We start from the raw sequence: 226,011 nt of genomic DNA, 5'->3' as shown, positions 1-226,011 counted from the left end.
CTCAGCCGGGGGCCCTGTATCCCGTAGTGTTATATGTGATGGGCCAGCATGGCGGGCTGGTGACATTCGATAGCTTGAACGCCTTTGTCGCGGGCCTGCAAGCCAGCCTGAAAAGCCGCGATAGCTCGGTGTTATGGCGCTGCATCGAGCGTCACCGGCGTGAGGCGGTGCGCACGTCGATCGGTTTGCTGCCGCAGACGGCTGCACTGGTGGTGAGCTACACCGCGATCGAGCGTTACATGTTCAAAGACCTGTTCATGAAACTGACGGTACACCATATCGCGCTGAACAAGCGTATTGACAAGGGTAAGAGACTGTTCAGCGAAGTCAGTGATCCGCAGCTGAGCCGGATGTTGCTGGCTCGGGAGCTGTTCGAGTGTCTGCAAGTACCTGACAATGATGCTCGAACACTGGCCTTGGCCAACATCGACTTGTTGCAGGCGGCAGCCACTCAGGCCAAAAAACTCCCTTCTTGGCTCGGCATCGCATCGCCCGCTGAGCGCAAACACTATAAGCGTTTGTTACGCCGCTATCTGGTCAGCATTTTTGCACTGGAAACCAAGCTCTGGCAGGACTTGCCTGACTTGGAGCCCTTTGCTCGCAAAGCCCTGATTGCCAAATTGACCGAGGACGGTTTCTACCCGCAATTGGATATCGATACCCCCCTGTTCGACATGCCCGATGATGTCAGCACTCACTACGAGGGCTGGACGAGCCAGGGGGCGGTGGGTGATCGTCAGATTAAAACGGTGGTCAGTAAGGAACGTACCCCCTTCAGCATGCTGCAATTGGCGTTGCACAACCTCGACCCAGAGGCGCCCTGGACCCGCTGGCGCTTGAACCGGGCGCGCTGGCTGGAACCCGTCTGGAAAGAACGCTTGAGTGTGAGCTACCTGATCAAAACGATCGCCTCCCTGAATGTGGGGGGCGAATACGACAAGCATATACGTAGGGCTTTTTATCCGAGCCCTGGCTCGTCCTTCGGGTTGTCTCAGGCGCTGATTGATCGAGGCTTTAAACAGCGCGCCGAGATGCAGTTGTACTCGGCGGTACGACAAGGCTTGAAGGATTGGGGCCAGCGCCTGTTTACCTTCGCCATGGCCGCGCGCAAGGCGGGCGATTTGAAAAACGACGAGTTTGACGTGCAACTGGCTGTCCTGCGCCTGGTGGGCGTTACCCTGGAATATGATCGCCACATCGCCGGGGTACTGGTGATTCATGACAAGCCCACGGGGAAATGCGTGGTGTACTGGCCCACGGCAGTGGCAAGTCGGGTGCTGGTCGGGTACCCCAGTTTGGCCGAGGCCGAGCAAGCCCTGAATCTGTTGGGCGCATTACCTGCCAACCTGAAAGAGTTGGCGCGCCTGGTGGCTCCCGGCTGGGAGCATCAGGCGGTGCAAGATTATCCCGACGAAAGCCTCCAGGTAGAGCCCAGGCTGCCTGACTCGGCCAAGCATCGTCTCCTCCCCGGGGCAGACCTCATGGCGGTTCTCGTTGAATTCCTCCTGCTCAAGCATAAAGACCCGGCGGGCGGGCTTGAAGCTGTCGAAGCGCAAATCAAGGAGCAGATTGCGCTGCAACCAGAATGTTGGTTGGAGGTTGTGACCACCTCCCATTCCAATCCCACGGCGCTGCTGGCCCATGCCCGGGTGTTCGAGCTGCAACGACGTACGCAGGCCCGGTCCAATTCCTCCCAGGCACTGGGGGAGTACCGTGAGCGACGCCTGAGAGAACAGTTCGAGGCCACGATTCGTGGGTTACTGGCATTTATTCCAGTACTGGGGGTGGGCATCAGCTTGTATGAGATGCTGCTGGCGGCGCGGCGCTATCATTTGAGCGGTTCTGGTCATGACGCGGTAGATGTGGTGGCTTTGACGCTCTTTGCATTTATTGATGTGCTGTCTACCTTTGCCCCAGGCCCCAAGGGTGCTCGCGTCGCACGGGGCGCTCTGCCTCGCTATAAAGGCAACACACTCGCTCTCACAGGCCTGAAGGCGCCGTCGACCAAGCCGACTCATCTGCTTGCGCGCTTCAAATCAACCGACGTATTGGAAGGCGCCGTTGAGTTGAAGGGGCCAGCAAGCAAGACTCAGTACGTGAAGAATGGCCAGCAGTTGCTTGCCGAGGGGGGCGAGCTCTACACGGTGTATCAGCGCAAGGCCGAATCGGTCGTGCGCTTTAAAGAATCGCAAAATGAACTGGTATTGAATATCCATCAGCCCCCGGAGTGGTTACTGGGGGCCGATACGCCTCAACCGGTGGCGGGAAGCAGTTCGGCGGCCCGTCAGCCGTGGCCTGCGGCCGTGCCGACCTGGCGGCCATCCACTGCACGCGGGGTGACTGAAAACGCCATTCTTCAGTCGTCTGCAATGGGGGACCGTTGGTTCAGTTGGCGTATTTCACCTAGGTTGGATGCCGATTTTGCTTCTGCCGCTCCTGGGGTGTTTTACATCGGGAAGGATGCCCGCAGGGGGCCTTACTACGTTCTCAGGGTGGCTCCTGTTTATACCAACATAAGGGACCCTTCGAACGTTTATTACAGGTTGCTGCCCCAAGGTGATCAGGCGCCGTTGACGGGTATCGTGTTTATCACCAGGGACTGGACGCCGGTTTCAGCCGCACGGGTTGATATTGGGCGTTGGACAGCTACTGAACTCGCGGAACAACCCCTTCCGGCGTCATATAACACCCTGACGAACCAATGGCGGTTCCATGCGCCCTTGTTTGACAGGCCGCTGCAGCAGTATATCGGTACGGCATTCCCTACCATGACCGTCAATAGCCAAAGGTTCACCGCCGAAAGGCTGATTGAGTTGTCAGGCTCTACGCGCCAGGTAACGGCCACTCACTTACTTAATGTGCGTTCGACGCTCGATACGTGGTTAACCCCGACCCAGGGGAACATTGGCCAGACAGATGATTTATTGCGAATGTTGCGGCCCACTGATAAGCCGTACACCAGGGTACACATCGGTTACGAAGACCAGGCGCCTGGTTTCACCCGCGTTGACTTTAACGTGGCGGGATTAGACCCATCGCTTTTATTCGGTGGCCGGTCGGTCGCGGTTGAGCGAAGCACTGCCCAACGCGCGGCGATCAAGAGCGTATTGGAGCAGCAGGGCTTCAATGTCCGCGAAGTAAAAGTGAAGCACGGTAGGGCAATGGATGATCTGATCGCGACTCACCCCAACTCGAACCAGCTGTACTACGTGTCACCCAGCTGGGTGGAGGAGGCCAGTATTCAGCTAAATACCCGACTCTCGGATCTTTGGTTTAGCGACGCACTCAGCAAACACTCCAATGCGCTTCCATTGCAGGGCGTCAAGCTCGCGCTGGACGAAGGGCGCCTGGTTCGGATCGTGGCAGGCATTCAATGGCCGACCAAGAGGACGCTTTCTCCCACCGTCTATTTCGTCAAAGTGAGCCCCTCGCCCCGATAAGCGACACCGCGCCGGCGCCGCCGAACAGCGCGGCGCTGACCCGGTTGAACCAGCTCTGGCCAGCGCCAGAACGCAAGTACCGCGCCGCGCCATGGGCGCCGAGGCCGTAAGCCAGCTTGCACAGCAGGTCGAGCACCGTCCAGGTGGCGATCATGATCAGCAACTGCGGTAAAAAGGCCTGCTGGGCATTGAGAAATTGCGGCAGGAAGGCGGCGAAAAACAGAATGTCCTTGGGGTTACTGGCACCCAGCACAAATGCGCGACCAAACAAGGCGCGAAAGCGCGGCACAGTGGGGGTTTGCGGCACGACTGCACCCTGGCTGGGCTGGCGCGACTGTTGCCAGCTCTGCCAGGCGAGGTAGAACAGGTACAGCGCGCCGACGATCTTCAGCGCGCTGAACAACTGCTCGGAGGCCAGCAACAGCGCGCCCAGGCCCAGGGCCGAGGCGCTCAACAGGCAGATCGAGGCGAACACGCCGCCGAGAAACGCCGGGTACGAGCGGCGCAGGCCGTAGTTGAGGCTGTTGCTGATCATCAACAGCGACAGCGGGCCAGGTATCAGGATTACCACCAGCGCAGCGCCACTGAACAGCAGCCAGGTTTCCAAGGTCATTTACAGTCCTCCCTTCATGCAAAAGCCCCACCCGAAGGTGAGGCGGTTTTTCAGCCGTTCCCGAACTACAGGAAGATGAACTTGGCGATAAAGATCGCGCACAGCACCCACAGGCTGATGGAAATTTCGCGGTACTTGCCGGTGCCGGCCTTCAACGCCACATAAGTGATAAAGCCCAGGGCGATGCCGTCGGCGACCGAAAACGTCAGTGGCATCATGATCGCGGTGACGATCGCCGGAATGCTGTCGGTGGCTTCATCCCAATTGATATGGGCCATGCTCGCCATCATCAGCATCGCAACATAAATCAGCGCGCCGGCCGTTGCGTAGGCAGGGATCATGCCGGCCAGCGGCGCAAAAAACATCGCCGCCACGAACAATATGCCCACGGTCACCGCGGTCAAACCCGTACGGCCGCCAGCAGCCACACCCGCGGCACTTTCCACATAACTGGTCACCGGCGGTACACCGACCATGGCGCCGAACACGCTGGATGCACTGTCAGCCTTCAATGCGCGCGACAGGTTGTCGATCTTGCCATCGGCATTCACCAGGCCTGCGCGTTGTGCAACGCCCATGAGTGTACCGGCAGTGTCGAACATGTGTACAAAAAGAAAGGCAAATACCACGCTGATCATGCTCACATTGAACACACCCATCACGTCCATTGCCATCCAGGTCGGTGCCAGGCTCGGTGGGGTGGCGAGAATGCCGTTGTAGTGCACCAGCCCCAGGCCCCAGCCGGCCAGGGTTACGGCGATGATGCTGATCAGGATGGCGCCGAAGACGCGGTGATAACTGAGGATGGCAATCAGCAGGAAACACACAGCCGCCAGCAGCGGTGCCGGCTCGTGCAGGGAACCGAGCTTGATCAGCGTCGCCGGGCTGTCGACGATGATGCCGGCGGTTTTCAGGCCGATCACCCCCAGGAACAAGCCTACGCCGGCGCCCATGGCATGGCGCAGGCTGACTGGAATGCTGTTGAGCAGCCATTCGCGGATGCGCGACAGCGTCAGAATCATGAACAGCACGCCGGAAATAAACACCGCGCCGAGGGCGGTCTCCCAGGTGTAGCCCATGGTGCCGACCACGGTGTAGGTGAAAAACGCGTTCAAGCCCATGCCCGGCGCCAGGCCCACGGGCCAGTTGGCGTACAGGCCCATCAGCAGGCAACCCAACGCCGCGGCGATGCAAGTGGCGACGAAGGCCGCGCCGTGATCGATACCGGCATCGGCCATGATATTAGGGTTGACGAAGATGATGTAGGCCATGGTGATAAAGGTGGTGAGGCCGGCGATCAGTTCGGTCTTCACTGTGGTGCCATGCAAGCGCAGTTTGAACAGGCGTTCCAGCCAACCGCCTCGGGGCGCGGCCAGGTCCAACGTAGGGGCTTCGGTTTTGCGGCTATCCACAGCGAGTACTCCTCAATCGTTTTATTGTTATTTCCAGCGCCGGTTACATGAGTGGGCAACGGCGCTTTGAGGTACTGGCGGGTTTGTTGACCAAAAGGTCAGGAACTCGCACGAAGCGAATTATGCTTTTGTATACAAATAAAGCAAATAATGTTTTCGATTATCTGGGCGAAAAGGGATGAAAGGCCCACGCCAGGGGATTTATTCTGCGCGACGCCTTGAAACAAGCCCTCGATACCCGCACCTTGTGGGCGCAAGCATTCGGTCAGCAAGGCGAAAAGGGGAGCCCCATGTACAAGGTTTATGGCGATTACAAGTCGGGCAATTGCTACAAGGTCAAATTGATGCTCACTCTGTTGGGCATCCCGTATGAATGGATCGATATCGATATCCTCAAGGGCGATACCCAGACCCCTGAGTTCCTGGCCAAGAACCCCAATGGCAAGGTCCCGGTATTGGAGCTTGAAGACGGCACCTGCCTGTGGGAGTCCAACGCGATTCTCAACTTCCTCGCCGATGGCAGCGAATTCTTGCCCACCGAACCGCGCCTGCGTACCCAGGTATTGCAGTGGCAGTTTTTCGAGCAGTACAGCCATGAGCCTTACATTGCGGTGGCGCGGTTCATTCAGTTTTACCTGAACATGCCCGAGGATCGGCTGGAAGAATACAAGACCACCCACAAAGGCGGTTACAAGGCCTTGAGAGTGATGGAGCGTCAGCTTCAAGCCACGCCTTATTTAGTGGGCGAGCAGTTTTCCATTGCCGATATTGCGTTGTATGCCTACACCCATGTGGCCCATGAAGGCGGCTTTGACCTGGCGCCGTATCCGGCGGTGCAGGCGTGGTTGCAGCGCGTGGCCAGTCATCCCAAGTACGTGGCGATGCTCAATTGAGCTGACGCGGTCAAACTGTGGGAGCGGGCTTGCTCGCGAATGCGGTGAATCAGTTTAGGCATTCAGTGACTGACACTGCGCATTCGCGAGCAAGCCCGCTCCCACATTTAGCTCATTGGTGAGTCAGATAGTTCTTTATGTAGCAGTTCAAAGCAGCGCTGCGCCGCCGGGCTCAAGCCCATGCCGCTACGACTGATCAACCCGATCTCTCGATTCACCCCGGGATGATCGATGCTGATCCGCTGCAAACCCTCCAAGCTGTCCGCCGCCGACTCCGGCAGCACACTGATGCCCAACCCCTGGCGCACCAGGGCCAATACGGTCGACATGTAGTTGGCTTCCATGCCGGCGTTCAACGTCAGCCGTGTCTCATCGAACAACGTATCCACTTGCTCGCGCACACTGCTGTCGCGCCCGGTCAGGATGATCGGCTGGTCTGCCAGTTGCTCCAGGGTTAATTGGCGGTGATGGGCGAGCGCATGACCCGATGGCACAAACGCGCACAGCCGATCATTGAGCACCGGCACGAAGTCCAGGCCGTGGCTCAGGCGGGCGCGCACGCCGATGCCGAAATCCACTTCGCCGTTGCGAACCTTTGCGTGAATGCGCTGGGCCACCAGGTCATGCAGGCGCACTTCGATGCCGGCGAAGCGTTCGCGAAACAGGCGCAAGGCCGGGGGCAGGGCGCCGGCGCAAACTGAGGGCAGGGCGGCGATGGTTACCACGCCACGGCGCAATGCAGCGAGGTCGCGGGAGCCGGTGACGATGTTGTCCAGGTCCAACAGCAGTTTTTCCATAGGCCCGCGCGCGTCCTGGCCTGCGGCGGTAATGCTCACGTGGCGCGGGCTGCGGTCGAGCAGGGCGACGCCGAGCCAGTCTTCCAGTTGCTGCACCTGCACGGTGAGGGCCGACGGCGACAGATGCAGTTCGTTAGCCGCCTTGGTGAAGCTGCCTGTGCGGGCAACCGCAAGGAAGGCTTGAATGTGCTGGATGCTGTTTTTCATGAGCGTCGCTTCATTTTGTTTTTCCGAACGCCGGTGGCTGAATATTGCAATTTACAAAGCCTAGCGCGTTTCCAATACTCCAGGGAAAACAATAACCGGCCAACCAGGCCGCCCTGGAGTAACCCATGCTCGCAACCCTGGGTGTCATCACCATTCTGTGCCTGCTCGCTGCCGTCATGAGCAAGCGCCTCTCGCCGCTGGTGGCCTTGATCGCCTTGCCGATCATCGCTGCGCTGCTCGGTGGGTTTGGCCTGCAGACCAGCGCTTTCATCATTACCGGTATCAAGAACGTCGCCCCCGTGGTGGGCATGTTTGTGTTCGCGATCCTGTTTTTCGGGATCATGACCGATGCGGGCATGCTCGATCCCATCATTGATCGCATCCTGCGCACGGTCGGGACCCGTCCTACACGGATTGTCGTCGGTACTGCGACCTTGGCGTTGCTGGTACACCTGGACGGCTCTGGCGCGGTGACCTTCCTGGTGACGGTGCCGGCGATGCTGCCGCTGTATACGCGCCTCGGCATTGATAAACGCATCCTCGCCTGCGTGTGTGCGATGGCGGCCGGGGTTAACTTTCTGCCTTGGACCGGCCCGGTGCTGCGCTCGTCGGCGGCGCTGCATGTGCCGGTGGCTGACCTGTTTCAGCCACTGATCCCGGTGCAGATCGTCGGGCTGATCTTTGTCTTCGCCTGCGCCTGGTGGCTGGGCCATCGCGAAGAAAAGCGCCTGGGCCTGGGCGCGGGTTCCAGCGTGGAGGCGGTGCCGCAACGAGTGCTCAGCGATGACGACATCAAGCTGCGTCGTCCACGGTTGTTCTGGGTCAACCTGATGCTGACCGTGCTGGTGATGGTGGTGATGATCGCTGGCTGGGTCGATCCGGTGGTGATGTTCATGCTCGGCACCGTGGTTGCGCTGTGCATCAACTACCCCAACGTGGACGCCCAGCGTGCGCGCATCGACGCCCATGCGAAAACCGCCCTGACCATGGCCAGTATCCTGCTCGCCGCCGGGGTATTTACCGGCATCATGCAAGGCACCGGCATGCTCAAGGCCATCGCCGAAGTGGCGGTGGCGCAGATCCCGGCGGGCCACGGCAAGTTGATCCCGGCCGTCGTGGGCTTTTTGTCCATGCCCCTGAGCATGTTGTTTGACCCCGATTCCTACTATTTCGGTGTGATGCCGGTGATCGCCGAAGTCGGCAAGGCCCTGGGCGTCGATCCGCTGCAAGTGGCTCAGGCTTCGCTGCTGGGCGTGCACACCACCGGCTTCCCGGTCAGCCCGCTGACCCCTGCGACCTTCTTGCTGGTGGGCCTGTGCAAGATCGAACTGGCCGATCACCAGCGCTTCACCATTCCTTTCCTGTTTGCCGCCTCGGTGTTGATGACCCTGACGGCGTTGCTCCTAGGAGTGATTTGAGATGAACACCTTGCGCATCGGCTCCGGCGCCGGCTACTCCGGCGACCGTATAGAACCTGCCGTAGAACTGGCCGAACACGGCGACCTGGATTACCTGGTCTTCGAATGCCTGGCCGAACGCACCATCGCCCTGGCGCAACAGGCGCGTATCAGCGACCCGCAGGGTGGTTATGACCCGCTGCTCGCTGAGCGCATGCGCCGTGTCTTGCCCTGTGTGGGGCAGCGTGCGGGGCGTCGACGCCTGCGGGTGATCACCAATATGGGCGCGGCCAACCCGCTGGCGGCGGCCAGGGAAGTACGGCGTATTGCGGGCGAGCTGGGCCTGGGCCTCAAGGTTGTGGCCGTGGTCGGCGATGACGTGCTGCACGCCTTGCCTGCCGAGCAGTTGCTGGATAACGGCCAGACCGTGGGGGCATTGGGTGAGCGGCTGATTTCCGCGAATGCCTACTTGGGTGTGGAGGGCATTATTGAAGCGCTGCGCGCCGACGCCGATGTGGTGATCACCGGGCGCGTGGCCGACCCTTCGCTGTTCCTGGCACCCCAGATGTTTGAATTCGGTTGGGCCTCTGATGATTGGCAGCGACTGGGCCGAGGCACGTTGGTGGGGCATTTGCTGGAGTGCGCGGGGCAGGTCAGTGGCGGCTATTTCGCCGATCCCGGCGTCAAGGATGTGGAGGATCTGGCACGGCTGGGCTTTCCCCTGGCCGAGGTCGACGCCGACGGCAATGCAGTGATCACCAAGGTGGCAGGCTCCGGTGGGCGGGTCAGCCGCGCGACCTGCGCCGAACAACTGATTTATGAAGTTCACGACCCGGCAGCCTACTTGACCCCAGATGTGACGGCCGACTTTTCCCAGGTCGGGTTTGTCGAGGAGGGCGTGGACCGGGTGCGTGCCCAAGGAGCCAGCGGGCGGGCCCGGCCTGAACAGCTGAAGGTCAGCGTCGGTTATCTGGACGGTTGGATCGGTGAAGGGCAGATGTCCTACGGCGGCCCCGGCGCTGTCGCACGGGCCCAGTTGGCGCGGGACGTGGTACTCAAGCGTCTCGCGTTGATCGGCGTACAGATGCAGGACCTGCGCGCTGAGTTGATCGGCATGGATTCATTGCACGGCCCACGCAGCAACGTCGAGCCTTGGGAGGTGCGCCTGCGAGTCGCCGCCCGGTGTGAGGAGCGTGGCGACGCGGTGCGGATCGGCAATGAAGTGGAGACCCTCTACACCAACGGCCCGGCCGGCGGCGGTGGGGCGAGCAAAGGCGTACGCCAGGTGGTGGCGGTCGCGTCGTTGCTGTTGCCCCGTGAAGCGGTCAAACCGAGGATTGAAGAATGAAACTGTATACGCTGGCCCATTCCCGCACCGGGGATAAGGGCGATACGTCGAACATCTCGATCATTGCCTATCGCGTGCAAGACTATCCGTTGCTGTGCGAACAGCTGACGGCGGAGCGCGTGGCAGCGTTCTTCGCGGATTTACTGGAACCCGGTGCTGAGCCGGTTCGGCGTTATGAATTGCCGAATGTGCAGGCGCTGAACTTCGTGTTGCCGGGCATCCTGCGTGGCGGCGTGACCCGCTCGCTGGCGCTGGATGCCCACGGCAAGTGCCTGGGCTCGGCACTGCTGGATCTCGACCTGACAATGCCAACCTAAGAACACCGCACCGCACATGTGGGAGCTGGCTTGCCTGCGAAGACGGCCTGACAGCCGACACCTATCCACCTGACACCCCACGATCCAACTGTGGGAGCGGGCTTGCTCGCGAAGACGGCCTAACAGTCAACACAGTTGGACCGTGTACATATCCATTGCTGCGGTAACGGCTACTTAGGGTTCCGCCCTGACGGCGGCTCACTTTTGAAAGGAGCCCAAAAGTAAGCAAAAGGCTCTTGCCCCACCACTCGGCACCTCGCTTAGGCTCGGTGTGCCCGTAATCCGCCAGTGATTTGGGGGGGCGCCGCCACGCGCCATCCATGGCGCGGGGCGGCTAAACCGGCATCCCTGCCGGTTTACCCCCCAAATCCCTGTCGAATTCCGGCCAGCGTGGTTTAACGGGGCGCCTAAGATCAAAAGCAGATCAAGAGCGACTCGCTTCGCATCGTGGAGTGTGTGGCCGGGCGCGGTCAACTGTGGGAGCTGGCTTGCCTGCGAAGGTATCGACTCGGTGTACCTGAATCACCGAGTTGACTGGATCGCAGGCAAGCCAGCCCACATTTGATCGGCGTGTGCTTCAGATCGCAGCGAAGCGCTTGTCCAGATACTCGATGATCACCTTGGAGTCATACATCCAGGTGGTCTGGCCGTTCTCTTCGATGCGCAGGCACGGCACTTTGATCTTGCCGCCTTGTTCCAGCAGGGTCTGGCGGTCCTGTTCGTTGTTCTTCGCGTCCTTCAAGGCCACCGGCACATTCAGGCGGTGCAGGGTGCGGCGGGTCTTCACGCAGAACGGGCAGGCGTGGAACTGATACAGGGTCAGGTCCTTGGCGGCAGCATTGACCTTGGCCTGTTGTTCGGCAGGACGTTGTTTTTTGCGTGGGCGGGTAAGAAAGTCGCCCGCGATGATGACGTGGCCGAGGCCCACTCTAAGTGCTTTGACGAACATGGCTGAAACCTCTTGCCCATGACTGAGGGGGCGCAGCTTACCTGATTTCTACAGGCGAAAAAAAACCGGCGATGAACGCCGGTTTTTTCCTGCCTGGCCGGTTACTTGATCAGGCTGAGAAATTCGCTGCGGGTAGCCGCGTTCTCACGGAACTCGCCCAGCATCACCGAGGTAATCATCGACGAATTCTGTTTCTCGACACCGCGCATCATCATGCACATGTGCTTGGCCTCGATCACCACGGCCACGCCCAGGGCGCCTGTCACTTCCAGCACCGCGTCGGCGATCTGGCGGCTGAGGTTTTCCTGGATCTGCAGGCGGCGCGCATACATGTCGACAATGCGTGCGACCTTCGACAGGCCCAGCACTTTGCCGCTCGGAATATACGCCACGTGAGCCTTGCCGATAAACGGCAGCAGGTGGTGCTCGCACAACGAGTACAGCTCGATGTCCTTGACCAGCACCATTTCGCTGTTGTCAGAGCTGAACAAGGCACCGTTGGTGACTTCTTCGAGTGTCTGTTCATAACCGCGGCAGAGGTACTGCATTGCCTTGGCGGCACGCTTTGGCGTGTCGAGCAGGCCCTCGCGGGACACGTCCTCGCCGAGTTGGCCGAGAATCTCTGTGTAATTCTGTTCCAGGGACATGAAACTACCTGTGGGATTTTCGCAAAGCGCAAGGTTACGGTGGCGGACACATCGCTGCAAGCCTGACGATGGCACTTGTTACTCGTCGCGCCCTTCCATCATGGTGCGCTTGAGCATCACATACACCGCGCCGGCACCGCCGTGACGGGCCTGGCAGGAGGTAAAACCGAGCACCTGGGCATGCTGGCGCAGCCAGGTGTTGACGTGGCTCTTGATCATCGGCCGCTTGCCGTCCAGCCGCACAGCCTTGCCATGGGTGACGCGCACGCAGCGAATTTCGAATTTGGTCGCTTCGGCCAGGAAGGCCCAGAGGGTTTCCCGGGCTTTTTCCACGGTCATGCCGTGCAGGTCGAGGCTGCCTTCGAACGGGATCTGGCCGGCCTTGAGCTTGCGCATCTGGCTTTCCTGCACGCCGTCGCGGGCCCACATCAGCTCATCTTCGGGGCCGACGTCGATCACGAACTGGTCCGACAGGCCATCCACGGTGGTGGCATCGGTGCGCACGGTCGCGGCCTGGCGCAGCTTGGCGATCTGCGCCCGGTCAGTCTTGGGTTTGCCGGTGTCGGCGCGGTCGTGCTTGATCGGCTTGACGCCGCGCAGCTCGTTTTTGAACAGGGAAAAATCGTCGTCTTGCATGTCAGCCTCCGCGAAGGGCGGGCAGTTTACCTAAATCGCGGCGGCCAGGGCGCAGGAAACGCTATCCAAGCGCCATCAGTCGTGCTTTTTCATCAGGTGAGAGGCGATATTCAACGACAACGGTTGGCGCATTTTCCGACGGCTGCGACGCCACAGCCACACACCCAACCACAGCACCAGCAAGCCGACACCCAGCAGGAGTGCCGAGCCGCCCGGGCTGGCATTCAGCTCGCCCAGAGCCGGCGAATGCCCAAACAGGCCGGCGCCACCAGCGCCCGCCAACAACAAACCTACTATCGCCAGTAACGCAGCAATGCACGCTACCAGGCGCAGACGCCAATTGCTCGGGCCTTTGGGGCGCAAGCGACGAGCATCAAAACCATCGGATATCTTCATTCCGACCTTTCCTCCAGGGTATCGGCCCTTCGACCGGAAGATACACAGGTTGTTCCGGGGGGAGGGGTAAATGCGCCAAATGAAAGGGCTTTGCGGATGAGCGGAGCAATAAACACGCCGCTCACCGCCAGCAGGATCAGATCAGATCTTTGGCCAGCGCCAGGGTGGCGAAGTTGTCGGCCATGATGGCCATTTCGGTTTGCTGCACGTGCTCGGCGCTCAGGATGCCACCTTTGTACGGCAGGTCGCGGGTAGCGCAGGCGTCTTCCACCAGGGTGCAGCGAAAGCCCAGGTTCTTGGCCGCGCGCACGGTGGTGCTGACGCTGGAGTGGCTCATGAAACCGCAGACGATCAGGTCCAGAGAGCCCAGGTCCTGAAGGTGTTTTTCCAGGCCGGTGCCATGGAAGGCGCTGGGCAGCAGTTTGCCGATGATGGTTTCGTCACCTTCAGGCTCAAGGCCCGGAATGAATTCACCGCGCTCGCCCTGGGGGTCAAACAGGCCGCCCACGGTGCCCAGGTGGCGCACATGCACAATCGGGCGCCCGGCACTGCGCGCTGCGGTCACCAGTTGCTTGATGTTCTGCACCGCCGCGTCCATGCCCGAGAGGGCGAGCGGGCCGCTGAGGTACTCTTTCTGGGCGTCGATGATCACCAGGGTCGCATGATTGAGGTTGGCTGCTGCGTAACCGCGACCGCTGAGTTGAAACATCGTCTTTGGAACGGACATTCTGGGGCTCCTGTGAGTGGGGCTTTTGCGACATTGTCCACTGGCTGAGCGCTTCTGTGAATCGCTACTATCGTAAGCTACGCCGTTGCTGGCGTGCAGCCATGTCAAGAGGCAGGCCTGTTTAACACAATGCGGGCAAATTGGATGAAATCCGACGTACGGCGCCAGGTGTTTCGTACATCGTCGGTACAGGTGAAGGCTGTTAGAATCGCCAGTCGTTTTTTCCAGGAGCTTGCCCCGTGATCACTTCCCGCCTGCGCACCTTGCGCGACCATATCCGTTGGGCTGTCAGCCGTTTCCATGGGGAAGACCTGTTTTTTGGCCATGGCACCGACAATGCCTGGGACGAAGCCCGGCAATTGGTGCTGGGCGCCTTGCACCTGCCGTGGGAAATCGCCGACAGCTATCTGGACTGCAACCTGGAAGAAGAGGAAATCTCCCACGTGCAGCGCTTGCTGCATCGGCGTATCCATGAGCGAGTGCCAACGGCCTACCTGTTGAACGAGGCCTGGTTTTGCGGCATGTCGTTTATCGTCGATGAGCGCGTACTGATTCCACGCTCACCGATAGGCGAGCTGATTGAAGACCGCTTTGAACCCTGGCTGGCCCAGCCGCCGGCACGCATCCTCGACCTGTGCACCGGCTCCGGTTGCATCGGCATCGCTTGTGCCTACGAATTCCCCGAGGCCGAAGTGGTGCTGGGAGACCTGTCCTTCGAAGCCCTGGAAGTGGCGAACCAGAACATCGAGCGCCATGGCGTCGACGAGCGTGTCTACACCGTGCAGGGTGATGGTTTTGACGGTTTGCCCGGCCAGCGTTTCGACCTCATTGTGTCGAACCCGCCCTACGTGGACGCCGAAGATTTCGCCGACATGCCCGACGAATACCAACACGAACCGGAACTGGGCCTGGCCTGCGGTGACGACGGCCTGAACCTGGTACGCCGGATGCTGGCTGAAGCGGCGGACCACCTGACCGAGAAGGGCTTGCTGATTGTCGAAGTGGGCAACAGCCAGGTGCATGTCGAGGCGCTGTACCCGGAAGTGGACTTTGCCTGGCTGGACTTCCAGCGCGGTGGGCATGGGGTGTTCATGCTCACGGCTGAACAGTGCCGTGCGCACCAGGCAGTATTTGCCGCGCGGGTCTAACTGCACAAACGCGGTCAATGTGGGAGCTGGCTTGCCTGCGATAGCGGCCTGCCAGCCGACATCTACCTACCTGACACCCCACGATCCAAACTGTGGGAGCGGGCTTGCTCGCGAAGGCGGCTTGGCAGGCAACACAGTTGGATTGTGTACATATCCATTGCTGCGGTAACGGCCACTTAGGGTTCCGCTCTGACAGCGGGTCACTTTTGGAAAAGAGCCCCAAAAGTAACCAAAAGGGCTCTTGCCCCACCACTCGGCACCTCGCCTAGGCTCGGTGTGCCCGTAATCCGCCAGTGATTTGGGGGGCCGCCGCCACGCGCCATCCATGGCGCGGGGCGGCTAAACCGGCATCCCTGCCGGTTTACCCCCCAAGTCACTGGCGAATTACGGCCAGCGTGGTTTGATGGGGCGCCTGAGATCAAAAGCAAGATCAAGAGCGACTCGCTTCGCATCGTGGAGTGTGTGGTCGGGCGCGGTTAACTGTGGGCTGGCTTGCCTGCGATAGCGGCTTGACAGCCGACATCTTCTACCTGACACCCCACAGCCCAACTGTGGGAGCGGGCTTGCTCGCGAAGGCGGCCTAACAGTCAACACAGTTGGACCGGGTATATATCCGTTATTTAGGTAACGGCCACTTAGGGTTCCGCCCTGACGGCGGCTCACTTTTGAACAGCCCAAAAGTAAGCAAAACGCTCTTGCCCCACCACTCGGCACCTCGCTTGGGCTCGGTGTGCCCGTAATCCGCCAGTGATTTGGGGGGCCGCCGCCACGCGCCATCCATGGCGCGGGGCGGCTAAACCGGCATCCCTGCCGGTTTACCCCCCAAATCCCTGTCGAATTCCGGCCAGCGTGGTTTAACGGGGCGCCTAAGATCAAGAGCAGATCAAGAGCGGCTCGCTTCGCATCGTGGAGTGTGGGGCCGGGCGCGGTCAATTGTGGGAGCTGGCTTGCCTGCGATAGCGGCCGGTCAGCTTGCACCTCTACTACTGACCCACCGCTATCGCAGGCAAGCCAGCTCCCACATTGGATCGTATTTCAGTGTTAACGGTGCGTGGCAATCCAGATCAACAACCCCGCCTGGAACACCGTAAACGCCACCAGGCAGGTGATGGTAAAGCGCAGCCCGCTGTCCTCACGCTTGAACTTGGTGACTTTCTCCTCTTCCTTGCGCAGTTTCACTTCCTGCTCCGCCAGGTTCTGCTCGGCCTGTTGCAGCATTTGCGCGGCTTCCAGGATCTCTACGAACTGCACTTTCTCGGTGTTCCAACTGTCCAGCACGTCGCTGACCTTGCCCGGTTGCACATTGCCTTTGAGGTGCTGCACATCGGCGTAGGCCACATCGAAACCCTGGATACGCAGGAAGTGATCGCGGCGCAGGCGCGTGGCTTCGTTGAGGGCGTCTTTGTTAGCCAGGTCCACGCCGTCGACGCGGTAGTGTGACCACTTCTTCTTCGCCCAGGCAGCGCCTTGGGCCACCAGGAAGCGCCCGATACCGCGGTTGGCCGGCTCGATTTCCAGGCTGTTGCCGGGGCCGAAGTGCACGCGGTGTTTATCGTGATCGACCCAGATATCCAGGTGGTTCTGCTCGCGCCGTACGCGCTGGCCCGGTAACTGGATGACCATGCGCAACAGGCTGTGGTGTTTGTCATGGCGTTCGGCATAGCCGAACTGCACAAAGCGCAATGGCCGTGCGCCGGTGGCGCGGTCGGTGGCCAGTGGGGCCAGGCGCAGCATCTTGAAATGTTCGGCGTGAACGTCGGCCCACGGCAGTGCCGCTGCTGCGTTAGCTTCGGTTGCGGCCGGGGTCTCGGCGGTAGATTCGGTTGTTGTTTCGGTGGTTGTCATGCGGCGCGATCCTGTCCAAGCCCTGCGAGCCGACAGTCTTTTTACTGTCGACTCTGGACTTATCGGCCGTTTTTCCCAGGACTGGAGGCCAATTGCCGCTTAACGGGGTTGAAGTCCTTCGATAAAGCTGACGATACGTTGGCCCAGCTCCGCCGCCAGCGGTAGTTTCGGGTCGTTGTAGGAGGCCAGTTGCTGCTTCACGTTATTGGGCACGATGCGCATCACGTGGTTCATGCCTTCGATTACCGTCAACTGCGCGTCGGGCTTGGCCTGCTTCAGTTGTTGGGCGTCGCCTACGCCAACCTGGATATCGTTGGTGCCCTGGATAATCAGCGCCGGCATGTCCAGGCGGGCAAAAGCGGCCGACGGATCGGCGCGGAACAGGCTGATCAGATACGGCTGCACGCTGGGTCGGAAAATGCCTTCCAGCGGGCGCGGCACGTCGGCGTCCACCTGGCCGGCCTTGAGGTGATCGAGGATTTCATTACTGCGCAACAACAGGGCAGGGGGCAAGTGATCGGCCAGTTGCTGACGGATCACCTGGTCCACCGGACGGGCGCTGCCTGACAAGGAAATGACCCCGGCTGGTTCCAACTGCGGCGCGGCGAGGGCGGCGACCAGCGCGCCCTCACTGTGGCCCAGCACAATCAGCGGGCCCATGCGCTTGTCGGCCTTGAGCAACTTGCCCCAGGCCACGGCGTCGGCCACATAGGCCTCCAGAGTCAGGTTGCGCTCGTCTGGCGTGGCCGCCAGGCTCGCGGCCACGCCGCGCTTGTCGTAGCGCACGCTGGCGATGTTATGCCGGGCCAGCACCCAGGCCAGGCGCTTGAGGCTGTCATTGCGCGCGCCGTCGGCGCTGTTGCCGTTGCGGTCGGTGGGGCCGGAGCCGGCGATGATCAGCACCACCGGCACCGGTTTATCCGATTGCGGCAACAGCAACGAGCCAAAGAGTTGGCCGCTGCCGGTGTCCAGGCTGATCGGGCGTTGCAGCACCACAGGGGAGGCGGCCTGGGCCACGGCGGTAAACAGGGTGAGGGTAAACAGCAGAACTCGCAGCATCATAGCGCCATCATTGGAGAGGTGCCGGTTGGACCAACGTCTACCGGTAAGGTTTCGAGGATGAACTAGTCGGTTAGCCTGCGTATACTGGCCGCCTTAAGTTATTACGGTTGACTTGATTCAACTGATTTCACGGAGCGCCCTGCATGTCCGGCAATACCTTCGGCAAGCTGTTCACTGTCACCACCGCGGGCGAAAGCCATGGCCCGGCGTTGGTCGCCATTGTCGACGGCTGCCCGCCAGGCCTCGAACTGAGCCTGGACGACCTGCAGCGTGACCTCGACCGCCGCAAGCCCGGCACCAGCCGCCACACCACCCAGCGCCAGGAACCGGATGAAGTCGAAATCCTCTCGGGCGTGTTCGAAGGCCGCACCACGGGCTGCGCCATTGGCCTGCTGATTCGCAACACCGACCAGAAGTCCAAGGACTACTCGGCGATCAAGGACCTGTTCCGCCCGGCCCATGCCGACTACACCTACCACCACAAATACGGCGAACGCGACTACCGCGGCGGTGGCCGCAGTTCGGCACGCGAAACCGCCATGCGCGTGGCGGCCGGCGCCATCGCCAAGAAATACCTGGCCACCCAGGGCATCGTCATCCGTGGCTACATGAGCCAGTTGGGCCCGATTGAAATCCCGTTCAAGACCTGGGACAGCGTCGAAGACAACGCCTTCTTCTGCCCCGACCCGGACAAGGTGCCGGAACTGGAAGCCTACATGGACCAGTTGCGCCGCGACCAGGACTCGGTCGGCGCGAAGATCACCGTAATAGCCGAGGGCGTAAAGCCGGGCCTGGGCGAGCCGATCTTCGACCGCCTCGACGCCGAACTGGCCCACGCGCTGATGAGCATCAACGCGGTGAAAGGGGTGGAAATCGGCGCCGGGTTCGCCTGCGTCTCCCAGCGCGGTACCGAGCATCGCGATGAGATGAGCCCTGAAGGTTTCCTCAGCAACAACGCGGGCGGCATCCTCGGCGGTATTTCTTCCGGCCAGCCGATCGTGGCGCACCTGGCGCTCAAGGCGACGTCGAGCATCACCACGCCAGGCCGTTCGATCGATGTGCACGGCAACCCGGTGGACGTGATCACCAAGGGCCGCCACGATCCCTGCGTCGGCATCCGCGCCACACCGATTGCCGAAGCCATGATGGCCATCGTGCTGATGGATCACCTGTTGCGTAACCGTGGGCAAAATGCCGATGTGCGCGTGAGTACCCCGATACTGGGCCAGCTGTGATCGCCTGGGGCAATGAGCGCGCTTATTGTGGCGAGCGAGCTTGCTCGCGCTGGGCTGCGAAGCAGCCCTGAATAAAATGACCCCAGCCCTCCCATACTGGCGCCTCTCCAGCTTCTACCTCTTCTACTTCGCCCTGCTGGGGGCGACCGCGCCGTTCCTGGCGCTGTACTTCGATCACCTGGGCTTTTCCAGCGCACGCATCGGCGAGCTGGTGGCCATTCCCATGCTGATGCGCTGCGTGGCCCCCAACCTGTGGGGTTGGATCGGCGACTACACCGGCCGGCGCCTGGCCATCGTGCGATTCGGCGCGGTGTGCACCCTGGCCAGCTTCTGCCTGATTTTCGTCAGCAAGACCTATGCCTGGCTGGCGTTGGTGATGGCCCTGCACGCGTTCTTCTGGCACGCGGTGCTGCCGCAGTTTGAAGTCATCACCCTGGCCCACCTGCACACGCAAACCTCGCGCTACAGCCAGATCCGTCTGTGGGGCTCCATTGGTTTTATCCTCACCGTGGTGGTCATGGGGCGCCTGTTCGATTGGCTGAGCCTGGATATTTACCCGGTGGCGGTCGTGGTGATCATGGCCGGCATCATCGGCGCCAGCCTTTGGGTACCGAACGCGCAGCCTGCCAGCCACGGCAACCGCCTGGCCGGTGAGGGTTTCCTCAAGCAATTACGCAGCCCCGGCGTGCTGGCGTTTTATGCCTGCGTGGCGCTGATGCAAATGAGCCATGGCCCGTATTACACCTTCCTCACCCTGCACCTGGAGCACTTGGGCTACAGCCGTGGCGTGATCGGCCTGCTGTGGGCGCTGGGGGTGGTGGCGGAAGTGCTGATGTTCCTGGCCATGAGCCGTATTCTTACGCGCTTTTCGGTGCGCCGGGTGCTGCTCGCCAGTTTCCTGCTGGCCGCGCTGCGCTGGTGGCTGCTGGGTTCATTTGCCGAGGTTTTCTGGCTGCTGCTGGTGGCGCAACTGATGCACGCCGCCACGTTTGGCAGCTTCCATGCGGCGGCGATTGCCTTTGTGCAACGCAGCTTCGGCGACCGCCAGCAAGGCCAGGGCCAGGCCCTTTATGCCGCACTGGCCGGCACCGGCGGCGCGCTCGGCGCCCTGTATTCCGGCTACAGCTGGAACCTGTTGGGGCCAACCCTCACGTTCAGTATCGCCAGCCTCGCGGCCCTGGCCGCCGCCATTATCATTGGCCTTCGATTGCAAGAGCCGAACCAAGGAACCGTGCAATGAGCTATGTAGCCGTCTACTCCATCGCCACCCCGGACACCCCGAACAAAGTGTTGACCCATGCCGACGACATCCAGTCGACCCTGGCCGAACACGGTGTGCGGTTCGAACGCTGGCAGCCCAGCCCACTAGAAAAGGGCGCCACGGATGCTCAAATGATTGCCGCCTACCAGGCTCAGATCAAAGCCCTCGGCTACGCCGCTGTGGAAGTGGTGCACGTGACCCAAGACCATCCACAGAAGGACGAGTTACGTGCGCAGTTCCTGGCCGAACGTACCTACAGTGAAGACGAGGTGCGTTTCTTCATCGCCGGTCAGGGGCTGTTTACGCTGCACATCGGCGACTCTGTCTACAGCCTGCGCTGTGAGAAGAATGACTTGCTGATCATCCCGGCCGGTGTACCGCACTGGTTCGACATGGGCGAAAACCCGCACTGTGTGACACTGCGTTTGTTCAACACGGCCCAGGGTGCTGTGCCCTCGTTGACCTGTGATGCGATTGCCACACGTTTTCCAGGACTCGATGACTAAGCACAGATAACTGAATGTTCAACCCTGGCAAGTTGGAAGTTGCTGTGGGAAGAAACTTAATTATTTGTAGGGCAAAGCTGTTTGTTCTGTGCTGTGCGCTTTGATTCCACTGATTATGTAACTCTCTGCTTAACGCCAATGTTTATGCCATCTGTCAATAGGAGGAATCCGAAAGGTGGCAGCGCATCAGCAGACATAAAGGAGAGAACAATGAGTGGCCCCGAGGAGACGTATCGCCCGTTGGTTATTGTACCGACGGCTATCAGAAAACGCCTGAGCTTGTGCGGCAAGCCCCTGACTGCCACGGAGCTGGAAATCCTGCGATGGGCCTCCGAGGGCAAGACGGTCTGGGAAATCAGCCAGATTCGCGCCACCTCTGAAGCCACGGTGAAATTTCATCTGCGCAACATCTACGGCAAGTTGGATGTCACCAACCGTGTACAGGCAAAGAATGAGGCCGCTCGCCAGGGCTTATGTTAACGACATAAAAAAGGGCCGCGACGCTGAGTAGCGTCGCGGCCCTTCTTCAGATGTGTAGCTTAGGCCGAGTGATAAGTCGGCAGCGCAAAGCGGTTCTGGCTTTGCAGCATCGAAATCTGCGGCAGTTCGCTGGCCTGTTCAGCCAAGTCACGGCGAATGGCGCTGATCACCCAAGTCAGTTGGTCGGCAGTGTGCAGCTGCTGATAAGAGATCGAGCGCTTGACCTGCTTACCTTCGCTGTTGCGCAGGGTCAACAGGATGCCGCCGTCCGGACGTGGCTGGGTGGTGACGTCGTAGTTGGAGAATACCGAAGCGAATTTATCTTGGATCAGGCTCATGTCTATCAGCTCCATTGGCTCAAGTTGGCAAGCATGGAGTGATAGGTGCAGTGATTGTGCCAGTATTGGATATTCTAAAAAATCGTTATAAATCAGCAGCTTATAAATTTATAGGATTTTCATTTTCGTGCAATTTGCATGAAGGGCCATCGTGCATCCTGCATTTTGCGCTATCTGCCCGGCGATTTTTCCGCAAGGAGCGGGAGGGCTGTAATCATACTGACCGCCTTTTGCTCGGAAAAATCCATCTACACGATATTGGTGGTATCCCCCGCGCTAACCACGATGCGAAGCGAGCCGCTCTTGATCTTGATCTGCTTTTGATCTTAAGCGCCCCGTTAAACCACGCTGGCCGGAATTCGCCAGTGATTTGGGGGGTAAACCGGCAGGGATGCCGGTTTAGCCGCCCCGCGCCATGGATGGCGCGTGGCGGCGGCCCCCCAAATCACTGGCGGATTACGGGCACACCGAGCCCAAGCGAGGTGCCGAGTGGTGGGGCAAGAGCGTTTTGCTTACTTTTGCGCTGTTCAAAAGTGAGCCGCCGTCAGGGCGGAACCCTAAGTGGCCGTTACCTAAATGAAGGATATGTACCCGGTCCAACTGTGTTGACTGTTAGGCCGCCTTCGCGAGCAAGCCCGCTCCCACAATTGGATCGTGGGATGTCAGGTAGAGAAGTGTCGGCTGGTAGGCCGTCATCGCAGGCAAGCCAGCTCCCACAGTTGGAGCGCGGGGCAGCAGGGAGATAAGCATCGGCCGGCCGCCACGGGATACAAAACTTTTCAAATCCCGCATGTACAGCCAAAGAACCGCTGACGTACTTTCCGCTACACCAGTCGATGTACCTGGACCCGACCAAGAATAAGAAAAGGGACGTCCCGCCATGACTCACCAGCAAAACGACATGATCACCTGGAGCATGATGCTGCGAAAGTTGCCTGCCATCGTTCGGGCCCTCCCACGCGTGGTGCGCGGCATGCGCGCGGCCAACGTCACCGACCCCAGCCAACCCTGCGGCCTGGGCTGGCATTTCGAACAAGCCACCTTGCGCAACCCTGACGGTACTGCCCTGCTGTATGCGGACAGCGTGATCAGCTACCGCGACGCCAATCAGCGCGCCAACCGTCTTGCCCACCACCTGCAAGCCCAGGGCATCGGCAAGGGGGACGTGGTGGCGCTGTTTATCGAGAATCGCCCCGAGTTGCTGCTCAATGTACTGGCCGTGGCCAAGCTGGGCGGCATCTGCGCCATGCTCAACACGGCGCAAACTCAAGGGGCGCTGGTGCACAGCCTGACCCTGGTCAACCCGGTTGCCATCGTGGTCGGTGCCGAATTGCTGAGCCCTTACGCAGCAGTGCGCGAACAAGTGCAGATCCCGGCCGAGCGCACCTGGTTCGTGGCCGATCAACCCGGCAGTGCAGTGCCCGATGGCTATATCGACCTGATGGCCGCCAGCGCCGAAAGCCCGGTGGACAACCCGGCGAGTTCCGCGCAGGTGTTCTTCAATGACCCCTGCTTCTATATCTACACCTCCGGCACCACCGGCTTGCCCAAGGCCGGCATCATGAAGCACGGGCGCTGGACCAAAACCGCCGTGAGCTTCGGCAGTATCGCCCTGGACATGGGCCCGCAGGACGTCCTCTATTGCACCTTGCCGCTGTACCACGCCACTGGCTTGTGCGTGTGCTGGGGGTCGGCGATTATCGGCGCATCGGGCTTTGCCATTCGACGCAAATTCAGCGCCAGCCAGTTCTGGGATGACGCGCGCAAGTTCAAGGCGACCACCCTGGGTTATGTCGGTGAGCTGTGCCGCTATCTGCTCGACCAGCCTGCCAGTGCGCAGGATCGCGATAACCACGTGACCAAGATGGTCGGCAACGGCTTGCGCCCCGGTGTGTGGGCGCAGTTCAAGCAGCGCTATGGTGTGGCGCATATCTGCGAGCTGTATGCCGCCAGCGACGGCAATATCGGTTTTACCAACGTGCTGAACTTTGACAATACCATCGGCTTTTGCCTGCAGCATTGGGCGCTGGTGGATTACGCCCATGACACTGGCGAACCCCTGCGCGGCAGCAATGGGTTGATGGTCAAGGTGCCCACCGGCGGGCAGGGCCTGTTACTGGCGCGCATTGATGAAAAGTCGCCCTTCGACGGTTACACCGACCCGGAAAAGAACCGCAAGGTGGTACTAACGGACGTGTTCGAAAAAGGCGACCGCTATTTCAACACCGGCGACCTGGTGCGCAGTATCGGTTTCGGCCATGCGCAATTTGTCGATCGCCTGGGGGATACCTATCGCTGGAAGGGCGAAAACGTCTCGACCACCGAAGTGGAAAATGTCCTGCTGCAACACCCGCAGATCGCTGAAGTGGTGGCCTATGGCGTCGAGATCGACAACACCAATGGCCGCGCCGGCATGGTCGCCATCACCCCCAGCGAATCCCTGGCCAGCCTGGACATGCGCGAACTGCTGCAATTCGCCCACGGCCAGTTGCCCCCTTATGCGGTGCCACTGTTTTTGCGGATCAAGGTGAAGATGGAAACCACCGGCACGTTCAAGTACCAGAAAGTGCAGCTCAAGGAACAAGGGTTCGACCCGGACAAGGCTGACAATGACCCGGTCTACGCCTGGTTGCCGGGTTCGGACAGCTATGTGCCGGTGACCGGGCAATTGCTGGCGCAGATTCAGGGCGGCCACTTCCGTTATTGATTCTGGCTATGGCGGCTTTTGACAAAAAAGCCATGACACCGGGGAACTCCCTCGCGACACTGGGCGCCTTAAACAGTTATATCAGTCGCCTCAGCAAGGAGCCCCCATGTCAGAACAGCCTAAACAAATGACCGAAGACGAAGCCGCCGAATTTGCCGAGCAAGTCTTCGACGTGGCCCGTCGCGGCGACGCCGCCATGCTTGCCGCACTGTTGGCCAAAGGCCTGCCGGCCAATTTTCGTAATCATAATGGTGACACCTTGTTGATGCTCGCGGCTTACCACGGCCATGCCGAGGCGGTCAAAGTGCTGCTGGAGTTCAAGGCCGACCCCCTGATCGCCAACGACAAGAACCAGTTGCCGATTGCCGGTGCGGCGTTCAAAGGCAACCTGCCGGTGGTCCAGGCGTTGATCGAAGGCGGCACGCCGGTTGAGGCGGCCTCCTCGGATGGGCGTACGGCGTTGATGATGGCGGCGATGTTCAACCGCGTTGAGATGGTTGATTACCTGCTCGGTAAAGGCGCAAACCCCAAGGCCACTGATGCACAGGGCGCGACGGCGCTGGCTGCGGCGCAGACCATGGGTGCGGTGGATACGGCGGCGAAGTTGCAGAAACTGGTGTAGGCTACGCGCCCTTCAAAACTTGCCCGTTACAGGATCGCCCCATGAAAACCGCCCTCGTCGAACTCATCAGCAAAATCAGCGCCGGCGTCATGGGTGAGGACGAAGTAGCGCGTATCGCCGACGAAGCGGCCCAGGCCTATGCGGACCCGGCGGCGTTCCTGGCGGCCAACCCGGATATCAACTACGACGACAGCTTCCCTATCCCACTGGGAGAGTGGGTGGTGGTCGGTAGCTTGCCGGACACGGTGTTGTTCCAGGCTGATACCTATGGCGACCTGTTTGCCCAGATCGTTGCGTCGTTCGGTCCGGGTGTGGCGTTCAACCTCAAGCCCAAGCAACTGGCCAAGACCGAAGACCTGACCGCGCTCAACCGCATCCAGATCCAGATGAGCGCCCTGAGCCCGGAAGACGGCGGTTATGTGCTGGTGAACTTCAGCCAGTTGCTGGACGACGAGATCCAGGCGGTGCTGGTGTTCGGCAACGACCTGGCGCGAGTGCTGGAACTGTGTGCCGAAGTCGGCATCAAGGCCGAGCCCTCGCTTGAAGCCTTGAAGATTGCCGTACACGTCTGAAATAAAACGGAACCCGCGCCAAGGCTGACTATCCTACAAGGGCATGCCCTCACTTTAGGAGCGACACCATGGGTTCCACGTTTAATAGCCTGATTGGCCTGATCATCCTCGCGCTGGACATCTGGGCGATCATCAACGTGTTCAAAAGCGGCGCCAGCACCGGTGCCAAAGTGCTGTGGATTCTGTTGATCCTGCTGTTGCCAGTGCTGGGCCTGATCATCTGGGCTATCGCCGGGCCGCGCGGTAACGTGCGGATCTGACGACCTGCTCGATTTGCGGTGGGCACAGTCAATGTGGGAGCTGGCTTGCCTGCGATAGCGGTGGGTCAGCTTGCATTGTTTCGGTTGACACACCGCAATCGCAGGCAAGCCAGCTCCCACAGGTGTGGGGCACAGCATTAATTAGATTTGTGTGTCGAAACTATTCGCCGCACGAAATTTTCACATCCCATCCAAGACAATTCGCCGGCTTTAACCGGCTGCCAGGGCTCTATCTCCAGTGCCCTTAAAGGCAGGGCCGTGCCCTACGTTCAGTAATTAATAGCCTTGCCGGCCTTGATCGGGCACCATTTGTGCCACCGCGTTAACCGCCTACCCCAGCCAGCCTGGGCGAGGGACGGACGCCACTGCATTATTTCGCAACTTAAACTTCCAATGGGTCCTAAAACGACATGGCAAACCCGGACGCCCTGAATCAGCAGCGAGCTTCAAATCGCCTGCTGCAACCGACCGTCAAATCCCATCTGGCGTACACGCTGCTCTGCGCACTGGTCATGATGGTGATGTTTTCCCTGCTGCGCCTGGCGTTGCTGGTCTACAACCGCGAGATGATCCTGGACACGCCGGCCTCGACGTTCCTTGAAGCGTTCGCCAACGGCCTGCGCCTGGACATTCGCCTGGTAATGTACCTGCTGATTCCGCTGTTGCTGGCGCTGTTCAGCGTGCGGGCCATGGCGGCGCGCGGGTTCTTCCGTTTGTGGCTGACCGTAGCGTCCAGCATCGCCTTGTTCCTGGGCCTGATGGAGATGGACTTCTATCGCGAGTTCCACCAGCGCCTCAACGGCCTGGTCTTCCAGTATGTGAAGGAAGACCCCAAAACCGTGATGAGCATGCTCTGGTACGGTTTCCCGGTGGTGCGCTACCTGCTGGCCTGGGCCGTGGGCACGCTGATCCTGAGCATGGCCTTCAAGGGCGCTGACCGCGCAACGCGCCCACGGGGCCCGTTCAGCGGCGGCACGATCAGCACGCGCCAGGTGGCGCCGTGGTACAGCCGCATCGCAGTGTTCATGGTCTGCGTGCTGGTTGCCGTGGTCGCCATCCGTGGCACCCTGCGCCAGGGGCCACCGCTGCGTTGGGGTGACGTCTACACCACCGATTCGAACTTCGCCAACCAGTTGGGCCTCAATGGCACCTTGTCGCTGATCGCGGCGGCCAAGGCGCGCTTTGGTGAAGACCGCGCCAACATCTGGAAGGCCACTCTGGAACAACCGCTGGCCACCCAGACTGTGCGCGACATGCTGGTGCTGCCGCAAGAGAAGCTGGTAGACACCGACACCGCTGCCGTGCGCCGTGACTTCACGCCACCGGCCGAGAAAACCCTGCCGATCAAGAACGTCGTGGTCATCCTGATGGAAAGCTTCGCCGGTCACTCGGTGGGCGCATTGGGCCGTCCGGGCAATATCACCCCGTACTTCGACAAGCTGACCCAAGAGGGCCTGCTGTTCGACCGCTTCTTCTCCAACGGCACCCACACCCACCAGGGTATGTTCGCCACCATGGCCTGCTTCCCGAACCTGCCGGGTTTCGAATACCTGATGCAGACCCCGGAAGGCAGCCATAAGCTGTCGGGCCTGCCGCAGTTGCTCAGTGCGCGTGATTTCGACGATGTGTATGTCTACAACGGCGATTTCGCCTGGGACAACCAGTCGGGCTTCTTCAGCAACCAGGGCATGACCAACTTCATCGGCCGCAATGACTTCGTCAACCCGGTGTTCTCCGACCCGACGTGGGGCGTGTCCGACCAGGACATGTTCAACCGTGGCCTGGAAGAACTGAAGGCACGCGAAGGCGGCAAGCCGTTCTACGCACTGCTGCAAACCCTGTCCAACCACACGCCGTACGCGTTGCCGACCCCATTGCCGGTCGAGAAAGTCACCGACCGTGGCAGCCTCAACGAGCATTTGACGGCCATGCGCTACTCCGACTGGGCCCTGGGCCAGTTCTTTGAAAAGGCCCGCAAGGAGCCGTACTTCAAGGAAACCCTGTTCGTGATCGTCGGTGACCACGGTTTCGGCAACGAGCAGCAGATCACCGAGATGGACCTGGGCCGCTTCAACGTGCCGATGCTGATGATTGCACCGGGCATGCGCGAGAAGTTCGGTGAGCGTGACCACACCGTGGGCACCCAGATCGACATCGTGCCCACCATCATGGGCCGCCTGGGCGGCGACACCTTGCACCAGTGCTGGGGCCGTGACCTGCTGAACCTGCCGGAAGGTGATAAAGGTTTCGGCGTGATCAAGCCCTCGGGCAGCGACCAGACCGTGGCCTTGCTCACCGGTGACCGCGTACTGGTATTGCCCAAGGAAATGCCACCCAAGTTGTGGGAATACACGCTGGGCGCCGAGCCGACTGGCAAGGTGATTCCAGAGTCGCCGGATGAAGCTGCACTCAAGCAGAAACTCGAGTCGTTCCTGCAAACCGCGACCAAGAGCCTGCTGGATAACACCGCAGGTGTGGTGGACGGTAAGCCGGACTAACTGACCGGCAATAAAAAAGAGGCCTTCTAGAGGGCCTCTTTTTTTTGCTTCTCAATTGTAGGAGCGAGCGTGCTCGCGAAGAACCTCAACGCTAACGCGCGCGTCTTGAATAAACGCGACGCCTGCAAGTGTTTCGCGAGCAAGCTCGCTCCTACAAAACCGCGGCGTTATATCTTGCCGAGCAACAACAACACCAGCAGAACAACCAGTACCACACCCAGGATACCCGACGGTCCATAACCCCAGTTACGCGAGTGTGGGAACACTGGCAGGCCACCGACCAGCAGGAGGATCAGGATAATAATCAGAATGAGGCTCATGGTTTTATTCCTTATAGGTTCTTTGCAAAAACCGGCTGTTTAACCGTTGGTTCGTCCATGTACAGTGGGACGCCTTACCCATTCCGACTCTGCCGCTTCGTAGAAAATTCATTGTTTTTATAAAACATTTTGATGCGTCGCTTATTTCTTTTAACGCGTACGCAACGTGAACTAATTAGTTGAAAAAAATTGAACTTAGTCTATGCGCGCAGCTGTGACCGAGCCCGCGGTTTGCCTGGGGCATTCATCACCCTGATGGTGCGTGGGTGGAGCAAAAACCTTCGCTACACTGCCGGTCACTTCTTCGTGAACCACAAGGCTACCTCCTATGCAAAACCGCATGATGATCACTGGCGCCGGGTCTGGCCTGGGTCGCGAAATCGCTCTGCGCTGGGCCCGTGAAGGCTGGCAGTTGGCGTTGTCCGATGTGAGCGAGCCTGGTTTGCAGGAAACCCTCAAGCAGGTTCGCGAGGCGGGCGGCGATGGTTTTACCCAGCGTTGTGACGTGCGTGACTACAGCCAACTCACGGCCTTTGCCCAGGCCTGTGAAGTAAAGCTCGGCGGCATCGATGTGATCGTCAACAACGCCGGCGTGGCCTCGGGTGGGTTCTTCGCTGAATTGTCCCTGGAGGATTGGGACTGGCAGATCGCAATCAACCTGATGGGCGTGGTCAAAGGCTGCAAGGCGTTCCTGCCGCTGCTTGAGAAGAGCAAGGGGCGCATCATCAACATCGCCTCAATGGCCGCGCTGATGCAAGGCCCGGCCATGAGCAACTACAACGTGGCCAAGGCGGGCGTGGTGGCGTTGTCCGAGAGCCTGCTGGTGGAGCTCAAGCAACAGGAAGTGGGCGTTCATGTGGTGTGCCCGTCGTTTTTCCAGACCAACCTGCTCGACTCCTTCCGTGGGCCAACCCCAGCCATGAAGGCCCAGGTGGGCAAACTGCTTGAGAGTTCGCCCATCTCGGCGGCGGATATCGCCGACTACATTTACCAGCGCGTGGCCGCAGGCGAGTTCATGATCCTGCCCCACGAGCAAGGCCGCATGGCTTGGGCGTTGAAACAGAAAAATCCGCAACTGCTGTATGACGAAATGACACTGATGGCCGACAAGATGCGCGCCAAGGCGCAGGCCGTGAAGGGCTGATTCGGCTGCGGTCTGTCAGACAAATTACCTGCCTGCGTAGGCAGTGCCTGATTTTCCCGCAAGCCATTGCCGGCCCAGCGCCAAGGGGGCATGGTCGGGGTCCTGCTACTGGAAAAGGACAACCGCCATGCTGGTCTTAAGCCGTGCCACAGGCGAAGCCATCGCCATTGGCGATGACATCACCGTGCATATCCTGGAAGTGAACGGTACTCATGTGAAATTCGGCATCGAGGCGCCGGTGGGCGTCAACGTGTACCGCGCCGAGGTGTACCGCAAGATACTCAAAGGCGAGGGCCAAGCTACCCATCCCGTGCCGGCGCCCAACCCTTAGGCGCCGCTGTTCAGTCGAACAGGTGCTTGGGCACATCGTGCTTGAGCATCAACTGGCATTGCTCGCTCTCGGGGTCGAAGACGATCAGCGCCTGGCCTTTGGTCAGCGCCTGGCGCACGCGCAGCACGCGGGTTTCCAGGGGCGTGTCGTCGCCATTGTCGGTGCCGTCGCGGGTGACGAAGTCTTCGATGAGGCGGGTCAGGGTGTCGACTTCAAGTGCATCGTAGGGAATCAGCATACAAGCCTCAGGTGTCAGGTCCCGGCGATGCTACTGCGCCGGGACCTTTGTTGCCAGTATCCACTCACCGCGTCAGGACTTCTGGCCGACCAGGCTGTCTACCGACGGCACGCGGGTGTCGCTCTCCATTTGCGTTTCATGCTCGATCTGATGGCTGAACCGATCCAGTGAACCCTGGGCCGGTTGCGCATCGCTGGCAAACACCGGCGGGCTGAGGATGTAAGCGCCCAACAAGCGGCTAAGGGCGGCCAGGCTGTCGATATGGGTACGTTCGTAGCCATGGGTGGCGTCACAACCGAAGGCCAGCAACGCGGTGCGAATATCATGGCCGGCGGTGACCGCCGAGTGGGCATCGCTGAAGTAATACCGGAACAGATCGCGGCGCACCGGCAGGTCGTTGTCCGAGGCCAGGCGCAGCAAGTGGCGGGACAGGTGATAGTCATAAGGACCGCCGGAATCCTGCATGGCCACGCTTACCGCATGTTCGCTGGACTGCTGGCCGGGGGCGACCGGGGCGATATCGATGCCGACAAACTCACTCACATCCCAGGGCAGGGCGGCCGCTGCACCGCTGCCGGTTTCTTCGGTGATGGTGAACAGCGGGTGGCAGTCGATCAGCAAGGGCTGGCCACTGTCGACGATGGCCTTGAGCGCAGCGAGCAGGGCGGCGACGCCGGCCTTGTCGTCCAAGTGGCGGGCGCTGATATGCCCGCTTTCGGTGAACTCGGGCAGCGGGTCGAACGCCACGTAGTCACCGACGCTGATTCCCAGGGAATCGCAGTCGGCGCGCGTGGCGCAGTAGGCGTCCAGGCGCAGCTCCACATGGTCCCAGCTCACCGGCATTTCATCCACGGCGGTGTTGAACGCGTGCCCGGAAGCCATCAGCGGCAACACGCTGCCGCGAATCACGCCGTTATCGGTGAACAGGCTGACACGGCTGCCTTCGGCAAAGCGGCTCGACCAGCAGCCCACCGGCGCCAGGGTCAGACGCCCGTTGTCCTTGATCGCACGCACGGCGGCGCCGATGGTGTCCAGGTGCGCGGAGACAGCACGGTCAGGGCTGTTTTTCTGGCCCTTGAGGGTGGCGCGAATGGTGCCGCGCCGGGTCATCTCAAACGGGATGCCGAGTTCTTCCAGGCGTTCGGCGACGTAACGCACGATGGTGTCGGTAAAGCCGGTGGGGCTGGGAATGGCGAGCATTTCCAACAGCACTTTTTGCAGGTACGCGAGATCAGGTTCGGGAATGGTTCGGGTCATGGAAACTCCTGATGAGTTGAGGGCATCGATGGTTTCGATGAGGGGTAGAGCTTCGTTGCCTGTGCCGGCCTCTTCGCGAGCAAGCCCGCTCCCACATGGGGAATGCATTTCAAGTGTGGGAGCGGGCTTGCTCGCGAAGGCGCCGGTACAGGCGACACATCACTCAAGTCGCCGGCTGACTGTGTGGAAACAACAAATCCACAAACTTCTCAGCCGTGGGTTGCGGTTCATGGTTGGCCAGGCCGGCCCGTTCGTTGGCTTCGATAAACACATACTCCGGCTGGTCGGCCGCAGGCACCATCAGGTCCAGGCCGACCATAGGGATATCCAGGGCACGGGCCGCACGCACGGCGGCGTCCACCAGCGTGGGGTGCAGGATCGCCGTGACATCTTCCAGGCAACCCCCGGTGTGCAGGTTGGCGGTGCGTCGCACGGCCAGTTGCACGCCACGGGGCAGGATGCTGTTGTAGTCGTAACCTGCGGCTTTGAGGGTGCGCTCGGTTTCTGCATCCAGCGGGATTTTGCTCTCGCCATCGGTGGCCGCCTGGCGGCGACGGCTCTGCGCCTGGATCAACGCGCGAATCGAATGTTGACCGTCGCCGATCACTTCGGCAGGGCGACGAATCGCAGCCGCGACCACTTCAAAGCCGATCACCAGGATGCGCAGGTCCAAGCCTTCGTGGAAGCTTTCCAGCAACACGCGGCTGTCGAACTGGCGCGCCGCTTCGATCGCCTGCTGCACCTCCTCGATGCTCTGCAAATCCACGGCGACGCCATGGCCTTGCTCGCCGTCCAGCGGCTTGACCACGATGCGCTGGTGTTCGTCGAGAAACTCCAGGTTGTCGTCGGCACTGCCGGCCAACTGTTGCACCGGCACATGCAGGCCTGCCGCCTTGAGCACCTTGTGGGTCAGGCTCTTGTCCTGGCACAGGGTCATGCTGATGGCGCTGGTCAGGTCGCTCAGGGACTCACGGCAACGCACGCGACGCCCGCCGTGGCTGAGGGTGAACAGGCCTGCATCGGCATCGTCCACCTGCACATCAATGCCGCGCCGGTGGGCTTCTTCGACAATGATGCGTGCGTAAGGGTTGAACTCCGCCTGCGGCCCCGGGCCCAGAAACAGCGGTTGATTGATACCGTTCTTGCGCTTGATCGCGAAGGTGGTCAACGCCCGAAAGCCGAGCTTGGCGTAAAGGCTCTTGGCCTGGCGGTTGTCGTGCAGCACCGACAAGTCCAGGTAGCTCAAGCCTCGGCTCATGAAGTGCTCCACCAAGTGGCGCACCAACACTTCACCGACGCCAGGGCGCGTGCATTGCGGGTCGACGGCCAGGCACCAGAGGCTGCAACCGTTCTCCGGGTCGTGGAAGGCTTTGTGATGGTTGAGGCCCATCACGCTGCCAATCACTGCGCCGCTGTCTTCATCTTCGGCCAGCCAATACACCGGGCCGCCTTGATGACGTGGGGTAAGGCGCTCCGAGTCGACGGGCAGCATTCCGCGCCCTTGATACAGGTGGTTGACCGCTTGCCAGTCGGCCTCGCTCTGCACCCGGCGAATGCGAAAACCGCGAAACACACGGGTGGCCGGACGGTAGTCGGTGAACCACAGGCGCAGGGTGTCGGACGGGTCGAGGAACAGTTGCTGCGGGTCAATGCCCAGGATTTGCTGGGGCGCGGCCACGTACAGCGCGATATCGCGCTCGCCGGGCTGCTCGTTCAGCAGTTCCTGGGCAAGGCTTGCCGGGTCGGGAAAGGTGTGGCCGATCAACAACCGGCCCCAGCCGCAATGCACGGCAATCGGGTCGGCGGCCAGTGCGCTGCCATCTTCGGCCAGGCGCGCCTGCAGGCGCTCGTAGGTCGGCGCCTGACCCTTGAGTAAGCGTTGGCTGTAAGCCGCGGCATTCGGTTTCATGGATCAGATTCCTTGTTCGCTCAGCCACAGGTTCAGCGCCGCCAGCTGCCACAGCTTGGAGCCGCGCAGCGGGGTCAGTTGGCCTTGCGGGTCGGTGAGCAAGCGGTCGAGCATGGCCGGGTTGAACAACCCGCGGTCCTGGCTTGGGTCCAGCAGCAACTCGCGCACCCAGTTCAAGGTATCGCCCTGCAGGTGCTTGAGGCCGGGCACGGGGAAGTAGCCTTTCTTGCGGTCGATGACTTCGCTGGGGATCACCCGTCGCGCCGCTTCCTTGAGCACCTGTTTACCACCGTCGGGCAGCTTGAATTTGGCCGGTACCCGGGCCGAGAGTTCTACCAGGCGGTAGTCGAGGAACGGTGTGCGCGCCTCCAGGCCCCAGGCCATGGTCATGTTGTCCACGCGTTTGACCGGGTCATCTACCAGCATCACCGTGCTGTCCAGGCGCAGGGCCTTGTCCACGGCCGCGTCGGCGCCCGGCATTGCGAAATGCTCGCGCACGAAGTCGCCCGCAGCGTCGTTGGCGGTCAGCCATTTGGGCGCGACGGTGGCCGCGTAGTCGTCGTAGCTGCGGTCGAAAAACGCCTCACGATAGGCCGCATACGGGTCGCTGGCGCCGTCCACTTGTGGGTACCAGTGGTAACCGGCGAACAATTCATCGGCGCCCTGGCCGCTTTGCACCACTTTGCAATGCTTGGCCACTTCCCGCGACAGCAGGTAGAAGGCGATGCAGTCATGGCTGACCATCGGCTCGCTCATGGCGCGGAAGGCTGCCGGCAGTTGCTCGATGATCTCGCTTTCGGCGATGCGCAGTTGGTGGTGATGGGTGCCGTAGTGTTTGGCGATCAGGTCTGAGTACTGGAACTCATCGCCACGTTCGCCGCCGGCGTCTTCAAAGCCGATGGAGAAGGTCGACAAATCCTCCACGCCCACTTCGCGCAGCAGGCCGACGAGCATGCTCGAGTCGACGCCGCCTGACAGCAACACACCCACATCCACCGCCGCACGTTGGCGAATGGCCACGGCTTCGCGGGTGCTGTCGAGCACGCGGTCGGTCCAGTCTTCCAGGGTCAGGTGTTTTTCGTCCGCATGGGGGCCGTAGGGCAGGGTCCACCAGGTTTTCTGTTCAGTCTTGCCGCTGGCGTCGATGCGCATCCAACTGGCAGGCGGCAGCTTTTCGATGCCGGCCAACAGCGTGCGCGGTGCGGGCACCACGGCGTGGAAATTCAGGTAGTGGTTGAGGGCGACCGGATCGAGGATCGGGTTGATGTCACCGCCCTTGAGCAACGCGGGTAACGCCGAGGCAAAGCGCAGGCGCTGGCCGGTGCGCGACAGGTACAGAGGTTTGACCCCCAGACGGTCGCGGGCGATGAACAGGCGCTGGGCATCACGCTCCCAAATGGCAAAGGCGAACATGCCGTTGAGCTTGGGCAGCAACGCTTCGCCCCAGGCGTGATAACCCTTGAGCAACACTTCGGTGTCGCCACCGGAATAGAAGGCGTAACCCAGGGCTTCCAGCTCTTGGCGCAGCTCCGGGAAATTATAGATAGCGCCATTGAAGGCCAGGGACAGCCCCAGGTGGGCGTCGACCATCGGCTGGGCGGAGCCGTCCGACAGGTCCATGATTTTCAGGCGGCGGTGGCCCAGGGCAATCGGCCCTTGGGCATGAAAACCCCAGGCGTCGGGGCCTCGGGGGGCGAGGTGATGGGTGATGCGTTCTACGGCTGCCAGGTCGGCAGGTTGATGATCAAAGCGTAACTCGCCAGCTAATCCACACATAAGTTCCTTACCGGTTTTTCCGTTGGGGAGGGGTCAACACTCAATACGCCCAAAAGGGCGCGTACCCAGAAACTGACCCAGTGCTATGCGTGGAGTTTTAGACCGATAAGTTATAAGGCCGCTAATCACTTTGCCATCAATCGGTCTCTTTGCGGGGCACGGCTTGGCCTCGAACCAGAGCCCGCAGGGCAAAGCGGTTGGGATGGCAAGCCTCGGCTACGCTGGTTGGCACTGGCAGGGGCTCATCACTCAGCCAAGCAGCCAGCAGTTCGCCGCACAACGGCGCAGTAATCAGGCCGCGCGAGCCATGGCCGCTGTTCAGATAGAGCCCCGGCAACCACGGGCATGGCGTTTGCGGCACTTGCCGGGCGTCTTTGCCCAGTACCGCATAAGCCTGCTCAAACGCAGCATGGTCAGCCAGTGGCCCAACGATGGGCAGATAGTCAGGGCTGGTACAACGAAACGCGGCACGCCCCTCCAGCTGTTCGGGCGCCAAGCGATCAGCACCCAGGCGCTGCAGCAGGTCGGTAGAAATCTCACCCAGCATCTGCAGGTTGCCGTGGTGTTCGGCGGGCGTGGGCGTGAGGTCCTGATTGGTGAAGTCAAAACTGGCGCCCAGGGTGTGTTCGCCAAGCCGAGCCGGTGCGACGTAGCCCTCGGCACAGACGACAGTGGCCAGGGCCTTACTTGCCGGGGTTTGCGCCAGCCGCGTGATCTGCCCACGGATGCGCTTGAGCGGCACGTCAGCACTGAAGGGAAAACGCTTGATCTCCGCAGCCCCGGCGAGCACCACGACACTGGCGCTGGCCAGCACGCGGTCACCGGCGCGGGCTTGCCACTGGTCGTCGAGCCGGTGCAGTTCCAGTGCCTCGTGGTGGGTGAGCACTTCAATCAGGGGATGTTTCGCCTGCCACTGGCACAGCGCGGGTGGATGCACCCAACCGCCCTGTGGAAAAAACAACCCGCCGTGGGCCAGTTCGATTCCCGCCTTTTGCTGCGCCTGCTCGCGGTCCAGCAGGTGCAGCAGGTCTGGAGCGAAGGCGTGTGCCAATTGAGCCTGACGCTGGCTCTCCTTGGCATCAAACGCCAGTTGCAACACGCCACAGCCGTCCCAATCGACGCCTCGGTGCAAGTGTTCCAGCAGACGCCGGGTGTGGCCAAAACCGCTGAGTATCAGTTGGGACAAGGCCGTGCCATGGGCCGAAAGCTTGAGGTACAACACACCCTGTGGGTTGCCCGAAGCTTCCTGTGCCAGGCCGGCGTGGCGCTCCAGCAGGCTGACACGCCAGCCACGGGCGGCGAGGCTGGCGGCGGTCGCACAGCCGGCCAAGCCGCCGCCGATGACCAGGGCGTGACGTTCACCCTCGATGGCGGGAGGCCGGGCGAACCAGGGTTTACGTGGGGCTGGCGCGGGAGCGTCCTCGGGCCAGCCGAGAAACTCCCCACGCAGGATCTCCCATTTATGCCCGATGCCCGGCGTGCGTTTCATCTTGAACCCGGCGGCATTGATCAACCGCCTTACCCAGCCGGTGCTGGTGAAGGTGCTGATGGTCGAACCTGGAGCCGCCAGGCGTGCCAGTTGGGCGAACAGCTCGGCGGTCCACATGTCGGGGTTTTTCGCCGGAGCGAACCCGTCGAGAAACCACGCATCGATTTGGGCGTCCAGTTGCGGCAATTGTTCCAGCGCATCGCCGATCAGCAGGGTCAGGGTCACGCGGCCGTTGTCCAGTACCAGGCGTTGGAAGCCCTGGTGGATGGCAATGTAGTGCGCCAGCAGTTGCTCGGCCAAGGGTTGCAGCTCGGGCCAGAGGGCGAGGGCGCGTTGCAGGTCGGCATGGCTGAGGGGGTATTTTTCCACGCTGACAAAGTGCAGTCGCGCACCGGCCACCGCGTGCTGTTGGAACAACTGCCAGGCGCAGAGGAAATTCAAGCCGGTGCCGAAGCCAGTCTCACCAATCACCAGGCGCCCACCTGCCGGCAAGGCGGCGAAGCGTTCCTGCAAGCGGTTCTGCTCCAGGAAAACGTAGCGGGTTTCTTCCAGGCCCGACTGGTCGGAGAAATACACATCGTCGAACACCCGCGAATGCGGGCGGCCTTGATCATCCCAGTCGAGCTGGGCGTGGGTGATGGGGTTCATGGCGACTCATAAAATGAAAGCGGGCAAAGACAAGGCGGCCATTCTAGCCGATCAACAGGCATTGAATTGATCCATGGCAAGGCTGGGTTGTATTTCCTTGCGCGTGTCGGGGCCCAATCCGCTAGTCTTGAGCCATCTTGAAACGGAGCTGCCCATGTTCGAATCCGCCGAAATCGGTCACGCCATCGACAAAGACACCTACGACGCCGAAGTGCCGGCCCTGCGTGAAGCCTTGCTGGAAGTTCAATACGAGCTGCAACAGCAGAAGCGCTTCCCGGTGATCATCCTGATCAACGGCATCGAGGGCGCGGGCAAGGGTGAAACCGTCAAGCTGCTCAATGAATGGATGGACCCGCGCCTTATCGAAGTGCGCACCTTCGACCAGCAGACCGACGAAGAACTGGCGCGTCCGCCGGCGTGGCGCTACTGGCGGCAACTGCCGGCCAAGGGCCGCATGGGCATTTTCTTCGGCAACTGGTACAGCCAGATGCTGCAAGGCCGCGTGCATGGGCAGATCAAGGATGCGCGCCTGGACCAGGCCATCGCCGGCGCCGAGCGCCTGGAAAAGATGCTCTGCGATGAAGGTGCGCTGATCTTCAAGTTCTGGTTCCACCTGTCCAAAAAACAGATGAAGGCGCGCCTCAAGGCCCTGGCCGACGACCCGCTGCACAGCTGGCGTATCAGCCCATTGGACTGGCAGCAGTCCAAGACCTACGACAAGTTCGTGCATTTCGGTGAGCGGGTGCTGCGCCGCACCAGCCGCGATTACGCGCCGTGGCATGTGATCGAAGGCGTCGACCCCCATTACCGTGGGCTGACCGTGGGCAAGATCCTGCTCGATGGGCTGCAAAGTGCGCTGAAGCAGGCCAAGGTCAAGGCCAGCGGCATGAACCCGGCGCCGTTGCTGGCCTCGGTGGACCGCAAGAGCCTGCTCGACAGCCTCGACATGACCCTGCGCCTGGACAAGGACGATTACGAAGAACAACTGATTACCGAACAGGCACGCTTCTCTGGCCTGATGCGCGACAAACGCATGCGCAAGCACGCCCTGGTGAGTGTGTTCGAGGGCAACGACGCGGCGGGCAAGGGCGGGGCGATCCGTCGGGTGGCGGCGGCACTGGACCCGCGTCAGTACCACATCGTGCCGATTGCCGCGCCCAGCGAAGACGAACGGGCCCAGCCGTATCTATGGCGGTTCTGGCAGAAGATCCCGGCGCGCGGCATGTTCACCGTGTTTGACCGCTCCTGGTACGGCCGCGTGCTGGTGGAGCGTATCGAAGGTTTCTGCACCCCGGCAGACTGGATGCGTGCCTATGGCGAGATCAATGACTTTGAAGAGCAGCTACGCGATGCGGGGGTGATCGTGGTCAAGTTCTGGCTGGCTATCGACAAGGAGACGCAGCTGGAGCGCTTCCAGGCCCGAGAGGAGATCCCCTTCAAACGCTTCAAGATTACCGAAGACGACTGGCGCAACCGCGACAAGTGGGACGACTACCGTGCGGCGGTGGGCGACATGGTTGACCGCACCAGCACCGAGGTGGCGCCCTGGACCCTGGTAGAAGCCAACGACAAGCGCTGGGCGCGGGTCAAGGTGCTGCGCACCATCAACCGTGCGCTGGAAGAAGCGTTTGATAAAAGCGACAAGCACGACAAAAAGAAAAAGAAATAGCCTGTAGGAGCGAGCTTGCTCGCGAAAAACGTCAACGATAACGCGTGCTTCCTGAGTGAACGCGGCGCCTATTAGTTTTTCGCGAGCAAGCTCGCTCCTACAGAGGCTCCATGCTTTTGCATCCACGCAGTGAATGATCATCGCGGTCGGCCAGGCATGGCTCTATCCTCGATCCACAACCCCAAGATCGAGGTAGCCCATGCGTGAAGTAGTGATCGTCGACAGCGTGCGAACCGGCCTGGCCAAATCCTTTCGCGGCAAGTTCAACCAGACCCGTCCCGATGACATGGCGGCCCATTGTGTCAATGCGCTGCTGGCCCGCAACGGCATCGACCCGGCGAGGGTGGAAGATTGCATTGTCGGCGCCGGCTCCAACGAAGGCGCCCAGGGCTATAACATCGGGCGTAACGTGGCGGTACTCTCGCAACTGGGCACCGGTACGGCGGGCATGACCCTCAATCGTTTCTGTTCCTCGGGCTTGCAAGCGATTGCCATTGCCGCCAACCAGATCGCTTCGGGCTGCAGCGACATCATTGTTGCCGGTGGCGTGGAGTCCATCAGCCTGACCATGAAGAGCGTCAACACCGATAACCTGATCAACCCGCTGCTTAAAGAACAGGTGCCGGGCATTTACTACCCCATGGGCCAGACCGCCGAAATCGTTGCGCGGCGCTATCACGTCAGCCGCGAAGACCAGGACCTTTACGCGCTGCAAAGCCAGCAGCGCACCGCAAAGGCCCAGGCTGATGGCTTGTTCAATGATGAAATCGTGCCGATGGCGGTCAAGTACAAGGTCGAGGATAAGAATACTGGCGCGGTGCAGATCCTGGATGGCGTGGTCGACCGGGATGACTGCAACCGCCCGGACACCACCCTGGCCAGCCTCAGCGGCTTGAAGCCGGTATTTGCCGAGGATGGCTCGGTGACGGCAGGTAATTCCTCGCAGCTTTCCGACGGTGCGTCGATGACCCTGGTGATGAGCCTGGAAAAAGCCTTGGCACTGGGGCTCAAGCCCAAGGCATTTTTCCGGGGCTTTACCGTGGCCGGTTGCGAGCCGGATGAAATGGGCATTGGCCCGGTGTTCTCGGTGCCCAAGTTGCTCAAGGCCAAGGGCTTGCAGGTGGCGGACATCGACCTTTGGGAACTCAATGAGGCTTTTGCTTCTCAGTGCCTCTACGCGCGTAACCGCCTGGAGATTGATAACGCCAAGTACAACGTCAACGGTGGTTCGATTTCCATCGGGCATCCGTTTGGCATGACCGGTTCGCGGCAGGTGGGGCATCTGGTGCGGGAGTTGCAACGGCGCAATCTGCGGTATGGGATTGTCACCATGTGCGTGGGGGGCGGGATGGGTGCTACCGGGCTCTTTGAAGCCGTGCGCTGACTCCGGTTGGAACAGCGCCAGTGTGGGAGGGCTAATGTGGGAGCTGGCTTGCCTGCGATGACGGCCTGCCAGCCGACACTTCTCTCCCTGACACCCCCCGATCCAATTGTGGGAGCTGGCTTGCCTGCGATAACGGCCTGCCAGCCGACACTTCTCTCCCTGACACCCCACCATCCAACTGTGGGAGCGGGCTTGCTCGCGAAGGCGGCCTGGCAGTCAACACAGTTGGATTGTGTACATATCCATTGCTGCGGTAACGGCCACTTAGGGTTCCGCCCTGACGGCGGCTCACTTTTGAAAAGCGCAAAAGTAAGCAAAACGCTCTTGCCCCACCACTCGGCACCTCGCCTAGGCTCGGTGTGCCCGAACACAGGCTTGAATCCGTGGGCCGCCGCCACGCGCCATCCATGGCGCGGGGCGGCTAACCCGGCATCCTGCCGGGTTACCCACGAATTCAAGCCTGCGTTCGGCCAGCGTGGTTTAACGGGGCGCCTGAGATCAAAATCAAAAGCAGAGCAAGAGCGGCTCGCTTCGCATCGTGGTTACCGTTGATCGCAACAGCATTGTGTGGATACCTATGGCCATCGCAGGCAAGCCAGCCCACACTCAAAACTGTGACGTATCCCAATTCAGTGACTTGCCCCTAGAATGCCTGCTCCACTTCCTCTGGCATCTGGGGCTCTCATGCACATTTCTTCCGGCCGCTGGGTCTATGGTTTTTTCCTGACCCTGCTGACCGCGTTTCTGTGGGGCATTCTTCCGATCAAGCTCAAGCAAGTGTTGCAGGTGATGGACCCGATCACCGTGACTTGGTTTCGCCTCGTGGTAGCGGGCACTTGCCTGTTCGTTTACCTGGCCGCTACCAAACGCCTGCCCAGCCGCAAAGTGCTTGGCCCCAAGGGTGGTTGGCTGGTGGGCATGGCGGTGTGTGGCCTGGTGGGCAACTACGTGCTGTACCTGGTGGGCCTGAAAATGCTCAGCCCAGGCACGGCGCAGTTGGTGGTGCAGATGGGGCCGATCTTTCTGATGGTAGCCAGTGTGTTTGTGTTCAAGGAGCGCTTCAGCCTGGGGCAGGGAGTGGGGCTGATGGTGCTGATCGCAGGCTTTGGCTTGTTCTTCAACCAACGCCTGGCGGAGTTGCTGACGTCCATGGGCACTTACACCGCCGGTGTGCTGACGATCCTGCTCGCCACCACCATCTGGGTGTTCTATGCCCTGGGGCAGAAGCAGTTGCTGACGGTGTGGAATTCGCTGCAGGTGATGATGGTGATCTACCTGTCGTGTGCGCTGTTGCTCACGCCCTGGGCACATCCGCTGGAGGCGTTGCAATTGAGCCCGTTGCAAGGGTGGCTGCTGCTGGCGTGCTGCATGAATACGCTGGTGGCCTACGGCGCATTTGCCGAAGCCCTGGCGCATTGGGAAGCCTCGCGGGTCAGTGCGACCCTGGCGTTGACGCCGTTGGTGACCTTTGTGGCGGTGGCAGTGGCGGCCTGGCTGTGGCCTGACTATGTGCAGGCAGAACAGATCAATGCCGTGGGGTATACCGGCGCACTGGTGGTGGTGTTGGGCTCGGCGACCGTGGCGCTGGCTCCATCACTGCTGGCCGGGCTCAGAGCGCGTCGCGTACATCTGGATGCTGTTCGATAAGGCGTTGGGCCAAACCGTCGAAATCGCCATTGAAGGTGTGGCTGCCGTCGATCCTGGTTATGGTTATCCACGCTGGACGTGACGACAAACTGCATAAACCATCAGCATTTTCAGTGGAGTGGAAGCAATTGACGGGTATTTGCCCTTCCAACGGATACAGCGCGGGCAATGGATCATGGTGCAGGACGGGTTTGCGCAGTTGTCGATAGGACTGGCTGATTCGGTTGAACCAGCCCACGTTCATGTCGTCGCCCAGTTCTATTTCGAGGAACACATCCTCAGTGGGGTCCAGCAATGTCAATTGCGTGATGCGTGCTCGGTTTTCGGGCTTGAGGTGATCGATGAGCGAAGGCAAGACATTTGCACCGAAAGAGTAGCCGACCAGCCACACCCGCGGAGCATTCCAAATCTTGCGGTAAACCGTGATCAGGCCGTCCAGTTGTGCCGCCGAGTCAGCCACTGGTTGTTCATGCCAGAAATATGCTTGCGTACTGATGCCTAATACACCGTAGCCACGTTCATTTAAATTGCGGCTCACTGCCTGCTCCAGCGGCGCCCAGCCCCTGTCGCCTGAATAGAAAATGACCAGTTCGTGCCGAGTCGGCGCTGTTGCGGGCGGGTTCAGGATGACTGGGTATGGCTTCAATGCCGGGTTGTCGGCCAGGTATCGAAAACCCGCCCAGACCAGGCCGGCGGCCAATAGCAAGATACCGGTCAGTGCGTAGATGCGTTTCATAGCCGTGTCGCCAGCTCCGATGAGCTTTGATTAGGCCTCGGGCTGGCTGACATAGATAGCTGTGAAAGTTGACAGTAGACGCGTTCAACGCGCAGGCGTAGGTGCGATCAATGGCCTGCGTCTACCATGTTTTCCGGGCGCACCCACTGGTCAAACTCGGCCTCGGTAAGGTAGCCCAGCTCCAGTGCAGCCTCACGCAGTGTCAGCCCTTCGGCGTAAGCCTTCTTGGCGATCTCGGCCGACTTGTCGTAGCCGATATGCGGGTTGAGTGCAGTGACCAGCATCAGCCCACGCTCCAGGTGCTGGGCCATTTGCACGGCGTCGGGTTCGAGGCCGGCAATGCAATGCTCCTGGAAGTTGTTGCAGCCATCGGCCAGCAGGCGGATCGACTCCAGCAGGTTGTGGATGATCACCGGTTTGTACACGTTCAACTGCAAGTGCCCCTGGCTGGCGGCCATGCCGATGGTCACGTCGTTGCCCAGCACCTGGCAGGCCAGCATCGACAGCGCTTCGCATTGGGTGGGGTTGACCTTGCCGGGCATGATCGAACTGCCCGGTTCGTTGGCCGGCAACTTGACTTCGGCCAGCCCGGCGCGAGGGCCGGAACCCAGCAGGCGCAGGTCGTTGGCGATCTTCATCAGCGCCACGGCCAGGGTTTTCAGCGCGCCGTGCAGGGTCACCAGCGGCTCATGGCCGGAGAGGGCGGCGAATTTGTTCGGCGCGGTGACAAAAGGAAAGCCTGACAATGCGGCCAGTTCGGAGGCAATCGCCTCGCCAAAACCATGGGGCGCATTGAGGCCGGTGCCGACGGCGGTGCCGCCCTGGGCCAGCTCGCACACCGCGGGCAGGGCGCTGCGGATCGCACGCTCGGCGTAATCGAGCTGGGCGATAAACGCCGACAGCTCCTGGCCGAAGGTGATCGGCGTAGCGTCCATCATGTGGGTACGGCCGGTCTTGACCAACTTCATATGCCGCGCGGCCAACTCCGCCAGGCCGCCGGACAAGGTGGCGATCGCCGGCAGCAGTTGCCTGTTCACCGCTTGCACCGCAGCAATGCTCATGGCGGTGGGGAAGCAGTCGTTGGAACTCTGGGAGCGGTTGACGTGATCGTTAGGGTGCACCGGGCTCTTGCCGCCACGGTTGTTGCCGGCCAACTCGTTGGCGCGGCCGGCGATCACTTCGTTGGCGTTCATGTTGCTCTGGGTGCCACTGCCGGTCTGCCAGACCACCAGCGGGAACTGGTCGTCATGCTGGCCGTCCAGGACCTCGTCGGCAGCCTGCTCGATCAGGCGGGCGATGTCGGCGGGCAGGTCGCCGTTACGGTCGTTGACCCGTGCCGCAGCCTTCTTGATCAAGGCCAGGGCATGCAATACCGCCAGCGGCATGCGCTGCTCGCCAATCGCGAAATTGACCAGCGAACGTTGGGTTTGCGCGCCCCAATAGGCGTCATCAGGGACCTGTACTTCCCCCAGGCTGTCGGTTTCGATACGGCTCATCGGTCACCCTCCTTATGTTGTCGTGATTGGTCAGTTTAGGCCCTGGCGGCCAGCGTGGGTTCCCTAAAAGCGCTTTTGTGTCACCGCGCCCCGTGAAACCGGGGCTTGCCATGGGGTGGGGTTGAGCCGCGAGGTTTTTTAGGCGCAGAATGGTCGCCCTTGGGGTCTTACCTCGCCTGCTAGAAAAGGAAACTCGATGACTCGTCTTCGTGCCATCTGTACCGCGGTTGCTCTGGTTTGCGCCAGCGGCCAGGTTCTTGCCGATACCGCCAGCCACAACGCCAGTGCCGAAGCCTTCCTTACCCTGGCCCATGCTGACAAGCTGGGGACCCCGGTGTACATGCAAGTGCAGCAAATGTTCGCCCAGCGTTTCGAACAGACCAAGGCGCCTGCCGCCAAGCAGTCCGTACTGGACAGCTACCAGGCCAAGGCCAACGCCGCTCTGGACCAGGCCATCGGCTGGCCGAAGCTCAAGCCAGACATGGTCAAGCTCTACACCACCAACTTCAGTGAATCCGAACTCAAGGACCTGGTAGCGTTCTATCAGTCGCCACTGGGTAAGAAAGTCCTGGAAAAAATGCCCCAGCTGACCCAGCAATCGGCCCAGATGACCCAGGCCAAGCTGGAAAGCGCCGTACCGGTGGTGAACAAGCTGTTGGAAGACATGACCAACGAGCTGGCGCCCAAAGCCGCCGCACCGGCCAAGAAGAAGTAAGCAGGAATGACCATGCAACAGCGTATCGAAACGGCCCTTGCCGCCCTGGCCCCGGAACATTTGAGCGTGCTGGATGAAAGCCACATGCACAGCCGTGGGTTGCAGACCCACTTCAAGGCCGTGCTGGTCAGCCAGCAGTTCGAGGGGCTCAACCGCGTCAAGCGCCACCAGAAGGTCTACGCCACCCTGGGTAGCCTGATGAGCGAGTTCCATGCGCTGGCGCTGCATACCTACACGCCTGAAGAATGGGCGACCATCGACGCAGCCCCGGCCTCGCCGACCTGCGCCGGCGGGCACTGAAAACCTTTGAGACCGGCAGGTGCCAACCTGCTGGTCTCGATAGGTGCTATCAGGATCTGGTTACAAAAGGCCGTCTTCAATACCCCCTTCCCAATGCCGAGACCTCTAGGATTTTTTGACCTTAGTGCAAACAGGTCATGAATTCATGTCTAACGCTCTTCATCGAAATACACCTACCTTGACGGCCATTGACCCTCGCGGGTTAGCCGTGCGCACTGTGCAGTATCACCGCGCAACGCTTGCGCACTCCCCACAGCCGCGCGTCAATCGCCAAGTGTTTGGGGTCAGTGGTTTCTTACTGGAACAGTGGGACCCACGTCAGTTCGCCCTCGGCTCGACCGGGGTGGCGGCGCAATCGAACCTTTATAGCCTCTCCGGCGAGGCCGTGCGTACCCTGAGTGCGGATGCCGGCTGGCGCCTGCTCTTGCACGGCGCAGCGCGGCAGCGCCTGTATAGCTGGGACTCACGTGGCGCCCATCAAGCGTTTCGCTATGACCGTTCGCTGCGTCCTGTGGCGGTGTTCGAACAATCGGCAGAGGACTCGTCACCCCGTTGTGTCGAGCGTATGACCTACGCGCCCGCAGTCCCTGCCGAGGCCGTCGGTAATCGCTGCGCACGGCTGATTCGGCATACGGACCCGGCAGGCGTTCTGCTGATGGAGGCGTACGGGATCGATCAACGCGTCATCAAGCAAACCAGGCGGTTTCGCGCCGACACCGCGCTGGTCGACTGGCCACAAAGCGATGAGGCCCAAGATCTGCTAGTGGAACGCCAGGCCTATACCACTACCTGGCGTTACGATGCATTGGGTGCGCTGCTTGAGCAGACCGACGCCAAGGACAACCGCCAACAGTGGCGCTATGGGCAACAGGGCTGGCCGGCAGAAGTGGCGCTGACGTTGAAGGATGGCGAGCGCCAGGTGTTAATGGATCAGCGCGCTTATAATGCCGGCGGCCAGATCGTGTCCGAGCGGGCGGGTAATGATGTCACTAAAGTCGCCCGTTATTGCGAGCAAGATGGCCGGTTGCTGGAACTTAAGGTCTATCGTAAAGGGCAGGCCGCCGCGCCGTTGCAGCAGCTTGTTTATGAATACGACCCAGTGGGCAACATTCTCAGTCTTAGCGATCTGGTCCAGCCGACTCAATGGCACAGCAACGCCCGGATCGACGCAATCAGTCGATACCAGTACGACACGCTTTATCAGTTGATCCAGGCCAGCGGCCGGGAAAACAGCGCCAACACTGGCGGCCAGAAGCTCCCGACCGCGGTGCAGTTCGGGGCGACGGATCGGGGGCTGTGGCGCAATTACACCCAGCATTATGCCTATGATGCGGCGGGCAATTTGACGCGCCTTCGACACGTGCCCTCCAGCGGCACAGGCTATACCCGCGAAATGCGGGTCGCTGCGTTCAGCAACCGCGCCCTGCCTGCAGTGCAAGGGCGGCAGGTTCAATGGGATGAAGCGTTCGATGCCAATGGCAATCAATTGTCGCTCGACGGCGTACAGCAGGCCGTCTGGGATGTGCGCAACCAATTGACCTACACCACCCAGGTACAGCGTGAGAACGGTGACCCGGATGTGGAGAGTTACCTGTATGACAGTCAAGGCCTGCGCGCACTCAAGGTGCGCAGCCGTGAAGCGCGTACAAAACCTTACACCCAGGGAACCTATTACCTGCCAGGCCTGCAGGTCCACAAGCAAAGCACACAGCGCTTCAATGTGCTGGACATCGATACGGGCGGTGGGCGAGTCACCGTGGTGCAATGGGAGTCGGGTAAGCCCGGCGAGATGAGCGCCCATCAGTTGCGATTCAGCATTCTGGATCACCTCAAGAGCTGTGCGCTGGAACTGGACGAACAGGCTCGGTTGTTGAGCCAGGAGCATTACTATCCTTATGGCGCAACGGCGTGGTGGGCAACCAGCAATCGTATTCGGGGGGACCACAAGGTTCGTCGTTACTCGGACAAGGAGCGCGATGCCACGGGCTTGTATTACTACGGCGCCCGTTATTACGCGCCGTGGTTGCAGCGTTGGATCAGCCCGGACCCGATGGGCGATGTGGACGGCTTGAACCTGTATGCGATGGTCCGGGGCAATCCCGTGGGGTTCAGGGATGCCGGTGGCACGCAAACGACGTTTGGCGAGCAATTCCAGCCCAGTCGAGGGGATATCATTTTCGGCCTGGCCGCCACAATTACTGCCTACAGGAGTTTCTGGTCGAAGCTGAGTGCGCGGGGGGATGCGATGGTGGCCTATTTTTCAGGCGCGGAACTGCAGCGCTGGACTGCCGGGCTGGCGCCTCCCGTTCGCGCCTTCTCTGCTTTTCGCAACGCGAATGCGGACCTCTTCAGAGACTTGACGCAAAACCCAGACGATCCAGCGAAAGCTAACGAACTCAAGGCTGAGCTCATTGAGCAGCTTTCGGTCGGCGTCCGGCCGTTTTACGAGGGCATTGTTTTGAAGTACTCAGGGTGTACGTCAACTGCCTGCAACCAGCAATTCGCAAGGAAGTTTGTCAGTGATCTTGGCGCAGGCAAATATTCACTTGTAGCGACGGCTCACCAATACATTGGCACAGACCTTTTGACCATCCAGCAAAAGATCGTCACTCGAAGCAGCAAGTCCGCTTTGGAAACCTTGACCAGCTTGCACAGTGCGGCGGTGGTCCATTTCGCTCTCGACAATTTGGACATAGGAGCCGTCATCAGCAAGCAGGGGGTATCTGCTACGGCTTCCGAGCTGCGCTGGCTCTATCGGCACAGGACGCAACTGGCAGGCCGCGTGAGGTTCTATCAAAACCAACAACGGGTCGACGCGCCTTGGGAGTCAAACGCGTCTGCCTGGCGTCGCTACACCCCGCGGCGTCCCGGGGTATCAGGGCGGGCGGCACGCTGACCAAACGCCTCGGCATGTGAGCACATACCCTATGGGAGCGGGCCCCTGCCACATTTGATCTTCAAGAGCGCCGCCTCGACCCGCGTGAGCGGGGCGGGGCGATGCCAGTACCCGGACACACAAAAGCATCCTCCTGCACCACCTTTCTCGCCCCCCCGTCCCTAGGCTTTCAGGACTACTTATTCAGCAATAAGGTCTTGAGATCATGTCTGATTCCATCCATCGAAACACACCGTCCCTGGTCGCAGTCGACCCACGTGGGTTAATTGTTCGTAACGTCAATTACCACCGCTCAAGCGCGGAGGTTGAACCGCAGGTGCGCATTCATCGTCAGGTCTTTGGCAGTACAGGCTTGATGATTGAACAATGGGACCCACGTCTGTTGCAGTTGTCACGGTCACAACCCGACACCGCGCCTAATCAACGCACGGTCTATAGCCTTGGTGGACAAGCGTTGCGCACCCACAGCGTGGATGCCGGCTGGCGACTGACGCTGCTGGGGGAAGCCGGGCATCTACTCGAAGAATGGGATGGCCGGGGTGCTCACCAGGCTCATCACTACGATCAATATCTGCGGCCGATCGCCGTCTTCGAGCAGGCGGCCAGTGACGAGCAAGCGTTGTGCGTCGAGCGTCTTGCCTATGCCGTGTCCTCGGATGAGGAGGCTGCGCGCAACCGCTGTGGCCGGGTGGTTCGCCACGATGACGGCGGCGGCTCGTTGTTCCACGAGCGGTATGGGCTGCACGCAGAAGTTGCTCAGCAGATCCGACGCTTTCGGCAGGCGGATGCCACGCTGGATTGGCCGCAGCCCGCTGCACAACGCGAGGTGCGCCTGGAGCCCGAGAGGTTCCAGACATCCATTGGGTTTAACGCGCTGGGTGAGCGCCTGCATCACACGGACGCCAAGGGCAATCGCTTTGACTACGCCTACGGCATTGACGGCCAACCGGCGAGTATTGTTGTGACGCCCAAGGGCGGCGTGCGTACGCAGGTGCTGGGCCAGCGGGACTACAACGCAGCGGGTCAGGTGCTCAGCGAACGCGCCGGCAACGGCGTTGTGCGTGCCATGCAATACCGTGAGTTTGACGGTCGCTTGCTGCAAATGACTGCCCATCTACCCGCACAACCGGGCGCAGCGTTGCAAGACCTGCGCTACGACTATGACGGCGTTGGCAACATCGTGCGGATCGACGACCTTGCCCAGCCGACGCAATGGTCGAGCAACACCCGAATCAGTTCGGCCAGCCTCTATGAGTACGACTCGTTATCGCAACTGACCAAAGCCACTGGCCGCGAAACCGCCGGTAACACGGGAGGCCCGGCGTTGCCGGCGAATGTGACGTTTGGCTCGACTGACGACAGCGTATGGCGTCGCTACACCCAGCGATTTTGGTATGACGCCGCCGGCAATTTGCTCAAGTTGCAACATGTGCCCAGCAGCGGCGCCGGCTTCACGCGGCAGATGAGCGTGGCCGCGGGCAGCAATCATTTTGTGCCGCAGGCTGATGGCAAGACCGCGCCGGGGTTGGGCCAGGGCTTTGACCGCAACGGCAATCTGCAAGCGTTGGCAGGTGATCACAAGATGAGCTGGGATGTGCGCAATCAACTGGTGCGCCTCACGCAGGTGCGACGCGAGGGCGGCAATGACGATGAAGAACGCTACGCCTACGATGCCGCGGGCCAGCGCATCCTCAAACGCAGGGTCTCCCAGGCCAGGGGCGTGGTGCATACGGCCCAGGTGCGCTACTTGCCGGGGCTGGAAATTCGGCATGACAGCGCAACGGGTGAGCAACTGAATGTACTCAACCTTGATGCCGGTACGACCACGGTGCGCATCCTGCTTTGGGATCGCCACCCTTCGGGAGGACGCCAAGAGGCGCAGATCCGTTACGGCTTGTCGGACCACTTGGGCAGCAGCAGCCTGGAGTTGGGCGAGCAGGCGCAACTGCTCAGCCAGGAAAGTTATTACCCTTACGGCGGGACCGCGTGGTGGGCGGCGAAAAGCTCCAGCGAGGCGAGTTACAGGTTCATCCGTTATTCGGGCAAGGAGCGCGATGCCAGTGGGCTGTCTTACTACGGCTTCAGGTATTACGCGCCGTGGTTATGCCGCTGGATCAGCCCGGACCCGACCGGCGATGCCGATGGCTTGAATCTGTACGCCATGGTTGGCGGTAACCCAGTCACCCAGGTCGATGTGCAAGGGCTGGCCGCCACACCGGCTTTGGAGGAGCCGCAGGACAAACAAATACGCAGGCTTTCCGTCAGTCGCAGGCTCGCGAATATAGGGCGGGTTATGCGCCCCAGGATACAAGCAGCCTCGTCGGCCGCGATTCGCGATGGATTATCCACCTATATCGCCAATGCCATCGCGACGGGCGTCGATCTGGCGATCTTCAGCAACCTGCAGCCCACGGCGCAACGCAACCAGATTTTGCGCATTAGCGTGGCGGTGCTTGATGCCGTGTCCTCGGCACATATGAGCACCGGTATCGTCGGTAACTGGACGCACTATGCGCCACAGATCGGTGCTGTTTTTGCAGGTGCCGCAGGTATGGGTTATGCCATGTATGGCGACTCGATAGGTGATCAAGCCGAGCACAGCTGGGACCCGGTGGCGGTTCAGCGTTTGGGCGGGCATGTTCGCGCGCTCTCCAGGGAACTGGTGCAGCAAGTCTTGCGTGGGCACGGTACTGGCATCTCCTGGGGCAGCACGCCCCTGAGCGGCAGGGTCACGCGTACCGCCGGAACGACGGCGGCCTATGCCCTCGCTACCGTGGCCAATGCTGTTTATGGCGGGCAAGTGCCTGCGCTGATGCAACCCAATGTCTCACCTGCAATAGAAGCCTACGACGGGGCGGTGGGAACGATGATTCGCGGCGGTCACCTGACCGCTGCCCACGACCCCCATGGCCAGACCCTGCAAATGCCGGACCCTGCCGCGACGATACACGGTGGGTTGAGCCGAATGTTCAATCAGGTGTGGACGCATTGGGCCGCGTCCGGTGTCGAGGCATTGGCTGTTGCGCTGACGGGCCTGCCCCAGGCCGCACAAAGCCGGACCACTCGAACGATTGTCATGGCTGCCCGCGGCGTGATTGCATCACTGACCGAATGGCGCGGCTTTTTCGTAACGTTTGCCCGGCGCGGGTATACAACGTTGGCCTCGCGCTGGGGCGCAGCCCGGCGATCCTGAGGAGAAGATGAATGGGCCGGCGCCGCGGCCCATGGTTCTTCAGTCAGTAGTTTGGCTTGCGTTCAGCTCTTCATGGGTGTCGTTTTCGTCCTCATTGACGGTGTACCAGGCCCAATAGGTGGTACGCCGCATGAATCCCCCTGCAGTGAATGTCTGCGTCGGGCGTCCGAGGGGGTCATACAATTGCCGGTCGCTGTGGCCCAGCTCACGCATGGAGTGATCATTGACGTAGGTGTGGCTATTGGCGAAATAGGGGCGATAGGCACGTATGACCAAGCCCTTGTTGTTGTATTCGACACGCTCGCTGACGCGCCACCGGGGGTCGGCATCCACTTGGCGCAGCTGTTTGCTCAAGGTGCCGGATGCATCCGCCACCTCGTCGACCAGCAGGTTGCCCTTGTCGTCCACTGCATAGGCCTTGCCTGGTTCGGTCTTTTGCTTGGTCTGTAACGAGCGGCCGAAGCCGTCCCAGCAGGTCAGGGTCATGCGAACCTGTTGGTCGGCATCGCCGGGGTAGCGGTCGGCTTGCGACATGAGCCCGTGTACCGGCACGCGGCTGGCCTTATCGATCAACGCCTTGAGTTGTTTTTCGCTGTCGCCGAGGGGCTGGCGACCACCACTCAGCCGCGCCCGCGCGCTCATGCGGATATGCCCGCTGGGGAGCAGATAGTTCTTGGTGACCCACTCAGGCTTGACCAGGGCCAAGTCGATGCTGCCCATCCAACTGAACGGGGCGTAGCAGTGCGCGCTGGCCATGTCTTGCAACACGCTTTGCGCCTGTTCGATGGCTAATTCGGGCGTCACATGGTTGAGCGTGCGGTAGCTTTCCAGGGCAGCGAAACCCACTCTGAGGCCTTGTTCACTGCCGTAAAACGTGCTGGCGAGCAACTGCCCAAAACCGTCATAAAGCGCTTCTTGAACAGTGCCATTGGGGTCGACGACTTTTATCGGCAGCATCACTTGATAGTCGTATTCGGCCGTGGTCACACAACCGTCGGGCATTTTTACGCGCACGGTTTGCAACGTATAGGGGTCATAGTTGAGCGTTGTTTCGCCATGGGCCTCGGTGGCCCGCAGCGCCCTTATCCGATAAAACTGGGTGGCCTTGCCATAGCGGGGAAAATGCCGGCGAATCGACCACAGACGGTTTTCTTTGGGCGGCGCCTCACCGTTGAAGAGAAAAAACAGCTCCATGCTGTGATAGCCGCTGTCGGTGAGCTTTTGCACCAGGTCCACCTTGGGTTGGTTGGGCATGGCCGGGATGTCGTTGTAGGCGCTCAGGGCCTGGTCATCCAGCTCGGCGGTTTCCAGGTAGTCAGTCAATGCCTGGGCAGTGGCGACGCCTGGTGCCAGGGTTTTACCCAGACCACCGGCCTGCCGGTAGTGCTGCACCGACAAGCCGCTCAGTGTGCGCCTGGCCCCAGCGGCCAGTGGCCCGTCGTGGGTGTCGATGAACACCTCATAGGTGATACGCGCAGGGTCCAGCCCGCCAGGCGCCGGTGCCTTGCCGAGCACCAGGGCGTTGTCTCGTTGGCGGTAGGGCAAGCCCAGGCACCACTGCTGTGCGTCGTCCAGATGAATAGGCTGCGCCAGCGTTTCGCTCAGGTAATAGAACTGTTGCGCGTTGTCATGGGTATCGCGCCACCAGCGCTGCTGGTGCTCATCCACCAGCACGGCGGGCGGGGGGCTCTCGGCGGTGCTACGGCGGGCATAATGCAGGGACACGCCATGCACCAGGTAACCATAGGCATCCCAGCGCAGATTGATCTGGTGCTGGCAGAGGGGATCGTCTTTCACGCCTTCATACTGATAGCTGATCGACTCCAGGGCTAATGGCAGCAACCGGGCGTAAGGGGTATGGGCACTGGCCGGCGCGAGTTCGCGGACCAGATACCGCTGGTGTTGGACTGAGTAGGGCACGGCGCCTTGTGCCGGGTCCGCCGCCATCAGTTCGACCCGCAGCACCCTGCCACTGAGTGCACGGGCCACCTCGCGTGCCAGCGCCGGTGCGGGGTCGCTGATCAAGTCGTCATGATGCTCCAGCGGCTCTGCCTGAACCGTCCCCCTGTAGCGGCTGACCAGCGTGCGGCCGAGAGCCTTGGCGTGTGGGTCATGAGTGCTCTGGTCGAGGCTGGGCATGTCAAGGGATCGCCCGGTATGAAACCAGGTTTTGCTGAGCAAGGGTGCGCTGGAACCCTGCGTGAGGGGGGCATCCTTGCGGCTGTCGGTGTCGGTTTGCAGCAACAGCCCAAAGCCACGAAACTCACGGTCCACGCGGTCGTAATAAGCCTGGCGATAACTCACGCGCTGGGTCAACTGGTTGCCGGTAATCTCGTCTCGTTGGGCTTGTTGGCTGACCAGCAGCAGCGCAAAGGGTAACTGGCTGATCGCAGGCTGGCCCTTGGCATGCAGCTCGCGTTTTTCGTCCAGCCACTCCTGGGCACTGCTGCGATATTTGATCGAAGCCTGAGCGCCCATGTTGTTGTCGGTGCGTATGAGCAGCCAGGGCTTCTGGCTGTAAAAGTCGTAGCGCCAATGGATGGGGGTCTGGTGGGCGGCGGTCAGGATCAGGCTCGGACAGCCCAGGCCGAGCACGTCGATAATGCTGACCTGGCAGTGGTCGTCATACTGCACGCCTTCTGGCCACGGCACGTTGATCGCCTTTGTCTCGAAGCCGTTGCCGCCTTTGTTGAGGAAAATACTCAGATGAGTGGTGCTCAAATACAGCAAGTCTGCGGCGCCGCCGCCATTGAGGTCGACGAGCAGCACATGCGCCGCGTTGAACGTTTGATAACGCAACGGCAATGTGGCCAATACAAACCCCTGGGCAAAACGGCCGCGACCCAGGTTCGGCCAACATTTCACTTCGTTATGCCGGATACGCACCAGATGCTGTTGGCCTGTGGCGAGTACATCGCTGAACACCACCAGTTCGTTGGGCGAGGCGGAAATGATCGGCAGGCCATCGTCGGGCGTGTGCGGTACCTCGGTGGCGGGAGCGAAGCCGGACGCGCGGCGATTTTCATACAGGCGCACGCTACGCGGGCCGATCATCGCCAAGTCATGACGACCTGCCCCCATCAAGTCAGCAAGCATGCCCTGGGGGTGGAAGAACTCCGAGGGGAATGCATCGAACGGTGTATAGGCTGACCAGTTGCGCTGTTCGTCCAGGCTGAAAAATCCGTTCATCCCGGGTCCGGCCACCAGCCAGTCCAAGCGCCCATCGCCCTCCACATCGGCCAGCGCCTGATGGAAGGGGCGAGTGCTGTCGGCGACCGGCACCCGCGTTAATTCCACGGCCTCGCCGTAGCTCACCTGGTCGCGAGTTTGCGGGTTTTGCGGCCGCTGCGGTTCGCGGTAATACCAGCTTTTATCTGCGCGATACAACACACCGGGCAAGCCTTCGCCGTACAGATCCACCAGTTGATAACGAGCGCCGTCATGCAGCTTGGGAAATGCACCAAATGCCTGGTAGCGGCTCGGGTCGACGTTGAGTTGGCTCGACTGATAAAGGCACTCCAGCGGCGGGCGGCTCACCCTATTGCCCGCGCTGTCGAAGGCTTGCTCATGGACCCCGCTCAACAGGCTGACATGGCTGGATGTGTGGTATTGCAGTAGCAGGCGCTTGGACAGCACGGGGTCGAGGCCCATTTTTGTTTCTTTAGGGAAGTGGTGAAACATCAGAATCTGGCTGCAGCGGCGCAGGGTGCGTAACTCGAAGCCAAAGGCAAAATCCGAGCAGGGATCGGGTCGCACAGGCCATTGCTGAGTTTTCTGATACGTGGGCCGCTGTTCCAGATCAAGGGAGCGTTCGCCATAATCAAAGAGCAATTGGAAGTGCCAGCCTACGTCCGGTTTATCCTCGGTCTGCCACAGATACAGCTGCTCTTGCTCCCTGGCGGTGAAGTTGCCATAGCAGACACTTTCCAGGTAATGCCGGGCACGACAATCCCTGGGATAGCGCGCGTTGTCGGTTTCTTTTGTGTAGTGATAATAAATGTGCTCGCCGTGGGCATTCAGGCTTTCCTGCAGCAACCACTGCGCCACATGGTGCGTCTGGTCCGGATCGGCAATCCGGGCCAGCGAGGTTTTTCCGTAAAAGTGCTGGCTGCCATCGGCACTCTGTATCAACCAGAAACCCGCCGTGTCGGTTGCCGTTTGCCAGTGTTCGATACGGTCGAAGTGGCTCTGGACCCTGGGGAAATACCGGGTGGCCGTGTAGGCGATGGTCAGTGGCAAACCATTGAAAGAGGTCGTGGAACGGCTGACGATCGCCCCTTCAGCGTCGCGCTCGGGTAGCCATATTTGCGCGTCGGGGCCCACCAGTACGTCGTGCTCCGTGTAGGCCGGCACGCCATGGGAGGTACGCCGGCTGACGGCCGGCAGGGCAACCTCCCAACCCAATCCGAAGGGGCCGTTACCGGCGCCGCTTCGGTAGGTCAGCGACATGGCGGGTGCGTAGCCGCGCGCGGGAGAGATCGGCAAGGGAATCTCAAAGCTTGCCGTACCACTGGAGCCGATATCGCTCCAGCCCTTACCCGTGCCTTGAATGGCACCGCCGCCTTTTGGCAGGGCCGGGGTATTGACTTGGAGGTTGAGCGTATCGTCGTTCATGCCTTGCCCCCGCTGACCGTCGGCACCCTAGCGGTGTAACGCAGGTGGATGACGATATCGTTGATCGATTCGAGTACGGCTTTTTGCAGGGTGTGATTGGGGAACTCCAAGGTCCAGTTGGAGATGGCCCCGGTGTATTCGAAAGGCAAGTAGCGATCGTTGCTCTCGAAGTTGAGGGTGAACAGGCCGTTGTCATCCAGTCCGGTGGACAGTGCGATTTGCTGATGGGCACGCATGTCGCGGCGCCGCCCGCCTGCGGGCAATACGATTTCGTTGTGGGTCTGGGTCAGTATCGCCTTAATGTCTTCATAGGGGGCTAGCGTCGCGGGCAACGACACACTGATGCTTTTTATTCGCCGCAGGATGTGGTTGGGGTAATCCTCTTCAAACAGAGCCTCGGACAACATGAAGCACAGCGTGCCGGTATCGACCAGTTGTCGTTTATGCTCGGCCCATTTGTTTTGCGTACTCGATGATTGACTGCCGGTTGTGCCTGTTGTGGGCGTGGTGACTTTGCAATCGATCATGCGATGACGCAGGGAGATGGTCTTGACGATCTCCAAGTCCCGGACGTTATGGTTCAAATAGGCCGCATTCATCTTCAACAGCGACAGCTTCAGGGCCTCACCCGCCAGGTAACCGCGGTAGTTGTTGTTCCAGGCTCCGGGCTGGATAAACGTGCTCGCATAGTCTGCGACTTCGTACTGCCAGCACGCTTGTGCGGTGCGGCACAGGGAAAGGCTCAGGTCATAAACCTGGTAGTAGAACTTGCTCAGTTGTGCATTGAGCCAGTCATACAGTTGGGCCCTGGTAAAACGCTTGGCCAGCAATTGGTAGTTCGACCAGGCCTGGGCCAGGGAAGTCTCGGCCAGGCGTAATTGCAGGCGCGTGGCTTTTTCCTGCTCGGCATAGGCTTGTAACTGGGCATCGACCTGGGCCAGTTCGAGTCGGGCCTGATCCTGGGCATGCGCCCATTCTTGCTCCCGACGGTTGAATTGCTGGGAGCGGTCCAGGTCTGCGGCAGTGCCGCGCAACGCCGTCGCGACGCCTTGGGCCAAGGCCTGGGCTGCATAGAACGGGCCTTCCCAGCGCGACCCGCCGGTACTTGTACCGAAGATGTTCGGCGCTATCATTGCGATGCCGGCCCCTGCAGCGGCGGCGGAACCTGCGGTCTCGAATCCGCTACTGATCAGGTAGAGTTGGCCTGCGTGCGCTTCTGCGGGGCTGATGCCTTCGGTGAGCAGGTGTTCGTAGTGGCGCATCCGCGATTCGATCATGCTCCGACTGGCGCCGAGTGCCTGGCGGTTTTTCTCGTCGAGCAACAATGCCTGGTGTTGCTGGGTTACGACGATATTGGCCAAGTCCCAGGCTTGTTGTTGCTGCAACTCCAGGTATTCAGTCTGTTCCTTGCGCTCAATCAGGCTCAGCATCGTGTTGCCGAATTGAATCACCGCCTCGGTTGCCGTGAGTGCGTGGCCCAGCATGATCTGGAAGCGATAATGGCCGACTTGCGCGTCAATGAACGGCGCCGCGCCGCCTGCGCCGAAGGCTCCGCTGTTGCGGCTGGCCAACAGTTTGAGCGGTGAAAGTGGAGTTGCGTACAGCGACAGGCGCAAGGGTTTGCCGGTGATGTCGAGATTGTACCGTAGGTTATGCAGGCGACTTTCGAGCTTGTCCCAGCGCGTTACCAGCTCGGTATTGAAGGGTAGGCACAGATTATCGGTGTCCGTGAGCGAAGCCAGTGCGGCGCCTTCGGTCGCAGGGGTGACATTGATGGGTGGGTTTTCCTGCTCCAGTTTTTCCAGAGCTTTAGAGCGCTTCGACGCCAAACTTTCGAGGGTGATCTCATCCCACGGTTCAGTGGTGGTGACGCGGGGGCGTGGCCCGAGAAAGTGATTGGCTCGCGTGTACCAGAGTTTGGCTTGGGTCAGGCTGTCGGGGGTGAGCTGCCGATAGGCGGCATCGCCACGATTAAGCAGTATATCGAGATAAAACAGGTAGATTGCTTTGCGAAAATGCACCGGTGAGCGAATCGCCAGTTTGTGTGGGTCGTGGCTGACGCAACCTTCGAGCGGACCTGTACGAACGAGCTCGTTGAACCCCCAGAATGCAGGGCGTTCGCTGGCCTTGTCGGCCAACCGCCTTGGGTCGAAGATGTATTTGAGCCAGGCTTGGGCTTCGACATACTGCTGCTCCTGATTCAGGCGGTGGGCAACCAGCCAGGGCACGTACAGGAACAGCTCCCAGAAGTACTTGCCGTGAGCCCCATTAAAGTCAATGTCGTCTGCCGCGTCACTTGGCGTGAGTGGAGGTTCTTGCCACGTTTTGGGCGTTAACGAAAACAAATGCTCAAGGCTGACATTGGCCTCCTTGACCAGCTTGCCGGCAAAACAGGTATTCATGCGAATGCGCAGCGGGGTGTCGGCAGGCGGGATAGAGGTGTTCGTTGGGAAATCAATAAATTCGGCGGTGCCGAGTGTTTCCGATGTCAGCCTTTTGATCATCGGCGCCAGTTGTTGAGTGAGCGGTGTGCCAGAGGTGGAATCGGCCAACTTCAAGGTGGTCGCTTTCAGGCTATACCCGAGAATTGTGGAGTCGCCTTCTTTGGTAGGCTCAAGCGTCATCACTCCGTGTATCAAGGTGATGCCCGACGTTATTTCCTTCGTGGTTACTGGAATACGCGCCGTGACCCGATGCCCGGTGGGTAATTCGGGAGTTGATCCGGTGAGGCTTTCGTGGACAGCGTCCTGATAGTTGGTGATTTTATGTGAGTTGGCATTGATTTTTTCGGTGAATGGATAGTCTTTAAAGTTGGCTCTCATAATAATGTGCTTGTAGGCACGCAAATCAGAGGTGCTCACGTTGGGCCGTTTGATAGTCAACGTATTTTGTGAGTGCAGTGACGTCTTTTTGTCTGCGTCTGCGTCTGTGTATTTACTGTAGCGATCAATGGTGACCTGGATGGAATTTTCTGTACTTGTATATAAGCTGATGAACGCATTCTTATCGATGTAATGATCTTCTAGCGAGATAGTGTCTGTGTCTTTGTCTTTGGGCTGAGCGACGATGAGTAACCCGCTCGCGGTATGGACAGCGTTGGGGAACTCATCATGCGTGGCCGTGTTTTTAAAATAAAGAGCGTAAAAATCAGTTTTTAACGTGTCAGTTGGGCCGATAATTTGAGAGCCGCTGGTCAGTTTAAGCTGAGTGGCTGTCGGATCATCCAGAGCGTCGTCTACTATCAGTACGATGCGGATATTTTTAGGCGCTGCTTTTGTTAGTGTCACACTGTACGATTGCCGAAAATTGCCATTGAGGGTGGAAGTAAATACGAGTTCATTGGTGTTTGAATCAAAAGAGACGTCACTGGCGTCAGGGGTTTTTATTTTTTCTCGATTTTTTTCAAAGTTCCAATGGTCGTTGTTTTCGGTAATTGTTTCCTCTGTGGGGGAAATCGAGTGTTTGTTTGGAGACATTACCTTGAACTGCAAGTTGTCTTGGTTTTTATGAGCAAAGAACGTGAGGTATTGCCGAGCGGTGTCAGGCAGCAATTCGCTGTAGTATCCACTCACACTTTGATCTTCGCCTTGAACCACAGCCTGCACTTTTTTCTTCTGCGACGGATCAAAGTGTTCCAGGAGCCGGTTTATCTCCTCCTCCACCTGTGAGCCGGGCAGCACGCTGTAGCGCTCGGGGCTGCCGCCATCGGCGATGGTGGTGATATTGAAGGACTGATCGATGTGGACAGCCTGGAAAAATTTGCCAATAAAATTCTCCTGCTGTTTGGGGGCTTTACGGCTGGTGGCCAGGACACTTAAAAATAGTACAGGGGGGCCGTTACTGTCGACGATAGCCACTGTCTGTGTAATGGTTTTCAGGAAGACAGAGGTCAATGCGTTGACGTCTTCGGTGGCACAGTGCTCCTCAATACACGCTTTGGGTGCGCTCCAACTGGCATCGTGCTTTTTATAAGAAAAATTGAGGCGAAACTTGACGTAGCGGCTGTTGATCCATTCGGCCAGCTGTTTTTTTTCCTCTGAATTTGTTTGCGCCGGTGGGACGGAACTGGTGGGGGCGGGTTTGATGCATTCGGCCCAGATGATAAATAGCCGGTTATTGAAATACACCGGCCGGATACTTTGCTCTGCGGTGGCGTCAGACACCGACAAGTTGATGTTCTCCCAGTCTGACCAGGCGTCCTGGAAAAGTACCGAGCCTGCGCGCTTGGACAGGTCGAGGGAGCGCCAGTAATAGGTGTTTGCCGAGCTCGATTTACCGACGAAGTAATAGATGCCGCCATACAGGTTGCCCACATCGGCGTCTATATAACCGTTGATCGTGCGTATGTTGGCGGTTTCCTCGAACCTGGCCAGGTAATTCTGAACCGCCGTGGTGACGGTATCCGCTTGGATTCGATACTGGCTCAGGTCGTTTTCCAACTGCTCAAAGCTGTCGGTTTTGTCACGCCGTAATGTCGGGTCCAAGTAGTTGGCGGGGTGATAGTGCAACTGCTGGTTGGCGTTCCAGAGTGCGTAGGTGTGTAACTGTTCGCGCCATAATTTGTCTTGTGGTGCGGTCATGCCCTGGTTTTCATAGCCCGGTTCCAGGCCGAGCTGGATGCGCGTGATGTACTGCTGCAGGCTGGAGATGGCACAGGCTACCGGACTGGTCGGTACGGCTTGGCTGACTTGTACGTCGAGCAGCCAGTATTCGTAAAGGTCGTCGGCAAGGGTGATCTTTTCCTTTAAGTCGGTAGGTACCTTGTAGGTCAGGTAGTACGCGAGCATGGCGTCGCGCAGGCTTTCATTGAGCTGTTGATTAAGCGAGTCAGACATGATCAATCCTTGAACAGGTCGAATGTGAGTAGTGTGTGAATGGGTTATGGATACGCACTGGTGATCGCCTCACCGACGCTCTTCCAGTCAGCAAACGCAGAATCGGCTTTCAGTTCGCTGGCTTTAATCAGCATGTTGGCAGGCAGGCCTGTGTCGATGCTGGCTTGGCGGCAGCGCAGCACCCAGTCCAGGCGGTTCATTGAGGTAATGCGTGGAGGTTTGAGTTGGTTGCTGAAGACATCGATTTCACTGGCACTCCAACCTAAAAGTTGAGCGAGATGCTCGTTCGTGTCTTCGCTGGTGTTTTTCGCTGCGCTGTTGGGCAGGGCGTTGGCGTGTTCGAAGTAGTTCAGAAGCTGCTCTTCCGTCAGGCCGCAGTGGTGGATGCAATGTTTGAACTGCTGCATGAGGTAGAGGTTGTACGGGGTCAGTTCAAGCAGCGAGGGCGCCTTGTACTTACGCGTGAGCCAGTGCGGATTGACCAGGAACTGGTGAAGTGCTTGTGAGCTGAGGGGAAGTTGCAGAATATCGGCGGCGTGAGGTAACAGCAGTATCAGATAACTGAGGGTTTGCAGCGGCGCAGCAGCGGGGGCATATAAACGCAGGAAATGCTGGTCATTGTCGTATTTCTGATAGCCGTTGGCATCGCTTGGGGCTTGTGGGACGGCTTGGATGATTGCTTTAAGGCGTAGATATAAAGACCACAACTCATCACGCACCGTGCTCAGCAATGTGTTGAGCTTGGACTTCGCTTGGTTGATCAACTGTGTCGTACGGGCAGGCGCCGTGCTGATTTGAACGGAAGAGAGCACGTGATCGAGCGCTGTCTCGATGTTGTTACTGGGACGCATCTGTTGCAGCGCCGTATAGGCCAAGACTTCCCAGTCAACGGCGGGTAAACGATCTTTTTCGTCAATGGGTTGCTGAGGAAGATCAAGCGGTTGCAACGCTTTGGAAAGGGACGCTTGGTCATAGTGGGTGAACTCCTTCAATAGCTGATTGATGACCGGGTCCTGGACCTGGCGATCCAGCAATAGCTGGCATCTGAGCAACGCCAGGCTGCTGCCGTTTTCTTTAAACCAACGGCTGGCCCATTCCAGGTGCATGAGCACATCGAGAAAGTCAGTCATGCCCTTCGGTTTGTTGCGTAACGTTGGGTGGCGCAACTGCATGAGAAGGTTCGCATTCCCGAGCATTTGCACCAGTTGTCGGCATTCCACGACCGATACCCCAAACAGGCGAGCGATTCTCGCTTGCCGATAGATCTCGCTGACTGTCTCGATCGTACGGGTTGCAGGCTTGTTGGGGTTGATCAGTAGTTGAAGCGAATCCTGGGTGTCTTGCAGGCCCAACCCAGCGCAGAGCTGTTGCCGGGTGGTATCGTCGAACGTAGCGCTGTCCAGATACAGGGGGGGCAGGGCGGACCCGGTGCGGTTAAATACCTGGTCGAACAATGACACGCGGTCGCCTGAGGCATGAACGGGTAATTGATGAAGCCAGGCAGCGAACTCTTCGGCTTGCAATGTGTAGCGTTTGCTCAAATAGCAAAAGACCCCCAGCGCCCGGAGGGTGTTATGGGTGATCAGCAGCGTGTTGTTGCGATTGCCTTCGCAGCGCATGGCGCTGACTATCAGGGTGTCCAATTGCGCGAAAGGCAGGCCGAGCCAGCGCTGTAGACGAATCATGCGTTGCAGCCTGTCGAAGCGCTCAAGGCTGATGTTGGTCAGCTTGGCGTTGTCCAGGCTGATAGCGGGTGTGGTCGTGCCGTTGATGTAGCACGCACCGTAGGTGAGGCTGGTTTCTTGCTTGCAGTTAGGCGATTGGCGTGGTGACTGAGTCTGTAGTGCAAGCAGTGCCTGAAGCTGGTCGGCATCCAGTTGTGTGTGGCTCAGAAAGTCAGTGAGTTTTGCCGGTCCGATCAGATCAGTCTTCCAGTTGTAATAGTTGTGATAGAACGCTTTCGCGCCCGCTTCGGCTACCCAGCTACTTTTCAGCAGCGTCTGTTGTTGAGGGCTCAACCCCGATAACTGACATTGGACCTCGTTGTTCTGTTCGCCGACCTGCCCGTAACTGCTGGTTTCTTCCGCCAGCGGCAACTGGCGACTGATGCGATAGTTCAACTCACCCAGCGCCGGCTTGTCGCCCGACAAGCCCTGTTGGCATTGCTGATGGTGGAAGTGATAGGGCAGGGAAAACGGGTACCAAGTTTCACTCAGCACCTTATAGGTATCTTCTTCTTTGGCCTGCGCGATATTTTTGAGCAGGATCTGGTTGACGATCGACAACATGGGAACCTGGCCCGAAACGCTATGTTGGTTGAGTACCAGGTCTTTGAGTTCCGGGCGTCGCTGCGACAGCTTGAGTGCGCGGGTGTCCTTGGTGTTTTCTTCCAGCTGCAGGGCGAATAAATAGAGCGCCCGCAGGTAGGCAATCGGCGAATCGACCGCTGCAATAGACGAACTGGAGCAGAACTGGTCCCACTTTTCCTGGAACAAGGCCTGGTAGATTGCGCTGGTCTTGGGGGGGATACTGCGTTTATTGCGCGGTGCAGAAGCGGGAGGCGAGACTTGCTGTTCGCGAAATAAGGTTTCCAGTTGCGTGGCAGCGTTCTGGGCCTTGAGATACACCGTGTGGGCATCGTCATCGTTGTACTTTTTCAGTTGCTCGGTAAAGGCCTCTTCGGACAAACGTACGATGTCCAATATCGAGTGGATGTTGAGGCGCCGCAGGGCGGTCTTGAAATCGTCCCGACCGGGAGCGGGCGGGCGTGAGTGATCAATCAGTTGAGCGAGCAACGGGCTGTTGTCGGTTTGCATATTCATACGTTCCTTCACGCCCGCCGATGGGCCGGCGGGCAATGAAAAACGCTATCACGCAGGTTAATGGGGCCAGGTATAGGTATATACAGGCAGTGTTGGCGCCCGCCGGTTGAGGTGCCCGTACACCGATACCACCTCGCTGCAAGACATGACTCCTAGGCTTTCTGACCATTGTGCAACTCAGGTCATGTGATCATGTCTACTTCACTTCATCGAAACACACCCTCGCTTGTGGCATTTGACCCCCGTGGGTTGGCGGTCCGTAGTGTCGCTTATCTGCGCGCTACCCCTCAGGCTGCTCCGACGGCCCGTATCAGGCGTCAAGTCTATGGGGCCAGCGGCCTGATGCTTGAGCAGTGGGACCCTCGCCTGCATACCCTTAAATCCCGCGAACCATTGGCCGAGGCGAATCAGGTGTCGGTGTACAGCCTGTCCGGTACGCTGATCCGCCGCAACGATGTGGATGCAGGCATGCGGCTGATGCTGTCGGCGCCCTCCGGGCAACTGTTGCATGCCTGGGACGGGCGGGGTGCTTATCAGCGCCACGACTACGATGCTTTGCAGCGTCCGGTGGCGGTGTTCGAACAAGCCGGCGACCAAGCGCGCCCCCGATGTGTCGAACGCCTGGTGTATGCCACGCCAACACCCGAGCACCGCGCACTTAACCGCAGCGGCCGTTTGGTACACCATGCCGACCCGGCGGGCACGCAGGTGTACGACCAGTATGGGATCACTGGGCAAGTGCTTGGACAAACGCGGCGGTTTCGCGAGGCGCCTGGCGATGTTGACTGGCCGCTTGCCCAGGCCGATCAGAACCCGCAGTTGGAAAGCGCGCATTACGCTACACGCTGGGCGTTTGACGTCCTTGGCGGCACCTTGGAACAGGTCGACGCCAAGGGTAATGTTCGGCACTTTGCCTATGGTCTGGACGGAGAGGTGAAACATATTCATCTGACCTTGAAAAGTGGCGCGCGCAAGACCGTGATAGAGCGCTACGTCTACAATGCCGCCGGTCAGGTGGAGGAGGCCCTGTTGGGCAATGGCGTGAGCAGCCTGGCCACCTATCGGGCCGAGGATGGCCGTATGCGCCGACTGGTGGCCCATCGCAAAAATGAGCGGGCAGCGCCGTTACAGGATTTGAGCTACGACTATGATCCGGTGGGAAATATTTCAAACCTGCAGGATCAGGCGCAACCGACGAAATGGAGCCACAACACGCAAGTGGAGGCTTCATATCACTACGAATATGACTCGCTGTACCAATTGACCCAGGCGGCGGGCCGGGAAAGTGTCGCCGCCGCCATCGGGCCGGCGCTCCCCTCGCGTATTTCGTTCGGTTCAACCGATACCGGTCTATGGCGCACCTACGCCCAGTACTATGCCTATGACGAGGGAGGCAACCTGACTCGGCTGCGCCACGTGCCCTCCAGTGGTGTCGGCTACACCCGCCACATGCAAGTCGCAACGGGCAGTAATCGCGCGTTGTCGAGCGAGCATCCGGTTGGCGAATTGGCGCAGGGTTTTGATGCCAATGGCAACCAGAAACAGCTTGGGCGTGGTTTGCCGATGGCGTGGAATGTGCGTAATCAGTTGTCCAGGGTCACGACAATTCAGCGCGAGAAAGAGGACTCGGATGAGGAGGCTTATGTGTATGCGAGCGACGGCCAGCGTGCGCTCAAGCTGACTCGCCAGAAGGTTGCTGGCAGTCTGCAAACGGCTCGTGTGTATTACCTGCCAGGCCTGGAACTGCGCCATCGGCCGTTGCGTAAGCTCAATGTAGTGCGTCTTGAAGTGGCATGTTGCACGGTGGAGGTCTTGCAATGGGAGGTGGGACTCGATAAGGCGGCAGCCGATGAGACCCTGCGCTTTTGCCTGAAGGATCAGCAGTCGAGTCATGGGTTGGAGGTGGGCGAACAGGCTGAGTTACTGAGCCAGGAGAGTTATTTTCCGTATGGGGGGACGGCGTGGTGGGCATCGCGCAACGCGGTGGAGGGCAGCTACAAGACCCGCCGATACTCCGGCAAGGAGCGTGATGGCAGCGGTTTGTATTACTACGGTTTGCGCTACTACGCCCCATGGTTGCAGCGCTGGATAAACCCCGACCCCGCAGGGGGAGGCGCGCAGCTCAATCCTTATCTCATGGCGTTTAACAACCCGGTCACGTTCGTTGATTCAATGGGGTTGCAGCCTACCGCCATGGAAAATATCAAGTTACAGGACGAAATCGTGATGATCCTGGTGCTGGTCTTGCTGGGCCTGGGGGCGGGAGCGCTGCTGGGCAGTGGGGGGGCGGGGGCTGCCGTGGGGGCTATGGTGGGAGGCGTACTGTTTGGTGCCAGCCGCTTTAGTGCCTATCAAAGCAGGCAACCGCAGGCCATGGCCAGCGCAGCGCAACAACAGGAAGAACAGTTCGCCAGGAATATTTCGGAGGCGGCGATCGCGGCGGCGCAGGAGAGTGGGCTGAGTCACGAAGAAACGGAGCGGTTGGTGAATTTTGTCTATGCGCGCCGTCACGCTGAAGAAGGCATTACCTTTTACGTCAGTCAGCGTCAGGGGACCTTGCGTGGCTACGTGGGGCCTGTGGACCTGTCCAGAGACGTCGCTCGCATACTGAGGGAGAGTCGTAACCCGATGCCTGAGTTGAAACGCATGGGCTATAGCGCGATAGTGCTGCGAAGCCCAGAGCGTGAGTCCGCTGCCGCGAGCAGTCAGCAGGCGGGGTCACGGGCGTTCGAGGTGGGGGTGACGACACAGGTGGCTGGTCCAAGTCGCGCACGCGGTGGGCGGCAAGCACAGGCGCAGGTGCCGTTGGTAGCGCCGGCAGCAGCGAGAGCCGCTGCCCCGCAGATGGAGTTCGATACCGCGAGGCTTGTAGATACCCAACTATCGGGCCGCGAGCGTCGCAGTATTGCCCTTACCCTCAGCCACTTGCGTGAAGGGCGGTTCGGCGCGGTTCATTGGCATGCTCACCGAGACCAACTATGGTCCGCTGATTTGCATGGCTACGCCTCTTCTCGCGGGCGTGGTGCCTATCGATTGATGTTCAGCCATCTGGGTGGCCTGCGGTACCGCGTGGAGGGGGTACGTAACCCACACCGTTGAGGGCATATCAGCGGCTGCATGCCGATGCGGTGGCGGCGTGGTTTTGCTAGAATGCGCGCCGCGTCGCCTTGGCCGACGCCTTTTTGCATCCGGTTCACCCCTTACGAGGGTAGCCACCTGGAGAGAACACCCATGACTCAACCGATTGTCGTGGCGGCACTGTATAAGTTCGTCACCCTTGAAGATTACGTCGCCCTGCGCGAGCCCCTGTTGCAGGCGATGGTCGACAACGGCATCAAAGGCACCTTGCTGATCGCCGAAGAAGGCATCAACGGCACCGTTTCCGGCAGCCGCGAAGGCATTGACGGCCTGATGGCCTGGCTGAAAAAAGACCCGCGCATGGTCGATATCGACCACAAGGAATCCTACTGCGACGACCAGCCGTTCTATCGCACCAAGGTCAAACTCAAGAAAGAGATCGTGACCCTGGGCGTTGAAGGCGTCGACCCGAACAAAAAGGTCGGTACCTACGTCGACCCGCAGGATTGGAACGCGCTGATCAGCGACCCGGAAGTGTTGTTGATCGACACCCGTAACGACTACGAGGTGTCGATTGGCACGTTCGAAGGCGCAATCGACCCGAAAACCACCAGTTTTCGCGAATTTCCCGACTACATCAAAGCCAACTTCGACCCGGCCAAGCATAAGAAGGTCGCCATGTTCTGCACCGGCGGCATTCGCTGTGAGAAGGCGTCGAGCTACATGCTCAGCGAAGGCTTCGATGAGGTCTACCACCTCAAGGGCGGTATCCTGAAGTACCTCGAAGAGGTGCCCCAGGAAGAAACCAAATGGCAGGGCGACTGCTTTGTGTTCGACAATCGCGTGACCGTGCGCCACGACTTGAGCGAAGGCGACTACGATCAATGTCATGCCTGCCGCACACCCGTGAGCGTAGAAGATCGCGCTTCCGAGCATTATGTGGCCGGCATCAGTTGCCCCCATTGCTGGGATAAGCTGCCGGAGAAGACCCGTCGCAGTGCGATCGACCGCCAGAAGCAGATCGAACTGGCCAAGGCCCGCAACATGCCGCACCCGATTGGTTACAACTACAAGCAAACCCCTTCCGAGGCCTGAGCCATGTCTGCGCGCCTGCTCTATGTAATGGACCCGATGTGTTCCTGGTGCTGGGGCTTTGCCCCGGTGGCACAAGCGCTGGTAGAGCAGGCCCAGGCGGCCGGCGTGGACGTGCACCTGGTGGTGGGCGGCTTGCGCACCGGCAGCGGAGCGGCGCTGGAGCCGACTACCCGGCGCTATATCCTTGAACACTGGCAGGCCGTCACCGACGCCACCGGCCAGCCGTTCAAGCGTGAGGGCGCGTTGCCCGACGGGTTTGTCTACGACACGGAGCCGGCGTGCCGCGCGATCGTCACCGCACGCAGCCTGGCGCCGGATTGTGCCTGGAAGCTGCTGGGGCTGATCCAGCGCGCGTTCTATGTCGAAGGTCGGGACGTGACCCTGGCCCCTGTGCTGGTGGAACTGGCCGAGCAGGCCGGTATTCCACGCATCGAGTTTGCCGGCGAGTTCGACCGTGCTGATCAGCACGCGGCCACGGCGGCTGATTTTACCTGGGTGCAGGACCTGGGCATTGCCGGGTTCCCGACCCTGCTCGCCGAGCGCAACGGCCAGTTGGCCTTGCTGACCAATGGTTACCAGCCGCTGTCCGAGCTGTCGCCGTTACTGGGTCGATGGCTGGAGCGAGCTGCCTGTGTATGAACAGCCTCCACGCACCGACCGCCTGACCTGGGCGGAAATTCGCCGCCTGGCCCTGCGTCACAAGAAATCCCTGTGGGTCGCCAACGGCGTCGCCGTGCTCGCCACCCTGTGCAGCGTGCCTATCCCGCTGTTGTTGCCGTTGCTGGTGGACGAAGTGCTGCTGGGCCATGGCGATGCCGCTCTCAAGGTGATGAACCACGCGCTGCCCCTGGGTTGGCAAAAAGCTGCTGGCTATATCGGCCTGATGCTCATGGTCACCCTGGCCCTGCGCTGCGGCGCGCTGGTGTTCAACGTGGTGCAGGCGCGGCTGTTTGCGCGCTTGGCCAAGGACATCGTGTACCGCATCCGCGTGCGCCTGATCGAACGTCTCAAGCGTATCTCCCTGGGTGAGTACGAAAGCCTGGGCAGCGGTACGGTCACCACCCACCTGGTGACCGACCTGGACACCCTGGACAAATTCGTCGGCGAAACCCTCAGCCGTTTCCTGGTGGCGATGCTGACCCTGGTTGGCACTTCGGCGATCCTGGTGTGGATGCATTGGCAACTGGCGTTGCTGATCCTGTTGTTCAACCCGTTGGTGATCTACGCCACGGTGCAGTTGGGCAAGCGCGTCAAGCATCTCAAGAAGCTGGAAAACGACAGTACTTCACGCTTTACCCAGGCGCTGACCGAAACCCTGGATGCCATCCAGGAAGTGCGCGCCGGCAACCGCCAGGGCTTTTTCCTCGGGCGCCTGGGCCAACGTGCCCAGGAAGTGCGTGACTACGCCATTCATTCCCAGTGGAAAACCGACGCGTCGAGCCGCGCCAGTGGCTTGCTGTTCCAGTTCGGCATCGACATCTTCCGCGCCGCGGCCATGCTCACCGTGCTGTTTTCCGACCTGTCCATCGGCCAGATGCTCGCGGTGTTCAGTTACCTGTGGTTCATGATCGGCCCGGTGGAACAACTGCTGAACCTGCAATACGCCTATTATGCGGCGGGCGGCGCGCTGTCGCGGATCAACGAGCTGCTGGCGCGTGCCGATGAACCGCAATACCCAGGCGGCGCAGACCCGTTCAGCGGGCGCGAGACGGTCGGCATCGAAGTGCGTGGCCTCGACTTTGGCTACGGCGAAGACCTGGTGCTCAACCAGTTGAACCTGGCCATCGCACCGGGTGAAAAGGTGGCAATTGTCGGCGCCAGCGGCGGCGGCAAAAGCACCCTGGTGCAACTGTTGCTGGGGCTCTATACGCCCCAGGCCGGCAGTATTCGTTTTGGCGCTGCCACTCAGCAGGAGATCGGCCTGGAGACCATCCGCGAGAACGTCGCGGTGGTGCTGCAACACCCGGCGCTGTTCAACGACACCGTGCGCGCCAACCTGACCATGGGCCGTACCCGCACCGATCAAGCCTGCTGGCAGGCGCTGGAAATCGCCCAACTGGATGCTACTGTCAAAGCACTGCCTTTGGGCCTGGACAGCGTGGTCGGGCGCTCGGGCGTGCGTTTTTCCGGGGGGCAGCGCCAACGCCTGGCCATTGCCCGCATGGTGCTCGCCGAGCCTAAAGTGGTGATTCTGGACGAGGCCACGTCTGCATTGGACGCGGCCACCGAGTACAACCTGCACCAGGCTCTGGCGCGGTTTCTCAGTGGGCGTACTACACTGATCATCGCCCACCGGCTGTCTGCGGTGAAGCAGGCTGACCGAGTGCTGGTGTTCGATGGCGGGCACATTGCCGAGGACGGCGACCATCAGCAGTTGATTGCCGATGGCGGGTTGTACGCCAAACTGTACGGACACTTGCAACAAGTACGTTGATTTAGCTTAGGCTGTGCTATCGGGAGCGGATTTTCGCGTGCGTATCAAGCTGTGCATGTGCAAGGGACTTCATGAAGCAAAAGCGGACTCTCGGAACGCCACGCCTGTTGGGTATTGTCTGGCCCTTTATCGCCGTCGTGTTGTTCCAGGCATTGTTAGGCTGCGTCAGTCTCTACGTGCTTTCGGCAGTGCGGGGCTATGTGGCGGGCGAAAGCCTGTGGTCCAAGGGCCAGAAAGATGCCATTTACTACCTGACCCTCTACGCCGATAACCGCAACGACGCCACCTACCTCAAATACCAGCAGGCCATTGCCGTGCCCCAGGGTGGGCATGAATTGCGCATTGCCCTGGACCGTCCCTATCCCGATATGGAGGCCGCGCGCCTGGGTATTCTCAAGGGCGGCAACCATCCGGACGACGTTTCCAGCCTGATCTGGCTGTACCTCAACTTCCGTCATTTCAGCTACCTGGAAAAAGCCATTGAGCTGTGGACGGTGGGCGACGGCTACCTGGTGCAGTTGGATGAGCTTGCCCAGGAGATGCACGGCGCCATTACCTCCGGCTACGTCAGCGATGACGATGTCCATAGTTGGAAGGCGCGCATCACGGCCATCAATGAAGGAGTGACGCCCGCCGCCAAGGCGTTCAGCGATGCCCTGGGCGAAGGTTCGCGGATGATCCTGCGGCTGTTGTTGATCACTAACCTGGCGACCGCCCTGGGCCTGATCGTGTTGGCGTTGCTGCGCACCCACAAGTTGCTGGCCCAGCGTCATGCCTTTGCCGATGCGCTGCAAGCGGAGAAGGAGCGGGCGCAGATCACGTTGGAGTCGATTGGCGACGGGGTGATTACCACCGATGTCGACGGGGCCATTGCCTACATGAACCCTGCAGCCGAAGCTTTGACCCACTGGCGCTCGGAGCAGGCCCAGGGCCTACCGCTGGCGGCGCTGTTCAAGCTGTTGGATGAAAACGCCGAGCCCGACGGCTTCACCCTGATTGAACACATCGTCAAGGGCCAGTTCAGCGGCGGCAGCGAGCATTCCAAGCTGATCCAGCGCCTGGACGGCAGCACCGTCTCGGTGACCCTGGTGGGCGCGCCGATCCGCAGCGCCGGCAAGATCAGCGGTGCGGTGCTGGTGCTGCACGACATGACCCAGGAACGCCAGTACATCGCCAACCTTTCCTGGCAGGCCACCCACGACGCCTTGACCGGCCTGGCCAACCGTCGCGAGTTCGAGTTCCGGCTTGAACAGGTGCTGCAGCAGGTCGCGCGCCAGCAAAATGGGCGACATGCCTTGATGTTCCTTGACCTCGACCAATTCAAGCTGGTCAATGACACCTGTGGCCACGCGGCGGGCGATGAATTGCTGCGCCACATCTGCGCGCTGCTGCAGTCGGACCTGCGCGAGGGCGATACCCTGGCTCGGTTGGGCGGAGACGAGTTTGGCATCCTGCTGGAAAACTGCCCGGCGCCGGTGGCGGAAAAAATCGCCGAGAGCCTGCGCCATACCGTGCAGAGCTTGCACTTCGTGTGGAAGGGGCGGCCCTTCATGACCACTGTCAGCATCGGCCTGGTGCATATCTCGCAAACCCCGACCACCCTGGAAACCTCCCTGCGCGCCGCCGACATGGCGTGCTACATGGCCAAGGAAAAAGGGCGCAACCGCGTGCAGGTCTACCACGTCGATGACTCGGAATTGTCTCTGCGGTTTGGCGAGATGGCCTGGGTACAGCGGCTGCATATTGCCCTTGAGGAAGACCGCTTTTGCCTCTACGCCCAGGAAATTGCGCCGTTGGGCACTACCGACGCCGGCAATGGACACATTGAAATTCTCTTGCGTCTGCATGACGAAGCGGGGCGGATCATTTTGCCCAACAGTTTTATTCCGGCCGCCGAACGTTACGGTTTGATGACGTCCCTGGACCGTTGGGTAGTGGAAAACGTATTCAAGATTATCGCCCGCTGCATGCATGAGCGTCCGGGCCGACCCATGGCCATGTGTGCGATTAATCTGTCAGGAATAACCATCGGCGACGATGACTTTTTAGGATTTTTACGTCAGAAATTCGATACTTACAACATTCCACCGGAAATGATTTGTTTTGAAATAACTGAAACCAGCGCTATCGCCAATTTGGGCAGCGCGATTCGATTTATTAATGAACTCAAAGCGTTAGGCTGCCATTTTTCCCTTGATGACTTTTGCGCCGGAATGTCCTCATTCGCATATTTGAAACATTTACCTGTAGACTTCCTGAAGATCGATGGAAGTTTCGTAAAGGATATGCTGGACGACCCGATTAACCGCGCCATGGTCGAAGTGATCAACCACATCGGCCACGTCATGGGTAAGCGCACAATTGCCGAGTTTGTTGAAACACCGCAGATCGAACAGGCTTTACTTGAGATAGGTGTGGATTACGCTCAGGGCTACCTGATTGAACGCCCGCAATTGTTTACCTTTGATAGCCTGCAGTGCCGCCCTGAGCGGCCGCAGCCACTGTTATTCAAGGCGCCCGGCACTTTCCGCTGAAACATTTGCTGGTCTGTACAATCACACTTGAAAAGGAGCCCCACAGTGATCGACACCTTCAACAGAACCGGCCCGCTTATGGAAGCCTCGAGTTACCCTGCCTGGGCGCAACAGCTGATCCAGGACTGTAGCGAGAGCAAGCGCCGGGTTGTCGAGCACGAACTGTATCAGCGCATGCGTGACAACGCCCTCAGCGCCAAGACCATGCGCCACTACCTGATTGGTGGTTGGCCGGTGGTGGAACAGTTTGCCTTGTACATGGCGCAGAACCTGACCAAGACCAAGTTTGCCCGTCATCCTGGGGAGGACATGGCGCGCCGTTGGCTGATGCGCAACATTCGCGTGGAGCTCAACCATGCCGACTACTGGGTCAATTGGGCACGGGCTCATGGCGTCAGCCTTGAAGAGCTGCAAGCGCAGGAGGTACCGCCCGAGTTGCACGCCCTGAGTCATTGGTGCTGGCACACCAGCTCGGCGGATGCGTTGATCGTCGCGATTGCCGCCACCAACTACGCGATCGAGGGGGCGACGGGGGAGTGGTCCGCCGTGGTCTGCTCTACCGGTGTTTATGCTGCCGCCTTCCCGGAGGAAGATCGCAAGCGGGCGATGAAGTGGCTGAAGATGCACGCCCAGTACGACGACGCCCACCCTTGGGAAGCCCTGGAAATCATCTGCACCCTGGCCGGGACCAACCCGAGCAAGGCCCTGCAGGAAGAGTTGCGCCAGGCGGTGTGCAAGAGCTACGACTACATGCACTTGTTCCTGGAAAGCTGTATGCGTCTAGAGAATGCGGAGAAAGACAAGGCGCCAGCCGTGCGCGAGCGCCCTGTGCGCATCGCCAGCGAGGCGTAGCGGTAATTGTGGCGAGGGAGCAAGCTCCCTCTCCACAACTGACCTTACCCCGCCATCGCCAGGCGGTTACGACCTTCGCGCTTGGCCACATACAACGCATTGTCGGCCCGACGCAGCAGGCTTTCAGCTGACTCGGCCGCCAGCAGCGTCGAGCAACCGAGGCTCACGGTCAGTTCGATTCGGGTGCCCTCCACCCAGTAGTCCTGGGCTTGTGCCGCCTGGCGCAGGCGCTCTCCCACCATCCTCGCGGCATCGCGACCGGTGTTGGAGAGCAGGATCAAAAACTCTTCCCCGCCAAACCGGAACACCATGTCCACGTTGCGCAACTGGCGTTTGATCGCCCCCGCCACGGCGCGCAGCACGCTGTCGCCCGCGGCATGCCCATGGGTGTCGTTGATTTTCTTGAAGTGGTCGATGTCCAGCATCAACAGCGACAGCGGGTGCAAATGCCGGCGTGCCATGTCGATTTCTCGCTGCAGCGTCTGGTCCATGGCCACACGGTTGCCGGTTTCGGTCAACGGGTCACGCAGGGCGCTGCGGGTGGCGGCGCGGTAGAGCAGGGCGTTGCGCATCGGATAAAGCAAGGTTACCAGCAGCAGTTCGAGCTGGCTCAGTTCTTCTTCAAGCAACCGCTGGTTACGACGAAAGACCAGTTCCCCCAGGTGCTCGCCTTCATGGCTCAGGGTGTAGCTGACGGAGTGATGACCCCGGTGGCCAAACTCCAGGCGCAGGTCGCTGGCGGCGTGACGGTATTGCAACGCGTCCAGCGGCACCAGGCGCTGTACCTCGCGAAAGAACAGACCCAGGATGCGCTCCGGCTCCAGGCTGGTCTGCAACTGCTGGTTCAGTTGCTGGCGAAGTTCGGCGAGGGTGGCGGGGCGGCGTGGGCGTAAGGATGGCTGGCCAAATCCCAGGCGTTGCAATTTGGCACTGTCAAAGTCAATTGCGTTGGTCTGGGTGGGGGTTTTCATAAGCGCGTGGCCTCTAAGCACTGGGCTGTCTTACAGGCGGGATGAGAGTGGCGAGTGCCAAGCGTCTTACTGATCCGTCAGTTCCGTAAAACATTGGAAACAGTTTAAACCGCTTTTCCTTGGGTTATAACCCCGGGGCACTGCCGCACGTCTTGTCATCGCCGAACCTGCTTGAACAGTACTAGAGCGAGATTCATGCCAAGTGTATTTGGTTGGTAAAAATCCTTATAAATCAATTAACTAATTTTTAAGTAAGAAAAGTCCGTTAAAGCCTGGCGCCAGTTATTTGGCTGATTTGGGCCGACGTTACTGCCGGCCCGGTTAACCTTACTGTTTCGGTGGGGCGAGTTGTTTGTCGCAAATAAACAACGCTTCGGTTATCCGCACACAAAGTACACCACCCCTCATCACTACTAGACCAAGGTGGTACGGTCGATCTGCGCGATGGAAGTGACCCCGGTCAGGGTCATGGCCACGCGCATTTCCTTGGCAAAGATGTCCAGCAGGTTCTCCACCCCATGCTGGCCCTCGGCGGCCAGCGCGTAGGCGGTGGCACGCCCCAGCAGGCACGCCTTGGCACCCAGGGCGAGCATGCGCGCCACGTCGAGCCCGGAGCGAATGCCCGAATCCACCAGCACGGTCAGGTCATCGCCCACCGCTTCGGCAATCGGCGGCAACGCCTTGGCCGTGGAGAGCACCCCGTCGAGCTGGCGGCCGCCATGGTTGGAGACCACGATGCCGTCGGCACCGAAACTCACCGCGTCCTTGGCATCCTGCGGGTCGAGGATGCCCTTGATGATCATCGGGCCTTTCCAGAACTCGCGGATCCACTCCAGGTCTTTCCAACTGATCGACGGGTCGAAGTTGTTGGCCAGCCAGCCAATGTAGTCCTCCAGGTGGGTGGGTTTGCCCAGGTATTTGGAGATATTGCCCAGGTCGTGGGGGCGGCCCATCAAGCCCACATCGAAGGCCCATTGCGGCTTGGTCACCGCCTGCAACATGCGCCGCTGCGCCGCGTAGGGGCCGGACATGCCCGAGTGCGCGTCACGGTAGCGTGCGCCCGGTGTCGGCATGTCAACGGTGAACACCAAGGTAGTCACCCCGGCGGCCTGCGCCCGCTCCAGGGCGTTGCGCATGAAACCGCGATCCTTGAGCACATACAGCTGGAACCAGATCGACTGGGGGCTTTGCGAGGCTACTTCCTCAATCGAACACACCGACACTGTCGACAGGCAGAAGGGGATGTTTTTGTTGGCCGCCGCCTTGGCCGCTTGCACTTCACCGCGTCGCGCGTACATGCCGGTCAGGCCGACCGGGCTGAGGATCACCGGCATCGCCAGTTCGGTGCCGAACAGCTGGGTGGTAAGGCTCAGGTCGTCGACATTGCGCAGGATGCGTTGGCGCAGGCTGATCTCGGCCAGGTCCGAACTGTTGGCGCGCAGCGTGTGCTCGGCGTAGGCGCCGCCGTCGATGTAATCGAACAGAAAGCGCGGCAACTTGCGCTTGGCCGCGGCGCGGTAGTCGGAAGCGGACGAGATGATCATCGACGGTGTCTCCACAGGGCAAAGTGCTACACCCTAAGCAAAGTTATGCCATGATGAAAACAACTTTTATCACTGCTATCCAGTCGCCAAAGGAATACTGATGAACCTGCGAACCTTGCGTGCGTTTGTCGAAGTGGTGCGCCAGGGCGGGTTCTCCCAGGCAGCCGAAGTGGTTGCCCTCACCCAATCCACCGTCAGCAAAGCGGTCAAGACCCTGGAGGACGAATTGGGCATGCCACTGCTCAATCGTCTGGGCCACAAGAACGAACTCACCGCCGCCGGCGAAATTGCCTACCGCCGCGCCTTGGTAATGCTCGCCGAACGCACCGACCTGATGGCTGAAATCAACGACCTGCGCGGCCTCAAGCGCGGCGTGCTGCGCATCGGCCTGCCGCCGGTAGGGTGCGGCGTGCTGTTCGCGGCCATGTTTGCCACTTATCGCAGCCGCTACCCGGGCATCGACATCGAACTGACCGAGTACGGCAGTAAAAGGCTGCGCGAATGTCTGGAAGCGGGGGAGGTCGATCTGGCGGCACTGCTGCTGCCGGTGGACGAAGGCTTCGACTATCAGCCAGTACGCAACGAACCTCTGATCGCAGTGCTGCCCGTCAGCCACCCACTGGCCCGCCGCAAGCGCATCGACTTCACCGACCTGGCGGACTCGCCGTTCATCCTGTTCGAAGCGGGTTTTGCCCTCAACGCCAAGATCCTCAGCGCCTGCGAACGCAAAGGCGTGACCCCCAAAGTCACCGCCCGCAGCGGGCAGATCGACTTTATCGTCGACCTGGTCACCGCCGGCCTGGGCGTCGCCTTCCTGCCGCGAATGCTGGCGCACAAGCACCAACACCCCGGCATCGCCCTGATCCCCCTGGACGAGCCCCACACCGATTGGCACATCGCCCTGGCCTGGCGCGCCAGCGCCCACCTGCCACCGGCAGCGCGGGCCTGGTTGGATCTGGCCAGGGAACCGTCGTATTCAAGCGAGCAGGGGGGCGATTTACGGAAAGTGTCGGAGGATGCTTGACTTCTTCTTTTTAATCAGTAACATACGGCGCATTCCGCGATAGCTCAGTTGGTAGAGCAAATGACTGTTAATCATTGGGTCCCTGGTTCGAGTCCAGGTCGTGGAGCCAGATAGAGAAAAGCCTGCAGAGATGCAGGCTTTTTTTTGCTTGGGATTTGACCCAGCAATCCAGACGCTTACAGGTCATTTCCAAGACCTGCATCCCTAATCTCTCACTGATCCATTCCAATGATCCGATAAATCAGCTTGGACGTTTGTTGCTTCATGCTGCTGATGGACGCTTTCGCCTCAAGAATTTGATACCGGCGTTCGCTCAGAATTTCGATTTGATCCTTGTCGACACCGGGGGAAGAGGCATGTATAGGCAGCTTCGTGGGTGTCGCCTAATCGGCTGCCCAAGTCGCCGAAGCTCGCAGGTTGCTCTAGGTAGAAAGCTTCATACAAAGCGCACTCTGTGAAGACGACTGGCAGTTTGAACAGTTGAGTTTACAGCGAGGTGAGGTTTTCGAGTTTCATGTGTCTCTCCGAAAAAAGCCCAAAACGGAGAGACACTTCGCCCGTACGGGAAGTGTTCCCCGCATGGGCTGAATAGGTATGAATTAGGACACGGACAAGGCCGGCGTCTTAAAGCTAACAGGCCACCGGTTGGTTACGGTAGACGCTTACGGTGGGGGGGCAGACGGTTACCTTACAGTTTCAAAGCGAACAAGGATTAACCAGGTTTACGATGGAGGTCATCGTCATCCCCGCTCTCCCTCGCCCCGTGGTCCTCACAAAATCCTTACAGCCGCGGGAGGCGGGCTGCAGCGATGCAGGCTTTTTTTGCCTTGGATTTGGCCTGCATGGCGCGATTCGCAAGAAGCAAACTCTAGCCCTTCGATTCAGACAGGTTTGCTTTTTGATTTGGCAGGCAGTGGATTAACAAGCATTCGATTCAATTCTCCAGCGAGCGCTATCAACTGCTGTTCCAACGCTTCGACCTCTGAGACGCTGATGCCATTGTTGAGGACTTGCAAGGTTTTGGCTTGTTTCTTCGAGGTTGGCGCTAGGTTATAGGTGTCCTGGGAAACCAATGCTTGTCGCAGTAGATTGTTGATCACGGCCTGATAGCCGGTGCCTGCACTCTGGGCACGTTCACGGGCGGCTTCGATCACAGCATCGTCCAGCATGATCGTGATACGGGTTTTACCTTTGTTGCTGGCGATAGCGCCTCGTTTGGCGTTACTGAAGTCGTATTCGTCTTTCATGGCTCACACCTCCAGGTACTGGCGCCGTTCATTTTTGGATGCAAGCCGGGCGCTGATGATGCGTACGAAATTGGGATCGCGGTAGGTGTAGGCCACTACCAACACGCGTGCGTTTGCGTCGGTGCCCATGATCCCCTCCGATCAGTTGGAGCTTGATCTTGCAGAGGTTGCCTGCGGATTTCCGTGCGCAACGGGCGTCTGTTTACGTAGCCAGGTTCTGTATGCTTTGTCGGAAGGCATGCCTAGACATGATCGAATGCCATATCGAAGCGTTTGAGTGGTAGGCGGGCTGGGTTTGAGCCCAGGTCGTGGAGCCTCAATTAGCAGCGTTCTCACGAGCATCAAGCACCCGACGCGGCAACCGCCCATTAAGCACGACGTACGCCACCAACCCAATCAGCAGCCCCCAAAACGCCCCGCCAATCCCGAGCAACGTGATGTTGGCGGCCGCAATAGGCTCGTAGGAGCGAGCTTGCTCGCGAAAAACTCACAGGCGCCGCGTTCATTCAGTAAGCACGCGTTATCGTCGACGGTTTTCGCGAGCAAGCTCGCTTATACAGAGGTCACTGAACGGCATGACGTATCTACAGCCTGCTCGGGGTTTGAAGCGCAGGCAGGAGGTAGTCGAACCATTGCGCCAGGTTCGAGCCTGATAGCCGCTGCGCCTCATCGACCTCCATCGATTCATCCTCACCGGCGGTGTAGCACTGGTCACCGCTGCGCCTGTCATCGGGATACACCATAAAACCACCGCGCCCGTCAGGGCAGTCGGGCAGATACACCGAAGACAGGTCGCGTTGCTCATCGAGGTGCGCATTCAAGCGCGCGATATAGATGCCCATCGAAACCGCCACACCAATAACCAGCACCACGCAGGCGACCAACTGGCCGGTATAACTGGCGCCAATCTCATCACGACGCACGGGCGACATCACACGACCCTGTCTGCTCAACGTTCTGGCCCACCAGAAACCAGCCATTGCCTCCCATGCGTACCAACTGCGTTTGCTGTGGAAGGATGCCCACCATCAGCGCGAGGAAAATCACGGCTAACAGCACCCCTTTGATCATCGAATACAGGTTCATGACGGTGACGAGCTCTGGATAAGAAGAGCCTTAGCCTAAGCAGCACGGGGTTAACGTCAGGTAAACATCACGGGAAACCGCCCGACTTCCGCTATCCTTCACACCGCTGCGCACTGCCTGCCCGAGGGGTTTTTTCCGTGCATATTCATCTGCTGCTGGTCGAGGACAACCTGGACCTGGCCACCACCGTCATCGAGTACCTGGAGATCAGCGGCATCGTCTGCGATCACGCCAGCCATGGCCAGGCCGGGCTCAACCTAGCGCTCAACCAGCATTACGACGTCATTGTGCTGGACATCATGCTGCCGCGACTGGACGGCCAGCAGGTGTGCGCAGGGTTGCGCCAGCAAGGCGTCCAGACCCCCATCCTGATGCTGACCTCGCTGGATGCGTTGCCGGACAAGCTCGCCAGTTTTGCCGCGGGCGCCGACGACTATCTGGTCAAGCCGTTCGAGCTTGCCGAGTTGGTGGCGCGGATTCGCGCCTTGAGCCTGCGGCGCAGCGGCCAGACCAGCCGCCTGCAAGTGGACGACCTTGTCATGGAGCTGACCACCCGCAAAGTCAGCCGGGCAGGGCAGGAGCTGCATCTGTCACCTATCTGCTGGGCCTTGCTGGAGCACTTGATGCGCGCCAGTCCCGAGCCTGTTCCCAGAGAGCGGTTGGAAAGCAAAATCTGGGGCGATGAGCCACCCGACAGCAATACCCTCAAAGTGCATATGCACCGGCTGCGCAAGGCGGTAGACAAACCGTTTGGCCGGCCATTGATCCATACCCTGGCGGGTGTCGGCATTCAGGTAAAACCCCATGCGTAACGGACTGAGCCTGAAGTGGGTAATCAGCGGCAGCTTCCTGTGCCTGATTGCGGTGGTGCTGGTGATCTACAGCAAGCTGCTGCCTGAATTCACCGTGCGGGGCCTGTTCTACACCGCCAGCGCGATGATGGAGGAGGAGGCTCAGTATTTTCTCCGGCACTACAAACAGGACCCGACCACGCCGACGCCGCACAATTACTTCTATACCAGCGTCATCGGCAAGGAGGCGTTGCCGCAGGACGTGCGCGAGTTGCTCACTACATCGCCGAGCCTGTCCTTTGGCGCGGTGAATATCTTCGGCGATCTCTATTCCGATGACGACGATGAGCCGTTCCAGATCATCCTCGAACAGCCCCTGGGTGACGGCAAAACCCTCTACATGTACGACATCGACCACGATAAGGAAGCAGGTGGAGAGGTGGAGACGCCGTTGTCTGATGCCTATTTCGATCAGGTCATAGAGAGTGTCAAGTTCATCAGCCTGGCGGTATTCGTGCCGGCGCTGATTATCATCGCCTTGCTGGTTTGGTGGCTGGTTCGGCCGCTGGGGCGCCTGGTGCAATGGTCCGGCACACTCAAAGACCCTGAGGCACTGACCGGCGCTCGACCGGGTTTCAGCTTCAAGGAGTTCAATATGCTGGCCGATGCCCTGGCCAAAAGTGTTGAGCAGGTGCAGGCCGCCAGCGAACGAGAAGGCCGCTTGTTGCGTTACACCAGCCATGAACTGCGCACGCCCCTGGCGGTGCTCAAGGCCACAATCGAATTGTTGGCCCTGCAATCGGGCGGTGCGCTGCCACCCTCATTGCAGCGCATAGAACGTTCGGTGATGAACATGCAACTGATCGCCGAAACATTGCTGTGGATGAGCCGCGAGCGTCCCGAGCCGCTGCCGGAAGAAGACGTTGACCTGAGCGAGCTGGTGGGCGACCTGATTGAAAAACACCGCTACCTGATCGGCAACCGGGATATCGAGTTGAGCATCGACATCCACGACGGCCCTTGCCGATTGCCTCCTACCGCATGCCGCATCGTGATCGGCAACTTCCTGCGCAATGCGCTGCAATACGCCGAAGAAGGCACCGTGGAAATCCGCTTCAAATACCCGCGGCTGATGATTGCCAATCACATCAGGGAGACAGGGCCGCAGCAGGAGTCCGATGATTTTGGCTATGGCCTTGGGCTGCAGTTGATGCGTGAGTTATGCGCAAAGCTGGGCTGGCAGATTGAGGTGATTCGTGAGCAGCAGCGGTTTACGGTCATTCTTGATTTTACGAGCGGGCGGGGCGGCGAGTCAGCAAGTTGAAGGATTTGTAGCCATCGCTCTGTATGGGCCGCGTGTGCCGGCATGGAAAGGACATGAGCAAATGGAACGCAACATTGAAAGTGCGCTGCGCGTGTCTTCCGTCGGTGGCCTCGCGAGTGGCGAACTGCTGATATCCAAGGCTCAACCAACAGATTTAATACGCCTGGGAAATTTCCTACATAATTTTTCTTCTTGCGCTTTTAGCGTTACAGCGTTCGCCTAGCCAGTATTTTATCGCAGCCCTACCGGGGGACTTGCTGCTGGCTCGGGCGAATACTCTTAATCTCAATGGTTCGGTGTAGCGGCTTCAGCACAGCGCGATGAACCATAAGGCCAGACAAGGAGCGGTCAGTGTCCAAGCTATTTCATGCACGCATAGTTCACCCCCTACAGATGCAGGGCTGGCTTTAGACGATGCTTTAAATTAAGTTTAAGCATACGGGAGCTCATAGCTACGCTACGGGTGTGCTTAGTTGTTTTTTTTGCCAAGATTTATTTGGAGGAAAACTATTCAAAAGCCTACAGTGCGGTTATTTAAAATGTGATCTTAATTTAATTTGGCAGGGATAACGTTTTTTTTTTTTTGCACGCAGACGTTGTGCTATTCGTTTGCGTTAAAGCTAGCGGACTGGCTATCAATTGCAAAAGAGACTGTCGTCAGGGTGTGTAACCAGCTGGAATCGCTCGGCGTCAGCCAGCGCTTGTGCTGTGGAGGCTGTCATGGCTATTTATTTCCTAGAAATAAATTCAGTTCTGGAGCCTGTAGCATTGAGGCATGAAGTTTTGAGCTTTCTCGGGCTATCAGTCTAGGTTTTATTAATACTTTAAATTTCGATATTAATTTACGCTCGGTGGGGTCGAAAACGGCTCAAGTTATTGTGTCTATTCTTAAAGGCGTGATACTCGGACTATAGTGGGCGCTTCATGGTGCTGCTCAAAACCGCTAGCTCTACACGGCTGGTCGTGTTGGTCTTTTTTAATATTGATGAAATGTGATCCCTGACGGTATGGTCGCTAATTCCCAATTGTCGACCGATTTCTTTGTTGGTCAGGCCGTAAATCAAAAGGCTTAACACGTCAGCTTCACGGTTGGTAAATTTCAATGCTGGTTTTCCTTTGTTGTTTTTCGGGAAGGCAGGGTTGGTATTCATGTTTTTTATGAATAACTGATCCAAATCATATTTGTCTATATGCCTTACGAACGAGGGAGGAGAAAATTTATTCGGCGAAATATTTTGTATCAGAACGGATTTTAATTTTATCGGTTCGGTCTTTTTATGCTGAAAGAAAGCTTGTTGTGCCGAACCGAATTCGAGAGTGATTGATAAGGACAAGTTGTGACGTCGAAAACCCCACTGTTCCGGCTTGAGGCGCTGACCTCCAGGCATGTGAATTGGCTAGGTGAAATTGTGCTCGTCAGGCCGGTCTCCTTTGCCTTCTTGACGCTGGTTGCGGGGTTGCTCGCGACCATGGTTGTGACTTTTTTTCTTTGGGGCAGTTACACAAAGCGCATCACTGTGCCCGGTCAGTTGGTGCCCTTCGCGGGGCAACTGAAAATACACGCTCCCCAGTACGGTTTGGTCCTGGAACGCTTTATCGAGGAAGGCCAGCCGGTTAAACAGGGAGCGCCATTGTTCCGAGTTTCCAGTGAACGATATGCAGGGGATTCGCGGCCGGTACAAGCAGACGTAAGCGATCAACTTGCAATGCGGCAACGTTCTCTCAGTGATGAACTCATGAAAAAAAAGCAACTTCAAGCGCAGGAGCGGCAAAGCCTGCAAAGCAAGCTGGACAGTCTGCGACGACAACTGCGAACGCTCGCACAACAGACAGCCAGTCAGGAGAAGCTTGTAAAGCTGGCGACCAATGCGGCTGATCGTTATCAAGGATTGATGGATAAGGGTTACATCTCAATGGATCAACTTCAACAGCGCCAGTCCGAACTACTTGGCCAGCATCAGACGCTTCAGGGACTGGCACGCGAAACGACAGTGTTGAATCTGCAATTGGTGCAGGTGCAGCATGAGCTTGCAGGTCTTTCGTCACTGCATGAAAACCAACTTGCCGGCATTCAGCGCTCGCTGTCGGGTATCCAGCAAGAACTCATTGAAAGCGAAGCCAAGCGTGCCTTGGTAATAACGGCTCCCCAAGATGGGGTGGCCACTGCGATTCTTGTTGAGCCGGGCCAGACGGTTGATAGCTCGCGGGTCTTGATGAGCATTGTGCCCGCCAATTCCCATCTACAAGTAGAGTTGTACGCACCTAGCAAAGCCATTGGTTTTGTGCGTGCGGGCGACCCCGTGAGAGTGCGGTATCAGGCATACCCCTACCAAAAGTTCGGCCAACACAGTGGCAGCGTTACCTCTATCTCAAAAGCATCGCTGTCGGCCGCTGATCTGGCAACGATGACCGGTAGCGTTCCAGGGCTTGGCCTTGAAGGTGAGCAGATTTATCGCATTCGCGTTGATATCGAAGCGCAATCCGTACTGGCTTACGGCAAGCCGCGCGCGCTGCAAACCGGCATGTTGGTTGAGGCAGATATTCTGCAGGAGACCCGCCGCCTCTATGAGTGGGTGCTTGAGCCGCTCTACAGCCTGACTGGAAAACTTTAGGAGAGCAGCATGAGCTACCTCGATGCGATCTCCTTGCGAATGGGTCGCCGCCTGCCCTTGATTCTGCAAACTGAAGCCACGGAGTGTGGCCTGGCCTGCCTGGCGATGATCACAGGCTTCCATGGTCATCATTCCACGTTGATGGACTTGCGCCGCCAATTCAACGTGTCGCTCAAAGGCAGTACGCTCAAGCAACTGATCCAGATTGCCGACCAGCTCAATCTCGGTACTCGGGCTGTCAGGCTGGAACTTGAAGATCTGAACAAACTCAAGCTGCCCTGTATTTTGCATTGGAACTTCAACCACTTCGTTGTGCTCAAGGCGGTAGAGAGTCAACAAATTATTGTGCATGACCCTGCGAGTGGCATGCGGCATCTGAGCTTGGCCGAGGCCAGCAAATCCTTTACCGGGGTAGCGCTCGAAGTCTGGCCGGAAGGAGGCTTTGAAAAGCAGGAGCCCAAGCCCCAGGTCAAACTGATGGGTATGCTGGGAAAAGTGAGTGGCCTTTATCGCTCCCTTGGGCAGGTATTGGTCTTGGCATTAGCCTTGGAAGTGTTCTCACTGGTCAGTCCGTTCTTGCTGCAATGGACGCTCGATAACGTATTGGTCACACAGGATCGTGACCTGCTGACCACGTTGATAATTGGCTTTGGCCTGTTGTTGCTGATGCAGCAAACGGTGAGTGCCATTAGGGCCTGGGTCATGATGCACATGAGTACGCTGTTGAGCGTGCAATGGTGTGCCAATGTATTCAGTCATCTACTGCGCCTGCCAATCCAGTATTTTGAAAAGCGTCATCTGGGAGATGTTGTCTCACGCTTCGGTGCTGTCGACGTCATTCAGGGGACCCTGACAGCCGCGTTCTTTTCCGCCGTTCTGGATGGTCTGATGACCATCGCTACCTTCACGCTAATGCTTGTATACAGCCCATTATTGGCGGCCATCGCAGCAGCAGCGATGTTCCTGTACGCCCTGGTTCGCTGGGCGTGGTACTACCCGTTACGGCGGGCCAGCGAAGAGCAGATTGTTCACGCCGCTCGCCAGGAAAGCCACTTCCTGGAAACGGTACGCGGCATACGACCGATCAAGCTGTTCCAGCGCCAGAATGAACGGCGTCTCGCCTGGCTTGGATTGCTGGTAGAGCAGATCAATGCAGGATTGCGGACTCAGAAGTTACAGCTGATCTACACGCAGTTGAACGGTTTGATATTCGGTCTGGAAAGCCTGATCGCCGTAGGGGTCGGTGCGTCGATGGTCATGAATAACCAGTTCACCGTGGGTGTACTAATCGCCTTCATGGCTTATAAAAATCAGTTTGTCAGCCGCGTCGCGAGTCTGATCGATCATTTTTTTGAGCTTTACATGCTGCGTCTGCAAAGTGAGCGACTGGCCGACATCGTCATGCATCCACCGGAAGACAGTCGTGGGACGCTCGCCGGCGTGACGTGGCCAGCAAGCCCTGTAGATATTGAACTCAAAGGTGTGAAATATCGATATTCCGATCAAGAGCCATTCGTACTTGACGGTATTGATCTATGCATCGCACAGGGCGAGTCAGTGGCGATCACTGGGGTCTCGGGCAGTGGCAAGAGCACCCTTGTCAGCTTGCTGTTAGGAATCCTCCAGCCTACTGAGGGCAAGATTTGCATCGCCGGTAGTGATTTGCAGCAACTGGGTACCGAAAAGTTTCGCGGCAAGATCGGCACAGTCATGCAGGACGACTGTCTGTTCGCTGGTTCACTGTCAGACAACATTGTGTTTTTTGAGTCAAATCCTGATCTGGACTGGGCCATGGAGTGTGCACGCATGGCGTCCATTCATAGCGACATTCTGGCCATGCCGATGGGTTACAACACCTTGGTAGGTGATATGGGCACGGTGTTGTCTGGTGGTCAGAAACAGCGTGTGCTGTTAGCCAGGGCGCTCTACAAGAAACCCGACATTCTGATTCTGGATGAAGCCACCAGCCATCTGGATATGGCCTGCGAGCAACAGGTCAACGAGGCGGTGCGTGCGTTGGCGGTGACGCGCATCATCATCGCTCACCGCGCTGAGACGATTGCGTCGGCAGATCGGGTTGTGGTGATGGAGCATGGGCGGATTGTGCCGACACCGTTTGCCGAGACTCATTGTATTCATGCCATCGGCACGATCACTTCGTGATGAGGGCGGCACGTACAGCAGCAATAGTGGCTGGTCTTTGTGCTGGCTCTCAGTGGGAAGCAGCAGCAGGTCTGGATGTGTTCATGACTGAGCGCACGGTTGCGCATACCGCCACTCAGCCCATCGACAGGGTTCCAGGAGCGTGCGAGAGCAGCCCGCTACCGGCGCGTTTAACATTGGAGAACATGATAGAGCGCGTGCTCTGTCACGACCCCCAAGCACGGCTGAACTGGGCAACTGCCAGGGCCATGGCCGCTGATGTCGGGGGGCGGCAGGCGGCGTATCTCCCCAGGCTCAACGCAAGTTCGGGTATCACCACGGGTCGCAACGACACGAATTATGACCAGCGTGAGGAATACTCCAACCGTGGTCATAAAAGCCAAGTGGATCATCGATTGGCCTTGAGTTGGGTGCTGTTTGATTTTGGTCGGCGCGATGCAGCATTACGTAATGCTCGTCAATTGTTGATTGCGGCGAACGCCAATCAAGATGAGCAATTGCAGCAAACCTTCATACTGGCTGCGCAGTTGTATTACGACACGCTGGCCGCACAAAACAGTCAGATAGCTGCTGCTCAGGTGGCGGCCCTTGCAGCCGAAAACCTTAAGGCAGCCAGTGCCAAACATGACGCAGGCGCTGCTGCACTTTCGGACCGCCTCCAAGCCCAGGCAGCGTACTCCCAAGCGGCACTCAATGAAGTGCGCAGCAATGGTGCTTTAGTCAATGCCAAGGGGCTTATTGCCCTGCGCATGGGACTGGCGCCACAAACACCGCTGGAGCTAGCAGGAAGCCTGACTCAGCGCCCGGATACGCACTTTGTCAAAGGCATTAATGAGCTACTTGAACAAGCCAAGCAGGATCATCCCTCGCTCATTGCTGCCAAGGCTCAGTTGAATGCGGCAAAGGCCGCCATCGACGAGAGTAAGGCGCAAGGTCGGCCTACATTGTCATTTATTGCCAGTGCCTCAGATGTGCAGCTTAACCAATCAATGGCGTTCAACGGCGATAGTCGAACGCGGGACAACAGTGTCGGCCTGCAGCTGAATATTCCTTTGTTTGAAGGATTCGAGCGCACTTATCAAGTAAGAAGCACTCAAGCACGACTGGAGGCGAGGGAGGCCGAAGTGAGTGATGTGGAGCAGCGCATTTCGATAGACCTTTGGGGTAACTATCAGGCACTGATCACTGAAACGCGATCTTTGGAAAGAACGGCTGACTGGGTGGATCAATCCAACCAGGCATTGGAGGTAGTGCAAGGCCGATACCAATCCGGTGTTGGCAGCATGATCGAATTACTCAATGCATTGACTGCGTATGCGACCGCAGAGCAGCAGCACATTAATGCACTGAATAGTTGGCAAATGGCACGCTTGAAATTAGCGGCGAGCTTGGGGCGCCTGGGGTTCTGGGCGCTATAGTCGCTTGTGTTTTAAATAAACCAAAAACTATAACTAAAAATATAAATGTAAAAAGCCGAGAAGCCATGATGAATACGGAAGCAGAATGTGCAGTTGCGTCGAGATTTAACCGGAATAGCTTTCTGCGGAATACGTCACTTTTACTATCATTGTATTGGAGGTCGGAAGAAAAATTTTTTGCGTGGTGCGCACTCATTGCCTTGGTAACGCTCTCTCTGTTGGGGGTTGCAACTGCATTAGCGCTCAATGAGTGGTATAAGCACTTCTACAATGCCATTCAAGAACTGAATGCTCACAGGTTCTATACATTGATATCGGTTTTTCTTGGAGTTGTTTGTTTCTCGGTAGCACGCTCAGTGCTGACCACCTATTTGGTAGATATATTTGCACTTAAGTGGCGTCGGTGGCTGACTAATTATTATCTTTCTGAATGGATACTTCAGTCACCGCAGCCGGATCAGGTTGAACGTCACGTTGACAATCCAGATCAGCGTATCGCTGAGGATATCAATAAGTTTACTTATTCAACCGTCTATCTTGCTTGCGGGCTTCTTTATACGCTGGCGAGTGTGGTGTCATTCAGTGTGGTGCTCATCGCCATTTCGGGTAGTGCGTCACTGTGGGGGGTGACGGTTCCTGCCTATATGTTTTGGGTGGCGATTATATATGCTGTGCTGGGCATGTATATCAGTCAGAAAATCGGATTCAAACTTGTGTCCCTGAACAATCATCAGCAAAAGTCAGAAGCAGATTTACGTTATTGTTTGGTGCGGTTTCGTGATCGAAATAAAAAAGGGTATGGTAAAGCAATGCGAAGTTCTGAAAAGGCTAATCTTAGCAACAAGCTTGATATTAGTCTCGCTAATATGCGCCGTACCGTCCGGGTGAAAGTGCGCCTTTCGTTGTTTACAGAAAGTTATGGTCAGCTCTCATTGCTGTTTAGTAGTTTGCTGGCAGTGCCGAGGTTTTTTTCTGGCGCTATCAAGTTTGGCGATGTGATGCAGATTAATTCGGCATTCGGAAACCTCTGTGAGAATTTAAGTTGGTTTATTAATGCCTACCAAGACATAGCGGAGTGGAAAGCAACTACTGACCGAATGATATCTTTTGATGAGGCGTTGGCGCAGCAGGTTAAAATTTCAACGAGCTATCGTGACCTCATAAGACTTTCTAATTAAGGCGATAACATGTCTAAATTAACACTGAGCGATTTGCCGGAAGTGTTTGTCCCCTTTGAAACCGTAAAGGCCAATAGAGGAAAGGTTATCTATTACAACAAAGACCTTGGGGTTACCTTGAGTGCTTCGGAGTTAATGTCGAGATATAATTATATAACCATTGATACGGCTCTCGAGTCGGACAATTTTCTGGATAGAAAGGTTTTTTTTGCAGAACGATATGGCGGTGATGGGATCTCCACCAATGGTGGCGGAGGACGCTGTGGTTTCGATGGGGTATTTCAATTAAAAGGCTTGGGGCCTAATCAACTGGTCGGAGACAGGCCTCGGGATACGTATGGAAACTCACATGCAAATGGCCTTTTATCATTGGATGTGGCTATTTATGAGGCCATTTGGGCTGAGGTCATAAACATTGCGCTTCCCTACGGAGCAGTGAGGACTGTTGCCGTTATAGATCTGGAATATGATTTTGAAGAGCCAGACAAGAAACATGCTCGGGGCCTGTTGGTACGTTTGCCCGCAGTAAGACCCGCTCATTTTATTCGTGCAGTTTACTTTAAAGAGATGAAAATTGGTTCGCTTAGTGAGGACGCTAAGCGTGTAAAAAAGGCAGTAAAAAAGCTTGTTGATTTTCTTCCGAAAAACAATCATGAAGTCGAGTTTCAGGATTTAAATGTACGGATTACTTTAGGAATGGTTGAATTGGTAACGCGTTATGCCAAACAGTTTGCAGCGGCGAGAGCAAAACGAATATTTCATCAGAGTATTAGTGCGTCAAATATAACTTTAGAGGGGGGGTGGATGGACTTGGCGGGCGCGTCAGTATTTTCAGATAAGATCTGGTGGGAAGGATTCGATGTCAAACAATATTTGACGGAGTATGAGCCGGCAATTGGTAGTGTTCGCGATATGTGTTTTTATTTGTGCAAGTATCAAGTGATGAAAGTTGAGGAGTCAAATGAATTAGCGGAGTTGGCGATTACAGTTTTCAATCTTGAGTATAATAAAAGCTTGTCGCTATATAACGCGGCTCAGGCAGGGTTTCCTTTGGAAATACTAGGCGCTTTATCTGATGATATGTGTTTTTTAAGGTATTCTGATTTTATATATAAGGTTCTTAGGGATGATCGGCACACTGTAGCGCCAATTACAGCGAGGGGGGGGTGGACAGGTTACGAGCACTGGATTGCTAAGCTTTATAAGCAGCTTCTTCGGCAAAAAATCCATCAAACAAAAGAGAGCTTTTGTTGGTTTTCCAAGGACCAGGAATTCTTGAGGGGACTAATATATGCGTATGACGCACTATTTGATCTGGTTCTACGTAATTTTGAAGGTGTAGGAGGAACTTATAGCGGACTTTGTAAACTTGTGAGTATTAATGTTACTCGGCTGAATAGATGCGGTTCAGTACTGTTTAGTTTGCAGAGCGAAATCCCCAAAGCGCGTAAAGCGGCAGAGCTTGAGGATGGGAAGTTTGGAGTTGATAAGCTGTTTCAAGAGGCGATTGACTCTGCATGTTTAGCGTATAAGCATTATGCGGGCGTTCGTACTTTGTTCTGGAAGAGCGGGGCAGCAATGATTTTTTATGATGCATCGAATGATTGCTTTGTTACTAGTGTTGCCGGGCGAGAGGTTGTAATGACAGGTACATTTTCAGAAATTAGCGCGGCAGTAAGTTTGGTGAGATCCGCGGCTCCCTTTTACGATGACGTGATTGAGGTTTTTTATGAGTAAAAAATATAAAATATTCACCGAGTGCAAAAAAAGCAGCATCGACGAACAGGCAAAGACATTAGGTTTTGCGTTTTGGATTGCGATGCAATGTCCAGAATATTGCTTGTTCAGGTTGATCGATCTCAGGGCGTGGCTGATGCCAGCCATTCAGCACAAGCAAATAATGCTTTTCTTTGATGCCTTTGATAATCCAATTGGTTATGTGACTTGGGCGAACCTAGCTGCCGACGCTGAAGATCGTCTATTGAACGATCCGAATTTTTTACTTCACGAATGTGAGTGGGATGAGGGAAATAGAACGTGGATAATAGATTGTTGCTTTCCATTTGGGGGCGCGGTATTTGCTATGCCAGAGCTTAGAGGTAAATTTATATCGCAGAGTATAAGTAGCGTTCATTGGGCTCGGAGGGCGGGCGACTACTCGGTTCGAAAAGTCGTCAGTTGTACTGTCTAGCTTGCTGTTGTGCGCGCGCTTGATTTACACATTGAAAATTTTTGTTTTTTCTCAGAGGAATAACTCGGCTCATCAATAACATATTAAGGTGGTGGTAATTTTTTTCAAAGACTCCCTGGCGGTAGAATAAATAAAAAATACTATTGTAAGCAATTTAGTGACTAGCGGCGGCGAGTGTTTTACGATTAACGTATGCTGTAAGTTTTTCAGTTTGGGTGAAAGTATTAAAGGGCAGCAGGAATTGTCAAGGGCGGTTGATGCGTCGAAATAAGTCCGATACGGACCGCTTATGGTGAAAGAAATGTGCTATCAGGTAAGCAATTAAAATATTGACCAACGCCACCGCACCGCTTCTAAGAACAGCCTCGATAAGCAGCATTTTTTGATTGAAATGCAAAAATATCGTATTCGCTATAAGGATTAGTGCGCCCACAGTGATAATTACTAGATACTTTCGCGCAACTAATGCAGGTAGTATTACAGATACGCATAGAAGTCCCCAAAAACCATTCAATACCCCAAACGCGTCAAAAGTCATAAATATAATTCCTCAATACATGGGCGCTCTGTTACTTTTAATAGCAGAACACCCAAGCTTCTGGGTGTCCATTTCTAATGGTTCGCTGGGGCCTAGGAAATTGGGATCGTGAGATACTCCACATTTACTGATGTGAAACACGATACCTCAAGAATTTGAGATGTTTCGAGTGAAAAGCCCAGTTGCGCTGGCCGTTGCTACGGAATATGCATAGTATACCCCTTTACCCACCCCTGTTGCGACCGAAGCGACAGCACTGTACCCCGCAGATACTCCTCCCATAGCGGCCGCTCCGGCGATTTGTCCTGGACTTCCGCCGCTCAGATATGCACTCGTACCGCCTCCAATAGCACCGCCTATAACAACGACTGCTGGATGTACCCCTCCAGCAACTTCTTGAATTTCATCGTCCGTAAGCTTTCTCATTAGGTCATCATCCTATACCAGTTTTCACCCTAAACAACAGCGATCAGGAAGTGCTTCGCAGCTGTATCACGTAATAGAGTAACGCTCCGCAGCGTATTCTAGTACCCTACATGTGTAGGGTGATTAAGAGGTGCCTTTGCATACTGCTGTATAAGAATAAGACCAATGGGTGCGTGATTCTATTGCTGGATATTTTATATTTTTTTGAAAGTTTACGTCGATATTTGCTTGTTGAGTTGTCTGGGGTTGGTCTGACTTTCGGCTAACGAAGGGATTTCAAATTCAAGTGAGTAGCGTAAAAAATCGTAGAAAGGCCCGTGCGCTCATATGAGTTGACAGACGTTTAAAATTTTTTTGAAGTTATTGCGGCAGCGGTAACGATTTTTTATACCCGCGTCTCAGCATCGCAACCCACGACTCCCGCGCGCCAGTGAGTCACTGACACGCAAGAGCGGCGAGGACTTTACAACGTCTGCACAATGACCTGGCTTTTCAAATCGTTGACCATGCCTTCAATCGCCGGCTGCATGGCCGCAAAATCCTCCGGCGTGCAGAGAATCTCTGGCTTGCTAAACACATATTGGCGCGTGATCAGCACCGTATTGGCCTTCTTCACATAGGTCGAGCGGTAGTCGAAGCCCGCCTGTTTCACCGACACCGCCTTGGGCACCGCGAGGATCTTCACCTTGGCGGGGAACTCCAGGCGCGCTACTTCTGATATCTCACTCGAAAGGCAGGAGAAGTTCTGAGTGCGTTCCTTTTCGGCCATCAAGGAAAACACGCTCTGGCCAATACCGCCGGCCAGGCTGGAGAGGGTCGGCACCCCGGTCGGGCCTGGCAGGTTCACCAGGTTGCTGGTGTGGCCATTGATCGCGAACTTGAAGGTATTGGCAGTACTGTCCAAAGCGTCAGTTTCGATCACGCCGCTACCGGATTGCCCAAACATGCTCAGGACCTGTTGCACCAACTGATTACGGTCGGCTGGCTGCATGGCCTTGAGCATGAAGCGGTTAAGCTCCGCGCCCCAACCGTCGATGGTGGAGTCATTGGTAAAGTCTGCAGCGCCTTTGGTGTTGACCCTGAACACCATGGTTGTGTTCACTTTGCCAGGCTGGCGGGACGGTGTCTGCTTACGCTCACCGGTCTGTGTCAGCAATACCGGTTTGCCGAGTTCGGGCAGAGGCAGGTAGCCAGCGGCGATGGGTGTCGCGGTGGAGTCCAGGTACAGATCGAGGCTGGGTACATAAGTGATTACATGGTTGAGCACGCCCAGGGTCGGCACCTGGGGCAGTACGTAGGCGTTGCCGGCGTTGATCAGTGCAGGCGAGCTTTCAATGGCGACGGCTTTGAGCAGCGCTTCAAGCAGGGCTACATGGTCTTTGCAGTCGCCATAACGGTTATCCAGCACCGCCTGCGCTGAATGCGGCACCACGCCACCGGCACCGACGTACACGGCCACATAGCGGATGTTCTTGCGTACCCAGTCACTCAGCACCAAGGCCTTGCTGCGTGGGTTGTCGAGGTTGGCGGTGAGTTCCTTGGCCAGTTGGGTCATGGCCGGGGTCACTTCTACCTGTGCGCGTGCGGCGTAGGCCTGGGCAAACTGTTTGTAGTCGGTGAACGTCGATACGGCCAGCAGTTGCCCGTAGTCGGTGTAGGCAACGGAGCCATCTTCCACGCGATTTTTCTTGGTTTGCTCCAAGTCCCAGCGGTACACCGTTCGCCCGTTGGCGTTGGCTGGCGCGGACGCTTTGAAACCCCGTGAGTCGGCGTACAGCTTCATTTCGGTGGGCATGTCGTAGCTCAGGCGCACCTGCTCATTCTGGTAAAAGTCCGGCGAGAAAAGGTCTTCGAACTGCCCCGCAAACAACGGTGTATTGCGATGGCGCTGGTACCGCAGAACCATGCGATCGCCCACTTGCAGCTCCGGGAAGATCACCACTTTGACCCGCGAGTCCTGAAACATCGGCGCCTGGGCTGACTCCAGTTCCTGCTGCTCCTTGATCCGGTCTGGTGTTACCACGACTTTGCGGCCATCGGATTTGAGAGTGTAGGCCTCGACAATATCCAGAGTTTCCAGGGTGCGATTGTAGGTCACAGAGCGCTGGGCGTTGGAGGTGATCGCGCGCTCTTCATTGATCCGCATAACCCGTTCGACATCCAGCACAAAGCTACCGTCGGGGTTCACGACGTAGGACTGGATGTTTTTTTCGTGGGTCAGGGAGAGGTCGGTGTAATCGGCACGGGCTGGCGTCGTCAACAGCACGCAGACCATGACTGCCAGCACACCGAACAGGCGTAACGCAGAGAACGGGAGGCTTTGCATAGAGATCCTTCTGAACTAGGGGCGCGCCGTTTCACCGGGGCGTATGTTCCTGAATAAGTCGATGGATAGGACTCGCGAGCGCTTCGCCTACTCAATTGGCTGACGTTCAGGGGTTATGAAGATTTTTTAGGTTTCTCTCGTACGCTATGTGTGCCGAGACTTCCCATTGAGTAAGACGTTTTCGAAGGATTTTATTTAGCGCTGGTTAATCAGAAAGTTAAAAGCCTTGATCCATGTCTCTTGGGTGAAGAGGTGTTTTTTTGACGGCTGATGATCTTTTCCCGTCCTCTTATTTGATATGCCGATAAGGCGTTCGCCCTTGATACCTTCGCCCTGGAAAGGACCGATGCAGCTCGCCGTTGGCGGTATTGCCGATGCGCAATTGATGCCGCATATCGCCAGCGATACCACCACGGCAATCCGCACCGCTTCGCAGTGCATCGTCGACCGCATCCAGGCGTCCAGTCACGCATTGCAGATGCCGCGTAGCTGATACTGCCTGGGCCGGCCGAATGCCTAAGCGAGTTTCACATTCATGGTGATGTGGGCGGTGAAGACCTTGACGCCACCCGCATCAAAGATCTCCACCGGCACGATCTTGTCTCCGGCGGTTTGCCAATCGATAGCGCTGCCATCGGCAACAGCGCGGATATCGGTTTTCGCCTTGGCCAGGTATTCCACGGTCATGCCCTTGGGAATCCAGCGCGCCCCGGCGGGAATGGAGGCGTCGGTCATCATGCCGCCTGCAAGTTCGGCAGCGTTGCACAGTGCGATGGCATGCACCGATGCGAGGTGATTGGTGATTTCCTTGCGAAACGGCACGGTGACCACCGCATGGTTGGGCTTGAGTTCGGCGATCTGGGGCGTGATGGTGCTGAAGTAGGGCGCCATCTGGCACGCCAGGTTGCTGAATGCGGCGGGGCCTACGCTATTGAACATGCTCAGGGCTTGGCTCATCGAAGTATCCTCAAGGGTCAGTTGCAGAATAATATTCTGTAACGGAACGATATTCTGTAAATTCGATGCCTGTCAACCCGAGCTTTCTCTGCCGGGCGCTCAGCCTATAAACTGTTTTGATTTGGCCTCCTCCATGCATTCCACCGATCTCATCGAGCGCACCTTCCCCGGCAGGCGCAGCGACCTCAAGCGCATCATCCTGCGCGAAGCACTGGCGTGTTTTAACGAGGTGGGCATTGAGGCGACCTCTATCGAAACTATTCGCGCGCGTTGCGATACCAGCGTAGGCGCTATCTATCACCACTTCGGCAATAAAGAGGGGCTGGTCGCTGCGCTGTTCTTTGCTGCGCTGGAGGACCAGGCCAGCCTGCGTGACCGCTATCTGCAAGCGGCGGATACGGCCCACGCAGGCGTCGTCGGGCTGGTGCACAGCTACGTTGAATGGGTGACCGCACAGCCGGACTGGGCGCGGTTCGTGTTTCAAAGCCGCTTTGCCGTCTCCAGCGGCCCGTTCAAGGAAGAGCTGCTTGCACGCAACAAACAGCGCAACCAGCAGTTGAAGGAGTGGATGAGCGGGGAAGGGCGCAAGGAGCATTTCAGCCACTTGCCGGCAGAACTGATTCCCTCGTTGATTATCGGCGCTGCGGAAAGTTACTCGCGTGCGTGGTTGTCGGCGAAGGTCAAAAAGAGTCCATTTGAATACCGCGAACTGCTGGCTGAAGCGGCTTGGAAGTCGATCAGCCTGGGTTAGTCAGGCCTGCTCATTTCCTGTGGGAGCTGTCGAGCTTTAGCGAGGTTGCGAAAGCGGTGTATCAGGCGATGAAGAGGTTGATTGTGCCGCCGCCTTCGCAGCCTCGCTGGGGCTCGACAGCTCCCACATTTTGAGCGGTGTTGTTGTCGGGAGTTGTGTTTGGCGCGATGGCCCTGCAAAGCGACATTCCACATACACCGCCGATCCCCTGTGGGAGCTGTCGAGCTTTAGCGAGGCTGCGAAAGCGTTGGTTCAGGCGCTGAAGAGGTTGATTGTGCCGCCGCCATCGCAGCCTCGCTGGGGCTCGACAGCTCCCACATTTTGAGCGGTGTTGTTGTCGGGAGTTGTGTTTGGCGCGATGGCCCTGCAAAGCGACATTCCACATACACCGCCGATCCCCTGTGGGAGCTGTCGAGCTTTAGCGAGGCTGCGATAGCGGTGTATCAGGCGATGAAGATGTTGATTGTGCCGCCGCCAGCGGTGTTGTTGTCGGGAGTTGTGTTTGGCGCGCTGGTCCTGCAAACCGATATTCCACATACACCGCCGATCCCCTGTGGGAGCTGTCGAGCTTTAGCGAGGCTGCGAAAGCGGTGGGCCAGGCGATGAAAGTGTTGCCTGTGCCGCCGCCATCGCAGCCTCGCTGGGGCTCGACAGCTCCCACATTTTGAGCGGTGTTGTTGTCGGGTGCTGTGTTGGGCGCGGTGGCGCTGCAAAGCGACATTCCACATACACCGCCAATCCCCTGTGGGAGCTGTCGAGCTTTAGCGAGGCTGCGAAAGCGGTGGGTCAGGCGATGAAGATGTTGATTGTGCCGCCGCCATCGCAGCCTCGCTGGGGCTCGACAGCTCCCACATTTTGAGCGGTGTTGTTGTAGGGAGTTGTGTTTGGCGCGCTGGCCCTGCAAACCGATATTCCACATACACCGCCGATCCCCTGTGGGAGCTGTCGAGCTTTAGCGAGGCTGCGATAGCGGTGTATCAGGCGCTGAAGAAGTTGATTGTGCCGCCGCCTTCGCAGCCTCGCTGGGGCTCGACAGCTCCCACATTTTGAGCGGTGTTGTTGTCGGGTGCTGTGTTGGGCGCGGTGGCGCTGCAAAGCGATATTCCATATACACCGCCGATCCCCTGTGGGAGCTGTCGAGCTTTAGCGAGGCTGCGAAAGCGGTGGTTCAGGCGCTGAAGAGGTTGATTGTGCCGCCGCCATCGCAGCCTCGCTGGGGCTCGACAGCTCCCACATTTTGAGCGGTGTTGTTGTCGGGAGTTGTGTTTGGCGCGATGGCCCTGCAAAGCGATATTCCACATACACCGCCGATCCCCTGTGGGAGCTGTCGAGCTTTAGCGAGGCTGCGAAAGCGGTGGTTCAGGCGCTGAAGAGGTTGATTGTGCCGCCGCCATCGCAGCCTCGCTGGGGCTCGACAGCTCCCACATTTTGAGCTGTGTTGTTGTCGGGAGCTGTGTTGGGCGCGGTGGCGCTGCAAAGCGTTATTCCACATACACCGCCGATCCCCTGTGGGAGCTGTCGAGCTTCAGCGAGGCTGCGAAAGCGGTGGGTCAAACAATGAGCCTTTGGGCAATGCCCCCACCTGATCAAATTCCGTCTGAGGCTATACTTGCCTCCTTCCAGCCAATCGAGATCCCCATGAGCACCTCTCTTTCCCTGTCGCCCGTGCGCAAGCCCGTCGCGCCACTGATCGCTTTTGTCATCCTGGTGGCGGGCGCTCTGTTCCTGCAAAACACTGTGGGCGCGCGCCAGGTGTTGTTGCTGGTGGTCGGTGCCGCACTTGGCCTGACCCTGTATCACGCGGCCTTCGGTTTTACTTCGGCCTGGCGCGTGTTTATCAATGATCGGCGTGGCGCCGGCTTGCGTGCGCAGATGGTGATGCTGGCGGTGGCGGTGGTGCTGTTTTTCCCGGCGCTGGGCGCGGGCACTTTGTTTGGCCAGTCGGTGACCGGGCTGGTGGCGCCGGCGGGTGTGTCGGTGGTGTTCGGGGCGTTTATTTTTGGGATCGGTATGCAGCTGGGCGGCGGGTGTGCGTCGGGCACCTTGTTCACCGTCGGCGGCGGTAATGCGCGGATGTTGGTGACACTGCTGTTCTTTATCTGTGGCTCGTTGATCGCCACCCATCACGTCGACTGGTGGTTTGCACTGCCATCGTTCCCGGCGGTTTCCATCGTCAAAATTTTCGGTGTGCTGCCGGCTTTGGTCCTGAGCCTGACGGTGTTCTTGCTGATTGCGCTGGTTACCGTGCGCCTGGAAAAACGCCGTCATGGCCAGCTTGAACAAGGCGTACAAAGCGAGCACCCAGGGCTGCGCCGCTTCCTGCGCGGGCCATGGCCGTTGGTATGGGGCGCGATCGGCCTGGCGCTGCTCAACTACGCCACCCTGGCCCTGGCCGGGCGGCCGTGGGGCATTACTTCGGCGTTCGCATTGTGGGGCGCCAAGGTGGCGAGCGGGCTGGGCGTGGACGTCGCCAGTTGGGCATTCTGGCAGATGCCGGGCAATGCCAAGGCCCTGGCTGCACCGGTGTGGGAAGACATCACCAGCGTCATGGACATCGGCATTGTCCTCGGCGCACTGCTGGCCGCAGGCCTGGCCGGGCGTTTCGCCCCCAGCCTGAACATCCCGCTGCGCTCGTTGATCGCGGCGGTGATCGGTGGCCTGATGCTCGGCTACGGTTCGCGTCTGGCCTATGGCTGCAACATCGGCGCGTACTTCAGTGGCATCGCCTCGGGCAGCCTGCATGGCTGGGTGTGGCTGGTGGCGGCCTTTATCGGCAACGGCGTGGGCGTGCGCTTGCGGCCGTTTTTCTTTGCGGGTGAGCGGCCCAAGGTGGCCTTGAGTGGCTGCTGAGCCGTGCACTCACATTCGCCTGGCGCGAGCGCAAGATGCCGGGTTATTACCCGCCATCGAGCATTGCGCTGCCCAGGCATTCCGGGCCATTGAAGGCCTGGGTTGGCTGGCGGATGCTGCGTCGATCAGTGTCGAGCGTCATCGGCAGTGGATCGCGCTATCGACCTGCTGGGTGGTGGTCGACACCCACGGCCAGATCCAAGGCTTCCTCAGTGCAGAACGCTTTGGCGATGACCTGCATATCCATGAAGTCTCGGTTGCCCAGCCATTGCAAGGCCAGGGCTGGGGACGCAGGCTGGTGGAAACGGCGATCCACCACGCACGCGCCCAGCAACTGCGTGCGGTGACCTTGAGCACCTTCAAGCATGTGCCCTGGAATGCGCCGTTCTATCGGCGCCTGGGCTTTGAACCCCATGCCCATCAGCGCCTGGAAAATACCCTGGCGGATGAATACGCCCAAGGTTTCGCCCCCGGCAGCCGCTGTGCCATGGCGTACAAAGTGGTATGTCCGAATCCGTCCTGAAGTAGTCCGCCTCTTGCCTGTCGTCCTCCGTGCGTTGTCCTTACCATGGCTCTATCGTCTCCCCATAGATACAAGCCAAAAGGACAACCCGTGAGTCATAAAGCCCTGATCGTGATCGACGCCCAACATTCCTTCCGCCATTCAACCTACTGGTCCGAAAATGACCTGCCCGATTATCTGGAAAAACAGCAGGCCCTCATCGATGGCTGTGTTCAGCAAGGCATCCCGGTGGTACAAGTCTTCCATGTTGAAGACCAAGGGCATTTCTCCATGCAATCGGGCAACGTCAGGGCCTTGAGCGAGCTGTCGATCAATCCACAGTTAGTGATCCATAAGCGCTACCACAGCGCCTTCGCCGGTACGCCTCTGGCTGCTCGCCTCACGGAGATGGGCGTCACCACGCTGATCATCAGCGGCATCCGCACCGAGCAATGCTGCGAGACCACCACGCGGCAAGCGTCGGACAGCGGCTTTAAGGTGGACTTTGTCAGTGAAGCCACACTGACATTCCCCATGACCCACCTGCGTAGCGGCCGGGAGTACACCGCGGCGCAAATCCGCGAACGCACGGAGCTGGTGCTGGAAGAGCGTTTTGCGCGCATCGTCACGGTCGACCAGGCCCTCGAAGGATGAACCCGTGAGCGTACCGGTGCTGTTTGTGTTGTTGCCTAATGTGCTGATGCTCGACTTGGCGGGGCCTGCTGAAGTGTTGCGCCTGGCCGCGCAAGCCGAGGACCCGGCGGCGGTGGATTTCGATCTGCAGTACGTCAGCCCGGTGGAGTCGCTGTACAGCTCCATCGGCTTGCCACTGACCGGGCTGGCGCCACTGCCGCCGACCCTGGCCCCCGGTACGCTGGTGGTGCTGGTGGGCTCCACGATGAACGTGTCGAAAGCCCAGCAAAAGGCCTTCGAATCGGCCAGCCATCAGCTCACCCAGTGGTTGCAAAACGTCTTCGCCCCCTCGGCCGAGCGTCTGGTGTGCGTGTGCGCCGGCGCATTGAGTGCCGCCAGGGCCGGGCTGCTCGATGGGCGCCAATGCACCACGCACCATTCGCTGTGCGCCACTTTGCAGGCCCTCGCACCCACCGCCCGGGTTTTGGAAAACCGCCTGTACGTGACCGATGGCCCGGTCAGTTGCAGCGCCGGTATCACGGCGGGTATCGACCTGATGCTGCACCTGGTTGCCGAACTGGCCGGGCCACGCTTGGCGTGCGCGGTGGCGCGAGACATGGTGGTGTACCTGCGCCGCAGCGGCAGCGACCCGCAGCTATCGCCTTGGGTGAGCGGGCGCAATCACCTGCACCCGGCGGTCCATCGCGTGCAAGACGCCATAGCCGCCGCCCCCTGCGAAGCCTGGACACTCACCCGCATGGCAAGCCTGGCCTGCACCAGCAGCCGACACCTGGCGCGCCTGTTCCAGGAGCATGTCGGCATCAGCCCGTTGGATTACCTGCACCGCCTGCGCCTGGCCGTGGCCCGTGAACTGCTGGCCGAGTCGGCCCTGGACATTGAAACCATCGCCGAGCGCGCAGGCTTTGGCTCGGCGCGGCATCTGCGGCGTATCTGGAGCAAATATGACGCGGCCACCCCTTCAGCCATGCGCCTTACTCAGCAGGCGTCTCGACAGCCGTGACCGGCTCTTGACCGGCCTCGGTGGCCAGCTTCAAACGGTCCGCCTTGCTGATGTATTTGTCTTTGCTTTTAGGCGCCAGCTTGGCGCTGGCCTTTTTCGCTTTGGCTTTGAAGAGCTGCTGAAGTTTTTTCTGGCGGTTCATGTTCCGTTGCCTGAAGGGGAAAGGCGCGAATGATACTACCGGTTCAGCGCGCCAGGAACTCACTGATCAGCGTGATCACCTGCTGCTGGATCACGGGCCGTGGCCGCGCGCCTTCGCCGTCCTGGCAAATTCGCCGTGGCGAGCGATGTAATGAACCACTTCACCGCCGCCGGTGGAATGACCGACATGCACCGCAGTTTGTACGCCCAGGTGCTCGACCACGGCCGCGACGTCGTCGGCACAGTGGTCCATATCGTGCCCGTCCCAGACCTGGCTGGAGCGCCCGTGGCCACGCCGGTCGTGGGCAACGACCCGCTAACCTTCCCAGGAAGAACAGCATTCGAATCGCCGCCTTGGCCGCCCAATGACTTTAGGTTTAAAGTCAACTTTAAGGTCGATGGTTTTTGTGGGGGGTACATGAGAATAGGCGAGTTGGCAAAAATCAGCGGGTTGGCGGCCTCACGCATTCGCTTCTACGAGGCGAGCGGTCTGATCCAATCGGTTGCGCGTAAATCCAACGGCTATCGAGACTATGCGCCCGGCACCGAGGCCGTGTTGGAGATCATCAGGGGCGCCCAGGCGGCCGGTTTCTCTCTGGAAGAAATCCGGCAGTTAATGCCCAGAAGTGCCGGTGGTTGGCAGCATGACGAACTGCTCATCGGGCTCAAGCACAAGGTCGAGGAAATCGAGGTCCTGCAACAACGGCTGGCCCAGAACAAGGCTCAGTTGCTGAACGTCATCAAGGGCATCGAAGGTAGGCCCGAGGGCATGGCCTGTGAGGAGAATGCGCAACTGCTGATTAATCGCCTGCGCGAGGGGGCGGCGCCGGCATCTTCCAAGAGAAAGAGCGCCCGCCAGGCTTCGAGGGCCTGACCGGCGCAAAGGCGCAGCCGAGTCGTCGTGAAGTCGATCATGACGACTGATGGCTGCAAGGCTAGCTAACCGTTGAAGCACTTTCCCTCGCCATCAATTTGTCCACCAACAAAACACCCAATTCACTCAACTGATGAATCGCCAACGCGACATCGCGCTGTTTACCCGTCAGTTCATCCGACAGATCAAGCAGCAATGCGGTGACCGAGGAAAAGGTTTCGTAGCTGTTGGCGATGAGCATTTCGCTGCTGGCATCGTCGGCAACGCTGAACAGCGCTGAGGGAGGTGGTTCGGCGGGGGTGTTAAGGGATGCGTGATCAAGCTTCAGGTTTGGATCGTTTGGAGGGTTGGGCGTGACTTTATACATGTGTGTTGTACCTGTTTTAGGGCCAACACCTCATCGCTACTAAACGAAAGGGTGGCGGCTGTACGCAGGTTAGTAGACCGGGGAAACACACAAAGCCGGCGCGCCCGAGGGCGCCCTGCGCACAGCCACCATCAAGCACAGACAAGAACATCTGATTGATGAGGCTCATGCACTTTATGTTGTCACTCGGGCTACTAAACCCGATCACTGAGTTGTCAGCGACCGAGCCACCTTAGAGACGCCCATCCAAGCGCACAAGCCGGCGGATTCTGACGCAACTGTAGGCAACGGAGCAAGATGGTGCAGCTTGCTGTAGGACGGGGCCACATCAACGCCGGCCCACCCACTCACTCACTGTAGGAGCGAGCTTGCTCGCGAAAAACCATAGGCGCCGCGTTCATTCTGGATGAACACATTATCTTTACGTTCTTCGCGAGCAAGCTCGCTCCTACAGTCGCGACGCAACGTTTCGGTCTTGAGGACACAAGCGCTAATAGTATTGCTCGGCTGCCTGCGCAGCGGCGGGGCTAGGATTTTTTCTTGCGGTGCACACCGACATTAAAAGTTCACTGGCATCTACAAGTAGTAGCCAGTAGGCTACATTTGAGTCTGTGACCAATACGATCAGCAGGACGCCCGAGGAATCAAGCGGGCAAAAAAGAGATTCTTGATGCCCTGAGAGGTCAATGACATGAGTCAGTCAACATTCAAACCAGAGGACATGCCGGTCCTCGAGCTGGATACATCCGGCACCAGTGCCTATGAGGCTTCGCGCTTCCTTGATAGCCCGCAAACCATCAGTGCTTATCTTGCGCAAAGCATGGCGTGCCATGACCCGCAAGTCCTTATGAAGGCGCTGGCCGAGGTTGCCAAGGCCCTGGGTGTAAACAAGGTTGCCGAAGTGGCGGGGGTGAATCGGGAGAGCCTGTATAAAACCCTGAAAGGCGGCTCAAAGACGCGTTATGAGACGGTCCAGAAGCTGATGCTGGCATTGGGGGTGGAACTGACGGTACGACCGATTACCGCGACCACCCCTAAAAAAACGGCTGCCATCGGTACAGAGAAGCTGTATTGAAATGCGCATGGTCTTGTAGGAAAACGACCTCTGGTAGCGTAAGGGTTTCCATATAGTACTGGCTATATATCCAGTATTTGCAGGTCTACGCGCTCATGAACCGAAAATGAGTGAAAAATGGGCCTGTGGCAAAAAAAAGCAACTCCGTTAGGTTGAGGTCCTCTCCTTCAAGAAAGGAGAGTTCTTAATCAAGTGAATGGAGTCACAAAATGAACAAACCACAAACCCAGACACCTCTTCGCCATGGTCGTGTCACATCCCCTTCCAGCCGTGGCGCAGTCGCCGTGGATCTCGGCCTGCTGGAGACCTGGCAGGTCAATGAAATGGAAGGCGGCAAGAACTTCCCGGCACTGACGGCCGGTCCGTTTCCGGCGCCTTATCAAACCGACAGTGACAGCGTCACCCCGCCCGCCGACGGCTTTATCCTCAGCGGTGGCAAGACCGATGCCCGTGACTGCGTCAACTTCACCCACGAGGAAATGGCCAAGAAACTCGGCCGCGCCTTCACCTGGCCGTTGCTCAATGTCGAGCCGGGTCAGACCTTCAAGGTCACCTGGGCATACACCGCGCCGCACACCACCCGTGGCTATCGCTGGCTGATCACCAAGGATGGTTGGGACCCGAAACAGCGCATCACCCGCGCACAGCTGGAAGCCCAGCCGTTCGCTGAAGACTTCTATGCCCAGGTGCCGTACTACAGCCATGCCGGCGAACTGAAGGCCAAGGTCAATCATGAAGTGAAGCTGCCGGCCAACAAGAAGGGCCAGCATGTGATCGTATTGATGTGGATCGTCGCCAACACCGGCAACGCCTTCTATCAAGCCTTCGACGTGGACTTCAAATAAGCCCGCGCCGTTAAACCCACACGTTCTGAAGGATTAGAACATGTCAAAGATTGACTTTACCTCACTGCAATCGCCGCTCAACGATGCCGCTTCGCCGATGCCGAGCATTGCCGGCAAAAAGATCCTCATGGGCTTCTGGCACAACTGGCCTGCCGGGCCGAGCGATGGCTACCAGCGTGGCCAGTTCGCCACTATGAGCCTGGCGGATGTCCCAAAGCATTACAACGTGGTGGCCGTGGCCTTCATGAAGGGCAACGGTATCCCAACCTTCAAGCCGTACAACCTGTCCGACGCCGAGTTTCGTCGCCAGGTGGGCGTGCTGAACAGCCAGGGCAGGGCGGTGCTGATTTCCCTTGGCGGCGCCGATGCACACATCGAACTGCATAAAGGCAACGAACAGCCACTGGCCAACGAGATTATCCGCCTGGTGGAAACCTATGGCTTTGATGGCCTGGATATCGATCTTGAACAGAGCGCGATTGATTTCGCCGACAACAAGATTGTCCTCCCCGCCGCGTTGAAACTGGTCAAGGACCACTACGCAGGTCAAGGCAAACACTTCATCATCAGCATGGCGCCGGAGTTTCCGTATCTGACCACTGCCGGCAAATACGTCGGTTACATCCAGGCGCTGGAAGGTTATTACGACTTCATTGCCCCGCAGTATTACAACCAGGGGGGCGACGGCATCTGGGTGCAGGAGGTCAACCAGGGCAACGGCGCCTGGATTGCTCAGAACAACGACGCTATGAAAGAGGACTTCCTGTTTTACCTGACCGAAAGCCTGGTGAGCGGAACGCGCGGGTTTACCAAAATCCCGGCAGACAAGTTCGTCATTGGCCTGCCCGCGAACGTCGACGCGGCTGCCACTGGTTATGTGATCGACCCAACAGCCGTGACCAATACCTTCAAGCGTTTGCACGACAAAGGATTGTCGATCAAGGGCCTCATGACCTGGTCGGTGAATTGGGACAACGGGATCAGCAAAGACCGCGTGCCCTACAACTGGGAATTCAGCCGCCGTTATGGGCCGATGATCAATGGCACTGATCTCTCTGGCCTGGAGCAGGACGAGGCGGATCTGGAGGTCGCTAATCGGCGGTAGCGCAAAGAGGCCTCTGGCAGACGTGCCGGATGTCAAACCGCTAAGCTTCTGATCTGACTAAAATCCGATGCCTGTTTGGGCATCGGATTTTTTGCGTCACGCTCAAATGGCGCTGAGCATTCCTAAAGCCGATTTACCGCACCAAGCAAGGCCGCTTGTTATCAAAGCCCCAACCCGGGATCAGAAACTGCATCGCCACACTGTCATCCCGCGCTCCAAGGCCCATGCCTTTGTACAGTTCATGAGCCTTGGCCACCGCGTCTATATCGATATCCACACCCAGGCCAGGCTTGGCCGGCACCTTTACGTAACCCCCTTCAATCTTCAACGGTTCGCGCGTCAAGCGCTGGCCGTCCTGCCAGATCCAGTGGGTGTCGATGGCGGTGATCTCGCCCGGTGCGGCCGCCGCCACCTGGGTGAACATTGCCAGGGAAATATCAAAGTGGTTGTTGGAATGCGAGCCCCAGGTCAGGCCCCACTCGTTGCACATCTGCGCGACGCGCACCGAGCCCTGCATGGTCCAGAAGTGCGGGTCGGCGAGGGGAATGTCCACCGATTGCAGCTGGATGGCGTGGCCCATTTCACGCCAGTCGGTGGCGATCATGTTGGTGGCGGTTTTAAGGCCCGTGGCGCGGCGGAATTCGGCCATGACTTCGCGGCCCGAGTAGCCGTTTTCCGCGCCGCACGGGTCTTCGGCGTAGGCCAGCACATGATGCTGGTCGCGGCACAGGCGGATGGCTTCTTTCAACGACCATGCGCCGTTGGGGTCAAGTGTGATGCGCGCATCGGGAAAACGCTCGGCCAGCGCGGTGACGGCTTCGATTTCTGCGTCGCCACTTAACACGCCGCCCTTGAGCTTGAAATCGTTGAAACCGTATTTGGCCTTGGCCGCTTCGGCCAGGCGCACTACCGCGTCGGCGGTCAGGGCTGTTTCATGGCGCAGGCGGAACCAGTCATCATCGACATCGGCCTCGTTGCGGTAGGCCAGGTCGGTGGCGTTGCGATCCCCCACATAGAACAGGTAGCCGAGCATCTTCACCGCGTCGCGTTGCTGGCCTTCGCCAAGCAAGGCGGCCACAGGCACTTCGAGAAACTGGCCCAGCAGGTCGAGCAGCGCGGCTTCCATGGCGGTGACGGCGTGAATGGTGATGCGCAGGTCGAAGGTTTGCAGGCCGCGACCCGCGCTGTCTCGGGACGCAAAGGTGCTGCGCATCTGGTTGAGGACGCGCTGGTACTGGCCAATCGGCTGGCCGATCACCAGGCTGCGGGTATCCTCCAGGGTTTGGCGAATGCGCTCGCCGCCGGGTACTTCGCCCACGCCAGTGTTGCCGCTGCTGTCCTTGAGGATGACGATATTGCGCGTGAAGTAGGGCCCGTGGGCGCCGCTGAGGTTCAGCAACATGCTGTCGTGGCCGGCGACGGGGACGACTTGGAAGTGAGTGACTACAGGGGTATTCATGGCGCGTTCCTGGCTGAGTTCAAAGAGGTTTGCTGATGGCGGCGCCGCTGGGCACGGCCGGTACGGCAGAGGGTGAGGTCTTGGCAAAGAACACCAGGATGGCCGCGAGCACCGAGGTGCAGGCCAGGCCATACAGCCCGCCCTGGATCGAGCCGGTGGTTTGTTCGAGAAAGCCGAAGGTAGTCGGCGCAACAAAACCGCCCAGGTTGCCGATGGAGTTGATCAGCGCGATTACGGCGGCGGCGATGCGCACATCCAGGTAGCCCTGGGGGATCGGCCAGAACAGCGACGACGCGGATTTAAAGCCGATGGCCGCAAAGCAAATCGCAACGAAGGCGAAGATCGGCCCGCCCGTGGTGGACATTAACATCCCCACCGCGGCGATCAACAGCGCTGCGGCGACCCAGGCTTGCTGGAACTTGAACTTGCCCGACAGCGACGCAAAGGCGTACATGGCAATGATCGAGATCAGCCAGGGGATCGAGTTGAAGAAACCGACCTGCACATCACTCAATTCACCCATCTTCTTGATGATACTGGGCAGCCAGAAGGTGGCGGCATAGATCGTCAATTGGATGCAGAAGTACAGAGCGCAGAACAGCAGGATCTGGCGGTCCTTGAGCAGCTTGCCGATAGTGGGTTTTACCGTGGTCAGGGCTTCGCGATCACGCTGTTCCTGATCGATAGCGCCCACCAGCGCATCCTGTTCTTCGCGGCTCAGCCACTTGGCGTCATGGGGCTTGGAGTCCAGCCAGAACCACACGAAGAAGCCCAGCGCCACCGAGGCCAGGCCCTCGATGCCGAACATCCATTGCCAGCCATGCAAACCAAAGCCTTCGATCTGCAACAACGCGCCCGACAACGGCCCGGAGATCAATGACGCCACCGCCGAGCCACTGAGGAAGATCGCGATGGCTTTTCCACGCTCCACGCCGGGCAACCAGCGGGTGAAGTAATAGATCACGCCGGGGAAGAACCCTGCCTCTGCCACACCTAGCAGGAAGCGCAGGATGTAGAAGTGGGTTTCGTTCTGAATGAATGCCATCAGCGTGGCAACGATGCCCCAGGTGAACATGATGCGGGTCAGCCAGATACGGGCGCCGACTTTTTGCAGCAGCATGTTGGACGGCACTTCGAACAGGGCATAGCCAATGAAGAACAGCCCGGCGCCGAAGCCGTAGGCCGCTGCGCCGATGCCCAGGTCATGCTCCATGTGCGTGCGCACGAAGCCGATATTGACCCGGTCGATGTAGTTGAGGATGAACATGACCACGAACAGTGGGAGCACATGGCCCTTCACTTTGCTCACGGCGCGGGTGAGTGCTGAATCACTTTCGGGTGCGGCTGACGCTGGGCTTGAATACTTCACGAATGAAAACTCCCCCTGATTATTTTTATGCGGGTTTGGTGTTTTGTTACCAGACATCATACAAGTTGTTTTTTGAAAGCCGCAATCCTGTGAGGGGTGATTTTGTTCTTATAAGCCCGTATTGAGAGTGGCTATTTTGGTTATTTGCCAGATTTTATTGGGCTTTGTCCCGCTGGTGACGGCTCGGGGTGTGTGCTTCTCTCAAAGCGAAGACATGGTCGGGTGAGGTGTAATGAGTGTGTTGTCATACAAGTTGCGTGTTTTTCGCCGCCACCCGTCGCCCCGTGCGCTCAGGGTGATAAGCTCCCCCCAGCCCAACCCCGTGGACCCGTCTCGATGCCGATTAAAAGCACACCGCCTGTGCGCAAACGTTCCGCCAACCTGGCCCAAGGTGTGGTCGAGGCACTGACCCAGCGCATCCAGTTGGGGCAACTCAAGCCGGGTGAAAAACTGCCGTCCGAATCCACCATCGTGCTTGAGCATGGGGTGAGCCGTACCGTGGTGCGTGAAGCCTTGTCCAAGCTGCAGGCGTCGGGGCTGGTGGAGACACGTCACGGCATCGGCACCTTTGTGCTGGAGCAGCACACGCAGCCGGGGCTGCGCTTGCATGTGGACACGGTCGCCAGCGTGCGCAACATGCTCGAATTGCGCCTGGGCCTGGAAGTGCAAGCGGTGGCCTTGGCCGCGCTGCGCAGGAGCGAGGCACAACTGGCCCACATGCGCCAGGCGCTGGATGACTACCAAGCCTCCCTGGCCAACAACGACAGCTGTGTGGAGGAGGACAAGCGCTTTCACCAACTGATCGCCGAAGCCACCGGCAATACGTTTTTCACCGACATCATGCAGCACCTGGGCACGGCGATGATTCCGCGCACCCAGGTGAATGCCGTCGAGCGCGGCGGCGCGGACTTTGCTCAACTGGGGCAGTTGGCGAACCTGGAACACGAGGCCATCTACAACGCTATCAAGCGCCAGGACCCGGACGCCGCACGGGCGGCCATGGTGCTGCACTTGACCAACAGCCGGGATCGATTTTCCGGGCACTCTTAAGGAACCACCGTTGAACGAACACACCTTGTCCCAGCGCTTGGAGCGCGTGGCCGCGCATGTACCTGCCGGTGCCCGCCTGGCCGATATCGGCTCGGACCACGCCTACCTGCCGGTGGCGCTGATGCGCCGTGGCGCTATTGTGGCGGCCGTGGCGGGGGAAGTGGCCGCTACACCGTTTTATGCGGCCAACCGTACCGTGGCCGACAACGGCCTGACGCAGCACATCACCGTGCGTCTGGCGGATGGCTTGGCGGCGATTCAAGCCGGCGATGACATTACCGCTGTCAGCCTGTGCGGCATGGGTGGCGAGACGATCCGCGATATTCTCGACAGCGGCAAGGCGCGGTTGAACGGGCGGGAACGCCTGATCCTGCAACCCAACGGCGGTGAGCAGCCCCTGCGTCAATGGTTGATGGGCAACGGCTACCAGATCCTGCACGAGGAGTTGCTACTGGAAAACCGCTTCTACTACGAAATCATCGTTGCTGAACGTGTTGGAGCGGTGACCTACACCGAAGAGCAACTGTACTTCGGCCCGCTGCAAATGCAGGCCCGCAGCCCGGCGTTTGTGGCGAAGTGGCAACGGATGTTGCGCCAGAAGCGCAAGACATTGGCCAGCCTCGAACAGGCGCGGCAGGCGGTGCCCGAGCAGAAAGTGCAGGAGATCGTGCAGCAGGTGAAGTGGATCGAGCAGTTGCTCGCCTGAGCCACATTCGCGGCACTTCACCGCTACGCTGTAGTCTTCTCTTAAATCCCCCCAAGGTGTTGCCTCGATGATCACTGTTCACCACCTCAACAACTCCCGCTCGCAACGTATCCTGTGGGCGCTTGAAGAACTGGGCCTGCCCTACGACATCAAGCGCTACCAGCGCGACGCCAAGACCAACCTGGCACCGCCTGAGCTCAAGGCCATTCACCCGTTGGGCAAATCCCCGGTGATCGAAGACGGCTCTCGTGTGCTGATCGAGTCCGCCGCGATCATCGACTACCTCATCCGCCGCCACGGCAACGGCCAACTGCAACCCGACCCGGCTACCGACGCCTACGACAGCTATGTGCAATGGCTGCATTTTGCTGAAGGCTCGGCCATGCTGCCGCTGATGCTCAACCTCTACGTCGGGCGCCTGGGTGAGGCGGGCGCACCGCTGCATCCGCGGATTGAATCGGAGCTGGCCAATTACCTGGGCTACCTGAATGACGTGCTGGGCCACACGCCGTACCTGGTGGGCGACGCACTCAGCGGCGCGGATATCCAGATGAGCTTTATCGGCGAAATCGCCCAGGCCCAGGGCAAATTGCAGGCCTATCCGAACCTGGCCGCGTGGCTGCAAAAGCTCCAGGCGCGCCCGGCATACCGCAAGGCGGTGGAGCGGGGCGGGGAATACGCGTTCGCCAAATAGCCAGAAGCTATGTTGGAGGAGGCTTGCCCTAATGCCAGTCAGTTAAGCGCAGATCCCCTGTGGGAGCGGGCTTGCTCGCGAAAGCGGTGGGTCAGTCAGCCTCGATGTTTGCTGGGCCGACGCCTTCGCGAGCAAGCCCGCTCCCACATTTGACCTTCGCTGCTTTGAACACTTCGTTCGCTTAACTGACTGGCATTAAGGCTTGCCCCCTCCCACATTTACAGCCTTAGACCCAGGCTCGTCAGGTGAACCTTCGAGTCTCCCGGTGCTCACTTAAAAGGTGGCACTGGTTTTTCTCGAAAGGAATCTGCATGCACTCCACCTCGTCAATCGCGCCCGTAGAGCGCGAGCTGAGCCTGCGGGCAGTCATCACCGGGATCGTGCTGGGTATCCTACTCACCCCTTCCAACGTGTACGCGGGCTTGAAGATCGGCTGGTCGTTCAATATGTCGATCATCGCCTTGCTGATCGGCTATGGCATCTGGCAAGGCCTGGCCCGGCGTTCCGCTGAACACCTGCCGTGGACCCTGCACGAGAGCAATATCAACCAGACCGTGGCCTCTGCCGCGGCGTCGATCATTTCCGGCGGGCTGGTCGCGCCCATTCCGGCCTATACCTTGCTCACCGGCAACCAACTCGCAGCGCTGCCGATGATCGCGTGGGTGTTTTCGGTGAGCTTCCTGGGGATCTGGATCGCCTGGTACCTGCGGCCTTCATTGCTCAATGACAAGGCGCTGAAGTTTCCCGAAGGCATGGCCACCCTGGAGACCCTGCTGCACATCTACAACCATGGCCGCGAAGCCGCCACGCGCTTGAAAGTGCTGCTCGGCGCGGCGCTGTTGTCCGGGCTGGTCAAGTGGGTGGATACCTTTATGTGGGCCTTCCCACGCTGGTCGCCGAGCCCCGCGTTGGAGCGCCTGACCTTCACCGCCGACCCTTCGCTGCTGTTGCTGGGGTTCGGCGGCATCATCGGCATTCGCGTGGGCCTGACCCTGCTGCTCGGCGCCTTGCTGGCCTGGGGCGGGCTGGGGCCGTGGCTGTTGGCCAACGACCTGGTGAGCCTGCCTGCCGACAGCAGCGGCCCGCAGTTTGCCGCGCTGGTGGAATGGCTGCTGTGGCCTGGGGTGAGCCTGATGGTGTGTTCCACCCTGGTGTCCCTGGCGATTCGCCTGTGGGCGTTGCATCGCTCAACCCGAGCGGCTGGCGGCACGCCCTGGGCGATTCCCAAGCCTGGGCCTGCCGTGGGGTTTGCCCTGGCGATAGTGTTGGTGGTGAGCCTGCAAGCGCTGTTGTTCGGTATCAACCTCGGGATGGCGCTGCTGACCATTCCTCTGGCGATCTGCCTGGCCGCCGTGGCGGCGCGGGTGGTGGGCGCCACCGGTATTCCGCCGATTGGCGCCATCGGGCAACTGTCCCAGCTGAGCTTTGGCATCGTTGCGCCGGGCCAGGTGCCGATCAACCTGATGAGCGCCAACACCGCCGGCGGTTCGGCGGGGCAGTGCACGGACTTGATGAACGATTTCAAGGTGGGTAAGGCGATTGGCGCCACGCCTCATAAGCAGGTCATCGCGCAAATCCTGGGGATTTTCGTCGGCAGTATTGTCGGTGTATTCGCGTACCTGGCGTTGATCCCCGACCCTCAAACCATGCTGCTCACCGAACAATGGCCAGCCCCTGCCGTCGCCACCTGGAAAGCCGTGGCGCAAACCCTGACCCACGGGCTGGATTCACTGTCCCCCAGCATCCGCTGGGCCATCGGCATTGCAAGCTTGTTCGGCGTGCTGCTGGGCATACTCGACAGCACATTACCCACCCATCGCGCCCGCTACCTGCCGAGTGCGGCAGCCTTGGGACTGGCGTTTGTCTTGCCTGCGTCGGTGTCGCTGATGATGGCCCTTGGCGCGATCATGACTTGGGCGGTGAGCTGTCGCTGGCCGAGCGTGACGCAGCGCTTTGCGATCACGGCAGCGGCGGGGCTGATCGCCGGTGAGAGCATTACCGGAGTAGGCGCGTCGTTATGGCAGATGCTGGGAAGTGGATGAATGGCCCACGTGGATTTACAACTCTTCACGAATTCAAAAGGCTCATCGTTATAGGCTTGGCGCTGCGACCACTGGATCAAACCCATTCAACTGACCGTTGAGCCTACCCCATGAAACTGCCTGCCCTCGCTGCCACGTTTCTCGCCGTTGCGACGCTGCACCCTTTACCCGTACACGGCGCAGGCCCCATCACCCATGTCGCCATCTACCGAGGCCCGGCAGGCTGCCCGGACTGCTCGGAAAACGTGAAAACCGCCCTGCAGCGCCTGAACCCCAATTACCAGATCGACTTCGTCGGTGCCGACGAACCCATCGACATCACTCCCCAAAACCTGGCGCGCTATGACCTCTACGTGCAGCCAGGTGGCGGCCAGGACATTCCGGCCGCCCTCGACAGCCTCGGTGAGGCGCGTGCCGAAGCCATCCGCGGCTACGTCGCCAAGGGTGGCCGCTACCTGGGCCTGTGCATGGGCGCCTACCTGGCCGACGACAACAACCTCGGCCTGATCCCCCAGGCGCTTGATACCGAAGCTGGCCGTCCCGGTTTTGAAGTGTCCGGCATTGAAGACGCCGCCGTGCGGGTGACGTGGGACGGGCAACCTGACTCTGTGTTCTATCAGGATGGCCCTTACTTCCCCAAAGCTAGCGCCGCTGCGCCTTACAAGGTCATCGCGACCTACCACAATGGCGACGTGGCGGCGGCGCGCTATACCTACGAACGTGGCGTGGTGGTGCTGAGCGGGCCGCACCCGGAAGCCGGGCGGGAATGGTTTGAAAATGCCGATATCGAGCTGAGCAAGATGCCGCGTGGCGAGCTGTTCGGGTCGTTGATACGCAGCGCGCAAGAGTAGGGCACGCCGCACGTTACCTCAGAGTGCCACCATTCCCCATGTCGATATCAGACACGATGGTGGCGTAACCAGGCTACTTGTGCCTGGCCTCGGGCACTTAAGGTGAGGGTCATTGGCCGCCCGAGAACAACAAAAACAATGACTAGCCTCAACTGCAACGATTCCACCGGTCAGCTGGCGCAGGGCTTCAAGCCGCGTCATGTGACCATGTTGTCCATCGCTGGCATCATCGGCGCGGGGTTGTTTGTCGGCTCCGGACACGCGATCGCCGCCGCCGGGCCAGCGGTGTTGCTGGCTTATCTGTTTTCCGGCCTGCTGGTGGTGCTGGTCATGCGCATGCTGGGGGAAATGGCGGTGGCACGCCCGGACACCGGTTCGTTTTCCACCTACGCCGACCAGGCCATCGGCCCTTGGGCGGGGTTCACCATCGGCTGGTTGTATTGGTGGTTCTGGGTGCTGGTTATTCCCATCGAGGCGTTGGCCGCCGGGCATGTGCTCAATCAGTGGTTCCCTCAGGTGGATGCGTGGCTGTTTGCGTTGATCTCGATCGTTTTGCTGGTGATCACCAATCTGTTCAGCGTGGCCAAATACGGCGAGTTCGAATTCTGGTTCGCCATGGCCAAGGTGATTGCCATCATCGGCTTTATCGGCCTGGGTTTCAGCGTGCTCATGGGCTGGATCCCGGATCGCGAAGCCAGCGGCTTGAGCCGCTTGATGGAGGAACACGGCGGCTTTGCTCCCAATGGCCTGTCGGCGGTGGTGGGCGCGTTCATTACCATCATGTTCAGTTTCATCGGCACCGAAGCGGTGACCATCGCCGCAGCGGAATCAAGCAACCCCGCGCAGAACATCGCCAAGGCCACCCGCTCGGTGATCTGGCGCATTGGCGTGTTCTACCTGCTGTCGATCTCCGTCGTTATTTCCGTGGTGCCCTGGAACGACCCACTGTTGGCCTCTGTGGGTTCCTATCAGCGCGCACTGGAAATTATGAACATCCCCAACGCCAAATTCATGGTCGATGTGGTGGTGTTGATCGCGGTAGCCAGTTGTATGAACTCTTCAATCTACATTTCCTCGCGCATGTTGTTCTCCCTCGGCAAGCGCGGCGATGCGCCAGCGGCGCTTAAAATCACCTCGAAGGCGGGCGTGCCCCGGGCGGCGGTGATCGCCAGCACCATCATCGGCGCGGGCGTTACGTTGTTGAGCTATTTCATGCCTGCCGGGTTGTTCCAGTTCCTGCTCGCCAGCTCCGGGGCGATTGCGTTGTTGGTGTACCTGGTGATCGCTATCTCGCAACTGCGCATGCGTCGGTTGCTGCTTCGGCAAAATGTCGAGCTGACCTTTCGCATGTGGCTATTTCCCTGGCTGACTTACCTGGTGATCGTATTTATCTGCCTGGCCCTGGGGGTGATGATGGTGACGCCCGAGCACCGCACCGAAGTGTCCTCGACCATTGGCCTGGCGTTGGTGATTTCCTTTATTGGCCTGGTCACATCGCGTCAGCACAACCGGGCACCCAAGCCGGTGGCGCTGGAACAGTCCTGATCACGCCTGTGGGGTAGCGGTGATGGAAACCGAGGTACCTGTTTGCCAGACCATCGGCTTTTTGCTGCTGGACCAATTCACCCTGATATCGCTGTCGTGTGCGGTCGAGCCGCTGCGCATGGCCAACCAATTGGCGGGCGAAGAACTCTACCGTTGGCAAACCCTCAGCCTGGACGGCCAGCCGGTGTGGGCCAGCGATGGCGTGTCGGTGACCCCGGACGTATGCGCGCAGGACCAGCGCGGCTTCGATGCAGTGATCGTGTGCGGCGGCGTGGGCATTCAACAGGCTATCAGCCCTGCGCTCATCGCCTGGTTGCGCAGCCAGGCGCGCCTGTACTGCAAACGTCTCGGCGCGGTGTGCACCGGCAGTTGGGCGCTGGCCCAGGCGGGGTTGCTTGATGGCTTCCAGTGCAGCGTGCATTGGGAGCTGATGGCGTCAATACAGGAGGCGTTTACCCGCGTCAAAGTCAGCTCCAGCGTATTTACCCTCGATGGCAACCGCTTCACCAGCTCCGGCGGCACTGCGCCGCTGGACATGATGCTGCACCTGATCGGCCGCGATCACGGGCACACGCTGTCGGCGGCGATTTCCCAGATGTTCGTGTACGAGCGCATTCGCAACGAGCGCGACCACCAACGCGTGCCGCTCAAACACCTGCTCGGCACGCAACAGCCCAAGCTGCAGGAAGTGGTCGCCCTGATGGAAGCCAACCTGGAAGAACCCATCGACCTCGACGAACTGGCCGCCTACGTGCATGTGTCCCGCCGCCAGTTGGAGCGCATGTTCCAGAAGCACCTGTACTGCACGCCATCGCGCTATTACCTCAAACTGCGCCTGACCCGTGCGCGCCAGTTGCTGATGCAGACGCCCATTTCGATTGTCGAACTGGCGGTGATTTGCGGCTTTGTGTCCACGCCGCATTTTTCCAAGTGCTACCGCGATTTCTTCGGCGTGGCGCCCAGCGATGAGCGCTCGGACATGCGCCTGCATCCGCCGCCTGCGTTACGGCCAGAGGGGCAATCCCTGGCCCCGCAACAGCCCAGGAATACACTGGAGCAGGCGCGCGACGAGCCGACGTTTGCCACGGTGCAGATTCAAAGGCGATAGGGCTTGCCCTCTTGCCCCTGTAGGAGCGAGCTTGCTCGCGAAAAATTCACAGGCGCCGCGTTTACTTAGGAAGCACGCATTATCGTTGACGTTTTTCGCGAGCAAGCTCGCTCCTACAGGCCAGCGGCATACTCAAATCCACTGGTCATTCAACGCGGTACGCTCACCGCCTTCATGCCCTGTATTCATGATGCCCCTTGGCTCGATCATCATCAGCCTGGCTTCACCTTCGGCCGCCGTCCTGTGCTCAATGCCACGCGGCACCACATACAACTCACCCGGCTTCACATACACCGGGCCATCCGGCAGGTCGATACGCAGCGTGCCTTCAAGCACCAGGAACGCTTCATCGGTTTCCGGGTGCGAGTGCCAAATGAATTCGCCCTCGATGCGCACGACTTTGAACTGGTAGTCGTTCATTTCGGCGACCACTCTTGGGCTCCATTGCTGGTCGATGAGCGAGGCTTTGTGCGCGAGGTTTATCGGTTGGGCGGGTTGCTGTAGGTGAGTCATGCTGAGCCTTCCTGTCGGTGAGAAGGCCAGACTATCCGGGCCGACAGGCCAGAGGCTTGTACGATCCTGCAACCCCTCCACTCGTATGCCCCTGCATTCCTAACGGGAATGCAGCACATAAAATTAATGCATTTTTCTTACTGCGACGGTTAACGTAATTTGCGTCAAGGCCACGGAGAACCGCCTTGAACTCATCCTCACCCAACCCTGCCGACAAATTCGACACCTCAAGAGCCAACGAGTACGCACGACAAAGCCGTATCGCGTTGGCAGGCTATGACGCGTGCCAGGACCTGGCAGCCTGCATGCTCGCGGCGAGCCTTGGCGATGCCCCCTCGGCCAAGGTACTTGTGGTCGGCGCTGGCGGTACGGCGCAGGAGATCATCGCCATGGCCAGCCTTGAACCGGGCTGGCGCTTCATGGCCGTTGATCCCTCCCAGCCGATGCTGGACGCGGCAAGGCAACAGCTGGAAGCAAAGCACTTGCTTGACAGAACGACCCTGCATCTTGGGCAGCTCGAAGACCTGCCAGCAGATGCGTCATACGACGCCGCCACCTTGATCGGTGTGCTCCACCATCTGGAAGGTGATGAAGCCAAGGGCGAGATATTGCGTTCGATTCGGGCGCATCTCAAACCGGGTGCACCGCTGATCGTCGCGGGCAATCACTATGCGTATGCCAGCCAGCCGTTGCTGCTGGCGGCGTGGGGTCAACGGTGGCGCCAGCATGGAGCCACCCCGGACGAAGTGAAGGCCAAGCTTGGCAAAATTCTTCAAGGCGCTGACCCGCCACATTCCGAGGCCGCGGTTCAGAAGCTGTTGCACGACGCTGGCTTCGGCGACGCGACCCGTTTCTTCAGCAGCCTGTTCTGGGGGGCTTGGTTGACGTGCAAGGTGGGGTAGCAAGGTCTCGCCTTGCTCAGTGAGCCGAGAGAGTAGCCAGCCGCCGACGCCAATCGCCGCCATGCCGAAGGTGGCATTCCTCTTCGGAGTCGAAACTGACGCAGCGGGCGATGTTCGGGACGTGCACGTCAGCGTCATCCAGCGCGGCGGTAGTCAGCTCGCGCATACGGGCGTCCGCGCCGGTCGCGAGGGCGTGAGCCTTGCTCGCGACACTGTCGAACACCCAGATCACCCGCAGGCTTTGGGGAAAGGCGCGGTAGTCGACGGTGTGGGTCAACCAGTCGAAGCCCGGGATTTCGGTTTTTGCGATCTCGCAGGCGTCGGTCAGGGCTGCGATGAGGCGGCGTTCGATACGGGCGTGGTCGCGTGAGGCAGGTGGCATAAAGGAGTCCTGGGAGTGGGTTGGGGCGCTGATCAGAGCATAGCTATCTACACAACTTCGGCACGACGCTAAATCTGTGGCGAGGGAGCTTGCTCCCGTGACGGCCTGACAGTCGGCGCATATCCATCTGACGCTCCGAAATTCAACTGTGGGAGCTGGCTTGCCTGCGATGACGGCCTGCCAGCCCACGCCAATCTACCTGACACTCAGCGATCCAGCTGTGGGAGCTGGCTTGCCTGCGATGGGGGCCTGCCAGCCGACACCAATCTACCTGACCCCCCGCAATCAAACTGTGGGAGCGGGCTTGCTCGCGAAGGCGGCCTTATAGGCGACACAGCTATACCGAGTACATATCCATTCCTGCGGTAACGGCCACCTAGGGTTCCGCCCTGACGGCGGCTCACTTTTGAAAAGCGTAAAAGTAAGCAAAACGCTCTTGCCCCACCACTCGGCACCTCGCCTAGGCTCGGTGTGCCCGAACACAGTCTTGAATCCGTGGGCCGCCGCCACGCGCCATCCATGGCGCGGGGCGGCTAACCCGGCGTCCTGCCGGGTTACCCACGAATTCAAGCCTGCGTTCGGCCAGCGTGGTTTAACGGGGCGCCTGAGATCAAGATCAAAAGCAGATCAAGATCAACAGCGGCTCGCTTCGCATCGTGGTTACCGTTGAGCGCTACAGAGTTGTGTAGATACCTATGCTGATCAGAGCGGGCGCTATTGAAGCGAGGGACGCAAGCGTTGCCACTCATTCCAGCAATCCTCGGCAACGATATCCGGGTAACCCCGCTCTTGTTCCATCGCCAGCGCCGTGGAGAAGGTTACCGCAATGCAGGTGGCCTGGTCGCGGATATTGCACACTTCGACTTCGCTGAGAGGGGCGCCTTTTTTCGATTCGGCGGCGGTCAGCAAGGCTACCAGGGCGGGTACGAAAACCAGACAGAGGGGCTCGGTAGACATCAGCTTATTCCTGAGCGGGGTGGGTGGGGCGCTTATTGTTCAGGGTTGATCAACGATCTCAACGTATGGTCCTCCCAGACGCCAGCGATTTTCAGATAGGCCCGCGCATGTCCTTCCTTCTCAAACCCCAGCGACTCCAGAAGTCGTTCACTTCGCACATTACGGGGCAAATGATTGGCCATGATCCGATGAAGCCCCAACTGCTCAAAGCAATGACGGTTAGTGACCTGAAGCGTTTTTTTCATCAAGCCGCGACCTTGGGCAGATTCCGCCAGCGAGAAGCCGAGATGACAGGCCTGAAAAACGCCTCTTACAATGTTCGTGTAGTTACACCGCGCTAGAACCTCTCCGCTCTCGGATTCAAGCAAGAGGAAACATAGAGCGTTGCCAGCCTGCATATTGTTGACCTGCTGCTCCACCCTGGCCTTGGCGTTGCCCGTGGTGAAGTATTCCTCGTCCCTGAGCGGCTCCCAGGGTTGCAGATGCCTGCGGTTGACGCGTTCGTAACGGCTGATCCTCTCGAAATCGTCACATGCCAAAGGCCGAAGGCAGTAGCCCTCAACGCAATACTCCATAACCCCCTCCAGATTCACCATTGGCCCCATCTGACTACGTAGCCGCAAAGAATAGCGCCGCTGCGCGTAAAGCGACCCCTTTCAAGGCAAACAGGTCTACCATGCCAGCCCCGGCAGTGGTTCCACTCGCTCCCGAACTCCATTTTTCAAGGTAGCGATAATGTCCATCGACCAGATCTCCCTCCCCAAAGGCGTCGGCCCCCACGCCGCCAAGCTGCTTGACGCTATTACTGGCGCCTCCACCCATGAAGAACTCAACCGTGCTGGCGGTAAAGCCGAGGGTTTTGTGCTGGGGCTGGAGGCCACCAAGGCGATCAAAAGCCAAATTGCAGAATCGTTGTATGTGGCGTATGACGACGCGGCGAGCAATCGAGCTGGTGAACTGAAGGGCTAGTACCAGTCAGCCCATGGTTCCGGAATGAGCGCCAATCGCCGGACTAGGCTGACGAACATAATAATTGTCGAACTCACTGCTTTCGATGAACTGGAAGCCATGGCGGGTATAAAAGCGATTCGAAGCGCTTTCTTTGAGAGCCCCTACTTTGATAGGAAGCGCAGCCGCATCCGCCTCTTTGAAAATCTGAGTGAGAACAGCAGACCCTACCCCTGACCCTTGCGCGCTCGGCCTTACATACAAGTGGTCGAGCAAGAGTTCATGGTGGTGACGTTTCACCACTACGAAACCCACCCGCTCTCCAGATGCCTCGATATAGCGTGTGCTGCGAGCTTCAAAGCCGCTAAGAAACCGCTCCCGCGCACGGACCGGATCAAATCGCCCAACACGCTCCAGACTCTCGCGCATGGCCTCAATTCGAATGGCTACCAGATTATCCAAGTCGCTTTGTTGAGCAGGGACCAAAATGATGGGGGAATTTTGATTGGGTGCGACGGGCATATTGGGTGCTCCAACTACCATCCTGGGGGTCCAGTATAGAGAGCCTGATACTGATGAAGCGACCCGCATGATATGTTCACGGCATACATGGAGTAACGAACCCAGGAAGGAAATTGCCATGCCAGTGGACACCCATCCAATCCGCATTCTCTCGCAACGCCTGAGCATCGAGCCCTTCTGCGAGCAGGACGCTGTTGAGTCTTTCTCTTGTATCTCACCGTCTCTGACTCGCTACATGTCCTGGGAACCGCCTGCCTCGCTGGAAGAGTACGCGCAAGTCTGGGGGCAGTGGCTGCCTGCGATAGCGGATGGCAGCGACATCGTGTTCACGGTCAGGGAGCGGGTAGGTGCTCGTTTTACCGGCTTGGTCGGGCTGCACCATACCGGCAGTGAAACACCGGAGTTGGGTATCTGGATCCGTGAAGATAAACATGGGTTGGGGTTTGGCGGTGAAGCGGTGCGGGCGGTTGTTCAGTGGGCTAGCCAGTGGGTGGTGGCAAAGCACTTCATTTACCCTGTTGCGACGCAGAATCGTGCGAGTCGACGTATTGCTGAAGCTTTGGGGGGAGTCGTCATCGAAAGGCGGACGGCGGAAAAATATGATTCGGTTGTGTATCAGATACCGGGGGGTTAGCTCTGGGCATCGGGTTTGCGATTGCTGGCCTGCACGAACGGCAGAAATCGGCCAGAAGCAGACGTTCAGCGATTGGGGCTAAACGATGTCTGCGGCCCCATCAGGAGCTTGAGAAAGCTTTCAGCCTCTGAGCGGTTCTGGAACATTAAAGTGAAGGTGCCCAGAGTAAGCAAGCAGCAAGGGGGAGATTCGATTTCTTCGAAAACGATTTTCACAGACGTCCTCCAGTCAAACCTTAATTACGTAGTTACAGGACGTAGCGGTTTGACCTGCCTTCCATCCTGAAACACCCGATCCTTACCATCATGCTTCGCTTTATACATATTGCTGTCGGCGCATTTGAGCACTGCGGACATGTCCGATGTCGCTCGGAACTGCGCGACGCCCGCGCTGCAAGTGAACTGATGCGGAGGCAATACACTGCAACGGATGTTGCCCAGCAGGCGCAATGCGTACTCATGAGCAACCGCATCATCTTCGCCCAACAACAAGACACCGAATTCCTCACCTCCAATCCGCCCGACACTGTGGCTGCCAGGGGTGGATTTCAGGCACGCGGCCATGGCACACAAAATCTTGTCACCGACATCGTGACCGTACTGATCGTTTTTTAATTTAAATTCGTCAATGTCTAACATTATAAAGTAGCCGCTGCGGCCTTCTGCCAATGCATTTTGGAAGAACCCCATAAAGGCCCGTCGATTAAGTAAGGAGGTGAGAAAATCTGTCTCCGCCAATGTCCTGAATTCACTTTCGACCAACAACACTGAGCGCATGTTTCTTAGATAGGTAAAGCTGAGAGTAAACCCTATGGACATGGAAGCAACGCAAAAAATGACCAGATAAACTTCCAGTTCCCGGTAAAAGCCAACGTCCAAATTGGGCCACATCAGTATCCAGACCAGCAATGTAGAGAGAAGATAGTCCTGAACCGTGACGAATAAGATAGCACTGCTTACCACGATGATCACAGCTAGGGGCAGCGTAAAGACGCGCAGCTGCACATTGGTGTCAATCACATGCGCAAAGCCGAGTGACAAAATCAATATATACACGCCGCCGAGCATTCTCCATATGCGAAAATCAGCAACTACGCGATGAACGTACCAAATAACCAACAACGATGCTGTAACCAACATATTTAACAGATTTAACGTTGTCGCAGGCTCAATCAGCAACACACAAAGCCAGGAAACAATTCCCGCCATTTCAATCTTGGTTACCGCTGGTGACAGCAGTGTTCGCATTCTTGGTCTGATTTTGAAATTCGCCGGCATCCCTAAACTCCTTTTCCGAAACGGCCTGAATGTGATGTCAACGTCTGGGCAATACCTAATCAATGAATTAAGTGTGCTTTGGCATCCAAATTCCTGTTATCAATCGGAAAAACCGTACGCAAAAATTTCCATATTGCTTTCACCAAAGGAGGAGGCGTCACCGCGACGCAGATAAAGCGTTCAATGCAGATCGCTGGTGACTCTACCAATGGCTTTCACTACTTGCTTTGCGCCTGACTGGATAGCTGCCATCGCCATACCTGCCTGTTCGGACAGTTCCAATAAAACGTTGGCTTGGTCTCTGCTGCACTGGACATGCAACGCGGCTTCGCCGGCCAATTCTCGATTTTGCCTGACCACACCGTTAATCTCCTGGGTGGCCGCACTGGTACGGCCGGCGAGCTTGCGCACTTCATCCGCCACGACAGCGAATCCTCGTCCATGCACTCCAGCGCGTGCAGCTTCGATAGCGGCGTTAAGCGCCAAGAGATTGGTCTGGGTGGCAATGGCGCCGATCGTGTCGACGATGGAAGCGATCAACTGCGACTGCGATTCAAGCGCGGTCATGCTGTCGGTCACCAAGGCCATCTGTTGGGAAATATTCTGTGTGCCGAGCACGGAGTCGGCGACCAGTTCCATCCCTCGGTTAGCTTTCACATCGGTATCTAGCGACACGTCGTAAGCCATGGTCGCTGCTTGTTTGATTCCGTCGGCTTTTTCAACTTGCTCGGTCACTACGCTGGCGAATTTGGCAATTTTATAAACCCGACCGGAAGCGTCTCTGATGGGATTGTAAGTGGCCTCCAGCCAAACCACTTTTCCGCTTTTATCTACCCGGCGAAAGCGACCAGCGTTAAACACGCCCTTGTTCAGACTCTTCCAGAATTCGTCGTAATGCGCCGACGCCACGTCCTCCGCCAGGCAGAACAGACGGTGATGCTTGCCCTGTATCTCCGCAAGGCTGTAACCCATCGCCTGGACGAACGATTCGTTGGCGTAGACGACCTCACCCGCGAGACTGAACTGGATCATCGCCATCGAGCGGTTCAGTGCGCTGAACATTTCGATAACCTCCTGTTCGTCCCGCGCCAGCGCAGGTGCAACCATGCCGTAGCCTTGAAACGTCCGGTTCGCTGCAGCGATCCAGCCTATATTGAGTGTCACAGCACGGCCGTCGGAGGCACGATAGCGTTGCCGTTCGATGGCGCACAGGTTGGGTGCAAAATCATTCTGCGGTTGCGCGTTGATGTTACTCATTACCATTTTTGAAAGCTGTTCCAGCGAGTATCCCAGCGTTTGCGCAAACCGCTGGTTGGCCGAGATAATCCGGCCAGCTCCATCGACACGTACTGAAAGAAACACTGCTTCGACGTCGGCGACTGTCCCGAGCGCCAGGCACAATTGCTCTTGGCAGGTAAAAAGAGCATTCTTCAACTGGCGATTAAACACGCTGAACTCCGGCATAAAAATTACAACAAAAAGGACATTGCTTAGTGATTAAATCGCTCCCCAAAATAACAAGCGAACTCGCGCTAACGCTCACACACACAGCGAATACCGCCAGGCTCGTTTCCTACTTCGCTCTCATCAACTCCCAACTCCATGCTGACACGGGCAATTGCAAAGTAGATTGACATGGCCCGCCGCATCAATTCGAGAAAGGCCGGACTCAACCCCACCAAACGTTTGTCGCATTTGAAATAGCCCTGTAACTGGCCTTCTTTGATCATGCGCTGCATGTGTGTTTTGGACACGCCCAGACGCGATGAAAGCTCCACGTAAGAGGATACGTTGTAGCCGGTCTCTAACGAGCCGGTGCGCAGGGCATCGGCATAGAGTGCGAGCATCGGCAGATGACCGCCGTCCCGATTGAGAATCCATTTCGCTTCAGGCAACAGCTTGTCGAGCAGGAAGTCCCCTTCAAGTATCTTGGCAAACCCTCGAAAAAATACGCGCAATAGATCAACATTCTTCCCTACAACCGATAACCCACTGTCGTATGGAGAGATCATCTGCGAAGGCAGCAAATAAGATTTGATTAGCTGCACGGTATTGCTTAGCGCTTTTTCCGTAGGTCGGAAACTACGTTGACGCCCGTCCTGCACATGTAACCGAACATCCAGATATCCGGCAATGGACAAAAATGAACAATAAGAATCCAGGCTATTTCGAGACATATAGCCACGTTCGTAGCAGAATGCCTTTACTCTGGATAAAGGAACTTTCTCGTCTTTGTAGCTGAAGCTCAATAAAGACAGGGCAACCATGAATCGGTCATATTTCAACAAATTTTTATAAAACGAAGGCTTTTCTCGATAGCTTTCCATGACCAAATCGAAATGCAGCAGAACAGCTTCATCTATATTGTCTCGGGTCATTTCCGAACTGGTCTCTTTCAAATACTCAAGCAGATCAGTCTTGTTCATCGAAGTTACACAACCTTTAGCCGGCAATATCAAACTGCTACCATTCGCAATACGCACAGTATATGCGTATTCGAACCGCTGGCAGGTTCACCCCAAAAATGTTTTATGACCTGACGCGCTTCGATCGCAGCTCACCCGAGCGTGTCTGATCGATGCCCACCGGCCTAAAGGTGAGCTGCGTGCAAGAATCTCTTCGACCAATAGCAGCCATCAACGCGTCACTATAATTCCCGCCCTTGCATCATGATGCTCGCCACGATTCCCAAGTACCTGACAGTGCTTTCAAGCTTCGTATGACCAAGCAGGAGTTGGACCGCTCTAAGGTTCTTCGTCCTGCGATAAATCAACGAAGCCTTGGTTCTCCGTAGCGTGTGAGTGCCATACATGGTTGGGTCAAGGCCAATGGTTGTCACCCACGCTTTGACTATTCGAGCGTATTGCCTGGTGGATAAATGCTCTGAAGCGTGCAACCGGCTCGGGAACAAGAAATCCTCACTGCTTAGACGCGCCTGGCGCATCCACGCTTCCAGAACCGTTCGGGTCTGTTCAGTGATTTCAAATTGCACTGGGTGTTGAGTTTTCTGCTGCATCACAATGGCCCGTGACGACACATGCTCCCCATGGGCAATGTCTCGGACCCGCAATTTGGTTAAGTCACAGGCACGCAGCTTGCTATCGATGGCCAAGTTGAAGAGCGCCAAATCACGCGTCTTCTCAGCAAGCTGAAGTCTTACTCGGATAGCCAGATATCTCTGACTCGGAGCGGGGCTTTCTGACCGACAAGCTTTCCCTTGTTCCAAGGCTGATGGCGGTATCTAGCAACAGTGTTCATGGCTTGTCCTCCACGTTGAGGGAAGACAAGGGTGGATCAGTCACAACGGCTGGTGGTGGCTATCAGACCCACAACTGCCTGTCAGCAAAGGCATAAATCGGCCTATGGTTGCCTGTCGTAGCAACACATTCTGGGACTAACCATTTCGTAGTGCGTAAGGCCCAGAACTCAGGTGTGCACTCAGAAAATCCAGGCATACCCTGATCTTCATCGAGCCAGAAGCCCGAATCGTAGTGACTGCGGACACATTCGCCGGCTGGAAATGTTCAGGCAGGATGCGAATGAGCGTCCCATTCCTGATGCTTGGGGCCACATCCCAGGTTGATGCCATGATGATGCCGAAACCATCATGCGCCCACTCTCGAACGACATCACTGTGGTTGGATGCCATGGGCCCTGTGACTTTCACCGACTCAAGACCGTTTGGCCCCTCGAGCCGCCATACACCAAAGCTTTGATCCCTCCCACGAAACAACAGGCAATCGTGGCGTTGAAGCTCGCTCACAGAGTTTGGATTACCGCGCTCTTCCAAGTAACTCGGAGCAGCACAGAGAATCCTCTGGCTATCTGCGATTTTGTGAATAATCAGATTTTGCTCGTTAATTTCTCCAACTCGGATATCGATGTCGAACTGCTCCCCAATGAGGTCAGTTCGACGGTCAACCAGCTCAAGCCACACCTCTAATTTTGGGTAGCGTTTACGAAGCAAGGCCAGAACTGGAGCGATGTGAAATCGTCCCATTCGCTGGCTTGTGCTGATACGCAGCGTGCCTCTGGGCTCGACCCGGTCGCCCAGTGAGGTCTCAAGCATCCCATTGACGTTGTCCATGATCGTCTGGGCCCAAACGAGCATCGTTTCGCCATCTTTGGTGATCGAAACCCGCCTGGTTGTCCGGTTAAAGAGCTTGCAGCTCAGCGTTTCTTCCAACGCCAAAACACGCTTGCTGACATGGGCGGGAGAAATTCCAAGCTCTGTCCCTGCCGCGCTAAAACTTCCACGTTTTGCGATGACTGAGAACAGAAGCAGATCCCTCAGGAAGGGATCATTATTTACTAATGGAGAATTCTGATTTTCCATATGGCTCAATTATAGCTTTGCGCGTTGATAGTAGCCTTGATCCTAGCAGATCGAATCACGACTTCTGTACGTCGAGATTTAAAACAATAACGCTCGCGAAGATCAAAGCATGTCCAAAATCAGAATTGCGGTAGCGGGTGCCGGCCTCATCGGTCGACGCCATATTGAACTCATCCAAGCGAGTTCTTCTTGCGAACTGTCAGCCGTTATCGATCCGTTCGAACTTGATGGCTCCTACCTAGACTCGCTGGGCGTCTCGCAGTATGAAAATCTTCTGGCTTGTTTCGCCGAGGACAAGCCTGATGGCGTAATTCTCGCCACTCCAAACGCCTTACATGTCGAACAGACTTTGCAATGCATTGAGGCTGGTGTTGTTGCGCTGATAGAGAAGCCGGTGGCGCACAGCGTTGAGGAGGGCAGGCGGTTACTCGCTGTTGCCGATGCAACTGACGCCAAGCTGCTCGTAGGACATCATCGAGCGCATAGCCCAATTCTTGCCAAGGCGCGAGAGATCATCCGTGACGACATTCTTGGAGACATCGTTGCCGTGCAAGGCAGCGCTCTGTTTTACAAACCAGATGATTATTTCGACGCTGCCATCTGGCGACGTCAGGAGGGCGGTGGCCCTATTCTGATCAATATGATCCATGAGATCGGCAACCTGCGTTCGCTGTGCGGTGAAATTGTTGCTGTTCAAGCAATGCAGTCCAGTGTCGCACGTGGATTTCCTGTCGAAGACACCGTGTGTATCGGCCTGCGCTTTGAGAATGGAGCACTCGGTTCCTTCTTGCTCTCCGACAGCACCGGCTGTGCCCGCAGTTGGGAACAAACATCGCAAGAAAACGCGAGCTATCCGTCCTACGAGGATGAGGATTGCTACGTCATCAGTGGGAAGAACGGCTCACTGTCAGTGCCCACAATGCGTCTCAAATACTACGTGAAGGCCGAAGACAGATCATGGTGGAAGCCCTTCCAAACGGGCCACTGCGCTGTCGACCGCAAAGACCCCCTTGAGATCCAGCTTGAGCACTTTTGCAACGTCATACGAGGCACGGAAACGCCTTTGGTCTCCGTGCGCGACGGACTGCGGAATCTGATCATCACTGAGGCTATTTCACAGGCCGCAAAAAGCGGCTCGATCATAGAAATCGACCGTATTTGAGCCCGGCATGGCTTCCAGTCATGCCCTGTTTTGCGTGTACCAGGGGCGGTTTTTGCTGCCCTGCCAGACCTATAAAAACAATATCTGGAGTAGTCAGATGAACACAGCAACAGCGACAGAGCAGCACCGCTCCAAGCAAGCCAAGAAAGCCACCGCGAGTGGTTGGATCGGCTCCGCGTTGGAGTATTACGACTTTTTCATCTATGCCCAAGCGGCAGCACTGATATTTCCACAACTCTTCTTCCCCTCAACCGATCCAAAGATTGCCATCGTGGCGGCTATGGCGACTTACGGGGTTGGGTACATTGCTCGCCCTATCGGCGCGTTCTTCTTGGGGCACTGGGGTGATACTCGAGGGCGCAAGAACGTACTGCTGCTATGCATGTTCCTGATGGGATTCGCCACCATGGCGGTAGGCCTTCTGCCAACCTACCACCAGATTGGTATATGGGCACCTATCCTGCTAGTAGTTCTGCGACTGGTGCAGGGGTTTGCTGTAGCGGGAGAGATCTCGGGAGCCAGCTCAATGATTCTGGAGCATGCACCCCAAGGACGAAGAGGATACTTCGGCAGCTACACACTTCAAGGGGTGCAGGCAGGTCAGGTACTCGCAGCAGCCATTTTCCTGCCTCTGGCCTATTTCATGTCCGATGAAGCCTTCAATAGCTGGGGCTGGCGTATTCCCTTTCTTTTGAGCGCTGTGGTGCTGATCGCTGGCTTCATCATTCGCCGGGAAGTTGAGGAACAGCCAGTATTCGTAGAGCAAACAACCAAGGATGAGAAGTCTGAATCGCCGATTATCGGAGCCTTCAAACACAGCTGGAGAGGCATGCTGGTTGTAGTTGGGGTTTCGTTGATGAATGTTATTCCAGTCATTACGACCGTGTTCGGAGCAGCCTATGCGGTGCAACCTGCCTATGGCATCGGCTTCGATAAAAGCGTGTACCTGTGGATCCCGGTCGTTGGCAATATCGTGGCGGTGCTGTGCATCCCTTTCGTGGGCAATCTTTCTGACAAGGTTGGGCGCCGGCCTCTGATCATCGCAAGCGCCTTTGGTTGCGGGCTGATGTCCTTTGCTTATTTATACGCAATCAGCATTCACAGCCTCCCGCTCGCTTTCGGCGCCTCACTGCTGATGTGGGGAATGATCTACCAGGGCTACAACGCGGTGTTCCCATCCTTCTTCCCAGAGCAATTTGAAACACGTTACCGCGTGTCGGGAATGGCAATTTCGCAAAACAGCGGACTGTTCATCACCGCAATGTTACCTGCTCTGTTTGCCCTGATCGCAGGCCCTGGGACTGAAAACATACCCTTGATTGTCGGTGGGATCGCCTGTGTGTGCACGTTGCTAGCTGGTATCGCGGCCTGGTGCGCGCCCGAGACCTCTCGAATTCCTACAGCCGACCTCGGTAACCGCGATGCCCAATCCACAGAAGCCGATGAATATCATAAGGCACGGCTGGCAGCCATGAGTACCGTAAAGAATTGAAGCGACTCGCGAGGATTAAATGATGAAAACCATCCTGGTTTTGAACGGCCCTAACCTGAACATGTTGGGATTGAGAGAGCCCGAGGTGTATGGGCGGGAGACATTGGCCGACGTTGAGCAGACGTGTCGTGAGTACGGCGAAGAACTTGGGCTTGTAATTGAGTTTCAGCAAACCAATCACGAAGGGCAAATGATTGAATGGATTCACCACGCACGTAGAAGGATAGCGGGGATTGTGATCAATCCAGGAGCATGGACCCATACATCGGCAGCCATCCACGATGCGTTGATTGCAGCCGAGGTACCAGTGATTGAGGTTCACATCTCAAATGTCCATAGGCGTGAAGATTTCAGGCACTTTTCCTACGTTTCACGCGTTGCCAAAGGCGTGCTCGCAGGGTTCGGCACTGATGGGTATCGAATGGCGATACAGCACTATGCAAGCTGCCTTGAGCAATCAAAGACCTAACCGCAAGGCCCTGGCTCAGTGATGTGCTAGCGGTGTGTGGTATCTGCTGAATAAGCGCTCTCAATGCATGCAGGCTTATGTTTACGGTGTAGTGGAGTCTGCAAGGATTGATAGTCGCTTGCTGGCAATGCCTGCAAGGGCAGTCGTACTTGAACTGAGTAATTCGGGACGCCCACTTCTGGCCGATAGCAGACGTGGCTGTTGTCATCCAACCCACCCATCACTCGCCCATCAAGCCAAATCGCCGAGTCGTTGTAGGGGGCTTATGACGACGCGGCGAGTTATCGAGCTATCGAATTGAAGGGTTAACCATCAACTAGGGCAGGGCACTTCACGGTCCAGGAGTCTGGCGGTGAGGAGTACGCCCAGTTCGCTCAGTTGGTGGATGGCGAGGGCGATGTCGCGGTGTTTGCCGTTGAGGTCTTCGGACAGGTCGAGCAGCAGGGTGCTGACGCTGGTGAATGTTTCGTAGCTGTTGGTGATGAGGGTTTCGTTGCTGGCGTTGGGGGCGACGGTGAAGAGGGTGGTTGAATCGTTAACCATGGTTAAGTTCCTTGCTTGGGCCACTTCCCCATCGCTACTAAACAATAAGGGCGGTAGCTGTACGCAGGTTAGTAGACCGGTGGAACCTAACAAAACCGGCGCGTCCGAGGACGCCCTACGCACAGCCACCATCAAGCACAGACGGGAGCGTCTGATGGATGAAGCGTGTGCACTTGTTAGGTCTAAGGTGGGCTACTAAACCCGATCACTGAACAATTCAGCGACCGAGCCACCTTAGAGACGGCCACCTCAGCGCACAAGCCGGCGGATTCTGACGCAGACGTAGGCAATGGAGCAAGGTGCGGCAGGGGAATCGGATTTTGCCTTCAGGCGCTGCGTTATCGTTTGGGGTTTTCGCGAGCAAGCTCGCTCCTACAGGAGTGTTCATCACCTCAAACGAAATTGTTAGCATTGAACGCGTTTCATATTGGAGGCAGGGATGGATGAAACGATATGAGGTTCAACGGATCACACACCTTCCGCGCCAGATACTAGCGCTGGAAAAGGAAGCCGTTGGCGAGGGTTTCAGGTTCCTCACGCGTCTGATTAACGAATGGCACTCTGGAGCAAACCGCTTTGATGCACCCTGCGAGTGTCTGATGGCGGTTTATTTGAATCAGCAACTGATAGGCATCGGCGGTCTTTCAGTTGATCCCTATGCTGACAATAATGTGGCCAGACTGCGACGGGTGTACGTCGCAGCTTCGGCAAGGGGGCAACACGTCGGGCAGGCGCTGGTAAAGGCGCTTGTTGAACGTGCCGCTCTCAGGTTTCAGGTCGTGCGTCTTTTCACGGATACGGCTGAAGGAAGCGCCTTTTATGAGCGCTGTGGCTTCAAGCGAACAGATGATGCCCGGGCGACTCATATCATGCGGCTTGGCGGTTTCTGAGGCGGGTAGCTGCACCAGTGGACTGCGGAGTCGACATGAACGTGTTTTTGCTTTTCAGCTATGAAGGGCGTATCGAGCGTGCCCAGGGCTATCGACACCCAGTCGGCGAATTCCCCTTGAGACCGCGACCAGAACAATGCCGAGCCGCAGTGCGTGCAAAATTCGCGCAACACTGCCTCTGAGGATGCATAGGTTCTGATGCTGTTGGCGCCGGAAAGTACCCGTAGTGCGTCGCGGGGAACACTGCCGTAAGAAGCGAATGCGGCCCCGTGACTTTTGCGGCACTGGCTGCAATGGCAGTGGCTCACTGATTTGGGCGTGGCGGATAGCTCGTAAGTGACGGCTGCGCATAAGCAGCTTCCCTGGTACACCGTTGTCATTCGCTTTTCCCGTCATGCGAAAAACGTCAGCGTAACCGTCCCGCTCTAGCCAGTCGACCTACCCATCAAACCAAACCGCCGAGTCGCTGTAGGTGGCTCACGACGACGCGGCGGTTATCGGGCTAGCAAGTTGAAGGGCTAATCATCAGCCAGGGCAGGGCACTTCACGGTCTAGGAGTCTGGCGGTGAGGAGTACGCCCAGTTCGCTCAGTTGGTGGATGGCGAGGGCGATGTCGCGGTGTTTGCCGTTGAGGTCTTCGGACAGGTCGAGCAGCAGGGTGCTGACGTTGGTGAAGGTTTCGTAGCTGTTGGTGATGAGGGTTTCGTTGCTGGCGTTGGGAGCAACGTTGAAGAGGGCACTTGAATCTGATTTGAGCATGTTTGAATTCCTGTTTAGGGCCATCATCCTTTAGCTACTAAACATAAGGGTGGCGGCTGTGCGCAGGTTAGTAGACCGGGGAATCCAAACAAAGCCGGCGCACCCGAAGGTGCCCTGCGCACAGCCACCATCAAACACAGACGCAATGCCTGATCGGTGAAGCTTGTGCACGTTGTTTGGATAAACCCTCAGGCTACTAAACCCGATCACTGAACAATTCAGCGACCGAGCCACCTTAGAGACGGCTACCCTAGCGCACAAGCCGGCGGATTCTGACGCAGGCGTAGGCAATGGAGCAAGGTGCGGCAGGGAAATCGGATTTTGCCTTCAGGCGCTGCGTGATCGTTTGAGTTTTTCGCGAGCAAGCTCGCTCCTACAGGAGTGGGTTGTTATCAGGGTGCGGGTAGCTGGACAATAGAGGCCGACGAGCCAGCAACGAAGCACCAGATGTGCGAACTTTTGGTTCGTTCGGGTGGGCTCTACAAACTGCAAGATTATTGATCGGAAAAAACCAATGCTAGGGAAAGTCAGCAGTAAACATCTTGTCTGGGGCGCAGTCGCACTTTGCGCGACCCTTTTGTCCGGGTGCGCGACGTCACGCTACGACGGCAAGCACGCACCGGACCCAAGTAAGGCGATCATCGTGGGTTCGGTTGGTGAGAGCTTTCCGATGATGCAGCCCCATGGGCTGGTGGTTGAGATCAAGCAACAGGGAGCCCCCGGCACCGTATTACGGCTGACGACTCTGGGCAATGAAGATGATCAGCCATCCCCCTCTGTGCTGGGCCATTACTTCATGTATGAAGTGCCGCCGGGTGAGTATGAGTACACGCAGTGGCATTACGTGTATTACGCGGGCAAGTCGATGCCGCGCCCGGTGCCTGCGGTTTTCTCGGTGAAGGCCGGGGAAACTCTCTATATCGGTGATCTGCGCGTCGATGCCCTGCGCTTTTGCCTGTCCAACGTGAACAATGCCGAGGACACGGTGCAGGCGCTCAAGCGCAAGTACCCGATGCTCAAGGACCGGAACATCGTAAATCTGACGCCGAAGAGCGGTTTTGCGCCTTGGCCGAGTTCTGATGCCACTGACTTCGGTAAAGGGTTGTGCACGATTTGAAGCCGGTACCGGGGACAGTCATCAAACCCGACGCCCATTGATCCACGTTCAAGGAATCCATGCATGAAGCGCTCTACGCTACTCTGGGCCAGCCTGTTCGCAGGCCTGGTCTCACTGACCGGTTGCATCAGCGGTCCGGACCTCAAAGGCCAACCGTTCTTCACGTCACCGGCTGAACCGCGTGCGGATGAGGCCACGGTTTACTTTTATCGCACGGCGGCGAGCATCGGTGGCGGGGTCGCCCCGACTATTCAGGTCGATGGCCGTACTGTCGGCAGCTTGCCTTCCGGTAGTTTTTTCAAGGCCGGCATTCCCGCCGGCAAACACAGCGTCGCCTCCACGTCGCCACCGATCATCAGCGGTATGGTTAACCAGCGTTTCGATATCACCGTCGAGAATGGCAAGGTGTATTACATCGCCGACCAACTCAGCACCTCTGACTACAAGGATGGGCAGACCTTGGGTGAAGTCGACGGCCGTCGTTTCAGCGGGACAATGTTTTACTCGCGCTACGCGCTTGTGCCTGCCGAGGAAGCGCTGCGTTCTATCAAGTGGTGCCAGGAGTTGCCGGCAACCGCACGGTAACCACGCGTCCAACTTCATCAAAAGCCAACTTGCCGACAGAAAACAACCCCACAATACCGCGGCATTGTGGGGTTGCTATGCCAGCGCCTACACCGCCCCGAAACGCACCTCCACCGACAGGCTGCCCTGGTTATCGCTCAGGCCAGCCCCGTAACGCCCGGCCAGGTCATCATTGATGCACAACTGCAACTCCCCCTGCTGGCCACGCGGCAATTGCGCCTGGTTGCCCACCAGGAAAGGCGCGCCGCTGGGGCCGATACGCCCGATCAACGCGCCTTCCGCTTGACCGGGCAAGGTATAGCCGGGCTTGGCGGTCAGGCCTGGGTGGCCTGCCGCGCCGACCATCCCGGTGCCCGGGTTGGCCGTCCACTGCCCTCCGGTGCACACCGCCAGTTGCCAGCTCTGTCCGTTGACCTGCACGCCGGTGCCTTGCCAGGGGTCTCTGGCCTGCACCTGCACGGTACGCTTGAGCAGGTCGCTGGCGACCACGTCGGCGGCCTGGAAGGTCAGCGCGGTGATGGTCAAGGTCGGGTTGGCGGTGCCGGTGGAGGGGAACACGCCGTCGCCGACCAGGAACAGGTTGGGGTGGTCCCAGCTGCGCTGGTCTTTGTCCACCACCGACTTGTTGCGGTCCGAGCCCATGCGGTAGGTGCCCATCAGGTGGCCAGCGCCGTAGAAGGCGTAGTTCTGGTGGTCGTAGTTGAACACCGTTTGCGCGACGAGCGTGGGGTCGAGTGTGGGGTTCAGGTTGGTCAGCTCGGTGGCACCCATCAGTTTGGTGATGATATGCGTGGCGGCCAGGCGCGCCTGCTTGAAGCCCTCCTTGGTGTAGTCGGACAGTTCGTAGGCGATCTCTGGCCGAGGCAGGCCCAAGCCGTCGGTGAAATGCTTGCTACTCTCCACCCGGCACAGCGCTTCGTCGGGCTCTTTCTCCACCTGCTCGATCAAGAAGGCCAGACGGAACTGGCGGGTCAGCACGCTGTTGAGCTTCTGCACCAGCGCCACGCCGGACAATGCCTCGCTCTTGTGGTCGGCGCCGCCATTGTTGGTGCCGCCATTGTTGTCGCCGTCGATAAAATCGCAGACCGTGGTGTACGGATCATTCGCCGACCAGTTCCAACCCTCGTTGCCGATCTCGATACGCCAGGCGGCACGCGTGCTTCGGAACGCACCGTCGCGCATGTCTTCGATCCCTGAGGTGGACAGTGGCCCACGGAACGGAAACAACGGCTTGCCTTCGGGCATCAGGCCCCAGGCCAGGTACACAGGGTGGTCGGCCAACGACTTGCCGACCTGGCCGCTGCTGTTGGCGACCCCTTTTGGGCTGTGCGGGCCGATGGAGTTGAGCAGCAGCTTGGGTGTTTCGATCGCGTGGGCGGCGATCACGTAGCGCTTGCCCTGAGCCGTGCCGTGCTGTTGCGTGCCGTTGTTCTGGTACTGGATGAAATCGATCCCCGTGACCCCGTTGGCATCCACCTGCACCTTGCTCGCCACGCACTGGTAGAGGATCCGCACATTACCGGTATCCAGGGCCTTGGCCATGGTCACGGTGGCGTCGTATTTGGCCTGGATTGGGCAGATCGGCGTGCAACTGGTGTTGCCGGCGCATACCCGGCGGCCGTTGTCGTTCTGTGAGTTACGACCGGCTGGCGTTTGCCGCACGTTGAGGGTGAAGCCCTGGTACTGCTTGTCATTGATGGCCTCGCCCACGCCCTGGTCGACCAACGATGGAGGAATGCCGTGCATGCTGTATTGGTAGCCCTGGGGGAAGGTCACGCCCAGGTAAGTCTGCGACGTCACATCGGCAGAGACGCCCATCTCTTCCTCGGCGCGGCAGTAGGCGGTCTGCAGGTCGTCGTAGCTGATCGGCCAGTCGACCCCGACCTTGTACTTGCTCTGCATACGAAAGTCGTTGGGTAACAGGCGCAGAGCCGTGCCCATCCAGTGCCACATGGTACCGCCGCCCACCCGCTCGTAGGTGCTGGCGAACAGTCGCGGCCCGTTCTGTACCAGGTAGCTCTTATGCACCTTGTCCTTGTCGTGGCTGCCGGCGGTGATCAAGTCCTGGATAGTCGCTCGCGGGGCGAACTGTTTGGCCGGGGTCTGTTCGCTCTGCTCCGGTGGGTAGGGCGACTCGGGCGCCTTGAGCACGGCGGTGTAGAAACGCTCCAGGTACTCGCTGCGGTTAGGCGGTATCGCCGGGCCCGACTCGAGCACCAGCACTTTCAAGCCGGCCAGGCCCAGCTGGTAGGCCATGACGCTGCCAGCCATGCCGGCGCCCACGACGATTACATCGGCGGTTTCGATGCTCTGGGTGTGTAGAGTACTCATGGCTGCTGCCCTTCCTTGGCGTCGACACCGGTGAACTGCTTGAGGGTCGGTGGCTGCTCGGCCCAGTAGCCGAAGTGGTACTCGCTGTAGCCCATGGGGTGGGATTGGGCGATTTTCCACGCCCAGCTTTCCTTGTAAGCCTGGTCGGAGACCACGCGGATGTCACCCGTGTGGGCGGCGCCTTGGTCATAAGGCTGGTACCAGCTGCCAAGCAGCCACAGCTTCATGATCGAGCGGGCGCCTTTGGCGATCTGCGGGTCCGAACTGCCGAGTAGGGCGCTGGCGATCTGCTCATGGGTTTGGTCTTTGATAGGGACGTACAGGTTCAGCAGTTTGCTGAACGCTTCAGTGCCCATGCCTTGCTGGGCGGTGTCGAAGAACACCGGAGGCAGGTTGATCGGGTCGACAGCAGGCGCCAGCAGCTTGGCTGACAGGCCAGTGAGCTCGGCAGACAGGTCGATGAAGTTTTGCAGGTTTGAGTCGCTCATGGCATCACTCCTTGGCACCGGTGGATTGGGCACGTTCAAGCAGAAAGGTGAAATCGGCGAAGCTGGTGCGCGGGGACTGGGTCACCCGAGTGGTTGCGTTGTTGTGGCACTCCATGCAACTGGATGAGGCCTGCGGCGTAGTGCCCTGGTTGTAGGTTTCCAGCGTGGCGTTGGCCAGGAAGTTCGGCGCAGGCGTGCCCAGCGGGTTGGTTGGCGACGGCACCTGGCAGTCATCGGCGGGGGCGGTTGGCCATTGGGTGCTGATCAACTGGTAGTTGGCCCACACCGTGCCCTTGAGCGCGCCTTGCCACTGCGCGTTGAGCTGGTGGGTTGCGGCGGTGAGCGGAATTTCCCGCACGATCTGCGAGGGCGTGGCTTTCTTCGACGGGTCCCACGGCTGCGCGGGCGGCTCGTTCACCGGGCGGTCGCTGGCCTGGGCGTTGTAGAACAGGTAGGGGCCCTTGCGCTCGTTCATGGGTGTGGTTTTTTCCGGCACGTTGCGCACGTGCTCGAAGCTTGACCACACCCACTGCGGCGCATCTTTGGTCTTGTGCACGATGTGCAGGCCGACCAGCCCGACCTTCTGCGCGTTGCACGATTCGGGGATCACCGCGCCCTTGTTTGTGTCGGCGTTGCCGGGGGTATAGACCAGGGCATCGATGGCATGGAATTCCTGTGGGTTGTCGTTGCCGCCGAGTACCTTCCAGGCCGACTTGACCATGATCGCGCCGACCTGCTTGTCCTCCTTCACGCCGCAGGAGAAGGCGATGCGGTTGTCGGCCTTGGTGAAGAAAGCCTGTTGGCCCTCCTTGCTATACAGACCATTGTTGACGATGTTGTCGAACATCGGCTGGTTGACCATGATCGCGTTGCGCGTGTAAGTGCCGTTCTGGTCCACCAGTGGGCCGGTCTTGAACGGCTGGATGGTCTCGTCGAGCACACCAGCAACCTTACCCATCTGCTGCAGCACGGGCAGGTCACCCTTGCCTTGGCAGGCCGGGGGTAGCGGCGACTTCTGGTTCCAGGCGACAGGCATCTGGCCTTGGGGCAGGAAAATCTCGTAGCTTTCCTTCCACGACTCCCACACCGTCTGCCCCGGCGCGCCGATCTGCGCCGAGGTATTGGCGCTGCCGTCGGCGTTGGCGGGCCAGTTCAGCGCGACGAAGGTCTGCCACGACAGCACGTCGAAATCGTGTTGCAGGTTGTCCAGGGTGAAGGGGGCATTGGCGGTGACGTCGAAGGGAATCGCAGGTGACAGCGGCGGCGGGCTGGCCGCATCGGCCATGGCGAGCAAGCTGGTGAAGCTTGCACCCAGGCACGCCAACCGTTTCAAGGTTATTTTCATTATCGTCTCCTCAGCAGATAAAGCGTCGGGACGACGAGGCGTACTGGCCCTTCATGGACCGATAGTTCAGCGTTATCCCTTACGCTAGGCTGAAGGCTAGCCGTTGCGCTAAAACCCTCAGCAATATCCGACTAAAGGTAGGGGTAAGCAGTATCGGCGCCCGGCGGCAGATGCACGTGTAGGCAATGGCGCAAGGCGCGGCGGGGGAATCGGATTTTGCCTTCAGGCGCTGCGTGATCGTTTGGGATTTTCGCGAGCAAGCTCGCTCCTACAGGAGTGCCATATTCCGGTGTTATGGTTGGCGCTGACGATGGAGGATTGAACATGACATTGAGTGTCGACACCCTGCTTGAATTGGCGATGGCCAATCCGATCAATGCGCAACTCACGGCGCGGCTGCCGGAGCTTGGTGTGCAGCAGTGCATGCTCACGGCGGGCTGTTTGTTCCAGGCGGTGTGGAACCATCAGGCGAATCTGCCGGCTGATCAGGGCGTGAAGGACTACGACGTTTTTTACTTTGACGAGGACCTGTCTTACGAGGCGGAGGACGTGGTAATTCGTGCGGCGCAGGTGCTATTCCAAGACCTGGGCGTGAATGTGGAGGTCAGGAATCAGGCGCGGGTACACCTTTGGTATGGGCAGCGGTTTGGCCGGCCTTACCCGCAGTTGCATTCGGCTCGGCAGGGGGTTGACCGTTACCTGGTGGCGGGTACGTGCATTGCGCTGGATATTGCCTCGGGCGAGCTGTATGCGCCTTATGGCTTGGAGGATGTGGAGCAGGGGCTGTTGCGTATCAACCCTTTGCATCCGGAGCCGGAGCTGTTTTTGCACAAGGCCAGGAGTTATCAGGCGCGTTGGCTATGGCTCAAGATTGTAGCCCCAATGCTGTAGGAGCGAGCGTGCTCGCGAAAAACGTCAACGATAACGCGTGCCTTCAGCTTAAACGCGGCGCCTGTGAGTTTTTCGCGAGCAAGCTCGCTCCTACGGAAGTGCCGTGCCGAGTAGGCCGCAACTTATCACTACCAACCATGGCGGCAGTTTCCACACCATCAACGCCATCAGTGCCAGCAACGCCAGGGCGAGGTCGTAGCCGTTGAAGATCGCGCTGGTCCAGACCGGTCGATACAGCGCTGCCAACAGCAGGCCGACCACCGCCGCATTGACACCGGCCAGCGCCGCCTGGGTACGCGGGCTTTTGCGCAGGCTGGCCCAGAAGGGCAAGGCGCCGAAGATCAGCAGAAACGACGGGGCGAAGATCGCCAGCAGCGCGATCACCCCGCCAAGCCAACCGCTCGGGGCGTGGGTCATGGAGGCACCGAGGAAGGCGGCGAAGGTGAACAGCGGGCCGGGCACGGCCTGGGTGGCGCCGTATCCGGCGAGGAATACATCGTTGCTGACCCATTGGCTGGGCACCACTTCGGCTTGCAGTAGCGGCAACACCACGTGGCCGCCGCCGAATACCAGCGCACCGGTGCGGTAGAAGGCGTCCACCAGCGCCAGCGTGGGGTTGAGCGCCCATGTGGCGAGGAGTGGCAAACCCACCAGCAACAACAAAAACAGCATCAACCACAGGGCTCCGGCGCGGCGGCTGATGGCGATGGGCAGGGCGTCGGGCTCGTTGCTGTTCTCGGGCTTGAACAACAGCAGGCCAGCCACGCCTGCGACCACCATGACCCCGACTTGAGCCCAGGCGGAGGGTTGCAGCAGCACCACGCACGCGGCGATCAACATCAACGCTACCCGTAACACGCCTCGGCACAGGTTGCGCGCCATGCCCCACACGGCTTGGGCCACCACGGCTACGGCGACAACTTTGAGGCCATGCAGCGCGCCGTTGGGCAGGGCGCCGCCGTAGTGGGCCAGCCCCACGGCAAACAGAATCAGAGCGATGGCCGACGGCAAGGTGAACCCGGCCCAGGCCGCCACGGCGCCGCTGTAGCCCGCCCGTGACAGGCCCAGCGCGATGCCGACCTGGCTGCTGGCCGGGCCGGGTAGGAATTGGCACAGGGCAACCAGTTCGGCGTAGCTGCGCTCGCTCAGCCACTGGCGCCGAATGACGAACGCTTCGCGAAAATAACCCAGGTGCGCGATCGGGCCGCCAAAGGAGGTGAGGCCCAGGCGCAGGAAGATCAGAAATACTGACCAGGGGCTGCTACGGTGATCGGCGATAGGGGGCAAGGGTTGCCTCGGGGCGAGCTGTTCAATCCAGCGCAGATCGATAGGTTTCAGAACCTTAACCATTTTTTATGACGCGTAGAAGAGGCCATCCGCATGTCATTTTTGCGCCCCACATTGAATTTATGCGCGCTGATTTGAGTCACTGAAAGCAGAGCGTTGTTTTCCACCCACTCGACCTCAAGGACCGACCATGACTTTCTTCATCTTCTTGCTTGCCTGCGCCGCTGCCGCCAGTACCGGGGTGATCTTCAAACCCGGCGCCTGGTACGAGTCCCTGGTCAAGCCCAGCTTCACCCCGCCCAATTGGTTGTTCCCAGTGGCCTGGACGATTATCTACCTGCTGCTGGCCTGGGCCGGTTACCGCTTGACCCTGATCCCCGGCAGCGAAATGGTGTTGGCCCTGTGGGCGGCGCAGATCGCGTTGAACACGCTGTGGACGCCGGTGTTCTTCGGTGCCCATCGGTTGCTCGCCGGTATGGTGATTATCGTGCTGCTGTGGCTGACCGTGGCGGCGATGGTGCTGCTGGCCGTGCGCCTGGACCTGATTACCGGGCTGATCCTGTTCCCGTATCTGGTGTGGCTGTGCGTGGCCGCGGCGTTGAACTTCTCGATCCTGCGTAACAACCGCTGATGGCCTACCAGCATTGGCCCGCCAGCGAGCCCGAACTGGCGCAGATGCGCCGCTTCAATCAGAAACTGGCGTGGACGCCGCGCTTCAAGATCCGCAACCGCGTCACGCCGCGCCTGATCCAGGCACTGCTGCGCGCCAGCCAGACGTTCAAGAAGGCGCCTGTGGTGGAGCTGAAAAAGGTAGGCAGGGTGCCCGTGCGTATCCTGCGCCCCAGCGGTAAGCCCAGAGGCGTGGTGTTGGATATCCACGGCGGTGGCTGGGTGATCGGCAATGCGCAAATGGATGACGACTTGAACCTGGGCATGGTGAATGCCTGCGACGTCGCGGTGGTGTCGGTGGATTACCGGCTGGCGGTCGATACACCGATTGAAGGGCTGCTGGATGATTGCCTGGTGGCGGCGCGTTGGCTCTTGGCCGACTGCCCGGAGTTTGCCGGCCTGCCGGTGATTTTTGTCGGTGAGTCGGCCGGCGGGCACTTGGCGGCGGCCACCTTGTTGGCGCTCAAGCCATGGCCCGAGTTGCTGCAACGGGTGAGCGGGGCCGTGCTGTACTACGGCGTTTACGACCTGACCGGCACACCGAGCGTGCGCACGGCCGGGCCGGACACCTTGTTGTTGGACGGGCCGGGCATGGTCGACGCGCTGCGCCTGCTGACGCCGGGGCTCAGCGACGAAGCGCGCCAGCAGCCGCCGTTGTCGCCCTTGTATGGAGACTTTGAGGGGTTGCCACCTGCGCTGATGTTTGTGGGCGAGTTGGACCCGCTCAAGGATGACACCCTGCTGATCGCCGAGCGATGGGCAGGCGTTGAGGCGCATCTGCTGCCGGAGGCGGCCCATGGCTTTATTCATTTTCCGGTGGCGATGGCCGACAGAGTGTTGGCGTACAGCCGCCAGTGGATAACAGATCGAATCCTTGGCAATGGCCGTTAGCATTCAAGCGGCCAAAGCCGCTGATATTCCCGAGGTGCTGAGCTTCGCTTTGCAGGCTCGCGATGAGCTGTTTCCAACGCTCAGCGCAACCGGAATACCCCATGATCTGGCGCAGTTCGAAGCCGTTTACGTTAAGGGTGGGGGGCAGTTTTTGATTGCCCGCGCCGACGGCCAAATCGTGGCTGTGGTGGGCTATCGGCCTTATGACGGTCGTTTTCCCCAGTTGGACTATCAGGGCTGCAAGACAGTGGAAGTGGTGCGCCTGTACGTGCGCCCGGCGTTCCGTCGCTTGGGCCTGGCGGGCCAGTTATACCGCTCGTTGGAGGCGCTGGCGCGGGAGGCGGGTGTGGCAGTGGTTTACCTGCACACCCATCCGTTTCTGCCGGGTGCGATTGATTTCTGGCGGCGTCAGGGGTTCGAGGTGGTGGATGTCGAGGCAGACCCGGTCTGGCACACAACCCATATGCACCGGCTTCTGTAGGAGCGAGCTTGCTCGCGAAAAACGTCAACGATAACGCGTGTTTCCTGGATGAACGCGTCGCCTGTGGGTTTTTCGCGAGCAAGCTCGCTCCTACAGGTTCAGTTGGAGCGCAGGCGCAGGATGTGTGCGCCGTCGAACGGGTCCGTCAGGTAATGCCCTTGCACCCCGAATGTCTCTTGCAAACGCTGTGGCGTCAGCACTTCCAATGGCGTACCCAGCGCCACCAGTCGTCCGCGATCCAGCACGGCCAGGCGATCACAGGTCAGTGCCTGGTTCAGGTCGTGCAGCGCAATCAAAGTGGTCACTGGCAAGCCTTGCACGCCTTTTAAAATCGCCAGTTGATGTTGGATATCCAAGTGATTGGTCGGCTCGTCCAGCAACAAAATCTGCGGGCGTTGCGCCAGGGCGCGGGCGATGTGTACGCGTTGGCGTTCGCCACCGGAGAGGCTGCGCCAGGCGCGTTGGCTCAGGTGGGTGGCGTCTACGTCATGCAGGGCCTGGTGCACGATGGCGTCGTCTTCACGCGACCACGGGCTCAGCGCCGATAGCCAGGGCGTGCGGCCCAGGGCTACGGCGTCGAACACACGGATGGCGTCGTCGGTATCGGCCTGTTGTTCCACCACCGCCAATTGTTGCGCGATGGCGCGGCGTGATAACGCTTCCAGACGCGTGCCGCCCAGGCGCACTTCACCGCTGGCCGGCGGGCGCAAACCGGCGAGTAATTTGAGCAGGGTGGACTTGCCCGAGCCGTTCGGCCCGACGATGCCCAGAGTTTCGCCCGCCTGCACGTCCAGGTCGATACCGTGCAGTAACTGGGCCTCACGCACCTTGAAACCCAGGCCGCTGCAACTGAGCACGCTCATCGGGCGTTCCTCCGGCCAATCAAAATCAACGCAAACACCGGCGCGCCCACCAGTGCCGTGACCACCCCAACGGGAATCACTTGGCCCTTGATCAGGGTGCGTGACAGCACATCGGCGGCGATCAGAAACAGCGCGCCGCCCAAGGCACTGGCCGGCAGTAACCGTGAATGCCCGGTGCCGAGCAACAGGCGTGCAGCGTGGGGAATCACCAGCCCGACAAAACCAATGGAGCCGACGATGGACACCATCACCGCCGTGACCAACGCCGCACAGGCCACCAGCACAAATTGCACGCGGCGCACCGCAATGCCCAGGGAGGCCGCCGAGTCGCTGCCAAAGGTGAACGCATCCAGTGCGCGACGATGCCACAGGCACACTGCCAGCCCCAGGGCCGCCACCGGCACCGCCAGCCACACCGACGGCCAGCGCACGCCGCTGAGGTTGCCCAGCAGCCAGAACATAATGCCGCGGGCTTGTTCGGAGCTGGCCGACTTGGTGATGAGGAACGCGGTCAGGGCATTGAACAATTGCGAGCCGGCGATGCCCGCGAGGATGATCTGCCCGGTGCCGCTGGACGATCCGCTGGCGCGGGCGAGCAGAATCACCAGCGCAAACGCGGCCATGGCGCCGACAAACGCCCCTGCCGACAACGACACCAGCCCGCCGCCCACTCCGATCAGCACGACCAGCACGGCCCCGGTGGAGGCGCCGGCGCTGATGCCCAACAGGTACGGGTCTGCCAGCGGGTTGCGCAGCAACGATTGCAAGATCACCCCGCAGGTCGCCAGCCCGGCACCGCAGGCTGCGGCCACCAGGGTGCGGGTCAGGCGGTAGTTCCACACCACGCCCTCATCGATCGGATCCAGCGCATAGCCCGCGGCCCAGAGCTTATTGGCCAGCACCTGCAACACCACCTGCGGTTCGATGGCGGTTTCGCCGATGGCCACGCCAGCGAGCAGGGCGAGCAACAGCAGGGCGAGGGCAAGGAGGGTGCGCATCATTGGCCCAGGTCGTAGCCGTCGATGGCGGTAGCGAGTTGTTCAAGGCCGTCGAACGTGCGCAGGCTGGCCTGCAGTGCCAGGGCGTCGAGGATGATGATGCGGTTGTGTTTCACCGCGTCCATGTTGCGGGTGACGGGGTCGCTGCGCAGGAAGGCGAGTTTCTTTTCGTGGTCGTCGGCGGGGTAGCGGCGACGGTCCATGCGTGCGATCACCAGGAAAGTGGGGTTGGCCTTGGCGATGGTTTCCCAGCCGACGGCGGGCCATTCTTCATCGGACTGCACCACGTTGTGCAGGCCCAGGGTGTGCAGCATGAATTGCGGCACGCCTTTATGGCCGGCCACATAAGGGTCGCTGGCCATCTCGGCGCTGGAGAACCACACCAGTGCGCTGGCTTGCTTCAAGCCTTTGCCCTGGGCGGTGGCGATGGATGCGGCCAGGCGCGCCTTGAGCTGATCGTTCAACTGTTGGCCGCGCGCCTGCACGTCGAAGATCTGCGCAAGCTGCTGGATGCTCTGGTAAATCGTCTCGATGCGAAACGGCTGCAACCGCGTGCCGTCGGCGCCGACCAGGTTGTCCTTGGCCTCGCAATCGGACGGCAGCACATAGGTGGGGATCTTCAACTCATGAAATTGCTCACGGGTGCCGACCACGCCTTGCGGGCCCACCACCCATTCCAGTTCGGCCGCCACCAGTTGCGGGCGCTTGGCGATCACCGCTTCAAAGCTTGGCTCGTTGTTGGCCAGGCGCTCGATGCGGTCGTTCTGGGCTTTGTACTGTGGCAACACGTTGTTGAACCACAGCGAGGTGCCTACCACTTTATCGCCCACGCCCAAGGCATAAAGCATCTCGGTGGCGGCCTGGCCGATGCTCACGCTGCGAGCGGGGGCTTGTTGGAAGGTCAGGCTGCTGCCGCAGTTTTCCACGGTCAGCGGGTAGTGGCTTGGCGCGGCGTGGGCCAGGGCGCAGGCGCTCAAGCCTGCGAGCAGGGCGGTAACACGTGGCAGCATGGGGCGATCTCCGAGTGAGCCAGGGGTGCAGCTGGGGAGTTACGGCTCGGAAATACGCCCTGGGACGCTACAGGTGTGCAGGGCCAGGATGTCCTTCCCGGACACCCCGCCGGTTAGTGATGTTGCTGGGCCGGCAGGTCTCCTGACTGATGCGTCATCGCCACGCCCCCGCCTTCCCGGACGAGGTCCAGTGGCATTCAGGGGCAGGCTCAGCACCTACAGTTGCGGGGGCAGTTTCGATTGACGCCTGGGCGGCGTTTCGAATTCCCTATTAGTCCCACGTGGGAACCGGCGCCGGTATGGTAAGCGATCACGCCCTGTAGGAGCGAGCTTGCTCGCGAAGAACTTGAGAACACCGCAGGGCATCAGGCGTCCCTGCGTTATCGTTGACGGTCTTCGCGAGCAAGCTCGCTCCTACAGGGGGCACTGGTTAGAGTCGAATGTCTTGGGGGCCGCGGATCAGGGCTTCGATGCGCGTGCCGGTGGCGCGCTCTTCGTTGCTGAAGCCGTCGTAGTCAGCCAGTTGGCCGAAGCGAATGCCGGTCAATTGCTCGATCGCAATCACACTGCGTTGGTAGGTTCTGAGCTGGCCGAACACCAGGTCCAATTGGTCCAGCTCGCGGCGCTGGTCGATCATATAGGCACTGGCAGACGGTTTGCCGTCGTCGCTGAGGTAGGCCACCACTTTCCAGAATGCCTGGGGGATTTTTACCCCGCGATACACGCGGTCGTTGTCGCTGAACACCGGGCCGCTGAACACCGTGGCCCGTGCTTTCCAGCGCTGAGTGTTGTCGAGGATATAGTCCTCGAGTTCCAGCCAGGTCTTCTGGTTGAAGCCGCTCATTTGTGGCGAGCAGTTGGTGAAGTGGAAGGTGTCGAGGTTGGCCGTGGTCGCGTCGTCGCCCCAGTTGGGGTCTTGGCGGCGCACCAGGTGGCCGCGGTCCAGGCCGTTGCCGGCGTACAGGTCTTCACCGACCTGGGCGTCGGTGGGCAGGCGGCCATCGTAGGCCCAGGTGTCGTTGCTGCGCACGATGTCCACATGCTTGGCGCCGTCGATATTTACCCCCACGTACAGCGCCAGTCGTCGAGAGCGCGACATGGTGATGGAGAAATGCGTGTAGTCCAGGCGCTTGGGTTGCACGTCGCCCGCCAGTGGCTCGCCAACCGTGGGCCAGGGCACCACGAAGTCGCTGAGGAAGTCGTCGGCGTAGCCAACGCGGTTTTTGAGGTCCTTGGCCGCTGTGACACGCGGCGTCGCGGCTCTGGCTTCCAGCAGAGTGGGGGTGGCCGCGATCAACGGTCGCAGGTCGGCAAGCCTGGGGCGGTGCTTCAGGTCGATTTTGACTGTGCGGGCGGGCATGGGCATGTTCCTTATGGGCCTCGGATAAACACCACTGAAACACAAACTCATGACAATTTGGCCCGGGTGGCGATCCCAGGGCTATCCTGAAAATCGTTACCCGGACGTTCATCACACGCCAAAAAGGAGCCAGCTCATGTGTGTTCGCCAACCGCGCAATCCGATTTTCTGCCTGATTCCGCCGTACATGCTCGATCAGATCGCTCGCCACGGCGACAAAGCCCAACGGGAGGTCGCGTTGCGCACGCGTGCCAAGGACAGCACGTTCCGCTCGTTGCGCATGGTCGCCGAACCCGCCAAAAGCCCAGCGCGGATGGCATTGGCGGTGGGCAGCGAAAAACAGCGCTCGATCTACAGCGCCAACAACACCGACAGCCTGCCCGGCAAGCTGATTCGCGGCGAAGGGCAGCCCGCCAGTGGCGATGCCGCAGTAGACGAAGCCTATGACGGCCTGGGCGCGACCTTCGATTTTTTCGACCAGGTCTTCGACCGCAACTCCATCGACGATGCGGGCATGGCCCTGGACGCGACCGTGCACTTCGGTCAGGACTACAACAATGCGTTCTGGAATTCGACCCAGATGGTGTTCGGCGATGGCGACCAGCAGTTGTTCAACCGCTTCACCGTGGCGCTCGATGTCATCGGCCATGAGTTGGCGCACGGTGTGACCGAGGATGAGGCCAAGCTCATGTACTTCAACCAGTCCGGCGCGCTGAACGAGTCGTTGTCGGACGTGTTCGGCTCGTTGATCAAGCAATACGCGTTAAAGCAAAAGGCCGAGGACGCCGATTGGTTGATCGGCAAGGGGCTGTTTACCAAAAAGATCAAAGGCACCGCCCTGCGCTCGATGAAAGCACCTGGCACCGCCTTTGATGACAAGCTGCTGGGCAAAGACCCGCAGCCGGGGCACATGGATGATTTTGTGCAAACTTACGAGGACAATGGGGGCGTGCATATCAATTCCGGCATTCCCAACCATGCGTTCTATCAGGTGGCGATCAATATAGGCGGGTTCGCCTGGGAGCGTGCCGGGCGTATATGGTACGACGCACTGCGCGATTCGCGGCTGCGACCCAACTCCGGGTTTTTGCGTTTTGCGCGCATCACCCACGACATTGCCGGCCAGCTTTATGGCGTGAACAAGGATGAACAGAAGGCGGTCAAGGCAGGCTGGAAAGCGGTGGGTATAAACGTTTGACGAAGCCGCCTGGGCGGCGAGGAACAGCCATGCGAATTTCAATCAAGGAAAGCGGCGGTGCGGCGTATTTTCCGGGGCTGGCCAAGCCGCGTACGGTGGAACTGGACTCGCTGCCCGAACCCGACCAGCTGGAGTTGCGGCAACTGATCGAAGCTGCCGATTTTTTCAAGTTGCCACAAAGTACCGATCCCGAGCCTGGCAACCCAGGCCGGGTGCATTACACCCTGACAGTGGCGGAGGGCAAGCGTGAGCACACGGTTTGTGTGCTCGCGCCGGTGAATCCCCCGGCACTGGACGGGTTGGTGCAGTGCGTGCGGCGGCACATAAATTGTTGAAGCGCGCCAAGGCTGGTTTGTGGCTCTTGGCAAGCTACTTACGATCCAGCCACACCGTCTGCGCATTGCAAAACTCGCGCACGCCGAAGTGCGACAGCTCACGACCAAAACCGCTCTTCTTCACGCCGCCAAACGCCACCCGCGGGTCTGACACGCTGAACGAATTGACGAAGACCCCACCGGTTTCCAACTGATCGGCGATACCCCGCGCCTTTGCCGCGTCGCCGGTGAAGATACTCGCGGTCAGGCCAAACTCGCTGTCATTGGCCAGCGCCACGGCGTGCTCGGCGTCGCGGGCGGTGATGATCGAGGCTACTGGGCCGAACAGTTCCTGTTTGAACGACGTCATGTGATCGGTGACGTCAGCCAGGACGGTCGGTTCGTAGTAATTGCCCGCGCCCGCGACTTTATGGCCACCCAGCAGCAGCGTGGCGCCTTCTTCCAGGGTCGCCTGGACCTGGCCGTGCAGTTCGTCACGCAGATCAAAGCGCGCCATGGGGCCGATATAGGTGGCGGTTGAGGTGGGCTCGCCCATCACCAGGGCGCGGCTGGCTTCAAGGAACTTGGCGGTGAAGGCTTCAACCACGCCCGCTTCGATGATCAAGCGCTTGGCGGCGGCGCAGACCTGGCCGCTGTTCTGGAAACGGCCGATCACGGCGGCTTGCACTGCGGCGTCGAGGTCGGCGTCGTTGAGTACGATAAACGGGTCGGAGCCACCCAGTTCCAGCACGCATTTCTTCAACGCGGCCCCGGCTTGTGAGCCGATGGCGATGCCAGCGCGCACGCTGCCGGTGAGGGTCACAGCGGCGATGCGCGGGTCGGCGATGGCCGTAGATACACCGTCCTGGGTCACGTTGATCACTTCGAATACGCCTTCAGCGAAACCGGCTTTACGCAGCGCCTGCTGGATCAGATACGCGCTGCCCATCACATTGGGCGCATGCTTGAGTACGTAGGTGTTGCCGGCAAGCAGGGTCGGCACGGCGCCGCGCAGCACTTGCCACACCGGGAAATTCCACGGCATTACCGCGAGGATCGGGCCCAGTGGGCGGTATTCGATCTGCGCGCTGCCGTTGTCCACCAGGGTGGGTTCTGGTGCAAGCATAGCCGGGCCGTGGGCGGCGTACCATTCGCTCAGTTGCGCGCACTTTTCGATTTCGGCGCGGGCCTGGGCGATGGGTTTGCCCATTTCCAGGGTGATCATTTGCGCCATGTCTTCAGCCTGTTCACGCAGGGCAGCGGCCAGGGCCAGCAGATATTCTGCGCGCTGGCTTACCGGCGTGCGACGCCAGGTGCGGAAGGCATCGGTCGAGCGGGAGAGGGCCGCGTTCAGCTGTTCTGCGCTTTCATAGGCGTAGCTGCCGACGGTTTCGCCATTGGCGGGGTTGATCGACAGGGCGTGGGTCTGGTGAGAGATAGCATTGTTCATGGCACCGTCCGGCTGAATGAATGGAATGAGGCCAGCGTACGGGGCTGTATGTTTTCTTGAAACTGAATAATATTAAGCGATACGTTCATGAATGGAGAATGACTTGGACCTGGTGCAACTGGAAATCTTCAAGGCCGTTGCCGAGCAAGGCAGCATCAGCGCCGCCGCGCAGTTGATTCATCGCGTGCCATCGAACCTCACCACGCGTATCAAGCAACTGGAGCAGGATTTGGGCGTGGAGTTATTCATCCGAGAGAAGAGTCGCTTGCGTTTGTCTCCGGCGGGGTGGAATTTCCTCGGCTACACGCGGCGCATTCTCGATCTGGTACAGGAAGCCCGCGCCACGGTGGCGGGGGAGGAGCCTCAGGGCGCCTTTGCCTTGGGCTCGCTGGAGAGCACGGCGGCAGTGCGCATCCCGGCGTTACTGGCGGCGTATAACCAGCAATACACCAAGGTCGAGCTGGACCTGAGCACCGGCCCCTCGGGCACCATGATCGAAGGCGTGCTGTCGGGCCGGCTGACGGCGGCCTTTGTCGACGGGCCGGTGCTGCATTCCACGCTAGAGGGTGTGGCGGTGTTCGAGGAGGAGATGGTGGTGATTGCACCACTGCATCACGCGCCGATCACCCGTGGCCAGGAAGTGAATGGCGAGAACATCTATACGTTCCGCTCCAACTGCTCGTACCGGCATCACTTCGAACGCTGGTTCTCACAGGATGGCGCGGTGCCGGGCAGGATCTTCGAGATCGAGTCGTACCACGGCATGTTGGCGTGTGTCAGCGCCGGGGCAGGGCTGGCGCTGATGCCACGCAGCATGCTGGAGAGTATGCCGGGGTGTGCGGCGGTAAGCGTGTGGCCGTTGACGGACAGCTTCCGCCTGCTCAATACCTGGCTGATCTGGCGCCGGGGCACCGTGTCGCAGAGCTTGAACAGTTTCGTAAAGCTGCTGGAAGAACGCACTCTGCCAGCACCGTAGATCAAATGTGGGAGCTGGCTTGCCTGCGATAGCGGTGTGTCAGTCAATGAATTTTTAACTGAACCGCCGCTATCGCAGGCAAGCCAGCTCCCACAGGTGCCTTGCATCAGCCGCCAAATTGCAGGGTGCCCATGGCCAGTTTGGCCATGATTGCCGTCGCGCCCAGTTGTACCAGCCATAACGCCAACCCACCGAGGAATACTCCCAGCGCCACTTGCAGCACCAGGCTCTTCTGGCGCTTGGCTTGCGGTGCGCGTGGGGCGTAGTCGTGCAGTTCGTCGCGGTCGGCGCGCAGGTCCAGGTCGTCGTTTCTCATAAAGCTCTCACAGCAAGGGGGCAGTCGGTGTTCAGTCTAGTGTGTTCGCCAATAAAAAGGGGGAAGCCCATGGCTTCCCCCTTCGTATAACGCTTGCCGGCTTACAGCACCTGGACAATCGCCTTGGTCACCGCACCAATGTTCGACTGATTCAGCGCCGCTACACAGATGCGACCCGTATCCAGCGCATAGATGCCGAACTCGGTACGCAGGCGGGTGACTTGCTCAACGCTCAAACCGGAGTAGGAGAACATCCCGCGCTGACGGCCGACAAAGCTGAAGTCATGGCCTGGAGCAGCCTTGGCCAGTTCGGCCACCATCTGCTCGCGCATGCCGCGGATGCGCAGGCGCATCTCGGCCAGTTCGGCTTCCCACTGGGCGCGCAGCTCAGGGTTGTTTAACACGGCGGCAACGATGGCTGCGCCGTGGGTGGGCGGGTTGGAATAGTTGGTGCGGATCACACGCTTGACCTGGGACAGGATGCGCGCGCTTTCTTCCTTGGACTCGCTGACAATCGACAGCGCGCCAACACGTTCGCCGTACAGGGAGAACGACTTGGAGAACGAGCTGGACACGAAGAAGGTCAGGCCCGATTCCGCGAACAGGCGCACCGCGGCGGCGTCTTCGTGGATGCCATCGCCGAAGCCCTGGTAGGCCATGTCGAGGAACGGCACCAGGTTCTTGGCCTTGACCACGTCCAGCACGTTTTGCCAGTCGGCCGGGCTGAGGTCGACGCCGGTCGGGTTATGGCAGCAAGCGTGCAGCACCACGATGGACTGCGGCGGCAGGGCGTTGAGGTCTTCGAGCAGGCCGGCACGGTTCACGTCGTGGGTGGCGGCGTCGTAGTAGCGGTAGGTTTGTACCGGGAAACCGGCTTTTTCAAACAGCGCCTGGTGGTTTTCCCAGCTCGGGTCGCTGATGGCGACGACGGCGTTGGGCAGCAGTTGCTTGAGGAAGTCGGCGCCGATTTTCAGCGCGCCCGTGCCGCCCACGGCCTGGGCAGTAATCACACGGCCTTCGCTCAACAGCGGCGACTCAGCGCCAAACAGCAGCTTTTGCACGGCCTGGTCGTACGCCACGATGCCGTCGATCGGCAAGTAGCCACGGGCGGCGTGTTGCGCCACGCGAATGGCTTCCGCTTCGGCAACGGCACGCAAGAGTGGAATCTTCCCCTCCTCGTTGCAGTAAACGCCCACGCCAAGGTTCACCTTGGTGGTTCGAGTATCGGCGTTGAATGCTTCGTTGAGGCCCAGGATTGGATCGCGTGGTGCCATTTCGACAGCGGAGAACAGGCTCATTTTTGTGGCAGCTCTATGGGGGGTAGGAGGGACGTGTCGCGCTCCAGCCGAATGCACTAGAGCGGTGCACAAACGGGGAGCTAGTATAGAGGCCATCACGGCTGAGAGCGACAACGGAAACGGCTTTTCGGCCATGTTTTTCGGTTTATTTGCTGACCGTTAGTCTTATTGCCACATTGGCGAGAAAGGTCGTGTAGGACGACGGCCTTGAAACCCGTCACATTCGACACCACTTCTACAGCTATCATGGTTTTTTCCTGCACCCTGCGATGATTATTCGCGGGTTGTTGAGCTATTTCGTCCCTGGCGGTGTCGAGTCTGGGGTGACTTCACGAGGTACGTTATGTCGGATTTCCAGCTCGTTACCCGTTTTGAACCCGCCGGCGACCAACCGGAAGCCATTCGTCAGATGGTCGAAGGCATCGAAGCCGGCCTGGCGCACCAGACGCTGCTTGGGGTGACCGGTTCCGGCAAGACCTTCAGCATCGCCAACGTGATCGCCCAGACCAACCGCCCGACCCTGGTGCTGGCGCCGAACAAAACCCTGGCGGCGCAGCTCTATGGCGAGTTCAAGGCGTTCTTCCCGAACAACGCGGTGGAGTATTTCGTTTCCTACTACGACTACTACCAGCCCGAAGCCTATGTGCCGTCCTCCGATACCTTTATCGAGAAGGATGCGTCGATCAACGACCACATCGAGCAGATGCGGCTTTCGGCCACCAAGGCGTTGCTTGAGCGCAAGGACGCGATCATCGTTACCACGGTGTCGTGCATCTATGGCTTGGGCAGCCCGGAAACCTATCTGAAGATGGTGTTGCACGTCGACCGTGGCGACAAACTCGACCAGCGCGAACTGTTGCGCCGCCTGGCGAGCCTGCAGTACACCCGTAACGACATGGATTTTGCCCGAGCCACCTTCCGAGTGCGCGGCGATGTGATCGATATCTACCCGGCCGAATCCGACCTGGAAGCCATCCGCATCGAACTGTTCGATGATGAGGTCGAAAGCCTGTCAGCCTTCGACCCGTTGACCGGTGAAGTGATCCGCAAGCTACCGCGCTTCACCTTCTACCCCAAAAGCCACTACGTGACCCCGCGCGAAACCCTGATGGGCGCCATCGAGGGCATCAAGGTCGAGCTGGCCGAGCGCCTGGAATACCTGCGTTCCAACAATAAGCTGGTGGAAGCCCAGCGCCTGGAGCAGCGCACCCGCTTCGACCTGGAGATGATCCTGGAGCTGGGCTACTGCAACGGCATCGAAAACTACTCGCGCTACCTGTCGGGCCGTGACTCCGGCGCGCCGCCACCGACGCTCTATGACTACCTGCCGCCGGACGCCTTGCTGGTGATCGACGAATCCCACGTCAGCGTGCCGCAGGTGGGCGCCATGTATAAGGGCGACCGTTCACGCAAGGAAACCCTGGTGGAATACGGTTTCCGCCTGCCGTCGGCGCTGGACAACCGGCCGATGCGCTTTGACGAGTGGGAAGCCATCAGCCCGCAGACCATCTTCGTCTCCGCTACGCCCGGCAACTATGAAGCCGAGCACGCGGGCCGCGTTATCGAGCAACTGGTGCGACCCACAGGGCTGGTGGACCCGGAAATCGAAATTCGCCCGGCGCTGACCCAGGTCGACGACTTGCTGTCGGAGATCAACAAGCGCGTGGCCCTGGAAGAGCGGGTGCTGGTTACCACCCTGACCAAGCGCATGTCCGAAGACTTGACCGACTACCTGGCCGACCACGGCGTGCGCGTGCGTTACCTGCACTCGGACATCGACACCGTGGAACGCGTGGAAATCATCCGCGACCTGCGCCTGGGCACCTTCGATGTGCTGGTGGGGATCAACCTGCTGCGCGAAGGGTTGGATATGCCAGAAGTGTCACTGGTGGCGATCCTGGATGCGGACAAGGAGGGCTTCCTGCGCTCCGAGCGTTCATTGATCCAGACCATCGGCCGAGCGGCGCGTAACCTCAATGGCCGGGCAATTCTGTATGCCGACCGCATCACCGGCTCCATGGAGCGGGCGATTGGCGAGACTCAGCGCCGTCGCGACAAGCAGATCGCGTTCAACCTGGAGCACGGCATTACCCCCAAAGGTGTGTTCAAGGACGTTGCCGACATCATGGAAGGCGCCACCGTGCCCGGCTCGCGCAGCAAGAAGCGCAAGGGCATGGCCAAGGCCGCCGAGGAGAGCGCCAAGTACGAGAACGAACTGCGCTCACCGAGTGAGATCACCAAACGGATCCGACAGCTGGAAGAGAAGATGTACCAGTTGGCGCGGGATCTGGAGTTTGAGGCAGCGGCGCAGACGCGCGATGAGATTGGCAAGTTGCGTGAGCGGCTGTTGGCTGTTTGATTTGTGTTGATTGGGCTGGCGCTCATCGCGGCATAGGTATCTACACAAGACTGTAACGCTCAACGGTAACCACGATGCGAAGCGAGTCGCTCTTGATCTGCTTTTGATCTTGATCTCAGGCGCCCCGTTAAACCACGCTGGCCGGAATTCGACAGGGATTTGGGGGGTAAACCGGCAGGGATGCCGGTTTAGCCGCCCCGCGCCATGGATGGCGCGTGGCGGCGGCCCCCCAAAATCACTGGCGGATTACGGGCACACCGAGCCCAAGCGAGGTGCCGAGTGGTGGGGCAAGAGCGTTTTGCTTACTTTTGCGCTTTTCAAAAGTGAGCCGCCGTCAGGGCGGAACCCTAAGTGGCCGTTACCTAAATAACGGATATGTACCCGGTCCAACTGTGTTGACTGTCAGGCCGTCTTCGCAGGCAAGCCAGCTCCCACATTCGGACTGCGGCGTGTCAGGTAGATAAGCGTCGGCTGTCAGGCCGCCACGGGAGCAAGCTCCCTCGCCACAGGTTCGGCGTCATCCCCAAAGTTGTGTAGATACCTATGCTCATCGCGGGCAACCGGCTCCCACATTGATCTGTGAATGCGTTCAAAATGTGGGAGCTGGCTTACCTGCGATGGCCGCGCCTCGGTTTTCCAGAAATCACCCAGGCTGTTACCATTCGCCCCTTGTTTCAATTTTCAGTTATATCGCCCATTCGAGACCTGCCATGACCACCGTCCGCACGCGCATTGCGCCATCGCCCACTGGGGATCCCCACGTCGGTACTGCTTACATCGCCCTGTTCAACTACTGCTTTGCCAAGCAGCATGGCGGTGAGTTCATCCTGCGGATCGAAGACACCGATCAACTGCGCTCCACCCGTGAGTCCGAACAGCAGATTTTCGATGCCCTGCGCTGGTTGGGCATTACCTGGGCTGAAGGCCCGGACGTGGGCGGCCCTCACGGCCCGTATCGCCAGAGCGAGCGCAGCGACATCTACAAGCAGTACACCCAGCAACTGGTCGATATGGGCCATGCCTTTCCGTGCTTCTGCACCGCCGAAGAGCTGGACCAGATGCGCGCCGAGCAACAGGCCCGTGGCGAGACCCCGCGCTACGATGGCCGTGCGTTGCTGTTGTCCAAGGAGGAAGTGGCTGCGCGCCTGGCGGCCGGTGAGCCCCACGTCATCCGTATGAAGGTGCCAAGCGAAGGCGTGTGCGTGGTGCCGGACATGCTGCGCGGTGACGTCGAGATCCCGTGGGACCGCATGGACATGCAGGTGCTGATGAAGACCGACGGCTTGCCGACGTACTTCCTGGCCAACGTGGTCGATGACCACCTGATGGGCATCACCCATGTGCTGCGTGGCGAGGAGTGGCTGCCATCGGCACCGAAACTCATTCTGCTGTACGAATACTTCGGCTGGGAGCAACCGCAACTGTGCTACATGCCGCTGCTGCGTAACCCGGACAAGAGCAAGCTGTCCAAGCGCAAGAACCCTACGTCGGTGACGTTCTACGAGCGCATGGGCTTCATGCCCGAGGCGATGCTCAACTACCTGGGCCGCATGGGCTGGTCGATGCCGGATGAGCGCGAGAAGTTCTCGCTGCAGGAAATGGTCGACAACTTCGACCTGTCCCGCGTCTCCCTCGGCGGGCCGATCTTCGATATCGAGAAACTCTCGTGGCTCAACGGCCAGTGGCTGCGTGACCTGCCGGTGCAAGAGTTCGCCAGCCGTGTGCAGCAGTGGGCGTTGAACCCCGAGTACATGATGAAGATCGCGCCGCTGGTGCAGGGCAGGGTAGAGACCTTCAGCCAGGTCGCACCCTTGGCCAGTTTCTTCTTTGCCGGTGGCGTGAATCCCGATCCCAAGCTGTTCGAGTCCAAAAAGCTTTCCGGTGACCAGGTTCGCCAACTGATGCAGTTGATCCTGTGGAAGCTTGAAAGCCTGCGTCAGTGGGAGAAGGATGCGATCACCGCGACCATCCAGGCGGTGGTCGAATCCCTGGAGCTCAAGCTGCGTGACGCCATGCCGCTGATGTTTGCCGCAATCACCGGGCAGGCCAGTTCGGTGTCGGTGCTTGATGCGATGGAAATCCTCGGCCCGGACCTGACCCGTTTCCGCCTGCGCCAAGCCCTTGATTTGCTTGGTGGTGTATCGAAGAAAGAAAACAAGGAATGGGAAAAGCTGCTGGGCGCTATCGCTTAAGCAGGCCGCTTGCGGCACGAAACCCCGGTTTTCCGGGGTTTCGTCGGTAAGTGATTGTTATCCCGGCAAAAAATTTTGGAAATTGTTGAAAATAAATTTGACACGTTTCCAAACCGCCATTAAGATTCGCCCCGTCCTCACCGATGAGGGGCTATAGCTCAGCTGGGAGAGCGCTTGCATGGCATGCAAGAGGTCAACGGTTCGATCCCGTTTAGCTCCACCAATTTACAGGTTCAAGGTTCCGGCCACACCGTCCTTGAATTGATCAGGTCTCAGCTCTGATCAGATGTACAGAAGGTTTTGTCCCCTTCGTCTAGTGGCCTAGGACACCGCCCTTTCACGGCGGTAACAGGGGTTCGAGTCCCCTAGGGGACGCCAGTTTCAACAAGCAGCTCGAAAGGTCTGCTGCGTCGCGAGACGAAAAATCCGGGGCTATAGCTCAGCTGGGAGAGCGCTTGCATGGCATGCAAGAGGTCAACGGTTCGATCCCGTTTAGCTCCACCAATTTTACAGGTTCAAGGTTCCGGCCACACCGTCCTTGAATCGATCAGTTCTCAGCGCTGATCAGTTGTATAGAAGGTTTGTGTCCCCTTCGTCTAGTGGCCTAGGACACCGCCCTTTCACGGCGGTAACAGGGGTTCGAGTCCCCTAGGGGACGCCACGATTACCCGCTCTGCGGGATTTTTAAGGGTCATTCAATTATTGAATGGCCCTTTTGTTTGTCTGGCGTTTGGCCAATTCCTTCCTTTATTCCCATTTTTCTGTACTGACCGGCGGTCGTGCTTGTCGCTTGCCAAATATTATTATGGTAATAATATTCAACCCATGAAAGACGGAGGCTTCGATGAGCGATAAAAAAGCGCAAACCCGCGAACGTATTTTGCAGGCTGCCAGCGCGGCATTGATCCAGCGTGGCCCGGCTGAGCCCAGTGTGGGCGAAGTGATGGGGGCGGCGGGGCTGACGGTCGGCGGCTTCTATGCGCACTTTGAAAGCAAGGACGCGCTGATGCTGGAAGCGTTCAACCAGTTGTTGGCGCAGCGTCGCGCCTCCATCGACGACTTGGACGAACAGCTGACCGGCGAAGAGCGCCGCACGCTGGTCGCCGCATTTTATCTGTCACGCAAGCACCGCGACTCCACGACCCAGGCCTGCCCGTTGCCCGCGACAGTGGGGGAGATGGGGCGCTTGCCGGACGCATTTCGCGAGGTCTTGAACGAGCACGTCGAGTTGATGGCTGCGCAACTGGCCGGCAGCCCTGAAGAGATCGACAAGGCCCTGGCGGACATGGCCTTGATGGTGGGTGGGCTGACCCTGGCGCGGGCGCTGGGGCCGGGCGAGTTATCGGATCGGGTGATACGTGCGGCCAAGTCGGCGGTACGCTGAAAGAGGGAAAGCACGATGGGCGCATTGACCTGGGTTCGTGGTTTCAATGGCACGGTGGGGCGCCTTGCGCCGCATGCGGTCGCCAGCAAGATGCGTCGCACCTTCATGACCCCGCGCGATCTGCCGCCGCGTGACTGGGAGCTGCCGTTGTTGGCGCAATCGGAGCGCATCACGCTGCGTTTCGGCCTGTCGGCGTTGCGATGGGGGCATGGCCCGGCGGTGCTGCTGATGCATGGCTGGGAAGGCCGGCCCACTCAGTTCGCCAGTTTGATCACAGCGTTGGTCGACAACGGCTATTCGGTAATTGCCCTGGACGGTCCCGCCCACGGCCGTTCTCCAGGGCGTGAGGCCCATGTGCTGCTGTTTGCCCGCGCCATGCTTGAGGCGGCGGCCGAGCTGCCGCCGCTGTACGCGGTGGTCGGCCACTCCATGGGCGGCGCCAGTGCGATGCTGGCGGTGCAGTTGGGGTTGCGTACACAGGCATTGGTCAGCATTGCCGCGCCGTCGCGCTTTCTGGATGTGTTGCGCGGGTTCACCCACATGGTCGGCTTGCCGCCACGGGCGCGCTCAGCCTTTATCCAAGAAGTGGAGTTGAGCATGGGTATGCCGCTCAAACATCTGGACGTGGCCCACTACCAAATGAACATTCCCGGCCTGATCGTCCACGCCGAAGACGACACCTTCGTTCCGGTCAGGGCGGCTCAAGCCATTCACGAAGCCTGGTTCGACAGCCGCCTGCTGCGCCTGGAGCAGGGCGGCCACCAGAAAGTGCTCGCCGACCCGCAGGTGATCGACGCTGTACTCGCCCTATTGGCCGGCTGCCGTCTACAGGAGCGCCAGAGCGCCTGATACACTGCCCCGCCGACATCAATCGACTGGAGCAAGGCATGGGCTGGGATTTGGCAACGCCGTTCATCATCGATCTGCAGGTTGCGGCTGAGGACATCGACGGCCTGGGGCACGCCAATAATGCGGTGTACGTCTCGTGGCTGGAGCGTTGTGCCTGGCGCCACTCCCAGCGCCTGGGGCTGGACCTCACCGAATACCGCCGCCTGGACCGCGCCATGGCCGTGGTGCGCCATGAAATCGACTACCTGGCGGCAGGCTATGAGGGCGACGAATTACAACTGGCCACCTGGATCGTCGATTGGGACCAACGCCTGAAAATGACCCGTCGTTTCCAGCTGGTACGCCCCCGTGATGGTGCGACCCTGCTGCGTGCGCAAACCACCTTCGTGTGCATTGAGTTGTCCAGCGGCAAGCCCAAGCGCATGCCCGCCGAGTTTATTGACGGTTACGGCCCCGCCCTGACAGGGGGTTAACGGTTGCCGCTGGAAACCCAGTAAACTGCGCCACGATTTTTGTTGAGTGTTTTCCATGCAAATTGCTTTGGCGCCCATGGAGGGGTTGGTCGACAACATCCTGCGGGACGTGTTGACCCACGTGGGCGGTATCGACTGGTGCGTGACCGAATTTATCCGGGTCAACGACCGCCTGCTCACGCCTGCCTATTTCCACAAGCTCGCGCCTGAACTGCTGCACGGTGCCCACACGGCGGCCGGTGTGCCGTTGCGGGTGCAGTTGCTCGGTTCTGACCCGGTGTGCCTGGCGGAAAATGCCGCCCTGGCCTGTGAGCTGGGCTCTGAGGTCATCGACCTGAACTTCGGTTGCCCGGCCAAGACCGTGAATAAATCCCGAGGTGGCGCGGTGCTGCTCAAGGAGCCGGAGCTGCTCAACCAGATCGTCGAGCATGTGCGCCGCGCCGTACCGGCGCATATTCCCGTGACCGCCAAGATGCGCCTGGGCTTCGACAGCCCGGATGGTGCGCTGGTGTGCGCCACGGCCCTGGCCGAGGGCGGCGCGGCGCATATCGTGGTGCATGCGCGCACCAAGGCCGATGGCTACAAACCGCCGGCCCATTGGGAGTGGATCCCGAGGGTGCAGGACGTGGTCAAGGTGCCGGTGTTTGCCAATGGCGATATCTGGAGCGTCGAAGACTGGAAGCGTTGCCGCGAAATCAGCGGTGCCGAAGACATCATGCTGGGCCGTGGCCTGGTAGCGCGGCCCGATCTGGCCCGGCAGATTGTGGCGGCCAAGGCCGGCGAAGAGGTGGTCGAGATGACTTGGGCGCAGATGCAGCCCATGCTTCAGGAGTTCTGGCGCCAGTCGGTGGCGCAACTGACCGAAAAGCAGGCGCCCGGCCGCTTGAAGCAGTGGCTGGCGATGCTCACGCGTAACTACCCGGAGGCAGTGGAGTTGTTCACCGCCTTGCGCCGGGAGACGGACTTGAACCAAGTCAGCCGCCTGCTGGGTATGCCGCATCCAGCAGCCGCCTGAACCCCTCGATCGGCAACGGTCGGCTGTGCAAATACCCCTGGAATAAATGGCAGCCCAGCTTTTGCAGGAACGCCAACTGCTCCAGGGTTTCCACCCCCTCGGCGATGACTTCCAGGTTCAAGCTGCGGGCCATGGCCACAATGGCGCGGATGATTTCCGCATCATTGGGGTCGTGGGTCGCATCGCGCACGAACGACTGATCAATCTTCAGCGCGTCCACCGGCAGGCGCTTGAGGTAGGTCAGGGATGAATAGCCGGTACCGAAATCATCCATCGCAAAGCTCACGCCGAGTTTTTTCAGGCGGCGCATCTTCACCACCGTGTCGTCCAGGTTCTGGATCACGATGCCTTCGGTAATTTCCAGTTTCAGCAGGCTGAACGGCAAACCGTGTTGCTTGAGGCTGTGCTCCACCCGTTCCACAAAGTCGTTCTGGCGAAACTGCCGGGGACTGATGTTCACGCACAGGCTGAAATTGAGCGGGTCCACCAAGCTGTCGGCAATCAACTGGGCAAAGGCGCCGCAGGCTTCATCGAGAATCCAGGTGCCGACCTCCAGGATCAGGCCGCTGTCTTCCAATACCTTGATGAATTCCGTCGGTGACTGCGCGCCCAATTGTGGATGCTGCCAGCGCACCAGGGCCTCGGCGCCGATTATCCTGTTGCCGCGCGCATCCACCTGGGGCTGGTAGTGTACGCTGAATTCACCACGGGACAAGGCCAGGCGCAAGTCGGTCTCCATGCGCAGGCGTTCGCTGGCGGTTTTTTGCATGCTGTTGTGGAACATCTGCGTGGTGTTGCGTCCGGAGTCCTTGGCGCGGTACAGGGCGATGTCGGCGCGCTTGAGCAGATCGGCAGGGGTGGTGCCGTGGTCGGGGATCAGCGCTACGCCGATGCTCGGCGTGACCTGCAGCCGATGGCCGTCGAGAAACATCGGTTCCGAAAGCAATTCGCGCAGGGTATCGGCCAGCGCTTGCACCTGGCTGCTGACCGTCTGGCGGGTGCCCTCCAGGCCGCTGAGCAATACCACAAACTCATCGCCGCCCAGGCGCGCCACGGTGTCCTCCATGCGCACGCTGGCTTCCAGGCGGGCGGTGACGATTTTCAGCACGGTGTCGCCAACGGGGTGACCGAGGGAGTCGTTGATGTGCTTGAAGTGATCCAGGTCCAGAAACAGCAGGGCGCCGCGCAAGTTGTGGCGCTTGAGCAGGGCGATCTGCTGGCTCAGACGGTCCATCAGCAGTGCGCGGTTCGGTAGGTTGGTCAGCGGGTCGTGATAGGCCAGGTGACGGATCTGCGCCTGGGCGTTCTTCAATAGGCTCACATCCCGCGCGGTCAGCAGTAGGCAGGGGGTTTCATTCAGGGTGATCGGCTCTACCGAGACCTCCACCGCCAGCACCTCGCCACGCTTGTTGCGCCAGAGCATTTCCAGGTGGTGAATGCGCCCCTTGATCTGTAACTCGGCCAACAGTGCGGCGCGCTGGTTCTCGTCGGCCCAGATGCCGATCTGGTACAGGGTCAGGCCGATGGTCTCTTCGGTGCGGTAACCGGTCAGGCGGCAAAAGCCGTCGTTGACCTCTACATAACGGCCGGTGTCGCGCTCGGTGATGGAGATCGCATCGGGGCTGGAGTGGAACGCCTTGGCGAACTTCTCTTCGCTGGCCTTGAGTGCGGCTTCCGAGCGCTGCTGTTGGGTGATATCGCGCAGCGTGGTGACGATGCATGGCTGGTCGCTGACCTTGATCAAGCGGCTGGAAATCATGCAGGTCAGGCTCTGGCCGTTCTTGTGATGCACCACGATCGCCACATTGCTCAGGGCCTGTTCGCGTATCACTTGCTCGATGCGCTGCAGGCGCTTGCTGGAGTCGTCCCACAAGCCGATTTGCTCGGCGCTTTTGTCGAGCACTTCGGCGGCTGTAAAGCCAAACGTCTGGGTAAACGCCGGGTTGATCTCGATAAAGGCGCCGCTCTCCAGGCAGGTGACGCAAATCGGGTCGGGGCTGGCCTGGAACAGGCTGGCGAACTTTTCTTCCGAGGCGGTCAGCCGTTGCTCGCGCTCGACCTGGTCGGTGATGTCCAGCAAGGTGCCGGCCATGCGCAGGGGCTTGCCTGATTCATCGCGATACAGGCGTGCGCGGCTCTCCAGGTAGCGCGGGCTGCCGTCTTCCATTTGCACGCGGTAGGTCAACTGATAGTTGCCGTCCGGGCCTTCGCGCAGACTGCGGTACGCATGGCGCATGCCCTCGCGGTCCTCATCGGACATGCCTTCAAAAAATGCCTCGAAAGACTCATGGAACGGCGCGGGTTCCAGCCCATGCAACTGGGCGGCACGCGCTGAGCCGTAAAGCATGCCGCTGGGGATGTGCCAATCCCAGGTGCCCAGTTGCGCGGAATCCAGGGCCAGGTCCAGGCGCTCCTGGCTGTCCTTGAGTGCTTGCTCGGCGTTTTTGCGTTCGGTGGTGTCCAGGAACGTGCTGATCAGGTACGCCTCGCCGTCCAGTTCGACCTTTTGCGCGCTGAGGGTGCCGTCATGGATCTGGCCGTTGCTGGCGCAGAACTGCACTTCCATGGTGATGGGTTCACCCTTGCGCTGCGTGGCCTTGACCAGCAGCGCACGCTGTTCCGGGTGGCGCCACAAGCCCAGTTCCAGGGTGGTGCGGCCGATGGCATCGGCCACCGGCCAACCGAACAGCATCTCGAAATACTGGTTGGCTTCGCTGATCAAGCCGTCAGCCTGACGCGTCAGCAGTACCATGTTCGGGCACAGGTGGAACAGGGTGGCAAAGCGCTTTTCCGAATGGCTGAGGGCGTGTTCACGGTCGCGTTGGTGGGTGATCTCGCGGATCACCCCGATCATGCGCCGCCGTCCGGCTTTGTCGGGAACCAGGCTGCCGCTGATTTCCAGCCAGTGCTGGCTGCCATCGGGCCATTGGATGCGGTGGTGCATGGCTCGGTCGAGCGGCTCTCCGGCGAGCACCGCATGAAAGCCGCGCACCACCCGCGCACTGTCTTGTGGGGCCAGCAGGTCGAGGTAGTCGAGGTCCTTGGGCAGAGGCTGGCGCGGGTCAAAGCCGAATAACGCCTGGGTACCCCGCGACCAGCTGATTCTTCCCGTGTCGATTTCCCAGGACCAGGCACCCAGCCGCGCGGCATTGAGGGCCGTCAGCAGTTGCGGGGCGCTGTCCCAGCTTTGTTCCGCCGCTTGAGGGTCCAGGGCGTAGATGCGGGGCAGGGGTGGAGCCGGGTCAACGGGGTTGCGCATTATCAAAGGGCCTTGGCTCATTGAGAAAACCGCGCGGTTTGACCTAAACCCCTGGCCCACACAGTGTCATGCCGGTAACCCTGGCAGATCGACCTGTGCATCCAACAGGCTCATGAAAGCCCGCGCAGCGTTCGACAGCGTCCTTTCGGTGTGCACGATATAGCCTAGCTGGCGACTGAGCTGTATGCCCGGCAAAGCGATACTTGCCACCTGATCATCGAGCATGGTGCGCGGTAACACACTCCAGGCCAGGCCGATGGAGACCATCATCTTGATGGTTTCCAGGTAGTTAGTGCTCATCGCAATATTAGGTGTGAGGCCCTGGGCCTCGAACAGGCGGCTGACAATATGGTGGGTAAAGGTGTTGCCGCCGGGAAATACCGCCGGATGCCCGGCGATATCGGCCAGGCTGACGGAGCCGTTGCTGATCAGGCTGTGTTCGGGCGCCACCACAAAATCCAGCGGGTCGTCCCACACGCGGGTAGCTTGCACCAGGTTGTGGGGCTCTGGCGCCAGGGTGATCACCGCGACTTCCGCACGGCCGTGGAGGATTTCTTCGTAGGCCACTTCTGAATCCAGAAACTGAATATCCAGCGCCACATTCGGGTATTGCCGCGTGAAAGTGCGCAGGACCGGTGGCAGGCGGTGCAGGCCGATATGGTGGCTGGTGGCCAGGGTCAGGCGCCCGCTGACTTCGCCGGTGAGGTTGGTGAGGGCGCGTCGGGTGTCGTCCAGCACGTTGAGGATTTGATAAGCGCGGGGCAGCAAGGCCCGTCCGGCCTCGGTCAAACCGACTTCGCGGCCCAGGCGGTCGAACAGCCGTACCTTCAATTGTTGTTCCAGGCCGGCGATGCGCTTGCTGATGGCCGGCTGGGTCAGGTGCAGGCGTTCACCGGCACCGGAGAAACTGCCGGTTTCGGCGATGGCGATAAAGGCGTTGAGGTTGGCCAGGTCCATGGTGCTATTCCAGTTGGTAATCCAAAGCATAAAAAATATGAATTTGAGTTATTTAATGTAGCGCCATACCATCAGCCTCACAAGCCAAAGGGTTATTGAAAAGCCCGGCGTATAGAAGCACCGCTGATGAGGACCGACTGATGGCCGGCAAAACGCTTTACGACAAGCTTTGGGATTCCCATGAAGTGAAACGTCGCGATGATGGATCGTCGCTGATCTATATCGACCGTCACATCATCCATGAAGTGACCTCGCCCCAAGCGTTCGAAGGCCTGCGACTGGCCGGGCGCAAGCCTTGGCGCGTCGGCTCCATCATCGCCACGCCGGACCACAACGTGCCAACCACCCCTGAGCGCAAGGGCGGCATCGAAGCCATTGCCGACCAGGTCTCGCGGTTGCAGGTGCAGACCCTCGACGACTATTGCGACGAGTACGGCATCACCGAATTCAAGATGAACGACGTGCGCCAAGGCATCGTCCATGTCATCGGCCCGGAGCAGGGTGCAACCTTGCCGGGCATGACCGTGGTCTGCGGTGACTCCCATACCTCCACCCATGGTGCGTTCGGCGCCCTGGCCCATGGCATCGGCACTTCCGAGGTGGAACATGTGTTCGCCACCCAGTGCCTGGTGGCCAAGAAAATGAAGAACATGCTGGTGCGTGTCGAAGGCCAATTGCCGTTTGGCGTGACCGCCAAAGACATCGTGCTCGCCGTGATCGGCAAGATCGGCACTGCCGGTGGTAACGGCCATGCCATCGAGTTCGCCGGCAGTGCAATCCGCGACCTGTCCATCGAAGGCCGCATGACCATCTGCAACATGTCCATCGAAGCCGGTGCCCGCGTGGGCATGGTGGCGGCGGACGAAAAGACCGTCGAATACGTCAAGGGTCGCCCGTTCGCGCCGCAAGGCGCCGATTGGGACGCCGCCGTCGAAGCCTGGAAAGACCTGGTCTCGGACGCCGATGCGGTGTTCGACACCGTGGTCGAACTCGACGCTGCGCAGATCAAGCCGCAAGTCAGCTGGGGCACTTCGCCGGAAATGGTCTTGGCCGTTGACCAGAACGTGCCGGACCCGGCCAAAGAGGCCGACCTGGTCAAGCGCGGCTCCATCGAGCGCGCCTTGAAATACATGGGGTTGACCGCCAACCAGGCGATCACCGACATCCAGTTGGACCGCGTATTTATCGGCTCCTGCACCAACTCGCGGATCGAAGACCTGCGCGCCGCGGCGGTGATCGCCAAGGGCCGCAAGGTAGCCTCGACCATCAAGCAAGCCATTGTGGTACCAGGTTCCGGGCTGGTTAAAGCCCAGGCGGAAGCCGAAGGCCTGGACAAGATCTTCCTCGAAGCCGGTTTTGAATGGCGTGAGCCGGGCTGCTCGATGTGCCTGGCGATGAACCCGGACCGCCTGGAGTCAGGCGAGCATTGCGCGTCGACCTCCAACCGTAACTTCGAAGGGCGCCAAGGCGCGGGTGGGCGTACCCACCTGGTGAGCCCGGCCATGGCCGCCGCCGCTGCCGTCAACGGTCGTTTCATCGACGTTCGCGAATTGATCTGAGGAAAACCCGATGAGAGCTTTTACCCAACACACAGGCCTTGTAGCGCCGTTGGACCGTGCCAACGTAGACACCGACCAGATCATCCCCAAGCAATTCTTGAAGTCGATCAAGCGCACCGGTTTCGGCCCTAACCTGTTCGACGAGTGGCGCTACCTGGACGTGGGCTACGCCTACCAGGACAACTCCAAGCGCCCGCTGAACAAGGACTTCGTGCTCAACGCCGAGCGCTACCAGGGCGCCAGCGTGTTGCTGGCCCGGGAAAACTTCGGCTGCGGTTCCAGCCGCGAGCACGCGCCTTGGGCCCTGGAAGAGTACGGCTTTCGCAGCATCATCGCGCCGAGCTACGCCGATATCTTCTTCAACAACAGCTTCAAGAACGGCTTATTGCCGATCATCTTGAGCGATGCCGAAGTGGACGAGCTGTTCCAGCAGGTGGAAGCCAATGTGGGCTACCAACTGACGGTGGACCTGGCCGCGCAAACCGTGACCCGCCCGGATGGCAAGGTGTACCACTTTGAGGTGGATGCCTTCCGCAAGCACTGCCTGATCAACGGCCTGGACGACATCGGCCTGACCTTGCAGGACGGCGATGCGATTGCTGCGTTTGAAGCCAAGCACCGGGCGAGCCAGCCCTGGTTGTTTCGCGATGCCTGACGTTATGTAGGCCGCGCTGGCCCCTTCGCGAGCAAGCCCGCTCCCACATTTGATTGCATTTCAACTGAAGAAACTCGGTCGAATGTGGGAGCGGGCTTGCTCGCGAAGGCGGCAGCACAAGCAACACAACTCTCAAGGAAAGCCACCATGACCACCACCGCCCACACCCAAGTCGTGCAAAAACAATTCGGCGAGCAAGCCTCGGCCTACCTGAGCAGCGCCGTACACGCCCAGGGCACCGAATTCGCCGTGCTGCAAGCCGAACTGGCCGGGCAGGGCGCTGCACGCCTGCTGGACCTGGGCTGCGGTGCCGGTCATGTCAGCTTCCACGTGGCGCCTTTGGTCAAAGAGGTGGTGGCCTACGACCTGTCCCAGCCTATGCTCGACGTGGTGGCCGCCGCCGCCAAAGACCGCAACCTGGCCAACATCCGCACCGTGCACGGCGCCGCTGAGCGCCTGCCCTTCGCCGATGGCGAATTCGACTTCGTGTTCAGCCGTTACTCGGCCCATCACTGGAGCGACCTCGGCCTGGCCCTGCGTGAAGTGCGCCGGGTGCTCAAGCCGGGCGGCGTGGCGGCATTTGTGGATGTCTTGTCACCGGGCAGCCCACTGTTGGACACTTACCTGCAAACCGTCGAAGTGCTGCGCGACACCAGCCACGTGCGTGATTACTCGGGCGCCGAGTGGATGCGCCAGTTGAGTGAGGCCGGCCTGCACGTACGCAACAGCAGCCGCCAGCGCTTGCGCCTGGAATACACCTCGTGGGTTGAGCGCATGCGCACGCCAGAGGTACTGCGTGCAGCAATCCTTGAGCTGCAAAAGGCGATGGGTCAGGAAGTGCGCGATTATTACGAAATTCAAGCCGACGGCACCTTCAGCACCGATGTGCTGGTGGTCTTCGCCGAACGCTGATTGATTTTTCCCGACCTGCCCGCGGGCGGGTCGCTTGATGAAATGAGGAACGCATGAGCAAGCAGATTCTGATTCTCCCTGGCGACGGTATTGGTCCGGAAATCATGGCCGAAGCGGTCAAGGTCCTTGAGCTTGCCAACAGCAAGTACAGCCTGGGCTTCGAACTGAGCCACGACGTGATCGGCGGCGCGGCCATCGACAAGCACGGCGTGCCCCTGGCTGACGAGACCCTGGACCGCGCCCGCGCTGCCGATGCCGTGTTGCTCGGCGCCGTGGGTGGGCCGAAATGGGACAAGATCGAGCGTGACATCCGCCCTGAGCGCGGCCTGCTGAAAATTCGTGCGCAACTGGGCCTGTTCGGCAACCTGCGCCCGGCCATCCTCTACCCGCAACTGGCTGACGCGTCGAGCCTCAAGCCAGAAGTGGTGGCGGGCCTGGATATCCTCATCGTGCGTGAGCTGACCGGCGGTATCTACTTCGGCTCGCCACGGGGCGTGCGCGAGTTGGACAATGGCGAACGCCAGGCCTACGACACGCTGCCGTACAGCGAGAGCGAAATCCGCCGTATCGCCCGTGTCGGTTTCGACATGGCGCGCGTGCGCGGCAAAAAAGTCTGCTCGGTGGATAAAGCCAACGTGCTGGCCTCCAGCCAACTGTGGCGTGAAATCGTCGAAGAAGTCGCCAAGGACTACCCGGACGTCGAACTGAGCCACATGTACGTCGACAACGCCGCCATGCAACTGGTGCGCGCGCCCAAGCAGTTCGACGTGATTGTCACCGACAACCTGTTCGGCGACATCCTGTCCGACCAGGCGTCGATGCTCACTGGTTCCATCGGAATGCTGCCGTCGGCATCCCTGGATACCAACAACAAAGGCATGTACGAGCCGTGCCACGGTTCGGCGCCAGACATCGCGGGGCAGGGCATTGCCAACCCGTTGGCGACCATTTTGTCGGTGTCGATGATGCTGCGTTACAGCTTCAACCTGAGCGATGCCGCGGACGCCATCGAGAAGGCCGTCAGCCTGGTGCTGGATCAGGGCTTGCGCACCGGCGACATCTGGTCCCAGGGTTGCACCAAGGTCGGGACGCAAGAAATGGGCGACGCAGTAGTCGCCGCGCTGCGGAATCTGTAATCTCTCGGGCCCGCTTGCAGTTGTTGCTGCAAGGCGGCCCACTTTTTAACAAGGTGTAGTTGCGATGAAACGTGTAGGTCTGATCGGTTGGCGCGGTATGGTCGGTTCCGTGCTCATGCAGCGGATGCTGGAAGAGCAGGATTTCGATCTTATTGAGCCGGTGTTTTTCACCACTTCGAACGTAGGTGGCCAAGGGCCGTCCGTGGGCAAGGATATTGCCCCGCTCAAGGATGCCTACAGCATTGAAGAGTTGAAGAGCCTCGACGTGATCCTGACCTGCCAGGGTGGCGACTACACCAGCGAAGTCTTCCCCAAGCTGCGCGAAGCCGGCTGGCAGGGTTACTGGATCGACGCCGCCTCGAGCCTGCGCATGCAGGACGACGCAGTGATCATCCTCGACCCGGTCAACCGCAAGGTCATCGACCAGCAATTGGACGCCGGCACCAAGAACTACGTGGGCGGCAACTGCACCGTCAGCCTGATGCTAATGGGCCTGGGCGGCCTGTTCGAAGCCGGCCTGGTGGAGTGGATGAGCGCCATGACTTATCAGGCGGCCTCCGGCGCCGGCGCGCAGAACATGCGTGAACTGATCAAGCAGATGGGCGCGACCCACGCCGCTGTCGCCGATCAACTGGCTGACCCGGCCAGCGCGATCCTCGACATCGACCGCCGTGTGGCCGAGGCCATGCGCAGCGACGCTTACCCGACCGAGAACTTTGGCGTGCCATTGGCCGGTAGCTTGATCCCGTGGATCGACAAGGAACTGCCTAACGGCCAGAGCCGCGAGGAGTGGAAGGCTCAGGCCGAAACCAACAAGATCCTGGGTCGCTTCAAGAACCCGATCCCGGTGGATGGCATCTGCGTGCGCATTGGCGCCATGCGTTGCCACAGCCAGGCGCTGACCATCAAGCTGAACAAAGACGTGCCGATCGCCGATATCGAAGGGCTGATCAGCCAGCACAATCCTTGGGTCAAGCTGGTGCCGAACAACCGCGATATCAGCATGCAGGAGCTGAGCCCGACCAAGGTCACCGGCACCCTGAATGTACCGGTGGGCCGTCTGCGCAAGCTGAACATGGGCAGCCAGTTCCTCGGCGCGTTCACCGTCGGCGACCAACTGCTGTGGGGCGCGGCTGAGCCGTTGCGTCGCATGTTGCGGATTTTGCTGGAGCGTTGATCGCTTGAGGCAATAACAGAAACCCGCGTTCTGGTGACAGGCGCGGGTTTTTTGTTGCCTTTCAGGGCCTCTTCGCGAGCAAGCCCGCACACATTTGAGTGCATTTCAACTGAGGAGACTCGGTTAAATGTGGGAGCGGGCTTGCTCGCGAAGGGGCCATCAGCCACACCAGCAGCCTCAGGCTAATTGCCTCACCCCCAGCCACCCGGTAAAGTGCCGCTCCCCCGTAATGCCCGAGGCAATCCCATGACCCAGACCTTTGAAATCGCCGTGATCGGCGCCACCGGTACCGTTGGCGAAACCCTGGTGCAGATTCTCGAAGAGCTGGAGTTCCCGGTGGGCACCTTGTACCTGCTGGCGGGCAGCAACTCGGCGGGGGCTTCGGTGCCGTTTCGGGGCAAGAACGTGCGGGTCAAAGAAGTCGACACGTTTGACTTCAGCAAGGTGCAGTTGGCGTTCTTCGCCGCAGGCCCAGCGGTGACCCTGAGCTTCGCCCCGCGCGCCACCGCCGCTGGTTGCGCGGTGATCGATTTGTCTGGCGCATTGCCCGCCGAGCAGGCCCCGCAAGTGGTGCCGCAGGCCAACGCCCATGTGCTGGACGGGTTGAAAAAGCCTTTCCAGCTCGGCAGCCCGAGCCCCTGTGCCACCTACCTTGCGGTAGTGCTTGCGCCGTTGCGTGGGGTGGTGGACATCCAGCGCGTCAGCGTCACCGCCAATCTGGCAATCTCTGCCCAGGGCCGCGAGGCCGTCAGCGAGTTGGCGCGCCAGACCGCCGAACTGTTGAACGTGCGCCCGTTGGAGCCGGCGTTCTTCGATCGGCAAGTGGCGTTCAACCTGCTGGCGCAAGTCGGCACGCCAGACGTCCAAGGTCATACCGCCCTGGAGAAACGTCTCGTCCACGAACTGCGCGCCGTGCTGGAAACACCTTTACTAAAGATTTCCGCCACCTGCGTTCAAGCCCCGGTGTTTTTCGGCGATAGCCTGACTGTGTCGCTGCAACTGGCCGCGCCGGTCGACCTGGCCGCGGTGAACCGCGCCCTCGAGGCTGCGCCGGGTATCGAGCTGGTCGAGGAGGGCGATTACCCCACGGCCGTAGGTGATGCCGTTGGCCAGGACGTGGTGTACGTAGGGCGAGTTCGCGCCGGTATCGACGACCCGGCGGAACTAAATCTTTGGCTGACGTCAGATAACGTACGCAAAGGCTCGGCCTTGAACGCCGTGGAGCTGGCGCAGTTGTTGATAAAAGGCCTTGTGTAAAAGATACTTGGCGGCAATTTGTAGATTGATTCTAACCAGGCGCTATGCTTGGTCCCAAGTGAAACACAAGCGCGTCGGTGACCTATCGGCTCGCCATGCCTAATGGCAGCGGTTACCAACCTTCTCGCAGGGCGGGAAGCGTTCAAACAAAGGATGAGGCTATGGTTCAAGTTCGCAAACTGGTGTTAGCAATAGCGGCCGCCTCGGCGCTGTCCTCCGGTATGGCGCAGGCGCTGCAACTTGGGGAGATGACCCTCAAGTCGAAGTTGAACCAGCCGCTGTCCGTGGAAATCGAATTGCGCGATGTGGGCGGCCTCACGGCGTCCGAGATCACCCCCAGCCTGGCGTCTGCCCAGGCCTTCGTGGACGCGGGTGTCGATCGCCAGGCGTTCCTCGATGACCTGACGTTCACCCCGGTGATCAACCCCGAAGGTCGCAGCGTGGTGCGCGTGACTTCCAGCAAGCCGCTGCCCGATTCCTATGTGCGCTTCCTCATGCAGGTGCAATGGCCCAATGGCCGTTTGATGCGTGACTACAGCGTGCTGCTCGACCCGGCCAAGTTCGACCAGCCGGCCCCGACGGCGAGCGCGCCGGCCAGCACCGCGCCAGCCAGTACCGCACCTGCCGCCAGCGCGCCTGCCCAGCACACCACCACGTCCCGCGACACCTTGTGGGAAATTGCCGCAAAGAACCGCAATGGCGCCTCGGTCCAGCAAACGATGCTGGCCATTCAGGCGCTTAACCCGGATGCCTTTCTTGACGGCAACATCAACCGCCTGAAAACCGGCCAGGTCCTGCGCCTGCCGGACGCTACGCAAAGCACCGCCCTGGCGCAGCCGCAAGCGATTGCCGAAGTGAGCGCGCAGAACGCCGCCTGGCGCCAGGGCCGCCGTGGCCCTCAGAGCCAAGTGGCCGGCAAGCCGCAGTTGGATGCGACCAAGCGCACCCAGGCCGGCAATGCGCCGTCGAGCACCCAGGCCAAGGACAATTTGAGCCTGGTGTCGGCAGAGGCCGCCAAAAAAGGCGCGAAGGGCACCGTCGGTGACAGCCGCGCCCTGAGCGACAAGCTGGCGATGACCCAAGAAGAGCTCGACACCACGCGGCGCGACAACGAAGAACTGAAAAGCCGTGCCGCCGACTTGCAAAGCCAGTTGGACAAGCTGCAAAAGCTGATCCAACTGAAGAATGACCAGTTGGCTCGTTTGCAGGCGCAAACGGGTGAACCACAGACCGCCACGATGCCCGCGCAGTTGCCGGGTGAACCTGCAGCCGAGCCTGCGGCTCCCGCTGCAACACCCGCGCCAGCGCCTGAGCCGGTTAAGCCAGCTGCCGCGCCGGCCAGCACTGAAGGCAAGTTCAACGACCTGCTGACCAACCCGATTGTGCTCGGCATTCTTGGCGGTGCGGCCCTGTTGGTGGTGTTGCTGCTTCTGCTGCTGTGGGCCCGCCATCGCAATGCTCGTCGCGAAGAAGAAAAACACCTGCGCATGGCGCGGGCGTTGGCCGAAGAGCCTGGGTTCGTTTCCAATATCGATCAAGACCTGCCGCCTGACAGCTTCGAGGGCCTTGAAGTGCCGCCGCCGAGCGTCAAGCTCGACACCGCAACGCCGCCAGCACCTGCGCCGGTGGCTGAGCCGGCTGTAGTGCCGACGGTCGCTTCCGTGCTGGCGCCGTTGGCGGTTGCCGTGGCTCAGGAAAATTCCAGCGACGCCCTGGCCCAGGCCCAGTCCCATATCGACCGTGGCCACCTGAACCAGGCGGCGGATGTGCTTGAACAAGCCATCAAGCGCGAGCCCAAGCGCAGCGACCTGCGTTTGAAGCTGATGGAAGTCTATGGCCTGCAGAACAACAAGGACGGGTTCGTCACCCAGGAGCGCCAGTTGGTGGCCAACGGTGAGAACCATGCCCAGGTCGAGCAGCTCAAGGCGCGCTTCCCGGCCATGGCCGTGTTGGCGGCGGGTGTCAGTGCCGCAGTGGCTGCTGCGGCCCTGGATGCGCAATACGTCAAGGACCTGCTCGACGACAAGCCGGCCCCGGCCCCGCAGGCAGATACCTTCGACACCGATTTCGACCTGAGCCTGGATGACCTGGAAGCCGCCTCACCTGCTGAGATCGCGCAAGACCAGCAAACCTTTGAATCGCTGCTCAAACAACAGACCGAGCCCAAGGCCGATGCGCCGGACCTCTCGGACTTTGACCTGGACCTGCAGTTGGACCCGCCCGCGTCGCAATCTGATGACGACTTCCTGTCAGGCCTTGAAGGGCAGATCAAGGATGTACCGCCGGTAGAGCCGCCGACCCTGACGCCGGCTGCGCTGGACGAATTCGACCTGCCGGAAGATTTTGACCTGTCGCTGGCGGACGAGCCGAACGCGCCTGCGGCCAAGCCCGATGCCTTCGCTTCGGAGCTGGACGACGTCAATGCTGAGCTGGATCGCTTGTCCCAGAGCCTGGAACATCCGCCGATCGGGCCTTCCTTCACGGCTGAAGATGCCGCGCTGGGTGCTGAGGATGAGCCAGAGTTCGATTTCCTCTCCGGCACCAATGAAGTGGCCACCAAGCTTGACCTGGCCCAGGCGTACATCGACATGGGCGATCCTGACGGCGCGCGCGACATCCTGTCCGAAGTGCTGACCGAAGGCGACGAAGGCCAGCGTGGCGAAGCCAAGGAAATGCTCGGCCGAATCTAACGGCCGACGCAGAAAAATGTGGGAGCCGGCGTGCTCGCGAATGCGGTGGTTCAGCTGCTGATGTGCTGGATGATACGGCGCATTCGCGAGCAAGCCCGCTCCCACATTTAAAGTCCACTCGTGCACCCTGACGCCCTATAATGCCCGCCTTTGCGCAACTCATCAGGCTCACAGTTCTTGGCAAATATAGATAACGCGGCTGCCGAAATGGCGGCCGCAGGCTTTTACCGCATCGCCCTGGGCGTGGAATACAAAGGCTCGCGCTATCGCGGCTGGCAGCGTCAGGCCTCCGGGGTGCTGACGGTGCAGGAAACCCTGGAAAATGCCCTGTCCAAAGTCGCCAACTCGCCGGTGTCGCTGATGTGTGCCGGGCGTACCGACGCTGGCGTACACGCGTGTGGCCAAGTGGTGCACTTTGACACCCAGGCCGAGCGTTCGATGAAGGCGTGGGTGATGGGGGCTAATATCAATTTGCCCCATGACGTCAGTGTCAGCTGGGCCAAGGTCATGCCGGCGCATTTCCACGCACGTTTCAAGGCCATCGCCCGGCGTTACCGCTACGTGATCTACAACGATCAGATCCGCCCGGCGCACCTCAATGAAGAAATCACCTGGAACCACCGCCCGCTGGATGCCGAGCGCATGGCCGAAGCCGCGCAGCATCTGGTGGGGGTGCATGACTTCAGCGCCTTCCGTGCCGGGCAGTGCCAGGCCAAGTCGCCGATCAAGGAAGTCCACCACCTGCGGGTGACGCGGCACGGCAAGATGATCGTGCTGGATATCCGTGCCGGGGCCTTCCTGCATCATATGGTGCGCAATATCGCTGGGGTGCTGATGACCATCGGCACCGGTGAGCGCCCGGTGGAGTGGGCCAAGGAAGTGCTGGAAAGCCGCATCCGCCGCACTGGCGGGGTCACGGCGCATCCGTTCGGCCTGTATCTGGTGGATGTGGAGTACCGCGACGAGTTCGAACTGCCGGAACGCTATATCGGGCCGCACTTCCTCACCGGTTTCAGCGAACTTGGCGGCTGACGCCCGGAAAAGCTTTTGTTACCATCCGGGACTTTCTCGGTCCAACCCTGAGGTTCCTACGACATGTCAGCCGTTCGCAGCAAGATTTGCGGGATTACCCGCATAGAAGACGCGCTGGCGGCAGTCGAAGCGGGGGCGGATGCCATTGGCCTGGTGTTTTATGCCAAGAGCCCACGGGCGGTGAATGTGCTGCAGGCGCGGGCGATCATCGCTGCGTTGCCGCCCTTCGTGACCACCGTGGGGTTGTTCGTCAACGCCAGCCGCTGCGAGCTCAACGAAACCCTGGATGCGGTGGCGCTGGATATGTTGCAGTTTCACGGCGACGAGTCGCCAGAGGAATGCGAAAGCTATCAGCGCCCGTACATCAAGGCATTGCGGGTCAAGGCCGGGGACGATATCGCCGCAGCCTGCGCCGCCTATTCCGGTGCTCGCGGGATTCTGCTGGATACCTACGTCGAAGGTGTACCCGGTGGTACGGGCGAGGCGTTCGACTGGTCGCTGATTCCCGAGGGGTTGAGCAAGCCGGTTATTCTCGCGGGTGGGCTCACCCCGGGGAATGTCCAGGCGGCCATCGAACAGGTCCGGCCCTATGCTGTGGACGTCAGCGGTGGGGTGGAGCAGGGCAAGGGGGTCAAGGACCCGAGCAAGATTCGCGCGTTCATGCAGGCCGTGCGCAACAGCAGGGGTGGGATGTGACGGCTGGCAGTCTGCCGCCGTCCATAACTACCACTGTGTAAAACAGCCCGGCGCCGCCTGTGGGTGGCCCGGAAACGAAGTGGCAACCCTGCGCTGGCAGGTTGTCTGGAAGGCTGAGGATACGGGCGGGAAATGGCAGGTCCAACGTCTGACCCCGTCCCGCCTGTGTCATCGCCACATATGAATTTAGCTCAAGGGCATACGCGGGGCTGTGTTCAAGCCACCGGTACTGGAGAAAAGAAAGCATGAGCAACTGGTTAGTAGACAAACTGATCCCTTCGATCATGCGTTCCGAGGTGAAGAAAAGCTCGGTTCCTGAAGGTCTGTGGCACAAATGCCCATCCTGCGACGCGGTGCTGTATCGCCCGGAGCTGGAAAAGACCCTGGACGTTTGCCCCAAGTGCAACCACCACATGCGTATTGGCGCACGCGCCCGTATCGACATCTTCCTGGATGCCGACGGCCGTAATGAGTTGGGCGCCGACCTGGAGCCGGTTGACCGTCTCAAGTTCCGCGACAGCAAGAAGTACAAGGACCGTCTGGTCGGCGCGCAGAAGCAGACCGGCGAGAAAGACGCGCTGATTTCGGTCAGCGGCAAGCTGCTGGGCATGCCAGTGGTGGTCTCGGCATTCGAATTCTCCTTCATGGGCGGCTCCATGGGCGCCATCGTCGGTGAGCGCTTTGTTCGCGCTGCCAACTATGCCCTGGAAAACCGTTGCCCGATGATCTGCTTCGCCGCCTCCGGTGGTGCGCGTATGCAGGAAGCCCTGATTTCCCTGATGCAAATGGCCAAGACCTCGGCGGTACTGGCGCGTCTGCGTGAAGAAGGCATCCCGTTCATCTCCGTGCTGACCGACCCGGTCTACGGCGGCGTATCCGCCAGCCTGGCAATGTTGGGCGATGTGATCGTTGGCGAGCCTAAAGCGCTGATCGGCTTTGCCGGCCCACGCGTGATCGAGCAGACCGTGCGGGAAAAACTGCCGGAAGGCTTCCAGCGCAGCGAGTTCCTGCTGGAGCACGGTGCGATCGACCTGATCATCCCGCGTGGCGAACTGCGCCCGCGCCTGGGCAGCCTGCTTGCGCAAATGATGGGCCTGCCGACGCCTGTGTACATTGCGCCTAAGGTCGAGCCGATCGTCGTGCCGCCGGTGCCTGCAAACCTATGACCCAACGAACCCTGGGCGAATGGCTCGCCTACCTTGAGCAGTTGCATCCGTCCGCCATCGACATGGGCCTGGAGCGCTCGCAACAGGTAGCGGCCCGCCTCGGGTTGGGCCAGCCAGCACCGCGTGTGATCACGGTCACCGGCACCAACGGCAAAGGCTCCACCTGTGCCTTTGTCGCCGCGCTGTTGCAGGCCCAGGGCCTCAAAGTCGGCGTGTACAGCTCGCCGCACCTGCTGCGCTACAACGAGCGGGTGCAACTCAATGGCGTAGAAGCCACTGATGCCCAGCTGTGCGAAGCCTTTGCTGCGCTGGAGGCCGGGCGTGGCGACACTTCCCTGACCTATTTCGAGATGGGCACCCTGGCGGCGTTCTGGCTGTTCGAGCGTGCGCAACTGGATGTGGTCGTGCTGGAAGTCGGCCTCGGCGGGCGCCTGGATACTGTCAACGTGGTGGATGCCGACCTGGCCCTGGTAACCAGCATTGGTGTCGATCATGCCGATTACCTGGGCAATACCCGCGAATCGGTGTCTTTTGAAAAGGCCGGGATCTTCCGCCAGGGCCGTCCGGCGCTGTGTGGTGACCTGGATCCGCCGCAACCCTTGCTCGACAAGGCGCGTGAACTCGATTGCCCGTTCTACCTGCGCGGTCGCGAATTCACTCTGGATATCGGCGAGACCCATTGGCAATGGCGTGGGCAGGATGCACGTGGCCAACGGGTAGAGCTGCTTGATTTGCCGCTGCTGAACCTGCCGATGGAAAATGCCGCGCTCGCGCTGCAAGCCTATCTGCTGCTGGACCTGCCGTGGGATGCGGCGCAGATCGCCGCGACCTTGCTGGCAACCAAAGTGGTGGGCCGCCTGGATCGCCGAACCTTCGACTGGCAAGGCAAACGCCTGAGCCTGATGTTGGATGTAGGCCATAACCCCCATGCTGCGCAGTACCTGGCGCAGCGTCTGGCGCGTACCCCACTGGCGGGCAATCGCCTGGCGGTGTTCGGGTTATTGGTCGACAAGGACCTGGACGGCGTGGTTGCGCCACTGCTGGCCAACGTCCAGTCGTGGGCCGTTGCGCCGCTGGATACGCCGCGCAGCCGTCCTGCGGTTGAGTTGGAAACGGCCTTGCAGAACCTTGGCGCGCCGGTGACGTCGTATGCAAGCGTCACTGCCGCCCTGGAGGCGCAGTGCGCAGTAGCGACAGCCGAGGACGAAATCCTGTTGTTCGGATCATTTTATTGTGTTGCCGAGGCGCTTGAATGGCTGGCCCGGCGCTCCACGGAGGAAGCTGCACATGGCATTACTGGATAGCGCATACAAGCAGCGAATGGTCGGGGCCCTGGTGCTGGTGGCGTTGGCGGTAATCTTTCTGCCGATGCTGTTTTCCCGTCAAGACGAACAGCGCCAAGTGGTGGTTGAAGCCCCCGCTGCGCCCCAGGCACCGGTGGTGCCGCAGGTTCAGATCGAGCCGGTGGTGGTGCCTGAACCCCAGGCGTTGCCGCAAGAGCCTGTGCCCACCGATGAGGAGGTCGCCGCGCAAGAGGCGCCTTCGATGCCGGTGCAGCCAAGTGTCCCGGTGGTCAAGCCGACCCCGGCACCGGCCGTTGCTGCCAAGCCGGCCGCACCTGCGCCAGCGCCCAAACCGGTAGCGCCGCAGCCTGCGGCACCGGGCAAGCCGGATGTGGGCCAGAGCCGCATCGACCCTAATGGCTTGCCGGTCAGTTGGTCGATCCAACTGGCCAGCCTGGCCAATCGCGAAAGTGCTGACGCCCTGCAGAAAAAGCTGCGTGCCCAGGGGTATAACGCTTATATCCGCAGCGCCGACGGCAAGAACCGTGTGTTTGTCGGGCCGCTGATCGAGCGTGCCGAGGCAGATCGCCTGCGCGACTTGCTGGGTCGCCAGCAGAACCTCAACGGTTTTGTGGTGCGTTTCCAGCCCGAGCGCGGCTGAACAACCGCCGGCTTTGGCTGGCAATACGGTCTGAATGTGGGAGCTGGCTTGCCTGCGATCCAGTCAACTCGGTGATTCAGGTATACCGAGTCGATACCTTCGCAGGCAAGCCAGCTCCCACAGTCGACCGCGCCCGGCCACACACTCCACGATGCGAAGCGAGCCGCTCTTGATCTTGATCTGCTTTTGATCTGCTTTTGATCTTAGGCGCCCCGTCAAACCACGCTGGCGGATTACGGGCACACCGAGCCTAAGCGAGGTGCCGAGTGGTGGGGCATGAGCGTTTTGCTTACTTTTGCGCTTTTCAAAAGTGAGCCGCTGTCAGAGCGGAACCCTAGGTGGCCGTTACCGCAGCAATGGATATGTACACAATCCAACTGTGTTGACTGCTAGGCCGCCTTCGCGAGCAAGCCCGCTCCCACAGTTGGATCGTGGGGTGTCAGCTGTCGGTTCGTCACGGGCGGGAGCAAGCTCCCTCGCCACAGCTTCAGCGTCTGCCCTAAGCTATGTAGATACAGCTCCCACATTGGTTTGTGCCGGGGTTGAAATACGATCGGCCCGTCACAATCTATTGATTTGCAAAGCACCCGCAATCACCGCTTACCGATAGCCCGGCGCTCTGCTAAAATGCGCCGCCTTATCCGTACGTAGGCTGCACTGTGCCATTTACCTGGGTTGATTGGGCGATCGTTGCAATCGTCGCCATCTCCGCTTTGATCAGTCTGAGCCGCGGCTTCGTAAAAGAAGCACTGTCGTTGCTGACCTGGATCATCGCAGGAGTCGTAGCCTGGATGTTCGGTGGTTCACTGTCGGTCTACCTGGCCGGGTACATAGAGACACCTTCGGCTCGCGTCATCGCGGGCTGCGCCATCATGTTCATCGCCACGCTGTTGGTGGGGGCAATGGTCAATTATCTTATTGGCGAGTTGATACGTGTCACCGGCCTCTCCGGGACCGATCGATTTCTCGGCATGGCCTTCGGGGCTGCGCGTGGCGCGCTGCTGGTGGTCGTGGCGGTCGGGTTGTTGAGCCTGGGGCCGGTACAGCAGGATTCGTGGTGGCAGGAGTCGGTACTCGTGCCAAAATTTCTATTGGTTGCAGACTGGTCCAAGAACCTCATATTGGGGTGGAGCAGTCAGTGGCTGGCCAGCGGAATCAGCGTACCCGCTGATCTTCCGTTCAAGGAACACCTCTTGCCGGCCAAAACGCCTCAGTAAGTTGTGTTCAGTCAAGATTCATTAAGTAGGGGTTGCGTCGCATGTGTGGCATCGTCGGTATCGTCGGTAAGTCGAACGTCAATCAGGCGCTGTATGACGCGCTAACCGTCCTCCAGCACCGCGGCCAGGACGCTGCCGGTATTGTGACCAGCCACGACGGCCGGTTATTCCTGCGCAAGGACAATGGCCTGGTGCGTGACGTGTTCCATCAGCGTCACATGCAGCGCCTCGTCGGGCACATGGGCATTGGCCATGTGCGTTACCCGACTGCCGGTAGCTCGACCTCGGCCGAAGCTCAACCGTTCTACGTCAACTCGCCTTACGGCATTACCTTGGCGCACAACGGTAACCTGACTAACGTTGAACAACTGGCCAAGGAGATCTACGAATCTGACCTGCGCCACGTCAACACCAGCTCCGATTCGGAAGTGCTGCTCAACGTGTTCGCCCACGAGCTGGCCCAGCGCGGCAAGCTGCAGCCGACCGAAGAAGACGTGTTCGCTGCCGTGATCGACGTGCACAACCGTTGCGTCGGTGGTTATGCGGTGGTGGCGATGATCACCGGTTACGGCATCGTCGGTTTCCGCGACCCCCACGGCATTCGCCCGATCGTGTTCGGCCAGCGTCACACCGACGAAGGCGTCGAGTACATGATCGCTTCCGAAAGTGTGTCCCTGGACGTGCTGGGCTTCACCCTGATCCGCGACCTGGCGCCGGGCGAGGCTGTCTACATCACTGAAGACGGCAAGCTGCACACCCGTCAGTGCGCCGTAGCCCCGAAACTCACCCCGTGCATCTTCGAACACGTCTACCTGGCGCGTCCGGATTCGATCATCGACGGCGTCTCGGTCTACAAGGCGCGCCTGCGCATGGGCGAGAAGCTGGCCGAGAAGATCCTGCGCGAGCGCCCCGAGCACGATATCGACGTGGTCATCCCGATTCCGGACACCAGCCGTACCGCTGCGCTGGAGTTGGCCAACCACCTGGGCGTCAAGTTCCGCGAAGGCTTCGTGAAGAACCGTTACATTGGCCGTACCTTCATCATGCCCGGCCAGGCGGCGCGCAAGAAGTCGGTACGCCAGAAGCTCAACGCCATCGAGTTGGAGTTCCGCGGCAAGAACGTGATGCTGGTGGATGACTCCATCGTGCGCGGCACCACCTGCAAGCAGATCATCCAGATGGCCCGCGAAGCCGGGGCGAAGAACGTGTACTTCTGTTCCGCCGCGCCTGCGGTGCGTTACCCGAACGTGTACGGTATCGACATGCCGAGCGCCCATGAGCTGATCGCGCATAACCGTTCGACTCAGGACGTGGCCGACCTGATCGGTGCCGACTGGCTGATCTACCAGGACCTGCCGGACCTGATCGAAGCGGTTGGCGGTGGCAAGATCAAGATCGAGCAGTTCGACTGCGCCGTGTTCGACGGCAAGTACGTGACTGGCGATGTCGACGAGGCCTACTTGAACAAGATCGAACAGGCGCGCAACGACTCGTCGAAGATCAAGACCCAGGCGGTCAGCGCGATCATCGATCTGTATAACAACTGAGTAAACACCGGCCCTGAGGGGCCGGTTTTGTATCTTAAACAAAGAATTGAATAAGGAGTCGCAGCATGAGTCAGGAATGGGATGCCGGTCGGTTGGACAGCGACCTCGATGGCGTAGCTTTCGATACCCTGGCTGTGCGCGCCGGCCAGCACCGTACCCCGGAAGGTGAGCACGGCGACCCGATGTTCTTCACCTCCAGCTACGTGTTCCGTACTGCCGCCGACGCCGCTGCGCGCTTTGCCGGCGAAGTGCCGGGCAACGTGTATTCGCGCTACACCAACCCGACCGTACGCGCGTTCGAAGAGCGCATCGCGGCCCTGGAAGGTGCCGAGCAGGCCGTGGCGACCGCCACCGGCATGGCGGCCATCCTGGCCGTGGTGATGAGCCTGTGCAGCGCCGGCGACCATGTGCTGGTATCGCGCAGCGTGTTTGGCTCGACCATCAGCCTGTTCGAGAAGTACTTCAAGCGTTTCGGTATTGAAGTGGACTACGTGCCCCTGGCGGACCTGTCCGGTTGGGAGGCGGCCATCAAGGCCAATACCAAGCTGTTATTCGTCGAATCGCCGTCCAACCCGCTCGCTGAGCTGGTGGACATCGCCGCGCTGTCGGAAGTCGCGCATGCCAAGGGCGCGATGCTGGTGGTGGACAACTGCTTCTGCACCCCGGCCTTGCAGCAACCGCTGAAGCTGGGTGCGGACATCGTGGTGCACTCGGCAACCAAGTTCATCGACGGCCAGGGTCGTTGCATGGGCGGCGTAGTGGCCGGCCGCAGCGAGCAGATGAAGGAAGTAGTCGGCTTCCTGCGCACCGCCGGCCCGACCCTGAGCCCGTTCAACGCCTGGATCTTCCTCAAAGGCCTGGAAACCCTCAGCCTGCGCATGAAAGCCCATTGCGCCAACGCCCAGGCCCTGGCCGAGTGGCTGGAACAACAGGACGGTATCGAGAAGGTGCATTACGCCGGCCTCAAGAGCCACCCGCAACACGCCTTGGCCCAGCGCCAGCAGCGTGGTTTCGGTGCGGTGGTGAGCTTTGAAGTGAAGGGCGGCAAAGACGGCGCCTGGCGCTTTATCGACGCGACGCGCTTGATCTCCATCACCGCCAACCTGGGTGACAGCAAGACCACCATCACCCACCCGAGCACCACCTCCCACGGGCGCCTGGCGCCGCAGGAGCGTGAAGCGGCCGGCATCCGTGACAGCCTGATCCGCATTGCGGTGGGCCTGGAAGACGTTGCTGACTTGCAGGCAGACCTGGCCCGCGGGCTGGCGGCCTTGTGATCGAGTGGTCCATGGAGGCCGCGGGGGCCAGTAACGGGCGCGTGGCGTTGGTGACGGGCGCGGCGCGGGGCATTGGCCTCGGGATTGCCGCGTGGCTGATCAGTGAAGGCTGGCAGGTGGTGCTGACCGACCTGGACCGCGAGCGCGGTGCCAAGGTGTCCAAGGTGCTGGGCGACAATGCCTGGTTTATCACCATGGACGTGGCCGACGAGAAACAAGTGGCCCAGGGTGTCGCCGAGGTGCTGGGGCAGTTCGGGCGCCTGGATGCGTTGGTGTGCAACGCGGCGGTGGCCGACCCGCGCAATATTACTCTGGAAAGCCTCGACCTGGCGTACTGGAACCGCGTGCTGGCGGTTAACCTCAGTGGGCCGATGCTGTTGGCCAAGCACTGTGCGCCTTACCTGCGTGCCCATGGCGGTGCCATCGTCAACCTGGCCTCGACCCGGGCGCGTCAATCCGAGCCCGACACCGAAGCCTATGCGGCCAGCAAAGGTGGGCTGTTGGCCCTGACCCACGCCCTGGCCATGAGCCTTGGGCCGGAAGTGCGGGTCAATGCGGTCAGCCCTGGCTGGATCGACGCACGTGATCCGGCTGCGCGGCGTGCAGAGCCGCTCACCGACGCCGACCATGCCCAGCATCCGGCGGGCAGGGTGGGGACGGTGGAGGACGTGGCGGCGATGGTGGCCTGGTTGCTGTCACGCCAGGCCGGGTTCGTCACCGGGCAAGAGTTCGTGGTGGACGGCGGCATGAGCAAGAAGATGATTTACAGCGAGTAGGGCCGGTAGCCGTCTTGAAGTCATTTTTGTCTTTTTCAGAAAAACTTCAAGCAGGCTATTGACTTAGGTCCGCTACCTGCGTAAATTTCGCGGCCTCAACGAAGCAAAGGGTGATTAGCTCAGCTGGGAGAGCATCTGCCTTACAAGCAGAGGGTCGGCGGTTCGATCCCGTCATCACCCACCACTTCTTGAGAGTTTTGCCTTAGGGCAAGACGCAACGTTAAAGGTTGCACCGACGCGCAGCGGTAGTTCAGTCGGTTAGAATACCGGCCTGTCACGCCGGGGGTCGCGGGTTCGAGTCCCGTCCGCTGCGCCATATTTTCCAGGTCCGATCCGTCGGGCTTGAGATTGAACAGCCAAGGCTGATCGGTCAGATGTTTAGAGGTGGTTGAGGCTTCATGCTCAATCAGCCAAGCGATACGCAGCGGTAGTTCAGTCGGTTAGAATACCGGCCTGTCACGCCGGGGGTCGCGGGTTCGAGTCCCGTCCGCTGCGCCATATCTGCCTCAAGGCACACTGAACGCCTTGAAGCACAAGGAAAGCCACTGGCTCCCCTTGATCCGATAGCAAAGACCCTGGTCGAAAGACCGGGGTTTTTTGTGTCTGGGGTTTGGAAAAACCTCATCTTCTTCGCTGCCACCAGTGCTCATTATCGGCAAACGGCCGACAGATCTTTTTGATTCTGTCGGCCGTTTTGCGTTCTTGTGTCAAAAAATTTCAATGTGGTTATTTGCCGCAGGCGCAGAAACCTTTAAAGTTAACCCTTCGGTCAACTTTGCACTGTCATCATGGCCTTTTGATTCGTCGAGAAAGGCTTCTGCAAGTCTCCAGATTCGGTGTACTTAACCATAAGGGCGGATTTATAACCGCTCAGAGGATGATCCATGTCCAACCGTGAAATAACCCGGCGCTCGTTCCTCCAGGGCGGGCTGGTGGCGGGTGTGAGTGTCACGCTCACGCCGCTCAGCACCCAGGCGCTGGCTGCCTTGATGGAAAACAGCGTGACCGTGCCGTCTGAAAAGTGGCTCGGCCATAACGGCAAGGCGCGCCAGCGTAACGATGCCTTGTCGAAAGTCTGCGGCAGCAAGGTGTTTGCCCGCGACATTCGTTCCAAGGACATGCCGGGCTGGCCCCAGCAGCAAGGTCACGCCATGCTGCTCAAAACCATCAAGGCCGACCACATCTACGCAGGCTACGACCTGTCGTGGCTTGGCGCCGATCTGCAGCCGGACCGTATTGTCACCGCTGCCGACCTGGACAAGGACGGTATCGTCTTCCCGGAAGAGCATGCGCCGGACCCGTTGCTGCCCGAGGGCAAAGTGCCGATGTTCATCGGTCACCCGGTGGCGATCCTGATCTGGAACGACTTCGAGCGTTTCCGCCAGGCCAAGAACAAGCTTAAGTTCAATGACAAGGCGATTCGTTACGGCGCCAAAGTGCCGTATTACGAAGGTGACCCCTACGGCAGCTTCCGTTACGTGCGCGTGGGAGGCCCGACCTCGGCCGACGAAGACGAATTCGCCAGCCTCAAGGATTCGATCCTGTTCCCGATGCTGAAAAACCGTCGCCCGGTGTGGAATTCCCAGCCCAACCTGCACGGCAACCTGACTGAGCGCGGGTTGTTCTACGCCGAGCGCATGAAGAGCCAGATCAACACGCCGCCGGACAACTGGCTGGTGTTTGACGAGCGCTACAAAACCCCCTCGATCGAACCGGCCGCCATGGAGCCGGACAACGGCAACGGTTGGTACGATCCGGCGACCAAGACCCTGCACTTTGTGGTGGCCACCCAGTGCCCATTGGAAGTCGCGACCGAGACCGCCAAGATGATCTCGCCGTCGCGCTTCGGCCTGGCCCATCTGAACATGCACCCAGGTTACACCGTGGGTTACGGTTCCAAAGACCACAATATCTTCGTCTACTACGCTGCCCTCGCTGCGTTGTATGGCGCCGGCGTGCCGGTGCGTCTGGCCAATGACCGTTACGAGCAATTCCAGAGCGGCATCAAGCGCCACCCGTTCGATATCCGCTATCAGTTGGCGGTCGACAAGAACGACCACAGCTTCAAAATCTTCCTCGCCGACATGAGCGTCGATGGCGGTGGCCGGATCAACTACAGCCCATCGGTGGCTGCGGTCGGCGCCACGGCGGCGCAGTCGATCTACTACATGCCGCAGAACGATCTGCAAGTCACCGCGTACCACTCTCGTGGCGTTGAAGCCGGTTCGATGCGTGGCTACGGCACCCTGCAAAGCATGGCGGCGACCGAAATGATGGTCGACGAAATCGCCGGTCGCCTCGGTGTGGATGCCATTGAGCTGCGGCGCAAGAACGCACTGCGTTCGGGCATGAAAAACACCCAGGGCGCCATTCCTGCCGGTGCGTTGCGGCTGCACGAAATACTCGACAAGGCCGCTGCGCACGACGTGTGGAAAAACCGCGACGCGATCAAGCAACAACGCGAAGCCGCAGACCCGGATAACTGGTATGGCGTTGGTTTCGCCATCTGCCAGAAAGACTTTGGCACCGGTTCCGAAGCGCCGATGGCCAGTGTCGAATTCAGCGCTGACGGTCGCATCAGCCTGCGCCACATCGGTATCGAAATCGGCACCGGCATGTCCACTTCGCAATCGCTGGTGGTCGCCGATTTTCTCGGCAGCCCGGCCCACGAAGTGAAGACTGGCGAAACAGAGTGGAAGGAAATGCAGTTGGTCACCGGCGGCAACCCTTACACCATGAGCCAGGCCGAGCAGGACACCCTGCTGCGCAACCCGCGTTGGGTGGGCAAGCTCGCTTCGGCGTCTTCGGCGACCAACTCGGCGTACTACTTCAGCCACGCTACCCGTGAAGCGGCGCGTGTGCTGTTCAACCACGGCCTGTGGCCGGCAGCGCTGGAGATCTGGCGCCAGGGCCCGTTCGGCGGTCAGGCCAACCCCTATGTGGTACGCCGCGAAGACGCGCACTGGGTGGACGGCAAACTCACCGCCAACGGCATGCAGCCGTTGAGCTTTGAAGCGCTGGCCAAGCGTGCGCACGAGCGCGGCCTGGTCACTGCTGCCACGGTCCACGGGTTCAACCGCTGGAGCTGGGCCGAAGCCGAATACAGCATCGACGGCGTGCGCGAGCGCCTGCCGCTCGACGGTCTGGCGGTGAAATACGGCGACGGCGCACCGAAAGCCAAGCAGGCGCTGATGAGCACTGCCGGTTTCCACCTGCTCGATCGCCAGAACGTCAGCTATCCCGCCACCCAGTTGAACAACGCTGCGGTGACGTACTACAGCCCCGTCGCCACGTTGGTCGAGTTGAAGGTCAACAAGGGTTCGGCACAGGTCGAAGTGCTCAATCACCATTCGTGGATCGAGTGTGGTCGGGTGCTGGTTGAAGAATTGGTCAAGGGCCAGCTCGAAGGTGGTGTGGCCATGGGCATCGGTCACGCCTTGATGGAAGAAATGCCGCTGTACGAAGGCGGGCCGGGGGAGGGTGACTGGAACTTCAACCGTTACCGCCTGCCGATGGCGCGTCACGTTGCCGTGTGGAAACAGACCTCGGAGATTCTGCCGGCGCTGTCGCCAAGCGACCCGTCCAAAGGTATCGCTGAAGTGGTGATGATCCCGATTGTCGGGGCCATCGGTAATGCGGTGGCGCACGCCATCGGTAAACGTGTTCGCGACCTGCCAATCACGGCTGCCCGCATCAAGGAGGCCCTCAATGGCTAACCGTCCGCTTCAACTGACCCTCAATGGTCAACCCGTCGGCCCGGTGGACATCCCTGATGACCTGCCGATGATCGACTACCTGCACGAGTACAAGAACCTCACCGGCTCGCGGTTGGGCTGCGGCCAAGGCATTTGCCACGCCTGCGTGGTGATCGTCGACAACCCGGACGGCACCAGCGAAGAAGTGCGCACCTGCATCACCGGCGCGCATTACTTTGAAGGCAAAAAAGTGCGCACTATCGAAGGCCACGCCAAGCGCGATGAGTCGGGCCAGGTCACTGAGCTCAACCCGATCCAGCAGCGTTTCGTAGATGAGTTCGCCTTTCAGTGCAGCTATTGCGCACCAGGCTTCGTCAACGCGGCCACCGTGTTGGTGGAGAAACTGCAACGCCAGCCGACCGTGCACAGCAAGCTGGAACAAGTCATCGAGGACAGCCTCGGTCATCACGTCTGCCGTTGTACCGGGTACGTGCGTTATTACAACGCCACCCGCAACGTGCTGACCGATCTCGGCCTGGTCAAGGAGGGTTAAGCATGAAGCTTTTTCTGACCCGCCTGGCCTTGACGGTCGGCCTGGCTGCGCCGGTATTGTTTGCCCACGCTGATGATCAAGCCAAGCGCGGCGAATACCTCGCCCGCGCCGCTGACTGCATGGCGTGCCACACGGCACCGGGCGGCGCGCCGTTTGCGGGCGGCCTGCCGATTGTCTCGCCGTTCGGCACCATCTACGGCACCAACATCACGCCGAGCAAAGAGCACGGCATCGGCTTGTACAGCGATGACGAGTTTTTCGCCGCGTTGACCGAAGGCAAGCGTCGCGACGGTGCGTACTTGTATCCGGCGATGCCCTATACCTCTTACCACCTGATGCCGCGCGAAGATTCGGACGCGATTCATGCGTACCTCAAAACCATCGAGCCGATCGAGCGCGCAGCGCCGGTGACGAGCCTGAGCTTTCCGTTCAACGTGCGCCTGGGCCTGATGGGCTGGAACGTGTTGTACGGCAAAGCGCTGAAACTGGAACCGGCGCAAGGCAAGAGCGAAGCCTGGAAGCGCGGCCAATACATGGTTGAAGTGCTCGGTCACTGCGGCGAATGCCACACGCCACGCGGCCTGCCCGGCGCGATGGAGCTGGACAAGCGCCTGACCGGCGGCATCCTCAATGGCTATCTGGCGCCCAGCCTGCTCGCCACGGACCTGGCCGCACGCGGCTGGAATGAACAGGACCTGAGCACCTTCCTCAAGCACGGCATGAGCGCTCAAGGCACGATGTTTAATGAGATGTTCCCGGTGTTCCACAACAGCACCCAAGGCCTGAGCGATACGGATCTGGCTGCGATGGCGACCTTCCTGCTCGGCGATAAACCGCCGGCACCCAAGGCGTTGGTCGAAGTGCCGGTGGACAAGCTCGGCCCGAGCGCCCAGCGCGGCCGCCAGGAATACCTGAACGTCTGTGCCGGTTGCCATGCGGCAGGTGGCGAAGGCAAGCCGCACATCGCGGTGGCGATGCGCGGCAACACCACGCTGCGGCTGGAAGACCCGCGCAACCTGGTACGGGTGATTGAGGACGGGATCGGCGAGCAGAAGTTCTCCGGGTTCGAACACATGCAACCGATGCCGGGCTTCGCTGGAAAACTCAGCTCGGAGCAACTCACCGATCTGATCAATTACCTGCGCCAAGGCTGGGGCGGGCAATCGGCGGAGCTGGCGGTAAGCGACGTGCAGAAGCTGCAGGCTGAGGCGCCGTCCATCGAGCACAAGGCGCACTGACATGCAGCATCTGGATCTGCAGGTGATACGACGGGCGCTGGAGTGGTCGGTGGCCGGGCAGCGCATGTGGCTCTGTACGGTGCTGGCCACCTACGGCTCGGCGCCGCGTGCGCCGGGTTCGCTGCTGGCGGTGAACGCCGCTGGGCAGTGGATTGGGTCGTTGTCGGGTGGTTGCGTCGAGGAAGACTTTCTCGAGCGCGTCGCCGATGGTGCGTTTCTCGATGCGGTCAACGTGGTGCGCTATGGCGCAGGGGACGATCCGCGCTCGCGGGTCAGCCTGCCCTGTGGCGGTATTCTCGATGTCTTGGTTGAGAAGCTCGAGCCTGACTGCGAGGTGCAGGCGCACCTGCGTGAAATGGAGTCGGCGCTGCTCGGGCAGCGCCGCTTGATTCGCGAGGTGGGCCTGGCCAGCGGGGCGCGCAGCCTGTTTGCTGACCGCGAGCAGGGCGCGCGCATCGAGCGTGACAGTGACCGGGTGCGCATCCGTGTTGGTGCGGCTCAGCGTTTGTTGCTGGCCGGGTACTCCAGCGTGGCGCAGGCATGTGCCGAGTTTGCAGTTGGCCTAGGGTTCGAAGTGATTCTCTGCGACCCCCGCGATGAAGTGCTCGAAGGCGTGGTGCTCAATGGCGTGGAGATTCGTCGCCAGTTGCCGTCGGTGTTTATTGCCGACGGCGGCTGTCACCGTGATACAGCGGTGGTGGCGCTGACCCATGACCCGCGTATCGACGATCTGGCGATGATGGAAGCGGTGCGTACCGACGCGTTCTACATTGGCGTGATGGGATCGTTGCAGACCTCGCAGAAGCGCTTTGAGCGACTGCGCCGCATCGGTGGGTTAGGGGAGGCTGAACTGGCGCGGATACACGCGCCCATCGGGCTTAACCTGGGCAGCAGGACGCCGTCGGAAATTGCGCTGGCGGTGTTGGCCGATATCGTACGGATTCGTAGCGGGATTGCCCGCGACCAGCTCTGAAGCGCAGCCCTGTAGGTGTAGGAGCGAGCAAGCTCGCTCCTACAGTGGTTACATCCCGAATTTATCCCGCAACCCGTAGTACCAAGCTCCCAACGCCGCAAACGGCGTGCGCAACATCTGCCCACCCGGGAACGGGTAATGCGGCAAGCCCGCAAACGCATCAAAACGCTCAGCCTGACCCCGCAAGGCCTCCGCCAGTACTTTGCCCGCCAGGTGTGTGTAGGTCACGCCATGGCCGCTACAGCCTTGTGAGTAATAGATGTTGTCGCCCAGGCGGCCAACCTGCGGCAGACGCGACAGGGTCAGCAGGAAATTGCCGGTCCAGGCGTAGTCGATCTTCACGTCCTTGAGTTGCGGAAATGCCTTGAGCATTTTTGGCCGGATGATCGCTTCGATATTCGCCGGGTCCCGCGCGCCATACACCACGCCGCCGCCGAAGATCAGGCGCTTGTCGCTGGTGAGGCGGTAGTAGTCGAGCAGGTAGTTGCAGTCCTCGACACAGTAATCCTGAGGCAACAACGTCTTGGCCACTTCATCGCCCAGTGGCGCCGTGGTGATCACTTGGGTGCCGCACGGCATCGACTTGGCCGCCAGCTCCGGCACCAGGTTGCCCAGGTAAGCGTTGCCCGCGACGATAATGAACTTGGCCCTGACCCTGCCTTCAGCAGTGTGCACCACCGGATTGGCACCGCGCTGAATGCGCACCGCTGCCGATTGCTCATAGATCGTACCGCCCAGGGATTCCACCGCCGCTGCTTCACCGAGCGCCAGGTTGAGCGGGTGGATATGGCCGCCGCTCATGTCCAGCAAGCCTCCCACATAGTTGTCACAGGCCACCACTTCGCGGATGCGACGCTCGTCCAACAACTCCAGTTGCGTATGGCCGTAGCGCTCCCACAGGCGCTTCTGCGACTCCAGGTGGCCCATGTGCTTGCTGTTGAGGGCAGCGAACACGCCACCGTCCTTCAAGTCGCATTGGATCTGATACTTGGCCACGCGCTCACGGATGATCCTGCCGCCTTCAAATGCCATCTGCCCCAACAACTGCGCCTGCTGGGGCCCGACACTGCGCTCGATCACATCGATATCGCGGCTGTAGCTGTTGACGATCTGCCCACCGTTGCGACCCGAAGCACCAAAACCCACCTTGGCGGCTTCCAGCACCGTGACGCGAAAGCCGTTCTCCAGCAAAAACAGCGCACTGGAAAGCCCGGTATAGCCAGCCCCGATCACACACACATCGGTCTCGACTTCACCTTGCAACACAGGACGGGGCGCAACTGCATTCGCAGAAGCTGCGTAATACGACTGGGGGTAGGGGGTGTTCGCCATCCTGGAACCTCTGTTTTATATTTTTTACGAGTGCGCCGATCCTACCTGAGTTGAAAATTGCCTGCCAGCCACCCGGAAATCACGGGTGTACCTGGCGCAAATAAAAAATTCGCATATTCATAGGGTTAGCTGCAAAAAAGATGTTGACACCCCTTCGGAATTCCGTAGAATGCCGCCTCACAGCAGGCACGTAGCTCAGTTGGTTAGAGCACCACCTTGACATGGTGGGGGTCGTTGGTTCGAGTCCAATCGCGCCTACCAAACAAAATCCGCTCTGCTGGGCGGTCTAGAAGGGCTCACCGAAAGGTGGGCCCTTTTTTGTTGCCTGAAATTTGGGCACAGCAAAGCCAAGACGCCTGGCGGCGTCCTTACAGGGCTACAAAGTCCAATCAGGCGAACAGCGTCGCCACCGCCAGCAGGCAAATTACCTGGGCGAACAGTTGGCAGCGTATCTCGCCAAGCGTGGTCGCCATATTACTCATTTGTCCGGCATACATAGCGGGAACCCCTCATTGTCGGCATGACGCCGTGAATGAACTGCAAGTACACACAGCTGCATCGTGGAGTATAGGTGCTGATCAGGAATTTTCACTTCCGACGCCATCGCGAGCTCACCCACGCGATTTGTCCAAAAAAAACTGGGCTCAATTCCTTCCAGGCACCGTACCGCACAGTGTCATCCCCCCACAAAAATTATTGGTTTGCAGCAACAATTTTTCTTGTTGGACACCCCAAGGCCCCAGGCAGCAAAGTTGCCGCCACTGACGCTCGACCTTCCAGGTCAACAATAAAAAACCGAGCCGACTGCACGCCACTTTCAAGCTGTGAGCCCTTTGCCCACATCCTGCTGTAATGGCGCCGCAGCGCGCACTAAAGGACCTCCCCGCCATGCAAACTGTTGTGAACTTATGGCCGTTGATCGGCGTACTTGTCATCGTGGTCGGCTTTGTATTGCGCTTCAATCCGCTGTTGGTGGTCACTGCGGCCGCCATCGCCACCGGGCTTGCCGCCCAGTTCCCGCTGGAAAAAATTCTCTCCACCATGGGCGATGGCTTCCTTCAGACCCGTGCCCTGCAACTGATTCTGTTATTGCCGCTGGCGGTGATTGGCCTGTTGGAGCGCCATGGCCTGCGCCTGCATGCGCAGAACTGGATCGCACGCTTTGAACGCGCCACGGTCGGCCGCTTGTTGATCATCTATTTGTTTGTGCGTGAGTCCACGGCGGCCATGGGGTTGACCAGCCTGGGTGGGCATCCGCAGATGGTGCGGCCGCTGCTGGCGCCGATGGCCGAGGGTGCAGCGGAGAAACGTTATGGCAAGCTGCCGGACAAGCTGCGTCACAAGGTATTGGCCATGTGCGCTGCTACCGACAATGTCGGGTTGTTTTTTGGTGAGGACATCTTCGTGGCCTTTGGTGCGATTGCGTTGATGCACACCTTCCTGCTCGGCTCGGGGATTGATGTGGAGCCGCTGCACATTGCGGTGTGGGGCATCCCGACGGCGATCTGTGCCTTCATCATTCACGCTATCCGGTTGCATCGTTTCGACCGGCGCCTGACCCGCGAAATGAGCTCGGCCACTACCCCGGTGGAGGCTGCTCAATGATTATTTCCATTCAATACCTGTACTGGCTGGCTGGCGTGCTGTTGCTGATCACCGCCGGCATGATCCTGCTCGACCGTACCCACCCCAAGCGTTGGTCCAGTGCGCTGTTCTGGTTGTTGTTTGCGGTGCCGTTCCTTATAGGCGAGCGCCTGCCTTCGGTGGTCATCGGGGTGGGTGTGGTGGTGATGGCATTGATTGCGGGCTTGGGCGGCGTAGGTCGTGGCCAGCACGCCCAATTGCACGACAAGGCGTCTCGCGCCAGTGCCGGGCGCCTGGGCCATAAATTGTTCATCCCGGCGTTGGCGATTCCGCTGACCACGGTGATTGGTTCGGTGTTGCTCAAACACACCGAAATCGGCGGTGTACCGCTCTTGGATCCGAAGAACACTACCTTTGTCTCTCTCGGCATCGGTTGCCTGATCGCCCTTGGCCTGGCCTGCTGGCTGACCCGTGATACGCCGGTACAAGCGCTGCGCGAGTCTCGTCGCCTGACCGAAGCGCTGGGCTGGGCCATGGTGCTCCCGCAAATGCTGGCGATGCTCGGGTTGCTGTTCAATGAGGCCGGGGTGGGCACGGCGGTTGCCCACGTTACGACCACGTACATCAACCTGGACTACAAGTTGGTGGCGGTGATGGTCTATGTGTTGGGCATGGCCTTGTTTACCGTGATCATGGGCAATGGTTTTGCGGCCTTTCCGGTCATGACCGGTGGCGTCGGCGTGCCGGTGCTGGTGGGGATTTACGGCGGCAACCCTGCGGTGATGGCGGCCATTGGTATGTTTTCGGGTTATTGCGGTACGTTGATGACGCCCATGGCGGCCAACTTCAATATCGTACCGGCGGCGCTGCTGGAACTGCCGGACAAAAATGCGGTGATCAAGGCCCAGATACCCACGGCGTTGATGATGCTGGTGGTCAATATCGTGCTGCTTTACCTGTTGATGTGAGGTCATTGTGCAAAACGTATTGCTGACGGGCTTCGAGCCCTTTGATAAGGCGGCGGTAAACCCCTCTTGGGAGGCCGTGCGCCAGTTGGACGGTGTGCCGTTGAGCGAGGGCGTGACGATGGTTGCGCGTTGCTTGCCCTGCGCATTTGCCACCGCTGCCGAGACCTTGCTGCAGTTGATCAACGAACTGCATCCAGCAATGGTCATCGCCACGGGCCTGGGGCCTGGGCGCAGTGATATTTCCATCGAGCGCGTTGCGATCAACGTTAACGATGCGCGTATTCCCGACAATCTGGGCGCGCAGCCGATTGATATCGCGGTAGTGGATGGCGGCCCGGCGGCGTACTTCTCGACGTTGCCGATCAAGGGCATGGTCAAGGCGGTGCGTGACGCGGGCATTGCGGCCTCGGTGTCGCAGACGGCGGGGACGTTTGTGTGTAACCAGGTGTTTTACCGCTTGCAGCATGCGTTGGCGGGGACTGGGGTGCGCAGTGGGTTTATTCATGTGCCTGGCTTGCCTGAGTCGGGCGAGCCTTCGATGGCGTTATTGACGACCGTGGAGGGGGTGCGGGTTGCGGCGTTGGCCGCCTGGCAAACCCAGGCGGATGTCGTCCTTGCCGGTGGCCAGATCAGCTGAGGCTGTACGCTGTGTTGCGATTTCAACTACAGTTCAAGCACACCCTTGCCTTGGAAAGTCGCCATGTTAAAGCGTACGAAGTTCGTGTCGGTTGCGTTGTCGCTTGCACTGTCCGTGACCAGTGGCCTTGCCCTTGCCGATCCAGGCAATGGCAAAGGCCAGGGTAACGATAAAGGTGATGTCTACGGAGGGCAGGGCAAAGGCCAAGGCAATAACAAGGGTGATGCCTATGGTGGGCAGGACAAGGGTAAAGGCCAGGGTAATAACAAAGGCAATGCCCAGGGTGGGCAAGGTAAGGGCAAGGACAATGGCGGGCCCTCCAGGAATGACTTCAGCGTTGATCGCGGTCTTGTACTGAACGTGCTGGGCGGTCACCGCGATTATTGGCGCCCTGGCCCGGCATTACCGCCTGGCATTCAGAAAAACCTGGCACGCGGCAAGCCACTGCCGCCGGGTATTGCCAAGAAACTCGATGGCCGCTTGCTGGGGCAGTTGCCTCGCTACGACGGTTACGAGTGGCAGCAAGCGGGAACCGATTTGATATTGGTGACCATTGCGACCGGCATCATTTACGAAGTGCTCAATGGTGTTCTTGATTGAGTTGCAGCGCCCTCAGGCTTCACGGCCAGGGAAAAACAACTCAAAACAGGTCACGCCATCTTCACTGCTGACGCGGTACCGCCCGTTATGCAGCTGCATGATGGTCGCCACGATCGAGAGTCCCAGTCCGTTGGACTGGGATGACCGCTCGCGGGATTCATCCACCCGGTAAAACCGTTCGAATAGCCGTGGCAGGTGCTCGGCCGGGATCGTCTGGCCGTGGTTACTGACCCTCAGGTTGATACCCGCGCCATCCGGCACTGCCTGGATACTCAGCTCCGAGCCCGGCGCGCCATACTTGATGGCATTGGCACACAGGTTGGCCAAGGCGCGGCGCAGCAGCATCGGTTCAGCCCAGATCACCCCTTCACCCAGGGCGGTGATGTGCATGTCCACATCACCGGCCAGCCCTTCGAAGTAATCCGCGATGCGTTCCACTTCATCCGCCGCGTCCAGCGCCTGGCGTTGGCGCAGTGCGCTGGCGGGGTCGGTGCGGGCCAGGAACAGCATGTTGTCGAGCATCCGCGCCAGACGTTCCAGCTCTTCGACATTGGAGGCCAGCAGTTGCTGATAGCTCTCGATGCTGCGGTGCTGTTGCAGGGCCACCTGGGTTTCGCCGAGCAGGTTGTTGATCGGGGTGCGCAGTTCATGGGCCATGTCGGTGGACACTTGGCCCAGTTGTACAAAACCTTTGGCCAGGCGCTCAAGCATGGTGTTGAACGAGTCGATCATGGGCAGCAATTCTTTCGGTGCGCCGTGGCTGTCGAGGCGTTCGGCCAGGTTGCTGACGCCGATCCCTTGGGCGTGTCGGGCCAGACGGCGCAAGGGCAGCAAGCCGCGATGGACCAGTAGGTAACCGACCAGCGCCAGGATGATCGCGGCGATACTCGCCAGGATGTATACGCTGAGTCGATAACTGGCGAGCACCGCGGTGCGCTCGGTCATCAGCCGGCCGCTGGTGATTTGCAGGCTGCCCAGGTCGCCGGAGTCGATAGCCACGGCCACCATCGAGAAGGGAATGCCGTTCAGGCCTGGTAAATGTTGCACGTCGTTCAACATGAGCCGGTGATCCTTGGGCAGCGGCTGGATCGACGGCAGCGCAATGTTCCCGGGGTTTACCAGCAACAGCGGCGGCTGGCCGGGTGCGGCGATGCTCAGCACCGATTCGCGGTTGCCCAACATGTTCTGGAACAGCTCTGGCTTGGTCTTGATCAGGTCCAGGGTATTGCTGTCGTTGAGCAAGTTGCGTAGCTGATCCACTCGGGATATCAGCGCGGCGTCATCGCGGCGGATCAGTTCGCGCTCCAGTTCCCGGTACAGCGCCACGCCCAGGGTTGCCAGCAGGGCGAAGGCGAGCAGGGCGAAGATCAGCGCCAGGCGCAGGGTCAGGGAGTAAGGATGCCCGCGGTTCATGGCTGGGTATCGAAGCGGTAGCCAATGCCCCGCACGCTGTGGATCAGCTTGAGCTGGAACGGGTCGTCGATTTTCAGGCGCAGGCGGCGCACGGCGACGTCCACCACGTTGGTGTCGCTGTCGAAATTCATGTCCCACACCCGCGAAGCAATCAGCGAGCGGGACAGCACCTGGTCTTGGTGCGTGGCGAACAGATGCAGCAGGGCGAATTCTTTGTTGGTCAGGGTAATGCGCGTGCCGGCGCGGGTCACCCGGCGCTTGAGTACGTCAATGTGCAAGTCGGCGATTTGCAGTTGTTCTTCATCCCGGCTCGGGCCGCGACGGTTGAGAGTACGCAGGCGCGCCACCAGCTCGGCGAACGAAAAGGGCTTGATCAGGTAGTCGTCGGCACCCAGCTCAAGGCCCTTGATGCGGTCGGCGATGTCATCGCGGGCGGTGAGGAACAGCACCGGGGTATCGGCTTCTTTGCGCAGGCGGCGCAGCACTTCCCAGCCATCCATTTTCGGCATCATCACGTCCAGTACGATCACGTCGAACGGCGTCTCCAGGGCCTGGTGCAAACCATCCACGCCATCGCGGGCCAGGCTCACGCAATGCCCCAGCTCCTGCAGGCCATTGAGCAGATAATTGCCGGCCTTGGGTTCGTCTTCGACTACAAGGATGTTCATGGGAAGTGCTCTGCCTCAATAAGTTGCGCCAGTGTAGCCCGATCAATTGTCATTGGTGCAACCGGTATCCTGGACTTGATAATCCAGCACGTGTACGCGGTTTTGGTGGTCGAGGTAGCGCAGTTGCGCCGGCACAACCCCGCATTGGCCGTAGGTGTCGGTGCTCGAGAGCACCTTGGCGACATCCAGGTGGACGAAGAAGCCGGTTTTGTCGTGGATCACGTTGGCGGCAGGGGCGGCGTCGGCAGCGAATGCCGAGCCAGTGACGAGCAAAGCGGTGAAGCCCAGGGCAATCAGTTTCATGGTGGTGTCTCACGTTTCGGGTTGGCTACCGGGTTGGCAGTGAGCTCACGGTAACCAGGCGACCCCAACAGCCAACCAACAGGATCATGACAAGTTCGTCATTTTTGCCTCGGAACTGACGGGCCAGGTCTCGGCGTTTACAAGCGCCTAAGTGATCCGTAGATTGCAGGGGCCCAGCCCATGAGGAAACCGCGCAGTGTCCAGTCCAAATCCGAGTGTATTTAGCCGGCGTTACCGCGCCTTTCTGTTCGATATGGACGGGACTCTGCTCAACTCCATTGCCGCTGCGGAGCGCGTCTGGGGCATCTGGGCTGCACGGCATGGCTTGGATGTGGAAGCATTTCTGCACACCATTCATGGGGCCCGCGCGATTGATACGATCACCCGCCAGGCGTTGCCGGGTGTCGATCCACAGGTAGAAGCCCAATGGATCACCGAGGCTGAGCTGCACGATGTCGAAGGCATCGTGGCAGTTCCTGGCGCGGTGGCGTTTTTGGCGAGCCTGCCCGCCGATCAATGGGCGTTGGTTACCTCTGCGCCAAAAGCCTTGGCCGTGCGCCGGCTGCAAGCGGCGGGCATCCCTGTGCCGGCGGTACTGGTGACAGCCGAAGACGTGAAGACGGGTAAGCCTGATCCGGCCTGTTATGTGCTGGGAGCCCAGCGCCTGGGTGTGCCGGTGCAAGACTGCCTGGTGTTCGAGGACGCCACAGTGGGTATTCAGGCAGGGGAAGCGGCGGGGGCGGATATCATGGTGGTGACCTCGACACACTTGGCGCCGATGGTGACGGCCCATGCTTGCATCGAGCAATACGGTGCGTTGAAAGCCGGGCGTGGGGCTGATGGCTTGCTGTCCCTGAGTCGGTTAGCGCCGTGACACATGGAAGGCCGAGCCTGTTACCGGTTTCGGCCTTCCAGGCTGTCGATGGGATCGGACAACGCCTGCAGCCGGCTGTTTTTCATACCCTGACGCGACAACACCATTTCCCTGAGGATCTCGGTGGCGAGCCGGTTGATGGCTTCTGTACCGTGATAGTGCGCACGCACGATGCCGGTAATCGCGAAGTGATCGGTCTCTGGGCCGGTCAGCACGGCGGACAGGGTGCCGTCCGCATGCAGCGTGCACTCAACTCTGTAGCTGGGCAGGCGGTCAGCCAAGGCTTTTTCGATTTGGGATTTGTTGAGGGTGTCCATCTGCATTTGCACCTTTGATTGGCTACGCAGAGCAAGGCCAATGATAGGTGGTGCGGCGGCGCTGTAAATACCGGCTATCCGATAGCAGGCAGCAGCGCTCAGCGTGCGGCTTTCCCGCGGGCGCGATGGGCGGCGCGCTGGCGCAACTTGCGCAAGATCACCTTCTGGATGGGCTTGAGGCAGAACACAAGCAGGTAGCCACAGAGCAGAAGCGCCAGATCCACCCAGGAATGGGTGTCGGGATCGGCCCCTTCAACTTCCATTCTCAACCCACACCCGAGTGCCACGAAGACCAGCCCTATCAGCAGGGCAATCATCCAGGATCTTGAAACAAGGGGTTGCGACGCGGCTGGCCTCATCGACGTGTTCCTGAAATGCACTCGGATGGCAGGATAAAGTGTCAGAAATTGGGCTGCCAATAGCGCGACAAGTTCCGGATGCCCTGACAGTTTCATCTTGCAACGAAGGGAAGGTTCAAGGCGCGCTGGTCACGCGGGGGTACGCGAACAGGCCAATTGGGTTTTCGCCAGCCGTTACAGTGAACGAAAAGGCTGGCTACTGGAGGCGTTTCAAGGCGTCTGGTTTTTGTCGGGTGCAGTCAGGCCGGCCTGGATACGTTGGTAAATCTCTTCGCGATGCACGGCAACATCCTTAGGGGCGTTGATGCCGATTCGTACTTGCTGGCCGCTAACGCCCAGGATGGTGATCGTAATGTCATCACCGATGTTTATGCTTTCACCGACTTTGCGGGTGAGTATAAGCATGGACTTCTCCTTGAATTACTTTTAAGGACACATGTTTCAGACAGGGCAGGTGTCGGATGTGTGTAGCTTACTGCGAAGCGCTTCCCTGTGACTGCCTCTTTTAGGACGCGTAGAGGCGACATTAATTCCCATGGCGGTATCATACAGGTCGCGATACATGATTCGCATTGTTTAAGCCAACGTTTATGACGGCCAGAATAGACAGTGAATGGTAAAGTTGCCTCTTTGATCCTCAAAGGAGCAGGGCAGTGCGTAAAGTAGCGATGGCAATTGTGGTGTTGGCGTTGGCCGGATGCGGTGAAGGTAAGTCGGTCGATACCCCCAAGGCCAAGCCTGCCGTGACCGAAAGCCTGCCGCAAGCCGGTGCGATTGCCGCCCAGGAATGGGATATCCGGGTCGGCCCGCCGGACCACAAGTTGCAGGCGATCACCGACCTGACCGCCTGGTTGCTGGAACACGGGTTCAATTTCTATATCGTGAAAGTCGACGGCAAGGATGAGGTGCTGTTGGGGCCGTTCGCGACCAAAGCCGAGGCCGAGGCCAAGCAGGCGCTGCTAAACGAGAAAATGGCGCGGGCCAAGAAAAACGACACCGTGTCGGAGATTATCGAACACAAGGCAGCGCAGTAGCACGCCAGTTGGGCGGGCACCCCCGCCCACGTTCAGCCGCAGGCCTTGAGGTTGACCGGGCCGACGAACTCATTACCACGCCCCATCACGCAAGCCACGGTCTGGTTGCGCTGGCGTTCCCAGGTTTGCACCGGGTAGGTCTTGTTCCAGGCCTCATACAATTGCCGGTCCTGCTTCGACAGGCGCAGGCCGTATTGCTTGCTCATATAAAAATACGTGCGCGCGATCATTCCGCGAATGGACGGGCGCGGCATGACCTTCTTCGCCTTGAAGTCCACCTGGGTCAGGCATGAGCCGTACTGCCCGCTTTGCACCGGCAGCCAGCCAAAGCTGAAGTTGTTACGGTCGCCGTTCACTTCACCGATGCTCGGCACCAGGTTGTGCAGGTCGGCCTCGGCGCGCTTGAACACCTCATCATGGCGCGTGCAGTTTTTTCGCCCGCCATTTTGCCAGCATTGACGCAGATGCCCGATTTGCCAGGCCGGCACGATGTGTTCCCACTCAATGCGCGCGGCGCGGTTGGCGTTTTTACGCGGTATGTAACCGCAGGCTTTCAGGTTCACCCGATTACCGGTGTATTTGCAGCCGCAATAGAATTCAGTGGATTGCGGCGCGTAGAGCTTCCAGGCGATTTTCTTGGCTTCGCTGAAGGTTCGAGGGGCCTGGGCGTTGGCGGTGACGGTAAAAAACAGACAGCACACAGCAATAAAACGGGCACTCATTGAATCAATCTTCCTTCGGCACAACCCAGAAAATCTGCACGCCGCCGTCATCTCGATAGGCGAGGGTGACGTTGTCGTTTTCCGCAATCTCTTCCAGTAAACGTTGCCAATCGTTCTCCGGCTCATCGGGTAAACGGAAGATCAACGCGGCCTTGGCTTTCTGCGCGTTGGTCGAATTGATGATTTTTTGCACGCGGATGGCCAGGCGCTGGTAGGCGTCAGGCGTGGTAGATGCTGCGGAAGAGGGCTTTGCCACAGGGTGTTCCTTAATTGGCTGTACGCACATACAGTATTTAACTGTAGGCAATTTCGCAACTGCTTAAATTTCAAGAAGTTCGTCTGACAGCGAATCAGGAAGTTTGTTGAGAAGGGCGGGCAGCAATTGTAGGAGCGAGCTTGCTCGCGAAGAACGTTAGCGATAACGCGTAAAGCTTGACTTAACGCGGCGCTATCAAGTTTTTCGCGAGCAAGCTCGCTCCTACGGGTGAATCAGCAGGGATCAGTATTCCCAGAAGATCCGTTGCAGTTCCTTGCTGTCCTGGGTCTTGGTCAGGGCGACCATCGCCAGGATGCGGGCTTTCTGCGGGTTCAGGTCAAGGGCGGCGACCCAGTCGTATTTGTCGTCTGGCTGTTCGGCGTTACGCAGAACCATGCCACCGGCGTTGACGTGGGAAGAGCGAATGATCTGCACGCCTTGTTTACGCAGTTCCACCAGCGCTGGAACCACCTTGGACGATACCGAGCCATTGCCGGTACCGGCGTGAATGATCGCTTTGGCACCCGCTTGGGCCAGTGCTTTGTAGGCGGTGTCGCTCACGTTGCCGTAGCCGTAGGCAATTTCAACGTCAGGCAGGCTTTTGATGGTTTTGATGTCGAACTCAGAATCCATGGTGTGACGCTTGGCCGGCAGGCGGAACCAGTAGGATTTGCCTTCAACGACCATGCCCATTGGGCCCCATGGGCTCTTGAAGGCTTCGGTCTTGATGTTGATCATCTTGCTGACGTCGCGACCCGATTGGATCTCGTCGTTCATGGTCACCAGCACGCCTTTGCCGCGGGCTTCCTTGCTACCCGCGACCGCAACAGCGTTGTACAGGTTGAGCATGCCGTCTGCCGACATCGCGGTGCCTGGGCGCATGGAGCCGACCACCACGATAGGCTTGTCGGTTTTTTCTACCAGGTTCAGGAAGTAGGCGGTTTCTTCAAGAGTATCGGTGCCGTGGGTGATCACGATGCCATCCACGTCCTTGTTGTCGGCCAGTTCGGCGACACGGCGACCCAGTTGCAGCAGGTTTTCGTTGTTGATGCTTTCCGACGCAATTTGCATGACTTGTTCGCCGCGAACGTTGGCGATCTGGCTAAGCTCAGGAACGCCGGCGATCAGTTGTTCGATGCCGACTTTGGCCGCTTGGTAAGTGGCACTGTTGGCCGCACTGGCGCCAGCGCCAGCGATGGTACCGCCGGTGGCGAGGATGACCACGTTGGACAGTTTGGTCTTGCTTTCAACTTCCTTTGCCTGGGCGGCAACGGGGAACAGCAGCAGAAGGGCCAGGGCGCCCGGAATAACGTTCTTCAATGCAGATTTCATTATTTTTCTCTCTGGTTTTTGATGAGTGCTGTAGCAGGTTCATCTAGAACACCCGGGCGGTTCTGAACGCCGCGAGGTGCTGAGAAAGAGCAGGATTTGTACCAGGCTGAGCATGTTGGTTTTTTTAAATTAACTTATTGATTTAAAACAACTTAAAGTAATATTTCGGTTTGATGGGGTGCGGCGCTGTCCGGCTTTCCGAACGAGAAGGGCTGTGGTGTTCGGTTGTCCGAAAGCCTTCACGATTTGTCCGGGCACCCTGTGTGATCATTCGCCGCACAGTCTGTCGTTTCAGAGAACGGTCAGGCAGGGCGAATTTGCTTAAACGTATCAGCGGTCAGTAGCTAAAGTGTGAGCTTGGAGGGCGCCCATGAAAGGCTTGCTGCTACCGTTGACAAATCTCGACAAGGTTCTCATAGTTTGCTCAACGCAAACGTTTGCGAGATGTTTCACTGCGCCCTTGGCACATCGTCACAGCTCGTATCAGCCGCCCAGGTGGGAGGGCTGCCGAAGGGGTCTTCGGTGCAAGCGTTGCTCACAATAATCATAAGATCGGAGTGAACCCATGAAGCTGCCATTTGCTGGACGTCTTCTTGCTGTTGCTGTGCTTGCTGCCGCATCCGCCGCTTTGCCTCTCTCTTCTGCATTTGCCGATGACGCTGCCAAAACGCCTACCGTGGGTTTGGTGATGAAGTCCCTTGCCAATGAGTTTTTTGTCACCATGACCGACGGTGCGAAGGACTACCAGAAAGCGCATCCTACAGAATTCAAGTTGATCTCCAACGGCATCAAGAACGAGACCGATACCAGCGCGCAGATCGCCATCGTCAACGAAATGATCAACGCCAAGGTCGATGCGCTTGTCATCGCTCCCGCCGACTCCAAGGCACTCGCCAGTGTGCTGAAGAAAGCTTCCGATGCCGGTATCAAAGTCGTCAACATCGACAACCGCCTGGACCCGGATGTCCTCAAAAGCAAAAACCTCGATATCCCGTTCGTAGGCCCGGATAACCGCAAAGGCTCCAAACTGGTGGGCGACTACCTGGCCAAGCAACTGGCCGCCGGTGACAAGGTCGGCATCATCGAGGGCGTACCCACTACCACCAATGCCCAGCAGCGCACCGCAGGCTTCAAGGATGCGATGGACGCGGCGGGCATGAAGATTGTTTCCACCCAATCCGGTAACTGGGAAATCGACCAGGGCAACAAGATCGCGGCAGCGATGCTGAGCGAAACGCCAGATATCAAGGCGCTGTTGGCCGGTAACGACAACATGGCTCTGGGCGCTGTTTCCGCCGTGCGTGCGGCAGGCAAGGCCGGCAAGGTGTTGGTGGTGGGTTACGACAACATTGACGCGATCAAGCCAATGCTCAAGGACGGCCGCGTGTTGGCCACCGCTGACCAGGCCGCCGCCCAGCAAGCCGTGTTCGGTATCCAGAACGCGCTGAAGCTGGTCAAGGGTGAGAAAGTCGATGCCAAAGATGGCGTGATCGAAACCCCGGTCGAACTCGTCATCAAGCAGTAATCCTGGCAGTACCCAACAGCGCCCGCTCGTCCTGAGCGGGCGCCTGGAGATTTTCCTATGTCATCTTCCGCCCCGAACGCTGTCCTCTCGGTCAGCGGTATCGGTAAGACCTATGCCCAACCGGTTCTGTCCGACATCACCCTGACGCTCAATCGCGGGGAAGTGCTGGCGCTGACCGGTGAAAACGGCGCAGGCAAAAGTACCTTGTCGAAGATCATCGGCGGCCTGGTCACGCCCACCACCGGGCACATGCAATTCAATGGTCAGGATTACGCCCCCGCCAGCCGCACCCAGGCCGAAGCCTTGGGCGTGCGCATGGTCATGCAGGAGCTCAACCTGCTGCCGACGCTGACCGTGGCTGAAAACCTGTTCCTGGATAACCTGCCAAGCCGCTGTGGCTGGATCAGCCGCAAACAACTGCGCAAGGCCGCGATCGAAGCCATGGCCCAAGTCGGCCTGGACGCGATCGACCCGGACACGCTGGTGGGCAGCCTGGGCATTGGTCACCAGCAGATGGTCGAGATTGCCCGTAACCTGATCGGCGACTGCCATGTACTGATCCTCGATGAGCCCACGGCGATGCTCACCGCCCGTGAAGTCGAGATGCTGTTCGAACAAATCACCCGCCTGCAGGCCCGAGGCGTGGCGATCATTTATATTTCGCACCGGCTCGAAGAGCTGGCCCGTGTCGCCCAGCGCATTGCGGTATTGCGCGACGGCAAGCTGGTCTGCGTCGAGCCGATGGCCAATTACAACAGTGAGCAGTTGGTGACCTTGATGGTCGGTCGCGAACTGGGCGAACACATCGACCTGGGCCCGCGCACCATCGGTGGCCCGGCCTTGACGGTGACGGGCCTGACCCGTTCGGACAAGGTTCGCGATGTGTCCTTTGAAGTGCGCGCCGGTGAAATCTATGGCATTTCCGGCCTGATCGGCGCCGGCCGCACCGAATTGCTGCGCCTGATCTTCGGCGCCGACCCGGCCGACAGCGGCACCGTGGCCTTGGGTTCGCCGGCCAAGGTGGTGAGTATTCGCTCTCCGGTTGACGCAGTCGGTCATGGTATTGCCTTGATCACCGAAGACCGCAAGGGTGAGGGTCTGCTGCTGACCCAATCCATCAGCGCCAACATCGCCCTGGGCAACATGCCGGAAATTTCCGGCGGTGGCGTCGTCAACAGCCGCAACGAAACTGCTCTGGCCAAGCGCCAGATCGATGCCATGCGTATCCGCAGTTCCAGCCCGACGCAACTGGTGTCCGAGCTATCGGGTGGTAACCAGCAAAAGGTGGTGATTGGCCGCTGGCTGGAGCGCGATTGCGCGGTGATGCTCTTTGATGAGCCCACCCGCGGCATCGACGTCGGTGCCAAGTTCGACATCTATGCCTTGCTCGGTGAACTGACCCGCCAGGGCAAAGCGCTGGTGGTGGTGTCCAGTGACCTGCGTGAGCTGATGCTTATCTGTGACCGCATTGGTGTGTTGTCTGCCGGGCGCCTGATCGAGACCTTTGAGCGTGACAGCTGGACCCAGGACGAATTGCTCGCCGCCGCCTTTGCCGGCTATCAGAAACGTGATGCGCTGCTCAACGAAGCAGCGCCTAGGAATACCCCATGAAAACAAACATTTCCCCTGGTAAAACTGGCGGCAACTTCTATGGCCTGGGTACCTACCTGGGGCTGGCGGGTGCGTTGCTGGCGATGATTGCGCTGTTCTCGGTGCTCAGCGATCACTTCCTGTCCTATGACACCTTCAGCACCCTGGCCAACCAGATCCCGGACCTGATGGTGCTGGCGGTGGGCATGACCTTCATCCTGATCATTGGCGGCATCGACCTGTCCGTGGGCTCGGTACTGGCATTGGCGGCCTCGGCAGTCAGCGTGGCGATCCTGGGCTGGGGCTGGAGCGTGTTGCCCGCTGCTCTGCTGGGCATGGGTTGCGCGGCGTTGGCCGGCACTATCACCGGTTCCATCACGGTGGCCTGGCGCATTCCGTCATTTATCGTATCCCTCGGCGTGCTGGAGATGGCCCGCGGCGTGGCCTACCAGATGACGGGCTCGCGCACCGCTTATATCGGTGACTCGTTTGCCTGGCTGTCCAACCCGATTGCCTTTGGTATTTCCCCGTCGTTTATCATCGCGCTGCTGGTGATCATCGCGGCCCAATTGGTACTGACCCGTACGGTCTTCGGCCGTTACCTGATCGGCATCGGCACCAACGAAGAAGCGGTGCGCCTGGCGGGCATCAATCCCAAGCCTTACAAGATCCTGGTGTTCAGCCTGATGGGCCTGTTGGCCGGTGTGGCGGCGCTGTTTCAGATTTCGCGCCTGGAAGCGGCGGACCCGAACGCAGGGTCGGGCCTGGAGCTGCAAGTGATCGCCGCCGTGGTGATCGGTGGCACCAGCCTGATGGGCGGGCGTGGTTCGGTCATCAGCACGTTCTTCGGCGTGTTGATCATTTCGGTCTTGGCGGCTGGGCTGGCGCAGATCGGCGCGACGGAGCCGACTAAACGCATCATTACCGGTGCTGTGATCGTGATTGCCGTGGTCCTCGACACTTACCGCAGCCAGCGCGCCAGTCGGCGGGGCTGAACCATGGCAACGATCAAAGATGTGGCAGCGCTTGCAGGTATTTCCTACACCACCGTGTCCCATGTGGTGAACAAGACGCGCCCGGTGAGCGAGCCGGTACGCATCAAGGTCGAGGCGGCGATCAAGCAGTTGGACTACGTGCCCAGTGCCGTCGCACGCTCGCTCAAGGCCAAGACCACGGCGACCATCGGCCTGCTGGTGCCCAACAGCCTCAACCCGTATTTTGCCGAACTGGCCCGGGGTATCGAGGATTACTGCGAGCGTAATGGCTATTGCGTGATCCTTTGCAACTCGGATGACGACGCAGAGAAACAGCGCAGCTACTTACGCGTGTTGCTGGAAAAACGCGTCGACGGCTTGATCGTGACCTCCGTGGGTGGCGATGACAGTGGCCTTGCCGCGGGTTTGAGTGCAGTGCGCACGCCCATGGTGATTGTCGACCGGGCGCTGGATGGGATTGATGTGGACCTGGTGCGCATCGATCACGAGGAGGGCGCTTACCTGGCGACCCGGCACTTGTTGGAATTGGGCCACCGCGACATCGCCTGTATCGGCGGCCCGGGGCATACCCGCGTGGCGCAGATGCGCCTGGCGGGTTACCAGCGTGCATTGCGCGAGGCGGGCATCGAGGTGTTGGCCAGTCGTACACTGGAAAGCGATTTCACCAGCACGGGCGGGTATGCCGCAGCCGTACAGTTATTATCGCAACACCCGCCCAGCGCGATTTTCGCCAGCAACGATATGATCGGGTTTGGCGTGCTGCGCGCCGCCGCCGAGCGCAATGTGCGGGTGCCGGGCGAGCTGTCGGTCATCGGTTTCGATGACATTCAGATGGGGCGCTACGTCTACCCGGCGCTGACAACGGTCGGCCAGTCGATCCTGCAATTGGGGGAGACGGCCGCCGAATTATTACTGCAACGAATAGCAACACCCCAACTGCCGATCGATCAACGTATCGTGACGCCCAGTATTGTTTTGCGTGAGTCGACCGCGCCATTGGCTGATGTGTTCGCCCAATACCGCTGAACCGAATTGATGAGTACTGATGTATGCCAGCAAAAGTAGTGGTAATAGGCAGCTTGAACATGGACCTGGTCACCCGCGCCAGCCGCTTGCCGCGTGCCGGTGAAACCCTGATCGGCCAGACGTTCTCCACTGTGCCCGGTGGCAAGGGCGCCAACCAGGCCGTCGCCTCGGCACGCCTGGGGGCTAGTGTCGCAATGGTGGGGTGCATCGGTACCGACGCCTACGGCAGCCAATTGCGCGATGCGCTGCTGGTGGAAGGGATCGATTGCCAGGCAGTCAGCACGGTGGAGGGCTCCAGCGGTGTGGCGTTGATCGTGGTCGATGACAGCAGCCAGAACGCCATTGTCATTGTGGCCGGCAGCAACGGTGAGTTGACGCCTGCGTCGCTGCGAAGGTGCGACGCTGTGCTGCAGACGGCCGACGTGATCATCTGTCAGCTTGAGGTGCCAATGGAGACCGTTGGGTATGCGCTCAAGCGGGGTCGCGAGCTGGGCAAGACGGTCATCCTCAATCCGGCCCCGGCAAGCGGACCGTTGCCCGCTGATTGGTATGCCTCGATCGATTATCTGATCCCCAATGAAAGCGAGGCCAGCGCTCTAAGCGGCGTGACGGTCGACTCCCTCGACAGCGCCAAGGTCGCCGCGACCGCGCTGATCAGGGCGGGTGCTGGCAAGGTCATCATCACCCTGGGCGCCCAGGGCGCGCTGTTTGCCGACGGCAAGGGCTTTGAGCACCTGGTGGCGCCGAAGGTCAAAGCGGTGGATACCACCGCTGCTGGCGATACCTTTGTTGGTGGCTTTGCCGCCGCGCTGGCCGCGGGCCAGAGCGAAGCCCAGGCGATCCGTTTTGGCCAGGTGGCGGCGGCGTTGTCAGTGACCCGCGCCGGCGCTCAGCCTTCCATTCCTACGCTGCACGACGTACAAGGTTTTGTACCCGCATGAAAAAGACTCCTTTGCTGAATATCGCCCTGTCGCGCGTGATCGCGTCCCTGGGCCACGGCGACATCCTGATCATCGGCGATGCCGGCTTGCCGGTGCCTCCCGGCGTCGAATTGATCGACCTGGCACTGACCCAGGGCATCCCGGACTTCATCAGCACCTTGCGCATCGTGCTTAGCGAAATGCAGGTGGAAAGCCATGTGCTGGCAGAAGAGATCCTGCTGAAGCAACCGCCCGCGCTGACTTCGCTAAATGCGCTCACTGAGCAGGCTGCATTGGGCGAAAGACGCCTGCTCAGCCATGACCAATTCAAGCAATTGAGCCGCAATGCCCGCGCCGTGGTGCGCACTGGCGAGTGCCGGCCGTACTGCAATATCGCGCTGGTGTCCGGCGTAACGTTCTAGCGTCCCCCCCAATGACAAGGAGTGCTTTATGCAACGTGGTCTACCTACCCTGAAAAACCTGTTCCGGAGTGTTCTGCTTTTGTCCGCGCTCACTGCTGCAAGCGCCCAAGCGGCGGAAAAAATCGACCTGATCATCGACACCGACCCGGGTGCCGACGATGTGGTGGCCTTGCTGTTTGCCATGGCTTCGCCGCAGGAGTTGAGCATTCGTGCGCTGACCACCGTGGCCGGCAATGTGCGCCTGGACAAGACCTCGCGCAACGCGCGCCTGGCGCGTGAGTGGGCAGGGCGCGAGGACATCCCGGTGTACGCCGGTGCGCCAGCGCCGCTGCTGCGCAAACCGATCTACGCCGAGAATATCCATGGCAAGGAAGGCATCTCGGGCGTCACGGTGCATGAGCCGAAAAAAGGCCTGGCCGAAGGCAATGCCGTCGACTACCTGATCAAAACCCTGAGCAGCGCCAAGCCGCACAGCATCACCATCGCCATGCTCGGCCCGCAGACCAACCTGGCACTGGCACTGACTCAAGCGCCCGAAATCACCCAAGGCATCAAGGAAGTGGTCGTGATGGGCGGCGCCCACTTCAACGGCGGCAATATCACCCCAGTGGCTGAGTTCAACCTGTTCGCCGATCCGGTGGCGGCTGAGATCGTGCTCAAAAGCGGTGTGAAATTGACTTACCTGCCGTTGGACGTGACCCATAAAGTCCTCACCAGCGACGCCCGCCTGAAGAAAATTGCCGACCTGAACAACAACGCGAGCAAGGTCGTCAGCAGTATTCTGAATGAGTACGTCAAAGGCGATATGGAGCACTACGGCATTCCCGGTGGCCCGGTCCACGACGCTACCGTGGTGGCGTACCTGCTCAAGCCTTCGCTGTTCAGCGGTCGTGAGGCCAATGTGGTGGTCGACAGCCGCGAAGGCCCGACCTTCGGCCAGACCATCGTCGATTGGTACGACGGCCTCAAGCAGCCCAAGAATGTGTTCTGGGTTGAGAATGGCGACGCCCAGGGCTTCTTCGATCTGCTGACCGAGCGCCTGGCACGACTGAAGTAAGGTGTTTTACCGGGCGGCGCTCGTCGCCCGGTTCTATTCGCGCTCTTGGGCGCCCCCGTAATCGGCCGGGTATTTCTCGAATATCTGGCCGATGAACGCTTGCGCCGCCTGGGTGCCCAGTTCCTTGACCAGCAGGTCGATACCAATGATCGCCAGTTCTTCCGGGCTTCCGGGGCTGTAGGAACTTTGCCCTTGGGGCCACTTGGCTTTGATGTCGGCTTGAAGCGTTACGGTGGTCATGGAAATCTCACGGGCTGAAAATGCGGGGCAGTGCACTGGAACGCTGTTCCAGAGGGGCGCAGTTAAGCATTTTGTACGGCATTTGGCACTGCTACTTAGGCATGACGCAGAGGCTGTGCGACACTGTCTGCCTGTTAAATGGCCGGGAAACACCGCGTGCAAATCGATTTGAGCAAGCCCGACAACCTGACGCTGGACGCCGTGCGCCAACTGCTTGGCAGCGCCAGTGACGACGAACATACCCAACTGCGGGTGACCAAAAAAGGCGTCGCCTACATTTCTTCCGGCGTAGTCGGGGGTGCTGATATCGATGGCCTGCTGTTTCGCCTGGAGACCTGGGCCAGAGGTTCCGGCTATGTCGGCAAGGTGGCAGCCAGCGATGAAGTCTGGGTTATGCAGATTTTCAACGCGCTGAAGCAGAATTGGCCTACGCCTTCGTCTGACTACATCGACATCTACTGAATACGTTCATATCTAGTCACGATTCACCGAGCGATTGCATGCCGGGACTCAGGCAGACTTGCCTACAGGCGGTTAACGTCTTGAAACCAATCGCTTTGACTGCTGTCGCACGATCTCTGTCCACTTTTTATCATAGGAGGCTTCATGCCTTGGAAGCTCGCATCATTCGGTACTTTGTTGGCTGCGCTCGCGTTGGCAGGTTGCAGCACCCCGGGTGCCTCTGAGCCAGGCAAAGCTGCCACCGCGACCGATGCCGGTCATAGCCGCTGTGAGTCGAAGGCTGCAGAGTTCGCCATCGGCCAGAAAGCCTCGCCTCAATTGCTGGAACAGGCCCGCACGCGTGCCGGCGCGCAGAATGCACGCATTCTCAAGCCCAATGACATGATCACACTGGAGTATCGCTCCGACCGCTTGAACCTGAACACCGACAACAACCTGGTGATCAACCGGGTTAACTGCGGCTGATGCGGCTTTTGCATCACCCATAAAAAACCCCGTCACATGGACGGGGTTTTTTTAGCTCAGCGCAGAATTACTCTGGGCGAACCTGTGCAGCTTGCATACCCTTTTGGCCTTTCTCAGCCACGAAGGAAACGGTTTGGCCTTCTTTCAGGCTTTTGAAACCGTCGCTTTCGATAGCTTTGAAGTGTACGAACAGGTCGTCACCGCCACCTTGAGGAGTGATGAAGCCGAAGCCTTTTTCATCGTTGAACCATTTAACGGTGCCGGTTTGGCGATTAGACATGGTGTATCTCCAAGAAACATATATTTTCAGTAGTGCTGTGCTGCTCAGGCCAACTGGGCACACTGGGCTATCATAGTCGAAATGTTCGGCTTGGGAGCCCCCCCAAGGCACTGTTTGCTAATCAATCGCTTTGCGTTTGATCCGTCTTTAGGCTGAAAGCCCCGATTTACGGGGCTTTGCGACGAAATATCAGCTGTTAAAAAAAGCCGTAAAACCTGCATAATTTGTGCGAAATGGCAGTTTTCAGGCTGTTTTTCCAGCGAAATGACCGTCGAATCGTCAGCCAATCTTACTTTTTCTTCACCACTTTGCAGGACGAAATAGCCGCGACTGCTTTGTTTTTAAGCTCCGGGCTGGCGTTCTGGTTGGTCATCAATTCCTTGATCTCGGCAGTGCTCAATTCGGCATTGATCTTGTCAGCGCCACATTCACAGTGGGCTTTGGCAGTTTTGACGTCCACGTTCTGGCTGGCGGCGGCACTGCAGTCGTTGACGAAGGCGTCACGGGCGCCAGCTGGCCAGTTGGAAGGGGCTGCAGCCTGCGCGCCGAGGGAAAGGAGGCTCAGGGTAGCGGCGACAGCGAGGGTAGAGGTAAAACGCATCATGGGATGCTCCTTTGGGTCGAGGACGAACGGCGATTCTCAGTGGCTTTGAGGCCTCACGTACAGCTCAAGTTCACTTTCGCAGCTATAAAGCCACGAATTGCTCTTTCCCCAACGCTTGGCCGACGCGATGACCGTTCATCTGTGCTAGCATCCTCGCCTGGCTATTTCCCGGCGCGCCATTTGCCGCCTTGCCAGGTTCTTTTTGTTCACTCCAGTCACTCTGGTTCGATTATCGGTTGGCCGAAAGGCTCCTGCCGCTGTAAGGCAGGCGTTCAGCATTGAACGGCCTGGTGTTGGATCTTGTACTGGCTCATCCCAACCCACGTGACCTTTGGTAGGGGTCACCACTAGGAGAGGAGGCGCCATGCCAACTATTACTCTTCCCGACGGCAGTCAACGTTCATTCGATCATCCGGTTTCCGTAGCCGAGGTCGCCGCATCCATTGGTGCAGGCCTGGCAAAGGCCACCGTGGCCGGCAAGGTCGACGGCAAGCTGGTTGACGCCAGCGACCTGATCACCAGCGACGCCAGCCTGCAAATCATCACGCCCAAGGATCAGGAGGGGCTGGAGATCATTCGCCACTCTTGCGCGCACTTGATTGGCCATGCGGTCAAGCAACTGTACCCAACCGCCAAGATGGTGATCGGCCCGGTCATTGAAGAAGGCTTCTATTACGACATCGCCTATGAGCGTCCTTTTACTCCGGACGACTTGGCGGCCATCGAGCAGCGCATGCACGCGCTGATCGAAAAAGATTACGACGTCATCAAGAAAGTCACCCCGCGTGCCGAAGTGATCGACGTGTTTACCGCGCGTGGCGAGGACTACAAGCTGCGCCTGGTGGAAGACATGCCGGACGAGCAGGCCATGGGCCTGTACTACCACGAAGAATATGTCGACATGTGCCGCGGCCCGCACGTGCCGAACACGCGCTTTCTCAAGTCGTTCAAGCTGACCAAGCTGTCCGGTGCCTACTGGCGCGGTGATGCGAAGAACGAACAACTGCAACGGATCTACGGCACGGCCTGGGCTGACAAGAAGCAGCTGGCCGCCTATATCCAGCGCATCGAAGAAGCCGAAAAACGCGACCATCGCAAGATCGGCAAGCGCCTGAACCTGTTCCACCTTCAGGAAGAGGCGCCGGGCATGGTGTTCTGGCACCCGAATGGCTGGACCCTGTACCAAGTGCTTGAGCAGTACATGCGCAAGGTGCAGCGCGAAAACGGCTACCTGGAGATCAAGACTCCACAGGTGGTTGATCGCAGCCTGTGGGAGAAATCCGGGCACTGGGCCAACTATGCCGACAACATGTTCACCACCCAGTCGGAAAACCGCGACTACGCCATCAAGCCGATGAACTGCCCGTGCCACGTGCAGGTCTTCAACCAGGGCCTGAAGAGCTACCGCGAGTTGCCGATGCGCCTGGCCGAGTTTGGTGCCTGCCACCGTAACGAGCCATCCGGTGCGCTGCACGGCATCATGCGCGTGCGTGGCTTCACCCAGGACGATGCCCACATCTTCTGCACCGAAGAGCAGATGCAGGCCGAGTCCGCCGCGTTCATCAAGCTGACCATGGACGTTTATCGCGATTTCGGCTTTACCGAAGTCGAGATGAAGCTGTCCACTCGTCCGGAAAAACGCGTCGGTTCCGACGAGCTGTGGGATCGCGCCGAAGCGGCACTGGCGGCAGCGCTCGACAGTGCGGGCCTTGCATACGATCTGCAGCCGGGTGAGGGCGCCTTCTACGGTCCGAAGATCGAGTTTTCGCTCAAAGATTGCCTTGGCCGTGTCTGGCAGTGTGGTACCCTGCAGCTCGATTTTAACCTGCCGATCCGTCTGGGAGCCGAATACGTCTCCGAAGACAACAGCCGTAAACACCCGGTTATGCTGCACCGGGCGATCCTCGGCTCGTTCGAACGGTTCGTCGGTATCCTGATCGAGCACTACGAGGGCGCGTTCCCTGCGTGGCTGGCTCCGACCCAGGCAGTGATCATGAATATCACTGATAAACAGGCAGATTTTGCCGCTGAAGTTGAAAAAACTCTCAACGAAAGCGGGTTTCGTGCCAAGTCCGACTTGAGAAATGAAAAGATCGGCTTTAAAATCCGCGAGCATACCTTGCTCAAGGTTCCCTATCTCTTGGTTATCGGAGATCGGGAAGTCGAGATGCAGACTGTCGCTGTGCGTACTCGTGAAGGTGCTGACCTGGGCTCGATGCCCGTCGCCCAGTTCGCTGAGTTCCTCGCGCAAGCGGTTTCCCGGCGTGGTCGCCCAGATTCGGAGTAATTATTATTAAGCGTGAAATGAGACAAGATAAACGAGCTGCACCGAAAGCCCCGATCAACGAGAATATCTCGGCACGCGAGGTTCGGTTAATTGGCGCTGATGGCGAGCAGATTGGCATCGTCTCGATTGATGAAGCGCTTCGTATTGCAGAAGAGTCCAAGCTGGACCTGGTGGAAATCTCCGCCGATGCAATCCCACCTGTTTGTCGGGTGATGGACTACGGCAAATCGATCTTCGAAAAGAAGAAGCAGGTTGCCGCAGCGAAGAAGAACCAGAAGCAGATTCAAGTAAAAGAAATCAAGTTTCGTCCAGGGACGGAGGAAGGGGATTACCAGGTAAAACTGCGCAACCTGGTACGTTTCCTGAGTGATGGGGACAGGGCCAAGGTATCCTTGCGATTCCGCGGCCGTGAGATGGCCCACCAGGAGCTGGGGATGGAACTCCTCAAGCGGGTTGAAGCTGACCTGCTCGAGTACGGTTCGGTCGAACAGCATCCTAAGATGGAAGGACGCCAGCTTATTATGGTCATCGCCCCGAAAAAGAAGAAGTAATCAACAGGGCACGGCAGGCCTTCTGATTATGTTTATCAACTGAATGCGGAGTACCGAACATGCCAAAGATGAAAACTAAAAGTGGTGCTGCTAAGCGGTTTCTGAAAACTGCTAACGGCATCAAGCACAAGCACGCTTTCAAGAGCCACATCCTGACCAAAATGTCGACCAAGCGTAAGCGTCAACTGCGCGGTAGCAGCTTGCTGCATCCGTCTGACGTGGCAAAAGTCGAGCGCATGCTGCGCCTTCGTTAATTTTGGTTCAAGAATAGAGGAAGTAACTCATGGCTCGTGTAAAGCGTGGCGTCATGGCCCGTAAGCGTCACAAAAAAATTCTGAAACTTGCTAAAGGCTACTACGGCGCGCGTTCACGCGTATTCCGTGTTGCCAAGCAAGCGGTAATCAAGGCAGGCCAATACGCCTACCGCGACCGTCGTCAGAAAAAACGTCAGTTCCGCGCTCTGTGGATCGCTCGTATCAACGCTGGTGCACGTGTTAACGGTCTGTCCTACAGCCGTTTCATCGCTGGCCTGAAAAAAGCGTCCATCGAAATCGACCGTAAGGTTCTGGCTGAACTGGCCGTGAACGAAAAAGCGGTGTTTGCTGCGATTGTCGAGAAAGCTAAAGCCTCCTTGGCTTAAGTACCCCCGACAGTCACCCTGGGCTACTCCTGTGGCCCAAGGTGGTAAACGTCATAAATAGGGGAAGAGCCTTCAAGCTCTTCCCCTATTTTGTATCTGGAGTCTGTACATGGAAAACCTGGACGCGCTCGTCGCCCAAGCCCTTGAGGCTGTGCAAAGCGCTGAAGATGTAAATGCCCTGGAGCAAATCCGGGTTCACTACCTTGGCAAGAAAGGTGAATTGACTCAGGTGATGAAGACCCTGGGAAATCTGCCTGCTGAAGAGCGTCCGCAAGTCGGTGCGCTGATCAACGTCGCCAAGGAGCGTGTCACAGAGGTTCTCAATGCGCGCAAGGCGTCGCTTGAGGAGGCCGATCTTGCGGCCAAGCTCGCCGCCGAGTCCATTGACGTGACCTTGCCTGGTCGTGGCCAGGCCTCGGGCGGTCTGCATCCGATCACCCGGACTCTGGAACGTATCGAACAGTTCTTCACCCACATCGGCTACGGCATTGCCGAAGGCCCTGAGGTCGAAGACGACTACCACAACTTCGAGGCGCTCAACATCCCAGGCCATCACCCGGCCCGGTCGATGCACGACACCTTCTATTTCAACGCCAACATGCTGCTGCGCACCCATACCTCGCCGGTACAGGTCCGCACCATGGAAGCGAACAAGCCGCCGATCCGCATTGTCTGCCCAGGCCGTGTGTACCGTAGCGACTCGGATATCACCCATTCGCCGATGTTCCACCAGGTCGAAGGCCTGCTGGTTGATCGCGATATCAATTTCGCCGACCTCAAAGGCACCATCGAAGAGTTCCTGCGGGTGTTCTTCGAAAAAGAGTTGGCGGTACGTTTCCGTCCTTCGTTCTTCCCGTTCACCGAGCCATCCGCTGAAGTCGACATGGAATGCGTGATGTGCAGCGGTAAAGGCTGCCGTGTGTGCAAGCAGACCGGCTGGCTGGAAGTAATGGGCTGCGGCATGGTTCACCCCAACGTGCTGCGCATGTCCGGGATCGACCCGGAAGAGTTCTCGGGCTTTGCCTTCGGCATGGGCGTTGAGCGTCTGGCCATGCTGCGTTACGGCGTGAACGACTTGCGTCTGTTCTTCGACAACGACTTGCGGTTCCTCGCGCAATTTCGCTAGTCGTAACGAATCTTTAGGAGAGCAGGATGAAATTCAGTGAACAATGGTTGCGTGGCTGGGTAAGCCCGCAGGTAGATCGCGACGAGCTGGTTGCTCGTCTGTCGATGGCCGGTCTTGAGGTCGATAGCGTTACGCCGGCCGCCGGTGTTTTCAGTGGCGTGGTGGTGGGCGAGGTGTTGAGCACCGAGCAGCACCCGGATGCCGACAAATTGCGTGTGTGCCAGGTCAGCAACGGTTCGGAAACCTTTCAGGTCGTGTGCGGAGCGCCTAACGTGCGCCCGGGCCTGAAGATCCCGTTCGCCATGATCGGCGCCCAGTTGCCGGGCGACTTCAAGATCAAGAAGGCCAAGCTGCGTGGCGTTGAATCCAACGGAATGCTGTGCTCCCAGGCCGAGCTGCAAGTAGGTGAGGGCAATGATGGCCTGATGGAGCTGCCGGCCGACGCGCCAGTGGGTCAGGACATTCGTGCTTACCTGGAACTGGAAGACGCCAGCATCGAGGTCGACCTGACCCCCAACCGCGGCGACTGCCTGTCCCTGGCTGGCCTGGCCCGTGAAGTGGGTGCGCTGTACAACGCGCCTGTCACCCGTCCAGTGGTTGCTGCCGTGCCGGCGGTACACGACGAAGTACGCTCGATTGAAGTATTGGCGCCCAACGCTTGCCCGCGTTACCTGGGGCGTGTGATCCGTAACGTCGACCTGTCCAAGCCAACCCCGCTGTGGATGGTCGAGCGCCTGCGTCGTGCCGACGTGCGCAGCATCGACGCCGCCGTCGACATCACCAACTACGTGATGCTTGAACTGGGCCAGCCGTTGCACGCGTTCGATCTTGCCGAAATCAACGGCGGCATCCGCGTGCGTATGGCCGAAGAGGGTGAGAAGCTGGTGCTGCTCGATGGTCAGGAAGTCAGCCTGCGTGCCGATACCCTCGTGATCGCCGACCACGCACGCGCCCTGGCGATTGCCGGCGTGATGGGTGGCGAGCACAGCGGTGTATCCGCGACCACCCGTGATGTATTCCTTGAAAGTGCGTTCTTCGACCAGATCGCGATCGCTGGCAAGGCCCGTTCCTACGGTCTGCACACCGATGCGTCGCACCGCTACGAGCGTGGTGTGGATTGGAAACTCGCCCGTGAAGCCATGGAGCGCGCCACCGGCCTGCTGCTGGAAATCACCGGTGGCGAAGCCGGCCCGATCACCGAAACCGTCAGCGAACAGTACCTGCCGTCGATTGCGCCGATCACCTTGCGTGCCAAAAGCGTTGAGCAGATGCTCGGCCTGGTCATTGAGCCGGCTGAAATCGAGCAACTGCTGTCTGCGCTTGGCCTGGGTATTTCTGCGGGCGGGGAAGGGCAGTGGCAGGTTGCAGTACCTAGCCATCGCTTCGACATCAGCCTGGAAGTCGACCTGATCGAAGAGCTGGCGCGCCTGTACGGCTACAACCGCCTGCCGGTTCGCTATCCGCAAGCACGCCTGGCACCGCAACCCAAGGCCGAAGCGCGTGCGCACCTGCCTGAACTGCGTCGTTTGCTGGTTGCCCGTGGTTACCAGGAAGCAGTGACCTATAGCTTCATTGATCCAAAACAGTTCGAACTGTTCAACCCTGGCGTAGAGCCGTTGCTGCTGGCCAACCCGATCTCCAACGACATGGCCGCCATGCGTTCCTCGTTGTGGCCGGGCCTGGTGAAGGCACTTTCCCACAACCTGAACCGCCAGCAAGACCGCGTGCGCCTGTTCGAAAGCGGCCTGCGTTTCGTCGGTCAACTTGATGGCTTGAAGCAAGAGCCAATGCTGGCGGGTGTTGTCTGCGGCAGCCGTCTGCCGGAAGGCTGGGCGCAAGGCCGTGAGGTCGTGGACTTCTTCGACGTCAAGGCTGACGTGGAAGCGGTGCTGGGCTTTGCCGGTGCGCTGGACGCCTTTACGTTTGTACCGGGCAGCCACCCAGCCTTGCACCCAGGCCAGACTGCACGTATCGAGCGTGAAGGTCGGCTGGTGGGCTTCGTCGGCGCCATTCACCCGGAACTGTCGAAAACCTTGGGTCTGGACCGTCCAGTCTTCGTGTTTGAGCTAGTCTTGGCTGAAGTTGCGTCGGGCAAGATGCCTAAATTCAGCGAGTTGTCGCGCTTCCCTGAAGTGCGTCGCGACCTGGCCCTGATTGCCGACCGTGAAGTCGCTGCCACTGCAGTTCTGGATGTAATCCGTGAAAATGCAGGGGAATGGCTGACAGACCTCAGGCTATTTGACGTCTATCAGGGTAAAGGCATTGATCCGCATAGAAAAAGCCTCGCAGTTGGCTTGACCTGGCAGCATCCATCGCGCACTCTTAATGACGATGAGGTGAATACCACGACGCAAAATATCCTCACCTCGCTCGAACAAAGGTTGAACGCCACGTTAAGGAAGTGACGTATGGGGGCTTTGACGAAAGCTGAGATGGCGGAACGTCTGTACGAAGAGTTGGGTCTGAACAAGCGCGAGGCCAAGGAATTGGTTGAGCTGTTTTTTGAAGAGATCAGACACGCTCTGGAAGACAACGAACAGGTCAAATTGTCCGGTTTCGGCAATTTTGACCTGCGAGACAAACGCCAGCGGCCTGGCCGCAATCCAAAAACGGGAGAAGAAATCCCGATCACGGCTCGCCGTGTGGTCACCTTTCGTCCAGGGCAGAAGTTGAAGGCCCGAGTTGAGGCTTATGCTGGAACCAAGTCATAACGACGAGCTACCCGTCATCCCAGGCAAACGCTACTTCACCATTGGTGAAGTCAGCGAGCTGTGTGCGGTAAAACCGCACGTGCTGCGCTATTGGGAGCAGGAGTTTCCTCAACTCAACCCCGTCAAACGCACCGGGAACCGTCGGTATTATCAGCGCCAGGACGTGCTGATGATCCGACAGATCCGCGCGTTGCTGTACGACCAGGGGTTCACCATCAGCGGTGCACGCCAGCGTATGTCCGGTGATGAAGCCAAAGACGACACCACCCAATACAAGCAACTGATCCGCCAGATGATCTCCGAATTGGAAGATGTACTGGTGGTGCTGAAAAAATGATTCAAGCTTTAAAAATACTTCCACATTTCAAAAGCTTGCGGTATATTCCGGTTCGCTTCGTTAAGAAGCGAGCCCAGTAACACGCCTAGTCGGGGCGTAGCGCAGTCCGGTAGCGCACTAGCATGGGGTGCTAGGGGTCGAGTGTTCGAATCACTCCGTCCCGACCATATTTTTCAATGACTTAGCCGCTTTCGAGCGGCTTTGTTGTTTCTGCCATAGTGACTTTCCAAGTGACCCTGGCGTTTTTCATCATGCCTCTCTCCGTTTCAGAATCGTCAGCGCTGGTGCGCGTGAGTCGGTTGCTGATACCTTGTTTGCCGCCGCAATAAGCTGATCCAGCTCAGCCGCCGAGTAGTGACTGGTGATGCTTCCGTTCTTGTGGCCGAGCAGCGCTTTCCGATCTTCCTCAGTCACGCCAGCAGCACGCAGCCTTCTCCCAAAGGTGTGCTTCAAGTCGTGTATGCGGATCCTGGTAAAGCCGTCATGTGCCGGCCGCAAGTACTTCTCCTGCCACTTCTTTGCCGCCCGAATCCGTGCCTTCTTCCAGGCCGAGTCATTCATGCGGTGAACCGTTGTTTCATTCCCATCACCATCTGGCTTGCCAAACGGGAAGACGTAGAGCGAATGCTTGCCACGCTGCTTCTCGATCACTGACTTGGCAACGTCATTCATCACGACCAGGCGTTCGTCGCGGTTCTTCACGCCAGCCCTGGCACTCCTTCCCCCAAAACCAGCCGGGATCAGGAACACACTCGCTCCCAGTTCCGGTACAGCAATCTCCCAATTCCACTGAAGCTTGCAAACCTCCTGCTCCCGGCAACCTGTATTGACCTTGAACGTCGCCATGGTCTGAAGGTGCGCCGGGAGTTCGGCGAAAAGGATCGACTGCTCTTCCCATGAAAGCGGGTAGGGCTTTCGGCTGTTCGTCTTCTCATCCAACAAGGAAATCATCGGCATTACGTCGAGCAATGGCCGGCGTTCTTCGTCCCGCCACTTTCGCGCGCAGAGGTTTAGCACCCTGATGACACGCTGAAGCGCGATATTCACTGTCCGGTTCGTGACTGGCTTCCCTGCCGCCGGATTCAGCTTCGACTGGATGTATGGCGCGAGCGCATCGTCATCAATGTGGGTCAGCGGCATGTCGCCAATGAATGGGTCTAGCTGTTCCATATAAGTTGCCGAGATATGGATCGAGGCCTGATCCTTCACTTCCAGCAGGAAACGAGTCGCCGCCTCTCGCCAGGTCCTGACCCGCCGAACGCCATATACTTTCTGCTGGCGCAACTTCTCCAGCTTGTGAATCAGGTATTGCTCTGCTTCGGCGCGGTTACAAGTGCCAGTACTCTCTTGAATTCGTTCTCCTCTATATTTTTTGTCGATCTTCCAGATGCCGTTCGGCATTTGCTGGAGCCCGGTGATAGCTTTTTGGGCCATGGCAATTCTCCTTTCTTCTTGCCCTGGCGCTCACTGCGGGGGCGATTGTTGTCCCGATCGGCCTGCTTTTCAATTGCCATGGACTCGGCCCAGGAATCTGCCCATTCATCCAGCTCAATGCGGTCGAAGCCAACGCCCTGTTTCCCAATGGGAAATTCACGGACGTTAGGCCGAACCGTCTTATTAAATTCTTCCCGGCACATGCCCAGGTACGCAGGGGCAGTTGACGCTCTGAGGAAGCGAGGCGCGGTCTCTTTGATGGGTAATGCAGTTGACTTGGCCATGGAGTCATCACTGTTCGATAGAGGACATTGTTTGCACTGACTTCCTGACGGGAAAGGCCTCCCCCTCCCACTTGCCGGGTTTGCCGCGTATCGCGCCATGCAGGTCGTAGCGGTGGGGCTTCTTGCTGGTGAACAGCTTTTCACACGCCTTCAGCAAGGCGCCTTCATCTTCTATTTCCAACAACTCCTGGCCAGCCATCGAACCCACCTGAATCCAGCCGGATTTATCGCGCCCGTAGTTTTCTGTCTTGACAAGCGATACCTGTTTCGGTGTCCGGTACCGGGTGAAGAGGTCTCGGTGTTCATGTAGAACGCGACGCCATCAAGGCGCACCCGCAGTACTGTCTTAGCCATGGAGTTCACCACCTTGAAAGTGGTCTGCCAGCACCCTGCGCGCGTCGATGCCGCACGATGCGGACATGGCGTAGATCTGGCCGAAGGTGGTTTCCCGACGTTGCAGGGCGTTGAACAGCTCGACCAGGCGCTCGCCCAGTTGTCCGTTGCGGCGGCTCATAGGCTAGAACTCACAGCAGGTGGGAGCGGGGCGCCGGCATTTGCCAGTGCGTCCAGTAGCAAGGTTTGGCGATTCTGTCCGTCCAGATACTGGCGCACGGCTTGGATGAATACGCTGTTCATGCTGCGACCCGAGGCGTTCGCAGCCGCTTCAATGTCGGCGCGCAGACCGTCAGGCAGTCGCACCACAAACTTGTCTGCGGTGCGGGAATCGTATTGGTTGGTAGTCATGATGATCTCCTGGCGAGCCCCTCTACGTATTGGGAGCTGAATGAGTGGGTTATTCGCCTGATTTCGGCGTGGTGATGAGGAGGAACAAGCAGGCACTCGCAATGAGCCAGACCGAGGTACCGAAGAAAGCCGCAGCCACGTCGAAATCCGAGGAACTGCTGATCAGGTCGCGCGCGGCGAAAAGCAGCCAGGCGCCAGAAGCGGTTATGTAGAGCAGGATGGAAATCATCACCTTGAATAGCTGAAGCGGTGTGATGGGTGACATTCACTTTCTCCAGGGCGAGCAAGGGCCCGCCGCGTTGTTGGCTTTCGCAAAAATTGAGGTGCTCTTGTTTCGCCGTGAGGTGGCGAAGGAGTGGTTGCAAATTAGCAATAGCTAAATAAATTAGCAAATTGTTTTTGCGATTTGACGTTTGCTAATTTTTCTCGGGGAGAAAGCTTTCAACTCGTAGTGGCTAAATAATGGTGTTAGATTCGCCTCATTACGACTGGTTGGCAGCACCAGCTAGGGCTTGAGTTGCCGGCTTCAAGACAGAAAGGGACTTTATGAAAAAGATGCTTCTTTGCCTCTCAATGGCAGCGCTTCTCTCGGGTTGCGCTAGCAGTGGCACCAAAATCGAACAAGCCCAGATCGATAGCCTGATTAAAGGCAAAACCACCAGCAATGAAGTGATTGCCCTTCTCGGCCCGCCCACAGCAGTCACCCAGAATTCTGACGGCTCGCAGGTTTTGGGCTGGGGCTATGCCTACGTCGGTTTCGCAGGTATCGGCACAGAGGTAGAGAGCACTACGGTGACCATTGCTCCTGACGGGACTGTGAGCAGCTATGCCCGTAGCGGGTCAAAGGTTGGGGGAGGGGCTCCATCAAAATACTCTGCTGCGCCCGTGCAGTCGGCACCTGGACCTATGACTAAGAGTCAGTACAAGCAGGTCCAGCTCCAAAAGCTCACTGAGCAGAACCTGCCTTATGACGAATACCAGAAGCGCTATCAGGAGATAATGGCGCAATAGGCCTGCCTGGATATTTGGTCATGCCTTCACCAATCCTAACCAAGTCCTTAAGCGCGAGCTGCAGGGCGTCGCCTCCGGCCTCATGTGGTTTGCCGTTGAGCCGCTGAGGTTTGCGGGGCGGCTGAGGCTGGCAGGGAATGGGGCAGTCGCGCAGACCGTGTTGAAGATGAACGCGGTGCTTCATACGGACGGGTGGCGGCTGGCTGGGTATGGGATGAGGTGAAGGCGGGGCAAATAAATCGAAACAAGCCCGAATAGATACCTGGTCGGGCGCGACAACCTAAATCGAACTACCGCGAGCTGAGCAGGGCTCGTATGGGCAAGGGAATGTAGTGATGAATGCCTTACGGATAGCCGCTCTAATAGCTGCGCCGCTTCTTTTCGCCGGCTGCTACAGCATGCCAAAAGAAAAAACCGAGTACGAAAAAAAGATCGACGCAGTACCAATGCCCGTAACAGAGGCTGATCGTTTAGAGCAATGCCGCAACTTCAAGCGAGTCGCTGACGACCAGGAGATTGACGACTTTTTGCGAATCGGACAGGAACCTAATCTCAGCGCCTCGGAATATGGATTTACAGAGAGCTTAGCGCTTTTGCGTCGCCTCAGAGCCATGAAGTGCCCTGGATACGGTTGGTTTTCCTGATGCTGCTGCCCTAGGTGAACCTATGACTGCATGGCGAGAGCAGCCCTTCTGGAGCAAGGTTGGGGTCATTGCTTGCCTGGCTTTCCTTATGATGCTCCCCGGCTATTCTAACGTCGCTGGTCTGAGCGGAGGCTCATCCGGCCGTACGCGGGTGTTCAGCCCTAATTTCATTGCTCTGTGCGTTTTCGTGGCGGTGATTGAGCTGATAGCGCTAAACCACTTCTATGGCGTTCGCGGTTGAAGTTTTGACGAGATGACATCGAATACGTAAGGAAAGACTGAATAGTTTATGTGTCGCCGCCACCTGATCGTCGGGGCGGGCCACAAAAGCTGCCGTCTTCAATTTTTTCGTTTCAACCACTGAGGGAAGTGCTAATGGTCAAGGAAGTCGATGCTGGTAGTGCCGCAGGTCTCCCAACAGCTACGCACAAGGGCGTGCTGAAAATTGCAGACTTGGAAATAAATTGTTTTGTTCTAGACGACGGTCGCAGAGTGATTTCTGGACGGGGAATGACAGCGGCAATTGGCATGAAAGGGCGTGGCCAAGGTATCGCTCGAATTACCAGCTTAAAGGTCATAAAAACGTTTGAAAACAATGCATTGATGCTGGCCATGCAAAACCCTATTCAATTTCTAGGTGGTTCACCTAGAAAAGGGGCGCCTAGCGACGGATTTGAAGCATCTACACTGCAGGATCTGTGTGAGGCTTTGCTTCAAGCCCGCGATGCCGACATGCTCAAGACAGAGCAAGAAGTTCGGTATGCGCAATTTGCTGATGTGTTGATCCGTTCATTCGCGCGAGTAGGCATTATTGCACTCGTGGATGAGGCCACCGGCTTTCAAGACGAGCGTCCTGCGGACGCGCTCCAGCAATATTTAGAACTCTTAGTCAGTAAAGAGCTTGCTGCCTGGGTCAAGAAATTTCCTGACGAGTTCTACGAAAATATTTATAAGCTAAAAGGCTGGGTTTGGCCGGGAATGAAGAAAAATCGCTATAGCGTTGTAGGTAAGTATACGAGGAACCTCGTATTCGAGCGCCTCGCTCCCGGCCTGCTACCAGAGCTTGAAAGTAAGAGCCCAAAGAACGCTAAGGGCCAGCGAAAAACGAAGCTTCATCAATGGCTCACTCAAGACATCGGCGATCCGATGCTCGCCCAGCACATGCATACTTTAGTGATGTTTCAACGCTTGGCAATTGCGAACGGACATAGTTGGGAGAGGTTCATCAAAACTGTTGATCAAGTGTTACCAAAACGTGGAGAGACACTTGAGCTTCCGATGGACCATCTTCAATAATTGAATTTATAAGTCCGGCCCAGCGCCGGGCTTCTTGTATCTGGCCTTTCTTATGCCATTGACACCAGCAATTGAGAAGAATATTCGCCGTACTTTTTCACTGATAGCTCCCCTGTCAGCGTCCACGGCTTGTGTTCGAAGGGTTCCTGTCTATGCTCTTGGAAAGATCAGGAGCAGCGAAAAAATGAAACTACCAACTCTCTTTTTTTTAGTCCTAGCCTTGGTTGGCTGTAGTGCACGAACGTCGATTACGCCTGTGGTGCCTTTCCCAGCACACGATTTCTGGATTCTTTTAAAAGATAAGACGTACGACATAGGCTCATCAGGGGCTCAAGTAATAATCCCTGCCGGCTTCGTCACCGATTACGCGAGTATCCCCAAATCCCTATGGAGCATTGCATCTCCTCATTCCGATTACAGTGAGGCTGCAACAATTCATGATTATCTCTACTGGACTCAATCATGCACGCGACTCCAAGCCGACAATATCTTTCTAATAGCCATGAAAGAAGACGGGGTGAGCGATTTCAGGAGATGGACCATATATAGAGCTGTCCGAGGCGCAGGCCAAGGCTCATGGAATGACAATGCTGAGGCTGTCAGTCTAGGAATGCCACGCTGGGTTCCTGAGAAACAACGTGAACTGACCAAAAAAAGTAACTGGCCGCTTATGCAAAAACAACTCGCTGATGATGGAGTTCGAGATCCAATATTGGCAAAAAACCAACCTTACTGTGAGTTCGGCAACAATACGGAAGTACCTAGCGAAGTCAAAAAAGAAATCGCCGCCAGATAAAAGCCCTAAAAGGA

At 59.2% G+C, this 226,011-nt stretch carries 202 protein-coding genes, 10 tRNA genes, 7 pseudogenes and 1 riboswitch (1 of these 220 cut by a window edge); of the genes and pseudogenes, 138 read left to right on the top strand and 81 right to left on the bottom strand.

Going from position 1 to position 226,011, the window contains the following annotated elements; genetic code table 11:
• A protein-coding gene (locus tag N2A98_RS18215; protein WP_275622466.1) for a DUF6543 domain-containing protein crosses the window boundary here: on the top strand, window positions 1-3,440 show its 3' portion. Its footprint begins 1,741 nt before the window's first position; only the last 3,440 of its 5,181 coding nucleotides appear in the window; its start codon lies beyond the left edge, outside the window; it ends in the stop codon at window positions 3,438-3,440.
• Here N2A98_RS18215 and N2A98_RS18210 read toward each other — a convergent pair.
• Together N2A98_RS18210 and N2A98_RS18205 are read right to left on the bottom strand one after the other, a co-directional pair.
• Window positions 3,415-4,053: a LysE family translocator gene (locus N2A98_RS18210; protein WP_044271669.1), complete on the bottom strand. Its 639-nt coding sequence runs from the start codon at window positions 4,051-4,053 to the stop codon at window positions 3,415-3,417. The genes N2A98_RS18215 and N2A98_RS18210 overlap by 26 nt on opposite strands.
• A gap of 65 nt (window positions 4,054-4,118) precedes the next feature.
• Window positions 4,119-5,465 carry an NCS2 family permease gene (locus N2A98_RS18205; protein WP_014719288.1) on the bottom strand — a complete coding sequence of 449 codons (1,347 nt, stop codon included), beginning with the start codon at window positions 5,463-5,465 and terminating at the stop codon, window positions 4,119-4,121.
• Window positions 5,466-5,755: 290 nt separating this feature from the next.
• On the opposite strand from N2A98_RS18205, the gene N2A98_RS18200 reads away from it, so the two are divergent.
• Window positions 5,756-6,358, top strand: coding sequence for a glutathione S-transferase family protein (locus tag N2A98_RS18200; protein WP_275622465.1), 603 nt, complete (start codon window positions 5,756-5,758; stop codon window positions 6,356-6,358).
• 107 nt (window positions 6,359-6,465) lie between these two features.
• Here N2A98_RS18200 and N2A98_RS18195 read toward each other — a convergent pair whose 3' ends face one another.
• Window positions 6,466-7,362 carry a LysR family transcriptional regulator gene (locus N2A98_RS18195; protein WP_078803545.1) on the bottom strand — a complete coding sequence of 299 codons (897 nt, stop codon included), beginning with the start codon at window positions 7,360-7,362 and terminating at the stop codon, window positions 6,466-6,468.
• Window positions 7,363-7,487: 125 nt separating this feature from the next.
• On the opposite strand from N2A98_RS18195, the gene N2A98_RS18190 reads away from it, so the two are divergent.
• Genes N2A98_RS18190 through N2A98_RS18180 form a run of 3 tightly spaced genes read left to right on the top strand, consistent with a single transcriptional unit; the run spans window position 7,488 to window position 10,424 of the window.
• Window positions 7,488-8,780 (top strand): citrate:proton symporter, encoded by a 1,293-nt coding sequence (locus tag N2A98_RS18190; protein WP_078466802.1) that lies wholly within the window; start codon window positions 7,488-7,490, stop codon window positions 8,778-8,780.
• A 1-nt stretch (window position 8,781) separates the two neighbouring features.
• Window positions 8,782-10,107, top strand: a complete 1,326-nt coding sequence (locus N2A98_RS18185) for an acyclic terpene utilization AtuA family protein (RefSeq protein WP_275622464.1) — start codon at window positions 8,782-8,784, stop codon at window positions 10,105-10,107.
• Complete coding sequence (locus N2A98_RS18180; protein ID WP_275622463.1) at window positions 10,104-10,424, top strand: hypothetical protein; 321 nt, start codon at window positions 10,104-10,106, stop codon at window positions 10,422-10,424. The genes N2A98_RS18185 and N2A98_RS18180 overlap by 4 nt, the downstream gene beginning before the upstream one ends.
• A gap of 577 nt (window positions 10,425-11,001) precedes the next feature.
• Here N2A98_RS18180 and N2A98_RS18175 read toward each other — a convergent pair.
• The 5 genes from N2A98_RS18175 to N2A98_RS18155 form a co-directional block, all read right to left on the bottom strand.
• Complete coding sequence (locus N2A98_RS18175) at window positions 11,002-11,373, bottom strand: glutathione S-transferase N-terminal domain-containing protein (RefSeq protein WP_003192799.1); 372 nt, start codon at window positions 11,371-11,373, stop codon at window positions 11,002-11,004.
• A 101-nt stretch (window positions 11,374-11,474) separates the two neighbouring features.
• Window positions 11,475-12,020, bottom strand: coding sequence for a GTP cyclohydrolase I FolE (folE, locus tag N2A98_RS18170; RefSeq protein WP_003192797.1), 546 nt, complete (start codon window positions 12,018-12,020; stop codon window positions 11,475-11,477).
• A gap of 78 nt (window positions 12,021-12,098) precedes the next feature.
• On the bottom strand, window positions 12,099-12,656 hold the full coding sequence (locus tag N2A98_RS18165; RefSeq protein ID WP_003192796.1) for a Smr/MutS family protein: 558 nt from the start codon (window positions 12,654-12,656) through the stop codon (window positions 12,099-12,101).
• A 75-nt stretch (window positions 12,657-12,731) separates the two neighbouring features.
• Window positions 12,732-13,052, bottom strand: coding sequence for a hypothetical protein (locus N2A98_RS18160; RefSeq protein ID WP_003192794.1), 321 nt, complete (start codon window positions 13,050-13,052; stop codon window positions 12,732-12,734).
• Window positions 13,053-13,188: 136 nt separating this feature from the next.
• Window positions 13,189-13,779 (bottom strand): cysteine hydrolase family protein, encoded by a 591-nt coding sequence (locus tag N2A98_RS18155; protein WP_003192792.1) that lies wholly within the window; start codon window positions 13,777-13,779, stop codon window positions 13,189-13,191.
• Between the two features lie 239 nt (window positions 13,780-14,018).
• Between N2A98_RS18155 and prmB the strand changes: the two genes are divergently transcribed.
• Complete coding sequence (prmB, locus tag N2A98_RS18150) at window positions 14,019-14,927, top strand: 50S ribosomal protein L3 N(5)-glutamine methyltransferase (RefSeq protein WP_044274923.1); 909 nt, start codon at window positions 14,019-14,021, stop codon at window positions 14,925-14,927.
• Window positions 14,928-15,968: 1,041 nt separating this feature from the next.
• Here prmB and N2A98_RS18145 read toward each other — a convergent pair.
• Window positions 15,969-16,772 carry a hypothetical protein gene (locus N2A98_RS18145; protein WP_275622462.1) on the bottom strand — a complete coding sequence of 268 codons (804 nt, stop codon included), beginning with the start codon at window positions 16,770-16,772 and terminating at the stop codon, window positions 15,969-15,971.
• A gap of 99 nt (window positions 16,773-16,871) precedes the next feature.
• Complete coding sequence (locus N2A98_RS18140; RefSeq protein WP_044270059.1) at window positions 16,872-17,834, bottom strand: alpha/beta fold hydrolase; 963 nt, start codon at window positions 17,832-17,834, stop codon at window positions 16,872-16,874.
• Between the two features lie 143 nt (window positions 17,835-17,977).
• Between N2A98_RS18140 and aroC the strand changes: the two genes are divergently transcribed.
• The 4 genes from aroC to N2A98_RS18120 all read left to right on the top strand — a co-directional run bounded on the left by aroC (window position 17,978) and on the right by N2A98_RS18120 (window position 21,316).
• On the top strand, window positions 17,978-19,069 hold the full coding sequence (aroC, locus tag N2A98_RS18135) for a chorismate synthase (protein WP_275622461.1): 1,092 nt from the start codon (window positions 17,978-17,980) through the stop codon (window positions 19,067-19,069).
• 76 nt (window positions 19,070-19,145) lie between these two features.
• Window positions 19,146-20,309 carry an MFS transporter gene (locus tag N2A98_RS18130; protein WP_069558988.1) on the top strand — a complete coding sequence of 388 codons (1,164 nt, stop codon included), beginning with the start codon at window positions 19,146-19,148 and terminating at the stop codon, window positions 20,307-20,309.
• A complete protein-coding gene (locus N2A98_RS18125) occupies window positions 20,306-20,836 on the top strand; it encodes an acireductone dioxygenase (protein ID WP_153475983.1) in 531 nt (176 codons plus the stop codon). The genes N2A98_RS18130 and N2A98_RS18125 overlap by 4 nt, the downstream gene beginning before the upstream one ends.
• A gap of 210 nt (window positions 20,837-21,046) precedes the next feature.
• On the top strand, window positions 21,047-21,316 hold the full coding sequence (locus N2A98_RS18120) for a helix-turn-helix transcriptional regulator (protein ID WP_003192780.1): 270 nt from the start codon (window positions 21,047-21,049) through the stop codon (window positions 21,314-21,316).
• A 59-nt stretch (window positions 21,317-21,375) separates the two neighbouring features.
• Here N2A98_RS18120 and N2A98_RS18115 read toward each other — a convergent pair whose 3' ends face one another.
• Window positions 21,376-21,654 carry a DUF3509 domain-containing protein gene (locus N2A98_RS18115; RefSeq protein WP_003172952.1) on the bottom strand — a complete coding sequence of 93 codons (279 nt, stop codon included), beginning with the start codon at window positions 21,652-21,654 and terminating at the stop codon, window positions 21,376-21,378.
• A gap of 880 nt (window positions 21,655-22,534) precedes the next feature.
• Here N2A98_RS18115 and N2A98_RS18110 point away from each other — a divergent pair.
• The 5 genes from N2A98_RS18110 to N2A98_RS18090 all read left to right on the top strand — a co-directional run bounded on the left by N2A98_RS18110 (window position 22,535) and on the right by N2A98_RS18090 (window position 28,313).
• Window positions 22,535-24,361, top strand: a complete 1,827-nt coding sequence (locus N2A98_RS18110) for a long-chain-acyl-CoA synthetase (protein ID WP_275622460.1) — start codon at window positions 22,535-22,537, stop codon at window positions 24,359-24,361.
• A gap of 106 nt (window positions 24,362-24,467) precedes the next feature.
• Window positions 24,468-24,983 (top strand): ankyrin repeat domain-containing protein, encoded by a 516-nt coding sequence (locus tag N2A98_RS18105; protein WP_044274899.1) that lies wholly within the window; start codon window positions 24,468-24,470, stop codon window positions 24,981-24,983.
• A gap of 41 nt (window positions 24,984-25,024) precedes the next feature.
• Entirely contained in the window at window positions 25,025-25,555 is a 531-nt protein-coding gene (locus N2A98_RS18100) for a hypothetical protein (protein ID WP_044274897.1), read from the top strand.
• Window positions 25,556-25,623: 68 nt separating this feature from the next.
• Window positions 25,624-25,815, top strand: a complete 192-nt coding sequence (locus tag N2A98_RS18095; RefSeq protein WP_003192770.1) for a PLDc N-terminal domain-containing protein — start codon at window positions 25,624-25,626, stop codon at window positions 25,813-25,815.
• Window positions 25,816-26,225: 410 nt separating this feature from the next.
• Window positions 26,226-28,313: an LTA synthase family protein gene (locus N2A98_RS18090; protein ID WP_044274896.1), complete on the top strand. Its 2,088-nt coding sequence runs from the start codon at window positions 26,226-26,228 to the stop codon at window positions 28,311-28,313.
• Window positions 28,314-28,480: 167 nt separating this feature from the next.
• On the opposite strand, the gene N2A98_RS18085 is transcribed toward N2A98_RS18090, so the two are convergent.
• Window positions 28,481-28,633, bottom strand: coding sequence for a DUF3309 family protein (locus N2A98_RS18085; protein ID WP_003192767.1), 153 nt, complete (start codon window positions 28,631-28,633; stop codon window positions 28,481-28,483).
• Between the two features lie 328 nt (window positions 28,634-28,961).
• Here N2A98_RS18085 and N2A98_RS18080 point away from each other — a divergent pair, with 328 nt between their 5' ends.
• The gene (locus N2A98_RS18080) at window positions 28,962-29,777 is read left to right on the top strand and encodes an SDR family oxidoreductase (protein WP_047711466.1); all 816 of its coding nucleotides are present in this window, start codon (window positions 28,962-28,964) and stop codon (window positions 29,775-29,777) included.
• Between the two features lie 127 nt (window positions 29,778-29,904).
• Complete coding sequence (gene csrA / locus N2A98_RS18075) at window positions 29,905-30,108, top strand: carbon storage regulator CsrA (protein WP_003192762.1); 204 nt, start codon at window positions 29,905-29,907, stop codon at window positions 30,106-30,108.
• A 10-nt stretch (window positions 30,109-30,118) separates the two neighbouring features.
• On the opposite strand, the gene N2A98_RS18070 is transcribed toward csrA (N2A98_RS18075), so the two are convergent.
• The 5 genes from N2A98_RS18070 to mnmC form a co-directional block, all read right to left on the bottom strand.
• Window positions 30,119-30,346: a YheU family protein gene (locus N2A98_RS18070; RefSeq protein WP_003192759.1), complete on the bottom strand. Its 228-nt coding sequence runs from the start codon at window positions 30,344-30,346 to the stop codon at window positions 30,119-30,121.
• A gap of 72 nt (window positions 30,347-30,418) precedes the next feature.
• Window positions 30,419-31,603 carry an osmoprotectant NAGGN system M42 family peptidase gene (locus N2A98_RS18065; RefSeq protein WP_032896028.1) on the bottom strand — a complete coding sequence of 395 codons (1,185 nt, stop codon included), beginning with the start codon at window positions 31,601-31,603 and terminating at the stop codon, window positions 30,419-30,421.
• A gap of 163 nt (window positions 31,604-31,766) precedes the next feature.
• Window positions 31,767-33,512, bottom strand: a complete 1,746-nt coding sequence (gene ngg / locus N2A98_RS18060) for an N-acetylglutaminylglutamine synthetase (protein ID WP_044274890.1) — start codon at window positions 33,510-33,512, stop codon at window positions 31,767-31,769.
• 3 nt (window positions 33,513-33,515) lie between these two features.
• Entirely contained in the window at window positions 33,516-35,288 is a 1,773-nt protein-coding gene (locus N2A98_RS18055) for an N-acetylglutaminylglutamine amidotransferase (RefSeq protein ID WP_044274889.1), read from the bottom strand.
• Window positions 35,289-35,424: 136 nt separating this feature from the next.
• Window positions 35,425-37,425, bottom strand: coding sequence for a bifunctional tRNA (5-methylaminomethyl-2-thiouridine)(34)-methyltransferase MnmD/FAD-dependent 5-carboxymethylaminomethyl-2-thiouridine(34) oxidoreductase MnmC (gene mnmC / locus N2A98_RS18050; RefSeq protein ID WP_275622459.1), 2,001 nt, complete (start codon window positions 37,423-37,425; stop codon window positions 35,425-35,427).
• A gap of 154 nt (window positions 37,426-37,579) precedes the next feature.
• On the opposite strand from mnmC, the gene pap reads away from it, so the two are divergent.
• The 3 genes from pap to N2A98_RS18035 all read left to right on the top strand — a co-directional run bounded on the left by pap (window position 37,580) and on the right by N2A98_RS18035 (window position 42,125).
• Entirely contained in the window at window positions 37,580-39,094 is a 1,515-nt protein-coding gene (gene pap, locus N2A98_RS18045; protein ID WP_032896033.1) for a polyphosphate:AMP phosphotransferase, read from the top strand.
• A gap of 199 nt (window positions 39,095-39,293) precedes the next feature.
• Window positions 39,294-40,478, top strand: coding sequence for a thiolase family protein (locus N2A98_RS18040; protein ID WP_275622458.1), 1,185 nt, complete (start codon window positions 39,294-39,296; stop codon window positions 40,476-40,478).
• A gap of 684 nt (window positions 40,479-41,162) precedes the next feature.
• Entirely contained in the window at window positions 41,163-42,125 is a 963-nt protein-coding gene (locus N2A98_RS18035) for a DMT family transporter (protein ID WP_078803536.1), read from the top strand.
• On the opposite strand, the gene N2A98_RS18030 is transcribed toward N2A98_RS18035, so the two are convergent.
• A complete protein-coding gene (locus N2A98_RS18030; protein ID WP_052439813.1) occupies window positions 42,088-42,861 on the bottom strand; it encodes an AcvB/VirJ family lysyl-phosphatidylglycerol hydrolase in 774 nt (257 codons plus the stop codon). The genes N2A98_RS18035 and N2A98_RS18030 overlap by 38 nt on opposite strands.
• 107 nt (window positions 42,862-42,968) lie before the next feature.
• Window positions 42,969-44,357, bottom strand: a complete 1,389-nt coding sequence (locus N2A98_RS18025) for a class II fumarate hydratase (RefSeq protein WP_275622457.1) — start codon at window positions 44,355-44,357, stop codon at window positions 42,969-42,971.
• 196 nt (window positions 44,358-44,553) lie between these two features.
• Between N2A98_RS18025 and N2A98_RS18020 the strand changes: the two genes are divergently transcribed.
• The 4 genes from N2A98_RS18020 (at window position 44,554) to N2A98_RS18005 (ending at window position 51,461) form a co-directional block, all read left to right on the top strand.
• A complete protein-coding gene (locus N2A98_RS18020) occupies window positions 44,554-45,072 on the top strand; it encodes a DUF2059 domain-containing protein (RefSeq protein WP_014719258.1) in 519 nt (172 codons plus the stop codon).
• Between the two features lie 6 nt (window positions 45,073-45,078).
• On the top strand, window positions 45,079-45,372 hold the full coding sequence (locus N2A98_RS18015) for a BolA family protein (RefSeq protein WP_038450988.1): 294 nt from the start codon (window positions 45,079-45,081) through the stop codon (window positions 45,370-45,372).
• Between the two features lie 145 nt (window positions 45,373-45,517).
• Window positions 45,518-48,268 (top strand): RHS repeat-associated core domain-containing protein, encoded by a 2,751-nt coding sequence (locus tag N2A98_RS18010; RefSeq protein ID WP_275622456.1) that lies wholly within the window; start codon window positions 45,518-45,520, stop codon window positions 48,266-48,268.
• A 205-nt stretch (window positions 48,269-48,473) separates the two neighbouring features.
• Window positions 48,474-51,461 carry an RHS repeat-associated core domain-containing protein gene (locus N2A98_RS18005; RefSeq protein ID WP_275622455.1) on the top strand — a complete coding sequence of 996 codons (2,988 nt, stop codon included), beginning with the start codon at window positions 48,474-48,476 and terminating at the stop codon, window positions 51,459-51,461.
• 39 nt (window positions 51,462-51,500) lie between these two features.
• Here N2A98_RS18005 and N2A98_RS18000 read toward each other — a convergent pair whose 3' ends face one another.
• Genes N2A98_RS18000 through N2A98_RS17990 form a run of 3 tightly spaced genes read right to left on the bottom strand, consistent with a single transcriptional unit; the run spans window position 51,501 to window position 63,726 of the window.
• Window positions 51,501-56,075, bottom strand: a complete 4,575-nt coding sequence (locus tag N2A98_RS18000) for a SpvB/TcaC N-terminal domain-containing protein (RefSeq protein ID WP_275622454.1) — start codon at window positions 56,073-56,075, stop codon at window positions 51,501-51,503.
• Window positions 56,072-60,910, bottom strand: coding sequence for a neuraminidase-like domain-containing protein (locus N2A98_RS17995; RefSeq protein WP_275622453.1), 4,839 nt, complete (start codon window positions 60,908-60,910; stop codon window positions 56,072-56,074). The genes N2A98_RS18000 and N2A98_RS17995 overlap by 4 nt, the downstream gene beginning before the upstream one ends.
• Window positions 60,911-60,954: 44 nt before the next feature.
• Window positions 60,955-63,726, bottom strand: coding sequence for a Tc toxin subunit A (locus N2A98_RS17990; protein ID WP_256858964.1), 2,772 nt, complete (start codon window positions 63,724-63,726; stop codon window positions 60,955-60,957).
• 348 nt (window positions 63,727-64,074) lie between these two features.
• On the opposite strand from N2A98_RS17990, the gene N2A98_RS17985 reads away from it, so the two are divergent.
• The 6 genes from N2A98_RS17985 to N2A98_RS17960 all read left to right on the top strand — a co-directional run bounded on the left by N2A98_RS17985 (window position 64,075) and on the right by N2A98_RS17960 (window position 73,725).
• Window positions 64,075-66,831 (top strand): RHS repeat-associated core domain-containing protein, encoded by a 2,757-nt coding sequence (locus N2A98_RS17985; RefSeq protein ID WP_275622452.1) that lies wholly within the window; start codon window positions 64,075-64,077, stop codon window positions 66,829-66,831.
• Window positions 66,832-66,963: 132 nt separating this feature from the next.
• The gene (locus N2A98_RS17980) at window positions 66,964-67,905 is read left to right on the top strand and encodes a rhodanese-related sulfurtransferase (protein ID WP_014719256.1); all 942 of its coding nucleotides are present in this window, start codon (window positions 66,964-66,966) and stop codon (window positions 67,903-67,905) included.
• A gap of 3 nt (window positions 67,906-67,908) precedes the next feature.
• On the top strand, window positions 67,909-68,544 hold the full coding sequence (locus tag N2A98_RS17975) for a DsbA family protein (RefSeq protein WP_032896046.1): 636 nt from the start codon (window positions 67,909-67,911) through the stop codon (window positions 68,542-68,544).
• Window positions 68,537-70,339 carry an ABC transporter ATP-binding protein gene (locus N2A98_RS17970; RefSeq protein WP_044274460.1) on the top strand — a complete coding sequence of 601 codons (1,803 nt, stop codon included), beginning with the start codon at window positions 68,537-68,539 and terminating at the stop codon, window positions 70,337-70,339. Before N2A98_RS17975 ends, N2A98_RS17970 begins: the two co-directional genes overlap by 8 nt.
• A gap of 71 nt (window positions 70,340-70,410) precedes the next feature.
• The gene (locus N2A98_RS17965) at window positions 70,411-72,873 is read left to right on the top strand and encodes an EAL domain-containing protein (protein WP_275622451.1); all 2,463 of its coding nucleotides are present in this window, start codon (window positions 70,411-70,413) and stop codon (window positions 72,871-72,873) included.
• Window positions 72,874-72,918: 45 nt separating this feature from the next.
• Entirely contained in the window at window positions 72,919-73,725 is an 807-nt protein-coding gene (locus N2A98_RS17960; RefSeq protein WP_034126163.1) for an iron-containing redox enzyme family protein, read from the top strand.
• Between the two features lie 44 nt (window positions 73,726-73,769).
• Here N2A98_RS17960 and N2A98_RS17955 read toward each other — a convergent pair whose 3' ends face one another.
• Entirely contained in the window at window positions 73,770-74,696 is a 927-nt protein-coding gene (locus N2A98_RS17955) for a GGDEF domain-containing protein (RefSeq protein WP_014719251.1), read from the bottom strand.
• 413 nt (window positions 74,697-75,109) lie between these two features.
• Window positions 75,110-76,240, bottom strand: coding sequence for an FMN-dependent L-lactate dehydrogenase LldD (gene lldD, locus N2A98_RS17950; protein WP_275622450.1), 1,131 nt, complete (start codon window positions 76,238-76,240; stop codon window positions 75,110-75,112).
• 100 nt (window positions 76,241-76,340) lie between these two features.
• Between lldD and N2A98_RS17945 the strand changes: the two genes are divergently transcribed.
• The 3 genes and pseudogenes from N2A98_RS17945 to N2A98_RS17935 form a co-directional block, all read left to right on the top strand.
• On the top strand, window positions 76,341-77,264 hold the full coding sequence (locus N2A98_RS17945) for a LysR family transcriptional regulator (RefSeq protein ID WP_044274455.1): 924 nt from the start codon (window positions 76,341-76,343) through the stop codon (window positions 77,262-77,264).
• A 33-nt stretch (window positions 77,265-77,297) separates the two neighbouring features.
• Window positions 77,298-77,373: transfer RNA gene (locus tag N2A98_RS17940), tRNA-Asn, on the top strand.
• A gap of 73 nt (window positions 77,374-77,446) precedes the next feature.
• A pseudogene (locus N2A98_RS17935) lies at window positions 77,447-77,635 on the top strand (hypothetical protein); the annotation flags it as partial.
• Between the two features lie 510 nt (window positions 77,636-78,145).
• Here N2A98_RS17935 and N2A98_RS17930 read toward each other — a convergent pair.
• The 5 genes and pseudogenes from N2A98_RS17930 to N2A98_RS17910 all read right to left on the bottom strand — a co-directional run bounded on the left by N2A98_RS17930 (window position 78,146) and on the right by N2A98_RS17910 (window position 79,597).
• Complete coding sequence (locus N2A98_RS17930; RefSeq protein ID WP_275622449.1) at window positions 78,146-78,511, bottom strand: BrnA antitoxin family protein; 366 nt, start codon at window positions 78,509-78,511, stop codon at window positions 78,146-78,148.
• 3 nt (window positions 78,512-78,514) lie between these two features.
• Window positions 78,515-78,654: pseudogene (locus N2A98_RS17925) on the bottom strand (BrnT family toxin); the annotation flags it as partial.
• Window positions 78,655-78,827: 173 nt separating this feature from the next.
• Window positions 78,828-78,962: pseudogene (locus N2A98_RS17920) on the bottom strand (benzoate transporter); the annotation flags it as partial.
• A 133-nt stretch (window positions 78,963-79,095) separates the two neighbouring features.
• Window positions 79,096-79,443, bottom strand: coding sequence for a hypothetical protein (locus tag N2A98_RS17915; RefSeq protein ID WP_078467970.1), 348 nt, complete (start codon window positions 79,441-79,443; stop codon window positions 79,096-79,098).
• Window positions 79,424-79,597, bottom strand: coding sequence for a hypothetical protein (locus tag N2A98_RS17910; RefSeq protein WP_164692209.1), 174 nt, complete (start codon window positions 79,595-79,597; stop codon window positions 79,424-79,426). The genes N2A98_RS17915 and N2A98_RS17910 overlap by 20 nt, the downstream gene beginning before the upstream one ends.
• Window positions 79,598-79,734: 137 nt before the next feature.
• On the opposite strand from N2A98_RS17910, the gene N2A98_RS17905 reads away from it, so the two are divergent.
• Window positions 79,735-80,409 carry a response regulator transcription factor gene (locus N2A98_RS17905; RefSeq protein ID WP_047711450.1) on the top strand — a complete coding sequence of 225 codons (675 nt, stop codon included), beginning with the start codon at window positions 79,735-79,737 and terminating at the stop codon, window positions 80,407-80,409.
• Window positions 80,402-81,712 carry a HAMP domain-containing sensor histidine kinase gene (locus N2A98_RS17900; RefSeq protein ID WP_275622448.1) on the top strand — a complete coding sequence of 437 codons (1,311 nt, stop codon included), beginning with the start codon at window positions 80,402-80,404 and terminating at the stop codon, window positions 81,710-81,712. Before N2A98_RS17905 ends, N2A98_RS17900 begins: the two co-directional genes overlap by 8 nt.
• 908 nt (window positions 81,713-82,620) lie before the next feature.
• Here the strand turns inward: N2A98_RS17900 and N2A98_RS17895 are convergent.
• Window positions 82,621-82,863, bottom strand: a complete 243-nt coding sequence (locus N2A98_RS17895) for a LuxR C-terminal-related transcriptional regulator (protein WP_122299182.1) — start codon at window positions 82,861-82,863, stop codon at window positions 82,621-82,623.
• Window positions 82,864-83,067: 204 nt separating this feature from the next.
• Between N2A98_RS17895 and N2A98_RS17890 the strand changes: the two genes are divergently transcribed.
• From N2A98_RS17890 to N2A98_RS17865, 6 genes are read left to right on the top strand one after another with little or no spacing between them, the layout of a single operon-like run.
• Window positions 83,068-84,324: an HlyD family efflux transporter periplasmic adaptor subunit gene (locus N2A98_RS17890; protein WP_120248973.1), complete on the top strand. Its 1,257-nt coding sequence runs from the start codon at window positions 83,068-83,070 to the stop codon at window positions 84,322-84,324.
• Between the two features lie 9 nt (window positions 84,325-84,333).
• Window positions 84,334-86,487, top strand: coding sequence for a peptidase domain-containing ABC transporter (locus tag N2A98_RS17885; RefSeq protein ID WP_275622447.1), 2,154 nt, complete (start codon window positions 84,334-84,336; stop codon window positions 86,485-86,487).
• On the top strand, window positions 86,487-87,905 hold the full coding sequence (locus N2A98_RS17880) for a TolC family protein (RefSeq protein ID WP_275622446.1): 1,419 nt from the start codon (window positions 86,487-86,489) through the stop codon (window positions 87,903-87,905). Before N2A98_RS17885 ends, N2A98_RS17880 begins: the two co-directional genes overlap by 1 nt.
• Window positions 87,842-89,083 carry an SbmA/BacA-like family transporter gene (locus N2A98_RS17875; protein WP_157255573.1) on the top strand — a complete coding sequence of 414 codons (1,242 nt, stop codon included), beginning with the start codon at window positions 87,842-87,844 and terminating at the stop codon, window positions 89,081-89,083. The genes N2A98_RS17880 and N2A98_RS17875 overlap by 64 nt, the downstream gene beginning before the upstream one ends.
• 9 nt (window positions 89,084-89,092) lie before the next feature.
• On the top strand, window positions 89,093-90,820 hold the full coding sequence (locus N2A98_RS17870) for a hypothetical protein (protein ID WP_275622445.1): 1,728 nt from the start codon (window positions 89,093-89,095) through the stop codon (window positions 90,818-90,820).
• Window positions 90,813-91,274, top strand: a complete 462-nt coding sequence (locus N2A98_RS17865; protein WP_275622444.1) for a toxin-activating lysine-acyltransferase — start codon at window positions 90,813-90,815, stop codon at window positions 91,272-91,274. Before N2A98_RS17870 ends, N2A98_RS17865 begins: the two co-directional genes overlap by 8 nt.
• A gap of 1,427 nt (window positions 91,275-92,701) precedes the next feature.
• Here the strand turns inward: N2A98_RS17865 and N2A98_RS17860 are convergent.
• On the bottom strand, window positions 92,702-94,564 hold the full coding sequence (locus N2A98_RS17860) for a DUF3857 and transglutaminase domain-containing protein (protein WP_275622443.1): 1,863 nt from the start codon (window positions 94,562-94,564) through the stop codon (window positions 92,702-92,704).
• Window positions 94,565-94,910: 346 nt separating this feature from the next.
• Here N2A98_RS17860 and N2A98_RS17855 point away from each other — a divergent pair, with 346 nt between their 5' ends.
• Window positions 94,911-95,057, top strand: a complete 147-nt coding sequence (locus tag N2A98_RS17855; protein WP_275622442.1) for a hypothetical protein — start codon at window positions 94,911-94,913, stop codon at window positions 95,055-95,057.
• Between the two features lie 23 nt (window positions 95,058-95,080).
• Here the strand turns inward: N2A98_RS17855 and N2A98_RS17850 are convergent, their stop codons facing one another.
• Window positions 95,081-95,521: a hotdog fold domain-containing protein gene (locus N2A98_RS17850; RefSeq protein ID WP_275622441.1), complete on the bottom strand. Its 441-nt coding sequence runs from the start codon at window positions 95,519-95,521 to the stop codon at window positions 95,081-95,083.
• A 133-nt stretch (window positions 95,522-95,654) separates the two neighbouring features.
• Between N2A98_RS17850 and N2A98_RS17845 the strand changes: the two genes are divergently transcribed.
• The 5 genes from N2A98_RS17845 (at window position 95,655) to N2A98_RS17825 (ending at window position 101,278) form a co-directional block, all read left to right on the top strand.
• Complete coding sequence (locus N2A98_RS17845; protein WP_275622440.1) at window positions 95,655-96,272, top strand: TetR/AcrR family transcriptional regulator; 618 nt, start codon at window positions 95,655-95,657, stop codon at window positions 96,270-96,272.
• A 1,638-nt stretch (window positions 96,273-97,910) separates the two neighbouring features.
• Window positions 97,911-99,122, top strand: coding sequence for a YeeE/YedE family protein (locus N2A98_RS17840; protein WP_275622439.1), 1,212 nt, complete (start codon window positions 97,911-97,913; stop codon window positions 99,120-99,122).
• Window positions 99,112-99,645 carry a GNAT family N-acetyltransferase gene (locus N2A98_RS17835; protein ID WP_275622438.1) on the top strand — a complete coding sequence of 178 codons (534 nt, stop codon included), beginning with the start codon at window positions 99,112-99,114 and terminating at the stop codon, window positions 99,643-99,645. Before N2A98_RS17840 ends, N2A98_RS17835 begins: the two co-directional genes overlap by 11 nt.
• A 90-nt stretch (window positions 99,646-99,735) precedes the next feature.
• A complete protein-coding gene (locus N2A98_RS17830) occupies window positions 99,736-100,278 on the top strand; it encodes an isochorismatase family protein (RefSeq protein ID WP_275622437.1) in 543 nt (180 codons plus the stop codon).
• A gap of 4 nt (window positions 100,279-100,282) precedes the next feature.
• A complete protein-coding gene (locus N2A98_RS17825; RefSeq protein WP_275622436.1) occupies window positions 100,283-101,278 on the top strand; it encodes a helix-turn-helix domain-containing protein in 996 nt (331 codons plus the stop codon).
• Here the strand turns inward: N2A98_RS17825 and N2A98_RS17820 are convergent.
• Together N2A98_RS17820 and N2A98_RS17815 are read right to left on the bottom strand one after the other, a co-directional pair.
• Entirely contained in the window at window positions 101,250-101,420 is a 171-nt protein-coding gene (locus N2A98_RS17820; RefSeq protein ID WP_069558568.1) for a DUF2986 domain-containing protein, read from the bottom strand. The two genes, N2A98_RS17825 and N2A98_RS17820, sit on opposite strands and share 29 nt — an antisense overlap.
• Before the next feature lie 135 nt (window positions 101,421-101,555).
• Window positions 101,556-101,744: pseudogene (locus N2A98_RS17815) on the bottom strand (alpha/beta hydrolase); the annotation flags it as partial.
• A gap of 93 nt (window positions 101,745-101,837) precedes the next feature.
• Here N2A98_RS17815 and N2A98_RS17810 point away from each other — a divergent pair.
• Complete coding sequence (locus N2A98_RS17810; protein ID WP_044274578.1) at window positions 101,838-102,293, top strand: MerR family transcriptional regulator; 456 nt, start codon at window positions 101,838-101,840, stop codon at window positions 102,291-102,293.
• A 61-nt stretch (window positions 102,294-102,354) separates the two neighbouring features.
• Here N2A98_RS17810 and N2A98_RS17805 read toward each other — a convergent pair whose 3' ends face one another.
• On the bottom strand, window positions 102,355-102,660 hold the full coding sequence (locus tag N2A98_RS17805) for a DUF6124 family protein (protein WP_044274408.1): 306 nt from the start codon (window positions 102,658-102,660) through the stop codon (window positions 102,355-102,357).
• Between the two features lie 691 nt (window positions 102,661-103,351).
• On the opposite strand from N2A98_RS17805, the gene N2A98_RS17800 reads away from it, so the two are divergent.
• The 3 genes and pseudogenes from N2A98_RS17800 to N2A98_RS17790 form a co-directional block, all read left to right on the top strand.
• Window positions 103,352-103,735: an addiction module antidote protein gene (locus tag N2A98_RS17800; protein ID WP_275622435.1), complete on the top strand. Its 384-nt coding sequence runs from the start codon at window positions 103,352-103,354 to the stop codon at window positions 103,733-103,735.
• 209 nt (window positions 103,736-103,944) lie between these two features.
• On the top strand, window positions 103,945-104,580 hold the full coding sequence (locus N2A98_RS17795; RefSeq protein ID WP_275622434.1) for a lytic polysaccharide monooxygenase auxiliary activity family 9 protein: 636 nt from the start codon (window positions 103,945-103,947) through the stop codon (window positions 104,578-104,580).
• Window positions 104,581-104,620: 40 nt separating this feature from the next.
• A pseudogene (locus N2A98_RS17790) lies at window positions 104,621-105,622 on the top strand (chitinase); the annotation flags it as partial.
• 196 nt (window positions 105,623-105,818) lie between these two features.
• On the opposite strand, the gene gudD reads toward N2A98_RS17790, so the two are convergent.
• A complete protein-coding gene (gudD, locus tag N2A98_RS17785; RefSeq protein ID WP_275622433.1) occupies window positions 105,819-107,144 on the bottom strand; it encodes a glucarate dehydratase in 1,326 nt (441 codons plus the stop codon).
• 19 nt (window positions 107,145-107,163) lie between these two features.
• Window positions 107,164-108,513, bottom strand: coding sequence for an MFS transporter (locus N2A98_RS17780; protein WP_275622432.1), 1,350 nt, complete (start codon window positions 108,511-108,513; stop codon window positions 107,164-107,166).
• A gap of 336 nt (window positions 108,514-108,849) precedes the next feature.
• On the opposite strand from N2A98_RS17780, the gene N2A98_RS17775 reads away from it, so the two are divergent.
• The 7 genes from N2A98_RS17775 (at window position 108,850) to N2A98_RS17745 (ending at window position 116,509) form a co-directional block, all read left to right on the top strand.
• A complete protein-coding gene (locus N2A98_RS17775; RefSeq protein ID WP_032896089.1) occupies window positions 108,850-109,563 on the top strand; it encodes a FadR/GntR family transcriptional regulator in 714 nt (237 codons plus the stop codon).
• Between the two features lie 10 nt (window positions 109,564-109,573).
• Entirely contained in the window at window positions 109,574-110,269 is a 696-nt protein-coding gene (locus N2A98_RS17770; protein WP_275622431.1) for a tRNA (adenine(22)-N(1))-methyltransferase TrmK, read from the top strand.
• Window positions 110,270-110,336: 67 nt separating this feature from the next.
• Window positions 110,337-110,963 (top strand): glutathione S-transferase, encoded by a 627-nt coding sequence (locus tag N2A98_RS17765; RefSeq protein ID WP_275622430.1) that lies wholly within the window; start codon window positions 110,337-110,339, stop codon window positions 110,961-110,963.
• A gap of 311 nt (window positions 110,964-111,274) precedes the next feature.
• Window positions 111,275-113,005 (top strand): OPT family oligopeptide transporter, encoded by a 1,731-nt coding sequence (locus N2A98_RS17760; protein ID WP_275622429.1) that lies wholly within the window; start codon window positions 111,275-111,277, stop codon window positions 113,003-113,005.
• 110 nt (window positions 113,006-113,115) lie between these two features.
• Window positions 113,116-113,856 (top strand): BPL-N domain-containing protein, encoded by a 741-nt coding sequence (locus N2A98_RS17755; RefSeq protein WP_275622428.1) that lies wholly within the window; start codon window positions 113,116-113,118, stop codon window positions 113,854-113,856.
• A 138-nt stretch (window positions 113,857-113,994) separates the two neighbouring features.
• Entirely contained in the window at window positions 113,995-115,401 is a 1,407-nt protein-coding gene (locus tag N2A98_RS17750) for an amino acid permease (protein WP_275622427.1), read from the top strand.
• A 22-nt stretch (window positions 115,402-115,423) separates the two neighbouring features.
• Window positions 115,424-116,509 (top strand): GlxA family transcriptional regulator, encoded by a 1,086-nt coding sequence (locus tag N2A98_RS17745; RefSeq protein ID WP_275622426.1) that lies wholly within the window; start codon window positions 115,424-115,426, stop codon window positions 116,507-116,509.
• Between the two features lie 132 nt (window positions 116,510-116,641).
• Here the strand turns inward: N2A98_RS17745 and N2A98_RS17740 are convergent, their stop codons facing one another.
• Window positions 116,642-117,022, bottom strand: coding sequence for a cupin domain-containing protein (locus N2A98_RS17740; RefSeq protein WP_275622425.1), 381 nt, complete (start codon window positions 117,020-117,022; stop codon window positions 116,642-116,644).
• Between the two features lie 185 nt (window positions 117,023-117,207).
• Here N2A98_RS17740 and N2A98_RS17735 point away from each other — a divergent pair, with 185 nt between their 5' ends.
• The gene (locus N2A98_RS17735) at window positions 117,208-117,924 is read left to right on the top strand and encodes a class I SAM-dependent methyltransferase (RefSeq protein ID WP_275622424.1); all 717 of its coding nucleotides are present in this window, start codon (window positions 117,208-117,210) and stop codon (window positions 117,922-117,924) included.
• Window positions 117,925-117,940: 16 nt separating this feature from the next.
• Here the strand turns inward: N2A98_RS17735 and N2A98_RS17730 are convergent, their stop codons facing one another.
• The 3 genes from N2A98_RS17730 to N2A98_RS17720 all read right to left on the bottom strand — a co-directional run bounded on the left by N2A98_RS17730 (window position 117,941) and on the right by N2A98_RS17720 (window position 119,838).
• A complete protein-coding gene (locus N2A98_RS17730) occupies window positions 117,941-118,306 on the bottom strand; it encodes a hypothetical protein (RefSeq protein WP_078803501.1) in 366 nt (121 codons plus the stop codon).
• 714 nt (window positions 118,307-119,020) lie between these two features.
• The gene (locus N2A98_RS17725) at window positions 119,021-119,263 is read right to left on the bottom strand and encodes a hypothetical protein (protein WP_275622423.1); all 243 of its coding nucleotides are present in this window, start codon (window positions 119,261-119,263) and stop codon (window positions 119,021-119,023) included.
• A 32-nt stretch (window positions 119,264-119,295) separates the two neighbouring features.
• Entirely contained in the window at window positions 119,296-119,838 is a 543-nt protein-coding gene (locus tag N2A98_RS17720) for a GNAT family N-acetyltransferase (protein ID WP_057700786.1), read from the bottom strand.
• Window positions 119,839-119,998: 160 nt separating this feature from the next.
• Between N2A98_RS17720 and N2A98_RS17715 the strand changes: the two genes are divergently transcribed.
• Complete coding sequence (locus N2A98_RS17715; protein ID WP_003192651.1) at window positions 119,999-120,232, top strand: hypothetical protein; 234 nt, start codon at window positions 119,999-120,001, stop codon at window positions 120,230-120,232.
• Between the two features lie 6 nt (window positions 120,233-120,238).
• On the opposite strand, the gene N2A98_RS17710 is transcribed toward N2A98_RS17715, so the two are convergent.
• Window positions 120,239-120,733, bottom strand: coding sequence for a GNAT family N-acetyltransferase (locus N2A98_RS17710; RefSeq protein WP_275622422.1), 495 nt, complete (start codon window positions 120,731-120,733; stop codon window positions 120,239-120,241).
• A 118-nt stretch (window positions 120,734-120,851) separates the two neighbouring features.
• On the opposite strand from N2A98_RS17710, the gene N2A98_RS17705 reads away from it, so the two are divergent.
• Window positions 120,852-121,367: a GNAT family N-acetyltransferase gene (locus tag N2A98_RS17705; protein ID WP_044274755.1), complete on the top strand. Its 516-nt coding sequence runs from the start codon at window positions 120,852-120,854 to the stop codon at window positions 121,365-121,367.
• A 239-nt stretch (window positions 121,368-121,606) separates the two neighbouring features.
• Here the strand turns inward: N2A98_RS17705 and N2A98_RS17700 are convergent, their stop codons facing one another.
• From N2A98_RS17700 to N2A98_RS17680, 5 genes and pseudogenes are all read right to left on the bottom strand, one after another.
• Window positions 121,607-122,644 carry a GGDEF domain-containing protein gene (locus N2A98_RS17700; RefSeq protein WP_275622421.1) on the bottom strand — a complete coding sequence of 346 codons (1,038 nt, stop codon included), beginning with the start codon at window positions 122,642-122,644 and terminating at the stop codon, window positions 121,607-121,609.
• A gap of 180 nt (window positions 122,645-122,824) precedes the next feature.
• Window positions 122,825-124,093 (bottom strand): PAS domain-containing methyl-accepting chemotaxis protein, encoded by a 1,269-nt coding sequence (locus N2A98_RS17695; protein WP_044274794.1) that lies wholly within the window; start codon window positions 124,091-124,093, stop codon window positions 122,825-122,827.
• 83 nt (window positions 124,094-124,176) lie between these two features.
• Entirely contained in the window at window positions 124,177-125,070 is an 894-nt protein-coding gene (locus tag N2A98_RS17690; RefSeq protein WP_003192623.1) for a hypothetical protein, read from the bottom strand.
• Window positions 125,071-125,291: 221 nt separating this feature from the next.
• Window positions 125,292-125,902 (bottom strand): annotated as a pseudogene (locus tag N2A98_RS17685) (tyrosine-type recombinase/integrase).
• A 136-nt stretch (window positions 125,903-126,038) separates the two neighbouring features.
• Window positions 126,039-126,980: a LysR family transcriptional regulator gene (locus N2A98_RS17680; RefSeq protein WP_044274750.1), complete on the bottom strand. Its 942-nt coding sequence runs from the start codon at window positions 126,978-126,980 to the stop codon at window positions 126,039-126,041.
• Between the two features lie 109 nt (window positions 126,981-127,089).
• Here N2A98_RS17680 and N2A98_RS17675 point away from each other — a divergent pair, with 109 nt between their 5' ends.
• The 3 genes from N2A98_RS17675 to aroQ all read left to right on the top strand — a co-directional run bounded on the left by N2A98_RS17675 (window position 127,090) and on the right by aroQ (window position 130,103).
• The gene (locus N2A98_RS17675; protein ID WP_044274749.1) at window positions 127,090-128,142 is read left to right on the top strand and encodes a Gfo/Idh/MocA family oxidoreductase; all 1,053 of its coding nucleotides are present in this window, start codon (window positions 127,090-127,092) and stop codon (window positions 128,140-128,142) included.
• 97 nt (window positions 128,143-128,239) lie between these two features.
• Window positions 128,240-129,634, top strand: a complete 1,395-nt coding sequence (locus N2A98_RS17670; RefSeq protein WP_275623622.1) for an MFS transporter — start codon at window positions 128,240-128,242, stop codon at window positions 129,632-129,634.
• Between the two features lie 19 nt (window positions 129,635-129,653).
• Window positions 129,654-130,103, top strand: a complete 450-nt coding sequence (gene aroQ / locus N2A98_RS17665) for a type II 3-dehydroquinate dehydratase (protein WP_078803493.1) — start codon at window positions 129,654-129,656, stop codon at window positions 130,101-130,103.
• 312 nt (window positions 130,104-130,415) lie between these two features.
• On the opposite strand, the gene N2A98_RS17660 is transcribed toward aroQ, so the two are convergent.
• Entirely contained in the window at window positions 130,416-130,646 is a 231-nt protein-coding gene (locus N2A98_RS17660) for a DUF6124 family protein (protein WP_044274746.1), read from the bottom strand.
• A gap of 443 nt (window positions 130,647-131,089) precedes the next feature.
• On the opposite strand from N2A98_RS17660, the gene N2A98_RS17655 reads away from it, so the two are divergent.
• The gene (locus tag N2A98_RS17655; RefSeq protein WP_078467996.1) at window positions 131,090-131,536 is read left to right on the top strand and encodes a GNAT family N-acetyltransferase; all 447 of its coding nucleotides are present in this window, start codon (window positions 131,090-131,092) and stop codon (window positions 131,534-131,536) included.
• Here N2A98_RS17655 and N2A98_RS17650 read toward each other — a convergent pair.
• Both N2A98_RS17650 and N2A98_RS17645 read right to left on the bottom strand, forming a co-directional pair.
• On the bottom strand, window positions 131,509-131,916 hold the full coding sequence (locus tag N2A98_RS17650; RefSeq protein WP_078467997.1) for a GFA family protein: 408 nt from the start codon (window positions 131,914-131,916) through the stop codon (window positions 131,509-131,511). The two genes, N2A98_RS17655 and N2A98_RS17650, sit on opposite strands and share 28 nt — an antisense overlap.
• A gap of 145 nt (window positions 131,917-132,061) precedes the next feature.
• Complete coding sequence (locus tag N2A98_RS17645; RefSeq protein ID WP_275622420.1) at window positions 132,062-132,295, bottom strand: DUF6124 family protein; 234 nt, start codon at window positions 132,293-132,295, stop codon at window positions 132,062-132,064.
• 514 nt (window positions 132,296-132,809) lie between these two features.
• Between N2A98_RS17645 and N2A98_RS17640 the strand changes: the two genes are divergently transcribed.
• Window positions 132,810-133,412 carry a hypothetical protein gene (locus tag N2A98_RS17640; protein ID WP_014719183.1) on the top strand — a complete coding sequence of 201 codons (603 nt, stop codon included), beginning with the start codon at window positions 132,810-132,812 and terminating at the stop codon, window positions 133,410-133,412.
• 63 nt (window positions 133,413-133,475) lie between these two features.
• On the top strand, window positions 133,476-133,997 hold the full coding sequence (locus N2A98_RS17635; RefSeq protein ID WP_072433772.1) for a DUF2846 domain-containing protein: 522 nt from the start codon (window positions 133,476-133,478) through the stop codon (window positions 133,995-133,997).
• A gap of 87 nt (window positions 133,998-134,084) precedes the next feature.
• Here N2A98_RS17635 and N2A98_RS17630 read toward each other — a convergent pair whose 3' ends face one another.
• Genes N2A98_RS17630 through N2A98_RS17620 form a run of 3 tightly spaced genes read right to left on the bottom strand, consistent with a single transcriptional unit; the run spans window position 134,085 to window position 138,161 of the window.
• A complete protein-coding gene (locus N2A98_RS17630; RefSeq protein ID WP_275622419.1) occupies window positions 134,085-136,328 on the bottom strand; it encodes a GMC family oxidoreductase in 2,244 nt (747 codons plus the stop codon).
• Window positions 136,325-136,816 carry a sorbitol dehydrogenase gene (locus N2A98_RS17625; protein WP_044274737.1) on the bottom strand — a complete coding sequence of 164 codons (492 nt, stop codon included), beginning with the start codon at window positions 136,814-136,816 and terminating at the stop codon, window positions 136,325-136,327. The genes N2A98_RS17630 and N2A98_RS17625 overlap by 4 nt, the downstream gene beginning before the upstream one ends.
• A 4-nt stretch (window positions 136,817-136,820) precedes the next feature.
• On the bottom strand, window positions 136,821-138,161 hold the full coding sequence (locus N2A98_RS17620; protein ID WP_275622418.1) for a cytochrome C: 1,341 nt from the start codon (window positions 138,159-138,161) through the stop codon (window positions 136,821-136,823).
• Window positions 138,162-138,485: 324 nt separating this feature from the next.
• On the opposite strand from N2A98_RS17620, the gene N2A98_RS17615 reads away from it, so the two are divergent.
• Window positions 138,486-139,052 (top strand): nucleotidyltransferase family protein, encoded by a 567-nt coding sequence (locus tag N2A98_RS17615; RefSeq protein ID WP_275622417.1) that lies wholly within the window; start codon window positions 138,486-138,488, stop codon window positions 139,050-139,052.
• A 90-nt stretch (window positions 139,053-139,142) separates the two neighbouring features.
• Here the strand turns inward: N2A98_RS17615 and chrA are convergent, their stop codons facing one another.
• On the bottom strand, window positions 139,143-140,339 hold the full coding sequence (gene chrA, locus N2A98_RS17610) for a chromate efflux transporter (RefSeq protein ID WP_275622416.1): 1,197 nt from the start codon (window positions 140,337-140,339) through the stop codon (window positions 139,143-139,145).
• 190 nt (window positions 140,340-140,529) lie between these two features.
• On the opposite strand from chrA, the gene N2A98_RS17605 reads away from it, so the two are divergent.
• From N2A98_RS17605 to N2A98_RS17595, 3 genes are read left to right on the top strand one after another with little or no spacing between them, the layout of a single operon-like run.
• Entirely contained in the window at window positions 140,530-140,970 is a 441-nt protein-coding gene (locus N2A98_RS17605; RefSeq protein WP_032896119.1) for a TspO/MBR family protein, read from the top strand.
• Window positions 140,970-141,899, top strand: coding sequence for an alpha/beta hydrolase fold domain-containing protein (locus N2A98_RS17600; protein WP_153474689.1), 930 nt, complete (start codon window positions 140,970-140,972; stop codon window positions 141,897-141,899). Before N2A98_RS17605 ends, N2A98_RS17600 begins: the two co-directional genes overlap by 1 nt.
• Window positions 141,889-142,380 (top strand): GNAT family N-acetyltransferase, encoded by a 492-nt coding sequence (locus N2A98_RS17595; protein ID WP_047711419.1) that lies wholly within the window; start codon window positions 141,889-141,891, stop codon window positions 142,378-142,380. The genes N2A98_RS17600 and N2A98_RS17595 overlap by 11 nt, the downstream gene beginning before the upstream one ends.
• 98 nt (window positions 142,381-142,478) lie before the next feature.
• Here N2A98_RS17595 and N2A98_RS17590 read toward each other — a convergent pair whose 3' ends face one another.
• The 4 genes from N2A98_RS17590 to N2A98_RS17575 form a co-directional block, all read right to left on the bottom strand.
• Window positions 142,479-143,243, bottom strand: a complete 765-nt coding sequence (locus tag N2A98_RS17590; RefSeq protein ID WP_275622415.1) for an ABC transporter ATP-binding protein — start codon at window positions 143,241-143,243, stop codon at window positions 142,479-142,481.
• Window positions 143,240-144,244, bottom strand: coding sequence for an iron ABC transporter permease (locus N2A98_RS17585; RefSeq protein WP_044274732.1), 1,005 nt, complete (start codon window positions 144,242-144,244; stop codon window positions 143,240-143,242). Before N2A98_RS17585 ends, N2A98_RS17590 begins: the two co-directional genes overlap by 4 nt.
• Entirely contained in the window at window positions 144,241-145,251 is a 1,011-nt protein-coding gene (locus tag N2A98_RS17580; RefSeq protein WP_078803486.1) for an ABC transporter substrate-binding protein, read from the bottom strand. The genes N2A98_RS17585 and N2A98_RS17580 overlap by 4 nt, the downstream gene beginning before the upstream one ends.
• A gap of 114 nt (window positions 145,252-145,365) precedes the next feature.
• Window positions 145,366-145,559: riboswitch (cobalamin riboswitch) on the bottom strand.
• Between the two features lie 122 nt (window positions 145,560-145,681).
• Entirely contained in the window at window positions 145,682-146,611 is a 930-nt protein-coding gene (locus N2A98_RS17575) for a DNA/RNA non-specific endonuclease (protein WP_078468007.1), read from the bottom strand.
• A 136-nt stretch (window positions 146,612-146,747) separates the two neighbouring features.
• On the opposite strand from N2A98_RS17575, the gene N2A98_RS17570 reads away from it, so the two are divergent.
• Together N2A98_RS17570 and N2A98_RS17565 are read left to right on the top strand one after the other, a co-directional pair.
• Window positions 146,748-147,809, top strand: coding sequence for a M4 family metallopeptidase (locus N2A98_RS17570; protein ID WP_047711415.1), 1,062 nt, complete (start codon window positions 146,748-146,750; stop codon window positions 147,807-147,809).
• A gap of 29 nt (window positions 147,810-147,838) precedes the next feature.
• On the top strand, window positions 147,839-148,144 hold the full coding sequence (locus N2A98_RS17565) for a protealysin inhibitor emfourin (RefSeq protein ID WP_078803485.1): 306 nt from the start codon (window positions 147,839-147,841) through the stop codon (window positions 148,142-148,144).
• A 34-nt stretch (window positions 148,145-148,178) separates the two neighbouring features.
• On the opposite strand, the gene N2A98_RS17560 is transcribed toward N2A98_RS17565, so the two are convergent.
• Window positions 148,179-149,573 carry an aldehyde dehydrogenase family protein gene (locus tag N2A98_RS17560; RefSeq protein WP_047711413.1) on the bottom strand — a complete coding sequence of 465 codons (1,395 nt, stop codon included), beginning with the start codon at window positions 149,571-149,573 and terminating at the stop codon, window positions 148,179-148,181.
• Window positions 149,574-149,676: 103 nt separating this feature from the next.
• On the opposite strand from N2A98_RS17560, the gene N2A98_RS17555 reads away from it, so the two are divergent.
• Window positions 149,677-150,549: a LysR family transcriptional regulator gene (locus N2A98_RS17555; RefSeq protein ID WP_275623621.1), complete on the top strand. Its 873-nt coding sequence runs from the start codon at window positions 149,677-149,679 to the stop codon at window positions 150,547-150,549.
• Window positions 150,550-150,655: 106 nt separating this feature from the next.
• On the opposite strand, the gene N2A98_RS17550 is transcribed toward N2A98_RS17555, so the two are convergent.
• Both N2A98_RS17550 and N2A98_RS17545 read right to left on the bottom strand, forming a co-directional pair.
• Window positions 150,656-150,865, bottom strand: a complete 210-nt coding sequence (locus N2A98_RS17550; protein ID WP_005789784.1) for a hypothetical protein — start codon at window positions 150,863-150,865, stop codon at window positions 150,656-150,658.
• Window positions 150,866-150,966: 101 nt separating this feature from the next.
• Window positions 150,967-152,163: an amino acid aminotransferase gene (locus tag N2A98_RS17545; protein WP_047711411.1), complete on the bottom strand. Its 1,197-nt coding sequence runs from the start codon at window positions 152,161-152,163 to the stop codon at window positions 150,967-150,969.
• Window positions 152,164-152,506: 343 nt separating this feature from the next.
• Between N2A98_RS17545 and uvrB the strand changes: the two genes are divergently transcribed.
• The 10 genes from uvrB to N2A98_RS17495 all read left to right on the top strand — a co-directional run bounded on the left by uvrB (window position 152,507) and on the right by N2A98_RS17495 (window position 160,435).
• Complete coding sequence (gene uvrB, locus N2A98_RS17540) at window positions 152,507-154,522, top strand: excinuclease ABC subunit UvrB (protein WP_003192575.1); 2,016 nt, start codon at window positions 152,507-152,509, stop codon at window positions 154,520-154,522.
• Between the two features lie 710 nt (window positions 154,523-155,232).
• A complete protein-coding gene (gene gltX, locus N2A98_RS17535) occupies window positions 155,233-156,714 on the top strand; it encodes a glutamate--tRNA ligase (protein ID WP_032896132.1) in 1,482 nt (493 codons plus the stop codon).
• A gap of 147 nt (window positions 156,715-156,861) precedes the next feature.
• A tRNA-Ala gene (locus N2A98_RS17530) sits at window positions 156,862-156,937 on the top strand.
• Between the two features lie 79 nt (window positions 156,938-157,016).
• A tRNA-Glu gene (locus N2A98_RS17525) sits at window positions 157,017-157,092 on the top strand.
• Between the two features lie 50 nt (window positions 157,093-157,142).
• Window positions 157,143-157,218, top strand: a tRNA-Ala gene (locus N2A98_RS17520).
• Between the two features lie 81 nt (window positions 157,219-157,299).
• A tRNA-Glu gene (locus N2A98_RS17515) sits at window positions 157,300-157,375 on the top strand.
• 183 nt (window positions 157,376-157,558) lie between these two features.
• Window positions 157,559-158,098, top strand: coding sequence for a TetR/AcrR family transcriptional regulator (locus N2A98_RS17510; protein ID WP_003192571.1), 540 nt, complete (start codon window positions 157,559-157,561; stop codon window positions 158,096-158,098).
• A 15-nt stretch (window positions 158,099-158,113) separates the two neighbouring features.
• Window positions 158,114-158,947, top strand: coding sequence for an alpha/beta fold hydrolase (locus N2A98_RS17505; RefSeq protein ID WP_044274707.1), 834 nt, complete (start codon window positions 158,114-158,116; stop codon window positions 158,945-158,947).
• 38 nt (window positions 158,948-158,985) lie between these two features.
• The gene (locus N2A98_RS17500; protein WP_003192568.1) at window positions 158,986-159,420 is read left to right on the top strand and encodes a thioesterase family protein; all 435 of its coding nucleotides are present in this window, start codon (window positions 158,986-158,988) and stop codon (window positions 159,418-159,420) included.
• A gap of 55 nt (window positions 159,421-159,475) precedes the next feature.
• The gene (locus N2A98_RS17495) at window positions 159,476-160,435 is read left to right on the top strand and encodes a tRNA-dihydrouridine synthase (protein ID WP_032896135.1); all 960 of its coding nucleotides are present in this window, start codon (window positions 159,476-159,478) and stop codon (window positions 160,433-160,435) included.
• On the opposite strand, the gene N2A98_RS17490 is transcribed toward N2A98_RS17495, so the two are convergent.
• Window positions 160,395-163,694, bottom strand: a complete 3,300-nt coding sequence (locus tag N2A98_RS17490) for an EAL domain-containing protein (protein WP_275622414.1) — start codon at window positions 163,692-163,694, stop codon at window positions 160,395-160,397. The genes N2A98_RS17495 and N2A98_RS17490 overlap by 41 nt on opposite strands.
• 66 nt (window positions 163,695-163,760) lie before the next feature.
• Window positions 163,761-164,651, bottom strand: a complete 891-nt coding sequence (locus N2A98_RS17485; protein WP_003192564.1) for a LysR family transcriptional regulator — start codon at window positions 164,649-164,651, stop codon at window positions 163,761-163,763.
• Between the two features lie 140 nt (window positions 164,652-164,791).
• On the opposite strand from N2A98_RS17485, the gene leuC reads away from it, so the two are divergent.
• The 23 genes from leuC to N2A98_RS17370 all read left to right on the top strand — a co-directional run bounded on the left by leuC (window position 164,792) and on the right by N2A98_RS17370 (window position 190,151).
• On the top strand, window positions 164,792-166,210 hold the full coding sequence (leuC, locus tag N2A98_RS17480) for a 3-isopropylmalate dehydratase large subunit (RefSeq protein WP_275622413.1): 1,419 nt from the start codon (window positions 164,792-164,794) through the stop codon (window positions 166,208-166,210).
• A 10-nt stretch (window positions 166,211-166,220) separates the two neighbouring features.
• Window positions 166,221-166,865, top strand: coding sequence for a 3-isopropylmalate dehydratase small subunit (gene leuD, locus N2A98_RS17475; RefSeq protein WP_003192559.1), 645 nt, complete (start codon window positions 166,221-166,223; stop codon window positions 166,863-166,865).
• 147 nt (window positions 166,866-167,012) lie between these two features.
• Window positions 167,013-167,777: a class I SAM-dependent methyltransferase gene (locus N2A98_RS17470; RefSeq protein WP_069558498.1), complete on the top strand. Its 765-nt coding sequence runs from the start codon at window positions 167,013-167,015 to the stop codon at window positions 167,775-167,777.
• A 53-nt stretch (window positions 167,778-167,830) separates the two neighbouring features.
• On the top strand, window positions 167,831-168,913 hold the full coding sequence (gene leuB, locus N2A98_RS17465) for a 3-isopropylmalate dehydrogenase (protein ID WP_044274704.1): 1,083 nt from the start codon (window positions 167,831-167,833) through the stop codon (window positions 168,911-168,913).
• A 64-nt stretch (window positions 168,914-168,977) separates the two neighbouring features.
• Window positions 168,978-170,090 carry an aspartate-semialdehyde dehydrogenase gene (asd, locus tag N2A98_RS17460; protein WP_003192554.1) on the top strand — a complete coding sequence of 371 codons (1,113 nt, stop codon included), beginning with the start codon at window positions 168,978-168,980 and terminating at the stop codon, window positions 170,088-170,090.
• Between the two features lie 246 nt (window positions 170,091-170,336).
• Window positions 170,337-171,347 (top strand): aspartate-semialdehyde dehydrogenase, encoded by a 1,011-nt coding sequence (locus tag N2A98_RS17455; protein WP_275622412.1) that lies wholly within the window; start codon window positions 170,337-170,339, stop codon window positions 171,345-171,347.
• Window positions 171,348-171,508: 161 nt separating this feature from the next.
• Window positions 171,509-174,037, top strand: a complete 2,529-nt coding sequence (locus tag N2A98_RS17450) for a FimV/HubP family polar landmark protein (RefSeq protein WP_275622411.1) — start codon at window positions 171,509-171,511, stop codon at window positions 174,035-174,037.
• A 207-nt stretch (window positions 174,038-174,244) separates the two neighbouring features.
• A complete protein-coding gene (truA, locus tag N2A98_RS17445; RefSeq protein WP_078803477.1) occupies window positions 174,245-175,069 on the top strand; it encodes a tRNA pseudouridine(38-40) synthase TruA in 825 nt (274 codons plus the stop codon).
• Window positions 175,070-175,132: 63 nt separating this feature from the next.
• Window positions 175,133-175,765 carry a phosphoribosylanthranilate isomerase gene (locus N2A98_RS17440; RefSeq protein ID WP_044274700.1) on the top strand — a complete coding sequence of 211 codons (633 nt, stop codon included), beginning with the start codon at window positions 175,133-175,135 and terminating at the stop codon, window positions 175,763-175,765.
• 245 nt (window positions 175,766-176,010) lie between these two features.
• On the top strand, window positions 176,011-176,931 hold the full coding sequence (accD, locus tag N2A98_RS17435; protein ID WP_003192545.1) for an acetyl-CoA carboxylase, carboxyltransferase subunit beta: 921 nt from the start codon (window positions 176,011-176,013) through the stop codon (window positions 176,929-176,931).
• Window positions 176,928-178,235: a bifunctional tetrahydrofolate synthase/dihydrofolate synthase gene (gene folC / locus N2A98_RS17430; RefSeq protein ID WP_275622410.1), complete on the top strand. Its 1,308-nt coding sequence runs from the start codon at window positions 176,928-176,930 to the stop codon at window positions 178,233-178,235. Before accD ends, folC begins: the two co-directional genes overlap by 4 nt.
• Window positions 178,219-178,875, top strand: coding sequence for an SPOR domain-containing protein (locus tag N2A98_RS17425; protein ID WP_032896150.1), 657 nt, complete (start codon window positions 178,219-178,221; stop codon window positions 178,873-178,875). The genes folC and N2A98_RS17425 overlap by 17 nt, the downstream gene beginning before the upstream one ends.
• Window positions 178,876-179,534: 659 nt before the next feature.
• Complete coding sequence (locus N2A98_RS17420) at window positions 179,535-180,092, top strand: CvpA family protein (RefSeq protein WP_003192538.1); 558 nt, start codon at window positions 179,535-179,537, stop codon at window positions 180,090-180,092.
• Window positions 180,093-180,133: 41 nt separating this feature from the next.
• Window positions 180,134-181,639: an amidophosphoribosyltransferase gene (gene purF, locus N2A98_RS17415; RefSeq protein ID WP_003192537.1), complete on the top strand. Its 1,506-nt coding sequence runs from the start codon at window positions 180,134-180,136 to the stop codon at window positions 181,637-181,639.
• Window positions 181,640-181,704: 65 nt separating this feature from the next.
• Complete coding sequence (locus N2A98_RS17410; RefSeq protein ID WP_014719150.1) at window positions 181,705-182,916, top strand: O-succinylhomoserine sulfhydrylase; 1,212 nt, start codon at window positions 181,705-181,707, stop codon at window positions 182,914-182,916.
• A gap of 11 nt (window positions 182,917-182,927) precedes the next feature.
• Window positions 182,928-183,692: an SDR family oxidoreductase gene (locus N2A98_RS17405; protein WP_044274697.1), complete on the top strand. Its 765-nt coding sequence runs from the start codon at window positions 182,928-182,930 to the stop codon at window positions 183,690-183,692.
• A gap of 108 nt (window positions 183,693-183,800) precedes the next feature.
• Window positions 183,801-183,876 (top strand) — tRNA-Val (locus N2A98_RS17400).
• A gap of 55 nt (window positions 183,877-183,931) precedes the next feature.
• Window positions 183,932-184,008: transfer RNA gene (locus N2A98_RS17395), tRNA-Asp, on the top strand.
• Between the two features lie 105 nt (window positions 184,009-184,113).
• Window positions 184,114-184,190: transfer RNA gene (locus N2A98_RS17390), tRNA-Asp, on the top strand.
• Window positions 184,191-184,576: 386 nt separating this feature from the next.
• On the top strand, window positions 184,577-187,408 hold the full coding sequence (locus N2A98_RS17385; protein ID WP_275622409.1) for a xanthine dehydrogenase family protein molybdopterin-binding subunit: 2,832 nt from the start codon (window positions 184,577-184,579) through the stop codon (window positions 187,406-187,408).
• On the top strand, window positions 187,401-187,940 hold the full coding sequence (locus N2A98_RS17380; protein WP_047711400.1) for a (2Fe-2S)-binding protein: 540 nt from the start codon (window positions 187,401-187,403) through the stop codon (window positions 187,938-187,940). The genes N2A98_RS17385 and N2A98_RS17380 overlap by 8 nt, the downstream gene beginning before the upstream one ends.
• A 2-nt stretch (window positions 187,941-187,942) precedes the next feature.
• Window positions 187,943-189,178, top strand: coding sequence for a cytochrome c (locus tag N2A98_RS17375; protein WP_275622408.1), 1,236 nt, complete (start codon window positions 187,943-187,945; stop codon window positions 189,176-189,178).
• A gap of 1 nt (window position 189,179) precedes the next feature.
• Complete coding sequence (locus N2A98_RS17370) at window positions 189,180-190,151, top strand: XdhC family protein (protein WP_275622407.1); 972 nt, start codon at window positions 189,180-189,182, stop codon at window positions 190,149-190,151.
• 48 nt (window positions 190,152-190,199) lie between these two features.
• Here N2A98_RS17370 and N2A98_RS17365 read toward each other — a convergent pair whose 3' ends face one another.
• On the bottom strand, window positions 190,200-191,483 hold the full coding sequence (locus N2A98_RS17365) for an FAD-binding oxidoreductase (RefSeq protein ID WP_275622406.1): 1,284 nt from the start codon (window positions 191,481-191,483) through the stop codon (window positions 190,200-190,202).
• A 184-nt stretch (window positions 191,484-191,667) separates the two neighbouring features.
• Between N2A98_RS17365 and N2A98_RS17360 the strand changes: the two genes are divergently transcribed.
• The 5 genes from N2A98_RS17360 to N2A98_RS17340 all read left to right on the top strand — a co-directional run bounded on the left by N2A98_RS17360 (window position 191,668) and on the right by N2A98_RS17340 (window position 195,272).
• Window positions 191,668-191,744: transfer RNA gene (locus tag N2A98_RS17360), tRNA-Val, on the top strand.
• Between the two features lie 627 nt (window positions 191,745-192,371).
• Complete coding sequence (locus N2A98_RS17355) at window positions 192,372-193,088, top strand: DUF969 domain-containing protein (RefSeq protein ID WP_034135980.1); 717 nt, start codon at window positions 192,372-192,374, stop codon at window positions 193,086-193,088.
• The gene (locus N2A98_RS17350; RefSeq protein WP_275622405.1) at window positions 193,085-194,035 is read left to right on the top strand and encodes a DUF979 domain-containing protein; all 951 of its coding nucleotides are present in this window, start codon (window positions 193,085-193,087) and stop codon (window positions 194,033-194,035) included. The genes N2A98_RS17355 and N2A98_RS17350 overlap by 4 nt, the downstream gene beginning before the upstream one ends.
• A gap of 7 nt (window positions 194,036-194,042) precedes the next feature.
• A complete protein-coding gene (gene pcp, locus N2A98_RS17345) occupies window positions 194,043-194,672 on the top strand; it encodes a pyroglutamyl-peptidase I (RefSeq protein ID WP_275622404.1) in 630 nt (209 codons plus the stop codon).
• A gap of 63 nt (window positions 194,673-194,735) precedes the next feature.
• On the top strand, window positions 194,736-195,272 hold the full coding sequence (locus N2A98_RS17340) for an anti-virulence regulator CigR family protein (protein ID WP_275622403.1): 537 nt from the start codon (window positions 194,736-194,738) through the stop codon (window positions 195,270-195,272).
• Window positions 195,273-195,284: 12 nt separating this feature from the next.
• Here the strand turns inward: N2A98_RS17340 and N2A98_RS17335 are convergent, their stop codons facing one another.
• The 3 genes from N2A98_RS17335 to N2A98_RS17325 are packed head-to-tail and all read right to left on the bottom strand — an operon-like array spanning window position 195,285 to window position 197,656.
• Window positions 195,285-196,685 carry a heavy metal sensor histidine kinase gene (locus tag N2A98_RS17335; protein WP_275622402.1) on the bottom strand — a complete coding sequence of 467 codons (1,401 nt, stop codon included), beginning with the start codon at window positions 196,683-196,685 and terminating at the stop codon, window positions 195,285-195,287.
• Window positions 196,682-197,353 (bottom strand): heavy metal response regulator transcription factor, encoded by a 672-nt coding sequence (locus tag N2A98_RS17330; protein WP_032896183.1) that lies wholly within the window; start codon window positions 197,351-197,353, stop codon window positions 196,682-196,684. Before N2A98_RS17330 ends, N2A98_RS17335 begins: the two co-directional genes overlap by 4 nt.
• 42 nt (window positions 197,354-197,395) lie before the next feature.
• Window positions 197,396-197,656, bottom strand: coding sequence for a DUF2790 domain-containing protein (locus N2A98_RS17325; RefSeq protein WP_044275182.1), 261 nt, complete (start codon window positions 197,654-197,656; stop codon window positions 197,396-197,398).
• Between the two features lie 196 nt (window positions 197,657-197,852).
• Between N2A98_RS17325 and N2A98_RS17320 the strand changes: the two genes are divergently transcribed.
• Complete coding sequence (locus N2A98_RS17320; RefSeq protein ID WP_275622401.1) at window positions 197,853-198,530, top strand: HAD family hydrolase; 678 nt, start codon at window positions 197,853-197,855, stop codon at window positions 198,528-198,530.
• Between the two features lie 20 nt (window positions 198,531-198,550).
• Here N2A98_RS17320 and N2A98_RS17315 read toward each other — a convergent pair whose 3' ends face one another.
• From N2A98_RS17315 to csrA (N2A98_RS17305), 3 genes are all read right to left on the bottom strand, one after another.
• Complete coding sequence (locus N2A98_RS17315; RefSeq protein ID WP_044275179.1) at window positions 198,551-198,847, bottom strand: hypothetical protein; 297 nt, start codon at window positions 198,845-198,847, stop codon at window positions 198,551-198,553.
• A gap of 98 nt (window positions 198,848-198,945) precedes the next feature.
• Window positions 198,946-199,206: a hypothetical protein gene (locus N2A98_RS17310; RefSeq protein WP_044275177.1), complete on the bottom strand. Its 261-nt coding sequence runs from the start codon at window positions 199,204-199,206 to the stop codon at window positions 198,946-198,948.
• A gap of 210 nt (window positions 199,207-199,416) precedes the next feature.
• Complete coding sequence (gene csrA / locus N2A98_RS17305; RefSeq protein WP_003192511.1) at window positions 199,417-199,611, bottom strand: carbon storage regulator CsrA; 195 nt, start codon at window positions 199,609-199,611, stop codon at window positions 199,417-199,419.
• 263 nt (window positions 199,612-199,874) lie between these two features.
• On the opposite strand from csrA (N2A98_RS17305), the gene N2A98_RS17300 reads away from it, so the two are divergent.
• Window positions 199,875-200,240, top strand: coding sequence for a hypothetical protein (locus N2A98_RS17300; protein WP_044275175.1), 366 nt, complete (start codon window positions 199,875-199,877; stop codon window positions 200,238-200,240).
• A 32-nt stretch (window positions 200,241-200,272) separates the two neighbouring features.
• Here N2A98_RS17300 and N2A98_RS17295 read toward each other — a convergent pair whose 3' ends face one another.
• The 3 genes from N2A98_RS17295 to N2A98_RS17285 form a co-directional block, all read right to left on the bottom strand.
• Window positions 200,273-200,962 (bottom strand): endonuclease I family protein, encoded by a 690-nt coding sequence (locus tag N2A98_RS17295; RefSeq protein ID WP_003192508.1) that lies wholly within the window; start codon window positions 200,960-200,962, stop codon window positions 200,273-200,275.
• Window positions 200,963-200,966: 4 nt separating this feature from the next.
• Window positions 200,967-201,218: a DUF1654 domain-containing protein gene (locus N2A98_RS17290; protein ID WP_044275172.1), complete on the bottom strand. Its 252-nt coding sequence runs from the start codon at window positions 201,216-201,218 to the stop codon at window positions 200,967-200,969.
• A 243-nt stretch (window positions 201,219-201,461) separates the two neighbouring features.
• Complete coding sequence (locus N2A98_RS17285) at window positions 201,462-202,550, bottom strand: asparaginase (RefSeq protein WP_032896200.1); 1,089 nt, start codon at window positions 202,548-202,550, stop codon at window positions 201,462-201,464.
• Window positions 202,551-203,115: 565 nt separating this feature from the next.
• Between N2A98_RS17285 and N2A98_RS17280 the strand changes: the two genes are divergently transcribed.
• Genes N2A98_RS17280 through N2A98_RS17250 form a run of 7 tightly spaced genes read left to right on the top strand, consistent with a single transcriptional unit; the run spans window position 203,116 to window position 210,085 of the window.
• A complete protein-coding gene (locus N2A98_RS17280) occupies window positions 203,116-204,075 on the top strand; it encodes a sugar ABC transporter substrate-binding protein (protein ID WP_044275171.1) in 960 nt (319 codons plus the stop codon).
• A 57-nt stretch (window positions 204,076-204,132) separates the two neighbouring features.
• Window positions 204,133-205,686, top strand: a complete 1,554-nt coding sequence (locus N2A98_RS17275; protein WP_032896204.1) for a sugar ABC transporter ATP-binding protein — start codon at window positions 204,133-204,135, stop codon at window positions 205,684-205,686.
• The gene (locus N2A98_RS17270) at window positions 205,683-206,660 is read left to right on the top strand and encodes an ABC transporter permease (RefSeq protein WP_044275169.1); all 978 of its coding nucleotides are present in this window, start codon (window positions 205,683-205,685) and stop codon (window positions 206,658-206,660) included. Before N2A98_RS17275 ends, N2A98_RS17270 begins: the two co-directional genes overlap by 4 nt.
• A gap of 3 nt (window positions 206,661-206,663) precedes the next feature.
• A complete protein-coding gene (locus N2A98_RS17265) occupies window positions 206,664-207,686 on the top strand; it encodes a LacI family DNA-binding transcriptional regulator (protein WP_003192500.1) in 1,023 nt (340 codons plus the stop codon).
• 23 nt (window positions 207,687-207,709) lie between these two features.
• Window positions 207,710-208,627, top strand: coding sequence for a ribokinase (rbsK, locus tag N2A98_RS17260; RefSeq protein WP_275622400.1), 918 nt, complete (start codon window positions 207,710-207,712; stop codon window positions 208,625-208,627).
• Window positions 208,624-209,028: a D-ribose pyranase gene (rbsD, locus tag N2A98_RS17255; protein ID WP_275622399.1), complete on the top strand. Its 405-nt coding sequence runs from the start codon at window positions 208,624-208,626 to the stop codon at window positions 209,026-209,028. The genes rbsK and rbsD overlap by 4 nt, the downstream gene beginning before the upstream one ends.
• 28 nt (window positions 209,029-209,056) lie before the next feature.
• A complete protein-coding gene (locus N2A98_RS17250) occupies window positions 209,057-210,085 on the top strand; it encodes a nucleoside hydrolase (RefSeq protein WP_044275163.1) in 1,029 nt (342 codons plus the stop codon).
• Between the two features lie 33 nt (window positions 210,086-210,118).
• On the opposite strand, the gene N2A98_RS17245 is transcribed toward N2A98_RS17250, so the two are convergent.
• Window positions 210,119-210,325 carry a hypothetical protein gene (locus N2A98_RS17245; protein ID WP_044275162.1) on the bottom strand — a complete coding sequence of 69 codons (207 nt, stop codon included), beginning with the start codon at window positions 210,323-210,325 and terminating at the stop codon, window positions 210,119-210,121.
• 156 nt (window positions 210,326-210,481) lie between these two features.
• Between N2A98_RS17245 and N2A98_RS17240 the strand changes: the two genes are divergently transcribed.
• The gene (locus N2A98_RS17240; protein WP_078803517.1) at window positions 210,482-210,787 is read left to right on the top strand and encodes a hypothetical protein; all 306 of its coding nucleotides are present in this window, start codon (window positions 210,482-210,484) and stop codon (window positions 210,785-210,787) included.
• Between the two features lie 144 nt (window positions 210,788-210,931).
• Entirely contained in the window at window positions 210,932-211,252 is a 321-nt protein-coding gene (locus tag N2A98_RS17235; protein ID WP_003192494.1) for an I78 family peptidase inhibitor, read from the top strand.
• A gap of 67 nt (window positions 211,253-211,319) precedes the next feature.
• Here the strand turns inward: N2A98_RS17235 and N2A98_RS17230 are convergent, their stop codons facing one another.
• Together N2A98_RS17230 and N2A98_RS17225 are read right to left on the bottom strand one after the other, a co-directional pair.
• Window positions 211,320-211,532: a cold-shock protein gene (locus N2A98_RS17230; protein ID WP_003179963.1), complete on the bottom strand. Its 213-nt coding sequence runs from the start codon at window positions 211,530-211,532 to the stop codon at window positions 211,320-211,322.
• A 289-nt stretch (window positions 211,533-211,821) separates the two neighbouring features.
• Complete coding sequence (locus N2A98_RS17225; RefSeq protein WP_019820908.1) at window positions 211,822-212,136, bottom strand: hypothetical protein; 315 nt, start codon at window positions 212,134-212,136, stop codon at window positions 211,822-211,824.
• A gap of 364 nt (window positions 212,137-212,500) precedes the next feature.
• Here N2A98_RS17225 and thrS point away from each other — a divergent pair, with 364 nt between their 5' ends.
• The 9 genes from thrS (at window position 212,501) to N2A98_RS17180 (ending at window position 219,955) form a co-directional block, all read left to right on the top strand.
• Window positions 212,501-214,423, top strand: coding sequence for a threonine--tRNA ligase (gene thrS, locus N2A98_RS17220; RefSeq protein WP_003192490.1), 1,923 nt, complete (start codon window positions 212,501-212,503; stop codon window positions 214,421-214,423).
• Window positions 214,423-214,974: a translation initiation factor IF-3 gene (gene infC, locus N2A98_RS17215; protein WP_015884933.1), complete on the top strand. Its 552-nt coding sequence runs from the start codon at window positions 214,423-214,425 to the stop codon at window positions 214,972-214,974. The genes thrS and infC overlap by 1 nt, the downstream gene beginning before the upstream one ends.
• 59 nt (window positions 214,975-215,033) lie before the next feature.
• Entirely contained in the window at window positions 215,034-215,228 is a 195-nt protein-coding gene (gene rpmI, locus N2A98_RS17210) for a 50S ribosomal protein L35 (RefSeq protein ID WP_002553160.1), read from the top strand.
• A gap of 29 nt (window positions 215,229-215,257) precedes the next feature.
• Window positions 215,258-215,614, top strand: a complete 357-nt coding sequence (gene rplT, locus N2A98_RS17205; protein WP_003192488.1) for a 50S ribosomal protein L20 — start codon at window positions 215,258-215,260, stop codon at window positions 215,612-215,614.
• 109 nt (window positions 215,615-215,723) lie between these two features.
• Window positions 215,724-216,740 carry a phenylalanine--tRNA ligase subunit alpha gene (pheS, locus tag N2A98_RS17200; RefSeq protein WP_003192486.1) on the top strand — a complete coding sequence of 339 codons (1,017 nt, stop codon included), beginning with the start codon at window positions 215,724-215,726 and terminating at the stop codon, window positions 216,738-216,740.
• Between the two features lie 26 nt (window positions 216,741-216,766).
• A complete protein-coding gene (gene pheT, locus N2A98_RS17195) occupies window positions 216,767-219,145 on the top strand; it encodes a phenylalanine--tRNA ligase subunit beta (protein ID WP_003192485.1) in 2,379 nt (792 codons plus the stop codon).
• A 3-nt stretch (window positions 219,146-219,148) separates the two neighbouring features.
• Window positions 219,149-219,451 (top strand): integration host factor subunit alpha, encoded by a 303-nt coding sequence (gene ihfA, locus N2A98_RS17190; RefSeq protein WP_002553164.1) that lies wholly within the window; start codon window positions 219,149-219,151, stop codon window positions 219,449-219,451.
• Window positions 219,432-219,788 (top strand): MerR family transcriptional regulator, encoded by a 357-nt coding sequence (locus N2A98_RS17185; protein WP_003174972.1) that lies wholly within the window; start codon window positions 219,432-219,434, stop codon window positions 219,786-219,788. Before ihfA ends, N2A98_RS17185 begins: the two co-directional genes overlap by 20 nt.
• A gap of 90 nt (window positions 219,789-219,878) precedes the next feature.
• Window positions 219,879-219,955, top strand: a tRNA-Pro gene (locus N2A98_RS17180).
• 82 nt (window positions 219,956-220,037) lie between these two features.
• On the opposite strand, the gene N2A98_RS17175 is transcribed toward N2A98_RS17180, so the two are convergent.
• The 5 genes from N2A98_RS17175 to N2A98_RS17150 all read right to left on the bottom strand — a co-directional run bounded on the left by N2A98_RS17175 (window position 220,038) and on the right by N2A98_RS17150 (window position 222,515).
• Window positions 220,038-221,222, bottom strand: coding sequence for a tyrosine-type recombinase/integrase (locus N2A98_RS17175; RefSeq protein ID WP_345774692.1), 1,185 nt, complete (start codon window positions 221,220-221,222; stop codon window positions 220,038-220,040).
• Between the two features lie 291 nt (window positions 221,223-221,513).
• Window positions 221,514-221,705 (bottom strand): hypothetical protein, encoded by a 192-nt coding sequence (locus N2A98_RS17165; protein ID WP_225931624.1) that lies wholly within the window; start codon window positions 221,703-221,705, stop codon window positions 221,514-221,516.
• Window positions 221,706-221,852: 147 nt separating this feature from the next.
• The gene (locus N2A98_RS17160; protein WP_275622398.1) at window positions 221,853-222,020 is read right to left on the bottom strand and encodes a hypothetical protein; all 168 of its coding nucleotides are present in this window, start codon (window positions 222,018-222,020) and stop codon (window positions 221,853-221,855) included.
• A complete protein-coding gene (locus N2A98_RS17155; RefSeq protein WP_275622397.1) occupies window positions 222,017-222,250 on the bottom strand; it encodes an Arc family DNA-binding protein in 234 nt (77 codons plus the stop codon). Before N2A98_RS17155 ends, N2A98_RS17160 begins: the two co-directional genes overlap by 4 nt.
• A gap of 49 nt (window positions 222,251-222,299) precedes the next feature.
• Window positions 222,300-222,515: a hypothetical protein gene (locus N2A98_RS17150; protein ID WP_186607662.1), complete on the bottom strand. Its 216-nt coding sequence runs from the start codon at window positions 222,513-222,515 to the stop codon at window positions 222,300-222,302.
• Window positions 222,516-222,796: 281 nt separating this feature from the next.
• Between N2A98_RS17150 and N2A98_RS17145 the strand changes: the two genes are divergently transcribed.
• From N2A98_RS17145 to N2A98_RS17120, 6 genes and pseudogenes are all read left to right on the top strand, one after another.
• Window positions 222,797-223,261: a hypothetical protein gene (locus N2A98_RS17145; protein WP_186607734.1), complete on the top strand. Its 465-nt coding sequence runs from the start codon at window positions 222,797-222,799 to the stop codon at window positions 223,259-223,261.
• Window positions 223,262-223,271: 10 nt separating this feature from the next.
• Window positions 223,272-223,519: pseudogene (locus tag N2A98_RS17140) on the top strand (hypothetical protein).
• Between the two features lie 77 nt (window positions 223,520-223,596).
• Window positions 223,597-223,905: a hypothetical protein gene (locus tag N2A98_RS17135; RefSeq protein ID WP_090291384.1), complete on the top strand. Its 309-nt coding sequence runs from the start codon at window positions 223,597-223,599 to the stop codon at window positions 223,903-223,905.
• 22 nt (window positions 223,906-223,927) lie between these two features.
• Entirely contained in the window at window positions 223,928-224,146 is a 219-nt protein-coding gene (locus N2A98_RS17130; RefSeq protein ID WP_225931613.1) for a hypothetical protein, read from the top strand.
• A gap of 134 nt (window positions 224,147-224,280) precedes the next feature.
• Complete coding sequence (locus N2A98_RS17125; RefSeq protein WP_186607663.1) at window positions 224,281-225,201, top strand: P63C domain-containing protein; 921 nt, start codon at window positions 224,281-224,283, stop codon at window positions 225,199-225,201.
• A 184-nt stretch (window positions 225,202-225,385) separates the two neighbouring features.
• Window positions 225,386-225,997, top strand: coding sequence for a DUF1353 domain-containing protein (locus tag N2A98_RS17120; protein ID WP_186607664.1), 612 nt, complete (start codon window positions 225,386-225,388; stop codon window positions 225,995-225,997).
• Window positions 225,998-226,011 lie beyond the last annotated feature (14 nt).

The sequence above is a fragment of the Pseudomonas sp. FJ2-5-13 genome (assembly GCF_029201605.1).
GTDB classification, from domain to species: domain Bacteria; phylum Pseudomonadota; class Gammaproteobacteria; order Pseudomonadales; family Pseudomonadaceae; genus Aquipseudomonas; species Aquipseudomonas lactis.
The sequence above is the reverse complement of the archived record's forward strand: the minus strand, read 5'-3'. Positions and strand labels throughout refer to the sequence as shown.

What these genes read in the sequence shown, in the direction of transcription:
- N2A98_RS18210 (WP_044271669.1), bottom strand. Translation starts at nt 4,053, where the DNA reads ATGACCTTGGAAACCTGGCTGCTGTTCAGTGGCGCTGCGCTGGTGGTA.
- N2A98_RS18200 (WP_275622465.1), top strand. Translation starts at nt 5,756, where the DNA reads ATGTACAAGGTTTATGGCGATTACAAGTCGGGCAATTGCTACAAGGTC.
- N2A98_RS18195 (WP_078803545.1), bottom strand. Translation starts at nt 7,362, where the DNA reads ATGAAAAACAGCATCCAGCACATTCAAGCCTTCCTTGCGGTTGCCCGC.
- N2A98_RS18190 (WP_078466802.1), top strand. Translation starts at nt 7,488, where the DNA reads ATGCTCGCAACCCTGGGTGTCATCACCATTCTGTGCCTGCTCGCTGCC.
- N2A98_RS18185 (WP_275622464.1), top strand. Translation starts at nt 8,782, where the DNA reads ATGAACACCTTGCGCATCGGCTCCGGCGCCGGCTACTCCGGCGACCGT.
- N2A98_RS18180 (WP_275622463.1), top strand. Translation starts at nt 10,104, where the DNA reads ATGAAACTGTATACGCTGGCCCATTCCCGCACCGGGGATAAGGGCGAT.
- N2A98_RS18175 (WP_003192799.1), bottom strand. Translation starts at nt 11,373, where the DNA reads ATGTTCGTCAAAGCACTTAGAGTGGGCCTCGGCCACGTCATCATCGCG.
- folE (WP_003192797.1), bottom strand. Translation starts at nt 12,020, where the DNA reads ATGTCCCTGGAACAGAATTACACAGAGATTCTCGGCCAACTCGGCGAG.
- N2A98_RS18165 (WP_003192796.1), bottom strand. Translation starts at nt 12,656, where the DNA reads ATGCAAGACGACGATTTTTCCCTGTTCAAAAACGAGCTGCGCGGCGTC.
- N2A98_RS18160 (WP_003192794.1), bottom strand. Translation starts at nt 13,052, where the DNA reads ATGAAGATATCCGATGGTTTTGATGCTCGTCGCTTGCGCCCCAAAGGC.
- N2A98_RS18155 (WP_003192792.1), bottom strand. Translation starts at nt 13,779, where the DNA reads ATGTCCGTTCCAAAGACGATGTTTCAACTCAGCGGTCGCGGTTACGCA.
- N2A98_RS18145 (WP_275622462.1), bottom strand. Translation starts at nt 16,772, where the DNA reads ATGACAACCACCGAAACAACAACCGAATCTACCGCCGAGACCCCGGCC.
- N2A98_RS18140 (WP_044270059.1), bottom strand. Translation starts at nt 17,834, where the DNA reads ATGATGCTGCGAGTTCTGCTGTTTACCCTCACCCTGTTTACCGCCGTG.
- aroC (WP_275622461.1), top strand. Translation starts at nt 17,978, where the DNA reads ATGTCCGGCAATACCTTCGGCAAGCTGTTCACTGTCACCACCGCGGGC.
- N2A98_RS18130 (WP_069558988.1), top strand. Translation starts at nt 19,146, where the DNA reads ATGACCCCAGCCCTCCCATACTGGCGCCTCTCCAGCTTCTACCTCTTC.
- N2A98_RS18125 (WP_153475983.1), top strand. Translation starts at nt 20,306, where the DNA reads ATGAGCTATGTAGCCGTCTACTCCATCGCCACCCCGGACACCCCGAAC.
- N2A98_RS18120 (WP_003192780.1), top strand. Translation starts at nt 21,047, where the DNA reads ATGAGTGGCCCCGAGGAGACGTATCGCCCGTTGGTTATTGTACCGACG.
- N2A98_RS18115 (WP_003172952.1), bottom strand. Translation starts at nt 21,654, where the DNA reads ATGAGCCTGATCCAAGATAAATTCGCTTCGGTATTCTCCAACTACGAC.
- N2A98_RS18110 (WP_275622460.1), top strand. Translation starts at nt 22,535, where the DNA reads ATGACTCACCAGCAAAACGACATGATCACCTGGAGCATGATGCTGCGA.
- N2A98_RS18105 (WP_044274899.1), top strand. Translation starts at nt 24,468, where the DNA reads ATGTCAGAACAGCCTAAACAAATGACCGAAGACGAAGCCGCCGAATTT.
- N2A98_RS18100 (WP_044274897.1), top strand. Translation starts at nt 25,025, where the DNA reads ATGAAAACCGCCCTCGTCGAACTCATCAGCAAAATCAGCGCCGGCGTC.
- N2A98_RS18095 (WP_003192770.1), top strand. Translation starts at nt 25,624, where the DNA reads ATGGGTTCCACGTTTAATAGCCTGATTGGCCTGATCATCCTCGCGCTG.
- N2A98_RS18090 (WP_044274896.1), top strand. Translation starts at nt 26,226, where the DNA reads ATGGCAAACCCGGACGCCCTGAATCAGCAGCGAGCTTCAAATCGCCTG.
- N2A98_RS18085 (WP_003192767.1), bottom strand. Translation starts at nt 28,633, where the DNA reads ATGAGCCTCATTCTGATTATTATCCTGATCCTCCTGCTGGTCGGTGGC.
- N2A98_RS18080 (WP_047711466.1), top strand. Translation starts at nt 28,962, where the DNA reads ATGCAAAACCGCATGATGATCACTGGCGCCGGGTCTGGCCTGGGTCGC.
- csrA (WP_003192762.1), top strand. Translation starts at nt 29,905, where the DNA reads ATGCTGGTCTTAAGCCGTGCCACAGGCGAAGCCATCGCCATTGGCGAT.
- N2A98_RS18070 (WP_003192759.1), bottom strand. Translation starts at nt 30,346, where the DNA reads ATGCTGATTCCCTACGATGCACTTGAAGTCGACACCCTGACCCGCCTC.
- N2A98_RS18065 (WP_032896028.1), bottom strand. Translation starts at nt 31,603, where the DNA reads ATGACCCGAACCATTCCCGAACCTGATCTCGCGTACCTGCAAAAAGTG.
- ngg (WP_044274890.1), bottom strand. Translation starts at nt 33,512, where the DNA reads ATGAAACCGAATGCCGCGGCTTACAGCCAACGCTTACTCAAGGGTCAG.
- N2A98_RS18055 (WP_044274889.1), bottom strand. Translation starts at nt 35,288, where the DNA reads ATGTGTGGATTAGCTGGCGAGTTACGCTTTGATCATCAACCTGCCGAC.
- mnmC (WP_275622459.1), bottom strand. Translation starts at nt 37,425, where the DNA reads ATGAACCCCATCACCCACGCCCAGCTCGACTGGGATGATCAAGGCCGC.
- pap (WP_032896033.1), top strand. Translation starts at nt 37,580, where the DNA reads ATGTTCGAATCCGCCGAAATCGGTCACGCCATCGACAAAGACACCTAC.
- N2A98_RS18040 (WP_275622458.1), top strand. Translation starts at nt 39,294, where the DNA reads ATGCGTGAAGTAGTGATCGTCGACAGCGTGCGAACCGGCCTGGCCAAA.
- N2A98_RS18035 (WP_078803536.1), top strand. Translation starts at nt 41,163, where the DNA reads ATGCACATTTCTTCCGGCCGCTGGGTCTATGGTTTTTTCCTGACCCTG.
- N2A98_RS18030 (WP_052439813.1), bottom strand. Translation starts at nt 42,861, where the DNA reads ATGAAACGCATCTACGCACTGACCGGTATCTTGCTATTGGCCGCCGGC.
- N2A98_RS18025 (WP_275622457.1), bottom strand. Translation starts at nt 44,357, where the DNA reads ATGAGCCGTATCGAAACCGACAGCCTGGGGGAAGTACAGGTCCCTGAT.
- N2A98_RS18020 (WP_014719258.1), top strand. Translation starts at nt 44,554, where the DNA reads ATGACTCGTCTTCGTGCCATCTGTACCGCGGTTGCTCTGGTTTGCGCC.
- N2A98_RS18015 (WP_038450988.1), top strand. Translation starts at nt 45,079, where the DNA reads ATGACCATGCAACAGCGTATCGAAACGGCCCTTGCCGCCCTGGCCCCG.
- N2A98_RS18010 (WP_275622456.1), top strand. Translation starts at nt 45,518, where the DNA reads ATGTCTAACGCTCTTCATCGAAATACACCTACCTTGACGGCCATTGAC.
- N2A98_RS18005 (WP_275622455.1), top strand. Translation starts at nt 48,474, where the DNA reads ATGTCTGATTCCATCCATCGAAACACACCGTCCCTGGTCGCAGTCGAC.
- N2A98_RS18000 (WP_275622454.1), bottom strand. Translation starts at nt 56,075, where the DNA reads ATGAACGACGATACGCTCAACCTCCAAGTCAATACCCCGGCCCTGCCA.
- N2A98_RS17995 (WP_275622453.1), bottom strand. Translation starts at nt 60,910, where the DNA reads ATGTCTGACTCGCTTAATCAACAGCTCAATGAAAGCCTGCGCGACGCC.
- N2A98_RS17990 (WP_256858964.1), bottom strand. Translation starts at nt 63,726, where the DNA reads ATGCAAACCGACAACAGCCCGTTGCTCGCTCAACTGATTGATCACTCA.
- N2A98_RS17985 (WP_275622452.1), top strand. Translation starts at nt 64,075, where the DNA reads ATGCTTGAGCAGTGGGACCCTCGCCTGCATACCCTTAAATCCCGCGAA.
- N2A98_RS17980 (WP_014719256.1), top strand. Translation starts at nt 66,964, where the DNA reads ATGACTCAACCGATTGTCGTGGCGGCACTGTATAAGTTCGTCACCCTT.
- N2A98_RS17975 (WP_032896046.1), top strand. Translation starts at nt 67,909, where the DNA reads ATGTCTGCGCGCCTGCTCTATGTAATGGACCCGATGTGTTCCTGGTGC.
- N2A98_RS17965 (WP_275622451.1), top strand. Translation starts at nt 70,411, where the DNA reads ATGAAGCAAAAGCGGACTCTCGGAACGCCACGCCTGTTGGGTATTGTC.
- N2A98_RS17955 (WP_014719251.1), bottom strand. Translation starts at nt 74,696, where the DNA reads ATGAAAACCCCCACCCAGACCAACGCAATTGACTTTGACAGTGCCAAA.
- lldD (WP_275622450.1), bottom strand. Translation starts at nt 76,240, where the DNA reads ATGATCATCTCGTCCGCTTCCGACTACCGCGCCGCGGCCAAGCGCAAG.
- N2A98_RS17945 (WP_044274455.1), top strand. Translation starts at nt 76,341, where the DNA reads ATGAACCTGCGAACCTTGCGTGCGTTTGTCGAAGTGGTGCGCCAGGGC.
- N2A98_RS17930 (WP_275622449.1), bottom strand. Translation starts at nt 78,511, where the DNA reads ATGAAAGACGAATACGACTTCAGTAACGCCAAACGAGGCGCTATCGCC.
- N2A98_RS17915 (WP_078467970.1), bottom strand. Translation starts at nt 79,443, where the DNA reads ATGTCGCCCGTGCGTCGTGATGAGATTGGCGCCAGTTATACCGGCCAG.
- N2A98_RS17910 (WP_164692209.1), bottom strand. Translation starts at nt 79,597, where the DNA reads ATGAACCTGTATTCGATGATCAAAGGGGTGCTGTTAGCCGTGATTTTC.
- N2A98_RS17900 (WP_275622448.1), top strand. Translation starts at nt 80,402, where the DNA reads ATGCGTAACGGACTGAGCCTGAAGTGGGTAATCAGCGGCAGCTTCCTG.
- N2A98_RS17895 (WP_122299182.1), bottom strand. Translation starts at nt 82,863, where the DNA reads ATGAATACCAACCCTGCCTTCCCGAAAAACAACAAAGGAAAACCAGCA.
- N2A98_RS17885 (WP_275622447.1), top strand. Translation starts at nt 84,334, where the DNA reads ATGAGCTACCTCGATGCGATCTCCTTGCGAATGGGTCGCCGCCTGCCC.
- N2A98_RS17880 (WP_275622446.1), top strand. Translation starts at nt 86,487, where the DNA reads ATGAGGGCGGCACGTACAGCAGCAATAGTGGCTGGTCTTTGTGCTGGC.
- N2A98_RS17870 (WP_275622445.1), top strand. Translation starts at nt 89,093, where the DNA reads ATGTCTAAATTAACACTGAGCGATTTGCCGGAAGTGTTTGTCCCCTTT.
- N2A98_RS17865 (WP_275622444.1), top strand. Translation starts at nt 90,813, where the DNA reads ATGAGTAAAAAATATAAAATATTCACCGAGTGCAAAAAAAGCAGCATC.
- N2A98_RS17860 (WP_275622443.1), bottom strand. Translation starts at nt 94,564, where the DNA reads ATGCAAAGCCTCCCGTTCTCTGCGTTACGCCTGTTCGGTGTGCTGGCA.
- N2A98_RS17855 (WP_275622442.1), top strand. Translation starts at nt 94,911, where the DNA reads ATGCAGCTCGCCGTTGGCGGTATTGCCGATGCGCAATTGATGCCGCAT.
- N2A98_RS17850 (WP_275622441.1), bottom strand. Translation starts at nt 95,521, where the DNA reads ATGAGCCAAGCCCTGAGCATGTTCAATAGCGTAGGCCCCGCCGCATTC.
- N2A98_RS17845 (WP_275622440.1), top strand. Translation starts at nt 95,655, where the DNA reads ATGCATTCCACCGATCTCATCGAGCGCACCTTCCCCGGCAGGCGCAGC.
- N2A98_RS17840 (WP_275622439.1), top strand. Translation starts at nt 97,911, where the DNA reads ATGAGCACCTCTCTTTCCCTGTCGCCCGTGCGCAAGCCCGTCGCGCCA.
- N2A98_RS17820 (WP_069558568.1), bottom strand. Translation starts at nt 101,420, where the DNA reads ATGAACCGCCAGAAAAAACTTCAGCAGCTCTTCAAAGCCAAAGCGAAA.
- N2A98_RS17810 (WP_044274578.1), top strand. Translation starts at nt 101,838, where the DNA reads ATGAGAATAGGCGAGTTGGCAAAAATCAGCGGGTTGGCGGCCTCACGC.
- N2A98_RS17805 (WP_044274408.1), bottom strand. Translation starts at nt 102,660, where the DNA reads ATGTATAAAGTCACGCCCAACCCTCCAAACGATCCAAACCTGAAGCTT.
- N2A98_RS17800 (WP_275622435.1), top strand. Translation starts at nt 103,352, where the DNA reads ATGAGTCAGTCAACATTCAAACCAGAGGACATGCCGGTCCTCGAGCTG.
- N2A98_RS17795 (WP_275622434.1), top strand. Translation starts at nt 103,945, where the DNA reads ATGAACAAACCACAAACCCAGACACCTCTTCGCCATGGTCGTGTCACA.
- gudD (WP_275622433.1), bottom strand. Translation starts at nt 107,144, where the DNA reads ATGAATACCCCTGTAGTCACTCACTTCCAAGTCGTCCCCGTCGCCGGC.
- N2A98_RS17775 (WP_032896089.1), top strand. Translation starts at nt 108,850, where the DNA reads ATGCCGATTAAAAGCACACCGCCTGTGCGCAAACGTTCCGCCAACCTG.
- N2A98_RS17765 (WP_275622430.1), top strand. Translation starts at nt 110,337, where the DNA reads ATGATCACTGTTCACCACCTCAACAACTCCCGCTCGCAACGTATCCTG.
- N2A98_RS17760 (WP_275622429.1), top strand. Translation starts at nt 111,275, where the DNA reads ATGCACTCCACCTCGTCAATCGCGCCCGTAGAGCGCGAGCTGAGCCTG.
- N2A98_RS17755 (WP_275622428.1), top strand. Translation starts at nt 113,116, where the DNA reads ATGAAACTGCCTGCCCTCGCTGCCACGTTTCTCGCCGTTGCGACGCTG.
- N2A98_RS17750 (WP_275622427.1), top strand. Translation starts at nt 113,995, where the DNA reads ATGACTAGCCTCAACTGCAACGATTCCACCGGTCAGCTGGCGCAGGGC.
- N2A98_RS17745 (WP_275622426.1), top strand. Translation starts at nt 115,424, where the DNA reads ATGGAAACCGAGGTACCTGTTTGCCAGACCATCGGCTTTTTGCTGCTG.
- N2A98_RS17740 (WP_275622425.1), bottom strand. Translation starts at nt 117,022, where the DNA reads ATGACTCACCTACAGCAACCCGCCCAACCGATAAACCTCGCGCACAAA.
- N2A98_RS17730 (WP_078803501.1), bottom strand. Translation starts at nt 118,306, where the DNA reads ATGCCACCTGCCTCACGCGACCACGCCCGTATCGAACGCCGCCTCATC.
- N2A98_RS17725 (WP_275622423.1), bottom strand. Translation starts at nt 119,263, where the DNA reads ATGTCTACCGAGCCCCTCTGTCTGGTTTTCGTACCCGCCCTGGTAGCC.
- N2A98_RS17720 (WP_057700786.1), bottom strand. Translation starts at nt 119,838, where the DNA reads ATGGAGTATTGCGTTGAGGGCTACTGCCTTCGGCCTTTGGCATGTGAC.
- N2A98_RS17715 (WP_003192651.1), top strand. Translation starts at nt 119,999, where the DNA reads ATGTCCATCGACCAGATCTCCCTCCCCAAAGGCGTCGGCCCCCACGCC.
- N2A98_RS17710 (WP_275622422.1), bottom strand. Translation starts at nt 120,733, where the DNA reads ATGCCCGTCGCACCCAATCAAAATTCCCCCATCATTTTGGTCCCTGCT.
- N2A98_RS17705 (WP_044274755.1), top strand. Translation starts at nt 120,852, where the DNA reads ATGCCAGTGGACACCCATCCAATCCGCATTCTCTCGCAACGCCTGAGC.
- N2A98_RS17700 (WP_275622421.1), bottom strand. Translation starts at nt 122,644, where the DNA reads ATGCCGGCGAATTTCAAAATCAGACCAAGAATGCGAACACTGCTGTCA.
- N2A98_RS17690 (WP_003192623.1), bottom strand. Translation starts at nt 125,070, where the DNA reads ATGAACAAGACTGATCTGCTTGAGTATTTGAAAGAGACCAGTTCGGAA.
- N2A98_RS17680 (WP_044274750.1), bottom strand. Translation starts at nt 126,980, where the DNA reads ATGGAAAATCAGAATTCTCCATTAGTAAATAATGATCCCTTCCTGAGG.
- N2A98_RS17675 (WP_044274749.1), top strand. Translation starts at nt 127,090, where the DNA reads ATGTCCAAAATCAGAATTGCGGTAGCGGGTGCCGGCCTCATCGGTCGA.
- N2A98_RS17670 (WP_275623622.1), top strand. Translation starts at nt 128,240, where the DNA reads ATGAACACAGCAACAGCGACAGAGCAGCACCGCTCCAAGCAAGCCAAG.
- aroQ (WP_078803493.1), top strand. Translation starts at nt 129,654, where the DNA reads ATGATGAAAACCATCCTGGTTTTGAACGGCCCTAACCTGAACATGTTG.
- N2A98_RS17660 (WP_044274746.1), bottom strand. Translation starts at nt 130,646, where the DNA reads ATGGTTAACGATTCAACCACCCTCTTCACCGTCGCCCCCAACGCCAGC.
- N2A98_RS17655 (WP_078467996.1), top strand. Translation starts at nt 131,090, where the DNA reads ATGAAACGATATGAGGTTCAACGGATCACACACCTTCCGCGCCAGATA.
- N2A98_RS17650 (WP_078467997.1), bottom strand. Translation starts at nt 131,916, where the DNA reads ATGACAACGGTGTACCAGGGAAGCTGCTTATGCGCAGCCGTCACTTAC.
- N2A98_RS17645 (WP_275622420.1), bottom strand. Translation starts at nt 132,295, where the DNA reads ATGCTCAAATCAGATTCAAGTGCCCTCTTCAACGTTGCTCCCAACGCC.
- N2A98_RS17640 (WP_014719183.1), top strand. Translation starts at nt 132,810, where the DNA reads ATGCTAGGGAAAGTCAGCAGTAAACATCTTGTCTGGGGCGCAGTCGCA.
- N2A98_RS17635 (WP_072433772.1), top strand. Translation starts at nt 133,476, where the DNA reads ATGAAGCGCTCTACGCTACTCTGGGCCAGCCTGTTCGCAGGCCTGGTC.
- N2A98_RS17630 (WP_275622419.1), bottom strand. Translation starts at nt 136,328, where the DNA reads ATGAGTACTCTACACACCCAGAGCATCGAAACCGCCGATGTAATCGTC.
- N2A98_RS17625 (WP_044274737.1), bottom strand. Translation starts at nt 136,816, where the DNA reads ATGAGCGACTCAAACCTGCAAAACTTCATCGACCTGTCTGCCGAGCTC.
- N2A98_RS17620 (WP_275622418.1), bottom strand. Translation starts at nt 138,161, where the DNA reads ATGAAAATAACCTTGAAACGGTTGGCGTGCCTGGGTGCAAGCTTCACC.
- N2A98_RS17615 (WP_275622417.1), top strand. Translation starts at nt 138,486, where the DNA reads ATGACATTGAGTGTCGACACCCTGCTTGAATTGGCGATGGCCAATCCG.
- N2A98_RS17605 (WP_032896119.1), top strand. Translation starts at nt 140,530, where the DNA reads ATGACTTTCTTCATCTTCTTGCTTGCCTGCGCCGCTGCCGCCAGTACC.
- N2A98_RS17600 (WP_153474689.1), top strand. Translation starts at nt 140,970, where the DNA reads ATGGCCTACCAGCATTGGCCCGCCAGCGAGCCCGAACTGGCGCAGATG.
- N2A98_RS17595 (WP_047711419.1), top strand. Translation starts at nt 141,889, where the DNA reads ATGGCCGTTAGCATTCAAGCGGCCAAAGCCGCTGATATTCCCGAGGTG.
- N2A98_RS17590 (WP_275622415.1), bottom strand. Translation starts at nt 143,243, where the DNA reads ATGAGCGTGCTCAGTTGCAGCGGCCTGGGTTTCAAGGTGCGTGAGGCC.
- N2A98_RS17585 (WP_044274732.1), bottom strand. Translation starts at nt 144,244, where the DNA reads ATGATGCGCACCCTCCTTGCCCTCGCCCTGCTGTTGCTCGCCCTGCTC.
- N2A98_RS17580 (WP_078803486.1), bottom strand. Translation starts at nt 145,251, where the DNA reads ATGCTGCCACGTGTTACCGCCCTGCTCGCAGGCTTGAGCGCCTGCGCC.
- N2A98_RS17575 (WP_078468007.1), bottom strand. Translation starts at nt 146,611, where the DNA reads ATGCCCGCCCGCACAGTCAAAATCGACCTGAAGCACCGCCCCAGGCTT.
- N2A98_RS17570 (WP_047711415.1), top strand. Translation starts at nt 146,748, where the DNA reads ATGTGTGTTCGCCAACCGCGCAATCCGATTTTCTGCCTGATTCCGCCG.
- N2A98_RS17565 (WP_078803485.1), top strand. Translation starts at nt 147,839, where the DNA reads ATGCGAATTTCAATCAAGGAAAGCGGCGGTGCGGCGTATTTTCCGGGG.
- N2A98_RS17560 (WP_047711413.1), bottom strand. Translation starts at nt 149,573, where the DNA reads ATGAACAATGCTATCTCTCACCAGACCCACGCCCTGTCGATCAACCCC.
- N2A98_RS17550 (WP_005789784.1), bottom strand. Translation starts at nt 150,865, where the DNA reads ATGAGAAACGACGACCTGGACCTGCGCGCCGACCGCGACGAACTGCAC.
- N2A98_RS17545 (WP_047711411.1), bottom strand. Translation starts at nt 152,163, where the DNA reads ATGAGCCTGTTCTCCGCTGTCGAAATGGCACCACGCGATCCAATCCTG.
- uvrB (WP_003192575.1), top strand. Translation starts at nt 152,507, where the DNA reads ATGTCGGATTTCCAGCTCGTTACCCGTTTTGAACCCGCCGGCGACCAA.
- gltX (WP_032896132.1), top strand. Translation starts at nt 155,233, where the DNA reads ATGACCACCGTCCGCACGCGCATTGCGCCATCGCCCACTGGGGATCCC.
- N2A98_RS17510 (WP_003192571.1), top strand. Translation starts at nt 157,559, where the DNA reads ATGAGCGATAAAAAAGCGCAAACCCGCGAACGTATTTTGCAGGCTGCC.
- N2A98_RS17505 (WP_044274707.1), top strand. Translation starts at nt 158,114, where the DNA reads ATGGGCGCATTGACCTGGGTTCGTGGTTTCAATGGCACGGTGGGGCGC.
- N2A98_RS17500 (WP_003192568.1), top strand. Translation starts at nt 158,986, where the DNA reads ATGGGCTGGGATTTGGCAACGCCGTTCATCATCGATCTGCAGGTTGCG.
- N2A98_RS17495 (WP_032896135.1), top strand. Translation starts at nt 159,476, where the DNA reads ATGCAAATTGCTTTGGCGCCCATGGAGGGGTTGGTCGACAACATCCTG.
- N2A98_RS17490 (WP_275622414.1), bottom strand. Translation starts at nt 163,694, where the DNA reads ATGCGCAACCCCGTTGACCCGGCTCCACCCCTGCCCCGCATCTACGCC.
- N2A98_RS17485 (WP_003192564.1), bottom strand. Translation starts at nt 164,651, where the DNA reads ATGGACCTGGCCAACCTCAACGCCTTTATCGCCATCGCCGAAACCGGC.
- leuC (WP_275622413.1), top strand. Translation starts at nt 164,792, where the DNA reads ATGGCCGGCAAAACGCTTTACGACAAGCTTTGGGATTCCCATGAAGTG.
- leuD (WP_003192559.1), top strand. Translation starts at nt 166,221, where the DNA reads ATGAGAGCTTTTACCCAACACACAGGCCTTGTAGCGCCGTTGGACCGT.
- N2A98_RS17470 (WP_069558498.1), top strand. Translation starts at nt 167,013, where the DNA reads ATGACCACCACCGCCCACACCCAAGTCGTGCAAAAACAATTCGGCGAG.
- leuB (WP_044274704.1), top strand. Translation starts at nt 167,831, where the DNA reads ATGAGCAAGCAGATTCTGATTCTCCCTGGCGACGGTATTGGTCCGGAA.
- asd (WP_003192554.1), top strand. Translation starts at nt 168,978, where the DNA reads ATGAAACGTGTAGGTCTGATCGGTTGGCGCGGTATGGTCGGTTCCGTG.
- N2A98_RS17455 (WP_275622412.1), top strand. Translation starts at nt 170,337, where the DNA reads ATGACCCAGACCTTTGAAATCGCCGTGATCGGCGCCACCGGTACCGTT.
- N2A98_RS17450 (WP_275622411.1), top strand. Translation starts at nt 171,509, where the DNA reads ATGGTTCAAGTTCGCAAACTGGTGTTAGCAATAGCGGCCGCCTCGGCG.
- truA (WP_078803477.1), top strand. Translation starts at nt 174,245, where the DNA reads ATGGCGGCCGCAGGCTTTTACCGCATCGCCCTGGGCGTGGAATACAAA.
- N2A98_RS17440 (WP_044274700.1), top strand. Translation starts at nt 175,133, where the DNA reads ATGTCAGCCGTTCGCAGCAAGATTTGCGGGATTACCCGCATAGAAGAC.
- accD (WP_003192545.1), top strand. Translation starts at nt 176,011, where the DNA reads ATGAGCAACTGGTTAGTAGACAAACTGATCCCTTCGATCATGCGTTCC.
- folC (WP_275622410.1), top strand. Translation starts at nt 176,928, where the DNA reads ATGACCCAACGAACCCTGGGCGAATGGCTCGCCTACCTTGAGCAGTTG.
- N2A98_RS17425 (WP_032896150.1), top strand. Translation starts at nt 178,219, where the DNA reads ATGGCATTACTGGATAGCGCATACAAGCAGCGAATGGTCGGGGCCCTG.
- purF (WP_003192537.1), top strand. Translation starts at nt 180,134, where the DNA reads ATGTGTGGCATCGTCGGTATCGTCGGTAAGTCGAACGTCAATCAGGCG.
- N2A98_RS17410 (WP_014719150.1), top strand. Translation starts at nt 181,705, where the DNA reads ATGAGTCAGGAATGGGATGCCGGTCGGTTGGACAGCGACCTCGATGGC.
- N2A98_RS17405 (WP_044274697.1), top strand. Translation starts at nt 182,928, where the DNA reads ATGGAGGCCGCGGGGGCCAGTAACGGGCGCGTGGCGTTGGTGACGGGC.
- N2A98_RS17385 (WP_275622409.1), top strand. Translation starts at nt 184,577, where the DNA reads ATGTCCAACCGTGAAATAACCCGGCGCTCGTTCCTCCAGGGCGGGCTG.
- N2A98_RS17380 (WP_047711400.1), top strand. Translation starts at nt 187,401, where the DNA reads ATGGCTAACCGTCCGCTTCAACTGACCCTCAATGGTCAACCCGTCGGC.
- N2A98_RS17375 (WP_275622408.1), top strand. Translation starts at nt 187,943, where the DNA reads ATGAAGCTTTTTCTGACCCGCCTGGCCTTGACGGTCGGCCTGGCTGCG.
- N2A98_RS17370 (WP_275622407.1), top strand. Translation starts at nt 189,180, where the DNA reads ATGCAGCATCTGGATCTGCAGGTGATACGACGGGCGCTGGAGTGGTCG.
- N2A98_RS17365 (WP_275622406.1), bottom strand. Translation starts at nt 191,483, where the DNA reads ATGGCGAACACCCCCTACCCCCAGTCGTATTACGCAGCTTCTGCGAAT.
- N2A98_RS17355 (WP_034135980.1), top strand. Translation starts at nt 192,372, where the DNA reads ATGCAAACTGTTGTGAACTTATGGCCGTTGATCGGCGTACTTGTCATC.
- N2A98_RS17350 (WP_275622405.1), top strand. Translation starts at nt 193,085, where the DNA reads ATGATTATTTCCATTCAATACCTGTACTGGCTGGCTGGCGTGCTGTTG.
- N2A98_RS17340 (WP_275622403.1), top strand. Translation starts at nt 194,736, where the DNA reads ATGTTAAAGCGTACGAAGTTCGTGTCGGTTGCGTTGTCGCTTGCACTG.
- N2A98_RS17335 (WP_275622402.1), bottom strand. Translation starts at nt 196,685, where the DNA reads ATGAACCGCGGGCATCCTTACTCCCTGACCCTGCGCCTGGCGCTGATC.
- N2A98_RS17330 (WP_032896183.1), bottom strand. Translation starts at nt 197,353, where the DNA reads ATGAACATCCTTGTAGTCGAAGACGAACCCAAGGCCGGCAATTATCTG.
- N2A98_RS17325 (WP_044275182.1), bottom strand. Translation starts at nt 197,656, where the DNA reads ATGAAACTGATTGCCCTGGGCTTCACCGCTTTGCTCGTCACTGGCTCG.
- N2A98_RS17315 (WP_044275179.1), bottom strand. Translation starts at nt 198,847, where the DNA reads ATGGACACCCTCAACAAATCCCAAATCGAAAAAGCCTTGGCTGACCGC.
- N2A98_RS17310 (WP_044275177.1), bottom strand. Translation starts at nt 199,206, where the DNA reads ATGAGGCCAGCCGCGTCGCAACCCCTTGTTTCAAGATCCTGGATGATT.
- csrA (WP_003192511.1), bottom strand. Translation starts at nt 199,611, where the DNA reads ATGCTTATACTCACCCGCAAAGTCGGTGAAAGCATAAACATCGGTGAT.
- N2A98_RS17300 (WP_044275175.1), top strand. Translation starts at nt 199,875, where the DNA reads ATGGCAATTGTGGTGTTGGCGTTGGCCGGATGCGGTGAAGGTAAGTCG.
- N2A98_RS17295 (WP_003192508.1), bottom strand. Translation starts at nt 200,962, where the DNA reads ATGAGTGCCCGTTTTATTGCTGTGTGCTGTCTGTTTTTTACCGTCACC.
- N2A98_RS17285 (WP_032896200.1), bottom strand. Translation starts at nt 202,550, where the DNA reads ATGAAATCTGCATTGAAGAACGTTATTCCGGGCGCCCTGGCCCTTCTG.
- N2A98_RS17280 (WP_044275171.1), top strand. Translation starts at nt 203,116, where the DNA reads ATGAAGCTGCCATTTGCTGGACGTCTTCTTGCTGTTGCTGTGCTTGCT.
- N2A98_RS17275 (WP_032896204.1), top strand. Translation starts at nt 204,133, where the DNA reads ATGTCATCTTCCGCCCCGAACGCTGTCCTCTCGGTCAGCGGTATCGGT.
- N2A98_RS17270 (WP_044275169.1), top strand. Translation starts at nt 205,683, where the DNA reads ATGAAAACAAACATTTCCCCTGGTAAAACTGGCGGCAACTTCTATGGC.
- N2A98_RS17265 (WP_003192500.1), top strand. Translation starts at nt 206,664, where the DNA reads ATGGCAACGATCAAAGATGTGGCAGCGCTTGCAGGTATTTCCTACACC.
- rbsK (WP_275622400.1), top strand. Translation starts at nt 207,710, where the DNA reads ATGCCAGCAAAAGTAGTGGTAATAGGCAGCTTGAACATGGACCTGGTC.
- rbsD (WP_275622399.1), top strand. Translation starts at nt 208,624, where the DNA reads ATGAAAAAGACTCCTTTGCTGAATATCGCCCTGTCGCGCGTGATCGCG.
- N2A98_RS17250 (WP_044275163.1), top strand. Translation starts at nt 209,057, where the DNA reads ATGCAACGTGGTCTACCTACCCTGAAAAACCTGTTCCGGAGTGTTCTG.
- N2A98_RS17245 (WP_044275162.1), bottom strand. Translation starts at nt 210,325, where the DNA reads ATGACCACCGTAACGCTTCAAGCCGACATCAAAGCCAAGTGGCCCCAA.
- N2A98_RS17235 (WP_003192494.1), top strand. Translation starts at nt 210,932, where the DNA reads ATGCCTTGGAAGCTCGCATCATTCGGTACTTTGTTGGCTGCGCTCGCG.
- N2A98_RS17230 (WP_003179963.1), bottom strand. Translation starts at nt 211,532, where the DNA reads ATGTCTAATCGCCAAACCGGCACCGTTAAATGGTTCAACGATGAAAAA.
- N2A98_RS17225 (WP_019820908.1), bottom strand. Translation starts at nt 212,136, where the DNA reads ATGATGCGTTTTACCTCTACCCTCGCTGTCGCCGCTACCCTGAGCCTC.
- thrS (WP_003192490.1), top strand. Translation starts at nt 212,501, where the DNA reads ATGCCAACTATTACTCTTCCCGACGGCAGTCAACGTTCATTCGATCAT.
- rpmI (WP_002553160.1), top strand. Translation starts at nt 215,034, where the DNA reads ATGCCAAAGATGAAAACTAAAAGTGGTGCTGCTAAGCGGTTTCTGAAA.
- rplT (WP_003192488.1), top strand. Translation starts at nt 215,258, where the DNA reads ATGGCTCGTGTAAAGCGTGGCGTCATGGCCCGTAAGCGTCACAAAAAA.
- pheS (WP_003192486.1), top strand. Translation starts at nt 215,724, where the DNA reads ATGGAAAACCTGGACGCGCTCGTCGCCCAAGCCCTTGAGGCTGTGCAA.
- pheT (WP_003192485.1), top strand. Translation starts at nt 216,767, where the DNA reads ATGAAATTCAGTGAACAATGGTTGCGTGGCTGGGTAAGCCCGCAGGTA.
- ihfA (WP_002553164.1), top strand. Translation starts at nt 219,149, where the DNA reads ATGGGGGCTTTGACGAAAGCTGAGATGGCGGAACGTCTGTACGAAGAG.
- N2A98_RS17185 (WP_003174972.1), top strand. Translation starts at nt 219,432, where the DNA reads ATGCTGGAACCAAGTCATAACGACGAGCTACCCGTCATCCCAGGCAAA.
- N2A98_RS17175 (WP_345774692.1), bottom strand. Translation starts at nt 221,222, where the DNA reads ATGGCCCAAAAAGCTATCACCGGGCTCCAGCAAATGCCGAACGGCATC.
- N2A98_RS17165 (WP_225931624.1), bottom strand. Translation starts at nt 221,705, where the DNA reads ATGGCTGGCCAGGAGTTGTTGGAAATAGAAGATGAAGGCGCCTTGCTG.
- N2A98_RS17160 (WP_275622398.1), bottom strand. Translation starts at nt 222,020, where the DNA reads ATGAGCCGCCGCAACGGACAACTGGGCGAGCGCCTGGTCGAGCTGTTC.
- N2A98_RS17155 (WP_275622397.1), bottom strand. Translation starts at nt 222,250, where the DNA reads ATGACTACCAACCAATACGATTCCCGCACCGCAGACAAGTTTGTGGTG.
- N2A98_RS17150 (WP_186607662.1), bottom strand. Translation starts at nt 222,515, where the DNA reads ATGTCACCCATCACACCGCTTCAGCTATTCAAGGTGATGATTTCCATC.
- N2A98_RS17145 (WP_186607734.1), top strand. Translation starts at nt 222,797, where the DNA reads ATGAAAAAGATGCTTCTTTGCCTCTCAATGGCAGCGCTTCTCTCGGGT.
- N2A98_RS17135 (WP_090291384.1), top strand. Translation starts at nt 223,597, where the DNA reads ATGAATGCCTTACGGATAGCCGCTCTAATAGCTGCGCCGCTTCTTTTC.
- N2A98_RS17130 (WP_225931613.1), top strand. Translation starts at nt 223,928, where the DNA reads ATGACTGCATGGCGAGAGCAGCCCTTCTGGAGCAAGGTTGGGGTCATT.
- N2A98_RS17125 (WP_186607663.1), top strand. Translation starts at nt 224,281, where the DNA reads ATGGTCAAGGAAGTCGATGCTGGTAGTGCCGCAGGTCTCCCAACAGCT.
- N2A98_RS17120 (WP_186607664.1), top strand. Translation starts at nt 225,386, where the DNA reads ATGAAACTACCAACTCTCTTTTTTTTAGTCCTAGCCTTGGTTGGCTGT.